General features: G+C 60.3%; 214 protein-coding genes, 7 tRNA genes, 3 rRNA genes and 1 pseudogene (2 of these 225 only partly in view). 98 read left to right on the forward strand and 127 right to left on the reverse strand.

Annotated features, from left to right (window positions below; translation table 11 throughout):
- The 48 genes from rpmJ to tyrS all read right to left on the reverse strand — a co-directional run.
- Positions 1–74, reverse strand: the 5' portion of a protein-coding gene (gene rpmJ / locus FX984_RS16055; RefSeq protein WP_002555468.1) for a 50S ribosomal protein L36. Its footprint begins 43 nt before the window's first position; only the first 74 of its 117 coding nucleotides appear in the window; it begins with the start codon at positions 72–74; the stop codon falls past the left edge of the window.
- Between the two features lie 27 nt (positions 75–101).
- Positions 102–1430, reverse strand: a complete 1329-nt coding sequence (gene secY / locus FX984_RS16060) for a preprotein translocase subunit SecY (RefSeq protein ID WP_003176406.1) — start codon at positions 1428–1430, stop codon at positions 102–104.
- Positions 1431–1868, reverse strand: coding sequence for a 50S ribosomal protein L15 (gene rplO, locus FX984_RS16065; RefSeq protein ID WP_003176407.1), 438 nt, complete (start codon positions 1866–1868; stop codon positions 1431–1433).
- Between the two features lie 3 nt (positions 1869–1871).
- On the reverse strand, positions 1872–2048 hold the full coding sequence (gene rpmD, locus FX984_RS16070) for a 50S ribosomal protein L30 (protein WP_003176408.1): 177 nt from the start codon (positions 2046–2048) through the stop codon (positions 1872–1874).
- Between the two features lie 2 nt (positions 2049–2050).
- The gene (rpsE, locus tag FX984_RS16075) at positions 2051–2551 is read right to left on the reverse strand and encodes a 30S ribosomal protein S5 (RefSeq protein WP_003186035.1); all 501 of its coding nucleotides are present in this window, start codon (positions 2549–2551) and stop codon (positions 2051–2053) included.
- Positions 2552–2554: 3 nt separating this feature from the next.
- A complete protein-coding gene (gene rplR, locus FX984_RS16080; protein ID WP_003186037.1) occupies positions 2555–2905 on the reverse strand; it encodes a 50S ribosomal protein L18 in 351 nt (116 codons plus the stop codon).
- Between the two features lie 10 nt (positions 2906–2915).
- Positions 2916–3449 carry a 50S ribosomal protein L6 gene (rplF, locus tag FX984_RS16085; protein ID WP_003176412.1) on the reverse strand — a complete coding sequence of 178 codons (534 nt, stop codon included), beginning with the start codon at positions 3447–3449 and terminating at the stop codon, positions 2916–2918.
- A 12-nt stretch (positions 3450–3461) separates the two neighbouring features.
- Entirely contained in the window at positions 3462–3854 is a 393-nt protein-coding gene (rpsH, locus tag FX984_RS16090; protein WP_003176413.1) for a 30S ribosomal protein S8, read from the reverse strand.
- Positions 3855–4060: 206 nt separating this feature from the next.
- Positions 4061–4366 carry a 30S ribosomal protein S14 gene (gene rpsN, locus FX984_RS16095; RefSeq protein WP_003176414.1) on the reverse strand — a complete coding sequence of 102 codons (306 nt, stop codon included), beginning with the start codon at positions 4364–4366 and terminating at the stop codon, positions 4061–4063.
- Between the two features lie 13 nt (positions 4367–4379).
- Entirely contained in the window at positions 4380–4919 is a 540-nt protein-coding gene (gene rplE / locus FX984_RS16100) for a 50S ribosomal protein L5 (RefSeq protein WP_003194642.1), read from the reverse strand.
- Between the two features lie 22 nt (positions 4920–4941).
- Positions 4942–5256 carry a 50S ribosomal protein L24 gene (rplX, locus tag FX984_RS16105; RefSeq protein ID WP_003176416.1) on the reverse strand — a complete coding sequence of 105 codons (315 nt, stop codon included), beginning with the start codon at positions 5254–5256 and terminating at the stop codon, positions 4942–4944.
- Between the two features lie 11 nt (positions 5257–5267).
- Positions 5268–5636, reverse strand: coding sequence for a 50S ribosomal protein L14 (gene rplN / locus FX984_RS16110; RefSeq protein ID WP_002555479.1), 369 nt, complete (start codon positions 5634–5636; stop codon positions 5268–5270).
- A 23-nt stretch (positions 5637–5659) separates the two neighbouring features.
- Positions 5660–5926 carry a 30S ribosomal protein S17 gene (rpsQ, locus tag FX984_RS16115; RefSeq protein WP_003176419.1) on the reverse strand — a complete coding sequence of 89 codons (267 nt, stop codon included), beginning with the start codon at positions 5924–5926 and terminating at the stop codon, positions 5660–5662.
- A gap of 2 nt (positions 5927–5928) precedes the next feature.
- A complete protein-coding gene (gene rpmC, locus FX984_RS16120; protein ID WP_002555481.1) occupies positions 5929–6120 on the reverse strand; it encodes a 50S ribosomal protein L29 in 192 nt (63 codons plus the stop codon).
- Positions 6120–6533 (reverse strand): 50S ribosomal protein L16, encoded by a 414-nt coding sequence (rplP, locus tag FX984_RS16125; protein ID WP_003232424.1) that lies wholly within the window; start codon positions 6531–6533, stop codon positions 6120–6122. Before rplP ends, rpmC begins: the two co-directional genes overlap by 1 nt.
- Positions 6534–6545: 12 nt before the next feature.
- Positions 6546–7232, reverse strand: coding sequence for a 30S ribosomal protein S3 (gene rpsC, locus FX984_RS16130; RefSeq protein WP_003176422.1), 687 nt, complete (start codon positions 7230–7232; stop codon positions 6546–6548).
- A gap of 13 nt (positions 7233–7245) precedes the next feature.
- Positions 7246–7578, reverse strand: coding sequence for a 50S ribosomal protein L22 (gene rplV / locus FX984_RS16135; protein WP_003103908.1), 333 nt, complete (start codon positions 7576–7578; stop codon positions 7246–7248).
- A gap of 11 nt (positions 7579–7589) precedes the next feature.
- The gene (gene rpsS, locus FX984_RS16140) at positions 7590–7865 is read right to left on the reverse strand and encodes a 30S ribosomal protein S19 (RefSeq protein ID WP_003232420.1); all 276 of its coding nucleotides are present in this window, start codon (positions 7863–7865) and stop codon (positions 7590–7592) included.
- 16 nt (positions 7866–7881) lie between these two features.
- A complete protein-coding gene (gene rplB / locus FX984_RS16145) occupies positions 7882–8706 on the reverse strand; it encodes a 50S ribosomal protein L2 (protein ID WP_003210080.1) in 825 nt (274 codons plus the stop codon).
- A 14-nt stretch (positions 8707–8720) separates the two neighbouring features.
- Positions 8721–9020, reverse strand: a complete 300-nt coding sequence (gene rplW, locus FX984_RS16150; protein WP_002555488.1) for a 50S ribosomal protein L23 — start codon at positions 9018–9020, stop codon at positions 8721–8723.
- Positions 9017–9619 (reverse strand): 50S ribosomal protein L4, encoded by a 603-nt coding sequence (gene rplD / locus FX984_RS16155; RefSeq protein ID WP_003176424.1) that lies wholly within the window; start codon positions 9617–9619, stop codon positions 9017–9019. Before rplD ends, rplW begins: the two co-directional genes overlap by 4 nt.
- Positions 9620–9631: 12 nt before the next feature.
- Entirely contained in the window at positions 9632–10267 is a 636-nt protein-coding gene (gene rplC / locus FX984_RS16160; protein WP_007253310.1) for a 50S ribosomal protein L3, read from the reverse strand.
- 81 nt (positions 10268–10348) lie between these two features.
- Positions 10349–10660: a 30S ribosomal protein S10 gene (gene rpsJ, locus FX984_RS16165; RefSeq protein WP_003186070.1), complete on the reverse strand. Its 312-nt coding sequence runs from the start codon at positions 10658–10660 to the stop codon at positions 10349–10351.
- A gap of 157 nt (positions 10661–10817) precedes the next feature.
- Positions 10818–12011, reverse strand: a complete 1194-nt coding sequence (tuf, locus tag FX984_RS16170) for an elongation factor Tu (protein WP_027605166.1) — start codon at positions 12009–12011, stop codon at positions 10818–10820.
- 30 nt (positions 12012–12041) lie between these two features.
- The gene (fusA, locus tag FX984_RS16175; protein WP_003210087.1) at positions 12042–14147 is read right to left on the reverse strand and encodes an elongation factor G; all 2106 of its coding nucleotides are present in this window, start codon (positions 14145–14147) and stop codon (positions 12042–12044) included.
- Between the two features lie 30 nt (positions 14148–14177).
- Entirely contained in the window at positions 14178–14648 is a 471-nt protein-coding gene (gene rpsG, locus FX984_RS16180) for a 30S ribosomal protein S7 (RefSeq protein ID WP_002555493.1), read from the reverse strand.
- 118 nt (positions 14649–14766) lie between these two features.
- Entirely contained in the window at positions 14767–15138 is a 372-nt protein-coding gene (gene rpsL / locus FX984_RS16185) for a 30S ribosomal protein S12 (protein ID WP_002555494.1), read from the reverse strand.
- Between the two features lie 216 nt (positions 15139–15354).
- Complete coding sequence (gene rpoC / locus FX984_RS16190) at positions 15355–19554, reverse strand: DNA-directed RNA polymerase subunit beta' (protein ID WP_027605165.1); 4200 nt, start codon at positions 19552–19554, stop codon at positions 15355–15357.
- Positions 19555–19618: 64 nt separating this feature from the next.
- On the reverse strand, positions 19619–23692 hold the full coding sequence (gene rpoB, locus FX984_RS16195; RefSeq protein ID WP_027605164.1) for a DNA-directed RNA polymerase subunit beta: 4074 nt from the start codon (positions 23690–23692) through the stop codon (positions 19619–19621).
- A 219-nt stretch (positions 23693–23911) separates the two neighbouring features.
- On the reverse strand, positions 23912–24277 hold the full coding sequence (rplL, locus tag FX984_RS16200) for a 50S ribosomal protein L7/L12 (RefSeq protein ID WP_027605163.1): 366 nt from the start codon (positions 24275–24277) through the stop codon (positions 23912–23914).
- A 78-nt stretch (positions 24278–24355) separates the two neighbouring features.
- Positions 24356–24856 (reverse strand): 50S ribosomal protein L10, encoded by a 501-nt coding sequence (gene rplJ, locus FX984_RS16205; protein ID WP_003176433.1) that lies wholly within the window; start codon positions 24854–24856, stop codon positions 24356–24358.
- A 199-nt stretch (positions 24857–25055) separates the two neighbouring features.
- Complete coding sequence (gene rplA / locus FX984_RS16210) at positions 25056–25751, reverse strand: 50S ribosomal protein L1 (RefSeq protein WP_003176434.1); 696 nt, start codon at positions 25749–25751, stop codon at positions 25056–25058.
- Positions 25751–26182 carry a 50S ribosomal protein L11 gene (gene rplK, locus FX984_RS16215; RefSeq protein WP_003176435.1) on the reverse strand — a complete coding sequence of 144 codons (432 nt, stop codon included), beginning with the start codon at positions 26180–26182 and terminating at the stop codon, positions 25751–25753. The genes rplA and rplK overlap by 1 nt, the downstream gene beginning before the upstream one ends.
- 117 nt (positions 26183–26299) lie before the next feature.
- Positions 26300–26833, reverse strand: a complete 534-nt coding sequence (gene nusG, locus FX984_RS16220; RefSeq protein ID WP_003176436.1) for a transcription termination/antitermination protein NusG — start codon at positions 26831–26833, stop codon at positions 26300–26302.
- A 9-nt stretch (positions 26834–26842) separates the two neighbouring features.
- Complete coding sequence (gene secE / locus FX984_RS16225) at positions 26843–27211, reverse strand: preprotein translocase subunit SecE (protein WP_027605162.1); 369 nt, start codon at positions 27209–27211, stop codon at positions 26843–26845.
- Between the two features lie 45 nt (positions 27212–27256).
- Positions 27257–27332, reverse strand: a tRNA-Trp gene (locus tag FX984_RS16230).
- 159 nt (positions 27333–27491) lie between these two features.
- Positions 27492–27567 (reverse strand) — tRNA-Thr (locus FX984_RS16235).
- Between the two features lie 26 nt (positions 27568–27593).
- Positions 27594–27667: transfer RNA gene (locus FX984_RS16240), tRNA-Gly, on the reverse strand.
- 23 nt (positions 27668–27690) lie between these two features.
- Positions 27691–27775 (reverse strand) — tRNA-Tyr (locus FX984_RS16245).
- Positions 27776–27917: 142 nt separating this feature from the next.
- Positions 27918–28364: a hypothetical protein gene (locus tag FX984_RS16250; RefSeq protein WP_027605161.1), complete on the reverse strand. Its 447-nt coding sequence runs from the start codon at positions 28362–28364 to the stop codon at positions 27918–27920.
- Between the two features lie 7 nt (positions 28365–28371).
- Positions 28372–29121 carry a pantothenate kinase gene (locus FX984_RS16255; protein WP_098480841.1) on the reverse strand — a complete coding sequence of 250 codons (750 nt, stop codon included), beginning with the start codon at positions 29119–29121 and terminating at the stop codon, positions 28372–28374.
- Positions 29111–30070 carry a bifunctional biotin--[acetyl-CoA-carboxylase] ligase/biotin operon repressor BirA gene (gene birA / locus FX984_RS16260; protein WP_027605159.1) on the reverse strand — a complete coding sequence of 320 codons (960 nt, stop codon included), beginning with the start codon at positions 30068–30070 and terminating at the stop codon, positions 29111–29113. Before birA ends, FX984_RS16255 begins: the two co-directional genes overlap by 11 nt.
- A 166-nt stretch (positions 30071–30236) precedes the next feature.
- A 5S ribosomal RNA gene (rrf, locus tag FX984_RS16265) occupies positions 30237–30352 on the reverse strand.
- Between the two features lie 158 nt (positions 30353–30510).
- Positions 30511–33402, reverse strand: a 23S ribosomal RNA gene (locus FX984_RS16270).
- 249 nt (positions 33403–33651) lie between these two features.
- A tRNA-Ala gene (locus tag FX984_RS16275) sits at positions 33652–33727 on the reverse strand.
- A gap of 30 nt (positions 33728–33757) precedes the next feature.
- A tRNA-Ile gene (locus FX984_RS16280) sits at positions 33758–33834 on the reverse strand.
- 161 nt (positions 33835–33995) lie between these two features.
- Positions 33996–35529 (reverse strand): 16S ribosomal RNA (locus FX984_RS16285).
- The 16S, 23S and 5S rRNA genes sit together here with 2 tRNA genes alongside, the layout of an rRNA operon.
- A gap of 553 nt (positions 35530–36082) precedes the next feature.
- A complete protein-coding gene (tyrS, locus tag FX984_RS16295) occupies positions 36083–37282 on the reverse strand; it encodes a tyrosine--tRNA ligase (RefSeq protein ID WP_027605883.1) in 1200 nt (399 codons plus the stop codon).
- Between the two features lie 208 nt (positions 37283–37490).
- Here tyrS and FX984_RS16305 point away from each other — a divergent pair, with 208 nt between their 5' ends.
- Both FX984_RS16305 and FX984_RS16310 read left to right on the forward strand, forming a co-directional pair.
- Positions 37491–38909 carry a peptidoglycan DD-metalloendopeptidase family protein gene (locus FX984_RS16305; RefSeq protein ID WP_027605884.1) on the forward strand — a complete coding sequence of 473 codons (1419 nt, stop codon included), beginning with the start codon at positions 37491–37493 and terminating at the stop codon, positions 38907–38909.
- A 3-nt stretch (positions 38910–38912) separates the two neighbouring features.
- Positions 38913–40004 (forward strand): anhydro-N-acetylmuramic acid kinase, encoded by a 1092-nt coding sequence (locus FX984_RS16310; RefSeq protein ID WP_027605885.1) that lies wholly within the window; start codon positions 38913–38915, stop codon positions 40002–40004.
- 91 nt (positions 40005–40095) lie between these two features.
- On the opposite strand, the gene erpA is transcribed toward FX984_RS16310, so the two are convergent.
- The gene (gene erpA, locus FX984_RS16315; RefSeq protein WP_003176443.1) at positions 40096–40446 is read right to left on the reverse strand and encodes an iron-sulfur cluster insertion protein ErpA; all 351 of its coding nucleotides are present in this window, start codon (positions 40444–40446) and stop codon (positions 40096–40098) included.
- Positions 40447–40611: 165 nt separating this feature from the next.
- On the reverse strand, positions 40612–41646 hold the full coding sequence (gene argC / locus FX984_RS16320; protein WP_027605886.1) for an N-acetyl-gamma-glutamyl-phosphate reductase: 1035 nt from the start codon (positions 41644–41646) through the stop codon (positions 40612–40614).
- A 135-nt stretch (positions 41647–41781) separates the two neighbouring features.
- Here argC and hemJ point away from each other — a divergent pair, with 135 nt between their 5' ends.
- The 6 genes from hemJ (at position 41782) to coq7 (ending at position 46229) form a co-directional block, all read left to right on the forward strand.
- On the forward strand, positions 41782–42210 hold the full coding sequence (gene hemJ, locus FX984_RS16325; RefSeq protein WP_027605887.1) for a protoporphyrinogen oxidase HemJ: 429 nt from the start codon (positions 41782–41784) through the stop codon (positions 42208–42210).
- A gap of 23 nt (positions 42211–42233) precedes the next feature.
- A complete protein-coding gene (locus tag FX984_RS16330) occupies positions 42234–43196 on the forward strand; it encodes an NAD(P)H-dependent flavin oxidoreductase (RefSeq protein WP_027605888.1) in 963 nt (320 codons plus the stop codon).
- A 69-nt stretch (positions 43197–43265) separates the two neighbouring features.
- A complete protein-coding gene (locus FX984_RS16335) occupies positions 43266–44228 on the forward strand; it encodes a DUF805 domain-containing protein (protein WP_027605889.1) in 963 nt (320 codons plus the stop codon).
- Between the two features lie 62 nt (positions 44229–44290).
- Positions 44291–45079 carry an SDR family NAD(P)-dependent oxidoreductase gene (locus FX984_RS16340; protein WP_146477727.1) on the forward strand — a complete coding sequence of 263 codons (789 nt, stop codon included), beginning with the start codon at positions 44291–44293 and terminating at the stop codon, positions 45077–45079.
- Positions 45080–45125: 46 nt separating this feature from the next.
- The gene (locus FX984_RS16345) at positions 45126–45464 is read left to right on the forward strand and encodes a histidine triad nucleotide-binding protein (RefSeq protein ID WP_010206940.1); all 339 of its coding nucleotides are present in this window, start codon (positions 45126–45128) and stop codon (positions 45462–45464) included.
- Positions 45465–45581: 117 nt separating this feature from the next.
- Entirely contained in the window at positions 45582–46229 is a 648-nt protein-coding gene (gene coq7 / locus FX984_RS16350) for a 2-polyprenyl-3-methyl-6-methoxy-1,4-benzoquinone monooxygenase (RefSeq protein WP_092355508.1), read from the forward strand.
- Positions 46230–46291: 62 nt separating this feature from the next.
- Here coq7 and FX984_RS16355 read toward each other — a convergent pair whose 3' ends face one another.
- Complete coding sequence (locus FX984_RS16355; protein WP_005792019.1) at positions 46292–46714, reverse strand: OsmC family protein; 423 nt, start codon at positions 46712–46714, stop codon at positions 46292–46294.
- Positions 46715–46958: 244 nt separating this feature from the next.
- On the opposite strand from FX984_RS16355, the gene crp reads away from it, so the two are divergent.
- On the forward strand, positions 46959–47603 hold the full coding sequence (gene crp, locus FX984_RS16360) for a cAMP-activated global transcriptional regulator CRP (RefSeq protein ID WP_027605892.1): 645 nt from the start codon (positions 46959–46961) through the stop codon (positions 47601–47603).
- Here the strand turns inward: crp and FX984_RS16365 are convergent.
- From FX984_RS16365 to FX984_RS16430, 14 genes are all read right to left on the reverse strand, one after another.
- Entirely contained in the window at positions 47600–48295 is a 696-nt protein-coding gene (locus tag FX984_RS16365; RefSeq protein ID WP_146477725.1) for a lipoate--protein ligase family protein, read from the reverse strand. The genes crp and FX984_RS16365 overlap by 4 nt on opposite strands.
- A 142-nt stretch (positions 48296–48437) precedes the next feature.
- Positions 48438–49274 (reverse strand): indole-3-glycerol phosphate synthase TrpC, encoded by an 837-nt coding sequence (gene trpC / locus FX984_RS16370; RefSeq protein WP_027605894.1) that lies wholly within the window; start codon positions 49272–49274, stop codon positions 48438–48440.
- Positions 49271–50320 carry an anthranilate phosphoribosyltransferase gene (trpD, locus tag FX984_RS16375; RefSeq protein ID WP_027605895.1) on the reverse strand — a complete coding sequence of 350 codons (1050 nt, stop codon included), beginning with the start codon at positions 50318–50320 and terminating at the stop codon, positions 49271–49273. The genes trpC and trpD overlap by 4 nt, the downstream gene beginning before the upstream one ends.
- Positions 50321–50329: 9 nt before the next feature.
- The gene (locus FX984_RS16380) at positions 50330–50923 is read right to left on the reverse strand and encodes an aminodeoxychorismate/anthranilate synthase component II (RefSeq protein ID WP_146477723.1); all 594 of its coding nucleotides are present in this window, start codon (positions 50921–50923) and stop codon (positions 50330–50332) included.
- A 10-nt stretch (positions 50924–50933) separates the two neighbouring features.
- Complete coding sequence (trpE, locus tag FX984_RS16385; protein ID WP_146477721.1) at positions 50934–52415, reverse strand: anthranilate synthase component I; 1482 nt, start codon at positions 52413–52415, stop codon at positions 50934–50936.
- 70 nt (positions 52416–52485) lie between these two features.
- On the reverse strand, positions 52486–53304 hold the full coding sequence (locus FX984_RS16390; protein ID WP_027605897.1) for a phosphoglycolate phosphatase: 819 nt from the start codon (positions 53302–53304) through the stop codon (positions 52486–52488).
- Positions 53301–53975 (reverse strand): ribulose-phosphate 3-epimerase, encoded by a 675-nt coding sequence (gene rpe / locus FX984_RS16395; RefSeq protein ID WP_146477720.1) that lies wholly within the window; start codon positions 53973–53975, stop codon positions 53301–53303. Before rpe ends, FX984_RS16390 begins: the two co-directional genes overlap by 4 nt.
- Before the next feature lie 84 nt (positions 53976–54059).
- Positions 54060–55208, reverse strand: coding sequence for an iron-containing alcohol dehydrogenase (locus FX984_RS16400; protein ID WP_027605899.1), 1149 nt, complete (start codon positions 55206–55208; stop codon positions 54060–54062).
- Between the two features lie 119 nt (positions 55209–55327).
- On the reverse strand, positions 55328–56152 hold the full coding sequence (locus FX984_RS16405; protein WP_017739612.1) for an ABC transporter permease: 825 nt from the start codon (positions 56150–56152) through the stop codon (positions 55328–55330).
- 12 nt (positions 56153–56164) lie between these two features.
- Positions 56165–57412 (reverse strand): ABC transporter permease, encoded by a 1248-nt coding sequence (locus FX984_RS16410; RefSeq protein WP_027605900.1) that lies wholly within the window; start codon positions 57410–57412, stop codon positions 56165–56167.
- A gap of 93 nt (positions 57413–57505) precedes the next feature.
- Positions 57506–58546, reverse strand: a complete 1041-nt coding sequence (locus FX984_RS16415) for an ABC transporter substrate-binding protein (RefSeq protein WP_027605901.1) — start codon at positions 58544–58546, stop codon at positions 57506–57508.
- 43 nt (positions 58547–58589) lie between these two features.
- Entirely contained in the window at positions 58590–59702 is a 1113-nt protein-coding gene (locus FX984_RS16420; protein ID WP_058424775.1) for an ABC transporter ATP-binding protein, read from the reverse strand.
- 225 nt (positions 59703–59927) lie between these two features.
- Complete coding sequence (locus FX984_RS16425; protein ID WP_027605903.1) at positions 59928–60557, reverse strand: response regulator; 630 nt, start codon at positions 60555–60557, stop codon at positions 59928–59930.
- An 18-nt stretch (positions 60558–60575) separates the two neighbouring features.
- Entirely contained in the window at positions 60576–62570 is a 1995-nt protein-coding gene (locus tag FX984_RS16430) for a PAS domain-containing sensor histidine kinase (RefSeq protein ID WP_108574829.1), read from the reverse strand.
- 77 nt (positions 62571–62647) lie between these two features.
- Between FX984_RS16430 and FX984_RS16435 the strand changes: the two genes are divergently transcribed.
- Positions 62648–63622 (forward strand): alpha/beta hydrolase family protein, encoded by a 975-nt coding sequence (locus FX984_RS16435; protein ID WP_098480837.1) that lies wholly within the window; start codon positions 62648–62650, stop codon positions 63620–63622.
- A 44-nt stretch (positions 63623–63666) separates the two neighbouring features.
- On the opposite strand, the gene FX984_RS16440 is transcribed toward FX984_RS16435, so the two are convergent.
- Genes FX984_RS16440 through FX984_RS16450 form a run of 3 tightly spaced genes read right to left on the reverse strand, consistent with a single transcriptional unit; the run spans position 63667 to position 66132 of the window.
- Positions 63667–64434 (reverse strand): TerB family tellurite resistance protein, encoded by a 768-nt coding sequence (locus tag FX984_RS16440; protein WP_027605906.1) that lies wholly within the window; start codon positions 64432–64434, stop codon positions 63667–63669.
- Between the two features lies 1 nt (position 64435).
- Positions 64436–65110 carry an N-acetylmuramate alpha-1-phosphate uridylyltransferase MurU gene (gene murU, locus FX984_RS16445; RefSeq protein WP_146477718.1) on the reverse strand — a complete coding sequence of 225 codons (675 nt, stop codon included), beginning with the start codon at positions 65108–65110 and terminating at the stop codon, positions 64436–64438.
- Positions 65107–66132 (reverse strand): aminoglycoside phosphotransferase family protein, encoded by a 1026-nt coding sequence (locus FX984_RS16450; RefSeq protein ID WP_092355514.1) that lies wholly within the window; start codon positions 66130–66132, stop codon positions 65107–65109. Before FX984_RS16450 ends, murU begins: the two co-directional genes overlap by 4 nt.
- 130 nt (positions 66133–66262) lie before the next feature.
- On the opposite strand from FX984_RS16450, the gene FX984_RS16455 reads away from it, so the two are divergent.
- The 11 genes from FX984_RS16455 (at position 66263) to FX984_RS16505 (ending at position 80308) form a co-directional block, all read left to right on the forward strand.
- Positions 66263–69073, forward strand: coding sequence for an LPS-assembly protein LptD (locus FX984_RS16455; RefSeq protein ID WP_027605909.1), 2811 nt, complete (start codon positions 66263–66265; stop codon positions 69071–69073).
- Complete coding sequence (locus FX984_RS16460) at positions 69048–70388, forward strand: peptidylprolyl isomerase (RefSeq protein WP_027605910.1); 1341 nt, start codon at positions 69048–69050, stop codon at positions 70386–70388. Before FX984_RS16455 ends, FX984_RS16460 begins: the two co-directional genes overlap by 26 nt.
- Entirely contained in the window at positions 70385–71374 is a 990-nt protein-coding gene (gene pdxA / locus FX984_RS16465) for a 4-hydroxythreonine-4-phosphate dehydrogenase PdxA (protein WP_027605911.1), read from the forward strand. The genes FX984_RS16460 and pdxA overlap by 4 nt, the downstream gene beginning before the upstream one ends.
- Positions 71371–72183, forward strand: coding sequence for a 16S rRNA (adenine(1518)-N(6)/adenine(1519)-N(6))-dimethyltransferase RsmA (rsmA, locus tag FX984_RS16470; protein ID WP_027605912.1), 813 nt, complete (start codon positions 71371–71373; stop codon positions 72181–72183). Before pdxA ends, rsmA begins: the two co-directional genes overlap by 4 nt.
- A 103-nt stretch (positions 72184–72286) precedes the next feature.
- Complete coding sequence (gene apaG / locus FX984_RS16475; protein ID WP_027605913.1) at positions 72287–72667, forward strand: Co2+/Mg2+ efflux protein ApaG; 381 nt, start codon at positions 72287–72289, stop codon at positions 72665–72667.
- A complete protein-coding gene (locus tag FX984_RS16480; RefSeq protein WP_027605914.1) occupies positions 72667–73518 on the forward strand; it encodes a symmetrical bis(5'-nucleosyl)-tetraphosphatase in 852 nt (283 codons plus the stop codon). The genes apaG and FX984_RS16480 overlap by 1 nt, the downstream gene beginning before the upstream one ends.
- Before the next feature lie 9 nt (positions 73519–73527).
- Positions 73528–73857, forward strand: a complete 330-nt coding sequence (glpE, locus tag FX984_RS16485) for a thiosulfate sulfurtransferase GlpE (RefSeq protein WP_092355517.1) — start codon at positions 73528–73530, stop codon at positions 73855–73857.
- Between the two features lie 285 nt (positions 73858–74142).
- The gene (locus FX984_RS16490) at positions 74143–76065 is read left to right on the forward strand and encodes a PrkA family serine protein kinase (RefSeq protein WP_003194732.1); all 1923 of its coding nucleotides are present in this window, start codon (positions 74143–74145) and stop codon (positions 76063–76065) included.
- Between the two features lie 113 nt (positions 76066–76178).
- Entirely contained in the window at positions 76179–77450 is a 1272-nt protein-coding gene (locus FX984_RS16495) for a YeaH/YhbH family protein (RefSeq protein WP_027605916.1), read from the forward strand.
- Positions 77447–79012 carry a SpoVR family protein gene (locus tag FX984_RS16500; RefSeq protein WP_027605917.1) on the forward strand — a complete coding sequence of 522 codons (1566 nt, stop codon included), beginning with the start codon at positions 77447–77449 and terminating at the stop codon, positions 79010–79012. The genes FX984_RS16495 and FX984_RS16500 overlap by 4 nt, the downstream gene beginning before the upstream one ends.
- Positions 79013–79075: 63 nt before the next feature.
- The gene (locus FX984_RS16505) at positions 79076–80308 is read left to right on the forward strand and encodes a multifunctional CCA addition/repair protein (RefSeq protein ID WP_027605918.1); all 1233 of its coding nucleotides are present in this window, start codon (positions 79076–79078) and stop codon (positions 80306–80308) included.
- On the opposite strand, the gene folK is transcribed toward FX984_RS16505, so the two are convergent.
- Positions 80291–80821, reverse strand: a complete 531-nt coding sequence (gene folK / locus FX984_RS16510) for a 2-amino-4-hydroxy-6-hydroxymethyldihydropteridine diphosphokinase (RefSeq protein ID WP_092355520.1) — start codon at positions 80819–80821, stop codon at positions 80291–80293. The two genes, FX984_RS16505 and folK, sit on opposite strands and share 18 nt — an antisense overlap.
- The gene (gene folB, locus FX984_RS16515) at positions 80812–81165 is read right to left on the reverse strand and encodes a dihydroneopterin aldolase (protein WP_027605920.1); all 354 of its coding nucleotides are present in this window, start codon (positions 81163–81165) and stop codon (positions 80812–80814) included. Before folB ends, folK begins: the two co-directional genes overlap by 10 nt.
- Positions 81166–81237: 72 nt before the next feature.
- On the opposite strand from folB, the gene plsY reads away from it, so the two are divergent.
- The gene (plsY, locus tag FX984_RS16520) at positions 81238–81807 is read left to right on the forward strand and encodes a glycerol-3-phosphate 1-O-acyltransferase PlsY (RefSeq protein WP_053131126.1); all 570 of its coding nucleotides are present in this window, start codon (positions 81238–81240) and stop codon (positions 81805–81807) included.
- 33 nt (positions 81808–81840) lie between these two features.
- Here plsY and tsaD read toward each other — a convergent pair whose 3' ends face one another.
- On the reverse strand, positions 81841–82866 hold the full coding sequence (gene tsaD / locus FX984_RS16525) for a tRNA (adenosine(37)-N6)-threonylcarbamoyltransferase complex transferase subunit TsaD (RefSeq protein ID WP_027605922.1): 1026 nt from the start codon (positions 82864–82866) through the stop codon (positions 81841–81843).
- Positions 82867–83069: 203 nt separating this feature from the next.
- Here tsaD and rpsU point away from each other — a divergent pair, with 203 nt between their 5' ends.
- The 5 genes from rpsU (at position 83070) to FX984_RS16550 (ending at position 91576) form a co-directional block, all read left to right on the forward strand.
- Positions 83070–83285 carry a 30S ribosomal protein S21 gene (gene rpsU, locus FX984_RS16530; protein ID WP_002551877.1) on the forward strand — a complete coding sequence of 72 codons (216 nt, stop codon included), beginning with the start codon at positions 83070–83072 and terminating at the stop codon, positions 83283–83285.
- Positions 83286–83730: 445 nt separating this feature from the next.
- Positions 83731–85701 carry a DNA primase gene (gene dnaG / locus FX984_RS16535; protein ID WP_027605924.1) on the forward strand — a complete coding sequence of 657 codons (1971 nt, stop codon included), beginning with the start codon at positions 83731–83733 and terminating at the stop codon, positions 85699–85701.
- 67 nt (positions 85702–85768) lie between these two features.
- A complete protein-coding gene (rpoD, locus tag FX984_RS16540) occupies positions 85769–87619 on the forward strand; it encodes an RNA polymerase sigma factor RpoD (RefSeq protein ID WP_027605925.1) in 1851 nt (616 codons plus the stop codon).
- Between the two features lie 121 nt (positions 87620–87740).
- Positions 87741–91484: an EAL domain-containing protein gene (locus FX984_RS16545; RefSeq protein ID WP_098480832.1), complete on the forward strand. Its 3744-nt coding sequence runs from the start codon at positions 87741–87743 to the stop codon at positions 91482–91484.
- Between the two features lie 15 nt (positions 91485–91499).
- Positions 91500–91576 (forward strand) — tRNA-Ile (locus tag FX984_RS16550).
- A gap of 73 nt (positions 91577–91649) precedes the next feature.
- Here FX984_RS16550 and FX984_RS16555 read toward each other — a convergent pair.
- Complete coding sequence (locus FX984_RS16555; protein ID WP_027605927.1) at positions 91650–92075, reverse strand: VOC family protein; 426 nt, start codon at positions 92073–92075, stop codon at positions 91650–91652.
- A 111-nt stretch (positions 92076–92186) separates the two neighbouring features.
- On the opposite strand from FX984_RS16555, the gene FX984_RS16560 reads away from it, so the two are divergent.
- From FX984_RS16560 to pqqE, 10 genes are all read left to right on the forward strand, one after another.
- Entirely contained in the window at positions 92187–93056 is an 870-nt protein-coding gene (locus tag FX984_RS16560; protein ID WP_027605928.1) for a LysR family transcriptional regulator, read from the forward strand.
- A gap of 36 nt (positions 93057–93092) precedes the next feature.
- Positions 93093–93539 carry an Lrp/AsnC family transcriptional regulator gene (locus tag FX984_RS16565; RefSeq protein ID WP_027605929.1) on the forward strand — a complete coding sequence of 149 codons (447 nt, stop codon included), beginning with the start codon at positions 93093–93095 and terminating at the stop codon, positions 93537–93539.
- Positions 93540–93707: 168 nt separating this feature from the next.
- Positions 93708–95390 (forward strand): flavin monoamine oxidase family protein, encoded by a 1683-nt coding sequence (locus FX984_RS16570; RefSeq protein WP_027605930.1) that lies wholly within the window; start codon positions 93708–93710, stop codon positions 95388–95390.
- A 10-nt stretch (positions 95391–95400) separates the two neighbouring features.
- A complete protein-coding gene (locus FX984_RS16575) occupies positions 95401–96195 on the forward strand; it encodes a carbon-nitrogen hydrolase family protein (RefSeq protein ID WP_146477715.1) in 795 nt (264 codons plus the stop codon).
- 48 nt (positions 96196–96243) lie between these two features.
- Positions 96244–98613 carry a pyrroloquinoline quinone biosynthesis protein PqqF gene (pqqF, locus tag FX984_RS16580; RefSeq protein WP_146477713.1) on the forward strand — a complete coding sequence of 790 codons (2370 nt, stop codon included), beginning with the start codon at positions 96244–96246 and terminating at the stop codon, positions 98611–98613.
- 159 nt (positions 98614–98772) lie between these two features.
- Positions 98773–98847 (forward strand): pyrroloquinoline quinone precursor peptide PqqA, encoded by a 75-nt coding sequence (gene pqqA / locus FX984_RS16585; RefSeq protein ID WP_003194766.1) that lies wholly within the window; start codon positions 98773–98775, stop codon positions 98845–98847.
- 71 nt (positions 98848–98918) lie between these two features.
- Positions 98919–99830: a pyrroloquinoline quinone biosynthesis protein PqqB gene (gene pqqB / locus FX984_RS16590; protein ID WP_146477711.1), complete on the forward strand. Its 912-nt coding sequence runs from the start codon at positions 98919–98921 to the stop codon at positions 99828–99830.
- An 11-nt stretch (positions 99831–99841) separates the two neighbouring features.
- Complete coding sequence (gene pqqC, locus FX984_RS16595; protein WP_065938223.1) at positions 99842–100594, forward strand: pyrroloquinoline-quinone synthase PqqC; 753 nt, start codon at positions 99842–99844, stop codon at positions 100592–100594.
- Positions 100591–100866 (forward strand): pyrroloquinoline quinone biosynthesis peptide chaperone PqqD, encoded by a 276-nt coding sequence (gene pqqD / locus FX984_RS16600; RefSeq protein WP_027605935.1) that lies wholly within the window; start codon positions 100591–100593, stop codon positions 100864–100866. Before pqqC ends, pqqD begins: the two co-directional genes overlap by 4 nt.
- Positions 100859–101989 (forward strand): pyrroloquinoline quinone biosynthesis protein PqqE, encoded by a 1131-nt coding sequence (pqqE, locus tag FX984_RS16605; RefSeq protein WP_146477709.1) that lies wholly within the window; start codon positions 100859–100861, stop codon positions 101987–101989. Before pqqD ends, pqqE begins: the two co-directional genes overlap by 8 nt.
- A gap of 5 nt (positions 101990–101994) precedes the next feature.
- On the opposite strand, the gene FX984_RS16610 is transcribed toward pqqE, so the two are convergent.
- The 4 genes from FX984_RS16610 to FX984_RS16625 all read right to left on the reverse strand — a co-directional run bounded on the left by FX984_RS16610 (position 101995) and on the right by FX984_RS16625 (position 104411).
- A complete protein-coding gene (locus FX984_RS16610; protein WP_024077743.1) occupies positions 101995–102153 on the reverse strand; it encodes a YqaE/Pmp3 family membrane protein in 159 nt (52 codons plus the stop codon).
- A 95-nt stretch (positions 102154–102248) separates the two neighbouring features.
- Positions 102249–102569 carry a helix-turn-helix domain-containing protein gene (locus tag FX984_RS16615; protein ID WP_027605937.1) on the reverse strand — a complete coding sequence of 107 codons (321 nt, stop codon included), beginning with the start codon at positions 102567–102569 and terminating at the stop codon, positions 102249–102251.
- Positions 102553–102918: a type II toxin-antitoxin system RelE/ParE family toxin gene (locus FX984_RS16620; RefSeq protein WP_065938221.1), complete on the reverse strand. Its 366-nt coding sequence runs from the start codon at positions 102916–102918 to the stop codon at positions 102553–102555. Before FX984_RS16620 ends, FX984_RS16615 begins: the two co-directional genes overlap by 17 nt.
- 224 nt (positions 102919–103142) lie before the next feature.
- The gene (locus FX984_RS16625; RefSeq protein ID WP_146477707.1) at positions 103143–104411 is read right to left on the reverse strand and encodes an aspartate aminotransferase family protein; all 1269 of its coding nucleotides are present in this window, start codon (positions 104409–104411) and stop codon (positions 103143–103145) included.
- A gap of 209 nt (positions 104412–104620) precedes the next feature.
- Between FX984_RS16625 and FX984_RS16630 the strand changes: the two genes are divergently transcribed.
- Positions 104621–105520: a LysR family transcriptional regulator gene (locus FX984_RS16630; RefSeq protein WP_146477705.1), complete on the forward strand. Its 900-nt coding sequence runs from the start codon at positions 104621–104623 to the stop codon at positions 105518–105520.
- Between the two features lie 240 nt (positions 105521–105760).
- Here FX984_RS16630 and FX984_RS16635 read toward each other — a convergent pair whose 3' ends face one another.
- The 10 genes from FX984_RS16635 to bioB all read right to left on the reverse strand — a co-directional run bounded on the left by FX984_RS16635 (position 105761) and on the right by bioB (position 117951).
- Positions 105761–107539 carry an acyl-CoA dehydrogenase C-terminal domain-containing protein gene (locus tag FX984_RS16635; protein ID WP_098480824.1) on the reverse strand — a complete coding sequence of 593 codons (1779 nt, stop codon included), beginning with the start codon at positions 107537–107539 and terminating at the stop codon, positions 105761–105763.
- Between the two features lie 122 nt (positions 107540–107661).
- Positions 107662–109431 (reverse strand): acyl-CoA dehydrogenase C-terminal domain-containing protein, encoded by a 1770-nt coding sequence (locus tag FX984_RS16640; protein ID WP_146477703.1) that lies wholly within the window; start codon positions 109429–109431, stop codon positions 107662–107664.
- A 90-nt stretch (positions 109432–109521) separates the two neighbouring features.
- Positions 109522–110811: a GGDEF domain-containing protein gene (locus tag FX984_RS16645; protein WP_146477701.1), complete on the reverse strand. Its 1290-nt coding sequence runs from the start codon at positions 110809–110811 to the stop codon at positions 109522–109524.
- A gap of 204 nt (positions 110812–111015) precedes the next feature.
- Positions 111016–112821, reverse strand: coding sequence for a phenylacyl-CoA dehydrogenase (locus FX984_RS16650; protein WP_027605944.1), 1806 nt, complete (start codon positions 112819–112821; stop codon positions 111016–111018).
- A gap of 252 nt (positions 112822–113073) precedes the next feature.
- Positions 113074–113355, reverse strand: a complete 282-nt coding sequence (locus FX984_RS16655) for a hypothetical protein (protein WP_027605946.1) — start codon at positions 113353–113355, stop codon at positions 113074–113076.
- Between the two features lie 106 nt (positions 113356–113461).
- Positions 113462–114142, reverse strand: coding sequence for a dethiobiotin synthase (gene bioD, locus FX984_RS16660; RefSeq protein ID WP_027605947.1), 681 nt, complete (start codon positions 114140–114142; stop codon positions 113462–113464).
- A complete protein-coding gene (gene bioC / locus FX984_RS16665; RefSeq protein WP_027605948.1) occupies positions 114139–114951 on the reverse strand; it encodes a malonyl-ACP O-methyltransferase BioC in 813 nt (270 codons plus the stop codon). The genes bioD and bioC overlap by 4 nt, the downstream gene beginning before the upstream one ends.
- Positions 114944–115675, reverse strand: a complete 732-nt coding sequence (locus FX984_RS16670; RefSeq protein WP_098480821.1) for an alpha/beta fold hydrolase — start codon at positions 115673–115675, stop codon at positions 114944–114946. Before FX984_RS16670 ends, bioC begins: the two co-directional genes overlap by 8 nt.
- Positions 115668–116849, reverse strand: coding sequence for an 8-amino-7-oxononanoate synthase (gene bioF / locus FX984_RS16675; protein WP_092355534.1), 1182 nt, complete (start codon positions 116847–116849; stop codon positions 115668–115670). The genes FX984_RS16670 and bioF overlap by 8 nt, the downstream gene beginning before the upstream one ends.
- Before the next feature lie 46 nt (positions 116850–116895).
- A complete protein-coding gene (gene bioB, locus FX984_RS16680; protein ID WP_010207025.1) occupies positions 116896–117951 on the reverse strand; it encodes a biotin synthase BioB in 1056 nt (351 codons plus the stop codon).
- Between the two features lie 92 nt (positions 117952–118043).
- Between bioB and FX984_RS16685 the strand changes: the two genes are divergently transcribed.
- The 5 genes from FX984_RS16685 (at position 118044) to rarD (ending at position 123723) form a co-directional block, all read left to right on the forward strand.
- Positions 118044–118781 (forward strand): ComFC family protein, encoded by a 738-nt coding sequence (locus FX984_RS16685; protein WP_146477699.1) that lies wholly within the window; start codon positions 118044–118046, stop codon positions 118779–118781.
- Positions 118782–118833: 52 nt separating this feature from the next.
- Positions 118834–119598, forward strand: coding sequence for a TOBE domain-containing protein (locus FX984_RS16690; RefSeq protein WP_092355540.1), 765 nt, complete (start codon positions 118834–118836; stop codon positions 119596–119598).
- Between the two features lie 79 nt (positions 119599–119677).
- Positions 119678–121576, forward strand: coding sequence for a PhoX family protein (locus tag FX984_RS16695; RefSeq protein WP_146477697.1), 1899 nt, complete (start codon positions 119678–119680; stop codon positions 121574–121576).
- A gap of 165 nt (positions 121577–121741) precedes the next feature.
- Positions 121742–122716 (forward strand): serine/threonine protein kinase, encoded by a 975-nt coding sequence (locus FX984_RS16700; protein WP_027605955.1) that lies wholly within the window; start codon positions 121742–121744, stop codon positions 122714–122716.
- A 122-nt stretch (positions 122717–122838) separates the two neighbouring features.
- Positions 122839–123723, forward strand: coding sequence for an EamA family transporter RarD (rarD, locus tag FX984_RS16705; protein WP_027605956.1), 885 nt, complete (start codon positions 122839–122841; stop codon positions 123721–123723).
- A 222-nt stretch (positions 123724–123945) separates the two neighbouring features.
- On the opposite strand, the gene FX984_RS16710 is transcribed toward rarD, so the two are convergent.
- A complete protein-coding gene (locus tag FX984_RS16710; protein ID WP_027605957.1) occupies positions 123946–124458 on the reverse strand; it encodes a glycine cleavage system transcriptional repressor in 513 nt (170 codons plus the stop codon).
- 266 nt (positions 124459–124724) lie between these two features.
- Between FX984_RS16710 and FX984_RS16715 the strand changes: the two genes are divergently transcribed.
- A complete protein-coding gene (locus tag FX984_RS16715; RefSeq protein ID WP_146477695.1) occupies positions 124725–126902 on the forward strand; it encodes a malate synthase G in 2178 nt (725 codons plus the stop codon).
- A gap of 252 nt (positions 126903–127154) precedes the next feature.
- Here FX984_RS16715 and FX984_RS16720 read toward each other — a convergent pair whose 3' ends face one another.
- Complete coding sequence (locus FX984_RS16720) at positions 127155–127547, reverse strand: hypothetical protein (RefSeq protein WP_027605959.1); 393 nt, start codon at positions 127545–127547, stop codon at positions 127155–127157.
- Between the two features lie 130 nt (positions 127548–127677).
- Positions 127678–128124 carry a response regulator gene (locus FX984_RS16725; protein WP_027605960.1) on the reverse strand — a complete coding sequence of 149 codons (447 nt, stop codon included), beginning with the start codon at positions 128122–128124 and terminating at the stop codon, positions 127678–127680.
- A 246-nt stretch (positions 128125–128370) separates the two neighbouring features.
- Between FX984_RS16725 and FX984_RS16730 the strand changes: the two genes are divergently transcribed.
- The 8 genes from FX984_RS16730 to FX984_RS16765 all read left to right on the forward strand — a co-directional run bounded on the left by FX984_RS16730 (position 128371) and on the right by FX984_RS16765 (position 137256).
- A complete protein-coding gene (locus FX984_RS16730) occupies positions 128371–130293 on the forward strand; it encodes a putative nucleotidyltransferase substrate binding domain-containing protein (protein ID WP_043293577.1) in 1923 nt (640 codons plus the stop codon).
- Positions 130290–130997 (forward strand): 3'-5' exonuclease, encoded by a 708-nt coding sequence (locus FX984_RS16735; RefSeq protein WP_027605962.1) that lies wholly within the window; start codon positions 130290–130292, stop codon positions 130995–130997. The genes FX984_RS16730 and FX984_RS16735 overlap by 4 nt, the downstream gene beginning before the upstream one ends.
- A 100-nt stretch (positions 130998–131097) precedes the next feature.
- Entirely contained in the window at positions 131098–131616 is a 519-nt protein-coding gene (locus FX984_RS16740) for an RNA polymerase sigma factor (protein WP_027605963.1), read from the forward strand.
- Positions 131613–132593, forward strand: coding sequence for a FecR domain-containing protein (locus FX984_RS16745; protein ID WP_146477693.1), 981 nt, complete (start codon positions 131613–131615; stop codon positions 132591–132593). The genes FX984_RS16740 and FX984_RS16745 overlap by 4 nt, the downstream gene beginning before the upstream one ends.
- An 86-nt stretch (positions 132594–132679) precedes the next feature.
- On the forward strand, positions 132680–135112 hold the full coding sequence (locus tag FX984_RS16750) for a TonB-dependent siderophore receptor (RefSeq protein WP_146477691.1): 2433 nt from the start codon (positions 132680–132682) through the stop codon (positions 135110–135112).
- A gap of 62 nt (positions 135113–135174) precedes the next feature.
- On the forward strand, positions 135175–136278 hold the full coding sequence (locus tag FX984_RS16755) for a PepSY-associated TM helix domain-containing protein (RefSeq protein ID WP_027605966.1): 1104 nt from the start codon (positions 135175–135177) through the stop codon (positions 136276–136278).
- Positions 136275–136457: a hypothetical protein gene (locus tag FX984_RS16760; RefSeq protein ID WP_027605967.1), complete on the forward strand. Its 183-nt coding sequence runs from the start codon at positions 136275–136277 to the stop codon at positions 136455–136457. The genes FX984_RS16755 and FX984_RS16760 overlap by 4 nt, the downstream gene beginning before the upstream one ends.
- A gap of 169 nt (positions 136458–136626) precedes the next feature.
- A complete protein-coding gene (locus FX984_RS16765; protein WP_027605968.1) occupies positions 136627–137256 on the forward strand; it encodes a glutathione S-transferase in 630 nt (209 codons plus the stop codon).
- Positions 137257–137442: 186 nt separating this feature from the next.
- Here FX984_RS16765 and creD read toward each other — a convergent pair whose 3' ends face one another.
- From creD to rloA2, 4 genes are read right to left on the reverse strand one after another with little or no spacing between them, the layout of a single operon-like run.
- Positions 137443–138816 (reverse strand): cell envelope integrity protein CreD, encoded by a 1374-nt coding sequence (gene creD / locus FX984_RS16770; RefSeq protein WP_027605969.1) that lies wholly within the window; start codon positions 138814–138816, stop codon positions 137443–137445.
- A gap of 51 nt (positions 138817–138867) precedes the next feature.
- Complete coding sequence (gene creC / locus FX984_RS16775) at positions 138868–140307, reverse strand: two-component system sensor histidine kinase CreC (protein ID WP_146477689.1); 1440 nt, start codon at positions 140305–140307, stop codon at positions 138868–138870.
- Positions 140307–140975, reverse strand: a complete 669-nt coding sequence (gene creB, locus FX984_RS16780) for a two-component system response regulator CreB (protein ID WP_027605971.1) — start codon at positions 140973–140975, stop codon at positions 140307–140309. The genes creC and creB overlap by 1 nt, the downstream gene beginning before the upstream one ends.
- A 9-nt stretch (positions 140976–140984) precedes the next feature.
- The gene (gene rloA2, locus FX984_RS16785; RefSeq protein WP_027605972.1) at positions 140985–141485 is read right to left on the reverse strand and encodes a retropepsin-like aspartic peptidase RloA2; all 501 of its coding nucleotides are present in this window, start codon (positions 141483–141485) and stop codon (positions 140985–140987) included.
- A 173-nt stretch (positions 141486–141658) separates the two neighbouring features.
- Here rloA2 and yihG point away from each other — a divergent pair, with 173 nt between their 5' ends.
- The gene (gene yihG, locus FX984_RS16790; RefSeq protein ID WP_027605973.1) at positions 141659–142537 is read left to right on the forward strand and encodes a 1-acylglycerol-3-phosphate O-acyltransferase, YihG family; all 879 of its coding nucleotides are present in this window, start codon (positions 141659–141661) and stop codon (positions 142535–142537) included.
- Positions 142538–142559: 22 nt separating this feature from the next.
- On the opposite strand, the gene FX984_RS16795 is transcribed toward yihG, so the two are convergent.
- From FX984_RS16795 to FX984_RS16840, 10 genes are all read right to left on the reverse strand, one after another.
- A complete protein-coding gene (locus tag FX984_RS16795; protein ID WP_146477687.1) occupies positions 142560–143480 on the reverse strand; it encodes a hypothetical protein in 921 nt (306 codons plus the stop codon).
- Positions 143481–143683: 203 nt separating this feature from the next.
- A complete protein-coding gene (locus FX984_RS16800) occupies positions 143684–144256 on the reverse strand; it encodes a DUF2780 domain-containing protein (RefSeq protein ID WP_146477685.1) in 573 nt (190 codons plus the stop codon).
- Between the two features lie 303 nt (positions 144257–144559).
- On the reverse strand, positions 144560–145759 hold the full coding sequence (gene fdhA / locus FX984_RS16805; protein ID WP_005792122.1) for a formaldehyde dehydrogenase, glutathione-independent: 1200 nt from the start codon (positions 145757–145759) through the stop codon (positions 144560–144562).
- Positions 145760–145879: 120 nt separating this feature from the next.
- Positions 145880–146737, reverse strand: coding sequence for a formyltetrahydrofolate deformylase (purU, locus tag FX984_RS16810; RefSeq protein ID WP_027605976.1), 858 nt, complete (start codon positions 146735–146737; stop codon positions 145880–145882).
- Positions 146738–146747: 10 nt separating this feature from the next.
- Positions 146748–147380: a sarcosine oxidase subunit gamma gene (locus FX984_RS16815; protein WP_027605977.1), complete on the reverse strand. Its 633-nt coding sequence runs from the start codon at positions 147378–147380 to the stop codon at positions 146748–146750.
- 123 nt (positions 147381–147503) lie between these two features.
- Positions 147504–150521 (reverse strand): sarcosine oxidase subunit alpha, encoded by a 3018-nt coding sequence (locus FX984_RS16820; protein ID WP_027605978.1) that lies wholly within the window; start codon positions 150519–150521, stop codon positions 147504–147506.
- The gene (locus FX984_RS16825; protein WP_003194855.1) at positions 150518–150820 is read right to left on the reverse strand and encodes a sarcosine oxidase subunit delta; all 303 of its coding nucleotides are present in this window, start codon (positions 150818–150820) and stop codon (positions 150518–150520) included. Before FX984_RS16825 ends, FX984_RS16820 begins: the two co-directional genes overlap by 4 nt.
- Positions 150821–150835: 15 nt before the next feature.
- Positions 150836–152086, reverse strand: a complete 1251-nt coding sequence (locus FX984_RS16830; RefSeq protein WP_010207084.1) for a sarcosine oxidase subunit beta — start codon at positions 152084–152086, stop codon at positions 150836–150838.
- 22 nt (positions 152087–152108) lie between these two features.
- Complete coding sequence (glyA, locus tag FX984_RS16835) at positions 152109–153362, reverse strand: serine hydroxymethyltransferase (protein WP_027605980.1); 1254 nt, start codon at positions 153360–153362, stop codon at positions 152109–152111.
- Between the two features lie 175 nt (positions 153363–153537).
- Positions 153538–154266 carry a TraX family protein gene (locus FX984_RS16840; protein WP_098480809.1) on the reverse strand — a complete coding sequence of 243 codons (729 nt, stop codon included), beginning with the start codon at positions 154264–154266 and terminating at the stop codon, positions 153538–153540.
- 90 nt (positions 154267–154356) lie between these two features.
- Between FX984_RS16840 and FX984_RS16845 the strand changes: the two genes are divergently transcribed.
- Complete coding sequence (locus tag FX984_RS16845) at positions 154357–155397, forward strand: threonine aldolase family protein (RefSeq protein WP_027605982.1); 1041 nt, start codon at positions 154357–154359, stop codon at positions 155395–155397.
- An 85-nt stretch (positions 155398–155482) separates the two neighbouring features.
- Here the strand turns inward: FX984_RS16845 and gbcB are convergent, their stop codons facing one another.
- A complete protein-coding gene (gene gbcB / locus FX984_RS16850) occupies positions 155483–156583 on the reverse strand; it encodes a glycine-betaine demethylase subunit GbcB (protein ID WP_027605983.1) in 1101 nt (366 codons plus the stop codon).
- A gap of 281 nt (positions 156584–156864) precedes the next feature.
- Here gbcB and gbcA point away from each other — a divergent pair, with 281 nt between their 5' ends.
- The 14 genes from gbcA to FX984_RS16925 all read left to right on the forward strand — a co-directional run bounded on the left by gbcA (position 156865) and on the right by FX984_RS16925 (position 170082).
- Positions 156865–158160 carry a glycine-betaine demethylase subunit GbcA gene (gbcA, locus tag FX984_RS16860; protein WP_027605984.1) on the forward strand — a complete coding sequence of 432 codons (1296 nt, stop codon included), beginning with the start codon at positions 156865–156867 and terminating at the stop codon, positions 158158–158160.
- A 792-nt stretch (positions 158161–158952) separates the two neighbouring features.
- Positions 158953–159447 carry a prepilin-type N-terminal cleavage/methylation domain-containing protein gene (locus FX984_RS16865; protein ID WP_027605985.1) on the forward strand — a complete coding sequence of 165 codons (495 nt, stop codon included), beginning with the start codon at positions 158953–158955 and terminating at the stop codon, positions 159445–159447.
- Positions 159422–159802: a type II secretion system protein gene (locus FX984_RS16870; RefSeq protein ID WP_027605986.1), complete on the forward strand. Its 381-nt coding sequence runs from the start codon at positions 159422–159424 to the stop codon at positions 159800–159802. Before FX984_RS16865 ends, FX984_RS16870 begins: the two co-directional genes overlap by 26 nt.
- A complete protein-coding gene (locus tag FX984_RS16875) occupies positions 159789–160295 on the forward strand; it encodes a hypothetical protein (RefSeq protein ID WP_027605987.1) in 507 nt (168 codons plus the stop codon). Before FX984_RS16870 ends, FX984_RS16875 begins: the two co-directional genes overlap by 14 nt.
- Before the next feature lie 164 nt (positions 160296–160459).
- On the forward strand, positions 160460–161914 hold the full coding sequence (locus FX984_RS16880; protein ID WP_186511898.1) for a lytic polysaccharide monooxygenase: 1455 nt from the start codon (positions 160460–160462) through the stop codon (positions 161912–161914).
- 212 nt (positions 161915–162126) lie between these two features.
- Positions 162127–162558, forward strand: a complete 432-nt coding sequence (gspG, locus tag FX984_RS16885) for a type II secretion system major pseudopilin GspG (RefSeq protein WP_027605989.1) — start codon at positions 162127–162129, stop codon at positions 162556–162558.
- A 1-nt stretch (position 162559) separates the two neighbouring features.
- Positions 162560–163024: a transglycosylase SLT domain-containing protein gene (locus FX984_RS16890; RefSeq protein WP_098480807.1), complete on the forward strand. Its 465-nt coding sequence runs from the start codon at positions 162560–162562 to the stop codon at positions 163022–163024.
- Positions 163021–164205, forward strand: a complete 1185-nt coding sequence (locus FX984_RS16895) for a type II secretion system F family protein (protein WP_146477680.1) — start codon at positions 163021–163023, stop codon at positions 164203–164205. The genes FX984_RS16890 and FX984_RS16895 overlap by 4 nt, the downstream gene beginning before the upstream one ends.
- Before the next feature lie 4 nt (positions 164206–164209).
- Entirely contained in the window at positions 164210–165847 is a 1638-nt protein-coding gene (locus FX984_RS16900; protein ID WP_092355593.1) for a GspE/PulE family protein, read from the forward strand.
- The gene (locus FX984_RS16905) at positions 165828–166553 is read left to right on the forward strand and encodes a hypothetical protein (protein WP_223841631.1); all 726 of its coding nucleotides are present in this window, start codon (positions 165828–165830) and stop codon (positions 166551–166553) included. The genes FX984_RS16900 and FX984_RS16905 overlap by 20 nt, the downstream gene beginning before the upstream one ends.
- Positions 166550–167107 carry a hypothetical protein gene (locus FX984_RS16910; RefSeq protein WP_166655291.1) on the forward strand — a complete coding sequence of 186 codons (558 nt, stop codon included), beginning with the start codon at positions 166550–166552 and terminating at the stop codon, positions 167105–167107. Before FX984_RS16905 ends, FX984_RS16910 begins: the two co-directional genes overlap by 4 nt.
- A gap of 6 nt (positions 167108–167113) precedes the next feature.
- Positions 167114–167650 (forward strand): hypothetical protein, encoded by a 537-nt coding sequence (locus tag FX984_RS16915; RefSeq protein WP_146477677.1) that lies wholly within the window; start codon positions 167114–167116, stop codon positions 167648–167650.
- Positions 167647–168138, forward strand: a complete 492-nt coding sequence (locus FX984_RS16920; protein ID WP_027605996.1) for a hypothetical protein — start codon at positions 167647–167649, stop codon at positions 168136–168138. Before FX984_RS16915 ends, FX984_RS16920 begins: the two co-directional genes overlap by 4 nt.
- Before the next feature lie 18 nt (positions 168139–168156).
- Positions 168157–170082, forward strand: a complete 1926-nt coding sequence (locus FX984_RS16925; protein ID WP_146477675.1) for a secretin N-terminal domain-containing protein — start codon at positions 168157–168159, stop codon at positions 170080–170082.
- 119 nt (positions 170083–170201) lie between these two features.
- On the opposite strand, the gene etfB is transcribed toward FX984_RS16925, so the two are convergent.
- The 6 genes from etfB to FX984_RS16955 form a co-directional block, all read right to left on the reverse strand.
- The gene (gene etfB, locus FX984_RS16930) at positions 170202–170972 is read right to left on the reverse strand and encodes an electron transfer flavoprotein subunit beta (RefSeq protein WP_027605998.1); all 771 of its coding nucleotides are present in this window, start codon (positions 170970–170972) and stop codon (positions 170202–170204) included.
- Positions 170973–170982: 10 nt separating this feature from the next.
- Positions 170983–172203 carry an electron transfer flavoprotein subunit alpha gene (gene etfA / locus FX984_RS16935; RefSeq protein WP_146477673.1) on the reverse strand — a complete coding sequence of 407 codons (1221 nt, stop codon included), beginning with the start codon at positions 172201–172203 and terminating at the stop codon, positions 170983–170985.
- Positions 172203–174146, reverse strand: a complete 1944-nt coding sequence (gene dgcB, locus FX984_RS16940) for a dimethylglycine demethylation protein DgcB (protein WP_027606000.1) — start codon at positions 174144–174146, stop codon at positions 172203–172205. The genes etfA and dgcB overlap by 1 nt, the downstream gene beginning before the upstream one ends.
- Before the next feature lie 156 nt (positions 174147–174302).
- Positions 174303–176363 carry a dimethylglycine demethylation protein DgcA gene (gene dgcA, locus FX984_RS16945; RefSeq protein ID WP_027606001.1) on the reverse strand — a complete coding sequence of 687 codons (2061 nt, stop codon included), beginning with the start codon at positions 176361–176363 and terminating at the stop codon, positions 174303–174305.
- A 15-nt stretch (positions 176364–176378) separates the two neighbouring features.
- The gene (locus FX984_RS16950) at positions 176379–176909 is read right to left on the reverse strand and encodes a DUF5943 domain-containing protein (protein ID WP_027606002.1); all 531 of its coding nucleotides are present in this window, start codon (positions 176907–176909) and stop codon (positions 176379–176381) included.
- Positions 176910–176961: 52 nt separating this feature from the next.
- On the reverse strand, positions 176962–177939 hold the full coding sequence (locus FX984_RS16955) for a dipeptidase (protein WP_010207105.1): 978 nt from the start codon (positions 177937–177939) through the stop codon (positions 176962–176964).
- A gap of 221 nt (positions 177940–178160) precedes the next feature.
- Here FX984_RS16955 and FX984_RS16960 point away from each other — a divergent pair, with 221 nt between their 5' ends.
- Complete coding sequence (locus FX984_RS16960; protein ID WP_027606004.1) at positions 178161–178562, forward strand: lysozyme inhibitor LprI family protein; 402 nt, start codon at positions 178161–178163, stop codon at positions 178560–178562.
- Positions 178563–178602: 40 nt separating this feature from the next.
- Positions 178603–179019 carry a DUF3010 family protein gene (locus FX984_RS16965; RefSeq protein ID WP_027606005.1) on the forward strand — a complete coding sequence of 139 codons (417 nt, stop codon included), beginning with the start codon at positions 178603–178605 and terminating at the stop codon, positions 179017–179019.
- Between the two features lie 29 nt (positions 179020–179048).
- Here FX984_RS16965 and FX984_RS16970 read toward each other — a convergent pair whose 3' ends face one another.
- Both FX984_RS16970 and FX984_RS16975 read right to left on the reverse strand, forming a co-directional pair.
- Complete coding sequence (locus FX984_RS16970) at positions 179049–180227, reverse strand: AAA family ATPase (protein WP_027606006.1); 1179 nt, start codon at positions 180225–180227, stop codon at positions 179049–179051.
- Positions 180228–180295: 68 nt separating this feature from the next.
- Positions 180296–181240, reverse strand: a complete 945-nt coding sequence (locus FX984_RS16975; RefSeq protein ID WP_027606007.1) for a GlxA family transcriptional regulator — start codon at positions 181238–181240, stop codon at positions 180296–180298.
- A gap of 193 nt (positions 181241–181433) precedes the next feature.
- Between FX984_RS16975 and FX984_RS16980 the strand changes: the two genes are divergently transcribed.
- From FX984_RS16980 to FX984_RS17005, 6 genes are all read left to right on the forward strand, one after another.
- Positions 181434–182378 (forward strand): choline ABC transporter substrate-binding protein, encoded by a 945-nt coding sequence (locus FX984_RS16980; RefSeq protein ID WP_092490303.1) that lies wholly within the window; start codon positions 181434–181436, stop codon positions 182376–182378.
- A gap of 73 nt (positions 182379–182451) precedes the next feature.
- Positions 182452–183339 (forward strand): 3-dehydrocarnitine:acetyl-CoA trimethylamine transferase CdhC, encoded by an 888-nt coding sequence (cdhC, locus tag FX984_RS16985; RefSeq protein WP_065925463.1) that lies wholly within the window; start codon positions 182452–182454, stop codon positions 183337–183339.
- A gap of 70 nt (positions 183340–183409) precedes the next feature.
- Positions 183410–184375, forward strand: a complete 966-nt coding sequence (locus tag FX984_RS16990; RefSeq protein WP_115485622.1) for an L-carnitine dehydrogenase — start codon at positions 183410–183412, stop codon at positions 184373–184375.
- Between the two features lie 13 nt (positions 184376–184388).
- Positions 184389–184865, forward strand: coding sequence for a thioesterase family protein (locus tag FX984_RS16995; RefSeq protein ID WP_027606011.1), 477 nt, complete (start codon positions 184389–184391; stop codon positions 184863–184865).
- Between the two features lie 9 nt (positions 184866–184874).
- Complete coding sequence (locus FX984_RS17000; protein ID WP_098480799.1) at positions 184875–186035, forward strand: gamma-butyrobetaine dioxygenase; 1161 nt, start codon at positions 184875–184877, stop codon at positions 186033–186035.
- Between the two features lie 246 nt (positions 186036–186281).
- Complete coding sequence (locus tag FX984_RS17005) at positions 186282–186545, forward strand: hypothetical protein (RefSeq protein ID WP_027606014.1); 264 nt, start codon at positions 186282–186284, stop codon at positions 186543–186545.
- Positions 186546–186650: 105 nt separating this feature from the next.
- Here the strand turns inward: FX984_RS17005 and gbdR are convergent, their stop codons facing one another.
- A complete protein-coding gene (gene gbdR / locus FX984_RS17010; RefSeq protein ID WP_027606015.1) occupies positions 186651–187754 on the reverse strand; it encodes a choline metabolism transcriptional regulator GbdR in 1104 nt (367 codons plus the stop codon).
- A 537-nt stretch (positions 187755–188291) separates the two neighbouring features.
- Entirely contained in the window at positions 188292–189668 is a 1377-nt protein-coding gene (locus tag FX984_RS17015) for an L-serine ammonia-lyase (RefSeq protein WP_027606016.1), read from the reverse strand.
- Between the two features lie 415 nt (positions 189669–190083).
- Between FX984_RS17015 and FX984_RS17020 the strand changes: the two genes are divergently transcribed.
- The 3 genes from FX984_RS17020 (at position 190084) to choV (ending at position 193121) form a co-directional block, all read left to right on the forward strand.
- Positions 190084–191031: a choline ABC transporter substrate-binding protein gene (locus FX984_RS17020; protein ID WP_027606017.1), complete on the forward strand. Its 948-nt coding sequence runs from the start codon at positions 190084–190086 to the stop codon at positions 191029–191031.
- 69 nt (positions 191032–191100) lie between these two features.
- Complete coding sequence (gene choW / locus FX984_RS17025; RefSeq protein WP_016972877.1) at positions 191101–191946, forward strand: choline ABC transporter permease subunit; 846 nt, start codon at positions 191101–191103, stop codon at positions 191944–191946.
- Positions 191943–193121 (forward strand): choline ABC transporter ATP-binding protein, encoded by a 1179-nt coding sequence (gene choV, locus FX984_RS17030; RefSeq protein WP_027606018.1) that lies wholly within the window; start codon positions 191943–191945, stop codon positions 193119–193121. Before choW ends, choV begins: the two co-directional genes overlap by 4 nt.
- A 153-nt stretch (positions 193122–193274) precedes the next feature.
- Here choV and FX984_RS17035 read toward each other — a convergent pair whose 3' ends face one another.
- Positions 193275–195209, reverse strand: coding sequence for a BCCT family transporter (locus FX984_RS17035; protein WP_223841653.1), 1935 nt, complete (start codon positions 195207–195209; stop codon positions 193275–193277).
- A 390-nt stretch (positions 195210–195599) separates the two neighbouring features.
- On the opposite strand from FX984_RS17035, the gene betI reads away from it, so the two are divergent.
- The 10 genes and pseudogenes from betI to yccS form a co-directional block, all read left to right on the forward strand.
- Positions 195600–196193 carry a transcriptional regulator BetI gene (gene betI, locus FX984_RS17040; RefSeq protein WP_027606020.1) on the forward strand — a complete coding sequence of 198 codons (594 nt, stop codon included), beginning with the start codon at positions 195600–195602 and terminating at the stop codon, positions 196191–196193.
- Between the two features lie 110 nt (positions 196194–196303).
- The gene (gene betB / locus FX984_RS17045; RefSeq protein ID WP_027606021.1) at positions 196304–197776 is read left to right on the forward strand and encodes a betaine-aldehyde dehydrogenase; all 1473 of its coding nucleotides are present in this window, start codon (positions 196304–196306) and stop codon (positions 197774–197776) included.
- A gap of 92 nt (positions 197777–197868) precedes the next feature.
- Positions 197869–199572 (forward strand): choline dehydrogenase, encoded by a 1704-nt coding sequence (gene betA, locus FX984_RS17050; RefSeq protein WP_027606022.1) that lies wholly within the window; start codon positions 197869–197871, stop codon positions 199570–199572.
- Positions 199573–199778: 206 nt separating this feature from the next.
- Positions 199779–201224 carry a TldD/PmbA family protein gene (locus FX984_RS17055; protein ID WP_027606023.1) on the forward strand — a complete coding sequence of 482 codons (1446 nt, stop codon included), beginning with the start codon at positions 199779–199781 and terminating at the stop codon, positions 201222–201224.
- Positions 201221–202537 (forward strand): TldD/PmbA family protein, encoded by a 1317-nt coding sequence (locus FX984_RS17060; RefSeq protein WP_146477671.1) that lies wholly within the window; start codon positions 201221–201223, stop codon positions 202535–202537. Before FX984_RS17055 ends, FX984_RS17060 begins: the two co-directional genes overlap by 4 nt.
- A 223-nt stretch (positions 202538–202760) precedes the next feature.
- Positions 202761–203651, forward strand: a complete 891-nt coding sequence (locus FX984_RS17065) for an alpha/beta fold hydrolase (protein WP_027606025.1) — start codon at positions 202761–202763, stop codon at positions 203649–203651.
- A gap of 36 nt (positions 203652–203687) precedes the next feature.
- Positions 203688–205115, forward strand: coding sequence for a multidrug transporter subunit MdtD (mdtD, locus tag FX984_RS17070; RefSeq protein WP_027606026.1), 1428 nt, complete (start codon positions 203688–203690; stop codon positions 205113–205115).
- Positions 205116–205245: 130 nt separating this feature from the next.
- Entirely contained in the window at positions 205246–206583 is a 1338-nt protein-coding gene (dbpA, locus tag FX984_RS17075; protein WP_235865629.1) for an ATP-dependent RNA helicase DbpA, read from the forward strand.
- Positions 206584–206784: 201 nt separating this feature from the next.
- Positions 206785–207963 carry a BaiN/RdsA family NAD(P)/FAD-dependent oxidoreductase gene (locus tag FX984_RS17080; protein WP_146477669.1) on the forward strand — a complete coding sequence of 393 codons (1179 nt, stop codon included), beginning with the start codon at positions 206785–206787 and terminating at the stop codon, positions 207961–207963.
- Positions 207964–208108: 145 nt separating this feature from the next.
- A pseudogene (yccS, locus tag FX984_RS17085) lies at positions 208109–210311 on the forward strand (YccS family putative transporter); the annotation flags it as partial.
- A gap of 22 nt (positions 210312–210333) precedes the next feature.
- Here the strand turns inward: yccS and FX984_RS17090 are convergent.
- Positions 210334–211071, reverse strand: a complete 738-nt coding sequence (locus FX984_RS17090) for a substrate-binding periplasmic protein (protein ID WP_027606030.1) — start codon at positions 211069–211071, stop codon at positions 210334–210336.
- Positions 211072–211271: 200 nt separating this feature from the next.
- Here FX984_RS17090 and FX984_RS17095 point away from each other — a divergent pair, with 200 nt between their 5' ends.
- On the forward strand, positions 211272–211724 hold the full coding sequence (locus tag FX984_RS17095; RefSeq protein ID WP_027606031.1) for a GNAT family N-acetyltransferase: 453 nt from the start codon (positions 211272–211274) through the stop codon (positions 211722–211724).
- A gap of 39 nt (positions 211725–211763) precedes the next feature.
- Here FX984_RS17095 and FX984_RS17100 read toward each other — a convergent pair whose 3' ends face one another.
- From FX984_RS17100 to FX984_RS17110, 3 genes are read right to left on the reverse strand one after another with little or no spacing between them, the layout of a single operon-like run.
- Positions 211764–212060 (reverse strand): winged helix-turn-helix domain-containing protein, encoded by a 297-nt coding sequence (locus tag FX984_RS17100; protein ID WP_027606032.1) that lies wholly within the window; start codon positions 212058–212060, stop codon positions 211764–211766.
- Positions 212061–212079: 19 nt separating this feature from the next.
- Entirely contained in the window at positions 212080–212580 is a 501-nt protein-coding gene (locus tag FX984_RS17105; protein ID WP_027606033.1) for a M48 metallopeptidase family protein, read from the reverse strand.
- A 43-nt stretch (positions 212581–212623) separates the two neighbouring features.
- Positions 212624–214729: a putative bifunctional diguanylate cyclase/phosphodiesterase gene (locus FX984_RS17110; RefSeq protein WP_146477665.1), complete on the reverse strand. Its 2106-nt coding sequence runs from the start codon at positions 214727–214729 to the stop codon at positions 212624–212626.
- A 308-nt stretch (positions 214730–215037) separates the two neighbouring features.
- On the opposite strand from FX984_RS17110, the gene FX984_RS17115 reads away from it, so the two are divergent.
- Entirely contained in the window at positions 215038–215703 is a 666-nt protein-coding gene (locus tag FX984_RS17115) for a polysaccharide lyase family 7 protein (RefSeq protein WP_027606035.1), read from the forward strand.
- A 106-nt stretch (positions 215704–215809) separates the two neighbouring features.
- On the opposite strand, the gene fba is transcribed toward FX984_RS17115, so the two are convergent.
- The 6 genes from fba to tkt all read right to left on the reverse strand — a co-directional run bounded on the left by fba (position 215810) and on the right by tkt (position 222132).
- The gene (gene fba / locus FX984_RS17120; protein ID WP_003177554.1) at positions 215810–216874 is read right to left on the reverse strand and encodes a class II fructose-bisphosphate aldolase; all 1065 of its coding nucleotides are present in this window, start codon (positions 216872–216874) and stop codon (positions 215810–215812) included.
- Between the two features lie 235 nt (positions 216875–217109).
- Positions 217110–217442, reverse strand: a complete 333-nt coding sequence (locus tag FX984_RS17125; protein ID WP_027606036.1) for an MliC family protein — start codon at positions 217440–217442, stop codon at positions 217110–217112.
- A gap of 60 nt (positions 217443–217502) precedes the next feature.
- The gene (locus tag FX984_RS17130; protein ID WP_027606037.1) at positions 217503–217730 is read right to left on the reverse strand and encodes a hypothetical protein; all 228 of its coding nucleotides are present in this window, start codon (positions 217728–217730) and stop codon (positions 217503–217505) included.
- Between the two features lie 29 nt (positions 217731–217759).
- Positions 217760–218923: a phosphoglycerate kinase gene (locus FX984_RS17135; RefSeq protein WP_027606038.1), complete on the reverse strand. Its 1164-nt coding sequence runs from the start codon at positions 218921–218923 to the stop codon at positions 217760–217762.
- A gap of 17 nt (positions 218924–218940) precedes the next feature.
- Positions 218941–219996, reverse strand: a complete 1056-nt coding sequence (gene epd / locus FX984_RS17140; protein ID WP_027606039.1) for an erythrose-4-phosphate dehydrogenase — start codon at positions 219994–219996, stop codon at positions 218941–218943.
- 138 nt (positions 219997–220134) lie between these two features.
- The gene (gene tkt / locus FX984_RS17145; RefSeq protein ID WP_027606040.1) at positions 220135–222132 is read right to left on the reverse strand and encodes a transketolase; all 1998 of its coding nucleotides are present in this window, start codon (positions 222130–222132) and stop codon (positions 220135–220137) included.
- 272 nt (positions 222133–222404) lie between these two features.
- Between tkt and FX984_RS17150 the strand changes: the two genes are divergently transcribed.
- The 5 genes from FX984_RS17150 (at position 222405) to FX984_RS17170 (ending at position 227393) form a co-directional block, all read left to right on the forward strand.
- Positions 222405–223400 (forward strand): ArsR/SmtB family transcription factor, encoded by a 996-nt coding sequence (locus FX984_RS17150; protein WP_027606041.1) that lies wholly within the window; start codon positions 222405–222407, stop codon positions 223398–223400.
- 19 nt (positions 223401–223419) lie between these two features.
- Entirely contained in the window at positions 223420–224610 is a 1191-nt protein-coding gene (metK, locus tag FX984_RS17155; RefSeq protein WP_092355630.1) for a methionine adenosyltransferase, read from the forward strand.
- A 213-nt stretch (positions 224611–224823) separates the two neighbouring features.
- Complete coding sequence (locus FX984_RS17160) at positions 224824–225174, forward strand: hypothetical protein (protein WP_027606043.1); 351 nt, start codon at positions 224824–224826, stop codon at positions 225172–225174.
- Between the two features lie 95 nt (positions 225175–225269).
- Positions 225270–226931 carry an NAD-dependent DNA ligase LigB gene (ligB, locus tag FX984_RS17165; RefSeq protein ID WP_092355633.1) on the forward strand — a complete coding sequence of 554 codons (1662 nt, stop codon included), beginning with the start codon at positions 225270–225272 and terminating at the stop codon, positions 226929–226931.
- 66 nt (positions 226932–226997) lie between these two features.
- Complete coding sequence (locus FX984_RS17170) at positions 226998–227393, forward strand: DUF1090 domain-containing protein (RefSeq protein ID WP_027606045.1); 396 nt, start codon at positions 226998–227000, stop codon at positions 227391–227393.
- Positions 227394–227399: 6 nt separating this feature from the next.
- On the opposite strand, the gene FX984_RS17175 is transcribed toward FX984_RS17170, so the two are convergent.
- Positions 227400–227849 carry a c-type cytochrome gene (locus FX984_RS17175; RefSeq protein WP_092355635.1) on the reverse strand — a complete coding sequence of 150 codons (450 nt, stop codon included), beginning with the start codon at positions 227847–227849 and terminating at the stop codon, positions 227400–227402.
- A 128-nt stretch (positions 227850–227977) separates the two neighbouring features.
- Between FX984_RS17175 and mltA the strand changes: the two genes are divergently transcribed.
- Entirely contained in the window at positions 227978–229165 is a 1188-nt protein-coding gene (gene mltA / locus FX984_RS17180; RefSeq protein WP_146477663.1) for a murein transglycosylase A, read from the forward strand.
- Between the two features lie 47 nt (positions 229166–229212).
- Here the strand turns inward: mltA and FX984_RS17185 are convergent, their stop codons facing one another.
- On the reverse strand, positions 229213–229599 hold the full coding sequence (locus FX984_RS17185) for an MAPEG family protein (RefSeq protein WP_090401689.1): 387 nt from the start codon (positions 229597–229599) through the stop codon (positions 229213–229215).
- A gap of 192 nt (positions 229600–229791) precedes the next feature.
- On the opposite strand from FX984_RS17185, the gene FX984_RS17190 reads away from it, so the two are divergent.
- A protein-coding gene (locus tag FX984_RS17190) for a cation:proton antiporter (RefSeq protein ID WP_027606049.1) crosses the window boundary here: on the forward strand, positions 229792–230686 show its 5' portion. It continues 365 nt past the right edge of the window; the window shows 895 of its 1260 coding nt (coding positions 1–895); the start codon lies at positions 229792–229794; its stop codon lies beyond the right edge, outside the window.

Below are 230686 nucleotides of genomic sequence, written 5' to 3' on the forward strand. Positions count from 1 at the left end.
ACTCGAACAACACCTTCGCGGCGAATAATCTTGCAGTTACGGCACAGCTTTTTCACCGATGCACGAACTTTCATCACCAACTCCTCGAACCTTATGGGTACTCAGCGCAACATGCCGCTGCCGTAACCCTTCAGGTTGGCTTTCTTCATCAGGGATTCGTACTGGTGCGAAACGAGGTGCGATTGTACTTGGGACATGAAGTCCATCACAACCACGACCACGATCAGCAACGAGGTCCCGCCAAGGTAGAACGGAACGTTTGCTGCAACCACCAGGAACTGGGGCAACAAGCACACGGCCGTCATATATAGAGCACCGAACAGGGTCAAACGAGTCAGAACGCCATCAATGTAGCGTGCCGACTGCTCACCTGGACGAATACCCGGAATAAAGGCACCGGACTTCTTCAGGTTTTCCGCTACGTCTTTCGGATTGAACATCAACGCCGTATAGAAGAAGCAGAAGAAAATAATCCCTGCACTAAACAGCAGAATATTCAACGGCTGACCAGGAGCGATCGACTGAGAGAGGTCCTGCAGCCAGCCCATATTTTCAGACTGACCAAACCAGGTACCCAACGAAGCCGGAAACAGCAAAATGCTGCTCGCGAAAATTGCCGGAATAACACCGGCCATATTCACTTTCAGCGGCAAGTGGCTGGTCTGCGCAGCAAAAACCTTACGGCCCTGCTGACGCTTGGCGTAGTGAACAGCAATACGACGCTGGCCACGCTCAATGAACACCACAAAACCGATAATCGCTACTGCCAGCAAACCGATGGCAACCAGGGCGAAGATATTGATATCACCCTGACGTGCAGACTCGAAAGACTGCCCGATTGCTCTCGGAAGACCGGCGACGATACCTGCGAAAATCAACATCGAGATACCGTTACCAACACCACGCTCAGTAATCTGCTCACCCAGCCACATCATGAACATCGCACCAGCCACAAACGTGGATACCGCGACGAAATGGAAGCCAAAGTCACCAGTGAACGCAACACCCTGCCCAGCCAGGCCAACGGACATGCCGATAGCTTGGACCAGGGCGAGGATGACAGTGCCGTAGCGGGTGTACTGGCTAATCTTGCGACGGCCAGCTTCACCTTCCTTCTTCAACTGCTCCAGCTGCGGGCTGACGGCGGTCATCAGTTGCATGATGATCGATGCCGAGATGTACGGCATGATCCCCAGTGCAAAAATGCTCATCCGTTCCAGCGCACCGCCAGAAAACATGTTGAACAAGCTAAGAATGGTCCCCTCATTCTGTCGAAACAGGTCTGCGAGTCGGTCCGGGTTGATACCTGGAACCGGGATGTGTGCGCCTATTCGGTAGACGATAATCGCCAGGAACAGAAAACGCAGACGAGCCCAAAGTTCAGACATACCGCCTTTGCCGAGCGCTGAGAGAGCACCTTGCTTAGCCATTTATTCCTCGAACTTGCCGCCAGCTGCTTCGATAGCCGAACGCGCACCTTTGGTGGCGCCGATTCCCTTGCCGATAGTGACAGCGCGAGTCACTTCACCGGACAGCATGATTTTCACACGCTGTACGTTGACGTTGATCACGTTGGCATCTTTCAGGGTCTGCACAGTAACGATGTCGCCTTCCACTTTAGCCAGCTCGGACAGACGCACTTCTGCGCGGTCCATGGCCTTCAGGGAAACGAAGCCGAACTTAGGCAGGCGACGATGCAGCGGCTGTTGACCGCCTTCAAAGCCTGGAGCAATGGTGCCACCGGAGCGGGAGGTTTGACCTTTGTGGCCACGGCCACCAGTCTTACCCAAACCGCTACCGATACCACGGCCCGGACGATGCTTTTCGCGACGGGAACCCGGCGCTGGACTCAGATCATTGAGTTTCATCGATTAACCCTCGACACGCAGCATGTAGTAAGCCTTGTTGATCATCCCGCGATTCTCGGGAGTATCCTGGACTTCTACAGTGTGACCGATGCGACGCAGACCCAAACCCTTAACGCACAATTTGTGGTTAGGGATGCGGCCGGTCATGCTTTTGATCAGCGTTACTTTAACGGTAGCCATGATCAGAAGATCTCCTTGACGCTTTTGCCACGCTTGGCGGCAATGGATTCAGGAGATTGCATAGCTTTCAAACCCTTGAAAGTGGCGTGAACCACGTTTACCGGGTTAGTCGAGCCATAGCACTTGGCCAGAACGTTCTGAACGCCAGCAACCTCGAGGACAGCACGCATAGCGCCGCCAGCGATGATACCGGTACCTTCAGAAGCAGGCTGCATGTACACCTTCGAAGCGCCGTGAGCGGACTTCATTGCGTACTGCAGCGTGGTGCCGTTCAGATCAACTTGGATCATGTTGCGACGAGCAGCTTCCATTGCCTTCTGGATCGCAGCAGGCACTTCACGTGACTTGCCACGGCCGAAGCCAACGCGCCCTTTACCATCACCCACCACGGTCAACGCGGTGAAAGTGAAGATACGGCCGCCTTTAACGGTTTTGGCTACGCGGTTAACTTGAACCAGCTTCTCAATGTAGCCTTCGTCGCGCTTTTGGTCGTTATTTGACATAACTTAGAACTCCAGCCCAGCTTCACGAGCAGCATCAGCCAGCGCTTTAACGCGGCCGTGGTACTTGAAGCCAGAGCGGTCGAAAGCCACTTGCGAGACGCCAGCGGCCTTAGCACGCGTAGCGACCAGCTGGCCAACCTTTGTGGCCGCGTCGATGTTGCCAGTGGCACCATCACGCAGTTCTTTATCCAAAGTCGAGGCGCTGGCCAGGACTTTGTTGCCGTCGGCCGAGATGACCTGGGCGTAGATGTGCTGCGACGAGCGGAACACGCAGAGACGCACGACTTCGAGTTCGTGCATTTTCAGGCGTGCTTTGCGAGCGCGACGCAGTCGAGTAACTTTTTTGTCGGTCATTTGCTATGCCCTACTTCTTCTTGGCTTCTTTACGACGGACGACTTCGTCCGCGTAGCGCACACCTTTGCCTTTGTACGGCTCTGGTGGACGGAAGTCGCGGATCTCAGCAGCCACTTGACCTACCAGTTGCTTATCGATGCCCTTGATCAGGATATCGGTCTGGCTAGGAGTCTCAGCGGTGATGCCTTCCGGCAGTTCGTAATCCACTGGGTGCGAGAAGCCAAGGGCCAGGTTCAAAACCGTGCCTTTTGCTTGCGCTTTGTAACCAACACCGACCAGCTGGAGCTTACGCTCGAAGCCTTGGCTTACGCCTTGGACCATGTTGTTTACCAACGCACGCGTGGTACCAGCCATTGCGCGAGTTTGTTGATCGCCATTGCGAGCAGCGAAACGCAGCTCACCAGCTTCTTCAACGATCTCAACGGACGAATGGATATTCAGTTCAAGAGTGCCCTTGGCACCCTTCACCGAAAGCTGTTGGCCTGCGAATTTGACTTCGACACCGGCTGGCAGCTTAACGGGGTTCTTAGCGACGCGAGACATGCTTATCCCCCCTTAGAACACAGTGCAAAGAACTTCGCCGCCGACACCGGCAGCGCGCGCAGCACGATCCGTCATCACACCTTTGTTGGTGGAGACGATAGACACGCCCAGACCGCCACGAACTTTCGGCAGATCTTCAGCGGACTTGTACTGACGCAGGCCTGGACGGCTAACGCGCTTCACTTCCTCGATGACCGAACGGCCTTCGAAGTACTTCAGCTCGATGGACAGCAGTGGTTTGATCTCGCTGCTGATCTGATAACCCGCAATGTAGCCTTCGTCTTTCAGGACTTTGGCAACAGCAACCTTCAACTTGGAAGACGGCATGCTTACGACGGACTTTTCAGCCATCTGGGCATTACGGATACGAGTTAGCATGTCCGCTAACGGGTCCTGCATACTCATGGGCTAGACGCTCCTAATACAAAAAAATTAGCCTTGCGGCTACATATGTCGCTGAGAACTTCCGGGTAAAAAACACGGGCTCAGGCGAGCCGCGTATTTTAGACACACTCCGGAAATGAAACAAGCCCCAAAAGGGGCTTGTTCCAGATTCAAGGTCACCGGCGGTCAGTATCTTTCGATTCAGACCACCTGGACGCTGAAAGTACTTACCAGCTGGCTTTAACCAGACCTGGTACGTCACCACGCATTGCCGCTTCACGCAGTTTGTTACGGCCGAGGCCGAACTTGCGGTAAACGCCGTGTGGACGACCGGTCAGGCGGCAGCGGTTACGCATGCGCGAAGCGCTTGCGTCACGTGGCTGCTTCTGCAGGGCAACTGTAGCTTCCCAACGCGCTTCTGGACTTGCGTTCAGATCAACGATGATTGCTTTCAGTGCTGCACGCTTCTTGGCGTACTTGGCAACCGTGAGCTGACGCTTCAGCTCGCGGTTTTTCATGCTCATCTTGGCCATGGTCCTACTCCAATCAGTTGCGGAACGGGAATTTGAAAGCACGCAACAGGGCGCGACCTTCATCATCGTTCTTGGCAGTGGTGGTCAGGGTGATGTCCAGACCGCGGAGAGCATCGATCTTGTCGTAGTCGATTTCCGGGAAGATGATCTGCTCTTTCACGCCCATGCTGTAGTTACCACGACCATCGAAGGACTTGGCATTCAGGCCGCGGAAGTCGCGAACCCGAGGCAGGGAGATCGACAGCAGACGATCCAGGAATTCGTACATACGCTCACGGCGCAGAGTCACTTTGACGCCGATCGGCCAACCTTCACGGACTTTAAAGCCAGCGATGGATTTGCGAGCGTAGGTCACAACGACTTTCTGGCCGGTGATCTTTTCCAGGTCAGCAACAGCGTGCTCGATGACTTTTTTGTCACCGATCGCTTCGCCCAGACCCATGTTCAGGGTGATTTTGGTAACGCGCGGAACTTCCATCACGTTCCCAAGCTTAAGTTCTTCCTTAAGCTTAGGGGCGATTTCCTTCCGGTAAATCTCTTGTAGTCGTGCCATGGTCTAATCTACCTAGCAGTGTTCAAGCATCAACCGCTTTTTGGGTCGACTTGAAGACACGAATTTTCTTACCGTCTTCTACTTTGAAACCAACGCGGTCAGCCTTGTTGGTTTCGCCGTTGAAGATGGCGACGTTAGAAGCGTCCAGCGGAGCTTCTTTCTCGACGATACCGCCCTGCACGCCCGACATCGGGTTAGGCTTGGTATGACGCTTGACCAGGTTCAGACCACCGATAACCAGACGGTTATTAGCGAGAACCTTAAGCACCTTACCGCGCTTACCTTTGTCTTTGCCGGCGATCACGATGATCTCGTCGTCACGACGAATCTTTTGCATGTCGGATCTCCTTACAGCACTTCTGGGGCGAGCGAGACGATCTTCATGAACTTCTCAGTACGAAGTTCACGGGTCACTGGCCCAAAGATACGGGTGCCGATCGGCTCTTGCTTGTTGTTCAGAAGAACAGCAGCGTTGCCATCAAAGCGGATAATGGAGCCATCTGCACGACGTACGCCGTGACGAGTGCGGACTACAACAGCAGTCATCACTTGGCCTTTTTTCACTTTACCGCGAGGAATTGCTTCCTTGACGGTAACCTTGATGATGTCACCGATACCAGCGTAACGACGATGGGAGCCACCCAGCACCTTGATGCACATAACACGGCGAGCGCCGCTGTTATCGGCCACATCGAGCATGGATTGAGTCTGAATCATATAATTTCTCCGACCCCTAGTCCTTAGACTTCCACAGCGCGTTCGAGAACATCAACCAATGCCCAAGACTTGGTCTTGGCCAGCGGACGAGTTTCACGAATAGTGACTTTGTCGCCGATGTGGCACTGATTGGTTTCGTCGTGCGCGTGCAGCTTAGTCGAACGCTTAACATATTTACCGTAGATCGGGTGCTTAACGCGACGCTCGATCAAAACGGTGATGGTTTTGTCCATCTTGTCGCTGACAACACGGCCAGTCAGCGTACGGACAGTCTTTTCGGCTTCAGCCATGATCACTTACCTGCCTGCTGGTTGAGCACAGTCTTCACGCGAGCGATGTCACGCTTAACTTGCGAGAGCAGATGAGACTGCCCCAACTGGCCAGTTGCTTTCTGCATACGCAGATTGAACTGGTCGCGCAGCAGGCCGAGCAGTTGCTCGTTCAGCTGCTGTGCGGATTTTTCACGAAGTTCATTCGCTTTCATCACATCACCGTCCGTTTAACAAAGGCGGTGGCGAGCGGCAGCTTTGCAGCAGCCAGGGCAAAAGCCTCACGCGCCAGCTCTTCAGTTACACCCTCGATTTCATACAGGACTTTGCCTGGCTGAATCTGGGCTACCCAGTATTCCACGTTACCCTTACCTTTACCCATCCGAACCTCGAGAGGCTTTTTGGAGATCGGCTTGTCCGGGAATACACGGATCCAGATCTTGCCGCCACGTTTAACGTGACGGGTCAGTGCACGACGCGCTGACTCGATCTGACGAGCGGTGAGACGACCACGAGCTACAGACTTCAGCGCGAACTCGCCGAAGCTGACTTTGCTACCGCGCTGAGCCAGACCACGGTTGTGGCCTGTCATCTGCTTGCGGAACTTCGTACGCTTTGGTTGCAACATTTGGCGTACCCCTTACTTAGCAGCTTTTTTACGAGGCGCTGGTGCTTGTGGTTTCAGTTCTTCTTGGCGACCACCAATTACTTCGCCTTTGAAGATCCAAACCTTTACACCGATCACACCGTAAGTGGTGTGAGCTTCGTAGTTGGCATAGTCGATGTCGGCACGCAGGGTGTGCAGTGGCACACGACCTTCGCGATACCATTCAGTACGTGCGATTTCAGCACCGCCGAGACGACCGCTCACTTGGATTTTGATGCCTTTGGCACCAATGCGCATGGCGTTCTGTACGGCGCGCTTCATAGCGCGACGGAACATTACGCGACGCTCCAGCTGCTGAGCTACGCTCTGCGCAACCAGCATACCGTCGAGCTCCGGCTTGCGGATCTCTTCGATATTGATGTGCACAGGCACACCCATTTGCTTGGTCAGGTCCTGACGCAGTTTCTCAACATCTTCACCTTTCTTCCCGATAACGATACCTGGACGAGCGGTGTGGATGGTGATACGTGCAGTTTGCGCCGGACGATGGATATCGATACGGCTTACGGACGCGCTTTTTAGTTTGTCTTGGAGATACTCACGCACCTTCAGATCAGCGAACAAATAGTCCGCATAAGTCCGACCGTCTGCGTACCAGACGGAGGTGTGCTCCTTGACGATTCCCAGGCGAATGCCAATGGGATGTACTTTCTGACCCATCTCTTCGACTCCGTTACTTGTCAGCAACCTTGACAGTGATATGGCAAGACCGCTTGACGATGCGATCAGCACGGCCTTTGGCACGCGGCATGATGCGCTTCAGCGAACGCCCTTCGTTGACGAAAACGGTGCTGACCTTCAGGTCATCAACGTCTGCGCCTTCGTTATGCTCGGCGTTGGCTACGGCCGACTCCAGCACTTTCTTCATGATCTCGGCGGCTTTCTTACTGCTGAAAGCCAACAGGTTGAGCGCTTCGCCCACCTTCTTCCCGCGGATCTGGTCGGCGACCAAGCGGGCTTTCTGGGCGGAGATTCGAGCGCCCGACAACTTAGCGGCTACTTCCATTTCCTTACCCCTTAACGCTTGGCTTTCTTGTCTGCCACGTGCCCACGATAAGTGCGGGTACCGGCAAACTCGCCTAGTTTGTGGCCGACCATGTCTTCGTTAACGAGAACTGGGACGTGCAGACGACCGTTGTGTACAGCGATGGTCAGACCGACCATTTGTGGCAGGATCATCGAACGACGCGACCAGGTCTTAACTGGTTTGCGATCGTTCTTTTCCGCCGCCACTTCGATCTTCTTCAGTAGGTGAAGATCAATAAAAGGACCTTTTTTCAGAGAACGTGGCACTGTCGTATCCCTCTATTTACTTGCGACGACGGACGATCATTTTGTCGGTACGCTTATTACCACGAGTCTTCGCGCCCTTAGTCGGGAAGCCCCATGGCGATACCGGATGACGACCACCAGAGGTACGACCTTCACCACCACCGTGTGGGTGGTCAACCGGGTTCATGGCAACACCACGAACGGTTGGGCGAACGCCACGCCAGCGTTTGGCACCAGCTTTACCCAGCGAACGCAGGCTGTGCTCGGAGTTCGAGACTTCACCCAGGGTCGCGCGGCATTCAGCCAGCACTTTACGCATCTCACCAGAACGCAGACGCAGGGTCACGTAGACACCTTCACGAGCGATCAGCTGAGCCGAAGCACCAGCGGAACGAGCGATTTGCGCGCCTTTACCTGGCTTCAATTCGATGCCGTGTACGGTGCTACCAACTGGAATATTACGCAGTTGCAGAGCGTTGCCCGGCTTGATCGGTGCCAAGGCACCTGCGATCAGCTGGTCGCCAGCACTCACACCTTTAGGCGCGATGATGTAGCGACGCTCGCCATCTGCGTACAGCAGCAGAGCGATGTGAGCAGTACGGTTTGGATCGTATTCGATACGCTCGACAGTGGCAGCGATGCCATCTTTGTCGTTGCGACGGAAATCGACCAGACGATAATGCTGCTTATGGCCACCACCAATGTGACGAGTGGTAATACGACCATTGTTGTTACGACCACCAGTCTTCGATTTCTTCTCGAGCAGCGGTGCGTGAGGAGCGCCTTTATGCAGCTCCTGGTTGACCACCTTGACCACAAAACGGCGGCCAGGGGAAGTCGGTTTGCATTTAACGATTGCCATGATGCACCCCTTCCTTACTCAGCACTGCTGCTGAAATCGAGATCTTGGCCTGGCTGAAGGGAGATAACTGCCTTCTTCCAGTCATTACGCTTGCCCAGACCGCGAGCAGTGCGCTTGCTCTTACCCAGAACATTCAGGGTAGTAACACGCTCAACTTTCACGCTGAACAGGCTTTCGACGGCCTTCTTGATTTCCAGCTTGGTTGCGTCAGTTGCAACCTTGAAAACGAACTGGCCTTTCTTGTCAGCCAGAACCGTAGCCTTTTCGGAAACGTGCGGGCCAAGCAGAACTTTAAATACGCGTTCCTGGTTCATCCCAGCAGCTCCTCGAATTTCTTCACGGCCGACACGGTGATCAACACCTTGTCGTATGCGATCAGACTAACTGGATCGGAACCTTGCACGTCACGCACATCAACGTGTGGCAGGTTACGAGCAGCCAGGTACAGGTTCTGATCAACAGCTTCAGACACGATCAAAACGTCGGTCAGGCTCATGTTGTTCAGTTTGCCCAGCAGATCTTTGGTTTTTGGACTTTCAACAGCGAAGTCCTGAACCACGACCAGGCGATCAGTACGCACGAGTTCAGCAAGGATGGAGCGCAGTGCTGCGCGATACATCTTCTTGTTGAGCTTCTGAGAGTGATCCTGCGGACGAGCTGCGAAAGTGGTACCGCCGCCACGCCAGATTGGGCTACGGATAGTACCGGCACGAGCACGGCCAGTACCTTTCTGACGCCAAGGGCGCTTACCGCCACCACGAACGTCGGAACGGGTCTTTTGCTGCTTGCTACCTTGACGGCCGCCGGCCATGTAGGCCACGACTGCTTGGTGAACCAGCGTCTCGTTGAATTCGCCGCCAAATGTCAGTTCGGAAACTTCGATCGCTTGAGCGTCATTTACATTTAATTGCATGTCAGCTTCCCCTTAACCGCGAGCCTTGGCCGCTGGACGTACAACCAGGTTGCCGCCAGTAGCGCCAGGAACAGCACCCTTGACCAACAACAGATTGCGTTCAGCGTCGACGCGCACTACTTCGAGGGACTGCACGGTCACGCGCTCAGCGCCCATATGACCGGACATTTTTTTGCCCTTGAATACACGACCAGGAGTCTGGCACTGGCCAATAGAGCCCGGGACGCGGTGGGAAACGGAGTTACCGTGAGTGTTGTCTTGACCACGGAAATTCCAACGCTTGATCGTACCCTGGAAGCCTTTACCCTTGGACTGACCGGTTACATCAACCAGTTGACCAGCGGCGAAGATTTCAGCGTTGATCAGATCGCCAGCCTGGTAGTCGCCTTCTTCAAGACGGAACTCCATGACAGTACGACCAGCTGCAACGTTTGCTTTAGCGAAGTGACCTGCTTGAGCAGCAGTCACACGCGAAGCGCGACGCTCGCCGACAGTGACTTGCACTGCACGATAGCCATCGGTTTCTTCAGTTTTGAACTGGGTGACGCGATTCGGCTCGATCTCAATGACCGTAACCGGAATGGAGACACCTTCTTCGGTGAAAATACGGGTCATACCGCATTTACGACCGACTACACCAATAGTCATGTTGTAAACCTCATGAGTGTACGGGGCTTTCACCCGCTATGGCCGCCCATTTCAGAGCGTTACACGACTAAGACCCAAGTCTTAGCCGAGGCTGATCTGTACTTCCACACCGGCCGCCAGATCGAGCTTCATAAGAGCATCAACGGTTTTATCCGTTGGCTGGACGATGTCCAGTACGCGCTTATGAGTACGGATCTCGTACTGGTCACGCGCGTCTTTGTTGACGTGCGGGGAGACCAGAACGGTGAACCGCTCTTTACGGGTAGGCAGTGGAATTGGACCACGCACTTGAGCACCAGTACGTTTCGCGGTTTCCACGATTTCCTGGGTGGATTGGTCGATCAGGCGATGGTCAAAAGCCTTCAACCTGATACGGATTTGCTGATTTTGCATTGGATTTCAGACTCCGGCTGCTATTCCCAGCGAGCGCAATACGCCCGTTAAAAGGAGGCGCAATTCTATAGACGCCCTAGATAGGTGTCAACCCAATAAAAAAGCCCCCGCTGAGCGGGGGCTTTTCAAAGCATCGAAACTATCTCAGAAGAGACGCTTACTCGATGATTTTAGCTACAACACCAGCACCAACGGTACGGCCGCCTTCACGGATAGCGAAGCGCAGACCGTCTTCCATTGCGATGGTCTTGATCAGGGTAACTTCCATTTGGATGTTATCGCCTGGCATTACCATTTCAACGCCTTCTGGCAGCTGGCAGTTACCAGTCACGTCAGTAGTACGGAAGTAGAACTGTGGACGGTAGCCTTTGAAGAACGGAGTGTGACGACCGCCTTCTTCCTTGCTCAGAACGTAAACTTCTGCGGTGAACTTGGTGTGCGGCTTAACCGAACCTGGCTTAACCAGAACCTGGCCACGCTCAACGTCGTCACGCTTGGTACCACGCAGCAGAACGCCGCAGTTCTCGCCAGCACGACCTTCGTCGAGCAGCTTGCGGAACATTTCAACACCAGTGCAGACAGTGTTGGTAGTGTCACGCAGACCAACGATTTCCAGCGCATCTTGAACGCGAACGATACCGCGCTCGATACGACCAGTCACAACAGTACCACGACCGGAGATCGAGAATACGTCTTCGATTGGCATCAGGAACGGCTTGTCAGTCAGACGAACTGGTTCTGGGATGTAGCTGTCCAGGGTTTCAACCAGTTTACGAACGGCAGTGGTGCCCATTTCGTTATCGTCTTTGCCTTCCAGCGCCATACGAGCAGAACCGATGATGATCGGAGTGTCGTCGCCTGGGAAGTCGTAAGTGCTCAGCAGATCGCGCACTTCCATCTCAACCAGTTCCAGCAGCTCAGCGTCGTCTACCAGGTCAGCCTTGTTCAGGAAAACCACGATGTACGGAACGCCTACCTGACGGGACAGCAGGATGTGCTCACGGGTTTGTGGCATCGGACCATCAGCGGCCGAGCAAACCAGGATCGCGCCGTCCATCTGGGCAGCACCAGTGATCATGTTCTTCACATAGTCAGCGTGACCTGGGCAGTCAACGTGAGCGTAGTGACGGATCTTCGAGTTGTACTCGACGTGCGCGGTGTTGATGGTGATACCACGAGCTTTTTCTTCTGGAGCGCTGTCGATTTTATCGAAATCAACGACTGCAGAACCGAAAACCTCGGAGCAGACGCGAGTCAGAGCTGCGGTCAGAGTGGTTTTACCGTGGTCAACGTGACCGATAGTGCCAACGTTGACGTGCGGTAGGGAACGATCAAATTTTTCTTTAGCCACGACAATTAACTCCTTGCCTAAAGGACTGAATCAGCCTTGTTTTTTGGATACAGTTTCAGCGATGTGCGCCGGAGCTGTGTTGTATTTTTTGAATTCCATAGAGTAGCTTGCGCGACCCTGGGACATGGAGCGAACGTCGGTCGCATAACCGAACATCTCACCCAACGGAACCTCGGCGCGAATCACTTTGCCGGAAACCGTGTCTTCCATACCCAAGATCATGCCGCGACGACGGTTAAGGTCGCCCATGACATCACCCATATAGTCTTCAGGTGTAACAACTTCTACCGCCATGATTGGCTCAAGCAACTCACCACCGCCCTTCTGGGCCAGTTGCTTGGTTGCCATGGAAGCAGCCACCTTAAACGCCATCTCGTTGGAGTCGACGTCGTGGTAAGAACCGTCAAAAACGGTTGCTTTCAGGCCGATCAGCGGATAGCCGGCAACAACACCGTTCTTCATCTGCTCTTCGATACCCTTCTGGATAGCAGGGATGTATTCCTTAGGAACAACACCACCCACTACTTCGTTCACGAATTGCAGACCTTCCTGACCTTCGTCAGCAGGAGCAAAACGGATCCAGCAGTGACCGAACTGACCACGACCGCCGGACTGACGAACGAACTTGCCTTCGATTTCACAGTTTTTCGTGATGCGCTCACGATAGGAAACCTGAGGCTTACCGATGTTGGCTTCGACGTTGAACTCACGGCGCATCCGGTCAACCAGGATGTCCAGGTGCAACTCGCCCATGCCAGAGATGATCGTTTGACCAGTCTCTTCATCAGTTTTGACGCGGAAAGATGGATCTTCCTGAGCAAGCTTGCCCAGAGCGATACCCATTTTTTCCTGGTCATCCTTGGTCTTAGGCTCTACGGCAACCGAAATAACCGGCTCCGGGAAGTCCATGCGAACCAGGATGATTGGCTTGGCAGCGTCGCACAAAGTCTCACCAGTGGTGACGTCCTTCATGCCGATCAAGGCCGCGATGTCACCAGCGCGCACTTCCTTGATCTCTTCACGGGCGTTTGCGTGCATTTGCACCATACGACCCACACGCTCTTTCTTGCCTTTGACCGAGTTGATCACGCCGTCGCCGGAGGCCAACACGCCCGAGTAAACGCGGACGAAGGTCAGAGTACCCACAAATGGGTCGGTAGCGATCTTGAACGCCAGAGCCGAGAACGGCTCGCTGTCGTCAGCATGACGCTCCATCTCTTCTTCCTCATTATCAGGGTTGGTACCCTTGATAGCAGGAATGTCGGTAGGAGCAGGCAGGTAGTCGATCACGGCGTCGAGAACCAGGGGAACACCCTTGTTCTTGAAGGAAGAACCGCAAACAGCCAAGACGATCTCACCAGCGATAGTACGCTGACGCAGAGCGGCCTTGATTTCCACGTTGGTGAGCTCTTCACCTTCGAGGTACTTGTTCATCAGCTCTTCGCTGGCTTCGGCGGCAGCCTCAACCATGTTGTTGCGCCACTCGTCAGCCAGTTCCTGCAATTCTGCAGGGATAGGCTTGCGAACAGGAACCATACCCTTGTCAGCGTCATTCCAGTAGACCGCTTCCATGTTGATCAGATCGATCTGACCCTGGAAGTTGTCTTCGGAACCGATAGCCAATTGGATTGGCACCGGAGTGTGACCCAGACGCTGCTTGATCTGACCGATCACGCGCAGGAAGTTGGCACCAGCACGGTCCATCTTGTTTACATAAACAAGACGTGGAACGCCGTATTTGTTGGCTTGACGCCATACGGTTTCCGACTGAGGCTCGACACCCGAGGTACCGCAGAACACAACGACAGCGCCGTCGAGTACGCGCAGGGAACGTTCAACTTCAATAGTGAAGTCTACGTGGCCTGGGGTATCGATAACGTTGAAGCGGTGCTCATCTTTGTACTGCTTCTCGGAACCTTTCCAGAAGGCGGTAATAGCAGCAGAAGTAATGGTAATACCACGCTCCTGCTCCTGAACCATCCAGTCTGTGGTCGCGGCGCCATCATGCACCTCGCCCATTTTGTGACTTTTGCCGGTGTAAAACAGTACGCGCTCGGTGGTGGTGGTTTTACCAGCATCCACGTGAGCAACGATACCGATGTTACGGTAGCGGCTAATCGGAGTAGTACGAGCCATAAAGCCCTCGCAAAATTAGTGAAGCTAAGATTAGAAGCGGTAGTGCGAGAAAGCTTTGTTAGCTTCAGCCATACGGTGCACGTCTTCACGCTTCTTAACAGCAGCACCTTTACCTTCAGCAGCGTCCAACAGTTCGCCGGCCAAACGCAGAGCCATAGACTTCTCGCCGCGCTTACGGGCGAAGTCTACCAACCAGCGCATTGCCAGAGCGTTACGACGGGACGGACGAACTTCGACCGGAACCTGGTAAGTAGCACCGCCTACACGGCGCGACTTCACTTCGACCAGCGGAGCGATGGCGTCGAGAGCTTTCTCGAAGATTTCCAGGGGGTCGCTGTTCTTGCGTTCTTTAACCTTTTCCAGCGCGCCATAAACGATACGCTCGGCAACGGCTTTCTTGCCGCTTTCCATCACGTGGTTCATGAACTTGGCCAGAATTTGGCTTCCGTATTTTGGATCGTCAAGCACTTCGCGCTTGGCTGCTACGCGTCTTCTTGGCATGGATAAGCCCTCAAACGGTCTTCAGGTTCGCTCGGAATCGGTGCCCTTTCGGGACGCCTCCGACCTTACTCTTATCGACTCAGAAAATAAGATGATTCAGTTTTACAAAAAGCCGCTACTACTTAGGCTTCTTGGTACCGTACTTCGAACGACCCTGGTTACGACCTTTAACGCCGGAAGTATCCAAGGAGCCGCGTACGGTGTGATAACGAACACCTGGCAAGTCTTTTACACGACCGCCGCGGATCAGTACCACGCTGTGCTCTTGCAGGTTGTGGCCTTCACCGCCGATGTACGAGGAAACCTCGAAACCGTTGGTCAGGCGCACACGGCATACTTTACGCAGTGCCGAGTTAGGTTTTTTCGGCGTGGTGGTATACACACGGGTGCATACGCCACGACGTTGCGGGCAGTTCTGCAGCGCAGGCACGTCGGATTTCTCGACGATACGCTTACGCGGCTGACGTACCAGCTGGTTGATAGTTGCCATCTACTAGCTCCACTGTTGTCTTGCGACGCTATTGTCTTGCAAGAAAAGCAAAATGGCAGGAACGAATTCCCGCCAAATTTAGGGGTACAAGAGTCTAAAGAGGATCTTGCCCCCAGTCAAGGCAAGGCCCCGACCTCCCCTCCCGTCGAACCCGGGCAAAACTGCCTTGATCCGACGAATGGGGCTGCCAGGGCCCAGACTTATTTACCGCAGAACTCAGTTACCGCTTGAGTTCAGTGCTTCGGTCAGTGCAGCTTCCACTTCACTGGCGCTTACGCGCAACGGCTTGTCAGCATCACGGCGACGCTTACGCTCGCTGTGGTAAGCCAAACCGGTACCAGCCGGGATCAGACGACCCACGACCACGTTCTCTTTCAGGCCGCGCAGGTAATCGCGCTTGCCGGTTACCGCTGCTTCGGTCAGTACGCGAGTGGTCTCCTGGAAGGAGGCCGCCGAGATGAACGACTCAGTGGACAACGACGCCTTGGTGATACCCAGCAGTACGCGAGTGAACTTGGAAACGAATTTCTCGTCGCCAGCCAGACGCTCGTTTTCCACCAGCACGTGAGTCAGTTCCATCTGGTCGCCCTTGATGAAACTGGAATCGCCGGATTCAGCGATCTCAACTTTACGCAGCATCTGACGCAGGATGGTCTCGATGTGCTTATCGTTGATCTTCACGCCTTGCAGGCGGTAAACGTCCTGGATCTCGTTGACGATGTACTTGGCCAGCGCACTCACACCCAGCAGACGCAGGATGTCGTGTGGATCGCTCGGGCCGTCGGAGATCACTTCGCCGCGGTTTACCTGTTCGCCTTCGAACACGTTCAGGTGACGCCACTTTGGAATCAGCTCTTCGTACGGATCGGTACCGTCGTTCGGGGTAATGACCAGGCGGCGCTTGCCCTTGGTTTCTTTACCGAACGCGATGGTGCCGCTGACTTCTGCAAGGATCGACGCTTCTTTCGGACGACGAGCTTCGAACAAGTCGGCAACACGCGGCAGACCACCGGTGATGTCACGGGTCTTCGAAGTCTCTTGCGGGATACGTGCGATAACATCACCGATCGCGATCTTCGCACCATCCGCTACACCGACCAGGGCGTTGGCTGGCAGGAAGTACTGAGCGATTACGTCAGTGCCTGGCAGCAAAAGATCCTTGCCGTTGTCGTCGACCATCTTCACAGCAGGACGGATGTCCTTACCGGCAGCTGGACGATCTTTCGCGTCGAGTACTTCAATGTTGGTCATACCGGTCAATTCGTCAGTCTGACGCTTGATCGTGATGCCTTCTTCCATGCCCACGTAGGTCACGGTACCTTTCATTTCGGTAACGATTGGGTGAGTGTGCGGATCCCACTTGGCCACGATTGCGCCAGCGTCGACCTTGTCACCCTCTTTAACCGAAATCACAGCACCGTACGGCAGCTTGTAGCGCTCACGCTCACGACCATAGTCATCAGCGATTGCCAGCTCACCGGAACGGGACACAGCAACCAGGTGACCATCCACTCGCTCAACGTGCTTCAGGTTGTGCAGGCGGACAGTACCGCCATTCTTCACCTGAACGCTGTCGGCTGCGGAGGTCCGGCTTGCCGCACCACCGATGTGGAACGTACGCATGGTCAGCTGGGTACCCGGCTCACCGATGGACTGGGCGGCAATAACGCCGACCGCTTCACCGATGTTCACCTGGTGGCCACGAGCCAAGTCACGACCGTAGCACTTGGCGCAAATGCCGTAGCGGGTTTCGCAGCTGATCGGCGAGCGAACGATCACTTCGTCGATGCTGTTGAGTTCGATGAACTCGACCCACTTCTCGTCAACCAGAGTGCCGGCAGGAACGATAACTTCCTCGGTACCTGGCTTGAATACGTCACGGGCAATAACACGACCCAGTACGCGCTCACCCAGCGGCTCTACAACGTCACCGCCTTCAATGTGCGGAGTCATCAGCAGGCCGTGCTCGGTGCCGCAGTCGATCTCGGTGACAACCAGATCTTGCGCAACGTCTACCAGACGACGCGTCAGGTAACCGGAGTTAGCGGTTTTCAACGCGGTATCCGCCAGACCTTTCCGAGCACCGTGAGTAGAGATGAAGTACTGGAGTACGCTCAAACCTTCACGGAAGTTCGCAGTAATCGGCGTTTCGATGATGGAGCCGTCCGGCTTGGCCATCAGGCCACGCATACCGGCGAGCTGACGGATCTGCGCAGCAGAACCCCGTGCGCCCGAGTCGGCCATCATGTACATCGAGTTGAAGGACTCTTGGTCAACTTCTTCGCCGTGACGGTCGATGACCTTCTCTTTCGAGAGGTTGGCCATCATCGCCTTGGACACTTCATCGTTGGCCTTGGACCAAAGGTCGATCACTTTGTTGTACTTCTCGCCCTGTGTTACCAGGCCCGAGGCGTACTGGCTTTCGATCTCTTTCACTTCATCAGTAGCTGCACTGATGATGCGGGCTTTTTCATCAGGGATAACGAAGTCGTTAACACCGATGGAAACGCCGGAAATGGTCGAATAGGCAAAACCGGTGTACATCAACTGGTCAGCGAAGATCACGGTCTCTTTCAGACCAACTACGCGATAGCATTGGTTGATCAGCTTGGAGATCGCCTTTTTCTTCATCGGCAGGTTGACGACGTCGTACGACAGGCCTTTTGGCACAACCTGGTACAACAGCGCACGGCCTACGGTGGTGTCGACAATACGGGTGCCGCTCACGCTGCCGCCATCACGGTCGTTGACCGTTTCGTTGATGCGCACCTTGACCTTGGCGTGCAGTGCGGCTTCGCCGGCACGGAACACACGGTCAACTTCCTGCAGGTCAGCGAACACACGACCTTCGCCTTTGGCGTTGATCGCCTCACGGGTCATGTAGTACAGACCCAATACAACGTCCTGCGACGGAACGATGATTGGCTCACCGTTGGCTGGCGACAGAATGTTGTTGGTCGACATCATCAACGCACGCGCTTCCAACTGGGCTTCCAGTGTCAGCGGTACGTGCACGGCCATTTGGTCGCCGTCGAAGTCGGCGTTGTACGCAGCACAGACCAGAGGGTGCAGCTGGATAGCCTTACCTTCGATCAGTACCGGTTCAAACGCCTGGATACCCAGACGGTGAAGGGTCGGTGCACGGTTGAGGAGAACCGGGTGTTCGCGAATCACTTCAGCGAGAACGTCCCAAACCTCTGGCAGCTCGCGCTCGACCATTTTCTTGGCCGCTTTGATGGTGGTCGCGAGACCGCGCATTTCCAGCTTGCCGAAGATGAATGGCTTGAACAGTTCAAGTGCCATCTTCTTAGGCAGACCGCACTGGTGCAGACGCAGGGTCGGGCCTACGGTAATTACCGAACGACCAGAGTAGTCAACACGCTTACCGAGCAAGTTCTGACGGAAACGACCTTGCTTACCCTTGATCATGTCAGCCAAGGATTTCAGAGGACGCTTGTTGGAACCGGTGATAGCGCGGCCACGACGACCGTTGTCGAGCAGGGCATCGACAGCTTCCTGCAACATACGCTTTTCGTTGCGCACGATGATGTCCGGAGCGGACAGATCGAGCAGGCGCTTCAAGCGGTTGTTACGGTTGATCACACGGCGGTACAGGTCGTTGAGGTCGGAAGTCGCGAAACGACCACCATCCAACGGCACCAGCGGACGCAGATCTGGCGGCAGAACCGGCAAAACGGTCAGCACCATCCACTCTGGCAGGTTGCCGGAACCCTGGAAGGCTTCCATCAACTTCAGACGCTTGGACAGCTTCTTGATCTTGGTTTCGGAGTTGGTTTGCGGAATTTCTTCGCGCAGACGACCAATCTCGTGCTCCAGGTCGATAGCGTGCAGCAGTTCGCGGACAGCTTCGGCACCCATGCGGGCATCGAAATCATCACCGAACTCTTCCAACGCCTCGAAGTACTGCTCGTCGTTCAGCAGCTGACCTTTTTCAAGGGTAGTCATGCCTGGATCGATAACGACATAGCTCTCGAAGTAGAGAACGCGTTCGATATCACGCAGGGTCATGTCCATCAGCAAGCCGATACGGGACGGCAGCGATTTCAGGAACCAGATATGGGCAACCGGCGAAGCCAGCTCGATGTGCGCCATGCGCTCACGACGAACCTTGGCCAGCGCAACTTCAACGCCACACTTCTCGCAGATCACACCACGGTGCTTCAAGCGCTTGTACTTACCGCACAGGCACTCGTAATCCTTTACCGGGCCAAAGATCTTGGCGCAGAACAGGCCGTCACGCTCAGGTTTGAACGTACGGTAGTTGATGGTTTCCGGCTTTTTAACTTCACCGAACGACCACGAACGGATCATCTCAGGCGATGCCAATCCAATACGGATGGCGTCGAACTCTTCGACTTGACCCTGGTTTTTCAGCAAATTCAGTAGGTCTTTCAAGGCCTTTCCTCCTGGCGGAGCAGAGAGCGGGCTAAACAGCCCCGCTCTCGATTCGCGTCACGTGTTATTCGGTTTCCAGATCGATATCGATGCCGAGGGAACGAATTTCTTTGATCAACACGTTGAAGGACTCGGGCATGCCCGGCTCCATACGGTGATCGCCATCCACGATGTTTTTGTACATCTTGGTACGACCGTTCACATCGTCCGACTTCACTGTGAGCATTTCTTGCAGAGTGTAAGCAGCACCGTATGCTTCCAGTGCCCAGACCTCCATCTCCCCGAAACGCTGACCACCGAACTGAGCCTTACCACCCAGCGGCTGCTGGGTAACCAGGCTGTACGAACCGGTAGAACGAGCGTGCATCTTGTCGTCTACCAAGTGGTTCAGCTTCAGCATGTACATGTAGCCAACAGTAACCGGGCGCTCGAACTTATTGCCGGTACGGCCGTCGAACAGCTGCATCTGGCCGCTTTCTGGCAGGTCTGCCAGTTTCAGCATGGCCTTGATTTCGCTTTCCTTGGCACCGTCGAACACCGGGGTAGCCATTGGAACGCCACCGCGCAGGTTCTTCGCCAGATCCAGGATTTCCTGGTCGGAGAAGGTATCCAGCTCTTCCTTACGACCGCCGATCTCGTTGTAGATCTCGTGCAGGAACTTACGCAGGTCAGCAACCTTGCGCTGCTCTTCGATCATACGATTGATCTTCTCGCCCAGACCTTTGGCCGCGAGGCCAAGGTGGGTTTCAAGGATCTGACCAACGTTCATACGCGAAGGTACGCCCAACGGGTTGAGGACGACGTCGACCGGGGTGCCATTGGCATCGTGCGGCATGTCTTCAACCGGCATGATCACGGAGACCACACCTTTGTTACCGTGACGACCGGCCATCTTGTCGCCCGGCTGGATGCGGCGACGGATTGCCAGGTAAACCTTGACGATTTTCAGCACGCCTGGAGCCAGGTCATCGCCCTGCTGCAGTTTGCGCTTCTTGTCTTCGAACTTGTCGTCCAGCAGACGGCGACGATCAACGATATAGGCCTGGGCCTTCTCGAGCTGCTCATTAAGAGCATCTTCAGCCATGCGCAGTTTGAACCACTGGCCGTGCTCAAGACCGTCGAGGATTTCGTCGGTGATGTCCTGACCTTTCTTCAGACCTGCGCCGCCTTCAGCCTTGTGGCCTACCAGGGCGGAACGCAGACGTTCGAAGGTCGCGCCCTCAACGATACGGAACTCTTCGTTGAGGTCCTTGCGGATCTCGTCGAGCTGGGTCTTCTCGATGGACAGTGCACGAGCATCACGCTCGACGCCGTCACGGGTGAAGACCTGTACGTCGATGACAGTACCCTTGGTACCGGTAGGTACACGCAGGGAAGTGTCTTTAACGTCGCTGGCTTTTTCACCGAAGATGGCACGCAGCAGCTTCTCTTCCGGAGTCAGTTGGGTCTCGCCTTTCGGAGTGACCTTACCAACCAGGATGTCGCCCGCACCCACCTCAGCACCTACGTAAACGATACCGGCTTCGTCCAGCTTGTTCAGTGCAGCTTCACCCACGTTCGGGATGTCTGCAGTGATTTCCTCTGGCCCAAGCTTGGTGTCACGCGCCACACAGGTCAGTTCCTGAATGTGGATCGTGGTGAAGCGATCTTCTTGAACCACACGCTCGGACAGGCAGATGGAGTCTTCGAAGTTGAAGCCGTTCCATGCCATGAACGCGATGCGCATGTTCTGACCCAGAGCCAATTCACCCATATCGGTGGACGGACCGTCAGCCATGATGTCGCTACGCTGAACGCGATCACCCTTGCGCACCAGCGGACGCTGGTTGATGCAAGTGTTCTGGTTCGAGCGGGTGTATTTGGTCAGGTTGTAGATGTCGACACCGGCTTCACCGGTTTCAACTTCGTCATCAGCAACACGAACCACGATACGGCTGGCATCAACGGAATCGATCACGCCGCCACGACGAGCCACGACGCAAACGCCGGAGTCACGGGCTACGTTACGCTCCATGCCGGTACCTACCAGCGGCTTGTCGGCACGCAGGGTCGGTACAGCTTGACGCTGCATGTTGGAACCCATCAACGCACGGTTGGCGTCATCGTGTTCCAGGAACGGGATCAGCGACGCTGCGACCGAAACTACCTGCTTCGGCGATACGTCCATCAAGGTGACGTCTTCCGGCGCCTTGACGGTGAACTCGTTCAGGTGACGAACAGCTACCAGCTCGTCGATCAGGACCTTCTTGTCGTTCATCGTGGCCGAAGCCTGAGCGATCACGTGATCAGCTTCTTCGATGGCGGACAGGAACACGATCTCGTCGGTAACCAGGGCGTCTTTCACCACACGGTACGGGCTCTCAAGGAAGCCGTACTGGTTGGTGCGCGCATAGGCGGCCAGGGAGTTGATCAGACCGATGTTCGGGCCTTCCGGCGTTTCGATTGGGCATACACGACCGTAGTGAGTCGGGTGTACGTCACGCACTTCAAAGCCAGCACGCTCACGGGTCAGACCGCCCGGGCCCAGTGCGGAAACACGGCGCTTGTGGGTGATCTCGGAAAGCGGGTTGTTCTGGTCCATGAACTGCGAGAGCTGGCTGGAACCGAAGAACTCTTTCACCGCCGCAGCCACTGGCTTGGCGTTGATCAGGTCTTGCGGCATCAGGCCTTCGCTTTCAGCCATCGACAGACGCTCTTTGACCGCACGCTCAACACGCACAAGGCCAACGCGGAACTGGTTCTCGGCCATTTCGCCTACGCAGCGAACACGACGGTTACCCAGGTGGTCGATGTCATCGACGATGCCTTTGCCGTTACGGATGTCGACCAGAGTCTTCAGGACCGCAACGATGTCTTCCTTGCACAGCACACCCGAACCTTCGATCTCGGTGCGACCGATACGACGGTTGAACTTCATCCGGCCGACCGCAGACAGGTCGTAGCGCTCAGGGCTGAAGAACAGGTTGTTGAACAGGGTTTCTGCAGCGTCTTTGGTTGGTGGCTCGCCAGGACGCATCATGCGATAGATTTCTACCAGCGCTTCCAATTGGTTGCTGGTGGAGTCGATCTTCAGGGTGTCGGAGACGAACGGACCGCAGTCGATATCGTTGGTGTACAGGGTCTCGATGCGAACAACCTGCGCCTTGGCGATTTTGGCCAGGATCTCGGTGTTCAGCTCGGTGTTGCACTCAGCCAGGATTTCGCCTGTAGCCGGGTGAACGATGACCTTCGCGGTAGTACGGCCCAGGACATAGTCCAGGGGAACTTCCAGCTCTTTGATACCCGCTTTTTCGATCTGGTTGATGTGGCGCGCAGTGATACGACGGCCAGCCTCAACGATGACCTTGCCCTTTTCATCCTGAATGTCCAGGACAGCAATTTCACCACGCAGACGCGAAGCGATCAGCTCCAGCTTGAGGGTTTCATCCTTCAGGCTGAATACGTTGGTGGTGTAGAACGCATCCAGGACTTGCTCAGTGGTGTAGCCGAGCGCGCGCAGCAGTACCGAGGCCGGCAGCTTGCGACGACGGTCGATACGCACGAACACGCAGTCTTTCGGATCGAACTCGAAGTCCAACCACGAACCGCGGTACGGAATGATCCGCGCGGAGTACAGGAGCTTGCCGGAGCTGTGCGTCTTGCCGCGGTCGTGGTCGAAGAACACGCCCGGGGAACGGTGCAGCTGGGAAACGATAACGCGCTCGGTACCGTTGATAACGAAGGTACCGTTCTCAGTCATCAATGGGATTTCGCCCATGTAGACTTCTTGCTCTTTGATGTCCTTGATCGCTTTGTTCGACGACTCTTTGTCGAAAATGATCAGACGGACTTTTACCCGCAAAGGTACGGCGTACGTAACACCGCGCAACACGCATTCTTTGACATCAAATGCCGGTTCGCCCAGGCGATAACCGACGTACTCCAGCGCAGCATTGCCGGAGTAGCTGATGATCGGGAAAACGGATTTGAAGGCCGCATGCAGGCCCACGTCGCGGAACTGATCTTTGGTCGCTCCCGCCTGCAAGAATTCACGATACGAATCCAGCTGGATAGCCAGAAGGTACGGGACATCCATGACGTCCGGCAACTTGCTAAAGTCCTTGCGGATACGTTTTTTCTCAGTATATGAGTAAGCCATCAGCGTTCCCCAGCTTGGTCACCTGCTTGTTTGGCCCTCCCGACGGGAGCAGCCAGAAAATCTTGCAAACCCCATGGTTTGCACCACCGCATCGGGTGGCTACAGCGCGTTAATGGCGGCGACCGAGTCGACAGCCAAGAACGGAAAAAGGCCGGTGGCAAGAGCCACCAGCCATCAGCCTTCAGCTTAACGCTTGGGCTGGAGACGCAAGGTCGATGCTTACTTCAGCTCGACTTTAGCGCCTGCTTCTTCCAGAGTAGCTTTGGCTTTGTCAGCTGCTTCTTTGGCAACAGCTTCCAGAACCATGGCAGGAGCGCCGTCAACTACAGCCTTGGCTTCTTTCAGGCCCAGACCGGTCAGTTCACGTACTGCCTTGATCACGTTTACTTTCTTCTCGCCAGCTTCGGTCAGCATGACGTTGAATTCGGTTTGCTCTTCAACAACGGCAGCAGCAGCAGCTGGGCCAGCGGAAGCAGCGGCAGCGGAAACGCCGAATTTTTCTTCGAAAGCTTTGATCAGCTCAACAACCTGCAGAACCGACATTTCAGCTACGGCGTTGAGGATATCGTCTTGGGAGATAGACATTGCTGTATTTCCTGAATTGGGGGACGGCCTACGCGGCCATCGAAATAAACAAAAATACGCGAGAGAAGTTGCTCAGCCTTAGGCTGCGGCAGCTTCTTTTTGCTCGCGAACTGCAGCCAGAGTACGAGCCAGCTTGCTGGTAGCGCCTTGAATCACGCTCATCAGCTGCGAAATGGCTTCGTTGCGGGTCGGCAGTGTTGCCAGTACGTCGATTTGGTTAGCTGCGAGGAACTTGCCCTCGAACGCAGCTGCCTTGATCTCGAACTTATCCTGACTCTTAGCGAACTCTTTGAACAAACGGGCAGCAGCGCCTGGATGATCCTTGGAGAAGGCAATCAGAGTCGGGCCAGTGAACACGTCGTTGAGGACACTGTATTCAGTGTCAGCAACGGCGCGCTTGAGCAGGGTGTTACGTACAACACGTACGTATACGCCAGCTTCACGAGCCTCTTTACGGAGTCCGGTCATAGCGCCTACTGTCACACCACGGGCATCAGCCACGACAGCGGACAGAGCAGCTTTGGCAGCCTCGTTGACTTCAGCGACGATGGCCTTCTTGTCTTCGAGATTAATTGCCACGGGTTTAACTCCTGCTTGTTACCGTTTCATCTGGCCGGAGCCGGATGTCGTTTTGGTGTCTGATTCGGTAAGGAACCGGGAGCACCATCTGCGTAGGCTTGTTGGTTTAAGACTTGCGTCGCCTACGGTCTTGGATAGCCCCCGCCAGGCAGGGACCCCAATCTTTCAATTGGCGCAATCGCTTGCGCCAACTTGTGTCTTATACGTCCAGCGAGCCTTGGTCGATGACCAGGCCTGGGCCCATGGTGGTGCTCAGGGTAACGCGCTTGACGTAGATACCTTTCGAGGAAGCTGGCTTGATACGCTTCAGATCGGCGATCAGGGCTTCAACGTTCTCCTTCAGCTTGACGGCGTCGAAGCCGACCTTGCCAACGGAGGTGTGAATGATGCCGTTTTTGTCGGTACGATAACGAACCTGACCAGCCTTGGCGTTTTTAACCGCGGTAGCTACGTCTGGCGTTACGGTGCCAACCTTAGGGTTAGGCATCAGGCCACGCGGGCCCAGGATCTGACCCAACTGGCCTACAACACGCATTGCGTCCGGGGAAGCAATAACTACGTCGTAGTTCAGGTCGCCGCCTTTCATTTCGGCAGCCAGGTCGTCCATACCAACGCGGTCAGCGCCGGCGGCCAGAGCAGCTTCAGCTGCCGGGCCTTGAGTGAAGACAGCTACACGAACAGTCTTACCAGTACCGTGTGGCAGCACAGTAGCGCTACGAACGACCTGGTCAGATTTACGTGGGTCAACACCCAGGTTTACAGCAACGTCAACGGACTCGCTGAACTTGACAGTCGACAGCTCGGTCAGCAGAGCAGCAGCGTCTACAAAATTGTAGGACTTGCCCGCTTCGATTTTGCCGGCGATAGCCTTTTGGCGCTTGGTCAGCTTAGCCATTACACACCCTCCACGTTAAGGCCCATGCTACGAGCAGAACCGGCGATGGTACGCACGGCTGCATCCATATCAGCTGCAGTCAGATCCGCGTTTTTGGTTTTCGCGATTTCTTCCAGCTGAGCACGAGTTACGGTGCCAACCTTAACGGTGTTAGGACGAGCGGAACCGCTAGTCAGACCAGCAGCCTTCTTCAGCAGAACCGAAGCCGGGGTCGACTTGGTTTCGAAAGTGAAGCTACGGTCGCTGTATACAGTGATGATCACTGGAGTCGGCAGACCTGGCTCAAGACCCTGAGTACGGGCGTTGAAAGCCTTGCAGAATTCCATGATGTTCACGCCGTGCTGACCCAGGGCTGGACCAACAGGTGGGCTTGGGTTGGCCTGAGCGGCCTTCACTTGCAGCTTGATGTAAGCGGTAATCTTCTTGGCCATGAGGCACTCCAATTACGGGTTCAAGCGCCTCGAAAGGCTCCCCGGTTACTTGCGCGTTTATCCCAGTGACGACAAAACCCCACAGCCTAAGGCTGCGGGGTTGGGATGCTTACTCAGCTAGACCTTCTCGACCTGGCTGAATTCCAACTCTACCGGAGTAGAGCGACCGAAAATGAGCACCGCGACCTGGATCCGGCTCTTTTCGTAGTTAACCTCTTCGACGGTCCCGTTGAAATCAGCAAACGGACCATCTGTGACACGAACAACCTCACCCGGCTCGAACAACGTCTTCGGCTTGGGCTTGTCGCTACCGTCGGCGACACGACGCAGAATTGCTTCTGCCTCTTTGTCAGTGATCGGAGCAGGCTTATCAGCCGTACCGCCGATAAAACCCATAACACGAGGAGTGTCCTTGACCAAGTGCCAAGTACCTTCGTTCATGTCCATCTGTACCAGCACGTAGCCAGGAAAGAACTTGCGCTCACTCTTGCGCTTCTGACCATTCCGCATTTCAACCACTTCTTCAGTGGGAACCAGAATTTCGCCGAAGCCATCTTCCATGCCTGCCAGCTTTACGCGCTCCAGCAAAGAGCGCATAACATGCTTCTCGTAACCCGAGTAAGCATGCACAACGTACCAACGCTTAGCCACGGGACACCCTTAGCCAACAATCAAGGAAACAAGCCAGCCGAGCAGGGAATCAAGCCCCCACAACAGCAACGCCATAACCAGAACAACAGCCACAACAATCAACGTGGTCTGCGTGGTTTCTTGGCGAGTTGGCCAAACGACTTTACGAATTTCGGTGCGAGCTTCCTTCACCAGGACCGCGAAAGACTTGCCTTTGGCAGTCTGCAGGCCTACAAAGGCAGCTACAGCAGCAAGGGCGAGCAAAACGAGAACGCGGTACAGGATCGGCGAAGCAGAATAGTACTGGTTGCCAACAACGCCCACGACCACCAAAGCGACTACAGCGAGCCACTTGACGAGATCGAAACGAGAGCTTTGAGCTTCAGCCTTAGGAGTCATCTATGAAGATCCTGTGAAAAGAAAGCCAGACACACCACGTGAATCTGGCAGGTCAGGAGGGAATCGAACCCCCAACCTACGGTTTTGGAGACCGTCGCTCTGCCAATTGAGCTACTGACCTAAAACAAAATCAGGCCGACCATTATGCAGACCCGAAAAAGACTTTACAACAACCAACCCCCAAAGACTTGAAATCACTCAACAACAAGCGATCTGAACACCATCAAGCCGAGCCAGCCGTTAAAACAAAGGCAGATATTTTCATATCTGCCTTGTTATATGGAGCTCTTGAGCGGATTTGAACCGCTGACCTCACCCTTACCAAGGGTGTGCTCTACCAACTGAGCTACAAGAGCGAAACACCGTGCACAACCTGCAAACTTGGAGCGGGTAGCGGGAATCGAACCCGCATCATCAGCTTGGAAGGCTGAGGTTCTACCACTAAACTATACCCGCGGAGCTTGCAGCTCACGCTAAAATGGTGGAGGGGGAAGGATTCGAACCTTCGAAGTCGTAGACGTCAGATTTACAGTCTGATCCCTTTGGCCGCTCGGGAACCCCTCCTAAGCGAGCCGGCATTCTACATCACGCCGGCCTTCTGTCAAGCATTTTCTCATTAAAAATATGAGGTTAGCTGCATTGACCTTCGCTTCGCACCTTAGACCTTAAAGGTCTTCACTGCGAAGCGGGCGCCATTCTATGCAAACTATTCGAGAGTTGCAATGCCTTCGCACAGCATTATTTTATGTTTTAACTCATTGAATTCCTTAGCAAGGTTTTCAAAGGGCAGGTCGTCAGCCAGGCGTCGGCTTTCCGGGGCAACTCGAAGCCAGTAACCTTGCGCATCAGGAGCACTCAGCAGCTGCACCTTAACCTTTATATCCAGGCTAGTGAGGCGCTGCTCAAGGAATTGCGCCTGTCGCTGGTCGGCAAAGCCTCCTATGTATAAGCAAGTATTTTGCGCATCAGATGCCTTAGCCCGATCCTTGCGCACCACAGCGTCGGAAGACTCGCTCAGCAGGCGAATATCCTGCTGCGTATTCCGATAGAGGCTCAGAGGGGTCACGTCTTTAGCACGCAACGGCGCCTCTTGCTGATGCCATATGTAGTAAAAGGCGTTCAGGATCAATAAAAGCAAAAACAGCCAACGCATAAACACCTCAAGATAAAGGGCACGCCATTGCCAGACCTACGAAAATCAAATCAGGAACGAGTCGAGCCTGAGGCACGGCATCCCTCACCAAATCAGCATCGCCCCCCGTCAGGAACACAGTGAAGTTATCACCCCAATAACTTCGGGCCAGCTCAAGCTGGGTCAGCACAAACCCTCTGAGCATCAACGTACAGCCACGCTCTACAGCCTCTACGGTCGTATGCCCTGGCGATAGATGCTCCAAGGCTCTCTCGGCAGCTGCATCGTCGTAACGTATCTTGCGCGTATGCGTGCGCAGCTGATTACGCATGAGGGGCATACCTGGACAGATGAAGCCACCTAAATGCTCACCATCGCCAGCAACAAAATCTGCAGTAGCAGCCGTACCGAAATCAAGCACCAAGCATGCGCCCGACGCCAATTTGAAGCCGCCCAGCATTGCTAACCAGCGATCAAGACCAAGACGCTCGAAATCTTCGTAACCGTTGCGCACCCCAGCCATTTCTCGCGCAGAAACAGCGCAGGAAACCGCAACGCCAAAGGCCTCCACCAGCGCCTCAACCAGATTTTTTGTTTCGTCCAGAGCACGAACACTCACCAACCGGCAATGTGTCAATAACACACCAGGCAGCACTGACAGACTTTCAATCAATGCAACATCCGAACTAGCGACACCTTCTGCAGATGCCGTCGCCCGATCCGAATCAAGTACGCGCCACTTGATGAAGCTATTCCCACAGTCGAGCTCAAGAATCATCACGCAACCTCAGGCTTAACTCACCACCACTGTATGTTTTTTCAACACCACCGACACTTAAACGTAATGCCCCCTGACCGTCGATACCCAGCACCACCCCATCGACACGGCTGGCACCCGCTATGAGTGACACTGCCTTTCCCTGCCAGGCATGACCTTTTTCCCACTCATCCCGAAGCGATGAAAAACCTTGCGCCCTGTGTCGATCCAAGTAGCTTTGCAACTGCAAGCACAGGCGCGCCACCAGAGAGTTACGATCCACTGGAGACCCCGTCTCCAACTGCACTGACGTCCATTGCTGATCAACCTCTTCAGCCTTCTGCATATTCACGTTAATACCGATGCCGAGGACAACGTGGCAAATATCCGCGGGATCCCCTACGAGCTCCAGCAAAATCCCGGCAATCTTCTTCTGCCCCACCAGGACGTCGTTTGGCCACTTCAGAGCCGCACCCCGCACTCCAGACTCACGCAACGCCTGCATTACCGCCAAGCCAACCACAAGGCTCAGGCCTTCCAGCTGTCGCGGACCATTCTCGATACGCAATAAGAGGCTGTAATACACATTCTGAGCGAACGGGCTGACCCACTTTCGACCACGTCGCCCTCTTCCCGCCGTTTGCTGCTCCGCAAGCACCAGGTACGGCGTCGCACGCTCAACCTCAACAAGGCGCAGAGCCTCGGCATTTGTCGAGTCGATGGAGTCGTAGATATGGATAGGCCACACCAGGGAAGACGCATGCAGTGCAATCTGCTCAGAACTCAAGAAAACCAGCGGCGAAGCTAATTGATATCCCCTCCCACGAACCTTGTGGACCGACAGATTCAATTCGGCCTCAAGATGCTGGAGTTGCTTCCAGACTGCACTGCGACTAACGCCCAGGGCTGCGCCAAGTGCTTCTCCGGAATGGAATCGGCCATCTTTTAGAAGTTCTAACAACGTCAGCATGCAAGTATCGCCTCACAATGAGGCACGCATGATAGCCATGCGCAGAGTCATTGCATAGAAAGGCCGGACTTTAGCACTGAAGGCCCTGCCGAGGCGCCTCTTCGCACTTTTCGACCGCCCAAAACAAAACCCCATCTGCTCTCGCAAATGGGGTTTCGGAATTTAATCTTGACGATGACCTACTCTCACATGGGGAAACCCCACACTACCATCGGCGATGCATCGTTTCACTGCTGAGTTCGGGATGGGATCAGGTGGTTCCAATGCTCTATGGTCGTCAAGAAATTCGGGTACTGAGTCGTGGCCAGTTGGCCTCGCTTCAGCAAATTGGGTATGTGACAGCTGTCGGTGCTTTGTGAAATCTCGAACTTTCGGTTCATTGCGTCTTCACACACCGCAATCTGATGCTCTTTCGAGTAGTCAAATTGCTTGGGTGTTATATGGTCAAGCCTCACGGGCAATTAGTATTGGTTAGCTCAACGCCTCACAGCGCTTACACACCCAACCTATCAACGTCGTAGTCTTCGACGGCCCTTCAGGGGACTCAAGGTCCCAGTGAGATCTCATCTTGAGGCTAGTTTCCCGCTTAGATGCTTTCAGCGGTTATCTATTCCGAACATAGCTACCCGGCAATGCCACTGGCGTGACAACCGGAACACCAGAGGTTCGTCCACTCCGGTCCTCTCGTACTAGGAGCAGCCCCTCTCAAATCTCAAACGTCCACGGCAGATAGGGACCGAACTGTCTCACGACGTTCTAAACCCAGCTCGCGTACCACTTTAAATGGCGAACAGCCATACCCTTGGGACCGGCTTCAGCCCCAGGATGTGATGAGCCGACATCGAGGTGCCAAACACCGCCGTCGATATGAACTCTTGGGCGGTATCAGCCTGTTATCCCCGGAGTACCTTTTATCCGTTGAGCGATGGCCCTTCCATACAGAACCACCGGATCACTAAGACCTACTTTCGTACCTGCTCGACGTGTCTGTCTCGCAGTCAAGCGCGCTTTTGCCTTTATACTCTACGACCGATTTCCGACCGGTCTGAGCGCACCTTCGTACTCCTCCGTTACTCTTTAGGAGGAGACCGCCCCAGTCAAACTACCCACCATACACTGTCCTCGATCCGGATAACGGACCTGAGTTAGAACCTCAAAGTTGCCAGGGTGGTATTTCAAGGTTGGCTCCACGCAGACTGGCGTCCACGCTTCAAAGCCTCCCACCTATCCTACACAAGCAAATTCAAAGTCCAGTGCAAAGCTATAGTAAAGGTTCACGGGGTCTTTCCGTCTAGCCGCGGATACACTGCATCTTCACAGCGATTTCAATTTCACTGAGTCTCGGGTGGAGACAGCGCCGCCATCGTTACGCCATTCGTGCAGGTCGGAACTTACCCGACAAGGAATTTCGCTACCTTAGGACCGTTATAGTTACGGCCGCCGTTTACCGGGGCTTCGATCAAGAGCTTCGCGTTAGCTAACCCCATCAATTAACCTTCCGGCACCGGGCAGGCGTCACACCCTATACGTCCACTTTCGTGTTTGCAGAGTGCTGTGTTTTTAATAAACAGTCGCAGCGGCCTGGTATCTTCGACCGGCATGGGCTTACGGAGCAAGTCCTTCACCCTCACCGGCGCACCTTCTCCCGAAGTTACGGTGCCATTTTGCCTAGTTCCTTCACCCGAGTTCTCTCAAGCGCCTTGGTATTCTCTACCCAACCACCTGTGTCGGTTTGGGGTACGGTTCCTGGTTACCTGAAGCTTAGAAGCTTTTCTTGGAAGCATGGCATCAACCACTTCGTTAACTAAAAGTTAACTCGTCATCAGCTCTCGGCCTTAGAATCCCGGATTTACCTAAGATTCCAGCCTACCACCTTAAACTTGGACAACCAACGCCAAGCTGGCCTAGCCTTCTCCGTCCCTCCATCGCAATAACCAGAAGTACAGGAATATTAACCTGTTTTCCATCGACTACGCTTTTCAGCCTCGCCTTAGGGACCGACTAACCCTGCGTCGATTAACGTTGCGCAGGAAACCTTGGTCTTTCGGCGTGGGTGTTTTTCACACCCATTATCGTTACTCATGTCAGCATTCGCACTTCTGATACCTCCAGCAAGCTTCTCAACTCACCTTCACAGGCTTACAGAACGCTCCTCTACCGCATCACTTACGTGATACCCGTAGCTTCGGTGTATGGTTTGAGCCCCGTTACATCTTCCGCGCAGGCCGACTCGACTAGTGAGCTATTACGCTTTCTTTAAAGGGTGGCTGCTTCTAAGCCAACCTCCTAGCTGTCTAAGCCTTCCCACATCGTTTCCCACTTAACCATAACTTTGGGACCTTAGCTGACGGTCTGGGTTGTTTCCCTTTTCACGACGGACGTTAGCACCCGCCGTGTGTCTCCCATGCTCGGCACTTGTAGGTATTCGGAGTTTGCATCGGTTTGGTAAGTCGGGATGACCCCCTAGCCGAAACAGTGCTCTACCCCCTACAGTGATACATGAGGCGCTACCTAAATAGCTTTCGAGGAGAACCAGCTATCTCCGAGCTTGATTAGCCTTTCACTCCGATCCACAGGTCATCCGCTAACTTTTCAACGGTAGTCGGTTCGGTCCTCCAGTTAGTGTTACCCAACCTTCAACCTGCCCATGGATAGATCGCCCGGTTTCGGGTCTATTCCCAGCGACTAGACGCCCTATTAAGACTCGCTTTCGCTACGCCTCCCCTATTCGGTTAAGCTCGCCACTGAAAATAAGTCGCTGACCCATTATACAAAAGGTACGCAGTCACCCAACAAAGTGGGCTCCCACTGCTTGTACGCATACGGTTTCAGGATCTATTTCACTCCCCTCTCCGGGGTTCTTTTCGCCTTTCCCTCACGGTACTAGTTCACTATCGGTCAGTCAGTAGTATTTAGCCTTGGAGGATGGTCCCCCCATATTCAGACAAAGTTTCTCGTGCTCCGTCCTACTCGATTTCATGACTAAGAGATTTTCGCGTACAGGGCTATCACCCACTATGGCCGCACTTTCCAGAGCGTTCCGCTAATCTCAAAGCCACTTAAGGGCTAGTCCCCGTTCGCTCGCCACTACTAAGGGAATCTCGGTTGATTTCTTTTCCTCAGGGTACTTAGATGTTTCAGTTCCCCTGGTTCGCCTCTTGCACCTATGTATTCAGTACAAGATAACCATCTTATGATGGCTGGGTTCCCCCATTCAGACATCTCCGGATCAAAGTCTGTTTGCCGACTCCCCGAAGCTTTTCGCAGGCTACCACGTCTTTCATCGCCTCTGACTGCCAAGGCATCCACCGTATGCGCTTCTTCACTTGACCATATAACCCCAAGCAATCTGGTTATACTGTGAAGACGACATTCGCCGAAAATTCGATCATACTCAATTAAGAGCCACTCACAAATTTTACCTTAGCCTGATCCGTTACCAGTGAAAGTAACGTTCAGTCTATCTTTCTATCACATACCCAAATTTTTAAAGAACGATCTAATCAAAGACTAGAAATCAACATTCACCATCATACTGATGGAATGCTCATTTCTAAGCTTTCATAACGCAGAAGCAGTAGTGGTGGAGCCAAACGGGATCGAACCGTTGACCTCCTGCGTGCAAGGCAGGCGCTCTCCCAGCTGAGCTATGGCCCCGTATTTCTACAGGCGTTTCCCACACAAAATTGGTGGGTCTGGGCAGATTCGAACTGCCGACCTCACCCTTATCAGGGGTGCGCTCTAACCAACTGAGCTACAGACCCAATTTCGAGCTGCTAAGGCCGACCTCACCCTGCTCTTTACCACAAAGCATGGGGTGCGCTCTAACCAACTAAGCTACAACCCTTTAGGCTGCTTCTTATCGTCTTCTTCAATGAATCAAGCAATTCGTGTGGGAACTTATGGAGCAGCTGATGTCGTCGATTAAGGAGGTGATCCAGCCGCAGGTTCCCCTACGGCTACCTTGTTACGACTTCACCCCAGTCATGAATCACACCGTGGTAACCGTCCTCCCGAAGGTTAGACTAGCTACTTCTGGTGCAACCCACTCCCATGGTGTGACGGGCGGTGTGTACAAGGCCCGGGAACGTATTCACCGCGACATTCTGATTCGCGATTACTAGCGATTCCGACTTCACGCAGTCGAGTTGCAGACTGCGATCCGGACTACGATCGGTTTTCTGGGATTAGCTCCACCTCGCGGCTTGGCAACCCTCTGTACCGACCATTGTAGCACGTGTGTAGCCCAGGCCGTAAGGGCCATGATGACTTGACGTCATCCCCACCTTCCTCCGGTTTGTCACCGGCAGTCTCCTTAGAGTGCCCACCATTACGTGCTGGTAACTAAGGACAAGGGTTGCGCTCGTTACGGGACTTAACCCAACATCTCACGACACGAGCTGACGACAGCCATGCAGCACCTGTCTCAATGTTCCCGAAGGCACCCATCCATCTCTGGAAAGTTCATTGGATGTCAAGGCCTGGTAAGGTTCTTCGCGTTGCTTCGAATTAAACCACATGCTCCACCGCTTGTGCGGGCCCCCGTCAATTCATTTGAGTTTTAACCTTGCGGCCGTACTCCCCAGGCGGTCAACTTAATGCGTTAGCTGCGCCACTAAGAGCTCAAGGCTCCCAACGGCTAGTTGACATCGTTTACGGCGTGGACTACCAGGGTATCTAATCCTGTTTGCTCCCCACGCTTTCGCACCTCAGTGTCAGTATCAGTCCAGGTGGTCGCCTTCGCCACTGGTGTTCCTTCCTATATCTACGCATTTCACCGCTACACAGGAAATTCCACCACCCTCTACCATACTCTAGTCAGTCAGTTTTGAATGCAGTTCCCAGGTTGAGCCCGGGGATTTCACATCCAACTTAACAAACCACCTACGCGCGCTTTACGCCCAGTAATTCCGATTAACGCTTGCACCCTCTGTATTACCGCGGCTGCTGGCACAGAGTTAGCCGGTGCTTATTCTGTCGGTAACGTCAAAACCAGCAGTATTATAACTGCCCTTCCTCCCAACTTAAAGTGCTTTACAATCCGAAGACCTTCTTCACACACGCGGCATGGCTGGATCAGGCTTTCGCCCATTGTCCAATATTCCCCACTGCTGCCTCCCGTAGGAGTCTGGACCGTGTCTCAGTTCCAGTGTGACTGATCATCCTCTCAGACCAGTTACGGATCGTCGCCTTGGTGAGCCATTACCCCACCAACTAGCTAATCCGACCTAGGCTCATCTGATAGCGCAAGGCCCGAAGGTCCCCTGCTTTCTCCCGTAGGACGTATGCGGTATTAGCGTCCGTTTCCGAACGTTATCCCCCACTACCAGGCAGATTCCTAGGCATTACTCACCCGTCCGCCGCTCTCAAGAGAAGCAAGCTTCTCTCTACCGCTCGACTTGCATGTGTTAGGCCTGCCGCCAGCGTTCAATCTGAGCCATGATCAAACTCTTCAGTTCAAACATCTTTGGGTTTTTAAGAAACCCTAAACTTGGCTCAGCAATCGTTGGTTACATCTTTGATTTCTCGCGGAGTAACTTGTGATGCTGATAATCTTGTTGACTATCAGTCTGACCCCACAAGCACCCACACGAATTGCTTGATTCAGTTGTTAAAGAGCGGTTGGTTAAGAGCTTTCGTCTCAACCGAGGCGCGCATTCTACAGCAGCCTCATTTGCTGTCAAGTGATTATTTTCAGAAGCTTTCGAAGATTTCTTCAACAACTTCAACCACTTGCGCTTCCGATCTCTCGTCAGCGGGAGGCGAATTCTACAGCGTTACACGCTGCTGTCAACACCTCTTTTTCTGCGCTTTCGACCGAGAAGATCGAATCGTTAATAGCGCCAAACAACACGACTCTACCAACGCCTTCTGGGCTTCGATGAACTGAAGCAATCCGCTGCTTTATTCTGCATAACTCATTGTTTATCAAGGAGTTTTACGTTTCGACTGCGCCGGAAGTGGGGCGAATTATAGACAGATACAATTCGCCGTCAACACTTAATTTCAGGTTTATTCGGATTTGAGCGTAATACGCGCAAATGCCTTCTTCCCCGCCTGACAAACGTGGGTAGCACCCAGTTCGTATATAAAGGTGCGATCCACCACCTCACCATCTATACGCACACCACCAGACCCCAGAAGGTCACGCGCGACCGCCGAGTTCTTCACCAGACCAGCCTTATTAAGGACTGCCGCAATCGGCATGGCCTCAGTAGCCGTCAATTCAATCTCAGGCAGATCATCCGGCAGCTCGCCATCTCTCATGCGGTTACCCGCCGCACGGTGAGCACTGGCCGCAGCCTCTTCACCATGGAAGCGCGCAACGATCTCTTCCGCCAGCTTGATCTTCACGTCACGCGGATTGGCACCCGCCTCTACATCCGCACGCAGCGCATCGATCTCATCCATCGAGCGGAAGCTCAACAGTTCGAAGTAGCGCCACATCAAGGCATCCGGGATAGAGACCAGCTTGCCGTACATCACACCCGGAGCTTCCTGGATGCCGACATAGTTGCCCAGGGACTTGGACATTTTCTTGACGCCATCCAATCCTTCCAACAACGGCATGGTCAGGATGCACTGAGCCTCCTGACCATAAGCACGCTGCAACTCACGCCCCATCAGCAGGTTGAATTTCTGGTCGGTACCACCCAACTCAACATCCGCGCGCAGCGCTACCGAGTCATAACCCTGAACCAGCGGATACAGGAACTCATGAATCGCGATCGGCTGATTGGTTGAATAGCGCTTATCGAAGTCATCACGCTCAAGCATGCGCGCCACGGTGTACTGGGAAGTGAGGCGAATGAAGTCCGCCGGCCCCATCTGATCCATCCAGGTGGAGTTAAACGCCACCTCGGTCTTGGCCGGATCAAGAATCTTGAATACCTGGGTCTTATAGGTCTCGGCATTATCGAGAACCTGCTCACGGGTCAGCGGCGGGCGTGTCGCACTCTTACCGCTCGGATCACCGATCATCCCGGTGAAATCACCTATAAGGAAGATCACCTGATGCCCCAGCTCCTGGAACTGACGCAGCTTATTAATAAGCACGGTATGACCCAGGTGCAGGTCCGGCGCCGTTGGATCGAAGCCAGCCTTAATACGCAGGGGCTGGCCACGCTTGAGCTTTTCGATCAGCTCGGCCTCGACCAACAGTTCTTCCGCACCACGTTTTATCAGCGCTAGCTGCTCTTCAACCGACTTCATAACAGACCCGCAAGGCTCAGATTCAAAAGGGAACCAACCATACAAGATCAGGGACTAATTACAAGTTTTGCCCTGCGCACGGACACCGTTCAGCAAGCCCAGCGTTCGCGAGCTTGCGCCACAGATGATTTGGTTATATTTTATACAGTTATTTCATCTTCATCATGTCATTCATCTTTTCCATTTCATCTTCAAAGTCAAATTACCTATGACCACTGAACCGTCTAAAGCGCCGCCGCTTTACCCGAAGACCCACCTGCTCGCAGCAAGTGGTATCGCCGCCCTTCTCAGCCTGGCACTCCTGGTATTCCCTTCCAGTGACGTAGAAGCCAAACGAACATCCCTGAGCCTTGACTTGGAGAGTCCAGTTGAACAACTGACACAAGATCAAGACGCTTCCGACGCCCAACAAGCCACAAATGCTCCCACTGAATCGCCGTTTGCCCAGATCGAAAACACGCAGGAAGACACCCAGCAAGCCGTTCAAGAACAGAGAAAACCCGTAGTAGACACTGCCAAGAACCCTCAACACCGCGAAGTGATCGTGGCGAAAGGCGATACGCTTTCGACCCTGTTCGAGAAGGTAGGCCTTCCCGCAGCCACCGTTAACGATGTACTGGCCAGCGATAAACAAGCCAAGCAATTCACCCAGCTCAAACACGGCCAGAAACTGGAGTTCGAACTGACACCAGACGGTCAGCTGAACAACCTGCACACCAGCGTCAGTGACCTCGAGAGCATCTCCCTGACCAAGGGCGCCAAAGGCTTTGCCTTCAACCGTATTACCACCAAGCCAGTCATGCGCTCTGCCTACGTTCACGGCGTGATCAACAGCTCACTGTCGCAATCTGCCGCGCGCGCCGGCTTGTCCCATAGCATGACCATGGACATGGCCAGCGTGTTTGGCTACGACATCGACTTCGCCCAGGACATCCGCCAGGGTGATGAATTCGACGTGATCTACGAGCAGAAAGTCGCCAACGGCAAAGTGGTCGGCACCGGCAACATTCTCTCCGCACGCTTCACCAACCGTGGCAAGACCTACACCGCAGTGCGTTACACCAACAAGCAAGGCAACAGCAGCTACTACACCGCCGACGGCAACAGCATGCGCAAGGCCTTTATCCGCACCCCGGTGGATTTCGCTCGTATTAGCTCGCGTTTCTCCATGGGTCGCAAGCATCCAATTCTGAACAAAATCCGCGCCCACAAAGGCGTCGACTATGCCGCCCCACGCGGTACGCCTATCAAGGCGGCCGGCGATGGCAAGGTCCTGCTCGCAGGACGCCGCGGTGGCTACGGCAACACGGTGATCATCCAGCACGGCAACACCTACCGCACCCTGTATGGCCATATGCAAGGTTTCGCCAAGGGTGTGAAAACCGGCGGCAACGTGAAGCAAGGCCAAGTAATCGGTTACATCGGCACCACTGGCCTGTCCACCGGCCCGCACTTGCACTACGAGTTCCAGGTCAATGGTGTGCACGTTGACCCATTGGGACAGAAGCTGCCGATGGCCGACCCGATTGCCAAGGCCGAGCGCGCACGCTTTATGCAACAGAGCCAGCCGCTGATGGCGCGCATGGACCAGGAGCGCTCTACCCTGCTTGCTTCGGCGAAGCGTTAAGGTATGCCGTTCTATATAGGTGTAATGTCCGGGACCAGCCTCGATGGCCTGGACATCGCCCTGATCGAACAAGGCTCGGCGATCAATCTGATCGCCACCCACTACACACCGATGCCGGACACCCTGCGCGCAGAGCTGTTAAGCCTGTGCGCCAGCGGCCCGGATGAGATTGCCCGCTCAGCGATAGCCCAGCAGCATTGGGTCACACTCGCCGCCCACGGCATTCACACGGTGCTCGACCAGCACGACCTCAAGCCTCAAGACATACGCGCGATCGGCAGCCATGGCCAGACCATCCGTCACGAACCCGCCCGAGGCTTTACCGTGCAGATCGGCAACCCGGCATTGCTTGCGGAGCTGACGGGCATCAGCGTAGTCAGCGACTTCCGCAGCCGCGACGTTGCCGCTGGCGGCCAGGGCGCGCCTCTGGTGCCCGCCTTTCATGAGGCGTTGTTTGGCGAAAGCACCGGCAACCGTGCAGTGTTGAATATTGGGGGCTTCAGCAATCTCAGCTTGATCGAAACCGGCAAGCCCGTAGCCGGCTTCGACTGCGGCCCAGGCAATGTGCTGCTGGACGCCTGGATTCAACAGCAGCGCGGCGAACACTTTGACCGTGATGGGCAGTGGGCGGGTAGTGGCAAGGTCGAGCCTCAACTACTCACGGCCCTACTCAGCGATCCATTCTTCCTGACCAAAGGCCCGAAAAGCACCGGCCGTGAAGTGTTCAACCTCGAGTGGCTGCACCAGCATCTTGGCCGCCTGCCCGCCTTTGAACCCCAGGACGTACAGGCCAGCCTGCTGGAGCTGACTGCCCTGACCATCGTCGAGGCCCTGCAAACCGCGCAGCCCGAGACAGAAACGTTACTCGTCTGTGGCGGCGGCGCCCATAACACCACAATGATGAATCGTCTGGCCGCGTTGTTGCCATCCACTCAAGTCAGCAGCACCGCCACCCACGGCGTAGACCCGGACTGGGTCGAAGCCATGGCCTTCGCCTGGCTGGCTCACTGCTGCCTGGAAGGCATTGCCGCCAACCGGCCCAGTGTCACCGGCGCACGCGGGCTAAGGGTACTTGGCGCGATCTACCCCGCCTGACGAACACCTCGCCAGAATCGCAGACAGCAAAACGCCGCTTGGCCGATCAAAGCCACGCGGCGTTTTTATTCGTTGTAGATCAGGCTGTCGATCAGATCGAGAACGAAGAGCCGCAACCACAGGTGGTGGTCGCGTTAGGGTTCTTGATCACGAAACGCGAACCCTCCAGACCCTCCTGGTAATCCACCTCGGCACCTGCCAAGTATTGGAAGCTCATCGGGTCCACGACCAGGCTAACGCCCTCACGCTCAACGATGGTGTCATCGTCGGCCACATCTTCATCGAAGGTGAAACCGTACTGAAACCCTGAACAACCGCCGCCCGTAACGAATACGCGCAGCTTCAAGCGATCATTACCCTCTTCATCGACCAGGCTCTTCACCTTGTGCGCAGCACCGTGGGTAAATTGCAAAGCCGTGGGGGTGAAGGATTCAACGCTCATGCTGATAATCTCCCGGCGTAGCGCCGCCATATGCGTAATGGCGGGCATTATCCGCTTCTCCTAGAAAAGCGGTCAACTATTGTTACGGTATATCAATCTGCATCGCCGCCATTAGAAACACAAAAGGCCCGATCAACGGGCCTTTTGCACACTTTGCCAATCGTCTTAAGGCAGCATGCCGGCGTGGGACAGACCCAGCTTTTCATCCAGGCCAAACAGGATGTTCATGTTCTGCACCGCCTGGCCCGACGCGCCCTTGACGAGGTTGTCGATCACCGACAACACCACCACCAGGTCACCATCCTGCGGACGATGCACCGCAATCCGACACACGTTGGCGCCTCGCACACTGCGGGTTTCCGGATGGCTGCCAGCAGGCATTACATCGACGAACGGCTCGTTGGCATAACGCTTTTCAAACAACGCCTGTAGGTCTACCGAACGATCGACCACGGTGGCGTACAACGTGGAATGAATGCCACGAATCATCGGCGTCAGGTGTGGCACGAAGGTCAGGCCTACGTCTTTGCCGGCGGCGCGACGCAGCCCCTGACGAATCTCCGGCAGATGGCGATGCCCTTTTACTGCGTAAGCCTTCATGCTTTCCGACGTCTCGGAGTACAAGGAACCTACCGCTGCTCCACGACCGGCACCGCTGACACCCGACTTACAGTCTGCGATCAGGCGCGAAGCATCCGCCAGCCCGGCCTCGAGCAACGGCAGGAAGCCCAGTTGCGTCGCCGTCGGGTAGCAACCCGGCACGGCGATCAAGCGTGCCTGCTTGATCTGCTCACGATTGACTTCCGGCAGGCCGTACACCGCCTCTTCCAACAGTTCCGGTGCACCGTGAGGCTGGCCGTACCACTTGGCCCATTCGTCGGCGTCTTGCAGGCGGAAGTCCGCCGACAGGTCGATGACCTTGGTACCAGCGGCCAGCAGTTCGCCAGCCAACGCATGGGCAACGCCATGGGGGGTGGCAAAGAACACCACATCGCAGGCACCAAGGGTGTTGATGTCCGGAACACTGAACGCCAGGCCGTCGTAGTGGCCTCGCAGGTTCGGGTACATATCGGCCACGGCCAGGCCGGCCTCGGATCGAGAGGTAATGACCACCACCTCAGCTTGCGGATGCTGGGCCAACAGACGCAGCAATTCGACACCGGTGTAACCCGTGCCGCCGACGATACCGACCTTGACCATAAACCTGCCCTCAACGAACCCACTGGAAAGCCGTCGATAATAGGGGCCGTATCGTCCTGCGACAACCGTCAACGTGACGTATGGGCGCATGAGCCACTACTATCTGCGCTACCGTGAACCTGGGAATAACTAAAAATGCTTTATCTATGGGTCAAAGCCTTCCATATCGTCAGCATCGTCTGCTGGTTTGCCGGGCTGTTCTACCTGCCGCGCCTGTTCGTCTACCACGCTCAAAGCGAGGACACTGTCAGCAAGGAACGCTTCAGCGTCATGGAGCGCAAGCTCTACCGCGGCATCATGGGCCCGGCGATGCTGGCCAGCCTGGTGTTCGGTATCTGGCTGATAGCCCTTAACCCCGGCATCTTTCAATCGGGCGCCTGGATCCACGCCAAGTTGACCCTGGTAGTGTTCCTGATTGGCTACCACCATATGTGCGGCGCGCAGGTAAAACGTTTCGCCCGTGGCGAAAACACCCGCAGCCATGTCTTTTATCGCTGGTTCAATGAAGTCCCGGTTCTGATATTGCTGGCTATCGTAATTTTGGTCGTGGTCAAACCGTTCTAACGTCATTACTCGGGGTACCTCCAATGTCGCTGCCCACTCTGCTTGAACAACGTCTGCACCTGCCCGTGGTGGTGGCGCCGATGTTCCTGATTTCCAATCCGCAATTGGTGCTGGCCTGCTGCCGCAACGGCGTGGTCGGCAGCTTCCCGGCGCTCAACCAGCGCGAGAGCAGTGGCTTCAAGGCCTGGCTGGAGGAAATCGAAGCGGGCCTGGCGCAGCTGGACAATCCTGCCCCCTACGCCGTCAACCTGATCGTGCACAACAGCAACCCTCGCCTTGAGGCTGACCTGGCGATCTGTGTTGAGCACAAGGTGCCGATCGTGATTACCAGCCTGGGCGCAGTGAAAGAAGTGGTAGATGCGGTGCACAGCTATGGCGGCCTGGTGTTTCACGATGTCACTACCCGTCGCCATGCCGAAAAAGCCGCTGAAGCCGGTGTCGACGGCCTGATCGCCGTGGCCGCAGGCGCCGGTGGCCATGCCGGTACCTGGAGCCCGTTTTCGCTGATCGCGGAGATTCGCCAATTCTTCGACAAAACCCTGCTGCTGGCCGGCTGCCTTAACCACGGCCATGAGATACTCGCCGCCCAGTTGCTGGGGGCAGACCTGGCGTATTTCGGCACACGGTTTATCGGTACCACCGAAAGCCACGCCCCGGATGCGTATAAAGAGATGCTGCTCACATCGCGCGCCGCCGACATCGTGCACACTCCCGCAGTCTCCGGCGTGCCCGCAAGCTTTATGCGCCAGAGCCTGGAAAATGCCGGTTTCGACCTCGCTGCCCTGCAGGGCAAAGGCGAAGTAAACTTCGGCTCCAAGCTCAAGCCGCTGAGCGACGAAGCCAAGGCCTGGAAGACCGTATGGTCTGCAGGCCAAGGTGTCGGTGAGATTAATGATTTACCCGGCGTCGATGAACTCGTTGCCCGCCTGGATGCCGAATACCGCAAGGCGCGCGAGCAGGCGACACAGTTGCGCTGGCCACGCTGACCCAACCGCAAGGCCTGCCGATCGAGCAGGCCTGCACTACCCCACTGATTCAGTGACAAGGATGCCCGCATGAGCGACAACCGTTTCAAGATTGTGTTTGATGGGGCCCTGCTCCCGGGTGTCGAAAGCACCACAGCCAAGCTGAACCTGGCTGAACTGTTCAAGAGCACGGTCGAGGACATCGAGAAACTCTTCACCGGCCGCGTTGTTGCACTGAAACGCGACCTGTCCCGCCCCGACGCCGAAACCTACCTCACCGCGCTGAAAAACGCCGGGGTCGACGCGCGTATCGAGGCCGAACAGCCCGTAGCCTTCAGCCTTGCCGAAACCCACGAAACAGATTCCAGCGCTGCGGACTTCTCTCGTCCTGCGGCTTCGCCGTACGCACCACCGCGTGCCGCCGTAGGTGAAAGCCTGCCGGAATACGCCACCCTCAAGGTCTTCACCATCAATGGCCGTATTGGTCGTCTGCGGTACCTGGCATGGACGCTGGTACTGACAGTCGCCATGCTCGTCGCAGCCGGCATCCTCAGTACTGTGGGCTTTGCCATCGCAACCGCGTCGCCGACGATAGCCATTATCCTCGGCTCGCTGCTGGGCTTCGCGCTGTTCGTCGCGGTTGTGGTCGTGAGCGTGCAGATCGGCGTGCAGCGCCTGCACGATCTGGGCTGGTCCGGCTGGTTGTACCTGCTGAACCTGGTACCGCTGGTGAACAGTATTTTCCCGCTGCTGCTGTTGGTCATGCCAGGTAACACCGGCGCCAACCAGTACGGCGCACCGCCACCGCGCAACTCCACCGCGGTGAAGGTCCTGGCCTCGCTGTGGCTGGCATTCATCCCGCTGATGCTCATCATCGTGGTGTCGCTGGGCATGAACGGCTACCTGGATCAACTCGAAACCAACGTGGACAGCAGCTACGAAAGCAGCTCCATCACTTCCGATGAAGACGCCGATCAAAGCGTGATCGTCGACGAAGAAGACGCGCAAAGTGCTGACGACGCGGCCGAACCTGTAGACTCTCCAGAACAGTAAAGAAACGCGCCGCGCCTGCGATGCCTCCATCCCAGGCGCGGCGTGTTGCGATGGAGAAAGGCATGACCCGTTACGCTCTGATCACCGGTGCCTCCAGCGGCATCGGCCTGGCTTTGGCCGAAGCCCTGGCCCGTCGCGGCCGCAGCTTGATTCTGGTGGCCCGCCAGCGTGATCAGTTGGAAAACATTGCAATCGAATTGACCCAACGCTTCGGCGTCGAGGTGCTGTTTCGGGCATGCGATCTCGGCGAGCCATTGCGCTTGTCCGGGTTCCTGCTGGAGCTGGAAGAAGGCGAGCGGCAGATCGATTTGCTGGTGAACTGCGCCGGCATTGGCACCAGCGGGCCATTCCTGGCCCAGGACTGGATGACCGAACAAGACCTCATCGAAGTCAACATCCTTGCCCTCACCCGCATGTGTCACGCCCTGGGCAACACCATGGCGCTGCACGGTGGCGGGCAGATTCTCAACGTCGCCTCGGTCGCCGCGTTCCAACCCGGCCCGTGGATGAGCAGCTACTACGCCAGCAAGGCCTACGTGCTGCATTTCTCCGAAGGCTTGCGCGAAGAACTGAAGACCTGTGGCATCAAGGTCTCGGTGCTTTGCCCCGGTCCTACGCGCACCGCCTTCTTCGGTACGGCGCAGATGGACACCGCCAGACTCGAACGCAGCGAACAATTGATAAGTCCGGAAGAAGTGGCGCTCTATACCGTGCGCGCACTGGAAAAGAACAAAGCCATCATCATTCCTGGACGACGTAATCGCTGGCTGGCCTTCAGCCCGCGTTTCAGCCCACGCTGGTTGACTCGCAAGATCGCCGGGGCGATCAACAAGGCCTATTGCCCGCGCTGATCGCCTGGGTACACTCACCTTGCACTTTCATAATGGAGAAACAGCTGTGGATACTCTGTTCACCAAAATCATCAACCGGGAAATACCTGCGGATATCATCTATGAAGATGATCAAGTCCTGGCCTTCAAGGACATCCACCCGGCAGCGCCCGTGCATTTCCTGGTCATCCCGAAAAAACACATCCCCACCCTCAATGACCTGACCGAGGAAGACAAAGCCCTGGCCGGCCATATTCTGTTCACGGCCCAGCGCCTGGCGGTGGAACAAGGCTGTGAAGAAGGCTTCCGGGTGGTGATGAACTGCAACCCGAAAGGCGGGCAGACCGTTTACCACATCCATATGCATGTGCTGGGCCAGCGCCAGATGAACTGGCCGCCGGGCTGAAATAGCCCGCTACAAGGGGCGCAGCCCAAGGCTGCGACCCCATGCCCTTGACTCAGGGCAAACGCGTTCCTCTCTCTTGCGGTAAACTGGCCGCCGAGATTCTTCCCGGAGGTCAGCATGACTACCCAACGTCACTACTCGCCCATTGACCGTCTGTTGCTGCAAGCCGACATGGCCATGCGCACACTGCTGCCCTTCAGCGGCCAACCGTACCGCCCGTCGCCCGCCATCGTGCAGCCTGACGCGCAGATGAGCGAGACCGAGACCCGCCATGTCGCAGGCCTGATGCGTATCAACCATACCGGTGAAGTCTGTGCCCAGGCGCTGTACCAGGGCCAGGCCCTGACCGCCAAGCTGCCGCAGGTGCGCGCGGCCATGGAGCATGCGGCCGAGGAAGAAATCGATCACCTGGCCTGGTGCGAGCAACGTATTCGCCAGTTGGGTAGCCATCCCAGCGTGCTCAACCCGCTGTTCTACGGTTTGTCATTCGGCATCGGCGCGGCTGCCGGTTTGATCAGCGACAAGGTCAGCCTCGGCTTTGTCGCCGCGACGGAACATCAAGTGTGCAAGCACCTGGATGAACATCTGGAGCAACTGCCGGCCGATGACGAAAAGTCCCGGGCGATTCTTGAGCAGATGCGTATCGATGAAGCGCACCACGCCGAAAGTGCATTGGATGCCGGCGGTTTCCGCTTCCCGGCGCCAGTGCGATTCGGCATGAGCCTGCTGGCCAAGGTCATGACCAAAAGCACCTACCGCATCTGACTAAACCTGCGGCTGCAAAAAAGGGCGCTATCGAAGCGCCCTTTTCTTTTGCCGATTGGCGGTCAACCCAACTCGATGATCTCGTAATCATGGGTGATGGCCACACCCGCCGCGCCGAGCATGATCGACGCCGAGCAATACTTCTCGGCAGACAGCTCGATGGCACGCTTGACCTGGGCCTCTTTCAACGCCCGTCCCTTCACCACGAAATGCATGTGGATCTTGGTGAACACCTTGGGATCTTCAGTGGCGCGCTCGGCTTCCAGGAAGGCTTCGCAGCTTTCCACAGCCTGGCGGGATTTTTTCAGGATGCTGACCACGTCGAAATTGCTGCAACCGCCCACACCAAGCAGGAGCATTTCCATCGGGCGTACGCCCAGGTTACGGCCACCGGCTTCCGGCGGGCCATCCATGACCACCACATGGCCACTGCCCGACTCACCGAGGAACATGGCTTCGCCCGCCCATTGGATGCGTGCCTTCATCGCCCAGACTCCACTGCTAAAAAAGGGTCGCCAGCTTAGCACAGGGCCCGGGCGCAACCGCGCTTCCCACCAAAGCGATCAATAACGGAGCTGACTCGGAAAATTCGCTAATCGAGTCAGAATGTGTCTGTTAAGCTGGCGCCAAAGGAGTGGCGTATTGCCACCCTTATACAACGTGTATCAATGCCGATACCGCTGAGTACAACAACTCCAACCACCTCGCGCTGCCTTTCGGGATACAACCATGGTTGCTCTTACGCCCATACCCAAGATCAAGAATCTCGACAAGTTGCTGATGCACTGCCAGCGCCGGCGCCACCCCGCCAAGCACAACATCATCTGCGCCGGTGAGCGCTCCGAAACACTGTTTTTCATTATCAAGGGCTCAGTCACCATCCTGATCGAGGATGAAGACGGCCGCGAAATGATCATCGCCTACCTGAACACCGGGGATTTTTTCGGCGAGCTGGGGCTGTTTGAACAAGCAGGCAAGGAGCAGGAGCGCAGCGCCTGGGTGCGGACCAAGGTCGAGTGCGAAGTGGCCGAGATCAGTTACGCAAAGTTTCGCGAACTCGCCCAGCAGGACCCCGATATTCTCTACGCCCTCAGTGGTCAGATCGCCCAGCGCCTGCGAGACACTACGCGCAAGGTTGGCGACCTGGCGTTCTTCGACGTCACCGGACGTGTGGCCCGTTGCTTGCTGGAGCTGTGCAAGCAGCCCGATGCAATGACTCACCCCGACGGCATGCAGATCAAGATCACCCGCCAGGAAATCGGGCGCATTGTCGGTTGTTCACGGGAGATGGTCGGCCGCGTGCTCAAGGATCTGGAAGAGCGCAACCTGGTGCACGTCAAAGGCAAGACGATGGTGGTGTTCGGTACCCGTTAAGCCGGCAGGAAGCTGGCCAGCATTTGTCGGTACAAGGTGTCCAGCCGGCTGATTGCGTCCGGCGCGGGGAAGGCTTCGTGCAGGGCAATATGGCTGTCGGCGCGAACCCGTTGCTCCAGGCCGCAGGCTTGGTTGAAGCGGTTGACCGCCGCGATCAGTTCTTCACGATCGTTATCCAGCAACAACGCACCGTGCACCAACCCCACCGGGCGGCCCCCGCCTTGCCGCCAACGCTGGGCAGTACCGACCATTTTGCGCCCGTTGAGGTTGACGTTGTAACGACCGTCGCAGAATGCACCGTCGATTTCCCCGACGGAGACATCGCCCCCCAACTCGATAAGTAAATCGCAGATCGGCTGGCATAGACGCTGGTAACCGGTTTCGATGCGACCTTGATCACCCTCACTGCGCGGCGGAGCGTAGACCAGGGCGATATTGACCGTGGCGCTGGACTGCGGCACCGGTTCGCCGCCGGTTTCGCGCAAGAGCACCGGCCAACCGGCATCCGCAGACACGCGGCTGGCGACATCGAAAGCAGGCAATCGGCTCAAGCGGCGTGGCATCACCAGTGCCTGGTCGCTGGGCTGCCAGAACAACAACCCAAACGCCTGCTCACCCGCGCAAACGGCGGCCAGCAAGGCTTGCTCGGCGGCAAGGCCTGCTTCAACACGCATCGACACTGGCTGGATCAATGGGCACCTACCTATCTGAATAAACACAAACCCAAATGTGGGAGGGGGCTTGCCCCCGATAGCGGTGTGTCAGTCGAGAATGCTCCAACTGAACCGCCGCCATCGGGGCAAGCCCCCTCCCACACGTTGATCGCATTTCAAATCAATCGAGAGTGGAACCACTGACCGCCACGCCACGCTCCGGGAAGAACAGACGCTGCAGTTCCGCCCCAGGGTTCTCGGCACGCATGAAGGTCTCACCCACCAGGAACGAATAAACGTCACTGATTTCCATCAGCTCCACATCGGCACGGTTGACGATGCCACTTTCGGTAATCACCAGGCGATCGCGCGGAATACGCGGCAGCAGGTCGAGGGTGTTTTCCAGGCTGACTTCGAAGGTGTGCAGGTTACGGTTGTTGACCCCCACCAGCGGTGTGTCGAGGGTTTTCAGCGCGCGCTCCAGCTCATCGCCGTCGTGCACCTCCACCAGCACATCCAGGCCAACGCTTTTGGCCACGGCCGCCAGCTCGGCCATCTTCACGTCATCCAATGCGGAGACAATCAACAACACACAGTCGGCACCCAAGGCACGGGCTTCGACGATCTGGTACGGATCGACCATGAAATCCTTGCGGATCACCGGCAACTTGCACGCGGCGCGGGCCTGCTGCAGGAACAGGTCGGAACCCTGGAAAAAATCGATGTCAGTGAGTACCGACAGGCACGTCGCCCCACCCTTCTCGTAGCTGAGAGCGATTTCCGCCGGTACAAAGTTTTCGCGGATCACGCCCTTGCTCGGCGATGCTTTCTTGATCTCGGCGATCACGGCCGGCTGCTTGAGCTTGGCCTGGGCGATCAGTGCCTTGGCAAATCCACGCGGTGCGTCAGCGGCTTTCGCTTGGGCTTCCAACTCGGCCAGGCTCACACGGGAACGGCGTTCGGCGACTTCTTCAGCCTTGCGGGCCAGGATTTTTTCCAGAACGGTCGGCACACTCATCCTTCATTCTCCATCTTGAATACAGCGGTGAATGCTCCCAGCTCTTCGAGCTTTTCACGAGCCAGACCGGTGTGCAGCGCATCGTGGGCCAATTCGACACCTTCCTTAAGACTATAGGCATGATCGGCTGCGTAAAGTGCCGCGCCAGCATTCAGAACAATCATTTCCGCGGCTTTTTGACCGTTCTCGGTCTTACGACGCCCCAGGGCATCGCGAATCAGCTCCAGGGACGCCGCCGGGCTTTCCACCGCCAGGCCGTGCAGGCTCTGGCTCTTCATGCCCAAGTCTTCCGGTTCGACCCAGTATTCGCTGATCTGGTCATCCTTCAGCTCCGCCACAAACGTTGGCGCCGCCAGGCTGAACTCGTCCAGGCCGTCTTTGGAATGCACCACCAGCACATGCTTGCTGCCCATGCGTTGGAGTACTTCAGCCAATGGCCGGCACAGCGCCTGGCTGAACACGCCTACCACCTGGTGCTTCACACCGGCCGGATTCGTAAGCGGGCCGAGCATGTTGAACAGGGTACGCAGGCCAAGGTCCTTGCGTGGGCCGGCGGCGTGCTTCATTGCACCATGATGGGACTGGGCAAACATAAAGCCGATGCCGACGTTGTCGATGCAGCGCGCCACTTGTACCGGCGTGAGGTTCAGGTAGATACCGGCCGCTTCCAGCAGGTCGGCACTGCCGCTCTTGCCGGACACCGCGCGGTTACCGTGCTTGGCCACGGTGCAGCCCGCCGCCGCCACCACAAAGGACGAGGCCGTCGAGACGTTGAAGATGTTCGCACCGTCACCGCCGGTGCCGACCACGTCGACCACGCCGTCGAGGGTCTTGAGCTCGACCTTGTCCGCCAGCTCACGCATCACCGATACGGCACCGACGATCTCGTCGATGCTTTCACTCTTCATGCGCATCGCCATCATGAAAGCGCCGATCTGCGCGTCGGTGCATTGACCGGTCATGATTTCGCGCATCACATCGCTCATTTCAGCGGTGCTCAGGTCCAGATGGCCGACGATACGGCTCAGGGCAGTCTTGATATCCATGGAAAGTCCTTAGCGCGTGCCGCCGCTCTGCTTGAGAAAGTTGGCGAACAGCTCGTAGCCCTGCTCGGTCAGGATCGATTCAGGGTGAAACTGCACCCCTTCGATATTCAGTGTCTTGTGACGCAGGCCCATGATCTCGTCGACGGAGCCGTCTTCCAGCTGGGTCCAGGCCGTCAGCTCCAGGCATTCCGGCAGGGTTTCGCGCTTGACCACCAGCGAGTGGTAGCGGGTCACGGTCACCGGGTTGTTGAGTTCCTGGAATACGCCCAGGTCTTTATGGAACACCGGGCTGGTCTTGCCGTGCATCACCTGGCGCGCACGCACCACGTCACCACCAAAGGCCTGGCCGATGGATTGGTGGCCCAGGCAGACGCCCAGGATCGGCAGCTTGCCGGCGAAGTACTTGATGGCTTCGAGGGAGATACCCGCCTCGGTCGGCGTGCAGGGGCCCGGCGAAACCACGATACGTTCCGGGTTCAGGGCGGCGATTTCAGCCACGGTCAGTTCGTCATTGCGAACCACCTTGACCTCGGCGCCCAGCTCCCCCAGGTACTGCACAACGTTGTAGGTAAAGGAATCGTAGTTATCAATCATCAGCAACATGGGGGAAACCTCAAGAATTGGGGGTCTGTTCAGCCAGCGCTACGGCGCGGAACATCGCGCGGCGCTTGTTCAGGGTTTCTTCCCATTCGAGGGCCGGCACCGAGTCGGCGACAATCCCGCCACCGGCCTGCACGTGCAGCTCCCCGTCCTTGATCACCGCAGTGCGAATCGCAATGGCAGTGTCCATGTTGCCGTTCCAGGCGAAATACCCCACGGCGCCGCCATAGACACCGCGCTTGACCGGCTCCAGTTCGTCGATGATTTCCATCGCACGGATCTTCGGCGCCCCCGACAAGGTGCCTGCCGGCAGAATCGCCCGCAACGCGTCCATCGCAGTCAGCCCGGCCTTCAGCTCGCCGGTGACGTTGGACACGATGTGCATCACGTTGGAATAACGCTCAATGACCATCTTCTCGGTCAACTTCACCGAGCCGATTTCCGAGACACGCCCGGTGTCATTGCGGCCCAGGTCGATCAGCATCAGGTGTTCGGCGATTTCCTTGTCGTCGCTGAGCAGGTCTTCTTCGAGCGCCAGATCCGCTTCTTCGGTCACGCCACGCGGGCGTGTGCCGGCAATCGGGCGCACGGTGATCAGGTTGTCCTCGACACGCACCAGCACCTCCGGCGAGCTGCCCACTACGTGGAAGTCACCAAAGTTGAAGAAGTACATGTACGGCGTCGGGTTGAAGCAGCGCAGCGCCCGGTACAGGTCGATGGGTGCCGCCTTGAAGTCGATGGACATGCGTTGCGACGGCACCACCTGCATGCAGTCACCGGCGAGGATGTATTCCTTGATGGTATCGACCGCGCGCTCATAGTCATCCTGGGTAAAGCTGGAGCGGAACACCGGATCAGCCGCCGGCGGACGGCTGAGGTCCAGGCCGCGACGCGGGGTGATCGGCTGGCGCAGTTTTTCCAACAGCGCTTCGAGGCTGGCCTGGCCTTGCTCGAAGGCGTCGGCCTGGGACGGGTCGGCGAGCACGATCGCGTGCATCTTGCCGGCGAGGTTGTCGAACACCACCACCGCATCGGAGACCATCAGCAGAATGTCCGGCACGCCCAGGGGGTCAGGGTTCGGGCATTTGCCCAGGCGTTTTTCCACATAGCGCACGCAGTCGTAGCCGAAGTACCCCACCAGGCCGCCGTTGAAGCGCGGCAGGCCAGGGATGGTCGGCACGTTGTAGCGCGCCTTGAAGGCTTCGACGAAGGCCAGCGGGTCTTCGACCTCATGACTTTCGATCTCGACACCATCATGGGTGATGCTCACATGATGGTCGTGCACCCGCAGCACAGTGCGGCATGGCAGGCCGATGATCGAGTAACGGCCCCATTTCTCGCCGCCCTGTACCGACTCCAGCAGGTAGGAGTTGGGCTGGTCGGCCAGTTTCAGGTAGATCGACAACGGCGTGTCGAAGTCGGCCAGGGTTTCGCAGGCCAGGGGGATACGGTTATAGCCGGCAGCGGCCAAACGCAGGAATTCTTCGCGGATCATGAGGTGCCTCGTGGCGTGAGGGTCTAACAGTCAGGTATGCAAACGTGCCGCATGGCGCGGCCAGGATCAGTCAGGCGCGCCAACGCCAGCGGGCCAGGGCCTTGATGACTTTCATCCAGAGTTTGCGAGTGACCACCACGATGGAATTTCCAGAAGGGGACGGATCGATGTCGGGCAACGTTATCTCAGCGCCAGCTCCCAAGCAACCGGGGATTAGCAGTCTCAGATCATCAATCACCAGCGACGGCGACTCTTCAGCGATCGGACGACCATGGTTGTAGCCGTAACTCAGGGCCACGCACTGCACGCCGGCCGCTTTCGCCGCCAGCACGTCACTGCGTGAATCGCCGACAAACAGCGACTGGGACGCCGGAATATTGGCCATTTTCATCACGAAAAACAGCGCCGCCGGGTCGGGTTTCTTCTGCGGCAAGGTATCGCCACCAATGATCCAGCGGAAATAACGGCCGATTTTCATCTGGTCCAACAGCGGCGCGACAAAGCGCTCCGGCTTGTTGGTGATCAGGGCCATTTCCACGCCCTGCTTGCTCAGCCACTTGAGGGTGTCGCGTACGCCGGGGTAGACCACGGTCAGTTCGTGGCTGCGCTCATAGGCAACATTGAACAGTTCCAGGGCGTGCTCGGCCTCAACCTCATCGACACCTTCAGCATCGATGTGATTGGCCAGGGCCCGGCGCACCAGCATCGGTGCGCCATTGCCGACCCACTCGCGTACCGACGCAAGCCCCGCCGGCTTGCGTCCCAGCTTGAGCAGCATCTCGTCCACCGCCGCCGCCAGGTCTGGCACCGAGTCGATCAAGGTACCGTCCAGATCGAACATCACCAGCCGTGGCAGTTTGCCGGGGAACAGCTGCTCAAAGCCGCTCATGGACGCGCCAGCGCCAATTCGGCGCGCATCTTGGCGATGACTTCCTCATAGTCCGGGGCGTTGAAGATCGCCGAGCCTGCCACGAAGGTGTCGGCACCGGCAGCCGCGATTTCACGGATATTGTTGACGTTGACCCCACCGTCGATTTCCAGGCGGATGTCGCGACCCGACGCATCGATCAGCGCACGGGCTTCACGCAGCTTGTCGAGGGTACCGGGGATGAACTTCTGCCCGCCGAAGCCTGGGTTGACGCTCATCAGCAGCACCATGTCGACCTTGTCCATCACGTACTTGAGCACGTCCAGCGGGGTGGCCGGGTTGAACACCAGGCCGGCCTTGCAACCGCCCTCGCGGATCAGTTGCAAGGTGCGGTCGACGTGCAGCGAGGCTTCCGGGTGGAAGGTGATGTAGGTCGCGCCGGCGTCAACGAAATCACCGATGATGCGATCCACCGGGCTGACCATCAGGTGCGCATCGATCGGCGCGGTGATGCCGTACTTGCGCAGCGCCGCGCAGACCATCGGACCGATGGTCAGGTTGGGCACGTAGTGGTTGTCCATGACATCGAAGTGCACGAAGTCGGCACCGGCGGCCAACACCTTGTCCACTTCCTCACCCAGGCGGGCGAAATCGGCGGAGAGAATCGATGGAGCAATAACGAAGGGCTGCATGACGCACCTTTTTTGAGCTAAATCACGATGGCGCGCATTGTATACCTCATGCTTTGCCCTGCGCACCGTGACCTAACTCAACGGCTAGTACGCCGCCCGATAGATTTTCTCGATATCGGCCGCGCTGAGCTTGCGCGGGTTGTTACGCATCAGGCGCTCGATACCCGCCGCTTCCGTGGCCATGGCCGGGATGGCGTCCTCGGGAACCCCGAAACTGCGCAGGCCGGAAGGAATCTCCACGGCGGCACACAATCGCGTCATCGCCTCGACGGCCTGGTCGGCGGCATCGTTGACACTCAGGCCGCTGACATTCACGCCCATGGCCTGGGCAATGTCCTGCATACGCTCGACACAGGCCAGTTTGTTCCAGTGCATCACGTAGGGCAGCAACAGCGCATTGCTGACGCCATGGGCAATATTGAATCGCCCGCCCAGCGGGTAGGCCAACGCATGCACGGCGCCCACCCCGGCATTACCGAAGGCCATGCCGGCCATCAGGCTGGCGGTGGCCATATCGTCGCGGGCCTGCAGGTTGGCCGGGTTGGCGTAGGCCTTGGGCAGCGCCTTGGCGATCAGCTTGATCGCCCCAATGGCCAGGGCATCCGTGATCGGCGAGGCGTTCAGGGAAAGGTAGGACTCAATGGCATGTACCAGCGCATCCACGCCACTGGCGGCGGTGACGCTGCGCGGGCAGGTCAGGGTCATTTGCGGGCTGATCAACGCGACGTCCGGCAGCAGGTAGTCGCTGACGATGCCCTTCTTCAACTGCGCGACCTTGTCGGAGAGGATCGCCACATTGGTCACTTCCGAGCCAGTGCCGGCGGTGGTCGGGATGGCGATCAGCGGCGGGCCCTTGCGCGGCACCTGGTCGACGCCGAATAAGTCCGCCAGGGCGCCGTGGTAACCGGCATAGGCGGCAACGCTTTTGGCAATATCGATGGCACTGCCGCCCCCCAGGCCGATCAGGCCGTCGTGGCCACCGTCGCGGTACGCCTGCATGCAGTCTTCGACGATGGAGATTTCCGGGTCGGGGAGCACGCGATCAAAGATCTCATAAGAGCGCTCGCCCAGATGCTCAAGTGCCAGCGCCACCGTGCCGGACTTGACCAGCACCGCATCGGTGACAATCAACGGGTTATCCACATCCAGGCGCGTCAGCTCGGCGGCAAGTTGCTCGATGGCGCCAGCGCCGGTCAGCAGTTTGTGGGCGATCTTGAATGAGGAAGTACTCATGTGCGCGGCCTCTTATCGGTGATGGGCTGGCACAAGAGTAGCTGACTGGATCGGGTTGTCTTCCATTCAGGCGCTGAATGGTCAAAGCCCCCCCTGTGGGAGGGGGGCTGTACTGGTCTTTAGACCTGGGCCGTGCGCAGTTTCTCGCTACGCCCACGCAGCCACTCCAGGGTCAGCAACAGCAACACCGAGAAGGCGATCAGCAAGGTCGCCGCCGCCGCAATCGTCGGGCTGAGGTTTTCGCGGATGCCGCTGAACATCTGGCGCGGCAAGGTCGCTTGCTCGGGGCCGGCGAGAAACAGGGTCACCACCACTTCATCGAACGACGTCGCGAAGGCAAACAGCGCGCCGGAGATCACCCCCGGCGCAATCAACGGCAAGGTTACCCGGCGAAACGCCGTCAAGGGCGAGGCACCCAGGCTGGCCGCGGCCCGTACCAGGTTATGGTTGAAACCCTGCAAGGTCGCCGACACGGTGATGATCACAAACGGCACCCCAAGCACCGCATGCACCACGATCAGCGAGAAGAAACTGTTGCCCAGGCCCAGTGGCGCAAAAAACAGGTAGCTGGCCACACCGATAATCACCACCGGCACCACCATCGGCGAAATCACCAGGGCCATCACCAACGCCTTGCCGGGGAAATTCCCACGGGTCAGGCCGATCGCCGCCAGGGTGCCGAACACCATGGCCAATACCGTGGCGGCCGGGGCGACGATGATGCTGTTCTTCAACGCACGCATCCATTCCGCCGAGGCGAAGAAATCCTGGTACCAGTGCAGCGAGAAGCCTTGCAACGGGTACACCAGGAAACTGCCGCTGTTGAACGACAGCGGGATGATCACCAGCACAGGCAAGATCAGGAACAACAGGATCAAGCCGCAGAGGATCCGCAAGCTGTAGAACCACACCCGCTCCACCGGTGACATATAAGGACTCAGCATCGCAAGGTCTCCTCAGCTCAGGCGCAGGCGGCTGGCGCCCACCAGCCGGTTGTAGATCAGGTACAGCACCACGGTCGCCAGCAGCAGCAAGCCGCCCAACGCCGTCGCCATGCCCCAGTTGATGCTGGTGTTGGTGTAGAAAGCCACGAAGTAGCTGACCATCTGGTCGTTCGGGCTGCCCAGCAGTGCCGGGGTGATGTAGTAACCGATCGCCAGGATGAACACCAACAGGCAGCCGGCGCCGACACCGGCGTACGTCTGTGGGAAGTACACGCGCCAGAAGCTGGCGAACGGGTGACAGCCCAGGGAGATCGCCGCACGCATGTAGGTGGGCGAAATGCCTTTCATCACGCTGTAGATCGGCAAAATCATGAACGGCAGCAGGATATGCACCATGGAGATGTAGACCCCGGTGCGGTTGAACACCAGCTCCAGGGGTTTGTCGATCAGGCCCATGCCCATCAGCGCACTGTTGATCAGCCCGCCGGATTGCAGCAGCACGATCCACGCCGCCACCCGCACCAGGATCGAGGTCCAGAACGGCAGCAACACCAGAATCATCAGCAGGTTACTTTTGCGTGCCGGCAGGTTGGCCAGCAAGTACGCCAGCGGATAAGCCAGCAGCAGGCAGATGGCGGTGATCACCAGGCCCATCCAGAAGGTGCGGGCGAAGATGTCCAGGTAAATCGCCTGGTCCGGGGTGGCCGGGGCCACTTCGCCGAGGTCGTCGATGCGGTGATCGACGGCCGCCAGCAGGTAGAACGGTGTCAGGCTGCTGGTATTGCGCCGGATCGCCTGCCAGTACGCCGGGTCGCCCCAGCGTTCGTCGAGGTTTTCCAGCGCTTCTTTATAAGAGCCGGGCGCTTCGGTAAACGGCAGCGCCCGCGCGGTTTTGGTCAGCAGGCTGCGATAGCCGGCCAGTTCCATGTTCAAGCGTTTGGACAGATCACCCAGGGTCTGGTTTTTGCGCGCCTCGCCCAGGTCTTCACTGAGGGCCTGGTACACCGGCTCACCCGGCAGACCACGACCGTCCCAGGCCGTCACCGCCACCACGGTACGCGGCAGACCGCCCACCACTTCCGGGTTGCCGACGCTTTTAAACAGCAGCGCAACAATCGGCACCAGGAAGACCAGCAGCAAAAACAGCACCAGCGGCGCAATCAAGGCCTGGGCCTTCCAGCGATTGAGCCGCTCGGCACGCGCCAGGCGCTGCTTGAGGGTGGGGCTGTTGACCTCGTTCGAGGGAACGGCGATGGCCATGGCTGACTCCGAATCTTGAAAATGAATGCAATCTTTCACACAAGAAATCCCTTGTGGGAGGGGGCAAGCCCCCTCCCACAAGGTTATGCAGTGTTACTTGGCAGCCCAGGAGTTGAAGCGCTGCTCCAACTGCTCGCCGTTATCCGCCCAGAAGCTCACGTCGATCTGCACCTGGTTGGCGATGTTTTCCGGCGTAGTCGGCATATCCTTGAGGATGTCCTTGGCCAGCAACGGTACGGCTTGGGTGTTGGCCGGGCCGTAGGCGATGTTTTCCGAGTAGGTCTTCTGCTGCTGCGGCTGCACCGAGAAGGCGATGAATTTCTTCGCCGCTTCGGCACGTTCCTTGGACAGGCCTTTAGGGATGGCCCACGCGTCGAAGTCGTAGATGCCGCCGTTCCACACCACTTTCAGGTTGCTTTCTTTTTGCACCGCGGCGATGCGGCCGTTGTAGGCCGAGCTCATCACTACGTCACCCGAGGCCAGGTATTGCGGCGGTTGTGCGCCGGCTTCCCACCATTGGATCGAGGGCTTGAGTTCGTCGAGTTTCTTGAACGCACGGTCCTGGCCATCTTTGCCGGCCAGCACTTTGTACACGTCCTTCGGTGCAACACCGTCGGCCATCAAGGCGAATTCCAGGGTGTACTTGGCGCCCTTGCGCAGGCCGCGCTTGCCCGGGAATTTCTTGGTGTCCCAGAAATCCGCCCAACTGGTTGGCGCAGACGCCAGCTTGTCCGCGTTGTAGGCCAGAACGGTCGACCATACGAAGAAGCCCACGCCGCACGGCTGGATCGCGCCCTTCACGTAGTCGGCGGTGTTGCCAAACAGTTTCGGGTCCAGCGGCTCGAACATGTCTTCATCACAGCCACGGGACAGTTCCGGCGACTCCACTTCCACCAGGTCCCAGGACACGCTCTTGGTGTCGACCATGGCTTTGACCTTGGCCATCTCACCGTTGTACTCGCCGGCGACGATCTTGCCGTTGCCCGCGCTTTCCCAAGGTGCATAGAAAGCCTTGACCTGTGCAGCCTTGTTCGCACCGCCAAAGGACACGACGGTCAGGTCCGGGCCAGCCATGGCCTGTGTCGCGCCCATCAAGCTCAGGGCCAGGACGGAATACTTCAGGGATCTCAACATTGTTGTTCTCTCCACGTGCAGGGTTGGTGAAGCCATGGGGCGATCAATTCGCCTCTAGAAGTGGGTCGAGTGCGCGAACGTGCTCGACTTGCCAGCCAATCGGTACCACGTCGCCGACCGCCAACGCCGGGTCCAGCTCGGCGATCGGTTGTTTCACAAAAAAATCGGTCTTGCCGCAGACTTCCAGGCGCACGCGCACGTGGTCGCCCAGGTAGATGAATTCCGCCACCCGCCCGGAGAAACGGTTGACGCAGCTTTCGCTGGAGCCATTGAGGCTGACACGCTCAGGGCGCACCGACAGGGTCACCGGGCCGCCGACCTGGCCGACGTTCACCGCCAGCGCCTCGACCTTCTCGCCGCGCGCCAGCTCCACCACGCAGCGCTCGCCGGTGTGGCTGTGCAGGCGGCCATTGAGGCGGTTGTTTTCACCGATGAAGTTGGCGACGAAGGTGTTCTTCGGCTCTTCATACAAGGTACGTGGCGCGGCGATCTGCTGGATCTCGCCCTGGTGGAACACCGCCACGCGGTCGGACATGGTCAAGGCTTCGCCCTGGTCATGGGTCACGTACACCACGGTCACGCCGAGGCGCTGGTGCAGGTGCTTGATCTCCATCTGCATGTGTTCGCGCAGTTGCTTGTCGAGGGCGCCGAGGGGTTCGTCCATCAGCACCAGTTGCGGCTCGAACACCAGCGCCCGGGCCAAGGCCACGCGCTGTTGCTGGCCGCCGGACAGTTGCGCCGGGTAGCGCTGGGCGAAGGCATCGAGCTGGACCATGCTCAGCACGCGTTTGACCCGCTCGCTGATATCGGTCTTGCTCAAGCCCCGCACCGACAGCGGGAACGCGAGGTTCTCGGCAACGGTCATGTGCGGGAACAGCGCGTAGTTCTGGAACACCATGCCGATGTCGCGCTTGTGCGGCGGCACGTTGTTGATCGAGCGTCCGGCCAGCTGGATTTCACCGGCGGTCGGCGTTTCGAAGCCGGCCAGCATCATCAGGCTGGTGGTCTTGCCCGAACCGGAAGGCCCGAGCAGGGTGAGGAACTCGCCCTTGCGAATCTCCAGGTTGAGGTCTTTGACGATCAGGTTCTCGCCGTCGTAGCTCTTCTGCACGCCACGAAAGCTGACCAGCACATCATTTGAATCCACCTCGCTCATACCCGCACCTTTGTATTTTGGACTGCTGTGGCACAAGCGTAGTCCAGGCGCGAGCCCCCGGAAATCGGGGGCCAGGAGAGAATGGCATCAGCCGGATGGAAGGTTTGGGGTAGGGATCGCCCTACACGGATGGCGGGGATGGGACAGGGCAGCGGCAAGAGGCGAGCTGCACGCGGCAAGAATGGGTTCGGCGGTGTTTTGGGGTTGTCGTTATTGGGTATGTGGTTAGAGGAGCTTGTGCTCCATGGCGTACTTCACCAGCTCCGCCAGGGAGGTGATATTGAGCTTTTGCATCAGCCGCGCCTTGTGGGTGCTGATGGTCTTGCTGCTCAACGCCAGTTGCTGGGCGATGTCATTGACGTTGGCGCCCTGGGCCAGGCGCTCGAACACCGAAAATTCACGCTCGGACAGCAGCGAATGCAAGGGCCTTGAATCCGTCAGGCCGACCTCGAAGACCATGCGGTCCGCCAGGTCCGGGTCGATGTAACGCCCGCCGGCGGCGACCTTGCGAATCGCCATCAGCAGCAGCGCCGGGTCGCTGTCCTTGGTGGCGTAGCCCGCAGCGCCCACCTTCAAGGCGCGAGCGGCCATTTGCGCCTCATCGTGCATCGACAGCACCAGGATCGCCGGCGGATTGCTCAGCGCCCGAATGCGCGCAATCGCTTCCAGGCCATTCACGCCTGGCATCGAGATGTCCAGCAACACCACCTCGCAAGGCACATGGCGCAAGGTCTCGAGCAACTGCTCGCCATTACTCGCCTCCCCCACCACCAGCAGGTCCTTGGCCAGGCCGATCAATTGCTTGATGCCTTCACGAACGATGGTGTGGTCTTCGGCTACCAGTACACGGATCACAAGGGCTTCCTCTTATCGTTATGCATCCAAAGGCACCGTGACACTCAGGGTGGTGCCCTCGCCCAATTGACTGTCCAGGCTCAGTTGCCCGCCCATGATCAGCACCCGCTCGCGCATCCCCACCAGGCCAAACGACACCGGGCGCCCCTGGGCCTGGACGAAACCGACGCCATCGTCGCTGATGGTCAGCCGCAGGTCGGTGCCTTCCACCGCCAGGGTCAGTTCGACAGTATGCGCCTGGGCATGGCGCATCACATTGGTCAGTGCCTCTTGCAGGATACGGAACAGGCCGATGGCCTTGGCATCGCTCAAGGTCGGCAGGTTATCCGGTACCTGCACCAGGCAAGGGATTTGCGTGCGCGCTTCGAAACGCCGGGCTTGCCATTCAATCGCCGAGGCAATACCGGCGTCGAGAATCGGCGGGCGCAGCGCCGTCGCCACGTCCCGCACCAACTGGAACAGTTGGGCGATCAGGCGCTTCATGCTGTTCAAGCGCTCATGCAGGCCAGGATCCAGTTGCGCATAGGACAGCTCGCACATGGAGGTTTCCAGCTTGAGCACCGTGAGCATTTGCCCGAGTTCGTCGTGCACTTCCCGGGCGATGCGCGCCTTTTCTTCTTCGCGCACGGTTTCCAGGTGGGCGGACAACTCGCGCAGTTGCGCTTCACTTTGCATCAGGGCGGCCAGGGTGCGGCGCAGTTCGGTGACATCGTTCAGGTAGACAACCAGGTATTCAGCCTCGGCAAATCGCACAAAGCTCAAGGACACGTTGGCCGGCAGGATGCTGCCATCGGCGCGCAAACAATCGGTGGCGAAATTCTGCGGCCCCTCCTCGCTGGCCCGTGCGCGCTTCCACAAATTGAGCCAGCGGTCCATATCCAGGGTCGGGTCGAGGTCGACCAGCGGCCGTTCGATCAGTGCACCGGGCTCGTAACCCAGCATGCTCTCGGCCGCACGATTGGCGTAGCGCACGTGGCTGTCCCAGTTGACCCACAGGATGCCGACGGTGCTCTGGTCGATGGAGAACTGCGTCAAGCGCAACGCTTCGGCACCGGCGGCACGGGCGGCGCTTTCTTCGCGGGCCGCCAGCAGGTCGTGCTCCAGCACACGTTGCTGGCGGCGCTGCCAGAACACCACGGCCAGGCTGGCGAGCAGCAACAGGCCGAGCAGCAGGCTGAGGTTCTGCCAAAGGCCTTTGGATTCGGATAAACGTGGGTATTTGGGTTGCAGCCAGCGACTGTGCAGTTGATCCAGGTCGCGGGCCGGGATCGCGCTCAGGGCACTTTCCATGATGCCGGCCAGTTCCGGCCAATCCCGGCGCGTGGCGACCCGCAGCAATTGCGGCAGGCCGATGTCCCCGACCACCGCCAGCCCGCTGAACTCGGCCTCTGCAGACAAGCGGCTTAATTGCGCTTCATCCACCACGGCATAACGCGCCTGCTGGCTGACCAACAGTTGCAAGGCCTGGCGCTCCATGGGCACGCCTTGCAGGTTGAGGCCGGGATAGGTACTGCGCAGGTAATCGGCCACGGCGCTGGGCATGCGCACGGCAACCCGGGATTGACCGTCGAGCTTCTCCAGCTCCACGGCACCACCGCCCTCGCGGATGCCGACAATGTGTTGAGGCACACGCATATACGGGTCGGTGAACTGCCACAGGCGCAAACCGGCCGGGGTTTGCTGCAGGCCAGGGGCAATGTCTACCTCGTCATCGCGTACGGCCGCCTCCAACTGCTCCTGATCAGGGAAGTTGCGCCAGGTCAGCTCGATATTCAGCGCCTTGGCCAGCCACTGCATCAACTCGACATTCGCCCCGGACAAGCGCTGCAGGCGTCGGTCGTATTGCGCGTAAGGCGCCTGCAACACCACGCCCACCCGCAGCTCCGGGTGCCGGGCCAGCCATTCGCGCTGCGGCGCATTCAGCTGCGCCTGCGGTGTGGCGGGCGCGGGGGAAGCGTTTGCCATCAAGGCAAGGCACAAACAGCCGATAACCAGCAGACAGCGAAAACCCATGATCCACGTCTCACATCACTGACAAATACTGACCAACCCATTAGGCTGCTGGAATCACTTCTGGCCGGAAATCAACGATGTCCTATCGAAACCGTTCGGCACTGCCAGCATTGTGCCTGTCACTGCTGTTTACCAGTGCCTTTTCTGTGCAGGCTGAAGACGCACCGGCACCGGCTGCCGAAAAACCCGTCGAACGCCAACCCCTGCCCGAGCGTAGCCAGGAAGAGGCCAGCGCCCTGGAACGCAAAATCCCGCAGCAAGAGCAGCAACAGTTGCAGGCCGGCAGTGATTCATTCCTTGCCCTGTGGAAACCGGCCAACAGCGCCGAACCCGAAGGCGTGGTGATTATCGTACCGGGCGCCGGCGAAAATGCTGACTGGCCGCAAGCAATCGGCCCGTTGCGACGTAAATTGCCGGATGCCAATTGGGGCAGCCTCAGCCTGTCGTTACCGGACGTGAGCATGGACACCCTGCCACCGCGTGTCATGGAAGCACCCAACGCCACCGTCGACACCAGCAGTAAAGACGCGAGCACCGCCGACAAGCCGATCGAGCAAGCCGCCAGCGCCGAGGCGGAAGGCACCGACCCGGCGGTGGTCCCGGGTGCCGACGAACAGGACAAGACCGACGCCTCGCGCATCTTCGCGCGCATCGATGCCGCCGTGGCTTTTGCCCAGACCCAGAGCGCACGCACGGTGGTGCTGGTGGGCCATGGCACTGGCGCCTGGTGGGCGGCGCGTTACCTGACTGAAAAACAACCCTCCCAGGTGCAGAAGCTCGTGATGGTTGCCGCCCAGACGCCTGCCGGGCGTCATCCGGATGTGCAGCAACTGGCGCCGGCGCTGAAGCTGCCGACGGCCGACGTCTTCTATCAAGACAACGCTCAAGCACGCAACAACGCCCTGGCGCGCGCCCAGGCCGCGAAGCGCTTGAAGAATGACGGCTATAAGCAGGTGTCATTGAAGACCCTGCCCGGCAACAGCGCCGCCGAGCAGGAACAGTTGTATCGCCGGGTTCGCGGCTGGTTGAGCCCGCAGGCCAGCGCCGACTGAGGATCAGCACAGAACCAATGTGGTTATCCGTGAAAGACCGGCCTCTAACGAAAATCCCGGCGTTCGCGAATCAATGAATAGGCATTGTGCAATTCACGGGTGCGCTCGGTCGCCTCACGCACTTGCGCGGGGCTGGCGCCACTGCCGGCCACCTTGTCCGGGTGGTGACGGCTCAGCAGGCGGCGATAGGCACGCTTGATGACCGACGGCTCGGTGGTAGCTGTCACGCCGAGCAAGCGCAACGCTTCCTGGTAGGTCGTGCCACGATTGACCAGCGGCTTGCGCTCAGGTGTGTAGTCGGCCGCCAACGCCTGGAGCTGTTGCGGTGTCCAGCCCAACCACTTCCCCCACAGGTCGATCAAGTCGCGCTCGGCGGCATCCGCCTTGCCGTCCGCCCAGACCATCCGCCAGCACGCCCGCAACACCCCTTCCGCCGCATGGGGCTGGGCCTTGAGCACACGCAGGTAGCGGCGTACCCGGTCGGAACCGGATTTGCCGCGGTTGAACGCCGCAATCGCGCGGCGCTGGGCCGACTCGGTCATGTCCAGTGAGCGCATTTCCTGCCGCGCCTGCTGGATATGCCCGTCCACCACACGCCCGTTACTTTTGGCCAGGCGCCCGAGCAACACAAACAATAACTCGTCATTGCGTAACGCCGGACGCCCGCCCAAGCGCTCGCGCAACTGTGCCCAACTGTGCAGTTGCAGGCGGCGATCCAGCGCCTGCCCCAACAGCGCACCCAACAAGGCCCCCGGAATACTGGCAATGGCAAAGCCAGCCCCGGCGCCGATCAGCGTCCCTGGCCACAACATGCTACTGCCCCGCTGTCAGCAGGGTTTCGACGTGCGCCAGGCGCTCCAGCGTGCCGACATCAATCCAGCGTCCCGCCATGTGTTCCCCCGTTACCAAACCTTTCGCCATGGCCGCACGCAGCAGCGGCGCCAGCTTGAAGGCACCGGCGCTGCAACCCGCGAACAGCCGGGGGTCGAGCACTGAAATGCCACTGAAGGTCAGGTTATCGGCACCGGGCGCCGCATCATGAAGCAAGCCCTGATCAAGGTAGAAATCACCGCCCGAGGGGTGATGTGCCGGGTTGTCGACCATCACCAGATGAGCCAGGCCCTTGAGCGGCTGCTTGAGTCGGGTGAAGTCGTAGTCGGTCCAGATATCGCCGTTGACCACCAGGAACGGCTCATCCCCCAGCAGCGGCAGCGCCTGGAAAATCCCGCCGCCGGTTTCCAGCGGTTCGCCCTCCGGGGAATAGCGGATACGCAAGCCGAACTGCGCGCCATCCCCCAGGTAGCGCTCGATCTGCTGGCCGAGCCAGGCATGGTTGATCACCACATCGGTAAAGCCGGCCTTGGCCAGCGCCTCCAGGTGGTACTCGATCAGGCGCTTGCCGCCGGCCTGCACCAGCGGCTTGGGCGTGTGCAAGGTGAGCGGACGCATCCGCTCGCCTTTGCCGGCGGCCAGGATCATGGCCTTCATACGCTGGCCTCTGCGGGCTGCCGCAGGCTGGTCAGTAACTCAGCCAGTTCGCTCAACTCCGGGCGATCGGCCAGCACCGCCTCTATATAAGCAAAGAAGCGCGGTACGTCGGCCAGGTAGCGTGGCTTGCCGTCGCGATGGCAGATGCGCGCAAAGATACCGATGACCTTGAGGTGGCGCTGCACGCCCATCAGGTCGCTGGCGCGCAGGAAGTCTTCGAAATCCGGCTGTACCGGAATGCCGGCCTGGCCCGCACGTTCCCAGTAGTCGCGCTGCCATTCCCGCACACGGGCCTGGGGCCAGCTGAGAAAGGCGTCCTTGAACAGGCAGGTAATGTCGTAGGTGACCGGACCATACACCGCGTCCTGAAAATCCAGCACGCCAGGGTTAGGCTCGCTGATCATCAGGTTGCGTGGCATATAGTCGCGGTGCACCAGCACTTTGGGTTGCGCCAGGGCGCTGTCGATCAAGTGATCGCTGACACGCTGCCAAAGTGCCTGCTGCCGGGTATCCAGCTCGAGACCCAAGTGTCGGCGCACGTACCATTCAGGAAACAATTCGAGTTCACGGCGCAGCAAGGCGACGTCATAGCTGGGCAGTGGTGCGTCCATCGGCAACTGCTGATAAGCCAGCAAGGCGTCAATGGCATCGGCAAACAATTGATCGGCGTTTTCGTCGTTTATCACGTCCAGGTAGGTTTTTCTGCCCAGGTCATTGAGCAAAAGAAAGCCTCGCGGCAAGTCTTGTGCATAAATTTTTGGAACATTTATTCCCGACGTCGACAACAAATAAGCGATATCGACGAAAGGCTTGCAGTTTTCCTGAGGGGGCGGCGCGTCCATTACCACGAAAGTCCGACCGCCGCCTTCCCAACGGAAATAGCGCCTGAAACTCGCGTCGCTGCTGGCCGCAGTCAATGTGGCCGGGGGTACGGCACCCCAGCCTTGAGCGTTGAAAAGGATCGGCAACTGCTCATCCAGCCAGACTTCCAGCTGCTGTAAACGTAGATCTTGCTCGGGCATTACAAGGGTCTCCGACGGCGCTAGCCGTCAAGCGGGTCATGCTTTATTATCACGCATCTTTTTCAGACCATCGAGAGGCGTGCGGCCCAAACCGCGGGCAGATGGCACGCAGGAAGCCCGGACTAATAAGATGGCATTGAAATCCCCCGCGTTTCGTAGAAAATTTCCGTTGCTGGTAACCGGCAGTCTGCTGGTCATGCAACCCTTCGCCACCTCATTCGTGGTCGCCGCGGAACAGTATGACTGCTCAGTCTCTGCTTCGGGTGCCTGGGACTGCGCGCCGAAGACCGCCGCCGCCCCATTGCCACCGCGCCCGGTGCATGACGGCGCAGCCGTCAGCTCGGCCAACAGCACGGCGCAGGCCGACGCTGGCGGCAGTGCCGAAGCCGAGCCGAAGACCGCACTGGTCACCGAGTCCAAGGGCCGTGGCCTGCGTTCGCGCAGCGCCGACTACAGCCACTTGGACTGGGTGCCTCGCGAAAAGTTGACCGCAGCCCAGCTGGCGGAAACCGGTCCTTACTGCGGCGGTGCGTACATCGAGCCAACTCGTCCTGGCATGAACGACAAGACGAACAAGAGCGATGCGCCCACCTTCATCGGTGCCAAGGCCTCTCGTTACGAGCAGGAACAACAAGTCGCAACCCTGGCCGGTGACGTCGTCATGCGCCAGGGCAGCATGCAGCTGGAGTCGGAAGAAGCCAGCCTGTACCAGGCCGAGAACCGGGGCGAGCTGAACGGTAACGTGCGACTGCGCGACAACGGTGCATTGATCGTCGGCGACCACGCCCAGGTTCAACTGGATACCGGCGCTGCGCAGATCGACAACGCCGAATACGTGCTGCACAAGTCGCGTATCCGCGGTAACGCGCTGTACGCCAAGCGCGCCGAAAACGCGATCATCCGCCTCAAGGACGGTACCTACACCACCTGCGAGCCGGACAGCAACGCCTGGCAGCTCAGGGGCAACAACATCACGTTGAACCCGGCCACCGGTTTCGGTACGGCCACCAACGCGACGCTGCGGATCAAGAACATTCCGATCCTGTACACCCCTTACATCTACTTCCCGATCGACGACCGTCGTCAGTCCGGCTTCCTGCCACCGAGCTTCAGCACCGGCAGCGAAACCGGCTTTACCCTGGTCACGCCGTACTACTTCAACCTGGCACCAAACTACGATGCCACGTTGTACCCGCAATACATGACCAAGCGCGGCATGATGATGGAAGGCGAATTCCGCTACCTCACCAAGTCCAGCGAAGGCCAGTTCGGCGGCGCGTACCTGAACGACGACAACGACGAACGCAAGAAGCAGACCGACTACGAAAAAACCCGCTACATGCTCAATTGGCAGCACAAGGGCGGGCTGGATTCGCGTGTACTGACCCAGGTCGACTACACCACGATCAGTGACCCTTACTACTTCCAGGACCTCAAGTCCTACCAGGAAGGTGTCGAGAGCCGCGACTACGTCAACCAGCAGGGCTCCGTGGCTTATCGCGGTGACACCTTCCAGGCACGCCTGAACCTGCAGGCTTACCAGCTGGCGACGATCTCCCAGGTCACGCCGTATAACCGCCTGCCGCAGATCACCTTCAACGGTACCCTGCCTTATCATCCGGGTGGCTTGAACTTCAGCTATGAGACCGAAGCCGTACGCTTTGATCGTGACCTGGAAAACGGCAATTTCAGCAATGAGAACGGGGACATCGAGCGCCGCCTCGACACTTATGTCCGCGGTCTTACCCGTGCCAATGGCACGCGCCTGAACGTAGCGCCGGCTGTCGAGTACCCGATGAACTGGACCTACGGCTTTGTAACGCCGAAGCTCAAGTACGTGTACACCAAGTACGACCTGGACCTGGATAACATCGGCAAGAACCAGATCATTGCTGATCAGAATGCGGCAACCGCAGCCAACCCGTACGCGGGCGGCACCTTCAAGAGCTCCCAGGACCGTGCGGTTCCGGTGGCCAGCGTCGACAGCGGCCTGTACTTCGATCGCAACACCAACTGGTTCGGCAAGGATTATCGCCAGACCCTCGAGCCGCGTGCGTTCTACCTGTACGTGCCGAACAAGGACCAGGCCGATATCCCGGTCTTCGACACCAGCGAATACTCGTTCAGCTACGCGTCACTGTTCCGCGACAACCGCTTCAGCGGCTCCGACCGTATCGGCGACGAGAACAAGCTGTCCCTGGGCTTGACCAGCCGGTGGATCGAAGAAAACGGTTTCGAGCGTCAACGCGTATCCGTGGGACAGGCTGTGTACTTCAAGGATCGTGAAGTACAACTGCCTGGCATCCTGGCGGCTGACCGTGCCGATGCACAGTCCGACGTATCGCCCGTTGCCCTGGACTACGAGTTCCGCTTCAACCGCGACTGGCGCGCCACTGCCGACTACAACTGGGATACCGAGGAGCACAGCCCTCGTTCCGGTAGCGCGATGCTTCACTACCAGCCGGAAGACAACCCGAACAAGATCATCAACGTCGGTTATCGCTATCGTAACGACCAGGTCGTCTACAACCAGTTGACCGGCAAATGGCAGTTCGGTGGCGACTACGGTCAACCAGGCGATCCGAACTACGTGAAGGATTACTACAAAATCCAACAACACGACTTCTCGATGATGTGGCCGATCATTCCCCAGTGGAACCTGATCACCCGCTGGCAGTATGACTACGCTCGCAACCGTACCCTGGAAGCCTTCGGTGGTTTCGAGTACGACAACTGCTGCTGGAAACTGCGCGTCATCAACCGTTACTGGGTTTCCAACGACGAATACAGCCAGATCGCCCCGCTTAACGAAAAGGGTGACCACGGGCTCTTCCTGCAGATCGTCCTCAAAGGACTCGGCGGCCTGACCGGCGCCAAGGTAGAGAGCTTCCTCGACAAAGGCATTGAAGGTTATCGTGAACGTGAAGACCAAGCTTTCTGATTGTCTGCGCCCGCTAGTGCTGGGCGCGCTGTTCCTGGGCACCGTATCGGCTCACGCTGCGGTTCAGCAACTGGATAAAGTAGTGGCCATCGTCGATAACGACGTGATCATGCAAAGCCAACTGGACCAGCGCGTCAAGGAAGTGCAGCAAACCATCGCCAAGCGTGGCGGCGGCGTGCCACCGACCAGCGTGCTGGACCAGCAGGTACTGGAACGCCTGATCGTCGAAAACCTGCAACTGCAGATCGGCGAGCGTTCCGGCATCCGCATTTCGGACGAAGAACTGAACCAGGCGGTCGGCACCATCGCTCAGCGCAACAACATGAGCATTGATCAATTCCGCGCGGCCCTGGCCCACGACGGTCTTTCGTATGAAGACGCCCGTGACCAGATCCGCCGCGAAATGATCATCAGCCGTGTGCGCCAGCGTCGCGTTGCCGAGCGGGTCCAGGTATCCGAGCAGGAAGTGAAGAACTTCCTGGCCTCGGACCTGGGCAAGATGCAGCTTTCCGAAGAACTGCACCTGGCCAATATCCTGATCCCGACCCCGGACAGTGCCAACTCCGAGCAGCTGAATGCGGCAGCGGCGAAAACCCAGGCTATCTATGATCGCCTGAAAGCCGGCGCTGACTTTGCCCAGATGGCCATTGCCCAGTCCGGCAGCGACAACGCCCTTGAAGGTGGTGATATGGGCTGGCGTAAAGCGGCTCAACTGCCACCTCCGTTCGACCGTGAACTGAGTGCCATGGAAGTGGGTGGCATCACCCAGCCAGCCCGCACCCCAGGCGGCTTCATCATCCTGAAGTTGCTGGAACGTCGCGGTGGCGAGACCTCGCTGAAAGACGAAGTGCATGTTCGTCATATCCTGGTCAAACCAAGCGAAATCCGCACCGAGGCCCAAACCAAGGAACTGGCCCAGAAGATCTATGACCGCATCGAAAGCGGTGAAGACTTCGCCACCCTGGCCAAGAGCTTCTCGGAAGACCCGGGTTCCGCCCTCAACGGTGGCGACCTGAACTGGATCGACCCGAAAGCCCTGGTGCCTGAGTTCCAGCAGGTAATGGCCGATACTCCGCAAGGCGTACTGTCCAAGCCGTTCAAGACCCAATATGGCTGGCATGTACTGGAAGTCCTTGGTCGTCGCGCCACCGACAACACTAGCCAGGCCCGCGAGCAGCAGGCGCTGAACGTACTGCGTAACCGCAAATACGACGAAGAGCTGCAGACCTGGCTGCGTCAGATCCGTGACGAAGCCTACGTGGAAAACAAGCTGCCAGGCGCCGAGCAAACAGGCACCGACCAGGCAGCTCCGTGAAACCCCAGCGTTTCGCCGTGACACCCGGCGAGCCGGCCGGCATTGGTCCAGACCTGTGCCTGCTGCTCGCCTCGCACCCCCAGCCGCACCCCCTGATTGCCATTACCAGCCGCGACCTGCTCCTTGAGCGGGCCGCGCAGCTGGGTGTGGTCGTCAATCTGCTGGACGTGGGACCGGGCAACTGGCCCGACCTGCCGGCGCCCGCCGGCAGCTTGTATGTGTGGAACACCCCGCTGCAAGCCAAGGTCGTTGCCGGGCAACTCAACAAGGCCAACGCGGCGTTCGTCCTGGAAACCCTGACCCGCGCGGGGCAAGGCTGCATCGACGGCGACTTCGCCGGCATGATCACCGCGCCGGTCCACAAGGGCGTGATCAACGAATCGGGCATTGCGTTTTCCGGCCACACCGAGTTCCTGGCCGAGCTGACCAACACCGCTCAAGTCGTCATGATGCTGGCCACACGCGGCCTGCGGGTCGCCCTGGTGACCACGCACCTGCCATTGCGCGACATTGCCGACGCCATCACCGCCGAGCGTGTGGAGCGCGTTACGCGCATCCTGCATGCCGACCTGCAACAAAAATTCGGCATCGCCCAACCGCGCATCCTGGTCTGCGGGCTCAACCCCCACGCCGGCGAAGGCGGACACTTGGGCCATGAAGAAATCGACATCATTGAACCAACCCTGGAGCGTCTGCGCCAAGAAGGCATGGACCTGCGTGGCCCACTGCCAGCAGACACTCTGTTTACCCCCAAATATCTGGAGCACTGCGACGCAGTGCTGGCGATGTACCATGACCAGGGGCTGCCCGTGCTGAAATACAAAGGCTTCGGCGCCGCAGTCAACGTGACACTGGGCCTGCCGATCATCCGCACCTCCGTCGACCATGGCACCGCCCTGGACCTGGCAGGCAGCGGCAAGATCGATACCGGCAGCCTGCACGTGGCCCTGGAAACCGCCTATCAGATGGCCGAGACCCGTATATGACCGAGCATTACCAACACCGGGCGCGCAAGCGCTTCGGGCAAAACTTCCTGCACGACGCCGGCGTGATCGACCGTATCCTGCGCTCCATCCATGCCAAGCCAGAAGACCGCCTGCTGGAAATCGGCCCGGGCCAGGGCGCGTTGACCCAAGGCTTGCTCGCCAGTGGCGGCCAACTGGACGTGGTGGAACTGGACAAGGACCTGATCCCGATCCTCAACCAGCAGTTCGCCGACAAGCCCAACTTCAACCTGCATCAGGGCGATGCACTGAAGTTCGATTTCAATACCCTCAACGCCGCGCCTAATAGCCTGCGTGTGGTGGGTAACCTGCCGTACAACATCTCCACACCGCTGATTTTCCACCTGCTGAACAACGCCGGGATCATCCGCGACATGCACTTCATGCTGCAAAAAGAAGTGGTGGAACGCCTGGCTGCCGGCCCTGGTGGTGGTGATTGGGGCCGATTGTCGATCATGGTTCAGTACCACTGCCGCGTCGAACACCTGTTCAATGTCGGCCCGGGCGCATTCAACCCGCCGCCGAAGGTCGATTCGGCCATCGTGCGCCTGGTGCCTCACGCCGTGCTGCCACACCCGGCCAAGGATCACAAATTGCTGGAACGCGTGGTGCGTGAAGCGTTCAACCAGCGCCGCAAGACACTGCGCAACACACTCAAGGCCCTGCTGAGCAACGCCGAGATCGAAGCAGCCGGCGTCGACGGCAGCCTGCGCCCCGAGCAACTGGACCTCGCCGCGTTCGTGCGCCTGGCCGACCAACTTGCCATCCAGCCTGCGCCAGTCGCCGACTGAAACCCCCAGGCATGGCCAGACACATGTCTGGCCTAGTGCCCACCTCTTGGCCTAGACTGATCCGCATCTGCTGTCCTCCGCTTTTGCTTTTAAGGCCTCTTGCATGTCCGATCCTCGCTACCAGATCGACGTCAGCGTCGTCACCCGCTTCCTCGCGGACCAATCGCAACCTGAACAGAACCGCTTCGCCTTTGCCTACACCATCACGGTGAAAAACAACGGGCAGGTGCCGGCCAAGCTGCTGTCACGCCACTGGGTGATCACCGACGGTGACGGTCAGGTCGAGGAAGTTCGCGGCGCAGGCGTTGTCGGCCAACAACCGTTGATCGACATTGGCGCCAGCCACACTTACAGCAGCGGCACGGTAATGACCTCCAAGGTCGGCACCATGCAAGGCTCGTATCAGATGAAAGCCACTGATGGCAAACTGTTCGACGCCATCATCAAGCCTTTCCGCCTCGCCGTACCAGGCGCCCTGCACTGATGGCAACGTACGCGGTCGGCGACCTGCAAGGCTGTCTGGAGCCTCTCAAGTGCCTGCTTGAACGGGTGGCCTTCGACCCGGCGAACGATCGCCTGTGGCTGGTAGGCGACCTGGTCAATCGCGGCCCCGAGTCCCTGGAAACGCTACGTTACCTGTATAGCCTGCGGGATTCCCTGGTGTGCGTACTGGGCAACCATGACCTGCACCTGCTGGCGGCCGGCAATAACATCGAGCGCCTGAAAAAGGGCGATACCCTGCGGGAAATCCTCGAGGCGCCAGATCGTGCACAACTGCTTGACTGGCTGCGTCGACAAAAGATCATGCATTACGACGAAAGCCGCAATATGGCCTTGGTCCATGCCGGTATCCCGCCGCAGTGGACGCTGAAAAAAGCCCTCAAGTGCGCCGCCGAAGTCGAAAACGCCCTGGCCGATGACAGCCTGTACACCGCCTACCTCGACGGCATGTATGGCAACGAGCCAGTGAAGTGGGACAACGACCTTACCGGCGTCGCCCGCCTGCGGGTGATTACCAACTATTTCACACGCATGCGCTTCTGCACCGCCGAGGGCAAGCTGGACCTCAAGAGCAAGGAAGGCGTCGACACGGCACTGCCCGGCTACAAACCATGGTTTGCCCACAAGGAACGCAAGACCCGCGACACCAGGATAATCTTTGGTCACTGGGCAGCCCTTGAAGGCAAGTGCGACGAACCGGGCGTATTCGCCCTCGACACCGGCTGCGTATGGGGCGGCGCCATGACCCTGATGAACATCGACACCGGCGAGCGTCACGGCTGCCAGTGCCCACCCACTCTTCCCGTTACCCTGCCGGCTGCAGCCAGGCCATAGGAGCCCACCATGAGCGAATTCAAACGTATCCCTCCCGAACAAGCCCAGGCCCTGCGCGAGCAAGGTGCAGTGGTGGTCGATATCCGTGACCAGCCTACTTACGCCGCCGCCCATATCGCTGGCGCCCAGCACCTGGACAACGTCAACATCGCCGATTTCATCCGTACCGCCGACCTTGATGCACCGCTGATCGTGGCCTGCTACCACGGCAATTCCAGCCAGAGCGCAGCCGCCTACCTGGTCAGCCAGGGCTTCTCCGACGTCTACAGCCTGGATGGTGGCTTTGAGCTGTGGCGTACGACGTATCCTGCAGAAATTGCCTCCGGCGATTCGCAATAATTTTTTTCACACCCCGCTACCCCGCGTGACGCTTGGGCTCGCGCCGTTTCTGACGAACGGCGCAGTCAAACTAATTGCGCATCGCGCCTTGCCCTCTCAGATTCCGAACTATCCTTAAGCGCAGGCCATCCGAATCAGGGGAGAGCCGGTACACCGGCGTACGGGTCATCGGTAGCGTTTCAGGGTGTTCTGGGGGGAAAACAGCCATTGGCGTTCGTCAATGACTGCCAGCATCGACTGATAGATCCGGCGTCGGCTCCACGTATCGAGCGAGGTGACGACGTCATGAGTATTTTCAGCCACTTCCAACAACGCTTCGCGTCCACACAGCAGGAAGAACTCACGCTGCAAGAGTATCTCGAGCTGTGCAAGCAGGACCGCAGCACCTACGCATCTGCCGCCGAACGCCTGTTATTGGCGATCGGCGAGCCGGAGCTGGTGGAAACCGCCAACAATTCGCGCCTGTCGCGAATATTTTCCAACAAGGTGATCCGCCGCTATCCGGCCTTTGAAGACTTCCATGGGATGGAAGAATGCATCGACCAGATCGTCTCCTACTTCCGCCATGCCGCCCAAGGCCTGGAAGAGAAGAAACAGATCCTCTACCTGCTCGGCCCCGTTGGCGGTGGTAAATCGTCCCTGGCCGAAAAACTCAAGCAACTGATCGAGAAGGTGCCCTTCTACGCCATCAAGGGCTCACCGGTCTTCGAGTCGCCCCTGGGCCTGTTCAACGCCACGGAAGATGGCGCGATCCTCGAAGAAGACTTCGGCATCCCACGACGCTACCTCAACACCATCATGTCGCCCTGGGCCACCAAGCGCCTGGCCGAGTTTGGCGGCGATATCAGCCAGTTCCGCGTGGTGAAACTCTACCCGTCGATCCTCAACCAGATCGGCGTGGCCAAGACCGAACCGGGCGACGAGAACAACCAGGACATTTCGGCGCTGGTGGGCAAGGTCGATATCCGCAAGCTGGAAGAATTCCCGCAGAACGACGCCGACGCCTACAGCTACTCGGGCGCACTGTGCCGGGCCAACCAGGGCCTGATGGAATTCGTGGAAATGTTCAAGGCGCCGATCAAGGTGCTGCACCCACTCCTTACCGCCACCCAGGAAGGCAACTACAACAGTACCGAAGGCCTGGGCGCGATTCCGTTCACCGGGATCCTGCTGGCGCACTCCAACGAATCGGAATGGCACACCTTCCGCAACAACAAGAACAATGAAGCCTTCATCGACCGGATCTACATCGTCAAGGTGCCGTACTGCCTGCGGGTCAGCGATGAAATCAAGATCTACGACAAGCTGCTGTTCAACAGCTCGCTGGCCAAGGCCCACTGCGCACCCGACACCCTGAAGATGCTCGCCCAGTTCACCGTGCTGTCGCGCCTCAAGGAGCCGGAAAACTCGAATATCTATTCGAAGATGCGCGTGTACGACGGCGAGAACCTCAAGGACACCGATCCCAAGGCCAAGTCGATCCAGGAATATCGCGACACAGCGGGCGTGGATGAAGGCATGAACGGCCTGTCGACGCGCTTTGCGTTCAAGATCCTGTCCAAGGTCTTCAACTTCGACCCCCATGAGATCGCCGCCAACCCGGTTCACCTGCTGTATGTGCTGGAGCAGCAGATCGAACAGGAACAATTCCAGGCCGAAACCCGCGAACGCTACCTGCGCTTCCTCAAGGAATACCTCGCGCCGCGCTACATCGAGTTTATCGGCAAGGAAATCCAGACCGCGTACCTGGAGTCCTACAGCGAGTACGGCCAGAACATCTTCGACCGCTACGTGCTGTATGCGGACTTCTGGATCCAGGACCAGGAATACCGCGACCCGGAAACCGGCGAAATCCTCAACCGCGTAGCCCTCAACGAAGAATTGGAGAAGATCGAAAAACCCGCCGGCATCAGCAATCCGAAGGATTTCCGCAACGAAATCGTCAACTTCGTACTGCGTGCCCGCGCCAATAACAACGGCAAGAACCCTACCTGGCTCAGCTACGAGAAGCTGCGGGTGGTCATCGAGAAGAAAATGTTCTCCAACACCGAGGATCTGCTGCCGGTCATCAGCTTCAATGCCAAGGCCAGCAAGGAGGACCAGCAAAAACACAACGACTTCGTCACACGAATGGTCGAGCGCGGCTACACCGACAAACAGGTACGACTGCTCTCCGAGTGGTACCTGCGGGTGCGCAAATCGCAGTAAGGCAGCGATGGGCGTCCACTGCCAGGTCATGGACCTGGCAGTTGACCGCTTGTCTCTAAGCTTCCAGCTCGCCGCTTGAAGCTTGTAACGTGAAGCTGCCCGGAGGGCTCCTCATGAGCTATGTGATCGACCGACGCCTTAATGGCAAGAACAAGAGCACGGTAAACCGCCAGCGTTTCCTGCGGCGTTACCGTGACCACATCAAAAAGGCCGTTGAAGAGGCCGTCAGCCGCCGTTCCATTACAGACATGGAGCATGGCGAACAAATCAGCATTCCCGGACGCGACATCGACGAACCGGTGCTGCACCACGGCCGGGGCGGCAAGCAGACTGTCGTGCACCCCGGCAATAAAGAGTTCACCACCGGCGAGCATATCCAGCGCCCGCAGGGCGGTGGCGGCGGTAAAGGCCCGGGCAAGGCCGGCAACTCCGGCGAAGGCATGGACGAGTTCGTGTTCCAGATCACCCAGGAAGAATTCCTCGAGTTTATGTTCGAAGACCTGGAACTGCCCAACCTGGTCAAACGTAACCTGACCGGCACCGATACCTTCAAGACCGTACGCGCCGGGATCAGCAACGAAGGCAACCCCTCTCGAATCAACATCATCCGCACGCTGCGCTCGGCCCATGCGCGGCGTATCGCCCTGTCGGGCAGCAGCCGCGCCAAATTGAGGGCGGCGAAGGAAGAGTTGGCGCGTTTAAAGCGCGAAGAGCCGGACAACTTCGGCGATATCCAGGAAATCGAGGTGGAAATAGAGAAACTCAGCGCGCGCATCCACCGCGTACCGTTCCTCGATACCTTTGACCTCAAGTACAACCTGCTGGTCAAGCAGCCCAACCCCAGCTCAAAAGCCGTGATGTTTTGCCTGATGGACGTGTCAGGCTCGATGACCCAGGCGACCAAGGACATCGCCAAGCGTTTCTTTATCCTGCTGTACCTGTTTCTGAAGCGGAACTACGACAAGATCGACGTGGTGTTCATCCGCCATCACACCAGCGCACGGGAAGTGGATGAGGAGGAGTTTTTCTACTCGAGGGAAACCGGCGGCACCATCGTGTCCAGCGCCTTGAAGCTGATGCAGGAGATCATGGCCGAGCGCTACCCGGCCAACGAGTGGAATATCTACGCGGCCCAGGCCTCCGACGGCGACAACTGGAACGACGATTCGCCGATCTGCCGCGACATCCTGATCAACCACATCATGCCGTTTGTGCAGTACTACACTTACGTCGAAATCACCCCCCGTGAGCACCAGGCACTGTGGTTCGAATACGAGCGCATCGGCGAAGCCTTTGCCGACACGTTCGCACAACAGCAACTGGTCTCGGCCGGCGATATCTATCCGGTCTTCCGTGAACTCTTCCAGCGCAGGTTAGTGACATGACCGCCAAAAAAGAGACTAAGCGCCAACCCATTTCCACCGGCTCCGAGTGGACCTTTGAACTGATCCAGGCCTATGACCGGGAAATCAGCCGCATCGCGGCGGGTTATGCCCTGGACACCTACCCCAACCAGATCGAAGTGATCACGGCCGAACAGATGATGGATGCCTACGCCTCCGTCGGTATGCCCCTGGGTTACCACCACTGGTCATACGGCAAACACTTCCTCAGTACCGAAAAGTCGTACACCCGGGGCCAGATGGGCCTGGCCTACGAGATCGTGATCAACTCCGACCCGTGCATCGCCTACCTGATGGAAGAAAACACCATCTGCATGCAGGCGCTGGTGGTGGCCCATGCCTGCTATGGGCACAACAGTTTCTTCAAGGGCAACTACCTGTTCCGCACCTGGACCGACGCCAGCTCGATCATCGATTACCTGGTGTTCGCCAAGCAGTACATCATGCAGTGCGAGGAGCGCCACGGTATCGACGCCGTGGAGGACTTGCTCGACTCCTGCCATGCCCTGATGAACTATGGCGTCGACCGCTACAAGCGCCCATACCCTATTTCTGCCGAGGAAGAGCGCCTGCGCCAGAAGGAGCGCGAGGAGCACCTGCAGAAGCAGATCAACGACCTGTGGCGCACCATTCCCAAACGCGCCGGCAAGAACAGCGACAAGGACAACGCGCGGTTCCCCGCCGAACCCCAGGAAAACATCCTGTATTTCCTGGAAAAGCACGCACCGCTGCTGGAGCCGTGGCAACGGGAAATCGTGCGTATCGTACGCAAGATCGCCCAGTACTTTTACCCACAGCGCCAGACCCAGGTGATGAACGAAGGTTGGGCAACGTTCTGGCACTACACGCTGATGAACGACCTGTACGACGAAGGCCTGGTCACCGACGGCTTCATGATGGAGTTCCTGACGTCCCACACCAGCGTGGTGTTCCAACCCGGCTTCGACAGCCCGTATTACAGCGGGATCAACCCTTACGCGCTGGGTTTTGCCATGTACCGCGATATTCGGCGCATGTGCGAACACCCCACCGATGAAGACCGCCGCTGGTTCCCGGAAATCGCCGGCAGTGACTGGCTGTCGACGATCAAGTTCGCCATGAGCAGCTTCAAGGATGAGAGCTTTATCCTGCAGTACCTCTCACCCCAGGTGATCCGCGACCTCAAACTGTTCAGCATCCTGGATGATGACCTCAAGGATGACCTGGTGGTGCCGGCCATCCACGATGAACCCGGCTACCGCACCATCCGTGAAACCCTGGCGGCGCAATACAACCTGGGCAACCGTGAGCCCAACGTGCAGATCTACAGCATCGATGTGCGCGGCGACCGCTCTCTGACCCTGCGCCACCAGCAGCACGACCGCAAACCCCTGGGCGAATCCACCGAAGAAGTGCTCAAGCACCTGCATCGGCTCTGGGGCTTCGACATCCACCTGGAAACCCTGCAAGGCGACCAAGTGATGAAGACCCACCATGTGCCACCGCGCAACGATCACAACGACAACGACTACGGCCGCCTGGACCTGGCCGTCGTTCATCTCTGAAACAGCAAAGCCTCCATTGGCCAGGCACAGGCGGTATCCTGTGCCGCTAATGGAGGCTTTTTCATGAAAATCTACAAAGTCGGCGGCGCCGTGCGTGACCGCCTGCTGGGCATCAAGGTCACCGATGTCGACCGCGTGGTCGTCGGCGCGAGCACCCAAGAGATGCTCGCCAAGGGTTTCAAGCCAGTGGGTTCGGACTTCCCGGTGTTCCTGGACCCGAAAAACGGCGATGAGTACGCCCTGGCCCGCACCGAGCGCAAGAGTGGTCGGGGTTACGGTGGTTTTGTGTTTCACGCCAGCCCCGAGGTGACGCTGGAAGAAGACCTGATCCGTCGCGACCTGACCATCAACGCCATGGCCGAAGACGACGACGGTAACCTGACTGATCCGTATCACGGCCAGCGCGACCTTGAGTCCCGCATACTTCGTCACGTTTCCCCCGCATTCGCCGAAGATCCACTCAGAGTTCTCCGTGTCGCCCGTTTTGCCGCGCGCTACGCACACCTGGGTTTTACGGTAGCACCGGAGACGCTGGAGCTGATGCGTCAACTCAGCGAGTCCGGTGAATTGGAAGCCCTGACCCCAGAGCGCAGCTGGAAAGAAATCTCCAGGGCGTTGATGGAAGATCAGCCAGAGGTGTTTATCCAGGTACTTCGGGACTGTAATGCGCTGAAGATCTTGATGCCGGAAGTGGACGCACTCTTTGGCGTGCCACAACCCGAGGCCCATCACCCCGAGATCGACACGGGTGTGCACACCTTGAGCGTGCTGGAACAAGCTGCCGTGCACAAACAGCCCCTGACCGTACGCTGGGCCTGCCTGCTGCATGACCTGGGCAAGGGCCTGACGCCTGTGGATAAGTTACCGCAGCACATCGCTCATGAGCATCGAGGCTTGAAGCTGATCAAGGCCGTCAATGAGCGCTTCAAAGTGCCAAGGGATTGCCAGGAATTGGCGCTATTGGTGGGCCAGTATCACACCCACGGTCATCGCGCGCTGGAGCTGAAAGCCTCGACGCTGCTGGAGTTGCTGCAAAGTTTTGACGTATACCGCAGGCCACAGCGCTTTGAGGAGTTTGTGGTCGCCTGCGAAATGGATGCCCGGGGCCGCAAGGGGCTGGAGCGAAGAAGTTACCCACAGGCGGATTACTTACGCGGCGCGGCGAAAGCAGCGCGCGAGGTTGCAGTTGCGCCACTGCTTGAGCGGGGATTCAAGGGGCCGGAGTTGGGCGAGGCGCTCAAGCGTGAACGACTCAGGGCACTCAAAGCCTACAAGGAACTACACAAACCCTTGTAGGAGCGAGTCCGGGGTGAGTTGCTGGCCCTGCCATTCAAACCCGACAGGCGCCAGCACCTGATCAATCTGAGCATCACGCCACAACGCAGCCATCGTCTTGCCCGCTTCAGGGTGCACCCGATCCGGCGCCATCATCGACAGCGGCCACAGCACAAAGGCATTTTTCAGGATCTCCGCCCGCGGCAGGATCAAACCATCGAAGTCACCCACCAACTCGCCATACAGCAGCACGTCGATATCCAGCGGCAGGCCTTTGCGATCCGGCGCATAGCGGCCATTGTCAGCCTCGATGGATTTCAACCGGCGATCCAGCTCCACCAACGACAGGTCGGTATAGGCCGACACCACCAGATTGAAGAACGGCCCGCTTTTGATGCCCACCGGCTGGCTCTCGAACACCGCCGAGCAACGCATATCCGTCAGGAAACTCGCCAACGCGTCGAGCCCGGCGCGCAGGTGGGGCTCGCGCTCGATATTACTACCGAGGCCAAGGTAAACCTGAGTCAGCGACATCCGCGCTCAATCTCCACGCCTACACCCTTGGCAGCCGGCACTGCGCCGGGCTTGGTCAGCCTGAGGTGCAGCCAGGGAATCTGGAACTCGCTCATCAGCACTTCGGCCAGGCGTTCGGCAAAGGTCTCGACCAGCTGGTACTGGGACTGCTCGGCAAAGGCCTGGATCCGCGCGGACACGCTGGCGTAATCCAGGGCCAGGGCCAGGTCGTCGCCAGCCGCAGCCGGGCGGTTATCCCAAGCGAAGCTCAGGTCCAGGCGCAGGCATTGGCGGATCCCGCGCTCCCAGTCGTAGGCCCCGATCACGGTGTCGACTTCCAGGCCTTCGATAAACACTCTGTCCAAGCTCTTCTCCGCAGCACGACAAGGGCGCGATGCCCCGTTAGAATCAGGGCATCCTCGCCCGGAATAGTTAGCATGTTTTGGTCACTGGCGATTCTCGCCTACCTGCTCGGCTCGCTGTCCTTCGCCATTTTGCTCAGCCGCCTGACGGGAAATCCCGACCCGCGAATGAGTGGTTCAGGCAATGCCGGCGCCACCAATATGTTGCGCCTGGCCGGCAAGAAGCTCGCCGTACTGACGCTGCTGGGCGACGTATGCAAGGGCCTGTTGCCCGTACTGATCGCCAACCTCGCCGGCCTGACCCTGCAGCAGCAGGCCTGGGTGGGCGTGTGCGCCGTCCTCGGTCATCTGTTTCCCCTGTACTTCCGTTTTCGCGGCGGTAAAGGTGTCGCCACGGCAGCCGGCATGCTGCTGGGGATCTACCCGCCGGCGGCATTGCTGGCCGTGCTCGCCTGGTTGCTGACGTTCTACCTGACCCGCACCAGCTCGCTGGCAGCTCTGATCGCCACACCGCTCACCCTGCCGTTGCTGGCCTGGCAGGAACCGGCGGCGCTGCTGCCGATGAGCGTGCTGACACTGCTGATCGTCTGGCGACACCGGGGCAATCTACGCGACCTGTTTGCCGGGCGCGAACGGCATTTTTAAATACCGCCAATGAGCCCGACTCATGTTGCACACTTACAAGGGCGGCAGCTGCTCCATCGGCCAGCGCGCCTGCACGCTGATCGCCAGGCTTTCGTGCTGCCCCGCCTGCAGGCGCTGACAACCGGCATAGGCGATCATCGCGCCGTTGTCGGTGCAGAACTCAGGGCGGGCGTAGAACACATCACCCTTCATATCACCGAGCATCTTTTCCAATGAACTGCGCAACGCCTTGTTGGCGCTGACGCCACCGGCGATCACCAGGCGCTTCATGCCGGCCTGTTTCAGGGCGCGCTTGCACTTGATGGTCAAAGTCTCCACCACGGCCTGCTGGAACGCCAGCGCGATGTCGCAACGGGCTTGCTCACTGTCGTCCCCGGCGCTGACACTGTGCTGCCAGGTATTCAATGCGGAGGTTTTCAAGCCGCTGAAGCTGAACATCAGGCCAGGGCGATCGCACATCGGGCGCGGGAAGGTGTAGCGACCGACAACGCCTTTTTCGGCAAGGCGGGCAATTTCCGGCCCACCCGGGTAATTGAGGCCCATCATCTTCGCGGTCTTGTCGAAAGCTTCGCCGGCGGCGTCGTCCAAGGACTCGCCCAACAGCGTGTATTGACCGATTCCGTCGACCTGGACCAGCTGCGTATGCCCGCCCGAAACCAACAAAGCGACGAACGGGAACTGCGGCGGGTTTTCTTCCAGCATCGGCGCCAGTAAATGGCCTTCCATATGGTGCACGCCGAGGGCCGGAATGCCCCAGGCAAAAGCCAGCGCCTGGGCACAAGAGGCGCCAACCAGAAGGGCTCCGACCAATCCGGGGCCCGCCGTATAGGCAATCGCATCGATCTCGGTCGGCACGCAACCGGCCTCGTCCAACACCTGGCGAATCAACGGCAGCATACGTTTGACGTGATCACGACTGGCCAGCTCCGGCACAACGCCGCCATAGGCCCGATGCAAGTCGATCTGACTGAACAGTGCATCGGCCAAAAGCCCGCGTTCACTGTCGTAAAGTGCGACACCGGTTTCGTCGCAGGAGGTTTCAAGTCCCAGTACTAGCATGGGTTTGCGCCTTGTAGAGGCTGAATTCGAAGGCGCGCATAATAGTCGCCACTCCCCCTCCCGACTAGCGGTTTTCGATCAGAGGCTTTGCATTCCTGCCAATGAGGGGTTAACATCCGCAACCCTTAAAAACCGACGACCTCAGCCGCGAATTTTTTGCGACGAGAACGTTGATTCCCGGTAATGAAAGAAGGTAGCTCTGGATGCCAGCCGTCAAAGTAAAAGAGAACGAACCCTTCGACGTAGCTCTGCGTCGTTTCAAGCGCTCCTGCGAAAAAGCCGGTGTTCTGGCTGAAGTTCGTAGCCGCGAATTTTATGAGAAGCCAACTTCTGAGCGTAAGCGTAAAGCAGCAGCCGCTGTTAAGCGTCACGCCAAGAAAGTTCAGCGCGAACAGCGCCGCGCCGTTCGTCTGTACTAATACACAGACGTTCGTAGCAAGCTTCTGCCAAGCCCGGCCCTCAGCCGGGCTGTTGGCATTTGCGGATATCGCTTGATGCTTCATCGTTGACGCCGCACACGCGACTGATACACCTGCTTCAAACGTCAGGACTGGCTCTTTTGCCAGCGGTGCACGTCTCTTCTGACGAGCCTAACAAGGCTACTGACGAGCACACTCATTTTATAAGCAGGCGATCAACTGTATCGGCTGTGCCCAGCGACGAGCATCCGAGGCCACGATTGGCCGGCGCCGGACTCGAGGGCAACATTTCCAGGCCGACACACTGATTGAAACTAACGTCAGTGAATGTTCGGCAGATACACTTCCTGACAGCCCAAGCAGACGATTGATGGTCAAGCCATTCGATACGTGCGCTTGAGCACTTCACGGGCACTCATTTACACGCAGTGATGACGAGAACGCCATGGCCGGGCTGATTCCCCAGAGCTTTATTGACGACCTTCTGAACCGCACCGACATTGTCGATGTTGTCAGCTCGCGCCTGCAATTGAAGAAAGCCGGCAAAAACTACACGGCCTGCTGCCCGTTCCACAAGGAAAAAACCCCGTCGTTCAGCGTCAGCCCCGACAAGCAGTTCTACTACTGCTTCGGCTGCGGCGCAGGCGGCAACGCCCTCGGCTTCCTGATGGACCACGACAACCTGGACTTCCCCCAGGCGATCGAGGACCTGGCGAAAGCCGCCGGCATGGAAGTCCCCCGCGAAGAAAGTGGCCGCCCGCATAAACCACGGCAACCCACCGACTCGCCGCTGTACCCCCTGCTGACTGCCGCTGCCGACTTCTACCGTCAAGCCCTTAAAAGCCATCCGCAGCGCAAGGCCGCCGTCGACTACCTGAAAGGGCGCGGCCTGACCGGCGAAATCGCCCGGGACTTCGGCCTCGGCTTTGCTCCACCTGGCTGGGACAACCTGTACAAACACCTGAGCAGCGATACCCTGCAGCAAAAAGCCATGATCGACGCCGGCCTCCTGGTTGAGAACGCCGAGACCGGCAAGCGCTACGACCGCTTCCGCGACCGCGTGATGTTCCCGATCCGCGACAGCCGTGGTCGCATCATCGCCTTCGGCGGCCGAGTGCTGGGGGATGACAAGCCCAAGTACCTGAACTCCCCGGAAACCCCGGTATTCCACAAGGGCCAGGAACTCTATGGCCTGTTCGAGGCGCGCAAGAACAATCGAAACCTCGATGAAATCATCGTGGTCGAAGGCTATATGGACGTGATCGCCCTGGCCCAGCAAGGTTTGCGCAACGCCGTGGCCACCCTCGGCACCGCCACCAGCGAAGAACACTTGAAGCGCCTGTTTCGCGTCGTGCCAAGCGTGCTGTTCTGCTTCGACGGCGACCAGGCCGGCCGCAACGCCGCCTGGCGCGCGCTCGAAGCCACCCTGTCGAGCCTGCAGGATGGGCGCCGCGCGCGCTTTCTGTTCCTGCCCGAAGGGGAAGACCCGGACACCCTGGTGCGCTCCGAAGGCACCGACGCATTCCGCGCCCGCATCAATCAACATGCGCAACCGTTGGCGGATTATTTCTTCCAGCAACTGACCGAAGAAGCCGACCCACGCTCCCTCGAAGGCAAGGCCCATATGGCCACCCTCGCGGCACCCTTGATCGACAAGGTTCCGGGCGCGAACCTGCGCACCCTGATGCGCCAACGCCTGCTGGAAATTACCGGGCTGAGTGGCGAGGCCGTCAGCCAGCTGGTGCACAGCGCGCCGCAGGACGCGCCGCCTGCCTACGACCCAGGCATGGATTATGACGCCATGCCGGACTATGCCGACTTCCATCAACCCCAGGAGGCGTATGCCCCCCAGCAGGAATGGACGCCGAAGAAGCCCGGTGCCGGCGGCAAGAAATGGGACAAGAAACCCTGGAGCAAAAACGGCAAGCGCGGCGATCGCGATGAAGCCTATGCCCCGCGCACACCGGTCGCCGTAGAAGCGCCCACATTGATTGCCCTGCGCACGCTTATCCACCACCCGCAATTAGCGAGCAAGGTTGAAAGCGCCGACCATTTTGCCAACGCGAGCAATACCTACGCTCAGGTGCTGATCGCACTGATCGAGGCCGTGCAGAAAAATCCTAAGCTAAACTCCATTCAGCTGATGGCTCGCTGGCATGGCACAGAACAGGGTCGTTTGTTGAAGGCGCTCGCGGAAAAGGAGTGGCTAATTGACGGCGATAACCTTGAACAACAGTTTTTAGACACCATTACTAGGTTATCCGCGGGCCAGCACACGCAGACCCTCGATGAACTCATCAAGAGAGCAAGACAGCCGGGATTATCGGCTGAAGAGCAAATTCAGATAGCAAAACAGATGCGCGACCTCTTAAAACAGAATGTTTCCGCATCAAACCCGACCTCAGCTGGCGTGTGAGGTCATAGCTCGGGTATAATCCTCGGCTTGTTTTTTGCCCGCCAAGACCTTCAGTGGATAGGGTGTTATGTCCGGAAAAGCGCAACAGCAGTCTCGTATCAAAGAGTTGATCACCCTTGGTCGTGAGCAGAAGTATCTGACTTACGCAGAGGTCAACGATCACCTGCCTGAGGATATTTCAGATCCAGAGCAGGTGGAAGACATCATCCGCATGATTAATGACATGGGGATCCCCGTACACGAGAGTGCTCCGGATGCGGACGCCCTTATGTTGGCCGACGCCGATACCGACGAGGCAGCCGCTGAAGAAGCCGCTGCCGCGTTGGCCGCGGTGGAGACCGACATCGGTCGCACGACTGACCCTGTGCGCATGTATATGCGTGAAATGGGTACCGTCGAGTTGCTGACACGCGAAGGCGAGATCGAAATCGCCAAGCGTATCGAAGAGGGTATCCGTGAAGTGATGGGCGCAATCGCGCACTTCCCTGGCACGGTTGACCACATTCTCTCCGAGTACACTCGCGTCACCACCGAAGGTGGCCGCCTGTCCGACGTCCTGAGCGGTTATATCGACCCGGACGACGGCATCGCGCCGCCTGCTGCAGAAGTACCGCCGCCTGTCGATGCCAAAGCCGCGAAAGCGGACGATGACACCGAAGACGACGATGCCGAAGCCAGCACCGACGACGAAGATGAAGTCGAAAGCGGCCCAGACCCGATCATTGCTGCCCAGCGTTTCGGCGCGGTTTCCGATCAAATGGAAATCACCCGCAAGGCCCTGAAAAAGCACGGTCGCTCCAACAAGCTGGCAATTGCCGAGCTGCTGGCGCTGGCTGAGCTGTTCATGCCGATCAAGCTGGTACCGAAGCAATTCGAAGGCCTGGTTGAACGTGTTCGTAGCGCCCTTGAACGCCTGCGTGCACAAGAGCGTGCGATCATGCAGCTCTGTGTCCGTGATGCGCGCATGCCGCGTACCGACTTCCTGCGCCAGTTCCCGGGCCACGAAGTGGACGAAAGCTGGAGCGACGCCCTGGCCAAAGGCAAGGCGAAGTACGCTGAAGCCATTGGCCGCCTGCAGCCGGACATCATCCGTTGCCAGCAGAAGCTGACCGCACTCGAGACCGAAACCGGTCTGACGATTGCCGAGATCAAGGACATCAACCGTCGCATGTCGATCGGTGAGGCCAAGGCCCGCCGCGCGAAGAAAGAGATGGTTGAAGCGAACTTGCGTCTGGTGATCTCCATCGCCAAGAAGTACACCAACCGTGGCCTGCAATTCCTCGATCTGATCCAGGAAGGCAACATCGGCTTGATGAAGGCTGTGGACAAGTTCGAATACCGTCGCGGCTACAAGTTCTCGACTTATGCCACCTGGTGGATCCGTCAGGCGATCACTCGCTCGATCGCCGACCAGGCCCGCACCATCCGTATTCCGGTGCACATGATCGAGACGATCAACAAGCTCAACCGTATTTCCCGGCAGATGTTGCAGGAAATGGGTCGCGAACCGACCCCGGAAGAGCTGGGCGAACGCATGGAAATGCCTGAGGATAAAATCCGCAAGGTATTGAAGATCGCTAAAGAGCCGATCTCCATGGAAACCCCGATCGGTGATGACGAAGACTCCCACCTGGGTGACTTCATCGAAGACTCGACCATGCAGTCGCCAATCGATGTCGCCACTGTTGAGAGCCTTAAGGAAGCGACCCGCGACGTACTGTCCGGCCTCACTGCCCGTGAAGCCAAGGTACTGCGCATGCGTTTCGGCATCGACATGAATACCGACCACACCCTTGAGGAAGTCGGTAAGCAGTTTGACGTGACCCGCGAGCGGATCCGCCAGATCGAAGCCAAGGCGTTGCGCAAGTTGCGCCACCCGACGCGAAGCGAGCATCTGCGCTCCTTCCTCGACGAGTGACACCAGAACCCCCGGCCCAGGCCGGGGGTTTTGCTTTGTACAGATAAAATCCTGCGCAAATCCCCTCCCCCGCAATGCCCGTCTACACTCGAAACATTCCCCGTGCCATAACGAGACCGTTATGCCCAGATTGCCGACTGTGTTACTGCTGTCGCTGCTGACCTGGACCGCAACGGCTGGCGCGTTGACTCTTAGCGATGATGAGCGTGGCTGGCTGGCGGACCATCAGGAGTTGCGCGTGGGGGTGGACGCCTCCTGGCCACCCTTCGAATACCGTGATGAAGAGGGCCGCTACCAAGGCTTGGCGGCGGACTACGTACGCCTGATCCAGGAACGCCTGGGGGTCAGGATCAAACTGATTGAGCCGGTCAATTGGAGTGCCTTGCTGGAGCAGGCACGCCACAGCCAACTCGACCTGCTGCCGGGCATCATGTCTACCCCCGAACGCCAGGACTTCATGGCATTCACACGCCCTTACCTGGACTTTCCCATTGTCATCCTCGCCCATGAAGGCGGCGCCCGACCACGCAACCTCAATGACCTTTATGGGCTGAAGATTGCCGTGGTGGAAAACTATGCCCCCCATGAACTGCTACGCACCCACCATCCAGACCTCAACCTGGTGGCTCTGCCCAATGTCAGTTCGACGCTGCAGGCCTTGGCCACCGACGAAGTCGACGCCGTGGTGGGCGACCTCGCGTCGAGCGTCTGGAGTCTGCGCCAGCTCAAGCTCGATGGCCTGTACGTAAGTGGCGAAACGCCGTACCGCTATCAATTGGCGATGGGCGTACCACGGGACAACAAAATACTGGTGGGTATCCTGGACAAGGTTCTCGCCGACCTCAGCCCCGCTGAAACAGAAGCCATCCAGCAACACTGGGTGGGCAGCCTCACCGACCATCGTACGTTCTGGACCGACCTGCTGATGTACGGCCTGCCCGCGGTGCTGTTGTTGAGCACCGTTTTGGCCATCGTCATTCGGATCAATCGCCGGCTGAGTTCGGAAATTTCCCGCCGCGTCGCCCTCGAACAGGAACTGCGCAGCAGCGAATACCATTATCGCGGCCTGGTGGAGAGCCTGTCCGCCATCGCCTGGGAAGCCAGCGTTACCGATTTCACCTACAGCTATGTGTCACCCCACGCCGAGGACCTGCTCGGTTACCCGCGCGCCCATTGGCTGATTCCGGGCTTCTGGCGCAACATCATTCACCCCGCCGACCTCATCCGCGCCGAAGCCTATTGCTACCGGGAAACCCGCGCCAACCGCGACCACAGCATCGACTATCGGGTGATCACGGCGGACGGCCGCTGCCTTTGGGTGCGTGACATTGTGAGCCTGATCGAACACGGCCATGAACCAGTGTTGCGGGGCTTGATGATCGACATCAGCGAAGCCAAACGTACTGAAGAGGCGCTGCAGCTTTCCGAGCAAAAGTTTGCTTCCGTGTTTCAGCAATGCCCCGACATCCTGGTGATCGCGCGACTGTCCGATGGCTGCCTGCTTGAGGTCAACAAAGCATTTGAGGACCAAGTGGGCCTGAAAGCCGCAGAGGTGATCGGAAAAACCGCGACCGCCCTGAATATCTGGGGCATCCCCGGTATCGGCCCCGATCTGTTGAAACGCGTGCAAACCACCAGCATTCGCAACCTGGAAATGCCCTTTCTGCGCAGCAATGGCCAGGCCTTTATCGGGCTGATTTCCGCCGAACCGTTTCAACTCGACACCACCGAAGCCATTGTGGTGGTGGTCCGCGACATCACCCAACTCAAGGAAACCCAGCAACAACTGCAAATCTCCGAAGAGAAATTCGCCAAGGCCTTCCACGCCTCTCCCGATGGCTTGCTGCTGAGCCGCCAGCGGGATGGCCTGCTGATTGAAGTGAACGATGGTTTCAGTCGCATCACCGGCTTCAACAGTACGACATCCCTCGACCAATCGACCCTTGACCTGGGCATCTGGGTCGATCTTAACGAACGCAAGCACATGCTGGAGTTGATGCATCGAGATGGATACGTGCGTGACTTCATCTGCCATATACGCCGCAGCGACGGGCAGATCCGGCTGTGCGAAGTCTCCAGCCGCCCACTGCCAATTGCCGGTGAAGACTGCATGCTCACCATCGCCCGGGACATCACCGAGCGCCAGCTGATGCAGGAAAAACTGCAACAGGCCGCCACGGTATTCGAGAGTACCGCCGAGGGCGTATTGATCACCGACACGCGCCAGAACATCAGCGCCGTCAACCGCGCCTTCAGCGAGATCACCGGCTACAGTGAAGCCGAAGCCCTGGGCCAGACACCGCGCCTGCTCGCCTCCGGCCTGCATGACAGCGCCTTCTACGCCGCCATGTGGCACCAGTTGACGGCCCAAGGTCATTGGCAGGGCGAAATCTCCAACCGCCGCAAGAACGGCGAGTTGTACCCCAGCTGGCTGACCATCAGCGCCGTGCGCAACCGCGACCAGTTGATCACGCATTTTGTCGCGGTGTTTGCCGACATCTCCAGCCTCAAGCTGGCCCAGGCGCGCCTCGACTATCAGGCGCACCACGACCCACTGACCGGCCTGCCGAACCGCACGCTGTTTGAAAGTCGGCTGCAGGCGGCCCTCAACGGCCATCAGGAAACCGGCAAACAAGGCGCGGTGCTGTTTCTCGACCTGGATCGTTTCAAACACATCAATGACAGCCTCGGCCACCCGATCGGCGACCTGCTGCTCAAAGACATCGCCGTACGCCTCAAGGAGCAACTGCGTGACATCGACACCGTGGCGCGCCTGGGCGGCGATGAATTCATCATCCTTCTACCCGGCCTGCAACACGCCAGCGACGCCGAGCAACTGGCCAATAAGCTGCTGGCCTGCTTCACCCCACCGTTCCAGGCCGGCGAACACGAGTTCTTCATCAGCGCCAGCATCGGCACCAGCCTGTACCCCCAGGACGGTACCGACGTGGCCACCCTGGTCAAGAACGCCGACGCCGCGATGTACCGCTCCAAGGCCAAGGGCCGTAACCGGGTCGAAAGTTACACCCGCGACCTGACAGCCCAGGCCAACGAACGCGTGGCACTGGAGCACGAACTGCGGCGAGCCATCGAACGTGATGAGTTGGTCCTGTATTACCAGCCAAAACTGAGCCTGCTGACACAAGAATTGATCGGCGCCGAAGCCTTGATCCGCTGGCACCACCCCACCTTTGGCGACGTCTCGCCCGAACACTTCATTGCCCTGGCCGAAGAGAACGGCATGATCCTGCAGATTGGCGACTGGGTGCTGGAGCACGCCTGTCGGCAAATGCACACCTGGCAAAGCACTTTCGATGACTTTGGCCCACTATCGGTCAACCTCGCCGGCGCGCAACTGCGCCACCCTGGTTTACTGGCTCGTATCGAACAGCTACTGCGCGACTACAGCCTCGAACCGGGCTGCCTGCAATTGGAGATCACTGAAAACTTCATCATGAGCCAGGCCGAAGAAGCGCTGGCAGTCCTGCACCAACTCAAGCGCCTGGGCGTACAGCTGGCGATCGACGATTTCGGCACCGGCTATTCGTCCCTCAGCTATCTCAAGCGCCTGCCACTGGATTTCCTGAAGATCGACCAGTCCTTCGTCCGCGGCCTGCCTGACGACCCCCACGACGCAGCCATCGTGCGCGCCATCATCGCGCTGGGCCACAGCATGCAATTCACCATCATCGCAGAAGGCGTGGAGAACCCCGCGCAGCAAGCCTTCCTGGCTGCTGAAGGCTGCGAACAGATGCAGGGCTACATCGTCAGCCTGCCGCTACCGCCCGAGCTTTTTGCGGCGACCTTCCTTCGCAGGAGCATTGAGGATTTTTCGGATAGCACAGTAGAGAAACCATCGTTATAATCCGCGACCTACTGAGGGCCTATAGCTCAGTTGGTCAGAGCAGAGGACTCATAATCCTTTGGTCCACGGTTCAAGTCCGTGTGGGCCCACCAATTCGAAAGCCGCGCATTGCGCGGCTTTTGTGTGTCTGGCACAGACGTTTTGCGTGGGGGGCGGCCTACAACCTTACTTCGCAAACAACTGCCCAATATCCCTGAATGCCTTGAACTCCAACGCATTGCCGCACGGGTCGAACAGGAACAAGGTCGCCTGCTCCCCCACCTGCCCCTTGAACCGAATATGCGGTTCCAACACAAACGTCGTCTGCCGCGCCTGTAAACGGTCTGCCAGGGCGTGCCAATCTTCCCAGCCCAGCACCACGCCAAAATGCGGCACGGGCACGTCGTGGCCGTCGACGGCGTTGGTGTGGGCGGCTTCCTGGGAGGCGGTTTTCGGGTGTTCGTGGATCACCAGTTGATGGCCGAAGAAGTTGAAGTCGACCCAGTGTTCGCTGGAGCGGCCCTCCTCCAACCCAAAGACGTCGCCGTAGAAGTGCCGTGCAGCGGCGAGATCGAATACCGGAATTGCCAGGTGAAAGGGCGCGAGTGTCATCAGTTCAAACCTCTATGGGCGTTAGTTAGCCGAGTTTAGCCTTGCTCCCAACGATGAAAAGACGATAGTTTTTGCGTCGAGCTCAAAAAATTTTGATGAATCGAGACCCCCATGTTGCGTGAATTGAAGACCTTTATTGCGGTAACGCGCCACGGGACGTTTGCGGCAGCGGGCATGCATATCGGGCTGACGCAGTCAGCGGTGAGTGCCCAGATTCGTCAGTTGGAGCAAGCGCTGGGCGTGCAGTTGTTCGACCGCACCGGCCGCCAGGCCACCCTGAATGCCGCCGGTTTGCGCGCATTACCCTTGGCCAAGGAGATTCTGGAGACCTTCAACCGCATGGCGGTGCCGGTGAATACCAACGAATACCGGGGTGAGTTGAAAGTCGGTGCTATCACTACGGCTCAAACCGGTTTGCTGCCCCAGGCGTTGGTGCGCTTGCGCCAGGCCGCACCAACGGTTGAGTGCAAGTTGGTGCCTGGTGTCTCCCTAGAGCTGTTGAACCAGGTCGACGCTGGAGAGTTGGATTCGGCAATCATCATTCGACCGCCCTTCGACCTGCCCAAGGAGTTGTATGTGCAGGTGCTGCGCAAGGAGCCGTTCGTGTTGGTCGTGCCGAACACATTGGTGGGCGACGACCCTTTGCACCTACTCAACACCCAGCCCCATGTGCGCTATGACCGTGCTTCGTTTGGCGGCCGACTCGTGAGCCGGTTTCTGCGCGAGCAGAAGCTTGAGATGCAAGTGGCGCTGGAGCTGGATGAACTCGAAGCCATCGTCAGGATGGTGGAGTGTGGCCTGGGCGTATCGTTGATTCCAAAGGCAGGCTTGTGGCTGGAGCGCTCGCCCCAAGTAAGAATAATCCCGCTGGGCAAGCTGACTTTTTTCCGCGAGATCATCCTGCTGGGCCGCTACAGCCAACGTCACCTGCCGGTGCCACAACTGTTTGCCCGCTGCCTGCTGGCCGATCCAAGCCTGTAACATGCGTTCCCATTGCCGCCCGTCACGGAGCCTCACGTGCCTGTTCTAGATGAAATCGATCGCCAGTTGATCGCCGCCCTGCAGATCAACGCCCGCGAAAGCGTGGCCATGCTCGCCCGGCAGTTGGGCATTGCGCGCACCACGGTGACGTCGCGCCTTGCGCGCCTGGAGAAAACCCAGGTGATCACCGGTTATGGTGTGCGCCTGGGTCAACGCGTGGTAGATGGGGGCTTGCAGGCCTATGTGGGGATCACCGTGCAACCGCGCTCGGGCAAAGAAGTGCTGCGCAGGCTGAGCGCCATGGCCCAGGTTCAACAATTGTGCGCGGTCAGCGGCGAGTTCGATTACGTGGCCTGGTTGCGCACCGATTCGCCGGAACAGCTCGATCAATTGCTGGACCAGATTGGCAGTGTCGATGGCGTGGAGAAAACCACCACATCGATCATCCTCAGTAACAAATTGGATCGCGGCCAACCCATCTGACCACCTAATTCGTCACTATGACTAAAAACAATTCATTCCGACGACACTTTGCGTCTTATTAACGAACGTAACGCTCCCTAAACTGGCTGCCATCTTTTCCTATACTCAGCGGGTCACTTCCCGCCGAGTCGTCAGCAAGGGCCCGCCATGAGCATTCCGTCCAGCACCATCAGCAAGACCCATCGCCACCCTGCCGACGGTAAAAAACCCATCACCATCTTTGGCCCGGATTTCCCGTTCGCCTTCGATGACTGGATCGAACACCCCGCCGGACTCGGCAGTATCCCCGCCGCCAACCATGGCGCCGAAGTGGCCATCGTCGGCGCCGGTATCGCCGGGTTGGTCGCCGCCTACGAGCTGATGAAGCTGGGCCTCAAGCCCGTGGTGTATGAGGCCTCGAAGATGGGCGGCCGTTTGCGTTCCCAGGCCTTCGAAGGCGCCGAAGGCATCATCGCCGAGCTGGGCGGCATGCGCTTTCCGGTGTCGTCCACCGCGTTCTATCACTACGTCGACAAGCTGGGCCTGGAAACCAAACCCTTCCCCAACCCGCTGACGCCAGCTTCCGGCAGTACGGTGATCGATCTGGAAGGCCAGACCCACTACGCACAAAAGCTGTCCGATTTACCCGCGCTGTTCCAGGAAGTGGCTGACGCCTGGGCCGACGCCCTGGAAGCCGGCTCGCAGTTCGGCGATATCCAGCAAGCCATCCGCGATCGTGATGTGCCGCGCCTCAAAGCGTTGTGGAACAAGCTGGTGCCCTTGTGGGACGACCGCACCTTCTACGACTTCGTAGCCACCTCCAAGGCCTTCGCCAAGTTGTCGTTCCACCACCGCGAGGTGTTTGGCCAGGTAGGTTTCGGCACCGGCGGCTGGGACTCGGATTTCCCCAACTCCATGCTGGAAATATTCCGCGTGGTCATGACCAACTGTGACGATCACCAGCACCTGGTGGTCGGCGGCGTAGCCCAGGTGCCGCTGGGCATCTGGCGCCATGTGCCGGAACGATGCGCCCACTGGCCCGCCGGTACCAGCCTGAGCTCGCTGCACCGCGGTGCACCACGGGCCGGGGTAAAACGCATCGCCCATGCTGCCGATGGCCGTTTCGCGGTGACCGACAACTACGGCGATACCCGCGAATACGCGGCCGTGCTCACCACCTGCCAAAGCTGGCTGCTGACCACCCAGATCGAGTGCGATGAAACCCTGTTCTCGCAAAAGATGTGGATGGCCCTGGACCGTACCCGCTACATGCAATCGTCAAAGACCTTCGTGATGGTCGACCGCCCATTCTGGAAAGACAAAGACCCGGAGACCGGCCGCGACCTGATGAGCATGACCCTCACCGATCGCCTCACGCGCGGCACTTACCTATTCGACAACGGCGACGACAAACCAGGGGTGATCTGCCTGTCGTACTCGTGGATGAGCGACGCGCTGAAAATGCTCCCGCAGCCCATCGACAAGCGGGTGAAACTGGCGCTGGACGCATTGAACAAGATCTACCCGAAAGTCGACATCAAGGCGCGCATCATCGGCGACCCGATCACCGTGTCCTGGGAAGCCGACCCGCATTTCCTCGGGGCCTTCAAAGGCGCGCTGCCAGGTCACTACCGCTACAACCAGCGCATGTATGCGCACTTCATGCAGAAGGACATGCCCGCTGAACAACGTGGGATTTTTATCGCCGGTGACGACGTGTCCTGGACTCCAGCATGGGTGGAGGGCGCGGTACAAACCTCATTGAACGCGGTGTGGGGCATCATGACCCACTTTGGCGGCAGCACTCACCCCGAGAACCCGGGGCCGGGTGATGTGTTCGATGAGATCGGGCCGATTGCCCTGGCTGACTAAGGAGTTGAACATGCGCGTCGCCCTGTACCAATGCCCACCGCTGCCGCTGGATGTCGCAGGCAACCTCAAGCGTCTGCACCAACTGGCGCATGAAGCGTCCGGCGCCGACGTGCTGGTGCTGCCGGAGATGTTCCTCAGCGGTTACAACATCGGTGCCGAAGCCGTGGGTGCCTTGGCCGAAGCCCAGGACGGGGAGTCTGCCCAAGCCGTTGCCGAAATCGCGCAGAGCGCCGGGCTGGCGATTCTGTACGGCTACCCGGAGCGGGCCGAAGACGGGCAGATCTACAACGCCGTGCAGTTGATCGACGCCCACGGCCAGCGCCTGTGCAACTACCGCAAGACCCATCTGTTCGGGGATCTGGATCACTCGATGTTCAGTGCCGGCGACGATGATTTCCCGCTGGTGGAACTCAACGGATGGAAGTTGGGGTTCCTGATCTGCTATGACCTGGAGTTCCCGGAAAACACCCGACGCCTGGCCCTGGCCGGTGCCGAGCTGATCCTGGTGCCCACCGCCAATATGGCGCCGTTCGACTTTGTCGCCGATGTCACCGTGCGGGCGCGGGCCTTCGAAAACCAGTGCTATGTGGCCTACGCCAATTACTGCGGGCACGAAGGCGATATCCAGTACTGCGGGCAAAGCAGCATTGCCGCACCGGATGGCCAGCGAATCGCCCAGGCGGGCCTGGATGAAGCCTTGATTGTAGGGACAGTGGACCGGCAATCGATCCTCGACGCCCGCGCCGCCAACCATTACCTGCAAGACCGGCGTCCCGAGCTTTACGGCCCGCTGCACAAGCCCTGATTGAATGGGTTTGTTAGCATAGGCACTTGCCCCGTTCTGGAAGTGCCCATGCCCGCCCCGGCCCACCTTTATCCCGTTCACCTGACCCTGGCCAATGGCCTGCGGGTTTCCCTGCGCCATGCACCGCGCTTAAAACGTTGCGCGGCGGCGCTGCGGGTGGCTGCCGGTAGCCACGACGTGCCGTTGGCCTGGCCGGGGTTGGGGCATTTTCTTGAGCATTTGTTGTTTCTGGGAACCGAGCGTTTTCCCGCCGGAGAAGGGCTGATGGCCTACGTGCAGCGCCACGGCGGCCAAGTGAATGCAAGCACCCGCGAACGCACCACGGACTTCTTCTTTGAACTACCGGTTTCAGTCTTTGCCCACGGGCTGGAGCGACTGGCGGACATGCTGACCCATCCGCGCCTGACCCTGGAAGATCAACTGCGCGAGCGCGAAGTGCTGCACGCCGAGTACGTCGCCTGGTCCCAGGATGCCAAGGCACAGCAGCAGGTGGCGCTGCTAGAAGGCTTGGCAGCGGATCATCCACTGCGCGGCTTTCACGCGGGCAACCGCGACAGCCTGCCGGTGGAGCACGAGGAATTTCAAAAGGCACTCAGGGAATTCCACGGATATTTCTATCAAAGCGGGCAGATGACCTTGAGCCTCGCCGGCCCGCAGACGCTGGATGAGCTGGAAGCCCTGGCGCAGCGTTTCAGCGCGCAACTGATCGCTGGCCCCTTGCATCCGCAGGCCTCACCACCGGCCTTGATGCAAGGCCAGGCTCGGCGCTATCAACACATCGACAACAACCACCTGCACCACGTCATCACCTGTGACGCGCCCCGTGAAGCCCTGGATTTCCTCTGCACCTGGCTCAATGCCTCTGCGCCGGGCGGGCTGCTCGCCGAGTTGAAAACCCGACACTTGGCCAGCGCACTGCGGGGGTCAGTGCTGTACCACTTCGCCGGACAAGCCGTACTGGACATCGACTTTACACTCGACAGCAAGGACGAACCGACCACACCCATTGAGGCGCTGCTGCACGACTGGCTGAGCTTTTTCGCCCACAGCGATTGGACGCCACTGCGCGAAGAGTTCGCCCTGCTGAACGCTCGCCAACAACAGGTCCAGGGCGCCCTGGCATTGGCTCGAAACGACAGCGAAGACCTCAGTGAACAGGGCGTCGCCGCGCTCAAGGCCCTGCTTGATTCACTGCACTTGCCGCCCGCCGAACACCGTTGGCAACTGCCGCCGAACAACCCGTTCCTGCGCCCACCGGTCAAAGAAGAACGCGCCGGCCTGATCCGTGGCCAAACCAGCGCTCACCGAGGCTTGCGCACGTTTGCCCAGGATCGTTCACGGGGGCGAAGGGACGTATCGGCGCTGACCTTCAGCCAGGCCTTGGCGGATGACGGCGATGAAGGCGCGCTGTACGTGCAGTGGCGCTTCGACGCGCCAGCGCCTGCCGGGCTGGAAAACACCTTGCAGCCATTGCGTGAGCATGCGCGCCAGGCGGGCGTCGAATTATCTCTCGAAGCCACCGGCCATGATTGGCTGGTGAAGATGACCGGGCTGCACGAGCCGATGCCGGCCGTGCTGGAGGCGTTGGCGCAGCGCCTGAACCTGCCGCAGGAAACTGCCCGGGCACCTGCGCCCATGATCGCTATCCGGGAACTGCTCCAGGCCCTGCCCACGTGCTGCGCCACCGGCCGTGCCGACGCCAGCGAACAGCCTGGATCCTGGGCCACTGCCCGCTGGCACGGCCTGGGGCTGAGTCTGCCCGCCGCATGTGAAACGTTGATAAAGGCCGCCGCCGCCCGCCTGCCTGGGCAACCTGCACACTTCGAACCGTCTCTTCAACACCTCGGCGGTCAACGTGTGTGGCATACGGTTAAAACTGACTCAACCGAAGCCGCCGTGCTGCTGTTTAGCCCGGCACCCAGCCAATCCCTGGCCGATGAAGCCTCATGGCGGCTGCTTGGGCACGTGCTCCAAGGGCCGTTCTACCAACGCCTGAGGGTCGAGTTGCAATTGGGCTACGCCGTATTCAGCGGTGTCCGACAGATCAACGGGCAAACCGGCCTGCTGTTGGGTGTGCAATCACCCAGCGTTTCACTGGCAGGTATCGTCGATCACCTGCAAGCCTTCCTGAAACACCTACCGTTGTTGATCGACGGCACCGATGACGTGGGCAATCACGCCTTGGCACAGCAGTTCTGCGCTGCGACGTTACCGATCACCCAAAGCGCCGAACTGCTTTGGCACGCGCGCCTGGCGGGCCATCCGTCGGATTACCTGTACCGGCTTCAACAGCTGATCCAGGCCCGCACACGGGAGGACCTGCAACACGCGGCCCAACAGCTGCAGGATGCGACCGGCGGCTGGCGCTGCATCGCCAACGGCCCGCCTGTCGACGAGAGCTGGCAACCAGCGAGCTGATCATTGCCAACCCTGCAACAGGCTTTTTCCACCAAGACAGCGCTAACTTGAGAAGAATTGCGTAACATTCCCACGCACACATCTGAACATCTCCGACTGGAGGTGGACTATATGTATTACTTGGTAGTAAACGTCCCATCCCTTCGTAGGAGTAAGAATATGACCTGGTCCAAACCTGCTTACACTGATCTGCGCATCGGCTTCGAAGTCACCATGTACTTCGCCAGCCGCTAAGCCGCTGGGTAATACAACGCCTCGGTTCGCCCGGGGCGTTTTTGTTTTGAGCTTTGCTTGATGGAGCGGCCATGTTTGTCCAGATTCTAGGTTCCGCCGCTGGCGGCGGCTTCCCGCAGTGGAACTGCAACTGCGTGAACTGCGCAGGTTTTCGTGACGGCAGCCTGCGGACGCAGGCGCGGACCCAGTCGTCCATCGCCATTTCCGACGATGGCGTGAACTGGGTACTGTGCAATGCCTCACCGGATATCCGCGCGCAACTCCAGGGTTTTGCGCCGATGCAGCCCGGCCGCGCACTGCGCGACACCGGCATCAGTGCCATCATCCTGATGGACAGCCAGATCGACCACACCACCGGCCTGTTGAGCCTGCGCGAAGGTTGCCCGCACCAGGTGTGGTGCACCGACATGGTCCATGAAGACCTGAGCACCGGCTTCCCGCTGTTCACCATGCTCACCCACTGGAACGGCGGCCTGGCCTGGAACCGCATCGAGCTGGATGCCAGCTTCACCATCCCGGCCTGCCCCAACCTGCGCTTCACCCCGCTGCCACTGCGCAGCGCTGCCCCGCCCTACTCACCGCACCGCTTCGACCCGCACCCAGGCGACAATATCGGCCTGATCGTCGAAGACCTGCGCACCGGCGGCAAACTGTTCTACGCCCCGGGCCTGGGCAAAGTCGACGCGCCGTTGCTGGAGATCATGGCCGGCAGCGATTGCCTGCTGGTGGACGGTACGATGTGGGACGACGATGAAATGCAGCGCCGTGGCGTCGGCACCCGTACCGGCCGCGAGATGGGCCACCTGGCGCAGAATGGCCCCGGCGGCATGCTCGGAGTGCTGGAGCAATTGCCCAAGCAGCGCAAGGTGCTTATCCACATCAACAACACCAACCCGATCCTCGATGAAGATTCTCCCGAGCGCGCGGAACTGGTGCGGCGCAATGTCGAAGTCGCTTACGACGGCATGAGCATTGAATTGTAGGAGCAGACGACATGACTGACACACCATTGAGCACCGCCGAGTTCGAAGCCGCCTTGCGGGCCAAAGGCGCCTTCTACCATATTCATCACCCGTACCATGTGGCGATGTATGAAGGCCGTGCCACCCGCGAGCAGATCCAGGGCTGGGTCGCCAACCGTTTCTATTACCAGGTGAACATCCCGCTGAAAGATGCGGCGATCCTGGCCAACTGCCCGGACCGCGAGATCCGTCGCGAATGGATCCAGCGCCTGCTCGACCACGATGGCGCACCCGGTGAGGACGGCGGCATCGAAGCCTGGCTGCGCTTGGGCCAGGCGGTCGGCCTCGACCCCGACCAGTTGCGTTCCCAGGAACTGGTGCTGCCCGGCGTACGCTTTGCGGTAGACGCCTACGTCAACTTTGCGCGCCGCGCCAGCTGGCAGGAAGCCGCCAGCAGCTCCCTCACCGAGCTGTTCGCGCCCCAGATCCACCAATCGCGCCTCGACAGCTGGCCGCAGCACTACCCGTGGATCGACCCCACCGGCTACGAGTATTTCCGCACCCGCCTGGGCCAGGCGCGGCGCGACGTGGAGCATGGGCTGGCAATCACCTTGCAGCACTACACCACCCGTGAAGGCCAGGAGCGCATGCTGGAAATCCTCCAGTTCAAACTCGACATCCTGTGGAGCATGCTGGATGCCATGAGCATGGCCTACGAACTGAAACGCCCGCCGTATCACAGCGTGACCGAGCAGCGGGTGTGGCATAAAGGGATCACCCTATGAGCTTCGATCGCAGCAGAAAACCGACCTGGCGCCAGGGCTACCGTTACCAGTACGAACCCGCGCAAAAAGGCCATGTGTTGCTCTACCCCGAAGGCATGATCAAGCTCAACGACAGCGCCGCGCTGATTGGTGGCCTGATTGACGGTGAGCGCGACGTGGCGGCGATCATTGCTGCCCTCGAAGAACAGTTCCCCGGCGTGCCTGAGCTGGGTGACGACATCGAGCAATTCATGGAGGTCGCCCGTGCTGAGCACTGGATCACCCTTGCCTGAGAAACCCGCCATCGGCCTGCCGCTGTGGTTGCTCGCCGAGTTGACCTACCGCTGCCCGCTGCAATGCCCGTATTGCTCCAACCCGCTGGACTTTGCCGAGCAGGGCAAGGAGCTGAGCACCGAGCAGTGGGTCAAGGTATTTCGCGAGGCCCGCGAGATGGGCGCGGCGCAACTGGGGTTTTCCGGCGGTGAGCCGCTGGTGCGCCAGGACCTCGCCGAGTTGATCGCCGAGGCGCGCAAGCTGGGGTTCTACACCAACCTGATCACCTCGGGCATCGGCCTGACCGAGCAGAAGATCAGCGATTTCAAGAAAGCCGGCCTGGACCATATCCAGATTAGCTTCCAGGCCAGCGACGAACAGGTGAACAACCTGCTGGCGGGTTCGAAAAAAGCCTTCGCGCAAAAGCTGGAAATGGCCCGCGCAGTGAAGGCGCATGGCTACCCGATGGTGCTGAACTTCGTCACCCATCGGCACAATATCGACAAGATCGACCGTATCATCGAGCTGTGTATTGCGCTGGAAGCGGATTTTGTCGAGCTTGCCACCTGCCAGTTCTATGGCTGGGCGCAGCTCAATCGCGCGGGTTTATTGCCGACGAAGGAACAACTGGTGCGTGCCGAACGCATCACCAACGAATACCGTGCCAAGCTCGAAGCCGAAGGCCATCCATGCAAGCTGATCTTCGTGACACCGGACTACTACGAGGAGCGCCCGAAGGCCTGTATGAACGGCTGGGGCAGTATCTTTCTGACCGTGACGCCAGACGGCACCGCCCTGCCCTGCCACGGCGCCCGACAGATGCCGGTGCAGTTTCCCAATGTGCGCGACCATAGCATGCAGCACATTTGGTACGACTCTTTCGGGTTCAACCGCTTTCGCGGCTACGACTGGATGCCCGAGCCGTGTCGTTCGTGCGATGAAAAGGAAAAGGATTTCGGTGGCTGCCGTTGCCAGGCCTTCATGCTCACGGGGGATGCGAGCAATGCCGACCCGGTGTGCAGCAAGTCCGAGCAGCACGGCATCATCCTCAAGGCGCGGGAGGAAGCCGAGCACGCTACCCAGACCATCGAGCAACTGGCCTTTCGCAATGATCGCAATTCACGGCTCATCGCAAAAGGCTGACGGGCTCAGCGCTTGGCGATGATGTACACGGCGTGAATGATGCCTGGGAAGTAACCGCACAAGGTCAGCAGAATATTCAGCCAGAACGCGCCAGCGAAACCCACTTGCAGGAACACACCCAGTGGCGGCAGCAGAATGGCGATGATGATACGAATGAAGTCCATGGGTCAGCTCCAGAAAATCGGCTCGTGTGAACCGTGTAGCTAATCGACCTTGGGCGTTCGTGAGGGTTCAGTGGGATCTGGCACCGGGCCATCCTTCAGGCCAGAATTTCTAACCCATGCTTTTGCACGATACTAAGAAGTTTGAGCGCCATGCCGCTGGGTTGCTTCTCGCCAGATTCCCATTTCTTCACCGTGGAGGCGCTGGTATTCAGGTAACGAGCAAACACCGGTTGGCTGACATGGCTACTTTCACGTAGCTGCTTGATCTGTTCGGCAGGTATTTGTTCCGGGACGGCAGAGAAGCACGCTTCGTCGTATTCACGAAGGGTAGTTTTACTAATAGCACCGATGGCATAAAGCGCTTTGGCGGATTGGTGAATGGACTCCAGCGCTTCACTTTCATATTTTTTGGTCATGATGTATCTCCACAAACTCCCTGAGATCCAAGAGCTGCTGGATCTGCGTTTCGTTTAAGCCTTCATAAACTTTTGCCATCGCCCGAAACCAAGCCAAATCTTTCTGACTGATATTGCTTTGGTCTTGCTTGGCGAACAGCAACTGATAAACCCAGTATTGCCTGCCCTTGGCCAACACTATGGAGCGATGCCTATTCTGGTTGAGGCGCTTTTTCCAAACACCGCCTCCCAGATTATCTGCCTGCCCCCTCAGCAATTGGCCAAATGCCTCCCTCAACTCCGAATCGTAGATCCAGGACTTGCTGGCCGCATCAGCAAACTGCCGTGTTTTAAATAACCTAAGCCTCATGGATATCCCTTCCCACAAACATACCACCCAGTGGTATAGATTAGAAGTAGAGCAACCCGTGCTCCGTCGACAATCCTTATCGACGCACGCTAAAAAGCCATTGTTTTCACAGGCGATCAATCAACGCTTTCAATCCAAAAATTTCACACGCAAAAAAACGCCCCCAGCCGAAAAAATCAGGCTGGAGGCGCCGCGTATACCGCGAGACGGTTCAGGAATGTGGGTCAGACGGCGATGCCCTTGCGGCATTGCAACTGGGCGGTGCGTACCCGGGAAAAAGCGCGGGCCAGGCGCAGGAGCATTTCGTCGATGTTGCTTTTGCTCACCGTAAGCGCCGGGGTGAAGCGCAGGCAGTCAGGTTGCGGGGCGTTGAGGATCAGGCCTTCGTGCAGGGCGGCTTTTACCACTGCATCTGCAGAATCATCCGACAACGTCAGGCCCCACATCAGGCCGTGGCCGCGCAATTGGCCCTGGTCGTAGCGGTAGGCCAGCCGGGCAAGGCCTTCGCCCAGGTAAAGGCCGGATTCACGTACGTGTTCCAGGAAGCCATGCTCCAGCACCGTATCGAGTACCGCCAGCCCGGCCGATGCCATCAATGCGTTGCCATGATGGGTACCTTCCAGCTCACCCACGTCGAAGCAACAGGCGTTGCCGCGCGCCAGCAGCGCAGCCAATGGCACGCCGCCGCCCAGGCCTTTGCCGAGGGTGATGATGTCGGCTCGCACACCGTATTGCTGTTCGGCAAGCAAGGTGCCGCAACGGCCAAGGCCGGTTTGTACTTCGTCGAGGATCAGCAGGATCCCCAGTTCGCGGCACAGCCGTTCAACCCCCTTGAGGTAATGCTCCGTCGCGGGGATCACACCGGCTTCGCTCTGGACCGGCTCCAGCAGGATGGCGACTGTCTGTGCGTCGACCGCAGCATGCAGGGCCGGCAGATCGTTGAACGGCACATGGCTGAAGCCGGGCAATTGCGGTTCAAAGCGGTTTTCCAGCGTTCCCCCCGACGCCGCCAGTGCCGCGAAACTGCGACCATGGCAACCATTGCTCGCGCTGATAATGCGGTAGGCCCCGCCGCGATGCAGTTGGCCCCACTTGCGCGCCAGCTTGATCGCCGCTTCGCAGGCCTCTGCGCCACTGTTGAGCAGGTAGGCCTGGTCGCTGCCGGTACGATGGCACAGGCGGTCGACAAGATTGAGTTGAGCGCGGTTATGCAGACCCAGGCCTGGATTGATCAGGGCCTGGGTCTGGTCGGCAAGGGCTTTGATCAAGACCTGCGGGCTGTGGCCGAGGCTGTTGGCAGCGTTGCCCTGGCTGAAATCCAGGTAAGCACGCTCGTCGCTGTCCCACAGCCAGGAGCCCTGGCCACGTACGAAAACCTGAGGCGGCCTCGCCACGGTGGGCATCAGCGCCTCGCTGGACAGCGTATCGGGTGAAGCCTCCAGCACCAGGTCGTCCAGGCTGGGCACGGGGCGACGCATATTGAAGAGATTCACAGCTTGCCCCCAGTGGCAACCGGGCCTTGGTCGGTTTTCCCTGCAATCACTGTCTGCGGGTGTGTTGCCTTGCCTATGTAAACGCCATCAACATAAACGCTGTTCATTGCCCGATCCGGCCCTGTAAGCCCTGCGAATAGGCGCTAGACTAGGCGCCTCGGGGGCTACCGGCCATTTCGATTTTCCAGCTTTTTCGATAAGTAAGCCTTATGGATTTTAAGCAACTGCGTTATTTCGTCGCGGTGTATGAAGAAGGCCATGTGGGCCGTGCCGCTGAACGCCTGTCGATCTCCCAGCCGGCGCTCTCACAACAGATCCGCCAGTTGGAGCGCAACCTCGATGTGAGCCTGTTCGAACGCAGCAGCAAACGCCTGCTGCCCACCCTGGCCGCCCATACGCTGTACAACCATGCCTTGCCGCTGATCGATGGCATGCAGCAAGCCGTCGAAGCCTTGCGTAACTTCAAGGGCCAGGCCATGCGCACCCTGGCCATCGGCGTGCTGCAAACCGTGCACACCAGCCTGGTCCCGCAAATGCTCGAGCGCGTGCGCAAGGCCCAGCCGCACCTGGTGGTGCAGATCTACGAATTGACCGGGATCGAGATTGAACGGCGGTTGCTTAACGGCTCGCTGGACATCGGCATCAGCTATCTGCCGCCACGCCAGCCGGGGCTGCACGGCGTGTTGTTGTATGAGGATGAGCTGAAGGTGGTCATCCCCGAGGACCATCCCCTGCGCGAATTCAAGAAAGTCTCGCTGAAACAGGCCGCCGAACTGCCGATGTTGTTGCTGGGGGAAGAGTTCCAGGTTCGACAGATCTGGCAGGGTCAGTTATCCAACCTCGGACGCCGGCCGCAGGTACAGGCGGAGTTGAATACCATGGTGGGGATTCTCGACAGCTTGCCTAACACCAAAATGGCCACGGTGCTGCCGGGACGCTCCCAGGACGAACACAACAGCCAGTCGCTGCTCTGGAAGCCCTTGAGTGAACCCAGGGTGCCACTAAAGGTAGGTTTGGTGTGTCGCGATGTACAGCGCCAGCAGGCAACCATGGCGCTGCTGCGCACCTTGCTGGAAGACGTGATGAATGCGCCGCAGGCACTGCCGTGAAATTCGGCGCCTGACTTTTTCGCGGGCAAAAGAAAACCCCGCCGAAGCGGGGCTTTGCAGACTGTTTCCCTGACATCCATTTCACTCCGCCATCCTGGCAGAATCCTACGTGTCCGTGTTGTTGCTTTGCGCTTCCTGCGCGACGTCCATGTGAAGTAGATTATCCGTGGATCCAATTTGGCGATAGAGGACGATTAGCAGTACGTCATGTAAGAGAATGCTTACACGCCCTCCAAGCCCTTAGAACAGTGCCTCATCCAGCAAAAACAAGGATTCGCTACCGGCTTTTACAGACGCACTCAGCGAGTGAATACGTGGCAACAGACGCGCAAAGTAGAAGCGCGCGGTGCCCAGTTTGCTGGCGTAGAAGTCTTCCTCAGTCTCCTTGCCCAACGCGGCCTTGGCCATACGTGCCCACATATAGGCGTAGGCCATGTAACCAAATGCATGCAAATACTCCACCGAGGCTGCGCCGATCTCGTTCGGGTTGGTCCTGGCGCGATCCAGCACCCAGGCGGTCAATTCGTCCAGGTTATCCACCGCTGCGCTCAACGGTTGGCTGAACTCAGCCAGTTCGGGCCCCGCCGAGGCGATGAACTGGCGAATCTCGTCGGCGAACAAGGTGTAGAACGCACCGCCGCTACCGACGATCTTGCGCCCCATCAAATCCAGTGCCTGGATGCCGTTGGTGCCTTCGTAGATCTGCGTGATGCGTACATCACGCACCAGTTGCTCCTGGCCCCATTCGCGAATGTAACCGTGGCCGCCAAACACTTGCTGGCCGAGCACGGTGGTTTCCAGGCCCAGGTCGCTGAGGAACGCCTTGGCGACCGGCGTCAACAAGGCCACCAGGTTATCGGCCCGCTCGCGGGCAGCGGCATCGTCACTGAACTTGGCGATGTCCAGCTGCGTCGCCACATAGGTGGAAAACGCGCGACCGCCTTCGTTGGCGGCTTTCATGGTCAACAGCATACGGCGCACGTCGGGGTGGACGATGATCGGGTCGGCCACTTTGTCTTTGGCCTGGGCACCGGTCGGCGCACGGCTTTGCAGGCGGTCGCGGGCATATTCAATCGCGTTCTGGTAGGAGCGCTCGCCGGACGCCAGGCCCTGGATACCCACGCCAAGGCGCTCATAGTTCATCATGGTGAACATCGCCGCCAACCCACGGTTGGGTTCGCCCACCAGGTAACCCACGGCTTCGTCGAAGTTCATCACGCAGGTGGCGGATGCCTGGATACCCATCTTGTGTTCGATGGAGCCGCAGCTCACCGGGTTGCGCGCGCCCAGGCTGCCGTCGGCGTTGACCATGAACTTCGGCACCAGGAACAGCGAAATCCCCTTCGGACCGGCCGGTGCGTCCGGCAACTTGGCCAGTACCAGGTGAATGATGTTCTCGGTGAGGTCGTGTTCACCGCCAGTGATAAAGATCTTGGTTCCGCTGATCCTGTAGGAACCGTCTGCCTGCGGCTCGGCCTTGGTGCGGATAATCCCCAGGTCGGTACCGGCGTGTGCTTCCGTCAGGCACATGGAGCCGGCCCACTCGCCGGAATACATCTTCGGCAGGTAGATGGCCTTGAGTTCCTCGCTGGCGTGGGTGTTGATCGACACGCAGGCGCCGGAGGTCAGCATCGGGTACAGGCCGAACGCCAGGCTTGACGAGTTGATCATCTCCTCGACCTGGGCCGATACCGCCTTGGGCATGCCCATGCCGCCAAACACGGGGTCGCCGCCTACGCCGACCCAGCCACCTTCAGCGTAGGTCTTGTAGGCCTGTGGATAACCCTCCGGAGTAAACACCGCGGTGTTATCCCAACGGCAGCCCTGTTCATCGCCACCGCGGCTGAGCGGGGCGATGGATTTGGCGGTGACCTTGCCGGCTTCTTCGAGGATGGCCTCTACGGTCTCGGCGTCAACGCTGTCTGCCAATGCCGGCAATTGGGCCCAAGTGGTGGCGACCTCAAAGACTTCGTTGAGGACGAAGCGCATATCACGCAGCGGCGCTTTGTAATCAGCCATGGCAAACCTCGTGAGAACGTGAAAAGTGATTCGATAGGATCGGTTTTACAGGCTCCGAGTGTACCCGAACAACTTTTCAGACACATAGGGTCCACTTGTGACTGATTGGTATTTTTAAGTCATCACAACGCAAACGACTCCGCAGGCAGACTCATCAGGCATTCGCTGCCCGCTTCCACGGCGGCGCGATGGGTTGCGGTACGTGGCAGCAGACGCTTGAAGTAAAAGTCGCAAGTGGCCAGCTTGGCTTTGGCAAACTCAGTGTCATCCTGCGCCAGCGCGGCAATGGCCATCCGCAGCCACAGGTAGGCGAGGATGATGTAACCGCTGTACATCAAGTAATCCACCGCCGCTGCGCCCACCTCATCCGGGTTTTTCATCGCGGCCATACCGACCTGGGTAGTCAGCTCGCCCCATTCCTGATTCAGTTGATTAAGCTGCACCACATAGCCCTTGAGCTGCGCATGTTCGGCATTCGCCGCGCAAAACTTATGCACTATTTTAGTAAAACCGCGCAGCAGCTTGCCCTGGCTGCCCAGCACCTTGCGCCCCAACAGATCGAGGGCCTGGATGCCGTTGGTGCCTTCGTAGATCGGTGCAATCCGCGCATCGCGTGCCAGTTGCTCCATGCCCCACTCACGAATGTAGCCATGGCCGCCGAATATCTGCATGCCGTGGTTGGTCACCTCCAGCCCGGTGTCGGTCATAAAGGCTTTGCAGATGGGGGTGAGGAACGCCAACAGGTCTTCGGCCTCCTGGCGCTGGCCGGCGTCGTTGCAAAGGTGCGCGGTGTCGAGCAACTGCGCGGTGAAATAGGTGAGTGCGCGGTTGCCTTCGTTGAAGGCTTTCATGGTCAGCAGCATACGGCGCACATCGGGATGCACGATGATCGGGTCGGCGGCTTTCTCCGGGGCCTTGGCGCCGGTCAGCGCGCGCATCTGCAGGCGGTCGTTGGCGTACTTGATCGCGCCCTGGAAGCTCGCCTCGCCATTGCACAGGCCCTGCATGCCGGTGCCCAGGCGGGCGTGGTTCATCATGGTGAACATGCAGTTGAGGCCCTTGTTCGCCTCGCCAATCAAAAAGCCCTTGGCGCCGTCGAAGTTGAGCACGCACGTGGCCGAGGCCTTGATGCCCATCTTGTGCTCGATGGAGCCGCAGTGCACCGCATTGCGCTCAGCCGAATCCACATGGAACTTGGGCACGATAAACAACGAGATACCCTTGGTGCCCGCCGGCGCGTCCGGCAGCTTGGCCAGCACCAGATGGATGATATTGGCGCTCATGTCGTGCTCACCGGCCGAGATGAAGATCTTGCTGCCGGTGATCGCGTAGCTGCCATCCGCCTGGGGCACGGCACGGGTCTTGATCAGGCCCAGGTCGGTGCCGCAATGGGCTTCGGTCAGGCACATGGTGCCGGTCCATTCGCCTGCGGTGAGTTTGCTCAGGAACGTGGCCTTCTGCTCTTCGGTGCCGTGGGCGTGGATCGCCGACATCGCGCCGTGGGTCAGGCCCGGATACATGCCCCACGAGGTGTTGCTGGAGCCGATCATCTCGCTGAGCACCAGGCCCAACGATTGCGGCAGGCCCTGGCCACCGTAGGCCGGGTCTGCCGCCACCCCGTGCCAGCCGCCCTCGACGTACTGGGCGAAGGCTTCCTTGAAACCCTTGGGCGTGGTCACCACGCCGTTGTCGAAATGGCAACCCTCTTCATCACCACTGCGGTTGAGTGGCGAAAGCACGTTCTCGCAGAATTTGGCGCCTTCTTCGAGGATTGCACTGACCATGTCCGGGCTGGCATCCGTGGCGCCCAGGGCAGCGTAGTGGCCGTGGAAATCAAACACGTGGTCGATCAGAAAGCGCATGTCGCGCAGGGGAGCTTTGTACTCAGGCATGGCGGTGTCTCCGGCGGCAGATCCTTTCAACCTACTGCCGGCCAGCGCCTCGGACAATCATTGTAGAACCGCTGAATACAGCGCCATCACTCAACCGGCAGCGCTCTGCATGCGCACCGCGCCACGGCGGGTCTGCCCGGCCGCAACCACACAGTTACGCCCCGCGCCCTTGGCGGCGTACAGCGCCTGGTCGGCGGACTTGAGCACTTCTTCCGCCGTGCGCTGGTCGATCTGGCGTTCGGCCACGCCGATGCTGACCGTCACCGACACACTCGACGCGCCGCTGCCCGCCCGGCGTTGACGGCCTTGTTGATCATCCTGGGGCCGGTCCGAATTGCGCAGCTTGATGTCGTAGTTGGCGACGATCTCGCGGATTTCCTCCAGGTGCGGCATGCACTCATCCAGGGTCTTGCCGGCAAACACCACGGCGAATTCTTCACCGCCGTAGCGGTAGGCACGCCCACCCCCATTGACCTTGGACAGCTTGCTCGCCACCAGGCGCAGCACCTGGTCGCCCACATCGTGACCATGGGTGTCATTGAAGCGCTTGAAGTGATCGACGTCGGTCATCGCCAGCACATAATTGCGCCCCAGCCGCTGCATGCGTTCGTTCAAGGCTCGGCGCCCCGGCAGGCCGGTCAGTTCATCGCGGAATGCCATTTGATAAGCCTCGTGGGCCACGCCGGCGGCGATCATCAGCATGACCTGGCTGCACATGATATTCAGCGTGAACGGCAGGATGAAGGTCTGCGGCAACATCCAGAACATCCCCAGCAACCCGACCAGTTGCGCCGCATGCAGCGGACGCGGCTGGTACCAGTATTGCGCCGCCAGAGTGAGGAAGCCGACCAGGAACATCGGGTATGACAGCTGGATCAGGCTCATCCAGGTCCCATGCAGGGCTGGCCAGCGGATCTCCGCCAGCCAGTTCAGCAGTGCCTGGGGATAACTTTGCTCCAGGGCCAGCGCCACACTGCCGATTGCCAGCAGCACCGCACAACGGGCAACGAAGTCGCGAAACAGGTGGGTCTTCTCCTGCCACAGCGCGTAGATGCTGAACAGCAACGGCAATAACAGGCAACACAGGTGAAACACCACAGCCGCGTCTGCGCGCACGCGGCCATTGTCGCGATAGAAATCGGTCTGGGTATCGAGCAGGAAGTAGGCGATGTACACCGTGATCATCAGGAACAATTCACGCTGACGGCGATAAACCGCGCAGTACGAACCGCCCAGCAACAGCACCAGGGTCGGCAACACATTGAACAGCGAGGTGAAGAAGACGCTGAGGTCCTTGACGTACGCAGCCGAGAGCCCGGCCAGCAACAGCAGCAACGAAGGAAGAAAGTGACTGAAACGTAAAGCAGACACGCGTGACAAGGGTAAAACTCCGACCCGCAAAAAGTAGTGGCACTGTGCCTTGATGCGAACAGTTAAGCACACCCTGCCCGCCATGTATCACATTGCCATCACTGTAACGGCAGCCGGAGAAAATCCCTGAGCGCTGCACTGTGTTTTTTATCCCCCAATGAAAAAACCGCCGCTCCCAAGGGAAGCGACGGTTTCAGATGAACCCGGTAAGGCTTAGTAAGCCAGGCCGAAGTCTTCTTCTTTCATGTCCATCAGGTTACTGGCGCCCGACAGCATGGTGGCCACGTGAGTACGGGTCCGCGGCAGGATGCGCTGGAAGTAGAAGCGCGCGGTTTGCAGCTTGGCGGTGTAGAACGCTTCTTCGCTGGTACCGGCGGCGAGTTTTTCGGCAGCCAGGCGCGCCATGTCGGCCCAGAAGTAAGCCAGGCAGGCGTAACCGGAGTACATCAGGTAATCCACCGAAGCGGCCCCCACTTCTTCGCGGTCTTTCATCGCGGCCATGCCGACCTTCATGGTCAACTCGCCCCACTCTTTGTTCAGCGCAGCCAGCGGTGCCACGAACTCCTTGACCGCGTCGTTGCCTTCGTTGGCCTGGCAGAACTTGTGCACGATCTTGGTGAAGCCCTTGAGCGCTTCGCCCTGGGTCATCAGCACTTTACGGCCGAGCAGGTCCAGTGCCTGGATGCCGGTGGTGCCTTCATACAGCATGGAGATACGGCTGTCGCGAACGTTCTGCTCCATGCCCCACTCGGCGATAAAGCCGTGGCCGCCATAGATCTGCACGCCGTGGTTGGCGGATTCAAAACCGACTTCGGTCATGAACGCCTTGGCAATCGGGGTCATGAATGCCAACAGGCCGTCGGCCTGTTTCTTGGCCTCGTCGTCGGTGCCGTATTTGACGATGTCCACTTGCTTGGCGGTGAAGTACACCATCGCACGGTTACCTTCGGCGAAGGCTTTCATGGTCAGCAGCATGCGGCGCACGTCAGGGTGCACGATGATCGGGTCGGCGGCCTTTTCCGGCGCTTTCGGGCCAGTCAGGGAACGCATCTGCAAGCGATCGCGGGCGTATTTCAGGCCGCCCTGGAAGCCGATCTCGGCGTGGGCCAGGCCTTGCAGCGCGGTGCCCAGGCGAGCGGTGTTCATAAAGGTGAACATGCAGTTCAGGCCTTTGTTCGCCGGGCCGATCAGGAAACCGGTAGCCGCGTCGAAGTTCATCACACAGGTGGCGTTACCGTGGATACCCATCTTGTGTTCCAGGGAACCGCAGCTCACGGCGTTGCGCGCACCGATCGAGCCGTCGGCGTTGGGCAGGAACTTGGGCACGATGAACAGCGAGATGCCTTTGGTACCCGCCGGTGCGTCCGGCAGGCGGGCCAACACGATGTGGACGATGTTGTCGGCCATGTCGTGTTCACCGGCCGAGATGAAGATCTTGGTACCGGAGACTTTGTAGGAACCGTCAGCCTGAGGCTCGGCCTTGGTGCGCAGCATGCCCAGGTCGGTACCGCAGTGTGGCTCGGTCAGGCACATGGTGCCGGTCCACTCGCCCGATACCAGCTTGGTCAGGTAAGCCTCTTGCTGCTCGGGGGTGCCATGCTCGGAAATGGTGTTCATCGCACCATGGGACAGGCCCGGGTACATGCCCCATGACCAGTTGGCTTCGCCGACCATTTCGCTCACGGCCAGGCCCAGGGATTCCGGCAGGCCTTGGCCACCGTGCTCCACGTCGTGGGCCAGGCTTGGCCAGCCGCCTTCGACGAATTGCTTGTAGGCTTCTTTGAAACCAGCAGGGGTTTTAACGCCAGACTCACTCCAGGTGCACCCTTCGATGTCACCCACGCGGTTCAACGGTGCCAGCACTTGCTCACAAAACTTGGCGCCTTCTTCGAGAATGGCGTCAACCATGTCCGGGGTAGCGTCCTGGCAAGCCGGCAGGCTCTGATAGTGCGCTTCATAGCCGAGCAGTTCGTCACGAACGAAGCGAATATCACGCAAGGGGGCCTTGTAGTCAGGCATAGCGATAAACCTCTGCTGATGTATCTGGAATGAACAACCGCGTGGATGTGTTGTGGCGGTCAAACAGGTGTTTGAAACATACGTTTACGACCTGGGGATGTCAAGCGTCGTCCAGACACCGTTTGTCATGACGCGGGTCAATGGCAGGCATGGCGAGGCCTGCGGCGGGATGCCACAAGGTGTTCAGAAGAAAATGGAGGATTGCGCAAAGGCGACCAGCCCCAGGAAGAAGCCGGTCGTACGAAAGAGGGGTTAAGCGAAGGTGTCGATCAGGGTACCGAGCATTTCGTCTGAAGCCTTGGCGACCTTGGCGCCCAACTCCACTTGAAACTTGCCTTGGGCCATTTCAACCATATTGCTCGCCGAATTCGTCGGCTGGGCGCGGTCATTGGCTTGCAACCGGTCGCTCTGTGCGTCAGACGGCTGGGTGGTCGCGGCGCTGGCAATCCTGCCGGCGGCCTGGTCGACACGGCTCTGCCCGGCCTGAATGGTGCTCAGCCCCGAGTAAAACGCGCTGCTGCCAGAGATGTCCATGGCTTCAACCTGCCTTTAGAGAATCGTGAAGTTGAATTGAAGCAGACATACTGGCAAAAAGCCCGTTAAAAACACTAATGGCATAATGCCTTGCCGATAGCCAGAATCAGTCAAGCAGGTCCAGTTGCAGGTACTCAGCTACCGCCTCGGCGCCGGCGTGCTTGAGCTTTGGCACTCGGCCCAGGCATGGTGCGGGCAAACGCTCGGCCAGGGTCGCGAGGTTTTCTTCCAGACGAGAGGTCTTGGGGTCGATGATATTCGCCACCCAACCGGCCAAGGGCAAACCGTCCCGGGCGATGGCTTCGGCGGTGAGCAAGGCATGGCTGATGCATCCCAGGCGCACGCCCACCACCAGGATCACCGGCAGTTGCAGCGCCATGGCCAGGTCCGACAGGTTGTCCTGGTCAGCCAACGGCACCCGCCAACCGCCTGCGCCTTCGATGAGGGTGAAATCCGCCTGACGCGCCAGAATCTGCTGCATGGGTTTCAACAACGACTGCACCGTCAGCGCGACGCCGGCCTCCCGCGCGGCCAGGTGGGGCGCGATGGCGGGTTCGAACGCCACCGGGTTGACCTCGGCATAACTCAACGGCAATGAACACTCGGCCAGCAGCGCCAGGGCATCGGCGTTGCGCAAGCCCTTGGCCGTGACCTGGCAGCCGGAAGCCACGGGCTTTCCAGCCGCAGTGCTTCTGCCCGCTTGCCGGGCGGCGTGTAACAGGCCGGCGGCGATAGTGGTCTTGCCGACATCCGTATCGGTGCCGGTGATGAAATAGGCGGCGCTCATAGGGGCTTCTCCAGGACGGCGTACACCACTTGATACGTGGCCGGCAGTCCCTCGGCCTGACGGAACTGCTCGTAGGCGTCTACCAGTGCAACAATCCGCGCACGGCCCGTCAACCCTCCCGGGCGGCCTGGGTTGAGATTATGCGCCCCCAGCGCCTTGAGCTCATGGGTCAGGCTGCGCACATCCAGGTAATGCAGCACATGGGGACGTCGCTCCAGGCTGACCACGCGCAAACCGCTGGCCGCGCACAAGTGCTGGTACGCCTCGAAGGTGCGGAAGCGATTGACGTGCACCAGGCCATCCGCCGCCCGCCAGCTTTCGCGCAGCTCATCCAGCGTCCCGACGCACAAACTGGCGAACGCCAGCACGCCACCCGGCCGCAGCACGCGATAGGCCTCGCTGAGCACCGCCTCGAAGTTCGCACACCACTGCACCGCCAGGCTGGAGAAGAGCAGCTCGAAGCTCTCGGCTTTCAGCGGCAAGCGTTCTGCATCGCCCGCGACAAAATGATGTGCGCCACCCAAAGGCCGCGCATGGTTAAGCATGCCCTCGGCAATATCCAGCGCCACACCTTGGCTGGCGGGCAACAACTCGCCCAGCACACGGCTGAAATAACCCGTGCCGCAGCCCATATCCAGCCAGTGACGTGGCGCACACGCTGATGGCAGCCGGGCCAGCAGCCCATGCCCTACGGCGCGCTGCAACTCGGCGACGCTGTCGTAACTGGCCGCCGCACGGGAAAACGACGCCGCCACCTGGCGTTTGTCCGGCAAGGCGCCCGGCAGGGAGGGCTGGGATAAATCAGTCATCGACGCACTCATGCAAAAAAGCCTGGATGGCCCCCGCTACACCGTGGGGGTCTTCCAGAAGAAAAGCGTGACCAGCCTGTTCAATCAGGCCGATTTCCACATCCGGCAGCAGCCTCAGCAGGTCGCTGGCGGCTTCGGCGGGCACCAACCCGTCCATGCCGGCGAACAGGTGCAACTGTGGGCCGCGATAAGCCAGCAAGGCTTCGCGGGTATCCAGTTGGGCCAGCAGTTCCAGGCCGGGCATCAACACGTTGGACGCTGAATGCGGCGCGCCACTGACCAGCAGGCGCGACAGCCCGCGCGGGTCTTCGGCGCCCTTGGCGCACAACAGGCCGAAGCGCTTGAGGGTGACTTGGGAATCGGCATGGCAGCCGGCCAGGAACGCATCGAAGGTCTCGGCGGGCATCCCATGGGGCCAGCCCTCGTGGGCGACGAAACACGGATTGCTCGCCAGGGTCAGCAACCCGCAGCAACGCTCGCCGCGCCGCGCCGCCAGTTCGGCAGCGAGCATGCCGCCCAAGGACCAGCCGCCCAGCCAGGCGTTGTCGGGCAGGGTAGCGTCGAGTTCGTCGAGCCATTCATCGAGGTCGCTGGAAGCAAGCGCCGGCAATGGCTCGACCTGCACCTGCAGGTGTGCGTCCAGGCCACGCAAGGCGGCGGCCAAAGGCTCCAGCGGCGATACGCCGAGCCCCCAGCCGGGCAGCAGGATCAGTCGATCACGCATGGTCGGGCTCCGTGGCACCAGACAAGCGGAAACACTCTTCCAATGCGTTTAACAATAGCTGTACCTGCGCCTCGCTGTGGGCTGCGGTCAAGGTCACGCGCAAACGCGCGCTGCCGGCGGGAACGGTGGGCGGGCGGATCGCCGTGACCATCAGGCCGCGCTCACGCAGCATCTGCGACAGGCGCACGGCCTTGGCACTGTCGCCGATCAGGATCGGCTGGATCGGTGTAAAGCTGTCCATCAAGTCCAGGCCAAGCTGCTCGGCGCCCTGGCGAAACTGACGAATCAGCCGGTCGAGGTGCTCGCGCCGCCAATGTTCGGTGCGTAGCAGCTCCAGGCTCTTCAGGGTGGCGCAGGCCAGCGCCGGCGGTTGGCTGGTGGTGTAGATATATGGCCGGGCAAACTGGATCAGGCTTTCGACCAGGTCCTCACTGCCCGCGACAAACGCGCCCGCCGTGCCGAACGCTTTGCCCAGGGTGCCGACCAATACCGGCACGTCGTCCTGGCTCAAGCCGAAATGCTCGACGATCCCGCCGCCATTGGCACCCAGCGGACCAAAGCCATGGGCATCATCCACCATCAACCAGGCGCCTTTGGCCCTGGCTGCACGGGCCAGTGCCGGCAGGTCGGCCAGGTCGCCGTCCATGCTGAACACACCATCGGTGACCACCAGCGTATTGCCAGTGGCTTTCTCCAGGCGCTTGGCCAGGCTGATCGCGTCGTTGTGCAGGTAGCGATTGAAACGCGCACCGGACAGCAAGCCGGCATCCAGCAGCGAAGCATGGTTGAGCCGGTCTTCCAGCACCGTATCGCCCTGCCCCACCAACGCCGTGACCGCACCAAGGTTGGCCATGTAGCCGGTGGTAAACAGTAACGCTCGCGGGCGCCCGGTAAAGTCGGCCAGCGCCTCCTCCAGCTCATGGTGCGGCGTGGCATGGCCCACCACCAAGTGCGAAGCCCCGCCGCCCACGCCCCAACGGGACGCCCCGGCGCGCCAGGCCTCGATCACTTGCGGGTGATTGGCCAGGCCCAGGTAATCGTTATTGCAGAATGCCAGGAGGGGTTGACCGTCAACCACCACCTCCGGGCCTTGGGGGCTCTGGAGCAGCGGGCGTTGACGGTAAAGGTGTTCGGCACGGCGGGCAGCGAGGCGCGCGGAGAGATCAAAAGACATGCAGGCCTCGGGGTGGCAGGTGCAACTCGGTCAAAACAGGTGGGAATCAAACAACGGCGTTATAGAACTGCTCGCTGCTCTTCTGCTCCACCAACGCCTGTTCGATGGCCGCCTGGTGCACTTCATCCGCATGCTCTTCACGGGCTTCCGGCAGGATGCCCAGGCGCGAGAACAGTTGCATGTCCTTGTCGGCCTGCGGGTTGGCGGTGGTCAGCAGTTTGTCGCCGTAGAAGATCGAGTTGGCACCGGCAAAGAACGCCAGGGCCTGCATCTGCTCGTTCATGGCTTCGCGCCCCGCCGACAGGCGCACATGGGATTGCGGCATCAGGATGCGCGCCACGGCCAGCATGCGGATGAAATCGAACGGGTCGATGTCCTCGGCATTTTCCAACGGTGTACCGGCGACTTTCACCAGCATATTAATCGGCACCGACTCCGGATGCTCCGGCAGGTTGGCCAACTGGATCAGCAGGTTGGCGCGGTCGTCGAGGGACTCGCCCATGCCGAGGATGCCGCCGGAGCAGATCTTCATTCCCGACTCACGCACATAGGCCAGGGTTTGCAGGCGCTCACTGTAGGTACGGGTGGTGATGATACTGCCGTAGAACTCCGGCGACGTATCCAGGTTGTGGTTGTAGTAATCCAGGCCGGCCTGGGCCAGGGCTTCGGTCTGGTCCTGGTCGAGACGGCCGAGGGTCATGCAGGTTTCCAGGCCCATGGCCTTCACGCCTTTGACCATCTGCAGCACATAGGGCATGTCTTTGGCCGACGGGTGTTTCCAGGCGGCGCCCATGCAGAAACGGGTCGAACCGATGGCCTTGGCGCGAGCGGCCTCTTCGAGGACCTTCTGCACCTCCATCAGCTTTTCTTTTTCCAGGCCCGTGTTGTAGTGGCCCGACTGCGGACAATATTTGCAATCTTCCGGGCAGGCACCGGTCTTGATCGACAGCAGTGTCGACACCTGTACACGGTTGGCATCGAAATGCGCGCGGTGCACGGTCTGCGCCTGAAACAACAGGTCATTGAACGGCTGCACGAACAACGCTTTGACTTCGGCTAAAGACCAATCGTGACGCAAGGTGGCGGTGGTGCTGGCGCTCATGGGCGATTCCTTGATTATGCTTTGGCAAACGCTGCGGGAAGGGCAATACCCACAGGCACGACACGGATGCTCGGCATATTTAAGGAAGATTCATGCACTGTCAACCAAGCTACAAACACGAAGTTTACATCTGGTCAAAAAACATACAGAAATGTTTAATCTGCGACGAGACGACTGAAACCGCCGACTGTGTGTGCAACGTCTGCGAAACCGAGCTGCCCTGGCTGATGGAGCATTGCGAAATCTGCGCTTTGCCTTTGGCGATGGACGGCCTGGTCTGCGGCCAGTGCCTGAGACAACCGCCCGCCTTTAAACACGTGATCGCACCCTGGACCTACAGCTTTCCGGTAGACACCCTGATCAGTCGCTTCAAGCACCAGGCACGCTGGCCCCTCGGGCATATGCTGGGGCGCTTGCTGGGGCACTACTTGCAACATCGCTTCGACAACCACTCACTCACCCGCCCGGACATGCTGCTGCCGGTGCCCATGGCCCGCAGGCGCCTGCGTGAACGGGGCTATAACCAGGCGCTGATGCTGGCGCGCTGGCTCAGCGCCGACCTCGACCTTCCCCACGATGCACATCTATTGCTACGCCCTTATGAAACCGTCGCGCAGCAAGCCCTCGACGCCAAGACGCGCAAACGCAACCTGCTCAACGCCTTCGCCCTGGCCCCCGGTGCCGAGGTGCGCGGCCGCCACCTGGCGCTGGTGGACGACGTGCTCACCACCGGCGCCACCGCCCACAGCCTGGCGCGGTTATTGATCAACGCCGGCGCGCGACAGGTAGACGTGTACTGCCTGGCCCGCACACCAAAGCCTGGCACTTGACTCTCATGCCTCGCGGCCGCAACGTCCGCTCATCCCACTACAGCGAATGCCCATGTCCCTACCGACTCTGCTCAGCCAACATATTGTCCGCCGCCCCCAGCGTATCGCCCTGCTGGGGCATATCGCCGAGCAGGGCTCCATCACCCGCGCCGCCAAAAGTGCGGGCTTGAGCTACAAGGCTGCCTGGGACGCCATTGACGAGCTGAACAACCTGGCGCAAAAACCCTTGGTCGAACGCAGTGTCGGCGGCAAGGGCGGCGGCGGCGCCAAACTCACAGCCGAGGGTGAACGGGTGTTGCGCCTCTACCAGCGCCTGCAAGTGTTGCAGGCCGAAGTGCTTGGCTCGGACGAAGCCGCCAGCGACTTCAACCTGCTCGGCCGCTTGATGCTGCGCACCAGCGCCCGTAACCAGTTGCATGGCCAGGTCATTGCGATTGAACAGCTTGGCCGCAACGACCTGATTCACTTGCAGCTCGCCGGAGGGCTGACCCTGGCGGCACAAATCACCCATGACAGTACGCAACGGCTGGAGCTGGAGGTCGGCGTGGAAGTTGTTGCGCTGATCAAGGCCGGCTGGCTGGAATTGCTGGCGCCCGACAAACCTGCAACACCTGGACACAATTGCATGAGCGGAACCGTCGACGCGATTCTCGCCGCCGAGGACGGCCCCAGCGAAGTGCGCATCGCCCTGCCCAATGGCCAGGTTTTATGCGCCTTGGCGCAGCCCGCCGCACTCGAGGCCCTGGGCGCCGCCGCTGGCAGGACGCTCCAAGTGCAATTTGCCGCCAGCAATGTGCTGCTCGGCACGCCGGTCTGAGCCAAATAGCTCTTCAAACTGCAACAATTTCGTCACGCCCGCTCCTTATGGTGTCTGCAAAAACCGCAGGGAGCCTGACATGAACCTATTAGAAGAAAACCAAGCCACCGACCTCGAACAGATGGTCGGCCTCACCCGCCGCCGCTTCATCGGTGCCGGCGCCCTGTGCGGTGCGGCGATGTTCCTCGGCGGCAACCTGCTGAGCCGCAGCGCCCTGGCCGTCAACGCCGCCTCCGCCAGCCCGCTGCTGGGCTTTACCAGCATCGCCGCGGCCACCAGCGACACCATCACCCTGCCGCCGGGCTACAGCGCTTCGGTGCTGATCAGTTGGGGCCAGCCGCTGCACAAGAGCGCGCCGGCCTTCAACCCGTCCGGCAACGGCACCGCCAAGGCCCAGGAACAACAGTTCGGCGACAACAACGACGGCATGAGCCTGTTCGCCTTCCCCGGCGACGACAACCGCGCACTGATGGCGATCAACAACGAATACACCAACTACCGCTACCTCTTCGCCCACGGCGGCGCGCCGCAATCGGCCGAAGACGTGCACAAGGCCCAGGCCAGTGAAGGCGTGTCGGTGATCGAAGTGCGGCGCAAAGGTGACACCTGGCAGTTCGTCCAGGACTCGCGCTACAACCGCCGCATCCACGGCAACTCGCCGATCCGCCTGAGCGGCCCCGCCGCCGGCCATGAATGGTTGAAAACCAGCGCCGACAAGTCCGGCAAAAAAGCCCTCGGCACCTTCCAGAACTGCGCCAACGGCCAGACCCCATGGGGCACTTACCTGACCTGTGAAGAGAACTTCACCGACTGCTTCGGCAGCAGCAACCCGCAGCAAGCGTTCGATGCCGGGCAGAAACGCTATGGCGTGGTGGCCGCCAGCAAAGAGATCAACTGGCACCTGCACGACCCGCGCTTCGACCTGGCCAAGAACCCCAATGAACTCAACCGCCACGGCTGGGTCGTGGAAATCGATCCGTTCGACCCGCAATCCACCCCGGCAAAACGCACCGCCCTCGGCCGCTTCAAGCACGAGAACGCCGCCCTCGCGCAAACCCGTGACGGCCGCGCCGTGGTGTACATGGGCGACGACGAGCGCGGCGAGTTCATCTACAAGTTCGTCAGCCGCGACAAGATCAACCACAAGAACCCCAAGGCCAACAAAGACCTGCTCGACCACGGCACCTTGTACGTGGCCATCTTCGATGCGGGCGATGGCAACGCCGATCATCCGAAGGGCAAAGGGCAATGGGTCGAGCTGACCCATGGCAAAAACGGCATCGACGCCAGCACCGGCTTCGCCAGCCAGGCCGAAGTGCTGATCCACGCACGGCTGGCCGCCAGTGTGGTGAAAGCCACGCGCATGGACCGCCCGGAATGGATCGTGGTCAGCCCTACCGACGGCCAGGTCTATTGCACCCTGACCAACAACGCCAAGCGCGGCGAAGACGGCCAACCGGTGGGCGGGCCCAACCCGCGTGAGAAAAACGTCTACGGCCAGATCCTGCGCTGGAAGGCCAACGCCGATGACCATGGCGCCGCGGACTTCAGCTGGGACCTGTTTGTAGTGGCCGGCAACCCGGGCGTGCATGCCGGCACGCCAAAAGGCGGCTCGTCCAACATCAACCCACAGAACATGTTCAACAGCCCCGACGGCCTGGGGTTCGACAAGGCCGGGCGCCTGTGGATCCTCACCGATGGCGACTACAGCAACGCCGGCGACTTCGCGGGCATGGGCAATAACCAGATGCTCTGCGCCGACCCGAGCACCGGTGAAATCCGTCGCTTCATGGTCGGGCCGGTGGCCTGTGAGGTGACGGGCATCAGCTTCTCGCCGGATCAGAAAACCCTGTTTGTGGGGATCCAGCACCCGGGTGAAACCGGGGGTTCGACCTGGCCGGAGCATCTGCCGAATGGCAAGCCGCGCTCCTCGGTGATGGCGATTCGGCGGGATGATGGCGGGATTGTCGGCGCCTGATAGACCGCTATCGGGGGCAAGCCCCCTCCCACACTGGAGATAAACGCGGTCACCTGTGGGAGGGGGCTTGCCCCCGATGACAATGGCACAGGCGCCCCCTATCTCCAGCCTGGTGCGGTACCATACCCGGCCGGACGCGGCGCCCTGCTGCGCGCAGGAGTTCGCATGGCCCATCCGTTTGAAACCCTCACACCCGACCTGGTACTCGACGCTGTCGAAAGCATCGGTTTCCTCAGCGACGCTCGCGTTCTGGCGCTCAACAGCTACGAAAACCGCGTGTATCAGGTGGGCATCGAAGACTCCGAACCGCTGATCGCCAAGTTCTACCGCCCCCAGCGCTGGACCAACGAAGCGATCCTCGAAGAGCACCGTTTCACCTTCGAGTTGGCCGAGTGCGACGTGCCGGTGGTCGCGCCGATGATTCATAACGGCGAAAGCCTGTTCGAACACGCCGGTTTCCGCTTCACCCTGTTCCCCCGCCGTGGCGGCCGCGCACCGGAGCCGGGCAACCTTGACCAGCTTTATCGCCTTGGGCAACTGCTCGGCCGCTTGCACGCCGTGGGTTCCACCCGCCCGTTCGAACACCGCGAAGCCTTGGGTGTGAAGAACTTCGGCCACGACTCCCTCACCACCCTGCTCGAAGGCAATTTCATTCCCAAGAGCCTGCTGCCAGCCTACGAGTCCGTGGCCCGCGACCTGCTCAAGCGCGTGGAAGAGGTCTACAAAGCCACGCCGCACAAAAACATCCGCATGCACGGCGATTGCCACCCCGGCAACATGATGTGCCGCGATGAGATGTTCCACATCGTCGACCTCGACGACTGCCGCATGGGCCCGGCGGTGCAGGACTTATGGATGATGCTCGCCGGTGATCGCCAGGAATGCCTGGGCCAGCTGTCGGAACTGATGGACGGCTACCAGGAATTCCACGACTTCGACCCGCGTGAACTGGCGCTGATCGAGCCGCTGCGCGCGTTGCGCCTGATGCACTACAGCGCGTGGCTGGCACGGCGCTGGGATGATCCGGCTTTCCCCCACAGCTTCCCGTGGTTCGGCAGCGAGCGGTATTGGGGCGACCAGGTGCTGGCGCTGCGCGAGCAACTCTCAGCGCTCAACGAAGAGCCGCTGAAACTCTTCTGATTGCTTTTAATGTGGGAGGGAGCCCCTCCCACACAAAGCAGACCGCATTACCAAGCCAGTCCCATTGGTTGACAAATATCCTTACAATCGCCCTTTGTTAGCTGCCTAAGCAAGGATTACGCATGCAAGCCGCCAACCCCCGCAAGGGGTACATCCTGGGCCTGAGCGCCTATGTCATCTGGGGTCTGTTCCCGCTCTACTTCAAAGCCATCGCCAGTGTGCCCGCCGCCGAAATCATCGTGCACCGGGTGCTGTGGTCAGCGCTGTTCGGTGGTTTGCTGCTGATGGTGTGGAAGCACCCGGGCTGGTTCCGCGAACTGCGCGACAACCCCAGGCGCCTGGCAATCCTGGCACTCAGCGGTTCGTTGATCGCCGGTAACTGGCTGACCTATGTGTGGTCGGTGAACAGCGGGCGTATGCTTGAAGCCAGCCTGGGTTACTACATCAACCCGCTGGTGAATGTGCTGCTGGGCATGCTGCTCCTCGGCGAGCGCCTGCGCCGCCTGCAATGGGTGGCCGTGGGGCTGGCCGCAGTGGGTGTGGCGCAACAGGTGTGGCAGGTGGGCAGCTTGCCGTGGGTATCGTTGGTACTGGCGCTGACCTTCGGTTTCTACGGCCTGATCCGCAAGCAGGCGCCGGTCAAGGCGCTGCCGGGGCTGGTGGTGGAGACCTGGATGCTGGTGCCGATTGCGGTGGCCTGGTTGTTGTTCAACCCGTCGGCCCACAGTGCGCAACTGGCGTTCTGGAGCACATCCGAAGCCTGGTGGCTGGTGGCGGCCGGCCCGGTGACGTTGATCCCGCTGGTGTGCTTCAACGCCGCCGCACGGCATTTGCCCTACACCGCCTTGGGCTTTTTGCAGTATGTGGCACCGACCCTGGTGTTGCTGGAAGCGGTGCTGCTGTTCGGTGAGCACCTGGCGTCAAGCACGCTGATCGCGTTTGCCTTTATCTGGGCCGGGCTGGTGGTCTACAGCGTCGATGCCTGGTTGAGCGTGCGCAAACGCTGATCAAATAACGTACAAACCTCTGCAAGCCCCAGCCGGCCTGGCTTGCAGAGATCCACCCCAAGGTTATCCACAACCTGGTCCCCGCCATTTGTGCACAAGCCCTTGAAATTGCTCGTTTTTTGCACAGTTGGCGGAGAAGCCCGGTGGGCGTGGCCTGGCGCCGGGTCTCTACAGGTTATCCACAGGCCCATGCAAGATTTCCATGCATAACCTTGTGGGTGGTTATTCCTCGCTGTGCAGTTCCACCATCAGATCATCCGCCAGGGTTTCCAGGGATTCCTGCAACGCCTCCAAGGACAAGCTCGACGGCACCTGCAACAACGCCTCGGCGCTGAACAGCGGATCACCGCTCATCGGTGCCGGGCGTACATCGGTGCTCAAGCGCTCCAGGTTGACGCCCTGCTTGCTCAACAGCGCCGTGATCTCGCGCACGATGCCCGAGCGGTCGTTGCCCAGCAGCGTCATCACGATCGACTTGGACGCCGATGCCTGGCCACTGCTGCCCTCGCCCACCAGCACGCGAATACCGTGTGTGGATAAATCCTCCAAAGCCCCCACCAAGGCCTGACGACTCTCGGCAGGCACGCTGACCCGCAGGATCCCGGCGAACTGCCCGGCCATATGCGCCATTCGGCTTTCCAACCAGTTGCCGCCGTGGGCCGCGATGTTCTGCGCGATGCGTTCCACCAGGCCGGGTTTGTCGGCGGCGATAATAGTGAGTACAAGATGGTCCATGGCGAAGCCCTCTGAATTCAATCTACAAGGTGGACCCGGGGGCCCGCGAAAACAAATCGTGTACCATTTTTATATTTATCTGGAACAATCCAATAGTTTTTTGAGAACATCCGGTTCTCCGCTGTGACCGTACGACCAAAGTGGGTCGCTAAACGACGTATTTAGTCTAATTTTCACAACCGCAAGTCATCATGTAGTATGCCCTCCCGTGCACTACATAATGAAAATCCGAAACAGCGCATAAGCTCCGCAGAGTGAGGCAAGCAATGACTGAACACGTTCAAGTCGGTGGCCTGCAGGTCGCCAAAGTCCTGTTCGACTTCGTGAACAACGAAGCCATTCCCGGTACCGGCATCACTGCCGACCAGTTCTGGGCCGGCGCCGACAAGGTCATCCACGACCTGGCGCCGAAGAACAAAGCCCTGCTCGCCAAACGCGACGATTTCCAGGCGCGGATCGATACCTGGCACCAGGCCCACGCCGGCCAGGCCCATGACCCGGTGGCCTACAAAGCCTTCCTGCAAGACATCGGATATCTGCTGCCAGAAGCCGCAGACTTCCAGGCCTCGACCCAAAACGTCGATGACGAGATCGCCCGCATGGCCGGCCCGCAGCTGGTGGTGCCGGTGATGAACGCCCGCTTCGCCCTCAACGCGTCCAATGCACGTTGGGGCTCGCTGTACGACGCCCTGTATGGCACCGACGCCATCAGCGAAGCCGACGGCGCCGAGAAGGGCAAGGGCTACAACAAAGTGCGTGGCGACAAGGTCATTGCCTTCGCCCGCGCCTTCCTCGACGAAGCCGCGCCACTGAGCGCCGGCAGCCACGTCGATTCCACCGGCTACAAGATCGCCGACGGCAAGCTGATCGTCAGCCTCAAGGGCGGCAGCAACAGCGGCCTGCGTGACGACGCCCAGTTGATCGGTTTCCAGGGCCCTGCGGCCGAGCCGATCGCGATCCTGCTGAAACACAACGGCCTGCACTTCGAAATCCAGATCGACGCCAGCACCCCGGTTGGCCAGACCGATGCCGCCGGTGTCAAAGACGTGCTGATGGAAGCCGCACTCACCACCATCATGGACTGCGAAGACTCCGTCGCCGCCGTCGATGCCGATGACAAGGTGGTGATCTACCGCAACTGGCTCGGCCTGATGAAGGGCGACCTCGCCGAAGAAGTGGCCAAGGGCGGCAAGACCTTCACCCGCACCATGAACGCCGACCGCGTCTACACCGGCGTCGACGGCCAGGACGTGACGCTGCACGGCCGTTCGCTGCTGTTCGTGCGTAACGTTGGCCACTTGATGACCATCGACGCGATCCTCGACAAACACGGCAACGAAGTACCGGAAGGCATCCTCGACGGCCTGCTCACCAGCCTGGCGGCGATCCACAGCCTCAACGGCAACAACACACGCAAGAACAGCCGCACCGGCTCGGTGTACATCGTCAAGCCGAAGATGCACGGTCCGGAAGAAGCCGCGTTCACCAACGAGCTGTTCGGCCGCATCGAAGACGTGCTGAGCCTGCCGCGCAACACCCTCAAGGTCGGGATCATGGACGAGGAGCGCCGCACCACGGTCAACCTCAAGGCCTGCATCAAGGCGGCCAGCGAACGCGTGGTGTTTATCAACACCGGCTTCCTCGACCGCACGGGCGACGAGATCCACACCTCCATGGAAGCCGGCGCGATGGTGCGCAAGGCGGCGATGAAGGCGGAAAAATGGATCGGCGCCTACGAGAACTGGAACGTCGATATCGGCTTGAGCACCGGCCTGCAAGGCCGTGCACAGATCGGTAAAGGCATGTGGGCGATGCCCGACCTGATGGCGGCGATGCTCGAACAGAAAATCGCCCACCCACTGGCCGGCGCCAACACCGCCTGGGTGCCATCGCCGACAGCCGCCGCACTGCACGCGCTGCACTACCACAAGGTCGACGTATTCGCACGCCAGGCCGAACTGGCCAAGCGCGAACGCGCGTCGGTGGACGACATCCTCACCATTCCCCTGGCCAGCAACACCGATTGGTCCGACGAAGAAATCCGTAACGAACTGGACAACAACGCCCAGGGCATCCTCGGCTATGTCGTGCGCTGGATCGACCAAGGCGTGGGCTGCTCGAAAGTGCCGGACATCAATGACGTCGGCCTGATGGAAGACCGCGCCACCCTGCGCATCTCCAGCCAGCACATTGCCAACTGGCTGCGCCACGGCATCGTCAACGAAGCCCAGGTGATGGAAAGCCTCAAGCGCATGGCGCCGGTGGTGGACCGTCAGAATGCCGGGGATGCGCTGTACCGCCCACTGGCACCGGATTTCGACAGCAATATCGCGTTCCAGGCAGCGGTGGAGTTGGTGATTGAAGGGACCAAACAGCCGAATGGCTATACCGAGCCGGTGTTGCACCGTCGGCGTCGGGAGTTCAAGGCCAGGAATGGCCTTTGAGTAAAAGCTAGCAATGCCGAAGCCCTGATCACTCGATCAGGGCTTCGGTCTTGATATCCACCATTATTTAATCGCGGCACTCAATCAGAATTGCCTATTATCAAGACCAGCTTGAATCAGAGACCGCAGGTCGATTAGAAACTTTGCAACCCCAGCAACTGACCTGCTTAATCCAAAACCTCATAAATAACTGCTGAATATAAAGAGCCCTGAAGATAAGGACTCTTTATTTACATTGAAAAAAGCTAATAACTAGACCGTCATATCATATTTACCATAGAACGTCGCAGTTCCACCCGACCCGGTAACGGTCACATTTTTCAGCTCACCCTTAAAGGTTCCACCGGTAACAGTCACGCTGATTGTTCCACCGGTTACATTGTCAAAATCTGCGCCTGCCGGACTCTTGTACTCGAGACCAAAAGACCCCGCTGGCAGTTCATTCAGTCCATCCGACAAGCGCTTGCCGTATTGAATACGCAGCTCCACGCTATTCACTTCCATATGAATATAAAATCGATCTCCAGAAAAGTAATTCGCGTGAAAGCCTTCAGAGTGCCCGTCCGTTACGACGGTGATGGTTGATGACCCGGAGCCACGATGGGACTGCTCAATCTTGCTAACCGTTTGTTTTTCAGTACTCATGATAAACTCCTGTTTAACTCATCAAGTAGGGGCATCGATCCCAACCAGCCCCCTCGCAACGATTAAACAGGCCACGCTTAAAACGCCGATACTGTGAAATCTGACAGTCCCGACCAACGGTGTCAGCCGTCTACTGCGCCATCCCCAACTCCCGCTTGACCAACTTCGCCAACTTCACGCTGTCGATCGGCTTGAGCAAAAAATCCACCACGCTCAAATGCATCGCATCAATCACATCCGGCGCTTCGGCATCCCCCGACATGATGATGATCGGCAGCGCCGCGCGGGTGGATTCGCGCACCTGCTTGATCAACTCCAGACCATTGCTGGGTTTCATGCGCAGATCGGTGATCAGCAAACCGATGGAACTGCTGGACTTCAATAAATCCCACGCGGCCTCGCCACTGTCGGCCGTCATGCAGCGAATACCGTCCAAGCCCAGGATCTCCGCCAGCAGTTCACGCGCGTCCTTGTCGTCATCAACAATCAACACGCGTTGTGGCGGTAAATCAGGCTCCAGCATCACGGCGCTGAGCGCCTCGCGCTCGGCATCACTCAAAATATCGTGGTCGGACATACGTTTCTCAGCGGTTTTCGACAATCTTCCAGCACACTCGTCAGACATCTGCGGAAGGGCGTTCAATGTGCACTTCGTCGGAAAGTTTGCCTAGTGGGTGTTCTACGGGGTTTGGACGATAGTCGTGTAAGGTTTTTCCCTAGTTCTGCGGCGTTTTCATCGACCTAGACTTACGTCCAATGGGCACCCGCCGCTCAGGAGTCGACCATGCAGGACGATAACGACAAAAAAATTGCGGTCATGGTTATGAGTAAAGCTGATGCCTTCGCCCAGGCGGGAAAAACTGCTGTCTTGCAGAACATCCACGGCACCCTGCAGTTCCTGCAACGCTTCCCACCGTTCAACCAGATGGAAAACGCGCACCTGGCGTTTCTGGTGGAACAGTGCCAACTGCGCTTCTTCGGCCCCGGCGAGAGCATCCTCAAGCCGTCGGGCGGGCCGGTGGAACACTTCTACATCGTCAAGCAGGGCCGCGTCGTGGGTGAACGGCCGGACGCCACGCAAGCCACCTTCGAAATCACCACCGGCGAGTGTTTCCCCCTCGCTGCATTGTTAGGTGAACGTGCCACCCGCACCGAGCATAAAGCCGCCGAAGACACCTTCTGCCTGCAACTGAACAAGCCGGCCTTTATCAAGCTGTTCGCGCTGTCCAGCCCGTTCCGCGACTTCGCCCTGCGCGGTGTCAGCAGCCTGCTCGACCAGGTCAACCAGCAAGTGCAGCAAAAAGCCGTGGAAACCCTCGGCACCCAATATTCCTTGAATACCCGCCTGGGCGAATTGGCGATGCGCCATCCGGTCACCTGCAGCCCGCAGACACCGTTGCGTGAAGCGGTAACGCTGATGCATGAGCAGCAGGTGGGCAGCATTGTGATTGTCGATGAACACAAGGCGCCCCTGGGCATTTTCACCCTGCGCGACCTGCGCCAGGTGGTGGCCGACGGCACCGGCGACTTCAGCCAGGGCATTGAAGGCCATATGACCCAGGCGCCGTTCTTTTTAACGCCGGACCACAGCGCCTTCGATGCGGCCATCGCCATGACCGAGCGGCATATCGCCCACGTCTGCCTGGTCAAGGACCAGCGCCTGTGCGGCGTGGTGTCCGAGCGCGACCTGTTTTCCCTGCAACGGGTCGACCTGGTGCACCTGGCCCGCACCATCCGCAATGCGCCACGGGTGGAGAACCTGGTAGCGCTGCGCGGTGAGATCGGCCAACTGGTGGAGCGCATGCTCGCCCATGGCGCGTCGTCGACCCAGATCACCCACATCATTACCCTGCTCAACGATCACACCGTGTGCCGGGTGATCGAGCTGACCCTGGCCGAAAAAGGCGACCCCGGCGTGCCGTTCAGTTGGCTGTGTTTCGGCAGCGAAGGCCGGCGCGAGCAGACGCTGTACACCGACCAGGACAACGGCATCCTGTTCGAAGCCAGGGACGCGGTGGAAGCCGCCGAGATTCGCGGGCGGTTGCTGCCCCTGGCACAGCAGATCAACCAGAGCCTGGCGCTGTGCGGGTTCAGCCTGTGCAAGGGCAACATCATGGCCGGTAATCCCGAGCTGTGCCTCTCGCGGGCGGAATGGGCGCGGCGGTTTGCGGCGTTTATTCGCGAGGCGACGCCGGAGAACCTGCTGGGCTCGAGTATCTATTTCGACCTGCGCGTGGTGTGGGGCGATGAACGCGGCTGTGAGCAACTGCGCCAGGGCATTCTCGACCAGGTCGGGGATAACCGGCTGTTCCAGCGCATGCTGGCCGAGAATGCCTTGCGCCAGCGCCCGCCTGTAGGGCGTTTCCGCGATTTTGTGCTGACCCGCAAAGGCGCGGAAAAGGCCACCCTCGACCTCAAGGTGCAGGGCCTGACCCCCTTTGTCGACGGCGCACGCCTGTTGGCCCTGGCCAACGGCATCCACGCCAATAATACCCTGGAGCGCCTGCGCCAGCTGGTGGTCAAGGAAGTGATCGAGCCCCTGGACGGCGCCGCCTATGAAGAGGCCTATCACTTTATCCAGCAAACCCGTATGCAGCAGCATCAGTTGCAGACCCGCGAGAACCAGCCGTACTCCAACCGCGTCGACCCCGACAGCCTCAACCACCTGGACCGCCGCATCCTGCGCGAATCCCTGCGCCAGGCCCAGCGCCTGCAAAGCAGCCTGACCTTGCGGTATCAGCTGTGAGCTTGTTTGACTGGCTGCGCGCGGCCAAGCCCAGACTCGATACAACGCAACAACGGCGCCTGGAGCAATTACCCAGGCCCGTAGTGTTGGGCGACAGCACGTTGCGCAGCCAGCGTTGGGTGGTGGTGGACCTGGAAACCAGCGGCCTGAATCTCAACCGTGACCAGGTGCTGTCCATCGGCGCGGTGGTGATCGAGGACGGCGCAGTGGATTTTTCCCAACTGTTCGAGCGCACCCTGCACCGCGCCGACACCAAACTCAGCCCCAGCGTGCTGATCCACGGCCTCGGCCCCAGCGCCATCGCGGCGGGCAGCGACCCGGCCGAGGCCCTGCTGGACTTCATGGAGTTCGTCGGCGACAGCCCGCTGCTCGCCTTCCACGCGCCATTCGATCAACACATGCTGGGCCGCGCGCTCAAGGACAGCCTGGGGTATCGCCTGGCCCATCCGTTCCTCGATGTAGCCGACATCGCCCCGCTGCTGTGCCCCGAGGCGCATATCCGCGAGGCCGGCCTGGACGACTGGATCAACCACTTCAACCTGCACGTGGGCGAACGCCATCACGCCAGCGCCGATGCCCTGGCCACGGCGGAGCTGATGCTGATCCTGTTCAGCCGCGCGCGTCAGCAGCAGATCGACACGCCTCAGGCGCTGCAGGAGCGTTTGAGCCAATGGAAACGGCGTAAACACGCGCCATCGTTTTAATGTCATCTCCCGACGGACGCCAATTGCGCCCGCTCCACGCCTCTGACACAATCGCGAATAATTCTCGTTATTTTAAACCTTTTGTTTATTCGGTGATGCCTTGTCGTCGGTCCAGAACCCACACAGTGAGCTTGTTGGTGCGTTGTATCGCGACCATCGTGGCTGGCTGCTGGCCTGGCTGCGGCGCAATGTGGCCTGCCCGAGCCGTGCCGAAGACCTGAGCCAGGACACCTTCATGCGCCTGCTCGGCCGTGACGAGTTGCGCGAGCCCCGCGAACCACGGGCGTTTCTGGTGGCCATCGCCAAGGGCTTGCTGTTCGACTACTTCCGCCGCGCGGCCCTCGAACAGGCCTACCTCAGCGAACTGATGCTGATCCCGGAAAGCGAACACCCTTCGCCGGAAGAACAGCAACTGATCCTCGAAGACCTCAAGGCCATCGACCGCCTGCTCGGCAAGCTGTCGAGCAAGGCCCGCGCCGCCTTCCTCTATAACCGCCTCGACGGCCTGGGCCATGCCGAAATTGCCCAGCGCCTGGGGGTGTCGGTGCCGCGTGTACGCCAGTACCTGGCCCAGGGCATTCGCCAGTGCTACATCGCCCTGTATGGCGAGCCGCTGTGAACGTGATCAGCTCCAAGCCCGTGTCGGCCCGTGTCCTGGATGCGGCCATTGCCTGGCAGTTGTCCCTCGATTCGGGTGATGGCAGCGCGGTAGAGCGCGAAGAATTCAGCAAATGGCTGGCCAGCGATGAAGAGCACGCCCGTGCCTGGCGCCAACTGGGCATGCTCGACCAGCGTTTCAGCGTGGCCTCGGGCCCGGCGCGCGCAGCGTTGTTACAGTCGCGCGAGGGCATTCGCCAGCGCGTGCGCAAGCTCGGCAGCGGCCTGGCGAGCATTGCCCTGGTGTGCGGCCTGGCGTTGTTTGCCGGCGAGCGCTACGTGCCGATCCACTATTGGCTGGCCGACCAGCGCACCGCCACCGGGGAGCAGCGCACGCTGAAACTGGCGGACGGTACGTTGATCAACCTCAACACCCACAGCGCCATCGACGTGCGCTTCGATGAGAAGCGCCGGCTGATCGTGTTGCAGGAAGGCGAAATCCTCGTCGAAACCGGCCACAACGATGCGCGCCCGTTTTATGTGCAAACCCGCGACGGCAGCCTGCGCGCGCTGGGCACGCGGTTTATCGTCAAGCGCGAAGACGACGCGACGCGCCTGAGCGTGCTGCAATCGGCGGTGGGCGCCCAGCCCGAAGCGCTGCAACGGGAACAGGTGTTCAAGGCAGGCCAACAAGTGTTGATGCGCAGCGACGGCCTCGGCCCCGCACTGGCCGTCACCCCCGCCAGCGATGCCTGGACGCGCGGTATGCTGGTGGTCGACAACGCCCGTCTGGGCGATGTGGTGCAGGAACTCAGTCGCTACCGCACCGGCCATCTGGGTGTGGATAAAACCGTGGCGGACCTGCGCATCACCGGCAGCTTCCCGCTGCACGACACCACCCTGGCGCTCAACGCGCTGCTGCCCACCCTGCCGGTGCAGATCGAACAGCACACGCCGTGGTGGGTGACGGTTGTCGCCAAGACACCTGAGGCCAAATAAAAAATATTTTCCACCGGCCCTATCACTTTTTAAATCTCGCTCGGCACATAGGCAATTGCGAATTACTTCCATTCAGGAGCCGCCCTATGTCCCGCACGCTAGACACCTTGTTGCGCCCCAGCCTGTTAGCCGTGGCCATTGCCCTCAGCGCCCCGCTGGCCAGCACTGCGCTGATTGCCGCCGAACAAGCCTCCAGCGTGCGCGCCTACAACCTGCCGGCCGCGCCCTTGACCAGCACCCTGAACCAGATCGCCAGCCAGGCCGGCCTGGCACTGACCCTCAACCCAGCGTTGGCCTCGGGCAAGACCTCGGCCCCGGTCCAGGGCCAGTTCGATGCACCGGGCGCACTGCGTGAAGCCTTGCGTGGCACCGGCTTGCAGCTGGAGCAGAGCAGCGCCGGGACGTATACGCTGGTGGCGGTTCCGGAGGGGGTGATGGCGCTGCCGGTGACTAACATCACAGGGCAAGATGGCAACCAGGAAAGTGCCTGGGGCCCGGTACAAGGCTACCTGGCCACACGCACCGCCGCCGGCACCAAGACCGACACCGCCCTGGTGGAGGCCCCGCGTTCGATCTCCGTGGCCACCCGCGAGCAGATGCAGGATCGCAACGTGCAGAACCTGGACGACGCGGTCAAATACATGCCCGGCATCGTGTCCGCCAGCTATGGCAGCGACACCCGCTACGACTGGATGCGCGTGCGCGGCTTCGAGCCCACCCAGTTCCTCGACGGCCTGCCATTGCCGCGCGGCGTGTACGCCAACCCCAAAGCGGAAACCTGGAACCTCGACCGCCTCGCGCTGCTGCGTGGCCCGGCCTCGTCGGTGTACGGCCAGACCCCACCGGGCGGCCTGCTGGACATGGTCAGCCGACGCCCCAGCGCAGAGTCGAGCAACGCCATCCAAGTGCAATACGGCAGCGACAACTACCGCCAGATCAACTTCGCCAGCACCGGCAAGATCGATGATGAAGGCCAATTCCTCTATGGCCTCAGCGGCGTGGTACGCGATGCCGGCACCCAGGTCGATCACATCGACAACAAGCGCTACAACATTGCGCCGAGCCTGACCTGGAACATCGATACCGACACCAAGCTGACCCTGCTCTCGCAGTTCACCCGTGACGATACCGGGACCACCAGCCAGTTCATGCCGATCCAGGGCACCAAGATCAAATCGCCGCTGGGCGAGGTCTCCCACCACAAGAACCTGGGCGACCCGGACTACGAGTTCTACGATCGCACCTACTACGCGCTGGGCTATGCCTTCGAGCATCGTTTCAACGATACCTGGCAGTTCAAGCAAAACCTGCGCTATACCAAGTCGGATCTGTCGTTCCAGCAACTGACCGTGGGTTCCTACGCGTTCTCCCCCGCGGATGCAGCGGGCAATATCAGCCGCTCGACCACCAACGTCGACGAGGACATCGGCCAGTTCGCGGTGGATAACAACTTCCAGGCAGACTTTGCCACTGGCGATGTCATCCACACCCTGCTGCTCGGCCTGGACCACCAGCGCACCGATACCTCCTATCGCGCGATATTCGGGACGGCCTCGGGCACCAATATTTTCAACCCGATCAATACCCAGCCAACCCTGCGCCCGACCGATGTCCGACCTTTTTACGACTACAACCAGAAAACCGTGCAGACCGGTCTCTACGTGCAGGACCAGATGGCCCTGGATAAGTGGCGCCTGACCCTGGGCGGGCGTGAAGATTGGGTGCATCAGGGCACCACCTACTTCAACGACAGCGATGCGACCAACACTGACCGCATCAAACACTTCAGCGGCAACGCGGCGCTGAGCTATGTATTCGACTCGGGCTTCGTACCCTACTTGTCCTACGCCGAGTCGTTTCAACCGGCGAGCAACGCCGATACAAACGCGCTCAAGACGTTCAAGCCCACCGAAGGCAAGCAGTGGGAAATGGGGGTCAAGTATCAGCCGCCCGGCTCCAATACGTTGCTCAGTGCAGCGGTCTACGACCTGACCCAGAAGAATGTGCAGGTGACCACCCTCGGCGCTGGGGGCCAGCAAATCAACAGCCAGACCGGCGAAGTGAAGGTCAAGGGCCTGGAGTTGGAAGCCGTGTCCGATGTGACCGAGAACCTCAAGGTCATCGCCGCCTATACCTTGGCAAAATCCGAAGTGCAGAAAGGCATCTACAAAGGCAACCGCCTGACACTGATGCCCAACCAGCAAGCCTCGTTGTGGACCGACTACACCTGGCACACCGGTGTGCTTGACGGTTTCGGCATCGGCTTTGGCGCCCGTTACACCGGCAACACCTATGGCGACCAGGCCAACACCTGGCTGGGAAAGGCCAACGCCTATACCGTGTTTGACGGTGCGGTGCATTACGACCTGGGCCGCCTGGACAACAGCCTTAAGGGTGCATCAGTCAAGTTGAACGCCACCAACCTGTTCAACAAGGACTACCTGTCGACCTGTGATGGCAACTACTGCTACTTCGGCGACCAGCGCAGCGTCGTCGCCAGCGCCACCTACCAATGGTAATCGGCTGAGTTAACCATCGGGCCGCCCTTGTGGGCGGCTTTGGCGTGTCTGAAGGCTAGAACATGAAAAGCAAAACCATCCGCCGCTGGTCCTTCATCCACACCTGGACCAGCCTGATCTGCACGGTGTTCCTGCTGCTGCTCGCCCTCACCGGCCTGCCGCTGGTGTTTCACCATGAGATCGACCACCTGCTGGGCAACGAGCCCGAGCTGGCGCAGATGCCTGCCGATACGCCACAGCTCGACCTTGAGCAACTGGTGAGCAAGGCCCAGGCCCATCGCCCGGGCGAGGCCATGCAATACCTGGCGTGGGATGAAGATGACAAGAACGGCGTGATCGCGATCATGGCCGCCACAGCGGGGACCGAGCCCAACTCGTCCCACACCTTCATGCTCGACGCGCGCACCGGTGATGCGGTCGAGATGCCGTCGGCCAATGGCGGGTTCACCCTGTTCCTGCTGCGCCTGCATGTGGATATGTTCGCCGGCCTGCCGGGCAAGTTGCTGCTGGCATTCATGGGCGTTCTGTTTGTGCTGGCGATTGTCTCGGGCACGGTGCTGTACCTGCCGTTCATGCGCCGCTTGAAGTTCGCCACCGTGCGCCAGGACAAGTCCACGCGCCTGCGCTGGCTCGACCTGCACAACCTGATTGGCGTGGTCACGTTGACCTGGGCGCTGGTGGTGGGCGTGACCGGCGTGATCAGCGCCTGTGCCGACTTGATCATCGCCGCCTGGCGCACCGACAGCCTCAGCGCGATGATCGAACCCTACAAAAACGCCCCGCCTCTGACCCAACGCGCCCCCGCGAGCGAGCTGCTGAGCATCGCCGCCAAGGCCGCGCCCGGCATGCAGCCGGACTTTATCGCCTTCCCCGGCACACGCTTTTCCAGCGAGCACCATTACGCGGTGTTCATGAAGGGCAGCACACACCTGACCTCGCACCTGCTCACGCCGGTCCTGATCGACGCCAGCACCCTGGCCGTCACCGCCATCGCCGAACGGCCGTGGTACATGGACGCCATGGGCATGTCGCAGCCACTGCACTTCGGTGACTACGGCGGCATGCCGATGAAGATCCTCTGGGCGGCGCTGGATGTGCTGACCATCGTCGTCCTGGTGAGTGGGATTTACTTGTGGATCGTGCGGCGCAAGGCGGGCAAGGCATGAAGCCAAGGCAGTCGAGTTTCTGGAAGGTATTTGGCATTCCCCTGGGGATTGGCCTGCTCAGCGCCGCCGGGTTGTTTGCGGCGTTGCTGGGGGATGGGCTGTGGGATTCGTTGAGTTGGGTGGGGTTGGGCATCCCGGCCACCATTGGCATTTGGGCGTTGTTCAAGCGGCGTGGCTGAGGGCGCTATCGGGGGCAAGCCCCCTCCCACAGTTGACCGCGTGGTTATGACGAACGCGGGACACATGTGGGGATTGCCCCCGATGAGGCCCTCAAAAACACCCGCACTCCCCCTCGCCAGCCACCGCGCAACCCTCTAGGCTAGCCACAGTCCATTGTGAGGTTCGCCCATGTCCGCTCCCAGCATGACCTTATTCCACAACCCCGCGTCACCGTTCGTGCGTAAAGTCCGCGTGCTGCTGGCTGAAACCGGCCAGCAGGACCGCGTCGCCCTGCATGGCTGCATGCCGACCCCGGTCAACCCCGATGCGCAGCTGGTGCAAGACAACCCCGTGGGCAAGATCCCGGCCCTGCGCCTGGCCGACGGCAGCGTGCTGCACGACAGCCGGGTGATCCTCGACTACTTCGACCACCAGCACGTCGGCAACCCGCTGATCCCCCGCGATGGCTCGGCCCGCTGGCGGCGGCTGACCCTGGCTTCGATGGCCGACGGCATCATGGATGCCGCCGTGCTGGTGCGCTACGAGACCGCCCTGCGCCCGGTGGAAAAACACTGGGCGCCGTGGCTCGACGAGCAGCGCAACAAGATCCACCGCGCCCTCGCCGAGCTGGAACAGGACGCCATCGCCGAGCTGACCAGCCACTTCGATATCGCCTCGATCAGCGTGGCCTGCGCCTTGGGTTACCTCGACTTCCGCCATCCGGACATGCACTGGCGCTCGGACAACCCCAAGCTGGCCGCCTGGTACGCCGAGGTCAGCCAGCGGCCTTCGATGCTGGAGACCCAGCCGCCCGTGTGACGTTCACACCGACCCAATGTGGGAGCGGGCTTGCCCGCGATCGCGGTATGTCATTCAGCACAGCTGTTTCTGAACCACCGCTATCGCGTGCAAGCCCACTCCCACATTGGACGGTGGTGGTATTGAGGAATGTAACGATCCTTGCGGCTAACTGCGCCCCCACTTGCTGATCCTCCCGCAACCCGATCATTGCACCGCCTCCAGGTCGAACTGCAGGGGCTCGGCCGCCTTGCGCTTGCCCACGCCATACCAATCCAGTTTGCGCGTCAGCACCATCACCGTACCCAGCAGCCCGAACAGCAGCAGCGAGCCCATCAGCAGTGCGTAGTCCTCGGCACTCAACAGCCCGTACAGCAAGCCATACAGCGCCGCCAGCCCCGCCGAAAACCCCAGGCCATGGGCAACGCTGCGCAGCACGTGGCACACGTAGAAGCCGATCAACAGCACGCAGGCACTCGCCGAAATCAGGTAGGCCAAGGCAAAGCCCAGGTGCTCGGACAACGACAACAACAGCAGGTAGAAGAACGCCAAGGCAACGCCCACCAATGCGTACTGGACGGGGTGCACCGCCAGGCTCTTGAGCACTTCGAACAGGAAGAAACCGGCAAAGGTCAGGGCGATGAACAGCAGCGCGTATTTGATCGCGCGGTCGCTCTTGAGGTACTGGTCCACCGGGTCGATGAAGTTCACGCCGAAGCTGCGGTTGTTGAAGTCGTTGCAGCCCTGGCCGTCCAGGCAGGTTTGCAGGGCCTGTTCGAGGTTGGTGGAAAAGAATGAGGTCTGCCAGTTGGCCGTGAAGCCGTTGTCAGTCACTTCGCGCTGGGCCGGCAGGAAGTTGCCGATAAAGCTGGGGTGCGGCCAGTTGGAGGCCAGGGACACCTGGCTGGTCTTGCCTACCGGCACCACTTGCAGTTGCTCGGTGCCTTGCAGGCGCAGGTCGAAGGCGAAGTCCACTACAGCCGGTTTCCTGCTGTCCTGCTCCGGCAATGCCACATGCACGCCCTCCCCCAGCCAGTCCACTTGGGAGCCCGGTTCGAACTCCAGGCGCTGGCTGCCCAGCTCCAGCTTCAGCGCATTTTCGATGCCGCGAATATCGCTGATCCCCACCGCCAGAAACGCCGGCTCAAAGCGGTAATCGGCAAAGTCTTCGGTGATGCCCAACTGCGCAGGCAGCTCGAAACGCCCGCTGATACGGTTGTCGGCATGGAACAGCCGCGCCTGGTAAATCCCCCGTGCGCGCAGTTCGGTCTGCACCTTGCCGTCGAGCTCAAAACGGTCCGGCAGGAAATACAGGCGACCCCGCTCTTCACGGGTGACCTCGTAGCGCTTGTTGAGCTTTTCATTGAGCTTCCACTCGCGCACGGTCTTGCGATACGGCACCACCATCACCGGGCCGGTGAGGCGCTGGGCGTAGCTGGAACTGCGCGCGATGTCCATCAGGACGCCGTCGCGCAGTTGCTGGCGGTCACTGATGATACCGTTGATCATCAGTAACGGAATCAGCAACAGCAGGATCAGCAGCGCAATCGCGCCAAGTTTGAAAAGCAGGCTGCGGTTCATGGGTCTCTCCCTGTTTTGATGGGGAGAGTCTGGGCAGCCTGTGTGGGGGATTTATGTGGGCAATGTGGAGACTGTGTGGAGATGCAGCACCACGTGCACACCGCCCGGCACATTGCCGATCTGCAAGGCGCCGCCGTGCAGCTTCATGACTTCCTCGACAAAGTTGAGGCCCAGGCCGGTGCTCTTGCGCCCGCTGCCGGGACGCGGCAAGGAATAGAAGCGCTCGCTGAGGCGCGGCAGGGCGTAGTCGGGGATCGGTGCGGCCTGGTTGAACAGGCTCACCTGCACGTCGTTGTGCAGCGTCTGTGCGCTGAATCTCAACACGCCACCGGGCGGTGTGAAGTCCAGCGCGTTGTCCAGCAAGTTGCCCAGTGCCTGACGCAACAGGAAGGGCTCGCCAAACACCCTCACATCCGCCGCAATCCCTTGCTCGACGTGCAGCCCGGCGCTTTCGATTCGCGCACACTGGGCGTTGAGTACATCGTCGACCAAGGCCGCCAGCGGGATGCTCGCCTGCGCCTCCAACCCCTGGCGTTGCTCGACCTGCGCCAGGTTCAGCAGGCGTTCGATCAACTGCTGCAGGCGCGCGCTTTCGCTGTCGATATTGCCGACGAAGCGCTGCTGCTGTTCGCGGCTCATCTCGCCCTGCAACAGCTCGGCCGCGCCGCGAATCGCGGCCAGCGGGCTTTTCAATTCATGGGTCAGGGTGTGCACGTAATGTTCGACGTAGGCCTTGCCCTCCAGTTGCGTGCGCATGTGCTCGACGGCGGTGGACAGCTGCTTCAGCTCGCCGCCGCGATAATGCGGCAGCTCCGCCCTTCGACCTTCACTGACGGCTTCGGCGTAGGCGGTCAGGCGACGCAGCGCAACGCTCAGCCACCACGACAGCAACGCACCGAGCAACAGGCCGAGGATAACCAGGCCCGCGCCGTACCACAGCAGGCGGCGTTCAGTGCGGTCGACATACGGCTGCAACGAGCTGTTGGGCTTGGCCACGGTGACCACGCCGATGATCTGCCCGTTATCGCGGATCGGCGCGCCGACGTGCATCACCGATGAGGTGGGGTCATCCGCTGCGCTGCGGGTGGAGCGCGCGCCGTATTCGCCGCGCAGGGTCAGGTAGACGTCGTTCCACTTCGAGTAGTCCTGGCCCACGGCTTCGCCCGTGGAGTCGAGCAGCACGGTGCCCTTGGCGTCGGTCACGTAGATACGGTGGTTGACCTGGTTTTTCGGCAAGCCCCAGATGGTCGCGCCGGGCTGGCGGTTGCCATAGGCCTTGAGCAATTCGGGCCAGTGGCTCTGGCCGAGGGTGCCGTTCTTCACGTCTTCGCGCAGGATTTCGGCCAACAGGTTGGCAGTGTCCACCAGGGTTTCTTCGGTGGACTGGCGCACGCCGGGGCGGATTTCCTTCATCACGGTGCTGAGCACGAAATAACCGGTGAGGCCGATAAACAGCGCATACACCAGGAAAATCCGCAGCCCCAGGCGCATCAGCTGTTGCTCGGGCTGTAGCTGTAGCCGAGGCCGCGATGGGTCTGGATCGGCTCGGCATCGGCGGCCACGCTGCGTAACTTGCTGCGCAGGCTCTTGATATGGCTGTCGATATTGCGCTCGTAACCGGCGTCGGCCGCCACGCCCACCGCGTCCAGCAACTGCTCGCGGCTGAACACCCGCTCGGGTTGCTCCAGCAGGCTTTGCAGCAGGCGGAATTCATGCCGGGTCAGGCTCAGGGGTTGGCCGCGATAGCTGATCTGCATGCGCTCCAGATCGACCTGGAACAGCGCCGGCGCCACACCGGGGCCGACGCGCTTGAGGATCGCCCGCACCCGCGCCGCCACTTCCCGTGGGCTGAACGGCTTGACCACGTAATCGTCGGCGCCGATCTCCAGCCCCACCACGCGGTCGATCTCGCCATCCCGCGCGCTGAGGAACATCACCGGCACTTCACTGAAACGGCGCAATTGCTTGCAGGTTTCAAAACCGCTGATGTCCGGCAGGCCGATGTCGAGGATGATCAGGTCGGCGGGGGTCTGGCGCTGATGGGCCAACGCCTCCTGGCCGAGGCTCAGCCAGGTGGTGGTAAAGCCCTCGCCTTGCAGGGCGAATATCAGCGTGTCGGCTATCGCCGCTTCGTCTTCGACAATCAGGATGTGGGGCATGGGTTCAAATCAGCAGTCCGGTTTGTCGGCAGTGTAGCGACGGGCCGGGTTTACTGCTGCGCCAAATTCACGCAAGGCCTTGGCGCCGATCAGCAACGGGTAATTGAAGCTGCTGCGGTCGGTGAGGTTGACCTCGACGGTACGCTTGACGTTGCCCAGGCACATTTCCAGGTCGATGACCGGGCGCTTGGCCACGGTGGCTTCGTCCTTGTCGTCGTCTTCATCGGCGCGGCTCTTGATCTTGCTGATGCGCGACACCTTGTGTTCGTAGACCTTGTTGGTGGCGTCCTTGCCGCCGAGGCGGAAGCGCACCCAGTCGTCACCGTCACGGGTGAAGGTCTCGATGTCACGGGCCGACAGCGAAGCGGTCAGCGCGCCGGTGTCCATCTTGGCCTTGAAGGTTTCGCCGATCTCCGGCAACTGGATGTATTCATAGCGACCGTAAAGGGTCGGCTCGGCGGCCATGACAGGCAGGGCAACCAGGGCGAGGGAGGCAAGAAGCAGTTTCACGAAGTGATTTCCTCGGAAAAAAGTAGGCGGATTCTAGACCGCAAAGACAGCACTTAGTTAGTCACGCCCACCATAACCGGCACATTGTGAAACATTCGTACGGCCATTTGCGATTTGGCCTCTAGACTCAGCTTGCTTATGATGGCCCGCCCACACGATTCCAAGAGTTACTTATGCGCCGCCTGCTCACCGGCTGTTTGGTTTCACTGCTGCTGTTGCTCAACACCCTCGTCCTGATCGGGCCACTGCTGGTGTTTGCCCTGCTCAAACTGGTGGCGCCCGGTCGCTATCGGGACTACGCCTCATGGGCGGTGATGTGGATCGCCGAGACCTGGGCCGAGATCGACAAGCTTATTTTCGCCTTGTGCATCCCCACCCAATGGGACATTCGCGGCGGTGATGAGCTGCGCGGAGACACCAGCTATCTGGTGATCAGCAACCATCAATCCTGGGTGGACATCCCGGCGCTGATCCAGGCCCTCAACCGCCGCACGCCGTTCTTCAAATTCTTCCTGAAAAAAGAGCTGATCTGGGTGCCCTTCCTGGGCCTGGCCTGGTGGGCCCTGGATTACCCGTTCATGAAGCGCTACACCAAGGCGTTCCTGGCCAAACACCCGGAGCTGGCAGGGCAGGACTTGAAGATCACCAAGGAGGCGTGCGAGCTGTTCAAGCGCCAGCCGGTGACCGTGGTCAATTACCTCGAAGGCACGCGGTTCAGCGAGGCCAAGCGCAAGCAGCAGGCTTCGCCATTCACTCACTTGCTCAAGCCCAAGGCGGGCGGCGTGGCGTTTGTGCTGGCGGCAATGGGCGAACAACTGGACGCCGTGCTCGACGTGACCGTGGTGTATCCGCAGCAAAAGATTCCGGGGTTCTGGGAGTTGATCAGCGGCGCGGTGCCCAAGGTGATCATCGACATCCAGACCCGTGAGCTGGACCCGGCGTTGTGGCAGGGGGATTACGAGAATGATCCGGCGTTTCGCCAGACCGTCCAGAACTGGGTCAACCAGCTCTGGAGCGAAAAGGATCAGCGTATTCGGCGACTGCGTGGCTAAACGTTCCGAAGGTGCCTGCGTCTTACGTATTCCTGAGGGCTGCCATGAGTTCCAGCTGTAAGTCAGCATCACTGCGCTGGGTGTTCGCAAGGAACGCTTCCAGGTCGGTCCGCAGGGCCGCAACGAACCGATCAATATCCTTTCCCGAACGGTCAGCATCGAGGAAAGCCCGCAGCTCGCAAATTACCTTATCCGCGACTGGATGGTCATGAAGGAAGGTCGCATGCTCTGTCAGTGCGTCCCAGCTGGCCAGATCCACCTTTCGTCCGTCCAGGTCTCTTATTACATTCGGATCGTTTTGCAGTTGCTCCGCCAACCTGGCCTGCGCCTTCAGATCATCGTCGGTCACGCCTTTTTGCCCACTATTGCCAGGCAAAATCCCAAGCTTGAGGTTCGGATCGTTTTGCAGTTGCTCCGCCAACCTGGCCTGCGCTTTCAGATCATCGACCGTCACGCCTTTTTGCCCGCTATTGCCAGGCAAACTCTCAAGCTTGAGGTTCAGATCGTTTTGCAGTTGCTCCGCCAACTTGACCTGCGCCTTCAGATCATCGACCGTCACGCCTTTTTTCCCGCTATTGCCAGGCAAACTCTCAAGCTTGAGGTTCGGATCGTTTTGCAGTTGCTCCGCCAATTTGGCCTGCGCCTTCAGATCATCGACCGTCATGATGAGCGGTTGGTGTGGCTGGTTGCGCGGATGTTCAGGCGACCTTTCCGGCACGAGGTGCTGATGTAAACGGCGCAAGTCCGCGAGCAAATGCTTCGAGGCCTGCTCAGGGTTCTTGCCATGCATCACAGCATCCAGGGCATTGCGTAAATCCGAGATCAACCCGGACGGCAGGCCAAGCCGCTGATTCTTGGCAACGTCAACTGTGTGGTTCGGCTCATAACGGTCATAGGTAAAGTGAGAGGGCAGGGACAGTCCCGGCGTGGCGGTTGAATTCATGAGAGCACCATTGAAGTCAGTTGGATTGGCGTCCAGCAGTCGCTTGTTGCGATAGCGAGTAAGGACAGTCCTGGGTGGTGCTCTTCTTTCCTACGGTTCCTGCCCTCTCATCAGAAAACGTTTCGCGGGAAAACTCGGCATTTCGAGACAAACAAAGGCGTCCTGATTGTAGGAGCGCCATTGCGTCGACTTCGACGGATGTATCAGCTACCGGTGCCCCACGCTTGCGCCAGCTTGCCGAGCACGGAGCTACTGGCACCATGCCCGCCCAGATATTGCAGGATCACCGGGGCAAACTGGCCGACCATGCCACTGTCCATCCCCAGCGCACTGAACGCGGTGTTCAGGTCATTGGTGTTCTTCACGTTACCCAGCAAGCCATCCAGGCCGCTGGTCTTGCTGCCGCCGGCCTGGCCGAGCATCCCGCTCAAGGCCCCGAGGCTGCCCAATGCATTGTTACCCGAGAGTTGGTCGAGGCCCGGCACGCTGTTGCCCAGTTGCGAATAGTCGTTGCCACTCAATTTGTTCTTGGCCAGGCCCAGCATGGCACCAGTACCGCCAACGGCCTGCTCGGGGGTGATGTTCAGTTGCGAGGTCAGGGCGCTGAGCAGGCCAGCCGTTTCAGACGACGGTGCGGCAGCTGCGGCTTTGTTATTGCCCCCTTGCATGCCTGCGATGGCATTGGCCGCATCGCCAAGGCTGAACCCCGCGGCAAACACCGGAGTGGCGGCCAGGCTCATCAGGCAGGAAAGGGCGAAACCGCGTGAAATCTTCATTGGAGCAACCTCTGGATGTAGGGGTGAACGCAGGCGTTGGACTGGGTATCCCGTCGGTTGTTCCAGGCACCTCTGCAACCCCATCGGAATAAGCCGGCCTGAATCCGCGTCAGCAGCAATCGATCAGCAACCCCGGGGGACTGATAGTGAGCTCGGAAAGCAAAGGAGGATCAGTGAGTAAGCGGCCAACGGGCACGACCGTATACCAAGTGCGTTGGCCAACCGTAGATATCCCAAACACGAAAACCCAAATGTGGGAGGGAGCAAGCCCCTTCCCACATTTGGGTTTCTTGTGCCCGGGATTTATGCCGCGCTGAACAACTTATGCGGATCAATCACAAACTTCTTCGGCACGCCCGCATCGAACTCGCCATACCCACGTGGCGCGTCATCCAGGCTGATCACCTGCACACCGACGATCTCGGCAATGTTGATGCGGTCCCACATGATCGCCTGCATCAGTTGGCGGTTGTACTTCATCACCGGCGTCTGGCCGGTGTGGAAGCTGTGGGATTTGGCCCAGCCCAGGCCGAAGCGAATGCTCAGGCTGCCCATTTTTGCGGCGGCATCCACGGCACCCGGATCTTCGGTAACGTACAGGCCAGGGATACCGATCTTGCCCGCCACGCGCACTACGCCCATCAGTGAGTTGAGCACTGTGGCCGGGGCTTCGGCCTTGACGCCGTCGTGGCCATGACCGCGTGCTTCAAAGCCCACGCAGTCGACGGCGCAGTCCACTTCCGGCTCGCCGAGCAGCGCGGCGATCTGTTCATGCAATGGCGTATCGGTGGACAGGTCGACGATTTCAAAACCCTGGGCCTTGGCGTGGGCCAGGCGGATGGAGTTGACGTCGCCGATGATCACCACCGCGGCACCCAGCAGGCGTGCAGACGCGGCAGCCGCCAGGCCGACCGGACCGGCACCGGCGATGTACACGGTGCTGCCAGGGCCAACGCCGGCAGTGACGGCGCCGTGGTAGCCGGTGGGGAGAATGTCGGAGAGGCAGGTCAGGTCACGGATTTTCTCCATGGCCTTGTCACGGTCCGGCAGTTTGAGCAGGTTGAAGTCGGCGTACGGCACCAGCACGTACTCGGCCTGGCCGCCGGTCCAGTCGCCCATGTCGACATAGCCGTAGGCGCCACCGGCACGGGCCGGGTTGACGGTCAGGCACACGCCGGTGTGTTGCTCCTTGCACGAGCGGCAGCGGCCGCAGGCGACGTTGAAGGGCACGGAAACCAGGTCGCCGATCTTCAGGTTTTCGACGTCGCTGCCCTTCTCGATCACTTCACCGGTGATCTCGTGACCGAGCACCAGGCCGGTCTGGGCGGTGGTACGGCCGCGCACCATGTGTTGATCGGAGCCGCAGATGTTGGTGGAGACCACGCGCAGGATGACGCCGTGCTCAATCTTCCTGCCACGGGGGTCCTGCATTTTGGGATAGTCGATTTTCTGTACTTCGACCTTGCCGTTGCCGAGATACACGACACCACGATTACCAGACATGCTTTCACCTCGCTGTTGTTTTTATGGAACTGCGTTGCCCTTTTGGGTGGGCAGCGCGTTTAAGTGCTCGGGTACAGATGCTGTTTCTTGTGTTGTTTGTGAGGGCCTCATCGGCGGCAGTCAGAGCACCACAGTCCTATTGGCATTCAAGAACACACGCCGCTCAATGTGATACCCCACCGCCCGGGCCAATGTCAGCCCTTCGATGTCCCGCCCCTTGGCAATCAGATCCTCGGGATAGTGACTGTGATCCACCACCTCCACGCCCTGGGCGATGATCGGGCCTTCGTCCAGGTCGTTGTTGATGTAATGCGCCGTGGCCCCCACCAGCTTCACCCCCTTGTTGTAGGCCTGGTGATACGGCTTGGCGCCCTTGAACCCCGGCAGCAACGAGTGGTGGATATTGATGGCCTTGCCGTCCAGCTTGCGGCACAGCTCCGGCGACAGCACTTGCATGTAGCGCGCAAGGATCACCAGTTCGGCGCCGGTCTCTTCCACCACTTGCCACACCTGACGCTCCTGGGACGGTTTGTCGTTAGGGTCGAGGGGGAAATGGTAGTAGGGAATTTGATGCCAGTCGGCCAAAGGTTTGAGATCGGGATGGTTGGACACCACCGCGACCACGTCCATCGACAGTTGCCCGATACGCTGGCGGTACAGCAGGTCGTTGAGGCAGTGATCGGCCTTGGAGACCATGATCACCACTTTTGGCCGGTAGTTCGGCGCCGTCAGCTCGAAGATCATGCCAAAGGCTTCACCCCGCGAGGCCAGGCCATCGCGGAACGCCTGCTCATTGAAGCCATCCGGCTGACGGAATTCCACGCGAATAAAAAACCGGCCCGAGAGGCGGTCATCGAACGAATGGTGCTCGGTGACGTAGCAGCCCTGCTCGAACAGATAGCGGGTAACCGCGTCCACCGTGCCGAGCACGCTGGGGCAGTCGGCGGTCAAAATCCATGTATCGGGTGCGCGGCTCATGGGTCATTCCTCAGGCTTGAACGCTCAGGCCAAATTCGGCCGAGGCGTCCTGCAACCACAACCACCAGTAATCCGAGAAGCTGCGGCGAATCACCAGCTCCCAGGTGTCTTCAGCGGTATGGCGAATCACCAGCTGCGACTTGGCGAACACTGTGCCCACCGCCTTGCCCACCGGGAAGTTGTTGGGGTGCACGTCGTAGCTGGTGGACTTCATCAGCACATCGCGCACATTCGGGCCGCTGAGTTCGAGGATCTGCTGGCCGCCGCTGACGTTGACGACCTGGATATGCAGGTCACCCAGGGCGGCGCGAAGGTTTTGTTCGGCGGCGAATTCCTCACCGCCTGGCACGATCAGCAACCACTCATCCGGGCCGAGCCATTGCAGGCTGGTTTCGCCTTTGACGATGACCTGAAGGGCGCCGGGCAGTTCGATGCCCAGGGCCTTGTGCACGCCAGCCGCGAAAGCGGCGTCATGGCCGTCGCCACGGATCGTGAGATGACCAAGCAATTTCTTTTCGCGCACGGTCACGCCGGCGTTCTTGCGGCCCTTGCCGACCAGGCTGGCGAGGTCGGCATGGTGCAGCGACGATTCGGCCTTGGCACCGGAGGTGGGGCGTTGCTGGTAAACATTGGCTGCTGTCATAAAGCACCTGTCTTGAATTCTGTGGTGACTGTTCTGGCCTCATCGGGGGCAAGCCCCCTCCCACATTTGGAATGCATTCCCCTGTGGGAGGGGGCTTGCCCCCGATGCAGGCGACTGGGTCTATCAGATGTTCTGCCGATCACCCTTAGGGTCGAAGAACACCGAGGACACAATCTCCGCCTCGATCACGCTGCCATCCGCCTGGGGCGAGAACACCCGCTCACCGATGCGCTTCAAGCCGCCCTTGACCACGCCCATGGCAAACGAATAACCCAGGGAGTTATGCGCGTAGCTGGAGGTGACGTGACCGACCATCTTCATCGGAATGGTCTGCTTCGGATCGAACACCAGTTGCGCGCCTTCCGGCAGCCACACGTTCGGGTCGATCGGCTTCAAGCCCACCAGTTGCTTGCGCTCTTCACGCACACAGTCTTCCCGGTTCATGCCGCGCCAGCCGATCCACGAGAACGGCTTGGTGCGACCGACACACCAGCCCATGTTCAAGTCGTCCGGGGTCATCGAGCCGTCAGTGTCCTGGCCGACGATGATGAAGCCCTTCTCGGCCCGCAGTACGTGCATGGTTTCGGTGCCGTACGGGGTCAGGTTGTACTTCTTGCCGGCCGCGACGATCTGCTCCAGCACGCCCATGGCGTAGTCGGCCTGCACGTTGACTTCGTACGACAGCTCACCGGTAAACGAGATACGGAACACCCGCGCCGGTACGCCACCCACCAAACCTTCTTTCCAGGTCATGAACGGGAAGCCGTCCTTGTCCAGGTCGATGTCGGTGACTTCCGCCAGCAGCTTGCGGCTGTTGGGGCCGGACAGGGTCATGGTCGCCCAATGGTCGGTGACCGAGGTGAAGTACACCTTGAGGTCCGGCCATTCGGTCTGTTGGTAGATTTCCAGCCACTGCAGCACACGGGCGGCGCCGCCGGTGGTAGTGGTCATCAGGAAGTGGTTGTCGGCGAGACAGGCGGTGACGCCATCGTCGAAGACCATGCCGTCTTCCTTGCACATCAGGCCGTAGCGCGCCTTGCCCACGTCGAGCTTGGTCCAGGCGTTGGTGTAGATGCGGTTGAGGAACTCACGGGCATCCGGGCCCTGGATATCGATCTTGCCGAGGGTGGACGCATCCAGCAGGCCGACGCTGTCGCGCACGGCCAGGCATTCGCGTTTCACCGCGGCGTGCAGGTCTTCACCGTTGCGCGGGAAGTACCATGGACGTTTCCATTGGCCGACGTCTTCGAACTCGGCGCCGTTTTTCACGTGCCAGGCTTGCAGGGCGGTGTAGCGCACCGGCTCGAAGATGTGCCCACAGTGCCGGCCCGCCACCGCGCCGAAGGTCACCGGCGTGTAGTTGGGGCGGAACATGGTGGTGCCCATCTGCGGAATGGTCACGTTCAGCGAGCGCGCGGCAATCGCCAGGCCGTTGACGTTACCGAGCTTGCCCTGGTCGGTGCCGAAGCCCAGCGCGGTGTAGCGCTTGACGTGTTCCACCGACTCGAAACCTTCGCGGGTGGCCAGTTCGATGGCGGCGGCGGTAACGTCGTTTTGCAGGTCGACAAATTGCTTCGGCGCCCGTGCGGTCGCTTTCTCGTGAGGCACCTGGAACAGCGCCAGGGTCGGCTCTTCCAGACGGCTCAAGGCTTTTGGCAGCGTACCTTCCACCGGGGCAAAACCGGCGTCGCTGGCGGCGCGCACGCCGCCTTCAAAACCATCGGCCAGGGAATCGCCAAGGCCGTAGACACCGTTGATACCACCGACGCACACGCGTTTCTGCGGGGCTTCACCCGGTACAAAGCCGAGGATGTCTTCGCGCCAGGTCGGCTTGCCGCCCAGGTGCGAGGCCAGGTGAACCACCGGGCTGTAGCCGCCGGAGCTGGCCACCAGGTCGCAGTCCAGCCATTCGCCGGGGCTGGTGACTTTATGCGCCTTGACGTCGATCGCGGCGATACGCGCAGCGGTCACGCGCTTGGTGCCACGGGCCTCGATCACGGCGCTGCCGGTGAGGATCCGAATACCTTTGGCGCGGGCTTCTTCAACCAGTGCACCGCGTGGGTTGTGGCGCACATCGGCCACTGCCACCACTTGCAGGCCCGCGTCCAGCCAGTCCAATGCAACGCGGTAGGCGTGGTCGTTGTTGGTCGACAGCACCAGTTTCTTGCCCGGTGCCACGCCGTAGCGGCGCACGTAAGTGGAGACCGCACCGGCCAGCATGTTGCCCGGCACGTCGTTGTTGCCGTACACCAGCGGACGCTCGCACGCACCGGTGGCCAGCACCACACGCTTGGCACGTACACGATGAATACGCTGACGCACCACGCCAATCGGCGCACGGTCACCGAGGTGATCGGTGAGGCGCTCGTGGATGGTCAGGAAGTTATGGTCGTGGTAGCCGTTGACGGTAGCGCGGGGCAGCAGCACCACGTCCGGCAGGGCTTTCAACTCGGCAATGACACTGGCAACCCACTCGGTGGCCGGCTTGCCGTCGAGGCTTTCGCGGGAGTCGAGCAGCGAACCACCGAACTCTTCCTGCTCATCGGCGATGATCACGCGCGCGCCGCTGCGGGCGGCGGCCAATGCGGCAGCCAGGCCGGCAGGGCCGGCGCCGACCACCAGCACGTCGCAATGACGGTTGAAGTTGTCGTAGGTGTCCGGATCGTTCTCGGTCGGCGAGCGACCCAGGCCGGCGGCCTTGCGGATGTACTTCTCGTAGGTCATCCAGAACGATTGCGGGTACATGAAGGTTTTGTAGTAGAACCCCGGCGGCATCAGCTTGCCGCCGACCTTGCCGAGGATGCCCATCATGTCGTTGTTGACGCTCGGCCAGCCGTTGGTGCTGGTGGCGACCAGGCCCTGGTACAGCGCCTGTTGCGTGGCGCGCACGTTAGGAATTTGCGTGGCTTCGGTAGCGCCGATCTGCAGCACGGCGTTCGGCTCTTCGGCACCGGCGGCAAAGATGCCCCGTGGGCGCGAGTACTTGAAGCTGCGGCCGATAATGTCGACGCCGTTGGCCAGCAAAGCAGCGGCCAGGGTGTCGCCCTCGAAGCCTTTGTAGCTCTGGCCGTTGAAGCTGAAGGTCAGGACTTTGTTACGGTCGATCCGGCCACCGTTGGACAGGCGATTGATCTGGCTCATACCTTCTCTCCAGAGGCCTTGGCGGTGAACTGAGGCTTCTCACCGATCTTGTAAGTTTCAAGAATTTCGTAGGTCACGGTGTCGCGGGTCGCGTTGAAATACTGGCGGCAACCGGCGGCGTGAATCCACAGTTCGTGGTGCAGGCCGCGCGGGTTATCGCGGAAGAACATATAGTCGCCCCACTGCTCGTCGGTGCAGGCATTCGGGTCCAGCGGGCGCGGGATGTGCGCTTGGCCGGACGCGTGGAATTCCTCTTCGGAGCGCAGTTCGCCACAGTGAGGACAGAAGATATGCAACATAGGGAATTTCTCCTGTTAGTGGGCGACGGCCGCAGCGCCGTGTTCATCGATCAACGCACCGTTGTGGAAACGGTCGATGGAGAAAGGTGCGGCCAATGGGTGCATTTCACCCTTGGCGAGGCTGGCGGCAAATACGTTGCCTGAGCCCGGCGTGGCCTTGAAGCCACCGGTGCCCCAGCCGCAGTTGAAGAACATGTTCGGTACCGGGGTCTTGGAGATGATCGGGCACGCATCCGGCGTGGTGTCGACGATGCCGCCCCACTGACGGTTCATGCGCACCCGCGACAGCACCGGGAACATCTCGACGATGGCCTGGATGGTGTGTTCGATCACCGGGTACGAGCCGCGCTGGCCGTAGCCGTTGTAGCCGTCGATACCGGCGCCGATCACCAGGTCGCCCTTGTCGGACTGGCTGATGTAACCGTGCACGGCGTTGGACATGATCACGCTGTCGATAATCGGCTTGATCGGCTCCGACACCAACGCTTGCAGCGGGTGGGATTCGATCGGCAGGCGGAAGCCCGCCAGCGAGGCCATGTGCCCGGAGTTACCGGCGGTCACCACACCGACGCGCTTGGCGCCGATAAAACCCTTGTTGGTTTCCACACCGATGCACACGCCGTTTTCCTTGCGGAAGCCGATCACTTCGGTCTGCTGGATCAGGTCCACGCCGAGTGCGTCGGCGGCGCGGGCAAAGCCCCAGGCCACGGCATCGTGACGGGCCACGCCGCCGCGCCGTTGCACGGTGGCACCGAGTACCGGGTAACGGGTGTTTTTCGAGCAATCCAGGTACGGAATCTCGTCGGCTACTTGCTTGGCATTCAGCAGCTCGCCATCCACGCCATTCAGGCGGTTGGCGCTGACGCGACGCTCGGAATCACGGATGTCCTGCAGGGTGTGGCACAGGTTGTAGACGCCACGCTGGGAGAACATCACGTTGTAGTTCAGGTCCTGGGACAGGCCTTCCCACAATTTCATCGCGTGTTCGTACAGGTGCGCCGACTCGTCCCACAGGTAGTTGGAACGCACGATGGTGGTGTTGCGCGCGGTGTTACCGCCGCCCAGCCAGCCTTTCTCGACCACGGCCACGTTGGTGATGCCGTGCTCTTTCGCCAGGTAGTAGGCGGTCGCCAGACCATGCCCGCCGCCGCCGACGATGACCACGTCGTAGACCTTCTTGGGGGTCGGCGTGCGCCACATCTTCTGCCAGTTTTCGTGGTGGCTGAGGGAGTGCTTGAAGAGGCCGAAGCCCGAGTAGCGTTGCATAGTCATTACTCCAAAACCGCGCTCAGCGATAAACCGGGAAATCAGCGCACAGGGCAGACACGTGCTTGGCCACGTTGGCCTCGACGTCGGCATCGCCGAGGTTGTCGAGGATGTCGCAGATCCAACCGGCCAGCTCGATGCACTGCGGCACCTTGAAACCGCGCGTGGTCACCGCCGGGGTGCCGATGCGCAGGCCCGAGGTCACGAATGGCGACTGCGGGTCATTCGGCACGGCGTTCTTGTTGACGGTGATGTGGGCGCGACCGAGGGCGGCATCCGCCTCTTTGCCGGTGAGGCCCTGACGGATCAGGCTGACCAGGAACAGGTGGTTATCGGTGCCGCCGGACACTACATCGTAGCCGCGTTTGATAAACACGCTGGCCATGGCCTGGGCGTTGTCGATCACTTGCTGCTGGTACGCCTTGAAGCCAGGCTCCAGCGCTTCCTTGAAGCACACCGCCTTGCCGGCGATCACATGCATCAGCGGACCGCCCTGGGCGCCGGGGAAGACGGCGGCGTTGAGTTTCTTTTCAATTTCTTCGTTGGCCTTGGCCAGGATCAGACCGCCACGGGGACCGCGCAGGGTCTTGTGGGTGGTGGTGGTGACCACATCGGCGTACGGCAGCGGGTTCGGGTACAGGCCGGCAGCGACCAGGCCGGCGACGTGGGCCATGTCGACGAACAGCAGCGCGCCTACTTTGTCAGCGATAGCGCGAAAGCGTGGGAAATCCAGGGTCTTGGAGTAGGCGGAGAAACCGGCCACGACCATTTTCGGCTTGTGCTCCACCGCCAGGCGCTCGACTTCGTCGTAGTCGATCAGGCCGGTATCGGTGTTGATGCCGTACTGCACCGCGTTGTACAGCTTGCCCGAGGACGACACCTTGGCGCCGTGGGTCAAGTGACCGCCGTGGGCCAGGCTCATGCCCAGGATGGTGTCGCCCGCATTGATCAGCGCCAGGTACACGGCGCTGTTGGCGGACGAACCGGAGTGTGGCTGTACGTTGGCGTAATCGGCGCCGAACAGCTGCTTGGCGCGTTCGATGGCCAGGGCTTCGACCTTGTCCACGTGCTCGCAGCCACCGTAGTAGCGCTTGCCCGGGTAGCCTTCGGCGTATTTGTTGGTGAGGCCGCTGCCCTGGGCTTCCATCACACGCTTGCTGGTGTAGTTCTCCGACGCGATCAGCTCGATATGATCTTCCTGACGCTGCTCCTCGGCGTTCATGGCCGCCAGCAGTGCGTCGTCATATCCCTGGATCTGGTCTTGTTTGCTGAACATCGCGTCTCTCCCAGCCTTTCGTATTGTTGAGGCCCGTGCAGGGCCCTTTGATGCGATGGTAGGGCTGGCGCAGACAGGTCAAATGCCTGCGCACGCCACGCAAAGGTGCGTTTACGACATTGCCGGAACAACACGAAACAAATGTGGGAGGGGGCTTGCTCCGGACAGCGGTGTGTCAGGCGATGATGTGGCGCAGGAGCAGGAGCAGGAGGAAGTGCAGCGGATAAAGGGCGTAGGCCCAGCGGCGCATTGCTGGCGGCGAGGTGCTGTGGGCATGTCGCAATAAGACCAGGCCCGCCAATGGCGCGATCAGACACGCGACCAATCCCAGGTGCGCCACCGGCGTGGCGCTATTGAGCAGGATCTGCCATTGGTTGGCGGCCACGCAGACCGATCCTGGCAACACACTGAAGTACCAAGGCCGGCGAAACACCAGCAACATCGCCAGTGGCAGCAACACACCAAAGAAACCGAACATTAAGTGCGACGAAAATACCGCCGCTATCGTGACGGCGATCAACGCCAATCCTCGATCAACAAACGCCTTCTGCTGCCATCCTCGGGCAACCAGCAGCCCCAGCGCCAAGGTGGGCAGCACGTTCAACGTATCGGCATCCTCGATAAACAGCCGATACGGCACTTCGCTGATCACGCTGAACAGCAACAGCCAGCCCAGGTAGCGCCATTGCCCGGTCACCGGCGCATTTCGGGCCCGGTGCAGGTTCGCCGCAATCGCCAGGCAAAACCACGGGAACGCCAGGCGCCCCGGCACATACAGGCCATCGAGGCTCAAACCGACATAACGCAGGTGGTCGAGCACCATGCTCAGCAGCGCCAGCCACTTGAGCAAATCCAAAGCGCCATCACGGACGCGTCCGACAGGCATCGTTTCAGAACCGTGCATAATTCCCCAGTGACTTTGCATTTACAGTGCGTGCGCAGCGCCAACCTTCTTGGTTACAGTGCGCACCAACATCGACCACAGGAATGGGCCATGACCGACAAGAGCCAACAATTCGCCAGTGACAACTATTCGGGCATTTGCCCCGAAGCCTGGGCCGCCATGGAACAAGCCAACCAGGGTCATCAACGTGCCTACGGTGATGATGAATGGACCCACCGCGCCGCCGACGGTTTCCGCAACCTGTTCGAAACCGACTGCGAAGTGTTCTTCGCCTTCAACGGAACGGCCGCCAACTCCCTGGCGCTGTCCTCCTTGTGCCAGAGCTACCATAGCGTGATTTGCTCGGAAACCGCCCACGTCGAAACCGACGAATGCGGCGCGCCGGAGTTTTTCTCCAACGGCTCCAAGCTGCTCACCGCCCGCACCGAAAACGGCAAGCTGACCCCGGAATCGATCCGCGAGATCGCCCTCAAGCGCCAGGACATCCACTACCCCAAACCCCGCGTAGTGACCCTGACCCAAGCCACCGAAGTCGGCAGCGTCTACACCCCGGAAGAAATCCGCGCCATCAGTGCGACCTGCAAGGAACTGGGGCTGAACCTGCACATGGACGGCGCACGTTTTTCCAACGCCTGTGCGTTCCTCGGCTGCTCACCCGCCGACCTGACCTGGAAAGCCGGAGTGGACGTGTTGTGCTTTGGCGGCACCAAGAACGGCATGGCCGTGGGTGAAGCCATCCTGTTCTTCAACCACAAGCTGGCCGAAGACTTCGACTACCGCTGCAAACAGGCCGGCCAACTGGCCTCGAAAATGCGTTTCCTCTCCGCCCCATGGGTGGGCTTACTGGAAAACGATGCCTGGCTCAAACATGCGCGCCACGCCAACCACTGCGCGCAATTGCTCAGTAGCCTGGTGGCGGATATTCCCGGTGTGGAGCTGATGTTCCCGGTGCAGGCCAACGGCGTGTTCCTGCAACTGTCGGAACCGGCGATTGCCGCGCTGACGGCCAAGGGCTGGCGCTTCTATACCTTCATCGGCAAAGGCGGGGCGCGGTTCATGTGCGCGTGGGATACCGACGAAGAGCGAGTACGGGAATTGGCCGCGGACATCCGCGAAGTCATGGGCGCCTGACAATGACTCACTGATGTACATAAAACAAATGTGGGAGGGAGCAAGCCCCTCCCACATTTGGATTGTGTTGTGCCTGCTCGAGCAATCAGAACTCGATGCGCACATCGCCCTTCGGTACGCTGCAGCACGACAGGATGTAGCCTTCGGCTTCGTCTTCCTCGGTAATCCCGCCGTTGTGGTCCATCTCGACCTCACCGCCCAGCTTCATCACCTTGCACGTTCCGCAAATCCCCATGCCGCAGGCTTTCGGAATCAACAGCCCAAGCTTGGCCGCCGCTGCGTGGACGGTCTCGCCAGGTGCGACGCGAATGCTCTTGCCTGAGGCGATGAACTCCACCTGGTGCAGATCCGCCAGATCGATTTCCGGGGCATCCGCCGCTTGCTCGGCCTGCTCCACCGCGTCGGCGCGGGCTTCCGGCGGCGTGGCGCCGAAGGATTCCTCGTGGTAGCGCGCCATGTCGAAACCGGCGACTTCCAACAGGCGTTTCACCGCATTCATGTAGGGCGTCGGGCCGCAGCAGAACACTTCGCGCTCAAGGAAGTCGGGCACCATCAGTTCGAGCATCTTGTGGTTCAGGTAACCGCGATAACCCGCCCAGGGCTCACCCAGGCCGTGCTTCTCACAGATCAGGTGCAGGCTGAAGTTGTCGATCCGCGACGCCATATGCTCCAGCTCGCGGTGGTAGATGATGTCCTTGGGCGAGCGGGCACTGTGGATAAACGTCATGTCGACGTTGGCGTTGGTGTCGTAGAACCAGCGGGCCATGGACATCACCGGCGTGATCCCCACGCCGCCACTGAGGTACAGCACTTTCGGGCTGGGGAAGTCGATGGCATTGAACAGCCCGACCGGCCCGTGCACCGCCAATTCCTGGCCTTCATGCAGGGTGTCGTGCAGCCAGTTGGACACCTTGCCGCCCGGCACACGCTTGATGGTCACCGAGAAGCTGTAGGGCACCGACGGCGAACTGGAAATGGTGTACGAGCGCATGATCGGCTGGCCGTCGATTTCCAGCTCCAGGGTGACGAACTGCCCCGGCTTGAAAAAGAACAGGATCGGCTGGTCGGCCATAAAGCAGAAGGTGCGCACATCCCAGGTTTCCTGGATGACTTTGACGCAACGGACGATGTGCCGACCATTGGCCCAGGTCTGGGTGGTTACCGGATTCAGGAAATTATTGGACATGTTGTTCTCCACCGCCGACGTCGGCCTTATGGTGGCGATTCTGCGTAACGCGGGAACCGCCCATTTACCTATCTGCGACATTCACATACTTATCGCGACCAGCCCCCATGCCACGGGGGTTGCGCGTCGGGAACAGAGTGGGCCATGTCGCTCATGGATAAGGTTCGGCGCATCAGCAGCCCCACACTCGCTCCCAACAACGACGTTTTCTTTACGCCTTGCTGCAAACCTGATCAGCCACTATTCGTCGGCCACACAGAATGGCCTTGAGGACACACACGATGGACGTCACCGCAACCTTAAGCTTGGGCGATCCGCTGGAACCCGCACGCAAGGCCACCGCGCAAATGCTGCAAGAGCGCGAGCGCACGTTTTCGCTGCCGCAGCCGTTCTACTCTGATGAGCGGCTGTTTGATATCGACATGCAGGAGATCTTCCAGAAAGAGTGGTTGATCGCCGGCATGACCTGCGAGATCCCCAGCAAGGGCAACTACCTGACCCTGCAAGTGGGCAAGAACCCGATCATCGTGATCCGTGGCGCCGAAGGCGTGGTGCATGCGTTCCATAACGTGTGTCGCCACCGTGGCTCGCGCCTGTGCACCAGCGACAAGGGCAAGGTTGCCAAGCTGGTGTGCCACTACCACCAGTGGACCTACGAGCTGGACGGTCGCCTGCTGTTCGCCGGCACCGAGATGGGCGCCGATTTCGACATGAAGCAATACGGCCTCAAGCCGGTGAACGTGAAGACCGCCGGCGGCTACATCTTCATCAGCCTGGCCGAGAACCCGCCGGCCATCGATGATTTCCTGTCGACGCTGAACCACTACATGGAACCCTACGACATGGAGAACACCAAGGTGGCGGTGCAAACCACCTTGATGGAAAAGGCCAACTGGAAGCTGGTGCTGGAAAACAACCGCGAGTGCTACCACTGCAACGCGTCGCACCCCGAGCTGTTGAAAACCCTGCTGGAATGGGACGACGTCACCGACCCACGCGCCGACCAGGCCTTCAAGGACCATGTCGCCGCTTCGGCCGCTGCCTGGGATGCCGAGAAGATCCCTTACGCCCACGCCAGCTTCGGCCTGCGTAACCGTATCGTGCGCATGCCGCTGCTCAAGGGCACCGTGTCGATGACCCTGGACGGCAAGCAGGGCTGCGCCAAGCTGATGGGCCGCATCAAGAACCCCGACCTCGGCTCGATGCGCATCCTGCACCTGCCGCATTCCTGGAACCACTGCATGGGCGATCACATCATCGTGTTCACGGTGTGGCCGATCAGCGCCCAGGAAACCATGGTGACCACCAAGTGGCTGGTGCACAAGGACGCCGTGGAAGGCGTGGACTACGACGTGGAGCGCATGCGCCAGGTATGGGACGCCACCAACGACCAGGACCGTCGCCTGGCCGAAGAGAACCAGCGCGGGATCAACTCCACCGCCTACCAGCCTGGCCCGTACTCCAAGACCTATGAGTTCGGCGTGGTGAACTTCGTGGACTGGTACAGCGAACGCATGTTGAACAACCTCGGCGCAGCCCCGGCGCCTTACCTGAAAGGCGTGGCTGCGCACGAGTAACCGATACCCACAGCTCAAAACTGTGGGAGGGGGCTTGCCCCCTCCCACACTTGAACCTCACACTGCTTAATATTTGATCGACTGTCTCGCAGACCACTGCCAGCCTGCCCTCCAGCCTTTACCCAACAACTTATCCACAGAGCCACCCACAGCAATTGTGGGCAACTGCGCTATCCCATCAAAATTAATTGAAGAAAATCCGTGACTTATTCAAGTTGACGGTTCCAGCGGCATATTGATCATTTATTGATCAAAACCCTAAAGGCCACGTAGAACGTGACCTGTAGCGGTACGCAAACACCTTATCCACAGAACCGCCAACAGACTTTGGGGGCAACTTCGGCAGCGCTGTGGAAAACCGCGTCAAACCTTCATATACCAAGGGTTTCAGCTATATTCCTGGGGTTTAACGGCAATTTGATCAATAAACAACCAGACGACGGAAAGCCTCTATTCATAAGGCCTGTAGCGGATAGCAAACATCTTATCCACAGAAGCGCCAACAGACTTTGGGGGCAAGTCCGAACACCGCTTCAACCTTATCCACACGAAAAAGCACCTAAAAACCGTGACTTAGCTTGGTTATTTTTCGTACAACGGCTTACAGACGTTGATTTACGGGGGTTGTGGAGACTCACGAACATCTTATCCACAGCTACGCTCACAGCGTTTGTGGGTAAACCCACAACCTGTACAAAAAACACCCAGCATCTACACTCATCCTTGCAGTCAATTCCATGGCCTGGGTTAACGCGGAAGTCCTTGGCAGCCTGATCGGGAGGAAGAACGGTGATGTGGCAGGGCAAGCCCAGCCATCACTGCGCCAAAGGTTTTACGCTGATTGAATTACTACTGACGCTGGCCCTGCTGGCCACGCTTGCGACAGTGGCTTATCCGCTGACAGCATTGATGGGTAAACGTGATCGAGAACTGGACCTGCAACGCTCGCTGCGGGAAATCCGGCGTGCGATCGATGCCTACAAAGACGCCAGTGACGATGGCCGCATTGAAAAGAGCATCACTGACAGCGGTTATCCACCCTCCCTGCACGTATTGGTCGAGGGGGTGACGGACAAGACCAACCTTCAGGGCAACAAACTCTATTTCCTGCGACGCATTCCCCGCGATCCCGTGTGCGAGTGCCCTGAACGTGCGCCCGCAGAAACCTGGCAACTGCGCAGCTACAAGAGCACTGCGGATAACCCACAAGAGGGAGAAGATGTATTCGACGTTTCATCCCGAAGCACCCGGGAGAGCTTGAATGGAACGTCATACAGCCAATGGTGATCGGGGCTTTACCCTGATTGAGTTGCTGGTGGTCATGGCGATCATCGCCACCCTCATGACCCTGGTCACCCCGCAGTACTTCCGCCAGCACACCAAGGCCCAGGAAACCGTGCTGCGCCACAACCTGTCTTCCATTCGCCAGGCCCTGGACCAATACCGCGAGGACCACGGCGCCAACCCCGAGTCCCTGCAAGCCCTGGTCGACCGCCGCTACCTGCGCGAGATCCCCATGGACCCGCTGACCGGCAGGCGTGATACCTGGCAACTGCAACCTTCGGACGAACAAGGCCTGGGCGATGTACGCAGCGGTGCCACGGGGACCGACACGAACGGGAACGCTTATGCCGACTGGTAAGCACAGCCAGCAGGGCTCGGTGTTCATGGGCATGTTGGTGACAGTGGCGGTGGTGGCCGTGATGCTGATGGAAGTCGGCACCCTGTGGTCCAGCGTGCTGCAGCGCGAACGCGAGCTGGAACTGCTGGCGCGGGGCAATGAAATCCGCCGGGCGATCGGCCTGTACTACGCCGCCGGCAATACCTACCCCAGGTCCCTCGAAGACCTGCTGCTCGACCGTCGCCAGCCCACCCCCCAGCGCTATCTGCGCCGCGCCTATACCGACCCGCTGACCGGCGACGCCGAGTGGGGCGTGGTGGCCGGGCCCGGCGAAAGCATCATGGGTGTGTTCAGCACGGCAAAGGGCACACCGTTCAAACAAGGCAACTTTTCAGTCATCAACCAGAGTTTTACAGGACAAGGCAGTTATCAAGGGTGGGTGTTTCTGTTTGGCCCTGGGCAGAACAACCCTGCAACCCGCATCGCTCCCAAGGGAGATCAACTGAGCAAATGATGCCGATTGAATAAGCACACTGATCGTTCCAGCCGTTCGGAACTTATTTAGCTGAACTGAAGGCGGACTAAAACATGGATAACTTACAGCGATATATGGCATACCTCATCAGGTGGATGCTGACGGCACTATTACTGATTCCGGCAGTAGGATGGACACATGGAATGCTGGACTACCCCAATACTCGACAAGGCATATGCATATCAGCGGGTAATTACTCATGGCCGCCCGACGGTTCAGGTATAACACCTGGTGCGTGTAAAACAGCAGCGATGATTTGGTCTAACCCGGCTGATCGTCTGTACCCTCTCTCACACTGGCATGAGTTTGCCAATAACGTAGCCGGTCATAGAGACTTGGAAAAACTCAAAGCACATATCGCGGATGGAACGCTTTGCTCAGCAGGCGACCCAAAAAAAAGAGGCTTCGACTTGGCTCTTCCGGATTGGCAGAAAACCCCGGTGCATGTCGTCAATGGAAAAATGACGGTACGTATCGTGGGCTCACAGCCCCACGTACCCAGCTACGTCAGGGTGTTTCTGACCCGTCCCGGTTACCGTGCTATAGCACCATTGAGATGGGACGATCTCCAATTAATACACACAGAAGAACTCAGCAGCTATCGTACTGACTGGACAGCAAGTGTCGCGCCAAAACCCGCATTTGTACCGACCCCCATCGGTTTCTTCCAGTTCGATGTCCCCGTGCCCAACGGGCAGACCGGCGAAGCGATCCTTTATACCTACTGGCAGCGAGAAGATACCGGTAACGAGGGATTCGGCAATTGTGCCGACATCACATTTGGCGGCACCGTTATTCCAGCCCCTTGGACACCAAAGGGTCCATTCATTGCTTCCGATATAGCTCCCAAACCGGATGAGACCGTCAGAGTTCGCGTATTCGGGAGCACCAGAGGCTTCGTCGAAATCGTGGATGAGTCAGTAAAAATCACCGCTGCCAATGAAGCACCGGCACAGTGGGGGCTGGAACTGAAGAACCTTCTGGCCAAACACGGGCAGATTGTTCAAGTCGGTGTATTGACGGGAAACAGCGTGGTCTTTGATCCAAATAACATGGCAGTGAACCAATTTTATGTTGCCGATAAGGACCATGCCGTCCAGATGTCGGTGATAGGCGGCGGAACCGACCCTGGGGATCCCCCACCCGTCATCCAAATCACAGGCCCAACGTTATTGAAGTCGAAGCAAGCATTCACATTCATTGGTTCGGTATCGTCAGGAAGCAGTAGACAATTTATCTATCATTGGGCAGTTCCTGGGATGAAAGAGCCTTACAACGAACTGACCGTCAGAGGGAATGCCTTAGACGCCATAGGGGAGCCAACACGCTCAATAGCACGCCTGAACGTGATCGACCCTGTAAATAATAAAAGTTACCAGAAGGAGTTTGAATTTACCGTTGAACCAGACGATGGCGGCGGGGAGTACCCGGCCTACAAAGAAGGCACTGCGTACAAGGCCGGCGACATCGTGAGCAATAACGGCAAAAACTATAAGTGCAAACCTCACCCCTACACCGCGTGGTGCGCAGGCGCCGCCTGGGCGTATGCCCCCGGCACGGGCACAGCGTGGGACCAGGCCTGGGACGAAGTTCGATGACCCGCTCGAACGCATATTCAGTTACTGGATAAGCATAAGAGCCAAACGTTATAGGGCGCCTCACGGCGCCTTATATCGAGCAACGCTACAGTTGAAGATGTACTTGAATTGAAAAGGTTCTAACGCAGTCCTACCGGCGGTGCCCGCTTCACAGCGGGCCGGGAGAGTTATACACAACCGCCGTACCTTGGCACTCCCAACAGGGTATTTCCATGCGTATTCACTCATTTATCCACAGCCCCCAGCGTGCCTTCACCTTGCTGGAGCTGCTGGTCGTCCTGCTGATCATCGCCCTGCTCGCCGGCTACGTCGGCCCGAAGATGTTCGACCGCCTGGAACTGGCCAAGGTACAAACCGCACAGGGCCAGATGAAAGCCCTTGCCGATGCCTTGAACCAGTACCGCCTGGACAACGGCAACTACCCCGACGAAACCCTGGGCCTCGACGCCCTCACCGCCCGGCCCGCCACCGCCAGCCATTGGCAGGGCCCCTATGTGAAGACGCTGCCGCCAGACCCTTGGGGCAACCCGTATCTCTACAAGAACCCCGGCACACCGCCCAACGATGCGGAGATCATCTGCCTGGGCCGTGACGGCAAGGCCGGCGGGGTGAATACCTACGCCGACATTGTGTACGGCCTGTGACATGCACACGCTGCGGCGGGTCCTGATACTGCTGTGCCTCACGGGTACCGCACAGGCCAACTGCTGGCAACTGGCAGCCAGCCGCTACCACGTCGACCCGCTGTTGCTGTACGCCATCGCCAAGGTCGAATCCGGCCTCAACCCCAGCGCACGCAACCTCAACAGCGATGGCAGCCAGGATATCGGCCTGATGCAAATCAACAGCCGCCACTTGCCCGCACTGGCCCGGTTCGGTATCACCGAGCAGCACCTGATCACCCAGCCCTGCACCAGCGTCATGGTGGGCGCGTGGATTCTTGCCGGGTTTATCCGCGAGCAGGGTTATGGCTGGCAGGCCGTGGGCGCCTATAACGCCGGGGCCAAGCCGGACCGGGAAGCACGGCGCTCACGCTACGCCCTGGCGGTGTGGCGTTACTACGCGGTGTTGTTGCAACAGCGCCAACAACGGGCGGGGCAAATGCCATGACCGACGTTGACGTGCGCATCATCCGTGACGGCCATGTGCAGACCCTGCGCCTGCAAGCCGTTGACGTCGCCCAGGCGCGCCAGCAACTGCAGGCCGACGGCGCCCAGGTCATCTCGCTGAAAGCCCGCCGCCCACTCAAACTCCCCAGCCGCCGCAGTACGTTCGCCCTCGGCCTGTTTATCCAGGAGCTGGTAGTCCTGCTCGATGCCGGCCTGGTGCTGGTGGAAGCCGTGGAGACCCTGCGCGACAAGGCGCCCGCCGGCATCAACCGGCAGGTCATGAGCGAGCTGCTCGCCTCGATGTATGAGGGCAACTCGCTGTCCAGGGCGATGCTGCTCAAGCCGCAGACCTTCCCGCCGCTGTTGATTGCCACGGTGGCGTCCTCGGAACACAGCGGCCAATTGGCCGTGGCCCTGCGCCGTTACCATCATTTTGAAGCCCACCTGGCAACCGTGAAGAAGCGCGTCAGCGGCGCCCTGATGTACCCCTTGGTGGTACTCAGCGTTGGCGCGTTGATCCTGCTGTTCCTGCTGTTCTTCGTGATCCCGCGCTTTGCCTCGGTGTTCGACGCCGTGGCCGACCTGCCGGCCACGGCACGCTTTATGGTGTGGTGGGGCGCACTGGTAGACGCGCACGGCATGGAGTTGTTGCTTGGCCTGGTGCTGGCGATTGCCGCGCTGGTGCTGTTGTTGCGCAGCGCCGGCTTCAAGCGCCGCATCGCCCAGCTGTTCTGGAAGATCCCCAGCCTGGGCGCCCAGCGCACGCTGTTTATCCTCGCGCGCTTTTATCGCACCGCCGGCATGTTGCTGATGGGCGGCATGCCGGTGGTTACTGCGGTGGAGCTGTCCGGTGCGCTGCTGCCCGTGGAACACCAGGCGGACCTGCGCCAGGCCATGACCGACATCCAGGCCGGCCAGCCACTGTCCACTGCCCTCGCCCGCCATCGATTGACCACCGCCGTCGCCGAACGCCTGCTACGCGTGGGTGAACAAAGCGGCGAGCTGGCGGCGATGTGCGAGCGCATCGCGCAGTTCCACGATGAAGCGCTGGAGCGTGCCATCGAGCTGTTCAGCAAGGTCTTCGAGCCCTTGTTGATGCTGGTGGTGGGCGGGCTGATCGGCCTGATCGTGTTCATGCTGTACATGCCGATTTTCGAACTGGCGGGCTCCATCCAGGGGTAGTGCGATGAGCGAACAGACACGGCAATGGCAGGCCCTTGCAGAGCAACGCGGGCTGAGCTTGTCCAATTACCTGCTGGAGGTGCTGGAGAAGGCGCCCGACCAATTAAGCACGATCGCCCAGCCCCTGGGCCTGCTTGCCATCCCCCCGGAAAACCTCAGTGAACACTGGCGCTTCGACCTGCTGGCACTGCCCCAGGCGCTGATCCATAACGTGCTGCCGGTGGATAACCACGGCCAGCCGTGCCTGGTACTGGGAGACCCTTTCACCCTGGCCAGCCGGCACTGGCTGCAATCCTCGAAAACCTTGCGTCAACTGCCCCTGGCCATGAGCCTGCCCGGCGCGGTCAAGGCCCAGTTGAGCCTGGCCGAAGCCAGCCAACGGGTGATGCAACCTTTCGGTGAGGACGACGAGCATGCCCGCGTCGGCCAGGCCGCCCAGGAAATTTCCCTGAGCAGCATCGCCCGCGACGACAACCCGGTGGTGCGCCTGGTCAACTCCATGCTGTTCGATGCCCTGCAAAGCCGCGCCAGCGATGTCCATGTGGAAACCACCCCCCAGGGCCTGGTGATCAAGTACCGCATCGACGGCGTGTTGCAGCAGATGGGCCAGGCCAGCGGCATGGACATGGCCGAGCAGGCACTGTCGCGGATCAAGGTGTTGTCGGAGCTGGATATCGGCGAGCGGCGGGTGCCCCAGGACGGGCGTTTCAAGATGAAAATCCAGGGTCGCGAAGTGGACTTTCGCGTGTCGATCATGCCCAGCATCCACGGTGAAGATGCGGTGCTGCGGATTCTCGACAAGTCCCAGCGCGGCGAGTCCCTGAGCCTGGAAACCCTGGGGTTGAACGCCGAGACCATCGCGCGCATCCGTGTATTGGCCGGCGAACCCTATGGCATGTTGCTGGTGACCGGCCCCACCGGCAGCGGCAAATCCACCACGCTGTATGCCGCCCTGTCGGAGACCAATACCGGCGAGAAAAAGATCATCACCATCGAAGACCCGGTGGAATACGAACTGCCCGGGGTCCTGCAAATCCCGGTGAACGACAAGAAGGGCCTGACCTTTGCCCGTGGCCTGCGCTCGATCCTGCGCCACGACCCGGACACCATCCTGGTGGGGGAAATACGCGACGGTGAAACGGCCGGCATTGCGGTGCAGGCAGCGTTGACCGGGCACCTGGTGCTGTCGTCGGTGCACGCCAACAGCGCGTTCAGTGTGCTGGAGCGCTTTACCTACATGGACGTGGACCCGGCCAGCTTTGTCGAAGCCCTTAACGGCGTGGTCGCCCAGCGCCTGGTGCGGCGCATCTGCCCGGACTGCGGCACGGATGCCGCCCCCGACCCCGAGATCACCCACCTCGCCCAACTCGCCGAGGCTCAACTCCAGCAGGGTCACTACCGCGTGGGCAAAGGCTGCGAGGCCTGCCGTCACACCGGCTATCGCGGCCGACTCGCCCTGGCCGAAGTGCTGACACTGACCGACAGCATCAAGGAGGGCCTGCTCAACCGCAGTTCGGCCTCCACCCTGCGCGAACTGGCCCGTGAAGCCGGCCACGTGTTTATCCGCGACATCGCCCTGGCCCACGCCGCCCAGGGCGACACCACGCTCAAGGAGATCCACCGTGTCATTTCCCTTTATTGAGCATGTGGTGTGGCTGCACAGCGACGGCGCCGAATGGGCCGCACGACCGCGCTGGCGCGGTGCAGCAGTATGGCGTGCGCAACAGGCTGGCGAACCATTGGCCGCCTGTGCCGAACTGCTGGAACAGGCGCCGCGCGGCCGCGTCGGGTTTCTGGACCGGGCCACGGTGCTGCTGGGCTTCCCCCATGTGCACTACCTGATGCTGGCGTGGCAAACCGGTTTGTACAGCCAGGCCGACTGGCAAGGCTTGGCCGAAGTGACCTTCAACCAACAGGCAGGCATCGACCCCGGACAGTGGCAAGTGCAAGTCGCCAACAGCACCTTTGGAGATGAACGCCTGGCGGTCGCGACGCCACGGAATTTGCTGCAAGACCTGCGGGAGTTGTTCAAGCAACAGCACCTGCCGCTGGTGACATGCACGCCATTGTTGACGGCCGTGGCCCAACGGTATTGGCAGCAATTGCCTGACGATTGCGTGCTGGCGGTACCTGAGGCGCGAGGTCTCAGTTGCCTTTACCGGCAACGGGGTGTGGCTCAACAAGTCTGCGTGCTGCAAACCCCACCCGGCAGCCACTTGAGCGACAACCTGTTCACCGCCGACCTGCTGGCGCAACGGCACGCGGCGGCCACATGGGTCGTCGCCAATCACCCCACTGAACATTGGCTGGGGCCACTGCATCCCTGGCTGGGGGAGCCGTTGGCATGATCGCTCAGCTGAAATCACAACTCGCCGGTGCCTGGCGACAGCGGCAGGCGCCGGGCGTCGACTTCCTGCACCCTAACGCCGTCTATCGGCCGCTGGTGAGTGGGTTGTGGCTGGTCGCCGCCGGGCTTGTCTTCGTCACCTGGCAACACTGGCAGCGCATGGAGCATCAGCAACAACAGACCGACGCCCTGGAGCAGCGCTTTATCGAATTGACACGCCGCCAGGAGCAACTGATCCAGGCCGCCATTCGCTTGTCACCCCAGCAGAAACAACAACTGGCCGCCTTTTCCCGACAGCAGGACACGCCCTTCGCGCTGATGGACGCCGTGGCCCGGGCCTGGTCCGCGGAAGTCGCGCTGACGCGCGTGGAGGTCGACACCCAGGCCCGGCTGATTCACTTGGAGTTGGAAGCCAAGGTGCTGGGCGATGCCTTTCGCTTTGTCGAACGGCTCAAGGCCCAGCCAGGGGTGCACGTGAACCTGCAACAAAGCGCACGCAAGGCCAATGACCCGCAACATCCGGTGCAGGTCAAACTTGCGGTTGGTGCAGGGTAGTCGCCCATGGACGCCCTGACCCGCCACCTCCCGCGCGTGCGCTGGCACCTGATGCAATGGCAGCAGCGCCTGGGCTTTTGGGGGCTGCTGGCGCTGGGGCTGATGGCGGCAACGTTGCTGATCGAAGTCACAGTGATACATCCGGTAGGCATTGCCGACCGCCTGCGGCGCCAGGAACTGGAGGCCGGTATCGCCGAGCAGCCCCAGGATGTGCAGGTGACCGAACCGGCCGTGGTCGAACGCCTGCCCAGTGCACAGGACTTCGCCCCACGCCTGGAAAAGCTGCTGGACGTCCTCACCCGGCGCGGTTTTCTCATCGAACAAACCACCCTGGCCTACTCCGCGCCCGGCAACACCGGGCTGCAACGGCTGGACGTGGACATTCCCCTCGTCGGCCCCTACGCCTTGCTGCGCGATGCCCTGGACGACGTCGCCAACGAGCCGGCCGTACGCATCGAACGCCTGGCCCTGGAGCGCAAGGAAATCACCAGCGGCATGTTGAACATCAGCCTCAAGGTGAGTGTGCTGGGGGTGGTGGAATGACGCTGCCGCTGTATCTGCGCGTGCTGTTGTTGCTGACCTTGATCGGCTGCGGCTGGCTGTTCTGGCAGGACACTGCGGACACTCCCACGCCCTCGCCGGTGCCAGTGATCGCCCGCCCTGTACAGGTGCCCTCGGCACCGGTCGCAGCACCTGCGCCGGCGGTGGCCGAAGCCATCGACCTGTTCCCCGCCCAGACCTGGACACCTGCACCGCCGCCCATACCGGTCGACACCTCAGCGCCCAAGCCACCGCCCCTGCCCTTCACCGTGAGCGCGCAATGGCGCTACGAGAACCAGGCGAAAATCGTCGTGCTCAGCGGCAATGGCAGCCAGTACACCCTGTGCAACCGTTGCTCGGTACCCGGGCGCATCGTGCCCGGCAAGATGCTCGACGCGCACTACCGGCTGGACAAACTCACCGACACCGCCGTGGTGCTGACCTACATGCCCCTCAAGCATGTCAGCACCTTGCGGCTGGACACTCACTGACCGGCGCAGGACACGATCATGGCCATACGCACGTGGATACCCTTGAGCCTGGCCGTGGCCCTGCTCAGCGCCTGCCAGACCCAACGGGCGATCAAGGAGAGCGACGAGTTGCGCCAGAAGGGCGACATCATCCGTTCGGTCGAAGTGCTGCAAGCCGAAGCCAGACAGGCCCCCGACGATGTGCAACTGCGCACCGCCAACTTCAGCAAGCTGGAATTGCTGGTGGCCCAATACAGCCGCGAAGCCAGCACCGCGCTGATGCGTGGCGACGATGCCGCTGCCATCCGCGCCCTGGAAACCATCCTCAAATACGACCCCAGCAACCTCGGCGCGCGCCAGGAAATCCAGAGCATCCAGGCGATGAAACAACTGCGCCCGCAACTGGCCCAGGCCTACGAAATGAAGCGTTCCAACCCGGTGGAAGCCCTCAACCTGGTGCGCCGGATCATCGCGCAAAAGCCCAACTACCGAGAGGCCCTGGACTTTCGCAATGCCCTGACCCGTGAACTGGTGAGCGCCGATTACCTCAGCGCCGACCTCTCCGAGGCCATGCGCAAACCCCTGAGCCTGGAGTTCAGCGCCCAAAGCCTGACCACGATTTTCGAGACCATTGCGCGCCTGTCGGGGGTCAACTTCGTCATCGACAAGGACGTCAATCCCAGTGCCTCGGCGAGCATGACCGCGAGCCGAACCACCGCCGAAGACGCGCTGAACCTGCTGCTGACCACCCAGGGGCTGGACAAGAAGGTCCTCAACGCCAACACCATCCTGGTTTACCCCCGCCGCCCGGACAAGGAACGGGAATACCGCGAGTTGGCCGTGCGCACCTTCTACCTCAGCCATGGCGACCCCAAGGTCATCGCCGCCGAGATCAAACAGGTGCTCAAGCCCAAGGAGGTGCTGGTGGACGAACGCCTGAACGCGGTGATCGTGCGCGATGGACTGGACACCCTGAGCGCGGTGGAAAAACTGGTGGAAGCCATTGATATCGCACAATCGGAAGTGACCATCGACATCCAGGTGCTGGAGGTCAGCCTGACCGACGAGTTGAACCTGGGCATCCAGTACCCGGAGAGCATCGGCCTGTCCGTGGGCAACCTGGCCAACGTGCCTGCCGGGCTGGCAGGCATCCCGCTCAGCGCATTGCGCGGGATCAATGGCGACAACATCCTGCTCGACGCGGGCAGTACCTCGGCGCGCATCAATATGCTGCAACGCAGCGGCAACACCGTGACCCTGGCCAACCCCAGGGTGCGGGTGCGCAACCGCGAAGAAGCCCAGGTAAACATCGGCGACAAGATCCCCGTGGTGACCACCACCACCGCCAACCAGATCACCACCTCGTCGGTGTCCTACCAGGACGTCGGGCTGCAGATCACGGTCAAGCCGAATATCAGCCTGAGCGATGAGGTGAACCTGGAGCTGAACGTGGAAATGAGCCATATCACCAAGCGTATTCCCGGCTCGGAAAACGTACCGGCCACCTTCGAACTCGGCTCACGGGCCACCAAGACCCTGCTGACCGCGCGCAACAATGAAACCCAGATCGTCTCGGGGCTGATCCGCACGGCGGACGTCGACGAGGGCTCGGGTTTGCCGTGGTTGAGCCAGATCCCGTGGATCGGCAAAAAGCTGTTCGGCGCCAACCAGAATACCCAGCAGAAGACTGAGATCATTCTGCTGCTGACCCCGAGGATCGAACGCAACCTGGACCTGCCGATTGCCCAGATCAGTACCTTCCACAGCGGCACCGAGGCGCGCAGTTCGACCCAGGGCATGATCCTGCGCGACACCACCGACAAAATGATCCTCAAGCCGATTGGCGGCGGCCCCACGCCGGCGCTGCCACCGCCGATGCAACAGCCGGATGCCACCTGGCAACCCCTGCCGCCACCGCTGCCGGATCTGGTGCCCAAGCCTGCGCCCGAACCTGCGCCCCAATGAAGATCCAATGTGGGAGGGGGCTTGCCCCCGATAGCGGTGCTTCAGTTAAAGATACTGAGACTGACACACTGCAATCGGGGGCAAGCCCCCTCCCACATTTGTTTTGCAGTGTTGGTGGGTTAGCGCACGACGCCTTCTTCTATGAGCAACTTGAGGATTGCCTGGGCACCTTCCTCGGCGCTCACACCCTTGAGCACCTGCCCACCGCCGCCACTGGCCTTGGCGGTGGCGGCTTTCATGCGGTCGGCGCCGCTCTTGGCCTTGATCACCTTGAGGCGCTTGGGCCGGGGCTTGGCCGGTTGCAACAGCGCGCTGGCGAATAACTCATCGTCTTCAACCTCGACCTCATGGGCCGCCAGCTCACCGCGCTGTGCCGGGCCGTAGGCACTCTGCCGAGGCTTGGGCGCGGCGTTGTCCACCGTCGCCAGGAATGGCAGGCGCACCTTCAAGCGCCTGCGCTGCCCACGGGGCAAGGCTTGCAGCACATGGGCTACGCCGCCGTCGATGGACTCCACCTCGGCCAGCCCGACAATCAGCGGCCAGCCCAATTGCTCCGCCAACAGGAACGGCAACATGCCCGAGCCTTCACCGGTTTCGGCCTGGCTGCCGGCAAGCACCACCTGGGCACCGGCGTGGCGCAGGTACTCGCCGAGCACCGGCAACGCATCGCTGCCCTCCGGTTGTTCCAGCACGTGCAACTGTGGCAGGCCCATGCCCAGGTAGCTGCGCAAGGTCGGTTCGGCGATATTGCCGGCGTGCAGCACCTGCAACTTATCCCCAGCCATCTGCAGACCCAGTTCGACGGCGCGCGCATCCTGTTCGGCGCGGCGTGGCCGGCCGGAGGTGGGGTGGGCGCCGATGGACACCAGGCTGATTACATTCGTGGTCATGGTCATGTCCTCAAGCCGCATCGCGCTTGGCGCCGTTGCGGTAGGCCTCGACCGCAGCGATCAAGGCTTGCAGAATCGCGGCGCTTTCGCCGATCACCGACAGGTCGGCACGCTTGATCATGTCGCAGCCCGGGTCGAGGTTGATCGCCACCACCTTGTCGCAGGCGCCAATGCCTTGCAGGTGCTGGATCGCCCCGGAAATCCCCACGGCCACATACACCCGCGCCGTCACCCAGGTACCGCTGGCGCCGACCTGGCGATCACGGGCCATGAATCCATCGTCCACCGCCACCCGCGAGGCGCCTTCGGTGGCCCCCAATGCCGCAGCGGTCTGGTGGAACAGCGCCCAGTCCTTCACGCCGTTGCCGCCGGAGAAAATAAACTCGGCCTCGGCCATGGGAATCGCCGCCGGGTCCACCGCCACCGCACCGAGATCCTCGATACGCGGCAGGCTGCGCGCCAGGCTTGTGGATAACTCCACGGGCAGCACCTCATGGCGTGTGTCGCTGACCGGATCGGCGCATTCGGCGGCGGCCAGAATCAGGCGTGGCAGCGGCCGCGCCAAGTCTTCCCGGCCCGCACCGGCGCGGCCGATACACTCATCGCCCTTGATCTGCCAGACGCGAGTGGCCGGGCGTTCCTTGAGGCTGGCGGCAAAGCGCCGACCCAACTCGCCGCCACCACTGCGGCTGTCGGGCAGCAACCAGTGGCGCGGGTTGAACTGGTTATCCACAGCCCGCAAACCCTGCACGCGTTGCTCCGGTGAATAACCGTCGAATTCGTGGCCGTCGAGCACCAGCAGGCGATCGACACCGGCCGTGGCAAACGCGCTTTCCTTGTGTTCGCCAAACACCACCACCAGCACCGCGCCGTCGTTGCCGGCGAGTTGCCGCGCCAGGCCGACCAGGTCGCGGTCGTGGCTGCTCAAGCGGCCACCGACCATGTCCGGCACTACGTTGATGTAGAACGCAGGCGCAGGCACCTGATGCAGCGGCAACTGCACTTCAATCGCCGCCGTACGCTTGGCCGCACCGCCCTGCTGGGCACCGCTGCGGTCGATGCGCTTGATGCCGTTGGGGCCGATAAAACCGACACCATGCACGTTCTTGCGGATGACGCCGTTAGGCCCCATCCAACTGTGTTGCAGCGGCTGCATCGCCGCATGCAGCGGGTGCAGGCGGTTGCGGGCGATCCATTCGGCCCGTGGGTCGCGGCGGATAATGTCGCTCATCAGTGCACCTCCGCAGGTTCACGCTTGTTGGGAGCTTTGGCCGGTGCGACGTCTTCCAGCAATGCATCGGCCACCAGCTCGGCGATGTCCTTGATCAACGGGCGCGGTTCAACCACACCTTCGAGCATCGCCGTGCATTGCGGGCAACCGACCGCTACCAGTTCGGCGCCGGTCTCGCGGATGTCTTCCATGCGCATATCGGGGATACGTTGCTTGCCGGGGATGTCGGTAATCGGCGCGCCGCCACCGCCGCCGCAGCAGCGTGAGCGGAAACCCGAACGTTGCATCTCCTTGACCTCGATGCCCAAGGCACGCAGCACTTGGCGCGGCGCCTCGTACTCACCGTTGTAGCGGCCCAGGTAGCACGGGTCGTGGTAGGTCACGCTGTTGCCTTTGTGCTGGCCCAGGTTCAGCGCGCCTTCGCCGATCAGCTCGGCCATGAAGGTGCTGTGGTGCTGCACAAGATAGTTGCCGTTGAAGGCGCCGTATTCGTTTTTCAGCACATGGAAGCTGTGGGGATCGCAGGTGACGATGCGCTTGAAGCTGTACTTGGCCAGCGTCTGGATATTGCGCGAGGCCAGCAGCTGGAACGTCGCTTCATCGCCCAAGCGTCGCGCCACGTCACCGCTGTCGCGTTCTTCCAGGCCGAGCACCGCGAAGTCGACCTTGGCCGCTTTCAGTACTTTGACGAATGCGCGCAGGGTGCGCTGGTTGCGCATGTCGAAGGCACCGTCGCCGACCCAGAACACCACGTCGGCACTGCCTTTTTCGCTGAGCAACGGCAGGTTCAAGTCCGCCGCCCAGTTCAGGCGACCGCCCGGTGCAAAGCCGCCGGGGTTGTCAGTGGCGATCAGGTTTTCCAGGACTTCGGCGCCCTTGTTCGGGGTCGCGCCTTTTTCCAGGGTGAGGTAGCGGCGCATGTCGACGATGGCGTCGACGTGCTCGATCATCATCGGGCACTCTTCCACGCAGGCGCGGCAGGTGGTGCACGACCACAGGGTCTCGGCGTCCACCAGGCCGTTGACGATCGGCTGGTGCGGGTTGCCGCTGTGCTCGCCAATCGGTTTACCTGGATAAGGGCTGCCGGCGAACTTGGCATCGGTGCCGCCGGCCAGGCCGACCACCATGTCCTGGATCAGCTTTTTCGGGTTCAGCGGCTGGCCGGCGGCGAAGGCCGGGCACGCCGCTTCGCACTTGCCGCACTGCACGCAGGCGTCGAAACCGAGCAGTTGGTTCCAGGTGAAATCCTTGGGTTTTTCCACGCCCAGGGGGGCGCTCTTGTCGCTCAGGTCCAGGGGTTTCAAACCAGTGGAACGACCACCGCCAAAGCGTTCGGCGCGACGGTGCCAGGCCAGGTGCAGGGCACCGGCGAAGGCGTGTTTCATCGGGCCGCCCCAGGTCATGCCGAAGAACATCTCGGACACGCCCCACAGCACACCCACACTCAGCAGCGCGGCCAGCAGCCAGCCACCGAAGTCGGCGGGCAGGATCCCCGCCACCGGCAGCGTCACCAGGAAGAAACTCACCGAGAACGCCATCAGGCTTTTCGGCAGGCGCATCCACGGGCCCTTGGACAGGCGCGACGGTGGATTGCGCCGCCGCAGGTAAACGAAGGTGGCGCCGACAAACATCAACACTGACGCCAGCAGCAAGGCGTAGCCGAGGATACGGTTATGCAGGCCGAAGCCGTGCACCAGGATTGCCAGCAGCGCCGACAGCACAAAGCCCAGGGCCGTGGCGACGTGGGTGTTGGCGATGTATTTGTCGCGGGCGACCACGTGGTGCAGGTCGACCATGTAGCGCTTGGGCATGGCCAGCAGGCCGCCCAGCAGGTCGACCTTGGAGGCTCGGCCGCGGCGCCACATGTTCACACGGCGCAGGGCGCCGAGGACGGCAAGGCCCAGGGCGGTAAATAAGAGAATAGGCAGCAAGGTGTTCAACATGGTGAAGCTCCCACAGACCGCACAGGTCTACTGTGAAACTGGCCCGAATGTGGGAGGGGGCTTGCTCCCGATGGCGGACTGTCAGTTGGTACAGTTGTCGCTGAACCACCGCTATCGGGGGCAAGCCCCCTCCCACATTTGACCGCGTTCACCTCATCAAAAGTCTTTGCACAGGCGCAGGGCGTCGTAGATGGCAGCGTGGGTATTGCGCTGCGCCACACAGTCACCGATGCGGAACAGCAAGTACCCCTCGCCCGTCTCGCTCAGGCACGGCTGCGGCTTGATCGCGAACAGGGCTTCGACGTCGATCTGGCCCTTGTTGCGCGAACCTTCCTTGAGCCCGTAGTAAATGGCTTCGTCCGGACGCACGCCGTTTTCCACCACCACCTGGTCCACTACCCGCTCCTCTTTGGCGCCGGTGTATTCGTTCTCCAGCACCGCCACCAGCTTGTCGCCCTCGCGGTAGACCTTTTCCAGCATCATGTCGCCGGTCATGATCACTTCCTTGGGGTACATGCTGCGGTAGTAGGTCGGGAACGACGTACCGCCGATGGCTACGCCCGGCTTGATGTCATCGGTGACGATTTCCACCTGGCAGCCTTTGTCGGCCAGGAAGTCCGCCACCGACATGCCGGTGAATTCGCAAATGGTGTCGTACACCAATACATTCTTGCCCGGTGCGACCTTGCCGTCGAGCACGTCCCAGCTGCTCACCACCAGGCCTTCGGCGGCACCCCAGTGTTCGTTCTGTTCTATAAACGGATGCCCGCCGACCGCCAGCACCACCACGTCCGGACGCAGGTCCAGGATGGTCTCGGCATCGGCGGCCACGCCCAGGCGCAGGTCGACTTTCAAACGCGCCAGCTCCAGCTGGAACCAGCGGGTGATACCGGCGATCTGGTCGCGTTGCGGCGCCTTGGAGGCGGTGGTGATTTGCCCGCCGATAAATTCTTTCTTCTCGAACAGGGTCACGTCGTGGCCACGTTCGGCGGCCACCCGCGCGGCTTCCATCCCGGCAGGGCCGGCACCGACCACCACCACCTTGCGTTTCGGCCCGGTGGACTTCTCGATGATATGCGGCACGCCCATGTACTCACGGGACGTCGCGGCGTTCTGGATGCACAGCACATCCAGGCCCTGGTACTGGCGGTCGATGCAATAGTTGGCGCCGACGCACTGTTTGATCTGGTCGATCTGGCCCATCTTGATCTTGGCGATCAGGTGCGGGTCGGCGATGTGCGCACGGGTCATGCCGACCATGTCCACATAGCCGCCTTCGAGGATGCGCGTGGCCTGGTTCGGGTCCTTGATGTTCTGTGCGTGCAGCACCGGAACCTTGACCACTTCCTTGATACCGGCCGCCAGGTGCAGGAACGGCTCCGGCGGATAGCTCATGTTGGGGATCACGTTGGCCAGGGTGTTGTGGGTGTCGCAACCCGAGCCCACCACGCCGATGAAATCGAGCATGCCGGTGTCGTCGTAATACTTGGCGATCTGCTTCATGTCCTCGTGGGACAGGCCGTCCGGATGGAACTCGTCACCGCACAGGCGCATGCCCACGCAGAAGTCGTCACCGACTTCGGCACGCACGGCCTTCAACACTTCGAGGCCGAACTTCATGCGGCCTTCGAAGGTGCCGCCCCACTCGTCGGTACGCTTGTTGACCCGTGGGCTCCAGAACTGGTCGATCATGTGCTGGTGCACGGCGGACAGTTCCACACCGTCCAGGCCACCGGCCTTGGCACGCCGCGCGGCCTGGGCGTAGTTGCCGATCACGCGCCAGATTTCTTCCGGCTCGATGGTCTTGCAGGTGGCACGGTGCACCGGCTCGCGCACGCCGGACGGCGACATCAGGGTCGGCCAGTTAAAGCCATCCCAACGGGAGCGACGGCCCATGTGGGTAATCTGGATCATGATCTTGGCGCCATGCTTGTGCATGGCATCCGCCAGGTTCTGGAAGTGCGGGATGATGCGGTCGGTGGACAGGTTCACCGAGCTCCACCATTCCTGGGGGCTGTCGATGGCGACCACCGAGGAACCGCCGCAGATCGCCAGGCCGATACCGCCCTTGGCTTTCTCTTCGTAGTACTTCACATAGCGGTCGGTGGTCATGCCGCCGTCGGTGGCATACACCTCGGCGTGGGCGGTACTGAGCACGCGGTTGCGGATGGTCAGTTTGCCGATCTGGATCGGCTGGAACATTGCTTCGAAAGCCATGGCACGGTCCTCGGCTTACAACGGCTTGACGGTGAACAAGCCGTCATCGTGGCCCTCTTCGGAGCCTCCGTAGACTTGTTCGGCCACGGTGCGGATCTGGCTGCCACGGGCTTGCAGAATCTGGTCCATGGCGCCGGCAAACCAGCCGGTGAACATGTAGTCGACCTTGCGCCCGACCTTGCCGTACACATAGACGAAGGCCGAGTGTTCGAGCTTGACGCTGGCGGTGCCTTTATCCAGGTCGATGTCCTGGATCTTGAACAGGCCCCAGCCGCGTTGCGACAGGCGCTTCATGTAGTGCTCGAACACCGCGACGCCTTCCAGGCCATGGCATTCAGCTTCTTTCTCGCACCAGTGCCAGGCGGATTTGTAGCCGGCCTTGTAGAGGATCTCGGCGTAGGCCTCGGCGCCCAGCACTTCTTCGATGCCCATGTGGTTGTTGACGAAGAAATGACGCGGCACGTACAGCATGGGCAGGGCGTCGGACGTCCAGACACCGGTTTCGCTGTCGACTTCAATAGGCAATTGCGGGGCGATCTTGGCCATGGAAACTTAACTCCAGAAAAATTCGTTGTGATGTTGCCCGTGGGTGCTTGGCTTATTCGCCCCAAACGTCCTTCAAGACGTTGACCCAGTTCTCGCCCATGATCTTGCGCACCACACGCTCGGGGTGGCCGCGCTTGAGCAGGGTCTCTGTCAGGTTGGGGAACTCGCCGACGGTGCGGATGCCCAGCGGGTTGATGATCTTGCCGAAGCTGGTCAGGCGGCGGGCGTAGCCCTTGTCATGGGTCAGCATTTCAAAGAAATCCTGGCCATGGCCCTGGGTGAAGTCGGTGCCGATGCCGATGGCGTCCTCGCCGACGATATTCATGGTGTATTCGATGGCTTCGGCGTAGTCGTCGATGGTCGAATCGATGCCCTTGGCCAGGAACGGCGCGAACATGGTCACGCCGACAAAACCGCCGTGGTCGGCGATGAACTTCAGCTCTTCATCGGACTTGTTGCGCGGGTGTTCTTTAAGGCCGGACGGCAGGCAGTGGGAGTAGCACACCGGTTTTTTCGATTCGAGGATGACTTCTTCGCTGGTCTTGGAGCCGACGTGGGACAGGTCGCACATGATGCCGACGCGGTTCATCTCGGCGACGATCTCGCGCCCGAAGCCCGACAGGCCGCCGTCGCGCTCGTAGCAACCGGTGCCGACCAGGTTCTGGGTGTTGTAGCACATCTGCACCACACCGACGCCGAGCTGCTTGAAGATCTCCACATACCCGAGCTGGTCTTCAAATGCATGGGCGTTCTGGAAGCCGAAGATGATGCCGGTCTTGCCCTGTTCCTTGGCCTTGCGGATGTCCGCGGTGGTTTTCACCGGGATCACCAGGTCGCTGTTCTCGCGGATCAAGGTCTGGCTGGCGACGATGTTGTTGATCGTGGCCTGGAACCCTTCCCACACCGACACGGTGCAGTTCGCGGCGGTGAGGCCACCTTTGCGCATGTCCTCGAACAGGTCGCGGTTCCACTTGGCAATGATCAGCCCGTCGATAACGATGCTGTCGGCGTGCAATTCGGCTGGGCTCATCAGGCGTCCCCTTATTTTGGCGATTCATGCGCCGAATCGTCTGCCGGCGCTTTGGGGCCAGCATATGCCCAGGGGCCGACCGAGCCGGGTGCAAAAACGACAGGGGAATTGCCGAAAGCGTCAATCCACGACAAAGGCTGTTATGAGTGGTCTGACTGGCGGCTGTTATTTGTCTTACGCTTGAGCCAGAATTCCCGCATCACCTGATATGAGACGGCGCAATGAAATCGATTTTCCTGGCTTTGGCACTCATCGCAACCGGCGTCCACGCGGCCGAAGACACCGACAGCACGCCGTGCGATGGCATCGAAAACGACAAGCAAACCCTGGAATGCGCCACCTACAACAAAACCACTGCCGAGCAATTGCTCAAGGATAACTATCAAGGCCTGCTGGAACGCATGCATTCCACCTATGGCAGCGACAAGACCAAGCTCGCCGACATTACCGCTCGTCTGAAGGATGCCCAGCAGAAGTGGGAAAAACTGCGTGACGCCGATTGCGCGGTGGACACCTTCCCGGCAGTGACCGGCACCAAAGCCTATGCGATTGCGCAAAATGACTGCCTGGCGCGGATGAGTGATGAGCGGTCGGAGTTTTTGGAGTCGATTGGGCAGGAATAAGCGACAATCCCGCCACTTTCTCTTTGAACCAAGGCCCTTCATGACTATCTGTGGCATCGAAATCAAAGGCAGCGAAGCCATCATCGCTGTCGCCTCCCTGGACAACCAGGCGCTGGGCCACGTCGCCCTGGCTACCAAGAAAATCGCCCTTGAAGACGATGATGAAGCGGCCAACGTCAAAGCCTTTGCCGCCCAGGTGAAGGCCTTCGTGCAGGCCAACGCCGTCACTCGCATCGCGATCAAGAAGCGCAGCAAAAAAGGCGAATTCGCCGGTGGCCCGACCACGTTCAAGATTGAAGGGGTGTTTCAATTGCTGGAGGGGGTTGAGGTGACGTTGCTGTCGCCGCAGACCATCAATGCGCAGAACAAGAAGCACAACTTTGAACTGCCGGCGACGTTGAACAAATATCAGCATGAGGCCTTCAAGGCGGCGTGTTCGGCACTGCTGAAGAAGTAAGCTACACCACAATCCTATGTGGGGTGTTTTCAGTGGGGTGTATGGCGCTTGTGCCGCAGCCAATCCCCGAACGACTTGTCTTCCAGGGCATAACCACCGCGGCCCGACTTCCACACCAACTCCTTGTCGCGCAAGGCATCGATGCAGGCCTGGACGGTCTGGGTACCCGGCACCACGTCACTGCCCATGGCTTCCAGCGCCTTGCTGACAGCCGTGAGGGTGCTGTCGGTGAAGGGCGCGAAGGGTTCGTTGTTCTGGGAGCGCTCCACCATCACCTCCAGCACGGCGCGCTGCGGGATGGTCAGGGCGTTCCAGGCGCTTTCGAACTCGGTCCATACACCCGCGCGCAGCAGTTCGGCGCGACTGTGCAGCAATTGGCCCAGATTGCTCGCCTCGCCCAGTTCCAACGCGACTTCACCGATGATCGTGCGCAACATCTCGGGACGCCGGCCTACCAGCTCAAACGCCTCATCAATATCAGCCGCGTTGAACTGGTTGGTCTCGGCCAGGTGCGCGTTGAGGTGCACAGTGTAGGCTTGGGTGAACTCTTTACCCAGCAGCGGAAACGGCGTGATGCTGGAACCGAAGAACGGCTGGCTTTTACCCAATACCAAATGGGCGAGTTTGTCGCGATTGGAACCGGTAAACACCAGGCGCAAGCCGCTGCCCTCTTCGTCACGGCCCTGGTTGAGCTGATCCCGGGCAGCCTTCAACGCGAACATCGCATTGATACCCGACTCGGTGGTCAAGGCGTGCTGCGCTTCGTCAATCACCAGCACAACGGGTTTTTCTGCAGCACTGTGGAGCAATTCCAGGGCTTGGGTCAGCGTCGCACCGACAGGCAATTGTGGCTGGGTAAAGTCCCAGGAGAGCGTCCGCAGAAAGCTCAGTTTCTCGATGCCAATATTCTTGGCCAGTTTGCGGATGCCCTTTTCATAGGGAACCAGGGCAGCCGCAATAGCACTGGCAATCAACTCCGCAGGATCTTTCTCCTTGTCAGCCCAGAGATCCACATACACCGCCAGCCAGCCCCGGAGCTGACATTCCGGAATCAGGTCTTCGCGCAGGAAAGTGCTTTTGCCGGTGCGACGGGGCGCCGCGAGGAACAGGCCAGAGGTGAAATCCTGAATACCGGCGCCCACCAGGCCATCGGCAATACTGCTTGCCAGGGCGGGGCGACGGAACACGAAGCCGCTGTGCTTGGACATGGATTTATACTCAATTATGAAAACAACTATAAATTATAGTGATGAGTATAATTCACTATAATTGTTCGTCAAACCACCTCCCGTCGCCGATCCTCCCTCGGACACTTGGCAAACCTCGCCCGATAACTCCGGGTGAAATACGACGGCGACTCGAACCCGCAGGCAATGCTCACCTCCAGCACGCTCATATCGCTCTGGCGCAGCAGCTGCCGGGCTTTTTCCAGGCGCAGGCCAAGGTAGAAGTTGCTCGGGGTATCGTTCAAATGCAGGCGAAACAGACGCTCCAACTGGCGCCGGGTAACTTTGATCGCGTCGGCCAACGCCAAGGTGCTCAGGGGCGGTTCGGTGTGCTGCTCCATCTCGCCGATCACTTGCACCAGCTTCTTGTTGTTGATGCCGTAGCGCGTGGCGATCTGCATGCGCTGGTGGTCCTTGCGCGGGCGGATGCGGCCGAGTACGAACTGTTCGGAGACCTGGATCGCCAGGTCGGCGCCGTGGGCCTGGGCGATCAGGTCGAGCATCAGGTCGATGGAGGCGGTACCGCCGGCGCAGGTGATGCGGCGGCGGTCGATTTCGAACAGTTCCTGGGTCACGCTCAGGTGCGGGTACGACTCCTTGAAGGCATCGATGGCTTCCCAGTGCAGGGTCAGGCGATGACCGTCGAGCAGGCCGGCTTCGGCGAGCACGCAGGCGCCGGTGTCGATGGCGCCGAGGGTCACGCCGTCATGGTCCAGACGGCGCAGCCAGTGCTCCAGCGCCGGCGTGGCGAACTGCAGCGGTTCGAAGCCGGCCACCACCAACAGCGTCGCACCCTTTTTCAGCGGTTCCAGCGCGGCGTCGGCGTTGACCGACATGCCATTGCTCGCCAGCACCGCGCCGCCATCGGCGCTCAGCACATGCCAGCGGTACAACTCGCCACGAAAGCGGTTGGCCACGCGTAAAGGTTCCAGTGCAGAAATAAAACCGATGGCCGAGAACCCCGGCATCAGCAGAAAGTAGAAATCCTGGGACATGGTGGCGCTCTCGTAGGACGGGCAGCGTGGCACTGTGATACTCCCGTTCTCGGGTGGATTCAAGGGGGCAGGTCGCTGCAGTGCAAGAGCTGGTCGCCGCCGTGCGTTTTGTCGCCTCCAAAGCTACGTAACTTGGCCTCACGGCGCACAAAGACGCCGGCCCCCACAATAACGACCTGCCGAGGGATCCACCATGAACCGACTGATTCGCCGCTGCGTGCTTGCACTCAGCGCCAGCGCCATCTTGAGCACGAACGTATGGGCTGCCGACGCGGCATCCTGCCAGAACGTGCGCATGGGCGTGGTGAACTGGACCGACGTCATCGCCACCAGCGCCATGACCCAAGTGCTGCTCGACGGCCTCGGCTACAAGACCAAGCAAACCAGCGCCTCCCAGCAAATCATCTTCGCCGGTATCCGTGACCAGCGCCTGGACCTGTTCCTCGGCTACTGGAACCCGCTGATGACCCAGACCATCACGCCGTTCGTCGACGCCAAGCAAATCAAAGTCCTCGACAAACCCAGCCTGGAAGACGCCCGCGCGACCCTCGCGGTGCCGACTTACCTGGCGGACAAAGGCCTGAAGACCTTTGCCGACATCGCCAAATTCGAGAAGGAGCTGGGCGGCAAGATCTACGGCATCGAGCCGGGCTCGGGGGCCAACACCCAGATCAAGGCAATGATCGCCAAGAACCAGTTCGGCCTGGGCAAGTTCCAACTGGTGGAATCCAGCGAGGCCGGCATGCTCGCCGCCGTGGACCGTGCGGTACGCCGCAAGGAAGCCGTGGTGTTCTTCGGCTGGGCGCCGCACCCGATGAACGTCAATATCGCGATGACCTACCTCACCGGCAGCGACGACGCCCTGGGCCCGAACGAAGGCATGGCCACCGTTTGGACCGTGACCGCGCCGACCTACGCCGAACAGTGCCCCAACGTACACAAGCTGCTGACCAACCTGACCTTCACCGCCGCCGACGAGAGCCGGATGATGCAGCCGTTGCTGGATCACAAGGATGCCCTCGAGTCCGCCAGGCAGTGGCTCAAGGATCACCCCCAGGACCAGGCGCGCTGGCTCGAAGGCGTGACCACCTTCGACGGCAAACCGGCTGCAGCCAACCTGCAACTCACCAGCAAATAACCTGATTTGAACCACCGTGTCGCAGCCGCTCCTGGCTGCGAACGGCACCACTACGCCCGTAAGGAACCGCCCCATGAACCACGACGTCATCATCACCTGCGCACTCACCGGTGCTGGCGACACGACCGCCAGAAGCCCACACGTGCCGGTCACCCCCAAGCAAATCGCCGCCGCTGCGGTGGAAGCCGCCAAGGCGGGCGCCACCGTGGTGCACTGCCATGTGCGCGACCCCGAGACCGGCAAGTTCAGCCGCGACGTCGCCCTGTACCGCGAGGTGATGGAGCGCATCCGCGAGGCCGACATCGACATCATCGTCAACCTCACCGCCGGCATGGGCGGCGACCTCGAGATCGGCGGCGGCGAGCACCCGATGGAGTTCGGTCCCAATACCGACCTGGTCGGCCCGCTGACCCGCCTGGCCCATGTGGAAGAGCTGCTGCCGGAAATCTGCACCCTGGACTGCGGCACCCTGAACTTCGGTGACGGCGACACGATTTACGTCTCCACCCCGGCGCAGCTGCGGGCGGGCGCCAAGCGCATCCAGGAACTGGGCGTGAAGGCCGAGCTGGAGATCTTCGACACCGGCCACCTGTGGTTCGCCAAGCAGATGATCAAGGAAGGCCTGCTCGACAACCCGCTGTTCCAACTGTGCCTGGGCATCCCATGGGGCGCGCCGGCCGACACCACCACCATGAAGGCCATGGTCGACAACCTGCCCGCCGACGCGGTGTGGGCCGGGTTCGGGATCGGCCGCATGCAAATGCCCATGGCCGCGCAAGCGGTGCTGCTGGGCGGCAACGTACGAGTCGGCCTGGAAGACAACCTGTGGCTGGACAAAGGCGTACTTGCCACCAACGGCCAACTGGTGGAACGCGCCAGTGAAATCCTCAGCCGCCTGGGCGCGCGGGTCATGACCCCGGCGGAGGGTCGCATCAAGATGGGCCTGACCAAACGCGGCTAACCGAATCAAAAAATGTGGGAGGGGCTTGCCCCCTCCCACAGGGAATCACCGAACGCTTTAGGAATTTGCCATGCGCTTTATCACTGAGATCAAAACCTTCGCCGCCCTGGGCAGCGGTGTCATCGGCAGCGGCTGGGTGTCCCGTGCCCTGGCCCACGGCCTGGATGTGGTGGCCTGGGACCCGGCGCCGGGTGCCGAAGCGGCGCTGCGCAAGCGCGTCGCCAATGCCTGGGGCGCCCTGGAAAAACAGGGCCTGGCACCCGGCGCATCCCAAGACCGCCTGCGCTTTGTGGCCACCATCGAAGAATGCGTGAAAGACGCCGACTTCATCCAGGAAAGCGCCCCCGAACGCCTGGAGCTGAAGCTGGAATTGCACAGCAAGATCAGCGCCGCGGCCAAGCCCGATGCATTGATCGGTTCAAGTACCTCGGGGCTGTTGCCGAGTGAGTTCTACGAGGGCTCGACCCACCCGGAACGCTGTGTGGTCGGCCATCCGTTCAACCCGGTCTATCTGCTGCCGCTGGTGGAAGTGGTCGGCGGCAAGCACACCGCGCCGGAAGCGATCCAGGCCGCGATCAAGGTGTATGAATCCCTCGGCATGCGCCCGCTGCATGTGCGCAAGGAAGTCCCCGGGTTTATCGCCGACCGCTTGCTCGAAGCCCTGTGGCGCGAGGCGTTGCACCTGGTCAATGACGGCGTGGCCACCACCGGCGAGATCGACGATGCCATCCGCTTTGGCGCCGGCCTGCGCTGGTCGTTCATGGGCACCTTCCTCACCTACACCCTGGCGGGTGGCGATGCGGGCATGCGCCACTTCATGGCGCAGTTCGGCCCGGCGTTGCAATTGCCGTGGACCTACCTGCCGGCTCCGGAGCTGACCGACAAGTTGATCGACGATGTGGTCGATGGCACCAGCGACCAGCTGGGCAAACACAGCATTTCGGCGCTGGAACGCTATCGTGATGATTGCCTGCTGGCGGTGCTGGAAGCGGTGAAAACCACCAAAGCCAAGCACGGCATGACCTTCGCCGAATAACGGAACCCCCACCATGCCTGCACTGACCACCTACACCACCCCAGTCCTTGCCGACTGGGTGGACTACAACGGCCACCTGCGCGACGCGTTCTACCTGCTGATCTTCAGCTACGCCACCGACGCGCTGATGGACACCCTCGGCCTGGACAGCGAAAACCGCGAAGCCAGCGGCCATTCGCTGTTCACCCTGGAACTGCACCTGAACTACCTGCACGAAGTGAAACTCGGTGCCGAAGTGGAGGTGCACACGCAACTGATCGCCCACGATGCCAAGCGCCTGCACCTTTATCACAGCCTGCATTTAGTGGGCGATGAGAAAGAACTGGCCGGCAACGAACAGATGCTGCTGCACGTCGACCTGGCCGGTCCGCATTCGGCCCCGTTTGCCGAGGCGACATTGGAGAAACTCATTGCGATCAGCGCTGAGCAAGCCGACCTGCCAAGGCCCGCCCTCCTCGGCCGAGTGATTGGACTGCCCCCGAAAAAATAAGGAGCCATCATGCAAACCGCCGCCGCTGTTGCCGATTTCCGTACTTACCCGAAACTCTGCGACCTCTCCGATGCACAGGTGCTGGACGATCAGGTTCGCGTGATATGGGCCGATGGTCGGGTCAGCCCGTTTCACCATCAGTGGCTGCGGGACAACTGCCCGTGCACGCAATGCGTGTACAGCGTGACCCGCGAGCAAGTGCTGGAAATTGTCGATGTGGATGAAAACCTCGGCGCCATCAGCGTGCGTATCGACCAGGGCCTCCTCAGCGTGGAATGGCACGGCGGTCATCGCAGCCGGTACGATCCCGGCTGGCTGCGGGCCCATGCCTACGACGATGAATCCCGCGCCGAACGCCGGGCGGCGAAAGCAAAATCGCGGCTCTGGGACAACACCTTCGAACTGCCTATATTCGACTACGCGGCGGTCATGCAAGACCCTGCGGCGCTGCTGCAATGGCTGCTGGCCTTGCGTGACGCGGGCCTGACGCAAATGCGCGGCGTACCCACCGAACCCGGCTCCCTGGCGCGTGTCGCCCAGCGTATTTCATTTATCCGCGAGAGCAATTTCGGCGTGCTGTTCAACGTGCAATCCAAGGCCGATGCCGACAGCAATGCCTACACCGCTTTCAACCTGCCCTTGCACAGTGATTTGCCGACCCGGGAGCTGCAACCGGGGCTGCAATTCCTGCATTGCCTGGTCAACGATGCCGACGGGGGCGAAAGTATTTTTGTCGATGGGTTTGCCATCGCCAATGCCCTGCGCGAGGAAGATCCCGAAGCGTTTCGTGCCTTGTGTGAAATACCCGTGGAGTTTCGCAACAAAGACCGCCACAGCGACTATCGTCGCCTCGCGCCGATCATCGCATTGGACGCCTTGGGGGATGTGGCAGAGATTCGCATGGCCAACTTCTTGCGTGGGCCGTTCGAGACGTCGGTGGCGCAGATGCCGTTGCTGTATCGGGCTTATCGACGCTTTATCGCGATGACGCGCGAGGCGCGCTTTCGGCTGGTCAAGCGCCTGGACCCGGGCGAGCTGTGGTGCTTCGATAACCGCCGCACGTTGCATGCGCGCAATGCGTTTGATCCCACCTCCGGGGCGCGGCACTTTCAGGGTTGCTATATCGACCGGGACGAACTGCTTTCACGAATCCTGGTGCTGCAGCGCTAAAAAAACCCCGGTCCAGCCGTGACTGGATCGGGGCAGAGTGCCTTGTGTGAGCCGTACATCCCGAGGGTGACCAAACCTTCAAGCTGCTTGCTGATGGACAGTGTGCCTATTACTTCAGTGGGTAAATGGCCCGAAAACGACACGCTCATAGCCATCTGAGCCATTCGTGCATTCTGCCCTTGCCGACCGGCCGGGGGCCTACCAGAATCCAAGTCGATCCCCGCTCCCTTCACCAGGATAAACGTCATGATGCATGCGGATTTGATTGACCAGGATGACCTGCTGAGCCAACTGCGCTCCCTGGGTTTCGAGGTGTCCAGCGGCGCCAGCGCCGAACAGGCTTGCGAGTGCGCGGTACGCGGTTTGAGCGAAGCGCGGGCCAAGGCCCTCAAGGGTATGGTTGAGCAGATGTACACCGGCAGTGCGACGATTTTGCCGGCGGTGCGCCAGGCGATCGACAAGCAGTTGTTACCAGCGCTGATGCAGTTCAAGCAGAACTCCGGCGCCTGACAGACCGCTATCAGGGGGCAAGCCCCCTCCCACATCTGGCCATGTTCGTCATGACAACTCGGTCAAGTGTGGGAGGGGGCTTGCCCCCGATGCAGTCAACTCGGTTTAGAGCCGTACGCTCGCAAACGTCGACTCATTGCGCGCCTGGCTCAGCGCCGCCATCGGTCCCGACAGCGGTGACAACACCAGCGCCTGCGGAATCGGCATCATCGCCACCTGCTGGGTGGTGTTGGAGCCTACGCGCTCATCCCGTGGCGGAATGCCGAAGTATTCGCGGTAGCACTTGGAGAAGTGTGGCGTGGAGACAAACCCGCACACCGAGGCCACTTCGATGATCGACATCGGCGTTTGCTTGAGCAACTGCCGCGCGCGAATCAGGCGCAGCTTGAGGTAATAGCGCGACGGCGAGCAGTGCAGGTATTTCTGGAACAGCCGCTCCAGCTGGCGACGCGACACGGCGACGTACACCGCCAGTTCGTCGAGGTCGATCGGCTCTTCGAGGTTGGCTTCCATCAGCGCGACGATTTCCTGCAGCTTCGGCTGGTTGGTGCCCAGCATGTGCTTGAGCGGCACACGCTGGTGATCCTGTTCGTTGCGGATGCGCTCGTACACGAACATCTCGGAGATAGCCGCCGACAGTTCGCGGCCGTGGTCGCGGCTGATCAGGTGCAGCATCATGTCCAGCGGCGCGGTGCCGCCCGAACTGGTGAAGCGGTTGCGGTCGAGGGTGAACAAACGGGTGCTCATCGACACACGCGGGAAGGCTTCCTGCATCGACGCCAGGCATTCCCAGTGCACGCTGCAATCGAAGCCGTCGAGCAGACCGGCACAGGCCAGGGCCCAGCTGCCGGTGCACACCGCGCCAAGGCGACGGGACTGGCGCGCCTGGCTTTGCAGCCACGACACATGCTCACGGGTCACGGTACGCTGGATACCCACGCCGCCGCACACAATCACAGTGTCCAGGACCGGGGCTTTGTGCATGGAGGCATCGGGGGTGATCTGCAGACCGTCGCTGGCCCATACCTGGTTGCCGTCGACACTCAGGGTTGTCCAGCGATACAGCTCGCGGCCGGACAGCTGGTTGGCCATGCGCAGCGGTTCCACGGCCGACGCCAGGGAAATCAGCGTGAAATTGTCCAGCAGCAAAAAGCCGATGGATTGAGGCGCACGGTTCTGGGGTTGGGCCCCTGAGTTGAACGACGTCATCGCGGTATCTCCTCACACAAAGCGGGTGATGGCCTCAGGCGAGGCTCTTGTTATTGCGCTCTTCATCCGGCAAGGCGAGAGGCTTTGAATTGGTAGAGCAAATGCCATGCCTAAATTTGAATGGCCATTCAACAAATCCTGAAAACGACCTGATGACGCGTCTAAATAAGCCCACGCGAGGAGTACGGGATATGGCTGAAATAGACGTCGGAGCGGCCCTGCTCAAGGTGTGTGAGCAGTTCGGTATCACTTGTGGGAAGGCGCTTTCAGCGCGTAGGAAAAGTCTGTCACCGCACGCACAGGTGACGGGTGGTCGAGGGGAAAATCGTTTGGAAGCTACTTATCTGTTTGCGACGCGCTAAAAGGTGGCGATTTTGGTTGGTGTGTTCACTTGTAGTGAGCGGGCTCGCCCCGCGCTGGGTGGCGAAGCCGCCCCAAAATCAGGCGACCGGGTTTTATCTGAAACTATGTGGTGCCTTTACCCAGCGCGGGGCAAGCCCGCTCACCACAAAGGCCCTGTTCATCACAACAAGCTAATCAGCACTCCACCGCACTGACCGCCAACCCACCCCGGGACGTCTCCTTGTACTTGTCATGCATATCCGCCCCGGTATCGCGCATGGTGCGGATCACGCGGTCCAGGGAGATAAAGTGCTGGCCATCACCGCGCAGGGCCATCTGCGCCGCGTTGATCGCCTTCACCGCGGCAATCGCATTGCGCTCGATGCACGGCACTTGCACCAGCCCGCCCACCGGGTCGCAGGTCAGGCCGAGGTTGTGCTCAAGGCCGATCTCGGCGGCGTTGCACAGTTGCTCCGGGGTTGCGCCGAGGATCTCCGCCAGCCCGGCAGCGGCCATGGCGCAGGCCGAACCCACTTCACCCTGGCAACCGACTTCGGCGCCGGAGATCGAGGCGTTCTTCTTGCACAGGATCCCCACCGCCGCCGCACTGAGCAGGTAGTCGACCACGTTGGCTTCGGTGACTTCGTCGCTGAACTTCATGAAGTAGTGCAGCACCGCCGGAATGATCCCCGCCGCACCGTTGGTGGGCGCCGTGACCATGCGTCCACCGGCGGCGTTTTCTTCATTCACCGCCAGGGCGAACAGGTTGACCCACTCCATCGCACTCAAGGTCGAGCCGATCACATTGGGCTTGTTCAACTCCTGCAGACTGCGGTGCAACTTGGCGGCGCGACGGCGCACATTGAGGCCGCCGGGCAGGATGCCTTCGTGCTTGAGGCCCTCCTCCACGCACGCCTGCATAGCGCGCCAGAGTTTCATCAGACCACTGCGGATTTCGTCTTCGGAGCGCCAGACTTTTTCATTGGCCAGCATCAACTCGGCAACGCGCAGGTTGTGGGTCTTGCACAAGTGCAGCAGTTCCACCGCGCTGGAGAAATCATAGGGCAACTCGGTGCGGTCCATGTCTGCCACGCCGCTCTGCGCCTGGGCTTCATCCACCACGAAACCACCGCCCACTGAGTAGTAGGTGTCGCGGTGCAGCTCGCCTTCATCGCCGTACACCAGCAGGGTCATGGCGTTGGGGTGGAACGGCAGGTTTTCGTCGAGCAGGCGCATGTCCCGGGCCCACACGAACGGCACGGGCAAACGCCCGTCGAGCAGCAATGTGTCGGTTTCGCGCAGGGTGTGGATGCGCAGGCCGATCTGCGACGGATCGATCGCGTCCGGCCACTCGCCCATCAAGCCCATGATGGTGGCGGTGTCGCTGCCATGGCCGATGCCGGTGGCGGACAGCGAACCGTACAGCTGAACTTCGACACGCCTGACTTGTTCCAACAGTTCACGTTCACGTAACCCCTGGACGAACAACGCCGCGGCGCGCATGGGGCCGACGGTGTGAGAACTGGAAGGCCCGATGCCGATCTTGAACAGGTCGAAAACACTGATAGCCATTGCGGTAGAACTCCTCGATAAGCACGGCCAGGCTTGAACGAGGTGCTACGCTCAGATCGCCCAGATGGCGGCATCATCAAGCTTTTGCTGTCGCTCACGGCGTCTCACACCGACGCACCCATGCTCACCAGCGTCGCTCCCGTGCGATCGCCTGTTTCAGCCGTTTTTAGCGGTGCAGATGGGCAAAAACAGCGGTTTTACCTTGGGAAAAACCTGTAAGCGACGTCACCGACACTGGATACGACCCTCCCTGTACTGGATACGACGCCCCCTGTAGGCGTCAGATTTTCACTGGTACATGATCAGTCTCGACTCGTTTGCAAGGCACCGTGGCAGAGCTGTTGCCGCACGCTCCAACCGCAACACTTATAAAGCGCGGCGAATGCCGCCAGAAAAAACACAGGAGTCTACCCAGATGAAAGGTTCACCCTCGTTGTTGTTGGCCGCCATGCTGAGTCTGCCAGTCATGGCGCACGCCGCAGAACCGGAACAGTGCAAGACCGTCAACTTCTCCGATGTCGGCTGGACCGACATCACCGTCACGACCGCGACCACCAGCGAAATCCTCAAGGGCCTGGGCTACAAGACCAAGACCACGATGATTTCCGTTCCTGTGACCTACAAGTCCCTGGCCGACGGCAAGAACATGGACGTGTTCCTCGGCAACTGGATGCCGACCATGGAAAACGACATCAAGCAGTACCGTGATGCCGGCACCGTGGAAACCGTGCGCGCCAACCTGGAAAACGCCAAGTACACCCTGGCGGTACCCGAGGCGCTGTACAACAAGGGCCTGAAAGACTTCGCCGATATCGCCAAATTCAAGGATGAGCTGGGCGGCAAGATCTACGGCATCGAGCCGGGTAACGACGGCAACCGCACCATCCAGACGCTGATCGACAAAGACGCCTTCGGCCTCAAGACCGCCGGTTTCAAAGTGGTCGAATCCAGCGAAGCCGGGATGCTTTCCCAGGTTGAGCGCGCCACCAAGCGTGACCAGGCCATCGTGTTCCTCGGCTGGGAACCGCACCCGATGAACACCCGCTTCAAGATGAAGTACCTGACCGGAGGTGACGATTCGTTCGGCCCCAACTACGGCCAGGCCACCATCTACACCAACACCCGCAAGGGCTACACCGAGGAATGCAGCAACGTCGGTCAGTTGCTGAAAAACCTGGTGTTCACCTTGAACATGGAAAGCACCCTGATGGGTAACGTCCTGGACGACAAGATGAAGCCCGATGCCGCCGCCAAGGCCTGGCTGAAAAAGAACCCGCAAGTCCTCGACACCTGGCTCGCCGGAGTCAATACCGTCGATGGCAAACCAGGCCTGGAGGCCGTCAAAGCGTATCTCGCCAAGTAATCCCGCTGACCCCGGGGCGGTGCGCTGCCCCGGGATGTTTTCCCTCTTCGCATGTGGACATTCACTACCATGCTGACTGAACAGAAAATCCCACTAGGCCAGTACATCGCTGCCTTCGTCGAATGGTTGACCCAACACGGCGCCAACTACTTCGACGCAATCGCATCGACACTGGAAACGATGATCCACGGCGTGACGTTCGCGCTGACCTGGTTCAATCCGCTGGCATTGATCGGTCTGATTGCGCTGCTGGCTCACTTTATTCAACGTAAATGGGGACTGACTGTTTTTGTCATCGCCTCCTTCCTGCTGATCCTCAACCTGGGGTACTGGCAGGAAACCATGGAGACCCTCGCGCAGGTGCTGTTCGCCACCCTGGTCTGCGTGGTCATCGGTGTGCCGCTGGGCATTGTTGCCGCGCACAAACCGCTGTTCTACACCATGATGCGGCCGGTGCTCGATCTGATGCAGACCGTACCGACCTTCGTCTACCTCATCCCTACCCTGACCCTCTTCGGGCTGGGTGTGGTGCCTGGGTTGATTTCCACGGTGGTGTTCGCGATTGCCGCGCCGATCCGCCTGACCTACCTGGGTATCCGTGATGTACCGCAAGAGTTGATGGACGCCGGCAAGGCCTTTGGCTGCTCGCGCCGTCAGTTGCTCTCGCGCATTGAACTGCCCCACGCCATGCCGAGCATCGCTGCCGGTATTACCCAATGCATCATGCTGTCGTTGTCGATGGTGGTGATCGCCGCCCTGGTGGGCGCCGACGGCCTCGGCAAGCCGGTGGTCAACGCGCTGAACACCGCCGATATCGCCCTGGGCTTCGAAGCCGGCCTGGCGATTGTGCTGCTGGCCATCATGCTCGACCGCATCTGCAAACAACCCGACGCCAAAGTAGGGGGTGATGCATGAGCATTATCCGATTCGACAATGTCGACGTGATCTTCTCCAAAGACCCACGCGAAGCGCTCAAGCTGCTGGACCAGGGCATGAGCCGTAACGAAATCCTGAAAAAGACCGGGCAGATTGTCGGCGTTGAAAAGGCCAGCCTGGATGTGGAAAAAGGCGAGATCTGCGTGCTGATGGGCCTGTCGGGCTCCGGCAAGTCGAGCCTGCTGCGCTGCATCAACGGCCTCAACACCGTCAGCCGTGGCCAGCTGTTCGTCGAGCATGAAGGTCGCCAGATCGACATCGCCTCCTGCAGCCCCGCCGAGCTGAAAATGATGCGCACCAAGCGCATCGCCATGGTGTTCCAGAAGTTTGCCCTGATGCCCTGGCTGACGGTGCGCGAGAACATCAGCTTTGGTCTGGAAATGCAGGGCCGCCCGGAAAAAGAACGGCGCAAGCTGGTGGACGAGAAACTCGAGCTGGTGGGCCTGACCCAGTGGCGCAACAAGAAGCCCGATGAGCTGTCCGGCGGCATGCAACAACGCGTCGGCCTGGCCCGCGCGTTGGCGATGGATGCCGACATCCTGCTGATGGACGAGCCCTTCTCCGCCCTCGACCCGCTGATCCGCCAGGGCCTGCAGGACGAGTTGCTGGAACTGCAAAGCAAACTGAGCAAGACCATCGTGTTCGTCAGCCACGACCTCGACGAGGCGCTCAAGCTGGGCAGCCGCATCGCGATCATGAAAGACGGCAAGATCATCCAGTACAGCGTGCCGGAAGAGATCGTGCTGAACCCGGCGGACGACTACGTACGCACCTTCGTCGCCCATACCAACCCGCTGAACGTGCTGTGCGGCCGCAGCCTGATGCGCACGCTGGACAACTGCAAACGCGTCAACGGCTCGGTGTGCCTCGACCCGGGCGGCGATTCGTGGCTGGACCTGTCCGAAGGCAACACCATCCAGGGCGCCCGCCAGAATGGCGTGGTGATGAACCTGCAAAACTGGGCACCGGGGCAACCGGTGGAAGGTTTGGGCCGGGTACCGACCCTGGTGGATTCGAATATCGGCATGCGTGATGCGCTGCAGATTCGTTACCAGACGGGGAACAAGCTGGTGTTGCATGACAACAACCAGGTGGTGGGGATCCTCGGCGACAGTGAGCTCTACCACGCCCTGTTGGGCAAAAACCTGGGCTAACACACACTGCAAAACAACTGTGGGAGGGGGCTTGCCCCCGATAGCGGTGGATCAGTAACAGATGGACTGACTGACACACTGCAATCGGGGGCAAGCCCCCTCCCACATTTTTTGCCCCAGTGGCGTCAGTGACACCACCGGGCTTTCAACGCATCAGCTATAGACACGGCCAAGGAGCTGCCGATGGCTTTCAAACTGATCGAGCACGTCCCGGGTGATCTGTTCCTGGGCGAAGCCCATCAGGTCGTATTCCTGAGGCCCGTTGTGCAGGTACACCTCGGCCCGGTAATAGCGGGTGCGTTCTTCTTCGGGCAGGTCGCTCGGCGCCGACGAGTAAGCATCCAGGCTCACCTCATAAACGAAGGGGTTGCCCTCTTCCATCTCGATGCGCACACCGATGCAGCGCTTGGATTTACCCAGCAGCGTCTGCACTTCCAAACCTTGTTCACGCAACGCCGTCGCCGCTTCTTCCAGCGCCGGCGTGACGTGCTTGTCCATAAAGCGCTGCACAGTGCCCTGGCTCGGTTGCAGGTCGAGTGCCGTCAAGCGCTCGCTGAAGCCGCGACGCCCGCGTTCAGCCAGTTGCGCTTGCTCCTGTTCGATCGCCACGTCCTGGCGCATCGCCTTGTGCAAACCGAACATAAAGAAAATCAGCACCACCGAGAACGGCAGCCCCGCCAGCACCACCATGGTTTGCATGGCTTCGAAGTTGCCGGCAAACAGCAGGCCGATGGTCACCAGGGTGATCACCGCCGACCAGAAGATGCGCAACCAGTGCGGCGCATCTTCATCCACATTACCGCCTTTGCAGGAAAGGTTGGCCATCATCACCGCGCCGGAATCCGCCGGGGTCAGGAACAGCACAAAGCCCACGAAGATCGACACGCCGATAACGATTTTCGACGCCGGGTAATGCTCCAGCAACTGGTAGATAGCCATGGACGGTTGTTCCAGCGCCGTCTTGCCCAACTCCACCGCACCATGGTTCAACACCAGGTCCAGCGCCGAGTTACCGAAGATCGACAGCCACGCCAGGGTAAAGCCCAGGGGAATCAGCAACACGCCGGCCACCAGTTCACGCACCGTGCGGCCACGGGAAATCCGCGCGATGAACATGCCCACGAACGGTGCCCAGGAAATCCACCAGGCCCAGTAGAACAGGGTCCACAGACCCATCCAGCGTTCGGTCTTGTCACCGTCGCCTTCGTACACATAGAGGTCGAAGGTTTTCAGCACGATGCCGTTGAGGTAGTCGCCGGTGTTCTGCACCAGGCCATTGAGCAGGTGCAGGGTCGGGCCGAACAGCAGCACGAAGATCAGCAAGCCGCTGAACAGCACGATGTTGAGGTTGGACAGGCGGCGGATGCCGTTCTCCACGCCCGACACGGCGGCGATGGTCGCCACGGTGCTCATCACAATGATTACGATCAGCAGGTTGGTGTTGCTGTGCGCCATGCCGAACAGGTTTTCCAGGCCGGACGACACCTGCATCGAACCGATGCCCAGGTTCGTTACCAGGCCCAGCAGGGTCACGAACATGCCGAAACCGTCCACCGCGTGACCGGCCGCGCCCTTCACCCAACGCTCACCCACCAGCGGGTACAACGCCGAACGCAAGGCCAGCGGCTGGTTATGCCGGTAGGCGAAGTACGCCACCGCCAGGCCGACCAGCGCATAGATCGCCCAGCCATGCAGGCCCCAGTGCAGGAAGGTCAACTGCAACGCCTGGCGTGCCGCGCCATTGCTGGCGGCGGCGCCTTCGGGCGGGTTGAAGTAGTGATCCAGCGGCTCGGAGGCACCGAAGTACAGCAACGAGATACCGATGCCCGACGAGAACAGCATGCCGGCCCAGGCGCCGTAGCTGAAGTCCGGGGTGTCGTCCTTGCTGCCCAGTTTCAACTTGCCATAGGACGAAAACGCCAGGCCGACCACAAACACCAGGTAAGCGGCGATGACCACCATGTAGTACCAGCCGAAGCTTTTGGAAAGCCAGGCCTGGGCTACGCCGAGCATGCGCCCGGCCTCCTGCGGGGCGATGATCAGAATGGCGGTCAACAACAGAATCAGTGCGGTGGAGGTGTAGAACACCCAACCGTTGACCCGTACCTTTTCCGGCGGGGTCTTTATAAGAGAGGCAGAACTCATGGCGCAGATGCTCCGGGCAGTGCGAGAGAGAAACACAAGGCAGCGGTTATCCCGACCTATCGATTTTTCGGCAGTCGACGGACGGGTGTTATAAAGACACCCCGAAAATCCTTGAGCCCCACCAGGCAGTGGGCAGGCCTTGATACCGCCTGTTTCAAAGGTTTTTGCAGGTGCCGGATGTCGCGGCCCTCACGTAGGAAATACCTGTAGACAGCGACCATTTGTCGCAGAGCTTATTCTTTGTTGATTGAACGTTCAATCAAAACAAAATAGACTGGCCTTCAAGTCGACGAACGTTCATCGCCCGTCGGCAGGCCTAAGGAGAGGTGCTACATGCCCAAGGTCGGTATGCAACCCATACGCCGCCAACAGTTGATCGAAGCCACGTTGACGGCCATCGACCAGGTCGGAATGGGAGATGCCAGCATTGCGCTGATCGCCCGTTTGGCCGGGGTCTCGAACGGCATCATCAGTCACTACTTTCAGGACAAGAACGGCCTGATCGCCGCGACGATGCGCTACCTGATGAACATGCTGATCGAGAACGTCCACGAACGCAGGCTTGCGCTGAAGGACGACAGCCCACGGGCGCACCTTCGGGTGATCATCGAGGGCAACTTCGACGCCAGCCAGGTCAATGGCCCGGCAATGAAAACCTGGCTGGCCTTCTGGGCCACCAGCATGCATCACCCGTCATTGCACAGGTTGCAGCGGATCAACGATCAACGTCTGTATTCCAACCTGTGCTGCCAGTTCCGCCGAGTGCTGCCGCTGCCGCACGCACGCAAAGCAGCCAGAGGCCTGGCGGCCCTGATCGACGGTTTGTGGTTGCGCGGTGCCCTGTCGGGAGACGCTTTCGACACGGCGCAGGCGCAACGGATCGCTTACGAATACATGGATTTCCAATTGGCCAAGCAGGTGAGTTAGAGCCCTTATAAACGCTCAACCCCTGAACGTCCGCCGCCCAGTGTTGCCACACCCTCATGGCCCACTGTGCGGCGGGTAACGCCAACCACTTATGCACTTGCGAGGACTTTATGGCCCGTTTCGACCTGCAAAAACTCTACATTGACGGCGGCTACAGCGACGCTGGCAGCGATGCCACCTTCGACGCCATCAACCCGGCTAACGGTGAAGTTCTCGCCCAAGTGCAACGCGCCACGTTCGACGACGTTGAACGTGCCGTGGTCAGCGCGGAAAAAGGCCAGAAAATCTGGGCCGCCATGACCGCCATGGAGCGTTCGCGCATCCTGCGTCGTGCCGTCGACATCCTGCGCGAGCGCAACGACGAACTGGCCGCCCTGGAAACCCTGGACACCGGTAAAGCCTTCTCCGAAACCCAGTACGTCGACATCGTCACCGGCGCCGACGTGCTGGAATACTACGCAGGCCTGGTACCGGCCATCGAAGGCGAGCAGATCCCGCTGCGCGACACCTCGTTCGTCTACACCCGCCGCGAGCCCCTGGGCGTGGTCGCCGGTATCGGCGCCTGGAACTACCCGATCCAGATCGCCCTGTGGAAATCCGCACCGGCCCTGGCCGCCGGCAACGCGATGATCTTCAAGCCAAGCGAAGTCACCTCGCTGACCACCCTGAAACTGGCCGAGATCTACACCGAAGCCGGCGTTCCAGCAGGCGTGTTCAACGTCTTGACCGGCAGCGGCCGTGAAGTCGGCACCTGGCTGACCGAGCACCCGCGCATCGAGAAAGTCTCGTTCACCGGCGGCACCGACACCGGCAAGAAAGTCATGGCCAGCGCTTCGAGCTCGTCGCTCAAGGAAGTGACCATGGAACTGGGCGGCAAGTCGCCGCTGATCGTGTTCGAAGACGCCGACCTGGATCGTGCAGCCGACATCGCGATGATGGCCAACTTCTACAGCTCCGGCCAGGTCTGCACCAATGGCACCCGCGTGTTCGTGCCCAAGCACCTGCAAGCGGCATTCGAAGCCAAGATCGTTGAGCGTGTTGCGCGCATCCGCGTTGGCGACCCGCAGGACGCCAACACCAACTTCGGTCCGCTGGTCAGCTTCGCCCACATGGAAAGCGTGCTGGGCTACATCGCCAAAGGCAAGGAAGAAGGCGCCCGCGTGCTGTGCGGCGGCGACCGCCTGACCGACGGCGACCTGGCCAAAGGCGCCTTTGTGGCCCCGACCGTGTTCACCGACTGCACCGACGAGATGACCATCGTCCGTGAAGAAATCTTCGGCCCGGTGATGAGCATCCTCACCTACGAAACCGAAGAAGAAGTGATCCGCCGCGCCAACGACACCGACTTCGGCCTGGCTGCGGGCCTTGTGACCAAGGACCTGAACCGCGCCCACCGCGTGATTCACCAGCTGGAAGCGGGCATCTGCTGGATCAACGCCTGGGGCGAATCCGACGCGAAGATGCCGGTGGGTGGCTACAAGCAATCCGGTGTGGGCCGTGAAAACGGCATCAGCTCGCTGAACAACTTCACCCGCATCAAATCGGTACAGGTTGAGCTGGGCGACTACGCCTCGGTGTTCTAAGACCCGGGTTTTGTCGTGCCTTTGAGGCCGTCATCGGGGCAGGCCCCCGATGAGGCCCGACCTGCTGACCACACTTCAAAGAGGGTGCATTTATGTCCCAAGAATACGACTACATCATTGTGGGTGCCGGCTCCGCCGGTAACACCCTGGCAACCCGCCTGACCGAAGACGAAGGCGTCACCGTCCTGCTGCTGGAAGCCGGCGGCCCCGACTACCGCCTCGACTTCCGTACCCAGATGCCCGCCGCCCTGGCCTTCCCGCTGCAAGGCCGGCGCTACAACTGGGCCTACGAAACCGATCCGGAGCCACACATGGACGGCCGCCGGATGGAATGCGGTCGCGGCAAGGGCCTGGGTGGCTCTTCGCTGATCAACGGCATGTGCTACATCCGTGGCAACGCCATGGACTACGACAACTGGTCGAAACTGCCAGGCCTGGAAGACTGGAGCTACCTCGACTGCCTGCCGTATTTCCGCAAGGCCGAAACCCGCGACATCGGCCCCAACGACTGGCACGGCGGCGATGGCCCGGTCAGCGTGACCACGCCTAAAGCCGGCAACAACCCGCTGTTCCACGCCATGGTGGAAGCGGGCGTGCAGGCCGGTTACCCGCGCACCGAAGACTTGAACGGCTACCAGCAGGAAGGCTTCGGCCCGATGGACCGCACCGTCACGCCTAACGGCCGTCGCGCCAGCACCGCGCGCGGTTACCTGGACATAGCCAAGAAGCGCTCCACACTGACCATCGTCACCCACGCCCTCACCGACAAGGTGTTGTTCGAAGGCAAGCGTGCCGTTGGCGTGCGTTACCTGATCGGTGCCGCCGAAGAGCGCGTGGAAGCCCGTGCGCGTAAAGAAGTGCTGGTGTGCAGCGGCGCAATCGCTTCGCCGCAGCTGCTGCAACGCTCCGGCGTCGGCCCGGCCAAGCTGCTGGAAAGCCTCGACATCCCGGTGGTCCACGACCTGCCCGGCGTCGGCGAAAACCTGCAGGACCACCTTGAGCTGTACCTGCAATATGCATGCACCCAGCCGGTGTCGCTGTACCCGTCGCTGCTCTGGTACAACCAGCCGGCCATCGGTGCAGAGTGGCTGTTCAACGGCACCGGCATCGGCGCCAGCAACCAGTTCGAAGCGGGTGGTTTTATCCGTACCCGTGAAGAATTCGAATGGCCGAACATCCAGTACCACTTCCTCCCGGTCGCGATTAACTACAACGGCAGCAACGGTGTGAAAGAGCACGGTTTCCAGGCGCACATGGGCTCCATGCGCTCGCCGAGCCGTGGCCGCGTGCAACTGAAGTCGAAGAACCCACGGGACTACCCGAGCATCCTCTTCAACTACATGGCCACCGAGCAGGACTGGCAGGAATTCCGCGACGGCATCCGCCTGACCCGTGAAATCATGCAGCAGCCGGCACTGGACCCGTACCGTGGCCGCGAAATCAGCCCGGGCATCGAGGTGCAAACCGATGAGCAGTTGGACAAGTTCATCCGCGAGCACGCCGAGACCGCGTTCCACCCGTCCTGCTCATGCAAGATGGGCGACGACGAGATGGCCGTGGTCGATGGCGAAGGCCGCGTGCATGGCATGCAGGGCCTGCGCGTAGTCGATGCGTCGATCATGCCGATCATCACCACCGGCAACCTGAACGCACCGACGATCATGATCGCCGAGAAAATCGCCGACAAGATCCGTGGCCGCCAGCCGCTGCCGCGCAGCACTGCCGACTACTACGTGGCCGGCGATGCGCCGGTACGTGGCAAGCCGTTGCGTGAAGTGGGACCATTGGCGCAATAACGCCAAACTCTGTGGTGAGCGGGCTTGCCCCGCGCTGGAGTGCGCAGCGCTCCCAAGATTTTGGGGGCCGCCGCGCAGCCCAACGCGGGGCAAGCCCGCTCGCCACAGGGGCACTTGCCACAAAGAATCACCTCTCCTTGATCGCTCCCCAGCCCCGGCCTACTCTGTGTGCCTGCCCGCGCTGAGCCGCCCACAAGGAAGGCCCCATGTTCGAACACCACGCCACACTCAAGCAGCACTTCAGTGCCCTGCGCACCACCGCCGAATTTTTCTCCCTGCGTTACGTGCGCGAGTCCGGCCAGTACCTGTCGGTGCGCAAGAACGTCGCCGAACCGCCGCACCTGAACCACGACGAAGGCGCCATGCTCACCGTGCGTTTGAACGGTGTGGAAACCTACGCCGCGACCCACGATATTTCCCTGCCTGGCCTGCAAGCCGCCCTCGAGCGCGCCGAACAGCAAGCACGCCTGATAAAACCTCACGCCCTGCTCGACCTGCGCGACCAACCGGTGTCCAGCGACGTCGCCGACTACCTGTCGCCGCACCTCGAGCACGCCTTCCCGTCCTTGAGCGACTGCTACCAACTGCTCGGCGATGAGTCCTCTGCGGTGCCCCAGGACGAGCGCCTGGTGAACTGGGAAGTCAGCCTCGGCCTGACCCATGTCGAGCAGATCTACCTCAACAGTGCCGGCGCCGAACTGCGCCAGGCCCAGCGGTTTGTGTTCCCCGGCGTCAACGTCACCGCCTACGACGGCACCGACAGCCAATCGCGCACCCTCGGCGGCAGTAACTTCGGCCAGCAAGGCGGGTTTGACGTGATCAGCCGCTTCGGCCTGGTGGGCGCCGCGCCGCGCATTGCCGACGAAGCTCTGCAACTGCTGCTGGCGCCCAACACGCCCCAGGGCCCGCGCGACCTGCTGCTGATGCCCGACCAGATGATCCTGCAGATCCACGAGTCCATCGGCCACCCCCTGGAACTCGACCGCATTCTCGGCGACGAGCGCAATTACGCCGGCACCAGTTTTGTGAAGGCCAGCGACTTCGGCCAGCTGCAATACGGCTCCAAGCTGTTGAACGTGACGTTCGACCCGGACATTCCCGAGCAACTGGCCAGCTACGGCCATGACGACGACGGCACCGCCGCCAGCAAGCAATTCCTGATCCGCGAAGGGCTGCTGCTCAAGCCGCTGGGTGGGGCGTTGTCGCAGTTCCGTTCGGGCATGGGCGGCGTAGCCAACAGCCGCGCCAGCAGCTGGAACCGCGCGCCGATCGACCGCATGGCCAACCTGAATATCGAAGCCGGCGATAAGAGCCTGGCGCAACTGATCGGCGGCATCGACAGCGGCATCCTGATGTCGACCAACCGCTCGTGGTCCATCGACGATGCGCGCAACAAGTTCCAGTTCGGCTGCGAGTGGGGCCAGTTGATTGAAAACGGCGAGCTCAAGGGCGTGGTAAAGAACCCCAACTACCGGGCGATTTCCGCGCAGTTCTGGCGCAACCTCAGCGCCGTGGGCGACGCCAGCACCTTCAAGGTGCTGGGCACGCCGAACTGCGGCAAGGGCGAGCCCAACCAGGTGATCCGCGTCGGCCATGCGTCGCCGGCCTGTGTGTTCAGCAACGTTGACGTATTTGGAGGAGATGCCGAATGAACACCTTCAAGGCATTGGTGCAGTGGCTCAAGCAGGCCATCACCGACAAGGAACAATTCCACCTGGGCTATGCGGCAGAATCGTCCGAGTTCGTGCGCTTCAACCACGCCAAGGTGCGTCAGGCCGGGCACGTGCAGCAGACTAGCCTCAACCTCAAGCTGATCAACGATGGCCGCCATGCCGACCTCGGCATCACCCTGGCCGGCGAGCCCGGGCTGGATCTCCAGCGCCTCGCCGACGGCCTGCGGCAATTGCGCGAAACCCTGCCGCTGCTGCCCCATGACCCGTACCTGCTGCTCAACCACAACGCCTGGCAAAGCCACCACGAACAGGCCCGCCCCTTGCCCGACCTGGCCCAGGTACTGGAAGAAATCAGCCAGGCCGCCGATGGCCTCGACCTGGTCGGCTTCTATGCCGCCGGCCCGATCAGCCGGGGCTTCGCCAGTTCGGACGGTGCGTTTGGCTGGCATCAGGCCAATAGCTTCAACTTCGATTTCAGCCTGTTCCACGCCAATGGCGAGGCGGTAAAAGCCAGCTACGCCGGCGACGCCTGGGACAGCGCCGAGTTCGCCCGGCGCTTCCAGCTGGCGCGTGAACAGCTGGAATTCCTCGGCCGCCCGCTGCACACCGTGGCGCCCGGGCAGTACCGCGCCTACCTCGCGCCGGCGGCGTTGGAAGAAATCATCAGCATCATCACCTGGGGTGGTTTTTCCGCCCAGGCCATCGCCAGCAAAGGCAGCTCGTTGCAACGGCTGTATGCCCGCGAGCAGTCCTTGAGCCCCCTGGTGACGGTGAAAGAACATATCACCGACTCCCTGAGCCAGGCGTTCTCCAGCGAAGGCTACCCGCGCAGTGACGTCACCCTGATCAATGCCGGCCAGGCCGAGGGCCAACTGGTGAACTCCCGCAGCGCCGCCGAATATGGCCTCAGCGCCAACGGCGCCAGCGGCGATGAGTCACCGAGCGCCTTGCAGATCGCGGCGGGCAACCTGGCCCAGGCCGAGATCCTCAAGCAACTGGGCACCGGGCTCTACATCAGCAACCTGTGGTACCTGAACTACTCCGACCTGCCCGCCGCACGCCTGACCGGCATGACGCGCTTCGCCACGTTCTGGGTGGAAGACGGCGAGATCAAGGCGCCGGTCAGCACCATGCGTTTTGATGACAGCGTCTACCAGTTGCTCGGTTCGCAACTGGAAGCGCTGACCGCCGAGCGGGAACTGCTGCTGTCGGCCAGCACTTATAGCCAGCGCAATACCGCGTCCAACCTGTTACCGGGTGCCCTGGTTAAACGCCTGACCCTGACCCTGTAGATACACCCCCCTGTGGGAGCGGGCTTGCCCTCTCCCACCTTGTCCTGTGCTGATTTCAGACATCCCGGTTTCAGCCCTTCCTACCGTAGATTCTCTTCCTCCCAGTCTGCACGGGCAGCCTGTTGTCGCCTGCGGAAAACCTCGTTATAACGGTTAGTGGCACCCCGCCACCTCACCCACGAGAGCACGACCTTGCCCGGGAAGGGCAAGCTGGAGCGTTGACATGAACCATGGAAGTTTTGTCATAGAAAAGCTGTTCAAGCACTACAACGTTCATGTTGAGCAGTTGGGAAACGATTCGGAAAAGAAGACCATCCTGATGGTCAATGGCGCACTGTCCACCACACGCTCATTCGCCCGTACCAGCAAATGCCTGGCCGAGCATTTCAATGTGTTGTTGTTCGACCTGCCCTTCTCGGGCTATTCCCGCGAACACAACACCGACCTGGATCTGGTGACCAAGGATGACGAGGTGCAAATCCTGCGCGCCCTGGTCGAGCGCTTCCAGGTCAACCACCTGGTCTCGGCCTCCTGGGGCGGCATCTCCACGCTGCTGACCCTGGCGCACAACCCGCCGTCGATCGAAAGCTCGGTGGTGATGGCCCTGGCGCCCAACCTCAACCAGGCCATGCTCGACTATGTGGAGCGCGTGCGGGTGCTGATCGAGGCCGATGACAAATCCGCCGTCGGCCACCTGCTGAACGAGACCGTCGGCAAATACCTGTCGCCACGCCTCAAGCGCAACAACCATCGGCACCTGTCGAACATGGCCACCACCGAGTACCGTCAGGCGCGCTTTCATATCCACCAGGTGCTGGCATTGGGTGATGGCAACTACCTGCCGGCGCTGCGGCAGATCGAAACCCCGGTGCACTTTCTCAATGGTGCGCTGGACGAATACACCCCCGCCGCCGAGGCCCGACTGTTCAAACAGTACGTGGGCCACAGCAGCTTTGCGGTGGCCGAACACACTGGGCATTTACTCGACTTGGAGTCCCGCGAGGCGGCTTTGGCGGTGCACCGGGCGTTGTTGGATTTCCTGGTGGGAGAGCACGCGAACTTGTCGGACTTAGATGAACCGCCAGTGGGAAAAGGAGCGACGAATGGCGCATAATCGCCGACACATAGCCGGCTAACAAAAAGGTACCCCATGCCAGATCGTGCCCCTCTCGATGCCAAGACCGCCCGCTGGCTCCCCTGGGTGGTCGCGATTGCCTTCTTCATGCAATCGCTGGATGGGACGATTCTCAACACGGCACTGCCGGCCATGGCCCGGGACCTGGCGGAAAACCCGCTGCGCATGCAAGGGGTGGTGATCGCCTACATGCTCACCGTCGCCCTGCTGATCCCGGCCTCGGGCTGGATCGCCGACCGCTTCGGCACCAAGAAGATTTTCTTCGGTGCGATCATGCTGTTCAGCATCGGCTCCTTGCTGTGCGCCCTGTCCAGCAGCCTGACCATGCTGGTGGGCGCGCGGGTCATCCAGGGCCTCGGCGGTGCGCTGATGCTGCCGGTCGGGCGGCTCGTGGTGCTACGTGCCTACCCCCGCTCCGAACTGGTGCGGATCATGGGCTTCATCACCATCCCCGGTCTGCTCGGGCCCTTGCTCGGCCCGACCATGGGCGGCTGGATGGTGCAATACCTGACCTGGCACTGGATCTTCCTGATCAACCTGCCGGTGGGCATGATCGGTTGCTACGCCGTGTGGAAATTCATCCCTGACCTGCGCGGCAGCGAGCGCACACGCTTCGATGGCCTCGGCTTTCTGTTGTTCGGCGCGGCGATGGTGCTGATCACCATTGCCATGGAAGGCCTGGGCGAGCTGCACCTGCCGCACCTGCGGGTGATGCTGCTGCTGTTCGGCGGGTTGGCGTGCCTGGCGGCGTACTGGCTGCGCGCCGGGCATATCGATAACCCGCTGTTTTCACCGGCGCTGTTCAAGACCCGCACCTTCGCGGTGGGCATCCTCGGCAACCTGTTCGCGCGCCTGGGCAGCGGTGCCTTGCCGTTCCTGGTGCCGTTGCTGCTGCAGGTGGCCCTGGGGTACTCGCCGTCCCAGGCCGGCATGAGCATGCTGCCCCTGGCGGCGGCGGCGATGTTCGCCAAGTCGGTGGCGCGTCCGTTGATCGAGCGTCTGGGTTATCGCGTGGTGCTGACCGGCAACACCCTAGCCCTGGGCATCATGCTGGCGAGCATGGGCCTGGTCAGCGAACAGACGCCCTACCCGCTGCTGCTGGCCATGCTGGCGGTGCTGGGGGCGATCAACTCGCTGCAATTTACCGCGATGAACACCGTCACCCTCATCGACCTCGATGACGCCCAGGCCAGCAGCGGCAACAGTCTGCTGTCGGTGGTGGCGCAACTGTCCCTGAGCCTGGGGGTGGCCTGCGCCGGTGCATTGCTCGGCGGGTTTACCGCCGAGTCGGGCAACGACGGCGTGAGCACGGTGCTCGGCGCGTTCCAGCTGACCTTCCTCACCGTGGGCATCATGGCAATGCTGGCGGCGGCGATCTTCCTGCAACTGTCGCCCCAAGACGGCAAACGGGCGGCCAGCCCGGAACAGCATATCGAGCATTAACCGGCGTCTCGTCTAGAACTTGCGGGGAAATTCCCACAGGGCTGGTACACTGCGCGACATTTTGTTTTGCAGAGCCAGTCCCGTGACTACCATCGCCACCGCTTTTAATACTTTGCCCCTGTCCGCCGCCATGCTGGCTAACCTCGACTCGCTGGGTTATGTCGAGATGACGCAGATCCAGGCGCAAAGCTTGCCGGTGATCCTCAAGGGGCTGGACCTGATTGCCCAGGCCAAGACCGGCAGCGGCAAGACCGCGGCGTTCGGCATTGGCCTGCTGAACCCGATCAACCCGCGCTACTTCGGCTGCCAGGCCCTGGTGATGTGCCCGACCCGTGAGCTGGCCGACCAGGTCGCCAAGGAAATCCGCCGCCTGGCCCGCGCCGAAGACAACATCAAGGTCCTGACCCTGTGCGGCGGCGTGTCCCTCGGCCCGCAGATCGCTTCCCTGGAGCACGGCGCCCACGTGATCGTCGGCACCCCGGGCCGTATCCAGCAACACCTGCGCAAGGGTTCGCTGGTGCTGGACGGCTTGAACACCCTGATCCTCGACGAAGCCGACCGCATGCTCGACATGGGCTTCTACGACGCCATCGAAGACATCATCAGCAAGACCCCGCCGCGCCGCCAGACCCTGCTGTTCTCGGCCACCTACCCGGTGAGCATCAAGCAACTGGCGTCGAAATTCATGCGCGCGCCGCAGCAAGTGAAAGCCGAAGCGTTCCACTCCGACGACCAGATCGAGCAGCGCTTCTACGAGATTTCCCCGGAAGAGCGCATGGACGCCGTGACCAAGGTGCTGGCGCATTTCCGCCCGGCCTCCTGCGTGGCGTTCTGCTTCACCAAGCAGCAAGTGCAGGAAACCGTCGACCACCTGACGGCCAAGGGCATTTCCGCCGTCGGCCTGCATGGCGACCTGGAACAGCGCGACCGTGACCAGGTATTGGCGATGTTCGCCAACCGCAGTACCTCGGTGCTGGTGGCCACCGACGTCGCCGCCCGCGGCCTGGACATCGACGCGCTGGACATGGTCATCAACGTCGAACTGGCCCGCGACTCGGAAATCCACATCCACCGCGTGGGCCGTACCGGTCGCGCCGGTGAGACCGGCATCGCCATCAGCCTGGTGGCGCCGTCCGAAGCGCATCGCGCCCAGGCCATCGAGCAACTGCAGAAGTCGCCGCTGAACTGGGACCAACTGGACAACCTCAAGCCGCAAAGCGGTGGTCCGCTGCTGCCGGTGATGAGCACCCTGTGCATCGCCGCCGGGCGCAAAGACAAGGTGCGCCCGGGCGACATCCTCGGCGCATTGACCGGCGAAGCCGGCATCCCGGGTGCCCAGGTCGGCAAGATCGCGATCTTCGACTTCCAGGCCTTCGTGGCCGTGGAACGCGGCATCGCCAAGCAGGCGTTGCAGCGCTTGAACGACGGCAAGATCAAAGGCCGCTCGTTGCGTGTGCGGATCCTGTAACACGATCTCCGACCTATATGGAGATCCAATGTGGGAGGGCGCTTGCTGTGGTGAGTGAGCTTGCTGTGGTGAACGGGCTTGTTGTGGTGAGCGGGCTTGCCCCGCGCTGGGCTGCGAAGCAGCCCCATTGAATCGGGGCGCAAGCCCCCCTCCCACAATTTTGATTGCATTTCAGACCCGTATTTTTGTGAGGACATTGCTGTGCGCTCGACCGAAGTTGTGATCATTGGCGCCGGCGCCGCAGGCTTGATGTGCGCACTGACCGCCGCCGGGCGTGGGCGCAAGGTGATGCTGCTCGACCATGCGAACAAGGCCGGCAAGAAGATCCTGATGTCCGGCGGTGGCCGCTGCAATTTCACCAATATGTACACCGAGCCGGCCAATTTCCTCTCGCACAACGCGCACTTCTGCAAGTCGGCCCTGGCCCGTTACACCCAGTGGGATTTCATCGGCCTGGTGGCCAAGCACGGCGTGCCGTACCACGAGAAGAAACTCGGCCAGCTGTTCTGCGATAACAAATCCAGCGACATCCTCGGCATGCTGTTGGACGAATGCATCCAGACCGGCGTGAGCCTGCACCTGGACACTTCGATTGAAGAAATCGCCAAGCTCGACAACGGCTACCAATTGCAGACCACCCTGGGTGAACTGCGCTGCGAATCCCTGGTGATCGCCACCGGCGGCCTGTCGATCCCGACCCTGGGCGCCAGCGGCTTTGGCTATCAAGTCGCCAGGCAGTTCGGCCATGAGCTGTTGCCGACCCGCGCCGGGCTGGTGCCGTTCACCATCACCGACCAGCTCAAGGACTTGTGTGGCGAGCTGTCCGGGACCTCGGTGGATTGCCTGGTCAGCTGCAACGGCCAGAGCTTTCGCGAGAACCTCCTGTTTACCCATCGCGGCCTCAGCGGCCCGGCGATTCTGCAGATTTCCTCCTACTGGGAGTCCGGCGACACGCTGGAGATCAACCTGCTGCCCGACCACGACGCCCACACCTGGCTGCAACAGCAGCAGGTCGAGCGCCCCAACAGCGAGCTGAAAACCCTGCTGGGTGAAATCTTCACCAAGAAGATGGCCAACCTGCTGGCGGACACCTGGTTCGCGTCCAAGCCGATGAAGCAGTACACCCACGCTGAAGTGGCCGATATCGCGCAAAAACTCTCGAGCTGGCAGCTGGTGCCGGCGGGCACCGAAGGCTACCGCACGGCCGAGGTGACCTTGGGCGGGGTGGATACGCGGGAAGTCTCGTCCAAGACCATGGAATCGCTGAAAAGCCCGGGTTTGTACTTTATTGGGGAAGTGCTGGATGTGACCGGGCATCTGGGCGGGTTTAACTTCCAGTGGGCGTGGGCCTCGGGTTACGCCGCAGCGCAGTACGCCTGATGAATGTGGGAGGGGGCTGGCTCCTTCCCACATTTGATTTGCGGTATGCCTGGGAATAATTTGCTGCCAGATGTGATCACCACCCTTGCCGTGGCGTCACTGATGGCTCAATTTAGCGGCATCGTCCCGGAAGACTCCAGACTTCATGTCATCGACCTCGTTCAAGCAGTCCATGCGGCGCCTGTGGGCACTGGATAAATTCAGCTACAGCATCCGGGTGTTTATCGCCCTCACCGGCAGCATGACGCTGTGCTGGTATCAGGATGAAATGACCCTGCTGATCCCGCTGTTCCTGGGGATTATCGCCAGCGCCCTGGCCGAGACCGACGACAGTTGGCAAGGCCGCCTCAACGCCCTGGCGGTGACGCTGGTGTGTTTCAGCATTGCCGCGCTGTCGGTGGAGCTGTTGTTCCCCTACCCCTGGATTTTCGCCATCTCCCTGGCCCTGGCCACGTTCTGCCTAACCATGCTCGGCGCCTTGGGCGAACGCTATGGTGCGATTGCTTCGGCCACCTTGATCCTGTCGGTCTACACCATGATCGGCGTGGACCAGCGCGGCGGCGCCGTCAGTGATTTCTGGCATGAGCCGTTGCTGCTGGTGGCCGGCGCCGCCTGGTACGGCGCGTTATCGGTGCTGTGGCAGGCGCTGTTTTCCAACCAGCCGGTGCAGCAGAGCCTGGCGCGGTTGTTCCGTGAGCTGGGGCGCTACCTGAAGCTCAAGTCGTCGTTGTTCGAACCGATTCGCCAACTGGACGTGGAAGCCCGCCGCCTGGAACTGGCCCAGCAAAACGGCCGGGTGGTGGCGGCGCTGAATGCGGCGAAGGAAATCATCCTGCACCGCGTCGGCAATGGCCGACCCGGCTCGAAGGTCAGTCGCTACCTCAAGCTGTACTTCCTGGCCCAGGACATCCACGAACGCGCCAGCTCGTCCCACTATCCTTACAACGCCCTGGCCGATGCGTTCTTCCACAGCGATGTGCTGTTCCGCTGCCAACGCCTGTTGCGCCAGCAAGGCAAGGCCTGCCAGTCCCTGGCCGAGTCGATCCAGTTGCGTCAGCCGTTCATCTATGACGACAGCTTCGCCGAAGCCCTCAGCGACCTGAACGCCTCCCTGGAACACCTGCGCATCCAGAGCAACCCGGCCTGGCGCGGCCTGCTGCGCTCCTTGCGCGCCCTGGCGGCCAACCTGTCCACCCTCGACCGCCTGCTCGGCGACGCCAGCAACCCCGACGCCCTGGCCGATGCCACCGACAGCAACCTGCTGGACCGCGCCCCACGCAACCTGAAGGAAATGTGGACGCGCCTGCGTACCCAACTCACGCCGACATCGCTGCTGTTCCGCCATGCGCTGCGCCTGTCCCTGGCGCTGACCGTCGGCTACGGCATGCTGCATGCGATCCACGCCTCCCAGGGCTACTGGATCATCCTCACCACGCTGTTCGTTTGCCAACCGAACTACGGTGCCACGCGGCGCAAGCTCGGCCAGCGAATCATCGGCACCGCCATCGGCCTCACCGTGGCGTGGGCGCTGTTCGACCTGTTCCCAAGCCCGCTGGTGCAATCAATGTTCGCCATCGCCGCCGGCCTGGTGTTCTTTATCAACCGCACCACCCGCTACACCCTGGCCACGGCGGCGATCACCCTGATGGTGCTGTTCTGCTTCAACCAGGTGGGCGATGGCTACGGACTGTTCCTGCCACGCCTGTTCGATACCCTGCTCGGCAGCCTGATCGCGGGCCTGGCGGTGTTCCTGTTCCTCCCGGACTGGCAAGGCCGACGACTGAACAAAGTGCTGGCCAACACCCTGACCTGCAACAGCATCTACCTGCGCCAGATCATGCAGCAATACGCCGCCGGCAAGAGCGACGACCTGGCCTACCGCCTGGCCCGGCGCAATGCCCACAACGCCGATGCGGCGCTGTCCACCACCCTGGCGAATATGCTGATGGAGCCTGGGCATTTCCGTAAGGAAGCGGATGTGGGCTTCCGCTTCCTGGTGCTGTCGCACACCTTGCTCAGCTACCTGTCGGGGCTCGGGGCACACCGCGAAACCCAACTGCCGGCCGAGGTGCGCGCGCACTTGATCGATGGCGCCGGCAATAGCCTGGCGGCGAGCATTGACGAAATCGCCACCGGGCTGGCGAACAAGCAGCCGATTGCGATTCAGAGCGATGCCGAGGAGGCCCTGGCGGCGGACCTGGAGCAGATGCCGGATGAGATTGATGAAGGGCAGCGGCTGGTGCAGACGCAGTTGGCGTTGATATGCAGACAGTTGGGACCGTTGCGCACGCTGGCGGCGCATTTGATCAAGGACACCAGCGCGGCTTAGACCGCTATCGGGGCAAGCCCCCGATGAGGCCCGCACAGGCCCTACATGCCATGGGCCTTCATCAACCGCTCATAACTGCCATCCGCCTTCATCCTGGCAATCTCGCGGTCAAAACCGGCAACGATCTGCGCATGCTCAGGGTTCTTCAGGCTGACCAGGATATGCAGGCTGTTTTCGCTCAGCGGCGTGGGCAGAAACTCCACCGCATTGCGCACCCGCACCGACTCGCGCGACAAGTAATAGCGCGCCACATACTCATCCTCCACGGTCAACCGCACCCGCTGCGCCGCCAGCATGCGCACCGCCATGGCGAAGTTATGCACCGGCACTTTCTGCAACTGCCCATCCCCATCGAACGCCGCTGAATAGGCATAACCGCGCACCACGGCAATGGGATAGTCGTGCAACTGCTCCAGGTTCTGGAACTCGATGGGATCGTCACGGCGCTTGATAAAACGTACGCGATTGAGCAGGTATTCGCCGGAAAACTGCCCCAATTGTGTACGGGCCTCGTCGTACCAGGCGTTGACCAGCACGTCATAGCGCCCGTCGCCCACCCCCATCAGCGCCCGCGCCCAGGGCACCTGTTGGAAGTCGCTGGCATAGCCCGCACGGGCCAGGGCCGTGGTGACTATATCGGTGGCCAGGCCACCGTTGATCAAGGTGGCATCGGTAAACGGTGGCCAGGCATCCGCGACCAGGCGCAGACGCTGTGCGAACACAGGTGTCGCCAGCAACAACACTCCAATCAAAGCAACGGCACGAGACAATCGCGGCATGCTCAAAATCCTTGGCGGCAGGCGGTGGCCTTGGCTCAGGCAGGGCCTGAGGTTCTAACATTAGCTCAGATTACACAAAGAAACGGACGTCGAGAGCACTCAATGATGGCAAATTGATTTCATTCACAAAAATAGTCGATTTAGACAGAGTCGCCCGCTGCGCTTACTATCCAGAACAGACATTCAAGCGAGAACACACCATGACAGTCGATTGGGTCTGTAAACATCACACCGACCTTGGCAAGGAGCAGCTGTACGCCATTTTGCGTTTGCGCGGCGAGGTCTTTGTTGTCGAGCAGAAGTGCGTCTACCAGGATATCGACGGGCAAGACCTGGCGGGCGATACCCATCACCTGATGGCCTGGAAAGACGACGAGCTGGTGGCCTACCTGCGGCTGCTGGATCCGGAGTCCCAGGGCGGCGACGTGGTGATCGGCCGCGTGATCGTGGCGCCGGTTGCACGGGGCACCGGGCTGGGGCACCAGATGATGGAAGAAACCCTCAGGCAGATTGACGATATCTGGCCTGAGACGCCGATCTTCCTGTCAGCCCAGGCCCATCTGCAGGGGTATTACGGGCGGTATGGGTTTGTGGTGGCGGGTGAGGAATACCTGGAGGATGACATTCCGCATATCGGGATGCGGCGTACTTGAGGCTTGCTCCCGATAGCGTCGGCCCCGCCACCGCTGAACTCAGGGGTAATCCAAAACCCGCTTGATCTGGCTGAGATTCACCTCGATCCACCCCCGATCAATCGCGCCCCAATCGCGAATCCGATAATGCCCGGCATGGTTGCGGGCCCCATCCTCCTGCTCGAACTCACACACAATATCCAGGTCCGCCAGCGCCGCAATCGTGTCCTGCGCGGTGCGCCGGGGCATGCCGGTGACCTCGGTCAGCGCCGGGACGCTGCTGGCCAGCCCACTGTCGATCAGGTACGCCACGTACAGCCGGCGGTAGAAGCTGCTTTTGGTCTTGCTCACATCCATGGTCAGTCGCCTTGTGCGGTCAGGGTTTGCCCTGCAGGTCGCGATACGTGAGGTACACCCGCAGGTCGAATTCCACCTGGTGGTAGCCGGGCATCATGTAGTCGCAGAGTTTGTAGAACGCTTTGTTGTGGTCCGATTCCTTGAAGTGCGCCAGCTCGTGAACCACGATCATGCGCAGGAATTGCGGCGCGGCCTCTTTGAACAGCGAGGCAATGCGGATCTCTTTCTTGGATTTGAGGTTGCCGCCCTGCACCCGCGAAATCGTGGTGTGCAGGCCCAGGGCGCGGTGGGTCAGGTCCAGGCGGTTATCGAACAGCACTTTGTCGATGGCCGGCGCGTTGCGCAGGTGTTCCTGCTTCAAGGCCTGGGCATAGGCGTACAGGGCTTTGTCGCTCTGCACCCCATGGCGGTCGGGGTAACGCTGTTCCAGGTAGGCGCCCAACTGGTCCTTGGCGATCAGTTGGCGCACTTGCTCCTGGAGGGCAGCGGGGTAGGCCTGGAGGTATTTCAGCGCGGTCATTGGGGTCTGCAACAGGATTCGGATGGGCGCCAGTGTAGCGAATTCAGCGCACGCGGGCGCGTGACCAGTCGACCACTTCTTCAGCCATCAGGGGCTGCGCCGCCCACGGCCCCTGGATAAACGGGCAACCCTGGGCCTTGAGCCACTGGGCCTGCTCCTGGGTTTCCACGCCCTCGGCCACCACGACCACCTCAAAATGCCTGCACAGCTCGATAATACTGCGCGCCATCGCCGCGTCCCGCACCGAGCCCGGCAGCCGCGCAACCAATTGCGGATCAAGCTTGAGCGTATCGAAGGCCAGGTCGCGCAAATGCGCCAGGGAACATTGCCCCGAACCGAAGTCATCCAGGGCGATACGCACCCCGATACGGCGCAGCAACTTGAGCTGCTTGGCGGCCTCTTCCAGGTTACTCATCAGGCAGTCCTCGCTGATTTCCACCTCCAACTGGTACCCCTCCAGCCCATAGCGCTCCAGCATCTGCTGCAGTTGGTTCACCAGGTTAGGCATATTGAACTGGCTGCTGCTCAGGCTCACGCTCAGCACCAATTCATCGTCGAACGCGGCTTGCCACGCCTGGCGCTGGGCGGCGATCTGCTGATAGATCCACGCGCTCAGTTGACTGATCAGCCGCGCCTCTTCCAGCAAGGGTAAAAACAGCCCCGGCGGCACATCGCCGACGCTGGGGTGCCGCCAGCGCAACAACACCTCAACGCCGCGCAAACGCCCATCCACCAGCGAAACCTGGGGCTGATAGACCAGGGTGAAATCCTTGTTTTGAATCGCCGTGCGCACGCTGTCTTCAAGCATCAACCGCGAGCGGGCGCGACCGTTCATTTCCTGGTCGTAATAACGATATTGCTGGCGGCCGGCGCGCTTGGCTTCGTACATGGCGATGTCGGCCGCGCGCAGCAACCCACTCAAATCCGAGCCGCAATCCGGGAAGGTGGCAATGCCGATGCTGACGCCGAGCATCACATCCAAACCGTCGACCTGCTGGCACACCGACACTCGCTCGATCAGCTTTTCCGAGATCTTTGCCGCCTGCTCCGGAAACTCCAGCTCCAGCAACGCCGTGAATTCATCGCCGCCCATGCGGCCGATAATGTCGTAGGAGCGCAGACAACCCTGCAATTGCTCCGAGACCCAGCGCAATACACGGTCGCCGGCATCATGGCCCAGGGAATCGTTGACCCGCTTGAAACCGTCAAGGTCCAGGTACAGCAACACCAGGGACTGCTCTGTCCGCTCACTGCGGGATAAGGTGTTTTCCACCGCCTGGTAGAAACCGCGCCGGTTCAACAGCCCGGTCAGCGGGTCGGTCACGGCCTGGAATTCCAGCTGCTGGTGCAGGTGGCGCACTTCGGACATATCCAGCACCGTCACCACCATGGCCTTCTGTTCTGCGGGCAGCGGCGCGCAGGACAACGCCACCGGCACTTGCTGGCCACGGCTGGTGCGCAGGAGCGCATCGTGCAGGCGCCAGGTTTCACCGCGGCGGTAGTCGGCGTACATTTGCGAATCTGGCCATGTGGGCACATGGGGCTTTTGCAGGAAACTCAGGAAGTCCTGGCCTTGCAGTTCCTGGATCGTGGCATTGAGCAGGCGCGAAATCGCCGGGTTGGCGTATTCGATCACGCCCTCTTCACTCACCACCAGGATGCCCTCGGCGGCATTGTCCAATACCGAGGCATTGAACGCCCGGGCGGACTCCAGGTCATGGCTCAGGCGCTGCAAGGCCCGGCGGTTGCGCTGGTGCTCCAGCAACGCCTGGACCTTGGGCTTGAGGATGTGCGGGTCGAAGGGCTTGAACAGGTAGTCGATGGCGCCGCTGGCGTAGCCTTCCAGCACGGCGGCGGGGGATTGGGCGTTGGCACTCAGGAAAATGATCGGGGTCATGCACGTGCGCTGGCTGCCGCGCATCAAGCGAGCGACTTCGAAACCGTCCATGCCGGGCATCATCACATCCAGCAGCACCAGGTCGACCTCATGCTGCAGCAGCAACTCGAGGGCTTCCACCCCGGACGCGGCGGTGATCACCACCCAATCATCACGTTGCAGAAGCGCACGCATGCTGATCAGATTTTCCGGGTAGTCATCGACCACCAGAAGAACCGAACTGCCATCGCCATGAGGTGGAGCGCATTCCATGCTAGGTCTCTTCCTTGGGTCTACTCCGGTCACTTCTGAGAGAAAACCCGGACAAACATTGAGGCCTCACTCTAGCCCCGGATCCTGAAAATCAGAAGTGACGTGGACGCCATCATTGCGCCAAAGTTCAGTCAGCCGACTAACGGTCAACCTCTACAGCCCACGGTTCATGGGAAACATGGCTTTTTGGCATTCCCTTGGCGCCAATAAATTGCCAGCAAGTGTTTAACAACTGGCTGACCACCGCCTATAAAGAACCTGTCAGGCCCCCGGGCCAAAGCCTTCACCCCCTGTAAAAGGCCAATGCCATGATCGACCTCTCCACTTGGAACCTGAGCATTCCGGTCGGCTCGCCCCCCGCGACCATCGACACGCCAAAGCTACTCAGCGGCTTCAACGACCAATACTTCCAGGCCGAAGGCAGCAACGTGCAATTCTGGACCCCCGTCACCGGCACCCGCACCGAAAACGCCGTGTACCCGCGCAGCGAACTGCGCGAAACCTACGCCGACGGCCGCCTGCGCAACTGGACCTACCCCGAAGCCGACAACTTCCTGCGCGCCACCCTGGCGGTCAACCAGGTGCCCTCCAGCGGCAAGATCGTCATCGGCCAGATCCACGCCTACGACAGCCAGAAACCGCTGATCAAGCTCGAATACCAGTTCAAGGAAAAGACCCAGACCGGCAACATCGTCGCCAAGGTGCGCATGCGCCCGGACGAAGATGAAAGCCGCGTGATCATCGTCGCGTCCAATGTGCCGCTGGAGAAAAGCTTCACCTACGTGATCAACCTCAACAAGGCCGGCCTGCTCAGCGTGTACGCCGCTGACAGTGAGTGGAACGAGCGCATTGGTGCGGCGTGGGCCGCCAAGCCCTTGTACTTCAAGGCGGGCGCATATGTGCAGGACAACAGCGGGGACAGCAAGGAAGGCGCGAAGGTGACGTTTGCCAAGTTGGATATTGATCACGAGTGAACGGATCGGCCTCGATTCGAGCAGGCAATGCCCGATAGGCGCAAGACTGATTTCCTGCCAAAAAAAAGCCCGCATCGCTGCGGGCTTCTTTTTTAACGCCTGAGGCTCAATTCACCTTAGCGTTCAACTCACCTTTCAGATAACGCTGGTACATCGCTTCCAACGAGATCGGCTTGATCTTCGAAGCGTTGCCCGCAGTGCCGAAGGCTTCGTAACGAGCGATACACACATCACGCATCGCGGTCACAGTCGCGCCGAAGAACTTGCGCGGGTCGAACTCGCTCGGGTTGGTGGCCATCAGGCGGCGCATCGCGCCGGTGGACGCCAGGCGCAGGTCGGTGTCGATGTTGACCTTGCGCACGCCGTACTTGATACCTTCGACGATTTCTTCAACCGGTACGCCGTAGGTTTCTTTGATGTCGCCGCCGTACTGGTTGATGATCGCCAGCCATTCCTGCGGGACCGAGGAAGAACCGTGCATCACCAGGTGGGTGTTAGGGATGCGCTTGTGGATTTCCTTGATGCGGTCGATGGCCAGTACGTCGCCGGTCGGTGGCTTGGTGAACTTGTAGGCGCCGTGGCTGGTGCCGATAGCGATCGCCAGGGCGTCCACTTGGGTCTTCTTGACGAAGTCGGCGGCTTCTTCCGGGTCGGTCAGCATCTGGCTGTGATCCAGCACGCCTTCGGCGCCGATGCCGTCTTCTTCACCGGCCATGCCGGTTTCCAGGGAGCCCAGGCAACCCAGTTCGCCTTCAACCGAAACGCCGCAGGCGTGGGCCATAGCCACGGTTTGTTGGGTTACGCGTACGTTGTACTCGTAGTCGGTCGGGGTCTTGCCGTCTTCGCCGAGGGAGCCGTCCATCATCACCGAGCTGAAGCCCAGTTGGATGGAACGCTGGCACACGTCAGGGCTGGTGCCGTGGTCCTGGTGCATGCACACCGGGATGTGCGGGAATTCTTCGATCGCGGCGAGGATCAGGTGACGCAGGAACGGGGCACCGGCGTATTTGCGCGCACCGGCCGAAGCCTGGACGATCACTGGGGAGTCGGTCTTGTCAGCGGCTTCCATGATGGCGCGCATCTGCTCAAGGTTGTTGACGTTAAAGGCTGGGACGCCGTAGCCGAACTCGGCTGCGTGGTCCAGCATTTGACGCATGCTGATAAGTGCCATTGTGTTGTCTCTCCCGGTCGAGGGTCGTTAATCGTGCAAGCCTGCCGTAGCAGCGGCTGCTATTCAAGTTATTGCAGGTCAGGCTTTGCATGCCTGGCGTGCTGAATCGTTATTGCTGATGTGGAAGGGGGGCTTGCCCCCGATGACAGTGCCTCAGTCAGCACATGGGGGTGCTGACAAACCGCTATCGGGGGCAAGCCCCCTTCCACATTTGGATCTCATCAAAGTTGAAATCTTATTGGGCCTTGCAGCCCCGCCCGATCAAATCGTCAGTGGCAACCCAGTAAACCAGGCCTTCCTCACCTTTTGTGTGAAACGCCAACTGGTCGTTGCTGTACAGCACGCCCGAAGCCGCCACATCCTGTTTGAGGCGATAAACCTGGTCGGAACCGCCGAGGCGTACATCCACCTCACTGCGGGCCTGGTTGGCGAAGCGCCAGTTGACCTCGGCCTTGCTGTCGCAGGTCCAGGTGGTCCACTTACCTTCCGGCTCTGCCTTGTTGAACATGTTCATGCTGCTGCAACCGGCCAATAGGGCCAGGGCTGCCAGGGCGAAAACGCCTTTCATTGCCAATCCTCGCAGCGGGGCCAAAGGCCGCCGATGCCGTCGGTTAGTTGATCAGACCCGTCAAGGGCAACCCTGTTCCTGACCGTTGGGCGCGGAGTCGTATTTCTCCAGCCGTTCGTTGCCGATGCGCTTGTTGATTACCGGCATGGTCTCGGCTTGCCAGTCAGCCTGATAGCAGCTTTTTTTCTGCTCCGTGGCAGGTTTGCCTGCCGCCGGCGCTGCGCTTGGCGTGCTGCCGCAGCCGGCCAACAGGCCCGCTGCGATCACCATTGCCAACGACTTGATCATGGGAACACTCCTTTTCCGGATCACGAGCCTTAGCCTTTGGCTCGGGTTTCCAGCACTTCAACGGCGGGCAGGACTTTGCCTTCGACGAATTCGAGGAATGCGCCGCCACCGGTAGAAATGTAGGAGATCTGGTCGGCAACGCCATATTTATCGATGGCCGCCAGGGTGTCGCCGCCGCCGGCGATGGAGAATGCCGAGCTGTCTGCGATGGCCTTGGCCAGCACTTTGGTGCCGTTGCCGAACTGGTCGAACTCGAACACGCCGACCGGACCGTTCCACAGGATGGTCTGGGAGGCTTTCAGCAGTTCTGCAAAATTGGCTGCAGTTTGCGGGCCGATGTCCAGGATCATGTCGTCGGCGGCCACGTCGGCGATGAGCTTGACGGTGGCTTCGGCGGTTTCAGCGAACTCCTTGGCAACCACCACGTCCACCGGCAACGGCACGCTGACCTTGGCGGCGATGGCACGGGCGGTGTCGAGCAGGTCCGGCTCGTACAGGGATTTGCCCACCGGGTGGCCTGCTGCCGCCAGGAAGGTATTGGCAATGCCACCGCCAACGATCAACTGGTTGCAGATCTGGCTCAGGCTGTTGAGCACGTCCAACTTGGTGGACACCTTGGAGCCGGCAACGATGGCAGCCATCGGTTGGGCCGGAGCGCCCAGGGCCTTGCCCAATGCCTCCAGTTCAGCCGCCAGCAATGGGCCGGCAGCCGCCACCTTGGCGAACTTGGCCACGCCGTGGGTCGAACCCTCGGCACGGTGGGCGGTGCCGAACGCGTCCATCACGAACACGTCGCACAGGGCGGCGTATTGCTGGGCCAGTTCGTCGCTGTTCTTTTTCTCGCCTTTGTTGAAGCGCACGTTTTCGAACAGCACGATGTCGCCAGGCTTAACGTCGACACCGCCCAGGTAGTCAGCCACCAGCGGCACATCACGGCCCAGGGCCTTGCTCAGGTAGTCGGCTACCGGCTTGAGGCTGTTTTCGGCGGAGAACTCACCTTCGGTCGGGCGACCCAGGTGGGAGCAGACCATCACGGCCGCGCCTTTTTCCAGGGCCAGCTTGATGGTCGGCAGCGAGGCCAGGATTCGCGCATCGCTGGTGACAACACCGTCCTTGACGGGGACGTTGAGGTCTTCGCGAATCAGTACGCGCTTACCTTGCAGATCGAGGTCGGTCATCTTCAACACGGTCATGGGTGGCAGTTCCTGAATTACTGTTGAGGTTGTTTAGAGGCGATATGCAGATAATGTTCCGCAACATCCAGCATTCGGTTGGCAAAGCCCCATTCGTTGTCGAACCAGGCCAGGATGTTCACCAGCCTCGGGCCGGAAACGCGGGTCTGGCTGGCATCGACAATCGCCGAATGCGGGTCATGGTTGAAATCACAACTGGCGTGGGGCAACTCGGTGTAGGCCAGCAAGCCTTTGAGCGGGCCGCTGGTGGCGGCGTCGCGCAGGATCCGGTTGACCTCCGTCGCATCCGTGTCGCTGACGGTTTGCATGGTGATGTCCAGGCAGGACACGTTCACCGTCGGCACCCGTACGGCTTTGGCCTGGATTCGCCCGGCAAGTTCCGGCAGCAGGCGTTCGATGCCGCGCGCCAGACCGGTGGATACCGGAATTACCGATTGGAACGCCGAGCGCGTGCGGCGCAGGTCTTCATGGTGATAGGCGTCGATCACCGGCTGGTCGTTCATCGCCGAGTGGATGGTGGTGATCGACACGTAGTCCAGGCCGATCGCCTGATCCAGCAGGCGCAACAGCGGCACGCTGCAGTTGGTGGTGCAGGAGGCGTTGGACACCAGCAGCTCACTGCCGGTCAGGCAATCCTGGTTGATGCCGTAGACGATGGTGGCATCGACATCCGCCTCGCTGGCCATCGGCTGGGAAAACAGCACACGCGGTGCGCCGGCGTCGAGGAAACGCTGGCCATCGGCACGGGTGTGATAGGCACCGGAGCATTCCAACACCAGGTCGACGCCCAGCGCCGCCCAGTCGATGCCCTCGGGTGTGGCGCTGCGCAACACTTTCACGCAGTCGCCGTTGATATGCAGACAATCGCCTTCGACCCGCACTTCGCCGGGAAAGCGGCCGTGGGTGGAATCAAAGCGTGTCAGGTATTCGATGCTGGCCATGTCGGCCAGGTCGTTGATCGCGACAATTTCAAACCCGGCTGCCGCCCCTCGCTCGAACAGAGCACGCAAGACGCAACGACCAATGCGGCCGTAGCCGTTGAGTGCAACTTTGTAGGGACGCGGTTGGGGCATGGGGTTCTCGATCAAGGTTAGTTCGGTGTTGAATGTTCTGACGCTATCGCGGGCAAGCCCGCTCCCACATCAGACCGCGATCCAAATGTGGGAGCGGGCTTGCCCGCGATAGCGCCAGTACAGACAACGCAGACTGACTTAGTCTTCCAGCAGCTCTTCAGCCTGACCCAGGATGTTTTCCAGGGTGAAACCGAACTCTTCGAACAACGCTGGCGCCGGCGCCGACTCACCGTAGGTGGTCATGCCGATCACGCGGCCTTCCAGGCCCACGTACTTGTACCAGTAGTCGGCGTGCGCCGCTTCGATGGCGATACGCGCGCTGACCTGCAACGGCAGCACCGATTGCTTGTAGCCGGCGTCCTGGGCCTCGAACACGCTGGTGCACGGCATGGACACAACGCGCACGTTACGGCCTTGGGCAGTCAGCTTGTCGTACGCCTGAACGGTCAGGCCCACTTCGGAACCGGTGGAGATCAAAATCAGCTCCGGCTCGCCGATGCAGTCCTTGAGCACGTAGCCGCCACGGCTGATGTCGGCGATCTGCGCGTCGGTACGCACCTGGTGTTGCAGGTTCTGACGGGAGAAGATCAGCGCCGAAGGGCCGTCCTTGCGCTCGATCGCGTGCTTCCAGGCCACCGCGGATTCCACCGCGTCGGCTGGGCGCCAGCAATCCAGGTTCGGCGTGGTACGCAGGCTGGTCAGTTGTTCGACCGGCTGGTGCGTCGGGCCGTCTTCGCCGAGGCCGATGGAGTCATGGGTGTACACATGGATCACGCGCTTCTTCATCAGCGCAGCCATACGTACGGCATTGCGCGCGTACTCCATGAACATCAGGAAGGTCGCGCCGTAAGGCACCAGGCCGCCGTGCAGGGACACGCCGTTCATGATGGCGCTCATGCCGAATTCGCGCACGCCGTAGTACATGTAGTTGCCGCTGGCGTCTTCGGCCGAGACACCTTTGCAGCCTTTCCACAGGGTCAGGTTGGAACCGGCCAGGTCGGCCGAACCACCGAGGAACTCAGGCAGCAGCGGGCCAAAGGCGTTCAGGGTGTTCTGGCTGGCTTTACGGCTGGCGATGGTCTCGCCCTTGGCCGCGACTTCGGCAATGTAGGCCGAGGCTTTTTCCGCGAAGTCGGCAGGCAGGTCACCGGCCAGGCGACGCACCAGTTCATTGGCCAGCTCAGGGAATTCGGCGGAGTAGGCAGCGAAACGCTGATCCCACTCGGCTTCGGTGGCCAGGCCTTTTTCCTTGGCATCCCATTCGGCGTAGATGTCGGCCGGGATTTCGAACGGGCCGTGGTTCCACTTCAGCGCTTCGCGGGTCAGGGCGATCTCAGCGTCACCCAATGGGGCGCCGTGGCAGTCTTCCTTGCCTTGCTTGTTCGGCGAGCCGAAGCCGATGGTGGTCTTGCAGCAGATCAGGGTCGGCTGCGCGCTCTTGCGGGCGGTGTCGATGGCAGTCTTGATCTCTTCCGGATCGTGGCCGTCGACATTGCGGATTACCTGCCAGTTGTAGGCTTCGAAACGCTTGGGGGTGTCATCGGTGAACCAGCCTTCGACTTCGCCGTCGATGGAGATACCGTTGTCATCGTAGAAGGCGATCAGCTTGCCCAGGCCCAGGGTACCGGCCAGGGACGCGACTTCGTGGGAAATGCCTTCCATCATGCAGCCATCACCCAGGAACACATAGGTGTGGTGATCGACGATGTCGTGGCCAGGGCGGTTGAACTGCGCGCCCAGGACTTTTTCAGCCAGCGCGAAGCCTACGGCGTTGGCCAGGCCTTGGCCTAGGGGACCGGTGGTGGTCTCGACGCCTGGGGTGTAGCCGAATTCAGGGTGACCCGGGGTGCGGCTGTGCAACTGGCGGAAGCTCTTGAGGTCATCGATGGTGACGTCGTAGCCGGTCAGGTGCAGCAGCGAGTAGATCAGCATCGAGCCGTGGCCGTTGGACAGCACGAAGCGGTCACGGTCGGCGAACGACGGGTTGCTCGGGTTGTGCTTCAGGTAATCACGCCAAAGTACCTCGGCGATATCCGCCATGCCCATCGGGGCACCGGGATGGCCGCTGTTGGCTTTTTGCACGGCATCCATGCTGAGGGCACGAATGGCGTTGGCACGCTCACGACGGCTGGGCATCGCTGTTCTCCTGAGGATTTTGAAGAGTGAATGATTAAAAGAAACGGAAAAAAGGATCGGCATTTTCCCTCAGCCACCGCCTGCGGGCAATGACAGATAGTCACTTGCAGGTGTTTTTCCTGTGCTTTGGGCGGCAATCGCTTGCAGAAACCTTTAACCGCTTCGTCTAAAGGTTATAGCGGCTGCTTATAACCGCCACTTATCGACCAATATCAAAACTTTTTGATATTGGCCTTGCGGGGATACTCACCCGTCACTAGACTGCTGGCCTTATGAACCTACCCGTGCCCACCCTGCGTCCTGACGACGGCGAAGAGCTGGCAGCCTTGTGCAAGGCCGCTGGCGACCCATTGCGTCTGAACGTATTGCGCGCACTGACCAACGATTCATTCGGCGTGCTGGAACTGGCACAGATCTTCGCCATCGGCCAGTCGGGCATGAGCCACCATCTGAAGGTGCTGGCCCAGGCCGACCTGGTCGCCACCCGCCGCGAAGGCAATGCGATTTTCTACCGCCGCGCCCTGCCCCACGCCGACCTGCTCGGCGGCAAGTTGCACGCGGCCCTGCTTGAGGAAGTGGACAGCCTGAGCCTGCCCCATGACGTGCAGTCACGCATCGGCCAGGTCCATGGGCAACGTGCCGCCGCGAGCCAGGACTTTTTTGCACGGGTTGCCGAAAAATTTCGCGCCCAGCAGGACTTGATCGCAGGCCTGGCCCAATACCGCGACAGCGTACTGGCGCTGCTGGACAAGCTGAGCTTCAGTGAAGAAGCGACGGCGCTGGAAGTCGGGCCTGGAGATGGCGGCTTCCTGCCGGAACTGGCCCGCCGCTTTCGGCAGGTCACGGCGCTGGACAACAGCCCGGCGATGCTCGAACTGGCACGCCAGCTCTGTGAGCGCGAGGCATTGGGCAATGTCAGCCTGCAGTTGGCTGACGCCCTGAGCAGCACAACGATCAAGGCCGACTGCGTGGTGCTGAACATGGTCTTGCACCATTTCGCCGCCCCCGCCGACGCTTTAAAGCAAATGGCCGGGTTGCTGCACCCCGGCGGTAGCCTGTTGGTTACGGATTTATGCAGCCACAACCAGAATTGGGCCAGGGAGGCCTGCGGTGATCTCTGGTTGGGTTTTGAACAGGACGATCTGGCCCGTTGGGCCACCGCTGCGGGACTCGTTCCCGGGGAAAGCCTCTATGTAGGTTTACGTAATGGTTTCCAGATCCAGGTCCGCCACTTTCAGCGACCGACTGGCGACACTCACCATCGGTAAATATCAGGAAAACATCGAGATGAGCGAATACTCCCTTTTCACCTCCGAGTCCGTGTCTGAAGGGCATCCGGACAAAATCGCCGACCAGATTTCTGATGCGGTGCTGGACGCCATCATCGCTGAAGACAAGTTCGCCCGTGTGGCGTGCGAGACCCTGGTGAAAACCGGTGTAGCGATCATCGCCGGCGAAGTGACCACTACCGCCTGGGTTGACCTGGAGCAGATCGTTCGTGACGTGATCACCGACATCGGCTACAACAGCTCCGACGTCGGTTTCGACGGTGCGACCTGCGGCGTGATGAACATCATCGGCAAGCAGTCGCCCGACATCAACCAGGGCGTCGACCGTGCCAAGCCGGAAGACCAGGGCGCCGGCGACCAGGGCCTGATGTTCGGCTACGCCAGCAACGAAACCGAGGTGCTGATGCCGGCACCGATCACCTTCTCGCACCAGCTCGTGCAACGCCAGGCCGAAGCGCGTAAATCCGGCGTGCTGCCTTGGCTGCGCCCGGACGCAAAGTCCCAGGTGACCTGCCGCTACGAAGGCGGCAAGGTGGTCGGCATTGACGCCGTCGTACTGTCGACCCAGCACAACCCGGACGTTTCCTACGCCGACCTGCGCGAAGGCGTGATGGAGCTGATCGTCAAGCACGTGCTGCCGGCCGAACTGCTGAGCAAGGACACCCAGTTCCACATCAACCCGACCGGCCAGTTCATCATTGGCGGCCCGGTCGGTGACTGCGGCCTGACCGGTCGCAAGATCATCGTCGACAGCTACGGCGGCATGGCCCGTCACGGCGGTGGCGCGTTCTCCGGCAAGGATCCATCCAAGGTTGACCGCTCCGCTGCCTACGCCGGTCGCTACGTGGCCAAGAACATCGTTGCTGCCGGCCTCGCCGAGCGTTGCGAGATTCAGGTGTCCTACGCCATCGGCGTGGCCCAGCCTACGTCGATCTCGCTGAATACCTTCGGCACCGGCAAGATCAGCGATGACAAGATCGTCAAGCTGGTGCGCGAGATCTTCGACCTGCGCCCTTACGCGATCACCACCATGCTCGACCTGCTGCACCCGATGTACCAGGAAACCGCAGCCTACGGCCACTTCGGTCGTACCCCTGCGCAGAAGACCGTCGGCGACGACACCTTCACCACCTTTACCTGGGAAAAAACCGACCGCGCCAACGACCTGCGCACTGCCGCCGGCCTGTAATCGCACACGGTACATAAAGCCTCGCCGGGTTTGCCCGGCGGGGCTTTTTATTGCCTGCGGGAGCGCCTTCACATTTTTTGGATCCAAAGCTTGCAGGCACAATAATGGCCCTCTAGAATCCGCGCCCTCTCGGGCCTTCACCTTATTTTGGATATTGCCCTGCACCCGCCCGGGATTCATAAGTGCGCAGGCAATCGAACATTGAGGTTTTTCATGCGCATCTCCACGCTCGCCCCTGCCGCCCTTCTGCTCAGCCTGTTCGCCCTGCCGGCCCACGCCGCCGACCTGAGCGCACTGAGTGGCGCCCTGGGCTCCCAGCTGGGTGTCGGCAATTCCGGCGACTGCCAAAAGCAATCCGCAGACCTGCAAACCAAGATCGATGCGGCCGAAGCCAGCAAAGACAGCTTGAAAGTGAAGGCCTTCAAAGCAGCGCAGGACCAGATCAACAAAGGTTGTGACAAACTCTCCGAAGCCCAGGCCAAAGCCGACGCCAAGCAGCAAACCCAGGAAGCCAAGGCTGATAAGCCTGATGCCGTGAAAGCGCTGGGCGGCCTGTTCAAGTAAGCCGAAACACCCGGTAAAAAGCCCCGCAGCGTCGGGGCTTTTTTGTAGGTGAACGGATCATTTAGGCTGGGCGCCCCTTCCGAGCAAGGATGCTCATGATGCGTTTACTGATTGTTCTGCTACTCAGCGCTCTACCCTTTTCGGCCTGGGCTGAAAACTGCCCTGATGATGCCCGGGCCCAGGTCGACACCCTGGCCGAACAAATCCGCCTGTGGGACGACAGTTACCACCGCCTCGGCCAATCCCCCGTCAGTGATGAACTCTACGACCAGGCTCGCCAGCGCCTGGCCCACTGGCGCCAGTGCGTCCCCAACCCCACCGCGCCTGATGATCCGCTGGCCAGTTCACGGGGCACCTTGCCGCACCCGGTCGCCCATACCGGCCTGGAAAAGCGCCTGGATGAGCAAGCCGTGGGCGCCTGGCTGGGCACGCGCCGGGATGTATGGATCCAACCCAAGGTGGACGGCGTTGCGGTGACCCTGGTGTACCGCCAGGGGCGGTTGAAACAGCTGATCAGCCGTGGCGATGGCAAGCTGGGCCAGGACTGGTCGGCCTCCGCGCGCAAGATCCCCGGCATTGTCCAGCAACTGCCGGAACCCATCGACCTGGTGCTGCAAGGCGAACTTTATTGGCGCCTCGACGAGCATGTGCAATCGGCACGCGGCGGGCTCAACGCGCGCAGCAAGGTGGCCGGGATGATGAACCGTCGGCAGTTGAGCGACACCGACGCCGCCGGCATCGGCCTGTTTGTCTGGGCCTGGCCGAATGGCCCCGCAGCCTTTACCGAACGCCTGGCCACCCTGGCACGCTGGGGTTTCACCGACAGCCAGCGCTACAGCCAGCCCGTCCAGGACATCATCGAAGCAGCACATTGGCGCACCTATTGGTACAACCACCCCCTGCCCTTTGCCAGTGACGGCGTGGTGCTGCACCAGGCGCAGCGCGCACCCGCTGAGCGCTGGCAGGCCAGTGCGCCTTATTGGGCGGTCGCCTGGAAGTACCCCGCCTCCCAAGCCCTGGCCCTGGTACGCCAGGTGCAATTCAAGATCGGCCGCACCGGACGCATCACCCCCATTCTGGAACTGGAGCCGGTGCGCCTGGACGACCGCCGGATCAGCCGGGTCAGCGCCGGCTCCTTGAAGCGCTGGCAGGCCCTGGATATTCGCCCGGGCGACCAGGTGTCCATCAGCCTGGCTGGCCAAGTGATCCCTCGGCTGGACCAGGTGATCCTGCGCAATACCACCAGGGTCGACCTGCCAGTGCCCGACCCTCGGGACTTTCACGCCTTGAGTTGCTGGCAGCTGGACCCCGGCTGCGAAGAACAGCTGCTCGCACGCCTTACCTGGCTGAGCGGCAACCAGGGCCTGGCATTGCCGCACATAGGCCGCGAGACGTGGAACATATTGATCCAGGCCGGTCTAATCGCAGGCTTTCTCGATTGGTTAACCCTGGATGCGGCAGAGCTTGCTAACATTGATGGCTTCGGTGAGCGCAGCCGCACGCGGCTGCTCGACAGCCTTCACAGCGCTCGGCAACGCCCCTTCGTACAATGGCTCAAGGCCTTGGGTGTACCGCCTGCGGCACGCGGTAACCTGGAGGGCAACTGGCAGACGCTGGTCGCCAGAGACACACAGGCCTGGCTGGCCATCGATGGCATCGGCCCGGGTCGCGCGGCGCAACTGAGCGCTTTTTTTCGCGACCCACACGTACAGACATTGGCTGAAACATTACGTGTGGCCGGAATAGACGGGTTTTGAACCAGACCCAGCCACCTTTAAATCACAGCAGAATTCACCCTGCTATTTGCGACCCCGGAGCTCCACATGAAATTCCTCGCCCCTTTTGCCCTGTTGACCGTCGCAAGCTTCATGGCCACGCCACTGCTCGCCGCCGAAGAAGCCACTCCACTCACCGGCTGTGCCGCCAAGCGCCAGGCCATCAGCACCCAGCTCGAACAGGCCAAGGCCCACGGCAACAGCGACCAGCAAGCCGGCCTGGAAAAAGCCCTGAGCGAAGTCACCGCCAACTGCACGGATGCCGCCTTGAGGAAGGAGCGCGAAAACAAGGTACTCGACGCCAAGCACGAGGTCAGCCGCCGTCAGGCCGACCTCGACAAGGCGATGAAAAAAGGCGACGCGGACAAGATCAACAAGCGTAAGGACAAACTCGCCGAGTCACGCAAGGAACTGCAGGACGCCGTGGAAGAACTCGACCAGTAAAACCGGTCAGTGGTCGCGAAATTGTTTATGGCAGGCACTGCAGGCATCTTCGACTTTCTGTACGGCAGGCGTAAGGTTGCTGGCCTTGTAGGGCTGCACCTGGCTGGCGATCACCAACTCACCGGTGGCCGCTTCCAGATCGCGGGCCAGTTGCTGGAACTGCGCCTGTTTTTGCCACACGTCGTCCTTGGCGCTGGTGTGATCCTCCTCGCGCACACTCGGAAAGTGTTTCCACGGTTCATGGGACAGCGCATCGAGCTTGACCGCGCCCTCGGCGAATTTCGCGCCATCGAAGGCAATGCGCCCGCGCAACATGCCGCCCAGGTCTTCAGCGGTCTTGAGCATTTGCTTGAAGATCGCCTTGCGCTGGCCCAGGGGCGAATTCGGATCGACGCCGCCGCAGGCGGACAGTGCCAGGCAGGCCAACAGCACAAGCGTCATTTTTTTAAAAGTCATGGCGGCTCAGGGTCACGGGAAACGGCGGCCAGTATCCTCGCCCTGCCCGTAAAGACCAATAGCCCTATTAATAATAAGGGTTGTCCACAGGCGCTAAGGCGCGGGCAATCGCTTCAGGAACCGTTTGTATGAATCTCACATTGAAACACTTGAGCCGCCGTCTGGCATGGGCTCTGCCGATGATTGCACTGCTGGCAGGCTGTGACGCGGGCAAGGACAGCGGTAAAGACACAGCTAAAGAAGAAGCTGCCAAGCCCCACGCCGTCGCCACCTATGTAAGCGCTCCCTGGGAGGCGTTGCCCGCCGTGTCCGACAGCGACCTGCTGGCCGGCTTCGAATCCTGGCTCAGCGCCTGCCAACGCCTCAAGGCCGACCCTATATGGGGGGCCACCTGCGCAGCAGCGGGTCCCGTGCCAGCCGATGCCGTGGCGGTGCGCGGTTTTCTCAAGGAGCGCCTGGACGTGTTCGGCCTGCGTTCGGCCGACAACACCCCCAACGGCTTGATCACCGGCTACTACGAGCCGGTCTACCCCGGCAGCCTGACCAGGACCGCCGCCGCCCATGTTCCCGTGTATGGCGTACCGGATGACCTGATCATCGTCAATCTGGAAAGCATCTACCCGGAACTCAAGGGCAAACGCCTGCGCGGCCGCCTCGAAGGGCGCGTGCTCAAGCCCTATGACGATGCCAGCGCCATCAACGGCCAGGGCTCCACCGCCAAGCCGATTGCCTGGCTGACCAACCCGATGGACCTGCAATTCCTGCAGATCCAGGGCTCGGGGCGCATTCAACTCAAGGGCGGTCGCCAGCTACGCGTCGGTTACGGCGACCAGAACGGCTACCCCTATCGCCCTATCGGCCGTTGGCTGGTGGAGCAAGGCGAACTGAAGAAAGAAGACGTGACCATGGGCGCCATCAGCGCTTGGGCCAAGGCGCACCCGGAGCGCATCCCGGAACTGCTGGCCAGCAATCCCAGCTACGTATTCTTCAGCGCTCGCCCCGACAGTAATGAAGGCCCGCGCGGTTCGCTGAATGTGCCGTTGACCGCCGGCTACAGCGTAGCGGTGGATCGCAAGGTGATTCCGTTGGGCAGCCTGTTGTGGCTGTCGACTACCAAGCCCGACGGCTCGCCATTGGCACGCCCGGTCGCCGCGCAGGACACCGGCGGTGCAATCACCGGAGAAGTGCGCGCGGATTTGTTCTGGGGCACGGGTGACGCTGCCGGAGAGCTGGCGGGAAATATGAAGCAGCAAGGGCAGATCTGGATGCTGTGGCCCAAGGGCGCGGCGTTGCCGCAGGTGCCGGAGACGCTCTAGTTCAAATGTGGGAGGGGTGCCCCCCACAACTGGATCTGCGTCACAAGTCAGATCGACACGAAGAAGAAGCTCGCAATCAACGCCATGCCCACCGCCCACACCAGCGAGCGCAGTATCGCCCAGTCGGCCAGGTAGCAAATGATGTACAGCAGGCGGCTGGTGATAAACAGCACCGCCAGCACATTGATGGTCACCAGTTCGGCCGTGCCGGCCAGGTGGGCGATAATCACCGCGGCGGCAAAGGCGGGGGTGACTTCAAAGCTGTTGAGCTGCGCACTGTGGGCGCGCTTGGCAACCCCTTCAAGGGTATCCAGGAAAGCACGCGGGTCGTGGTTCTGCCGCGGCCCGAACTTGCCGCCACTGAACTTGGCCACGCCCGTGCACAGGTAAGGCAGGAAAATCGCGATCAACACACACCAGAAAGCAGCCGTCATCACTCAGTCCTTTTGTCGTTTTATGCAGCGATTAGAGTTCTAGCACTAAAAACCCAATGTCGCACCTAACCGCTATGAGCCGCGCGACACCGAAAGGTTCTACCGCACTTTCACCCAAGACGTTGCAACCTCACGCCGCCACTGCGGTCCATCCCCCATTAACAACCCACCCCCACCTTCCAAGGACCCCGGATGCTTGAACTTGTCGCCGCCTTTATTTGCCTCACAACTCTGCTCACCTATGTGAACTTCCGCTTTATCGGCCTGCCGCCCACCATCGGCGTGATGGTCACGGCCCTGCTGTTCTCCCTGATCCTGCAAGGCCTGAGCGTGCTCGGCTACCCAGGCCTTGAGGAGCGCATCCAGCAATTGATCGGCCAGATCGACTTCGGCGACCTGCTGATGAACTGGATGCTGTCGTTCCTGCTGTTCGCCGGCGCCTTGCACGTCAACTTGAACGACCTGCGCAGCTACCGCTGGCCCATCGGCCTGCTGGCCACCTTCGGCGTATTGATCGCCACCGTGGTGATCGGCAGCCTGGCGTATTACATCTTCGCCCTGTTTGGCTGGCACGTGAGCTTCCTTTACTGCCTGTTGTTCGGCGCACTGATCTCGCCCACCGACCCCATTGCGGTACTGGGCGTGCTGCGAACCGCCAATGCGTCGAAACCGCTGAAGACCACGATTGTGGGCGAGAGCCTGTTCAACGACGGCACGGCAGTGGTGGTGTTTACCGTATTGCTGGGCATCGCGCAGTTGGGCGAGACGCCTACCGTGGGCGCCACGGCCTTGCTGTTCGCCCATGAGGCAATTGGCGGCGTGGTCTTCGGCGGGCTCATCGGCTACCTGGTGTACCTGATGATCAAGAGCATCGAACAGCACCAGATCGAAGTGATGCTGACCCTCGCCCTGGTCATCGGCGGCTCGGCGATGGCCACCGAACTGCACGTCTCCGCACCGATCGCGATGGTGGTGGCCGGGCTGATCATCGGCAACCTGGGGCGCAAGCTGGCGATGAACGACATGACCCGGCGCTACCTGGACGGCTTCTGGGAACTGCTGGACGACATGCTTAACGCGCTGCTGT

This window comes from Pseudomonas marginalis, from assembly GCF_008692035.1.
GTDB lineage: Bacteria > Pseudomonadota > Gammaproteobacteria > Pseudomonadales > Pseudomonadaceae > Aquipseudomonas > Aquipseudomonas marginalis.

Excerpts from the sequence above, each read along its gene's own strand:
- FX984_RS17160 (WP_027606043.1), top strand. The coding sequence starts at position 224,824 with ATGCGCATCTCCACGCTCGCCCCTGCCGCCCTTCTGCTCAGCCTGTTC.
- gbdR (WP_027606015.1), bottom strand. The coding sequence starts at position 187,754 with ATGACGTCGTTCAACTCAGGGGCCCAACCCCAGAACCGTGCGCCTCAA.
- choW (WP_016972877.1), top strand. The coding sequence starts at position 191,101 with ATGCTGACTGAACAGAAAATCCCACTAGGCCAGTACATCGCTGCCTTC.
- rplK (WP_003176435.1), bottom strand. The coding sequence starts at position 26,182 with ATGGCCAAGAAGATTACCGCTTACATCAAGCTGCAAGTGAAGGCCGCT.
- secY (WP_003176406.1), bottom strand. The coding sequence starts at position 1,430 with ATGGCTAAGCAAGGTGCTCTCTCAGCGCTCGGCAAAGGCGGTATGTCT.
- FX984_RS16900 (WP_092355593.1), top strand. The coding sequence starts at position 164,210 with ATGAGCGAACAGACACGGCAATGGCAGGCCCTTGCAGAGCAACGCGGG.
- FX984_RS16825 (WP_003194855.1), bottom strand. The coding sequence starts at position 150,820 with ATGTTGCATATCTTCTGTCCTCACTGTGGCGAACTGCGCTCCGAAGAG.
- FX984_RS16875 (WP_027605987.1), top strand. The coding sequence starts at position 159,789 with ATGCCGACTGGTAAGCACAGCCAGCAGGGCTCGGTGTTCATGGGCATG.
- rpsJ (WP_003186070.1), bottom strand. The coding sequence starts at position 10,660 with ATGCAAAATCAGCAAATCCGTATCAGGTTGAAGGCTTTTGACCATCGC.
- FX984_RS16255 (WP_098480841.1), bottom strand. The coding sequence starts at position 29,121 with ATGATTCTTGAGCTCGACTGTGGGAATAGCTTCATCAAGTGGCGCGTA.
- FX984_RS16635 (WP_098480824.1), bottom strand. The coding sequence starts at position 107,539 with ATGGCTGATTACAAAGCGCCGCTGCGTGATATGCGCTTCGTCCTCAAC.
- pqqB (WP_146477711.1), top strand. The coding sequence starts at position 98,919 with ATGTTTGTCCAGATTCTAGGTTCCGCCGCTGGCGGCGGCTTCCCGCAG.
- FX984_RS16405 (WP_017739612.1), bottom strand. The coding sequence starts at position 56,152 with ATGCTGAGTCCTTATATGTCACCGGTGGAGCGGGTGTGGTTCTACAGC.
- dnaG (WP_027605924.1), top strand. The coding sequence starts at position 83,731 with ATGGCCGGGCTGATTCCCCAGAGCTTTATTGACGACCTTCTGAACCGC.
- FX984_RS16305 (WP_027605884.1), top strand. The coding sequence starts at position 37,491 with ATGACCACTGAACCGTCTAAAGCGCCGCCGCTTTACCCGAAGACCCAC.
- FX984_RS17175 (WP_092355635.1), bottom strand. The coding sequence starts at position 227,849 with ATGACTTTTAAAAAAATGACGCTTGTGCTGTTGGCCTGCCTGGCACTG.
- FX984_RS16655 (WP_027605946.1), bottom strand. The coding sequence starts at position 113,355 with ATGGACATCTCTGGCAGCAGCGCGTTTTACTCGGGGCTGAGCACCATT.
- FX984_RS16970 (WP_027606006.1), bottom strand. The coding sequence starts at position 180,227 with ATGTCCAAGCACAGCGGCTTCGTGTTCCGTCGCCCCGCCCTGGCAAGC.
- tkt (WP_027606040.1), bottom strand. The coding sequence starts at position 222,132 with ATGCCCAGCCGTCGTGAGCGTGCCAACGCCATTCGTGCCCTCAGCATG.
- rpoD (WP_027605925.1), top strand. The coding sequence starts at position 85,769 with ATGTCCGGAAAAGCGCAACAGCAGTCTCGTATCAAAGAGTTGATCACC.
- trpE (WP_146477721.1), bottom strand. The coding sequence starts at position 52,415 with ATGATCCGCGAAGAATTCCTGCGTTTGGCCGCTGCCGGCTATAACCGT.
- creB (WP_027605971.1), bottom strand. The coding sequence starts at position 140,975 with ATGCCCCACATCCTGATTGTCGAAGACGAAGCGGCGATAGCCGACACG.
- birA (WP_027605159.1), bottom strand. The coding sequence starts at position 30,070 with ATGCTGACGTTGTTAGAACTTCTAAAAGATGGCCGATTCCATTCCGGA.
- FX984_RS17060 (WP_146477671.1), top strand. The coding sequence starts at position 201,221 with ATGAACACCTTCAAGGCATTGGTGCAGTGGCTCAAGCAGGCCATCACC.
- FX984_RS16980 (WP_092490303.1), top strand. The coding sequence starts at position 181,434 with ATGAACCGACTGATTCGCCGCTGCGTGCTTGCACTCAGCGCCAGCGCC.
- fba (WP_003177554.1), bottom strand. The coding sequence starts at position 216,874 with ATGGCACTTATCAGCATGCGTCAAATGCTGGACCACGCAGCCGAGTTC.
- FX984_RS17055 (WP_027606023.1), top strand. The coding sequence starts at position 199,779 with ATGTTCGAACACCACGCCACACTCAAGCAGCACTTCAGTGCCCTGCGC.
- FX984_RS16975 (WP_027606007.1), bottom strand. The coding sequence starts at position 181,240 with ATGTCCCAGGATTTCTACTTTCTGCTGATGCCGGGGTTCTCGGCCATC.
- rpmD (WP_003176408.1), bottom strand. The coding sequence starts at position 2,048 with ATGGCTACCGTTAAAGTAACGCTGATCAAAAGCATGACCGGCCGCATC.
- FX984_RS16955 (WP_010207105.1), bottom strand. The coding sequence starts at position 177,939 with ATGAGCCCAGCCGAATTGCACGCCGACAGCATCGTTATCGACGGGCTG.
- FX984_RS16730 (WP_043293577.1), top strand. The coding sequence starts at position 128,371 with ATGAGTAAAGCTGATGCCTTCGCCCAGGCGGGAAAAACTGCTGTCTTG.
- FX984_RS17005 (WP_027606014.1), top strand. The coding sequence starts at position 186,282 with ATGATGCATGCGGATTTGATTGACCAGGATGACCTGCTGAGCCAACTG.
- FX984_RS16820 (WP_027605978.1), bottom strand. The coding sequence starts at position 150,521 with ATGAGCCAGATCAATCGCCTGTCCAACGGTGGCCGGATCGACCGTAAC.
- folK (WP_092355520.1), bottom strand. The coding sequence starts at position 80,821 with ATGTCGCTGACTCAGGTTTACCTTGGCCTCGGTAGTAATATCGAGCGC.
- FX984_RS16455 (WP_027605909.1), top strand. The coding sequence starts at position 66,263 with ATGGCATTGAAATCCCCCGCGTTTCGTAGAAAATTTCCGTTGCTGGTA.
- rplF (WP_003176412.1), bottom strand. The coding sequence starts at position 3,449 with ATGTCTCGCGTCGCTAAGAACCCCGTTAAGCTGCCAGCCGGTGTCGAA.
- rplX (WP_003176416.1), bottom strand. The coding sequence starts at position 5,256 with ATGCAAAAGATTCGTCGTGACGACGAGATCATCGTGATCGCCGGCAAA.
- FX984_RS16410 (WP_027605900.1), bottom strand. The coding sequence starts at position 57,412 with ATGGCCATCGCCGTTCCCTCGAACGAGGTCAACAGCCCCACCCTCAAG.
- FX984_RS16650 (WP_027605944.1), bottom strand. The coding sequence starts at position 112,821 with ATGCCTGACTACAAGGCCCCCTTGCGTGATATTCGCTTCGTTCGTGAC.
- FX984_RS16415 (WP_027605901.1), bottom strand. The coding sequence starts at position 58,546 with ATGTTGAGATCCCTGAAGTATTCCGTCCTGGCCCTGAGCTTGATGGGC.
- FX984_RS16795 (WP_146477687.1), bottom strand. The coding sequence starts at position 143,480 with ATGAATTCAACCGCCACGCCGGGACTGTCCCTGCCCTCTCACTTTACC.
- FX984_RS16870 (WP_027605986.1), top strand. The coding sequence starts at position 159,422 with ATGGAACGTCATACAGCCAATGGTGATCGGGGCTTTACCCTGATTGAG.
- FX984_RS16865 (WP_027605985.1), top strand. The coding sequence starts at position 158,953 with ATGTGGCAGGGCAAGCCCAGCCATCACTGCGCCAAAGGTTTTACGCTG.
- tyrS (WP_027605883.1), bottom strand. The coding sequence starts at position 37,282 with ATGAAGTCGGTTGAAGAGCAGCTAGCGCTGATAAAACGTGGTGCGGAA.
- creC (WP_146477689.1), bottom strand. The coding sequence starts at position 140,307 with ATGCGCCTGGGGCTGCGGATTTTCCTGGTGTATGCGCTGTTTATCGGC.
- betI (WP_027606020.1), top strand. The coding sequence starts at position 195,600 with ATGCCCAAGGTCGGTATGCAACCCATACGCCGCCAACAGTTGATCGAA.
- etfA (WP_146477673.1), bottom strand. The coding sequence starts at position 172,203 with ATGAGCGACATTATCCGCCGCGACCCACGGGCCGAATGGATCGCCCGC.
- FX984_RS16950 (WP_027606002.1), bottom strand. The coding sequence starts at position 176,909 with ATGGCCAAGATCGCCCCGCAATTGCCTATTGAAGTCGACAGCGAAACC.
- gspG (WP_027605989.1), top strand. The coding sequence starts at position 162,127 with ATGCGTATTCACTCATTTATCCACAGCCCCCAGCGTGCCTTCACCTTG.
- trpD (WP_027605895.1), bottom strand. The coding sequence starts at position 50,320 with ATGGATATCAAGACTGCCCTGAGCCGTATCGTCGGCCATCTGGACCTG.
- FX984_RS16430 (WP_108574829.1), bottom strand. The coding sequence starts at position 62,570 with ATGGGTTTTCGCTGTCTGCTGGTTATCGGCTGTTTGTGCCTTGCCTTG.
- FX984_RS16815 (WP_027605977.1), bottom strand. The coding sequence starts at position 147,380 with ATGACAGCAGCCAATGTTTACCAGCAACGCCCCACCTCCGGTGCCAAG.
- FX984_RS17000 (WP_098480799.1), top strand. The coding sequence starts at position 184,875 with ATGCAAACCGCCGCCGCTGTTGCCGATTTCCGTACTTACCCGAAACTC.
- FX984_RS16670 (WP_098480821.1), bottom strand. The coding sequence starts at position 115,675 with ATGCGTGATCGACTGATCCTGCTGCCCGGCTGGGGGCTCGGCGTATCG.
- FX984_RS17185 (WP_090401689.1), bottom strand. The coding sequence starts at position 229,599 with ATGACGGCTGCTTTCTGGTGTGTGTTGATCGCGATTTTCCTGCCTTAC.
- FX984_RS16995 (WP_027606011.1), top strand. The coding sequence starts at position 184,389 with ATGCCTGCACTGACCACCTACACCACCCCAGTCCTTGCCGACTGGGTG.
- FX984_RS16830 (WP_010207084.1), bottom strand. The coding sequence starts at position 152,086 with ATGCAACGCTACTCGGGCTTCGGCCTCTTCAAGCACTCCCTCAGCCAC.
- FX984_RS16715 (WP_146477695.1), top strand. The coding sequence starts at position 124,725 with ATGACTGAACACGTTCAAGTCGGTGGCCTGCAGGTCGCCAAAGTCCTG.
- apaG (WP_027605913.1), top strand. The coding sequence starts at position 72,287 with ATGTCCGATCCTCGCTACCAGATCGACGTCAGCGTCGTCACCCGCTTC.
- FX984_RS16915 (WP_146477677.1), top strand. The coding sequence starts at position 167,114 with ATGGACGCCCTGACCCGCCACCTCCCGCGCGTGCGCTGGCACCTGATG.
- gbcA (WP_027605984.1), top strand. The coding sequence starts at position 156,865 with ATGGACGTCACCGCAACCTTAAGCTTGGGCGATCCGCTGGAACCCGCA.
- rplN (WP_002555479.1), bottom strand. The coding sequence starts at position 5,636 with ATGATTCAGACTCAATCCATGCTCGATGTGGCCGATAACAGCGGCGCT.
- FX984_RS16340 (WP_146477727.1), top strand. The coding sequence starts at position 44,291 with ATGACCCGTTACGCTCTGATCACCGGTGCCTCCAGCGGCATCGGCCTG.
- rpsU (WP_002551877.1), top strand. The coding sequence starts at position 83,070 with ATGCCAGCCGTCAAAGTAAAAGAGAACGAACCCTTCGACGTAGCTCTG.
- hemJ (WP_027605887.1), top strand. The coding sequence starts at position 41,782 with ATGCTTTATCTATGGGTCAAAGCCTTCCATATCGTCAGCATCGTCTGC.
- FX984_RS17100 (WP_027606032.1), bottom strand. The coding sequence starts at position 212,060 with ATGGATGTGAGCAAGACCAAAAGCAGCTTCTACCGCCGGCTGTACGTG.
- FX984_RS17110 (WP_146477665.1), bottom strand. The coding sequence starts at position 214,729 with ATGGAATGCGCTCCACCTCATGGCGATGGCAGTTCGGTTCTTCTGGTG.
- FX984_RS17095 (WP_027606031.1), top strand. The coding sequence starts at position 211,272 with ATGACAGTCGATTGGGTCTGTAAACATCACACCGACCTTGGCAAGGAG.
- fdhA (WP_005792122.1), bottom strand. The coding sequence starts at position 145,759 with ATGTCTGGTAATCGTGGTGTCGTGTATCTCGGCAACGGCAAGGTCGAA.
- rsmA (WP_027605912.1), top strand. The coding sequence starts at position 71,371 with ATGACCGAGCATTACCAACACCGGGCGCGCAAGCGCTTCGGGCAAAAC.
- FX984_RS16555 (WP_027605927.1), bottom strand. The coding sequence starts at position 92,075 with ATGACACTCGCGCCCTTTCACCTGGCAATTCCGGTATTCGATCTCGCC.
- FX984_RS17020 (WP_027606017.1), top strand. The coding sequence starts at position 190,084 with ATGAAAGGTTCACCCTCGTTGTTGTTGGCCGCCATGCTGAGTCTGCCA.
- mdtD (WP_027606026.1), top strand. The coding sequence starts at position 203,688 with ATGCCAGATCGTGCCCCTCTCGATGCCAAGACCGCCCGCTGGCTCCCC.
- rpmC (WP_002555481.1), bottom strand. The coding sequence starts at position 6,120 with ATGAAAGCGAATGAACTTCGTGAAAAATCCGCACAGCAGCTGAACGAG.
- bioC (WP_027605948.1), bottom strand. The coding sequence starts at position 114,951 with ATGACTGATTTATCCCAGCCCTCCCTGCCGGGCGCCTTGCCGGACAAA.
- rplW (WP_002555488.1), bottom strand. The coding sequence starts at position 9,020 with ATGAACCAGGAACGCGTATTTAAAGTTCTGCTTGGCCCGCACGTTTCC.
- ligB (WP_092355633.1), top strand. The coding sequence starts at position 225,270 with ATGATGCGTTTACTGATTGTTCTGCTACTCAGCGCTCTACCCTTTTCG.
- FX984_RS16725 (WP_027605960.1), bottom strand. The coding sequence starts at position 128,124 with ATGTCCGACCACGATATTTTGAGTGATGCCGAGCGCGAGGCGCTCAGC.
- FX984_RS17115 (WP_027606035.1), top strand. The coding sequence starts at position 215,038 with ATGATCGACCTCTCCACTTGGAACCTGAGCATTCCGGTCGGCTCGCCC.
- FX984_RS16390 (WP_027605897.1), bottom strand. The coding sequence starts at position 53,304 with ATGAGCGGCTTTGAGCAGCTGTTCCCCGGCAAACTGCCACGGCTGGTG.
- secE (WP_027605162.1), bottom strand. The coding sequence starts at position 27,211 with ATGACTCCTAAGGCTGAAGCTCAAAGCTCTCGTTTCGATCTCGTCAAG.
- FX984_RS16310 (WP_027605885.1), top strand. The coding sequence starts at position 38,913 with ATGCCGTTCTATATAGGTGTAATGTCCGGGACCAGCCTCGATGGCCTG.
- FX984_RS16840 (WP_098480809.1), bottom strand. The coding sequence starts at position 154,266 with ATGCACGGTTCTGAAACGATGCCTGTCGGACGCGTCCGTGATGGCGCT.
- pqqD (WP_027605935.1), top strand. The coding sequence starts at position 100,591 with ATGAGCTTCGATCGCAGCAGAAAACCGACCTGGCGCCAGGGCTACCGT.
- FX984_RS16480 (WP_027605914.1), top strand. The coding sequence starts at position 72,667 with ATGGCAACGTACGCGGTCGGCGACCTGCAAGGCTGTCTGGAGCCTCTC.
- pqqF (WP_146477713.1), top strand. The coding sequence starts at position 96,244 with ATGCCCGCCCCGGCCCACCTTTATCCCGTTCACCTGACCCTGGCCAAT.
- FX984_RS16420 (WP_058424775.1), bottom strand. The coding sequence starts at position 59,702 with ATGAGCGAGGTGGATTCAAATGATGTGCTGGTCAGCTTTCGTGGCGTG.
- FX984_RS16695 (WP_146477697.1), top strand. The coding sequence starts at position 119,678 with ATGAACCTATTAGAAGAAAACCAAGCCACCGACCTCGAACAGATGGTC.
- rplD (WP_003176424.1), bottom strand. The coding sequence starts at position 9,619 with ATGCAATTAAATGTAAATGACGCTCAAGCGATCGAAGTTTCCGAACTG.
- FX984_RS16610 (WP_024077743.1), bottom strand. The coding sequence starts at position 102,153 with ATGGACTTCATTCGTATCATCATCGCCATTCTGCTGCCGCCACTGGGT.
- FX984_RS16750 (WP_146477691.1), top strand. The coding sequence starts at position 132,680 with ATGTCCCGCACGCTAGACACCTTGTTGCGCCCCAGCCTGTTAGCCGTG.
- FX984_RS16620 (WP_065938221.1), bottom strand. The coding sequence starts at position 102,918 with ATGAGGCTTAGGTTATTTAAAACACGGCAGTTTGCTGATGCGGCCAGC.
- FX984_RS17090 (WP_027606030.1), bottom strand. The coding sequence starts at position 211,071 with ATGCCGCGATTGTCTCGTGCCGTTGCTTTGATTGGAGTGTTGTTGCTG.
- FX984_RS16630 (WP_146477705.1), top strand. The coding sequence starts at position 104,621 with ATGGATTTTAAGCAACTGCGTTATTTCGTCGCGGTGTATGAAGAAGGC.
- FX984_RS16400 (WP_027605899.1), bottom strand. The coding sequence starts at position 55,208 with ATGAGTACTTCCTCATTCAAGATCGCCCACAAACTGCTGACCGGCGCT.
- dgcB (WP_027606000.1), bottom strand. The coding sequence starts at position 174,146 with ATGTTGAACACCTTGCTGCCTATTCTCTTATTTACCGCCCTGGGCCTT.
- FX984_RS16965 (WP_027606005.1), top strand. The coding sequence starts at position 178,603 with ATGACTATCTGTGGCATCGAAATCAAAGGCAGCGAAGCCATCATCGCT.
- FX984_RS16760 (WP_027605967.1), top strand. The coding sequence starts at position 136,275 with ATGAAGCCAAGGCAGTCGAGTTTCTGGAAGGTATTTGGCATTCCCCTG.
- cdhC (WP_065925463.1), top strand. The coding sequence starts at position 182,452 with ATGAACCACGACGTCATCATCACCTGCGCACTCACCGGTGCTGGCGAC.
- mltA (WP_146477663.1), top strand. The coding sequence starts at position 227,978 with ATGAATCTCACATTGAAACACTTGAGCCGCCGTCTGGCATGGGCTCTG.
- FX984_RS16890 (WP_098480807.1), top strand. The coding sequence starts at position 162,560 with ATGCACACGCTGCGGCGGGTCCTGATACTGCTGTGCCTCACGGGTACC.
- FX984_RS16710 (WP_027605957.1), bottom strand. The coding sequence starts at position 124,458 with ATGGACCATCTTGTACTCACTATTATCGCCGCCGACAAACCCGGCCTG.
- FX984_RS16720 (WP_027605959.1), bottom strand. The coding sequence starts at position 127,547 with ATGAGTACTGAAAAACAAACGGTTAGCAAGATTGAGCAGTCCCATCGT.
- FX984_RS16880 (WP_186511898.1), top strand. The coding sequence starts at position 160,460 with ATGCTGGACTACCCCAATACTCGACAAGGCATATGCATATCAGCGGGT.
- coq7 (WP_092355508.1), top strand. The coding sequence starts at position 45,582 with ATGACTACCCAACGTCACTACTCGCCCATTGACCGTCTGTTGCTGCAA.
- trpC (WP_027605894.1), bottom strand. The coding sequence starts at position 49,274 with ATGAGTGTGCCGACCGTTCTGGAAAAAATCCTGGCCCGCAAGGCTGAA.
- FX984_RS16495 (WP_027605916.1), top strand. The coding sequence starts at position 76,179 with ATGAGCTATGTGATCGACCGACGCCTTAATGGCAAGAACAAGAGCACG.
- rpe (WP_146477720.1), bottom strand. The coding sequence starts at position 53,975 with ATGCAGCCCTTCGTTATTGCTCCATCGATTCTCTCCGCCGATTTCGCC.
- FX984_RS17065 (WP_027606025.1), top strand. The coding sequence starts at position 202,761 with ATGAACCATGGAAGTTTTGTCATAGAAAAGCTGTTCAAGCACTACAAC.
- crp (WP_027605892.1), top strand. The coding sequence starts at position 46,959 with ATGGTTGCTCTTACGCCCATACCCAAGATCAAGAATCTCGACAAGTTG.
- betA (WP_027606022.1), top strand. The coding sequence starts at position 197,869 with ATGTCCCAAGAATACGACTACATCATTGTGGGTGCCGGCTCCGCCGGT.
- FX984_RS16380 (WP_146477723.1), bottom strand. The coding sequence starts at position 50,923 with ATGTTGCTGATGATTGATAACTACGATTCCTTTACCTACAACGTTGTG.
- FX984_RS16545 (WP_098480832.1), top strand. The coding sequence starts at position 87,741 with ATGCCCAGATTGCCGACTGTGTTACTGCTGTCGCTGCTGACCTGGACC.
- FX984_RS16690 (WP_092355540.1), top strand. The coding sequence starts at position 118,834 with ATGTCCCTACCGACTCTGCTCAGCCAACATATTGTCCGCCGCCCCCAG.
- FX984_RS16440 (WP_027605906.1), bottom strand. The coding sequence starts at position 64,434 with ATGTTGTGGCCAGGGACGCTGATCGGCGCCGGGGCTGGCTTTGCCATT.
- FX984_RS16450 (WP_092355514.1), bottom strand. The coding sequence starts at position 66,132 with ATGCCCGAGCAAGATCTACGTTTACAGCAGCTGGAAGTCTGGCTGGAT.
- FX984_RS16560 (WP_027605928.1), top strand. The coding sequence starts at position 92,187 with ATGTTGCGTGAATTGAAGACCTTTATTGCGGTAACGCGCCACGGGACG.
- murU (WP_146477718.1), bottom strand. The coding sequence starts at position 65,110 with ATGAAGGCCATGATCCTGGCCGCCGGCAAAGGCGAGCGGATGCGTCCG.
- rplO (WP_003176407.1), bottom strand. The coding sequence starts at position 1,868 with ATGAAACTCAATGATCTGAGTCCAGCGCCGGGTTCCCGTCGCGAAAAG.
- rplV (WP_003103908.1), bottom strand. The coding sequence starts at position 7,578 with ATGGAAGTAGCCGCTAAGTTGTCGGGCGCTCGAATCTCCGCCCAGAAA.
- FX984_RS16895 (WP_146477680.1), top strand. The coding sequence starts at position 163,021 with ATGACCGACGTTGACGTGCGCATCATCCGTGACGGCCATGTGCAGACC.
- FX984_RS16685 (WP_146477699.1), top strand. The coding sequence starts at position 118,044 with ATGCACTGTCAACCAAGCTACAAACACGAAGTTTACATCTGGTCAAAA.
- FX984_RS16755 (WP_027605966.1), top strand. The coding sequence starts at position 135,175 with ATGAAAAGCAAAACCATCCGCCGCTGGTCCTTCATCCACACCTGGACC.
- FX984_RS16910 (WP_166655291.1), top strand. The coding sequence starts at position 166,550 with ATGATCGCTCAGCTGAAATCACAACTCGCCGGTGCCTGGCGACAGCGG.
- FX984_RS16925 (WP_146477675.1), top strand. The coding sequence starts at position 168,157 with ATGGCCATACGCACGTGGATACCCTTGAGCCTGGCCGTGGCCCTGCTC.
- FX984_RS17105 (WP_027606033.1), bottom strand. The coding sequence starts at position 212,580 with ATGACCGCGCTGAAATACCTCCAGGCCTACCCCGCTGCCCTCCAGGAG.
- FX984_RS17150 (WP_027606041.1), top strand. The coding sequence starts at position 222,405 with ATGAACCTACCCGTGCCCACCCTGCGTCCTGACGACGGCGAAGAGCTG.
- FX984_RS16960 (WP_027606004.1), top strand. The coding sequence starts at position 178,161 with ATGAAATCGATTTTCCTGGCTTTGGCACTCATCGCAACCGGCGTCCAC.
- rpoB (WP_027605164.1), bottom strand. The coding sequence starts at position 23,692 with ATGGCTTACTCATATACTGAGAAAAAACGTATCCGCAAGGACTTTAGC.
- FX984_RS16990 (WP_115485622.1), top strand. The coding sequence starts at position 183,410 with ATGCGCTTTATCACTGAGATCAAAACCTTCGCCGCCCTGGGCAGCGGT.
- FX984_RS16435 (WP_098480837.1), top strand. The coding sequence starts at position 62,648 with ATGTCCTATCGAAACCGTTCGGCACTGCCAGCATTGTGCCTGTCACTG.
- FX984_RS16250 (WP_027605161.1), bottom strand. The coding sequence starts at position 28,364 with ATGCGTTGGCTGTTTTTGCTTTTATTGATCCTGAACGCCTTTTACTAC.
- FX984_RS16355 (WP_005792019.1), bottom strand. The coding sequence starts at position 46,714 with ATGAAGGCACGCATCCAATGGGCGGGCGAAGCCATGTTCCTCGGTGAG.
- argC (WP_027605886.1), bottom strand. The coding sequence starts at position 41,646 with ATGGTCAAGGTCGGTATCGTCGGCGGCACGGGTTACACCGGTGTCGAA.
- yihG (WP_027605973.1), top strand. The coding sequence starts at position 141,659 with ATGCGCCGCCTGCTCACCGGCTGTTTGGTTTCACTGCTGCTGTTGCTC.
- FX984_RS16500 (WP_027605917.1), top strand. The coding sequence starts at position 77,447 with ATGACCGCCAAAAAAGAGACTAAGCGCCAACCCATTTCCACCGGCTCC.
- dbpA (WP_235865629.1), top strand. The coding sequence starts at position 205,246 with ATGCTGGCTAACCTCGACTCGCTGGGTTATGTCGAGATGACGCAGATC.
- FX984_RS17015 (WP_027606016.1), bottom strand. The coding sequence starts at position 189,668 with ATGGCTATCAGTGTTTTCGACCTGTTCAAGATCGGCATCGGGCCTTCC.
- FX984_RS16920 (WP_027605996.1), top strand. The coding sequence starts at position 167,647 with ATGACGCTGCCGCTGTATCTGCGCGTGCTGTTGTTGCTGACCTTGATC.
- FX984_RS17135 (WP_027606038.1), bottom strand. The coding sequence starts at position 218,923 with ATGACCGTGTTGAAGATGACCGACCTCGATCTGCAAGGTAAGCGCGTA.
- FX984_RS17125 (WP_027606036.1), bottom strand. The coding sequence starts at position 217,442 with ATGAAAGGCGTTTTCGCCCTGGCAGCCCTGGCCCTATTGGCCGGTTGC.
- fusA (WP_003210087.1), bottom strand. The coding sequence starts at position 14,147 with ATGGCTCGTACTACTCCGATTAGCCGCTACCGTAACATCGGTATCGTT.
- rpsQ (WP_003176419.1), bottom strand. The coding sequence starts at position 5,926 with ATGGCTGAAGCCGAAAAGACTGTCCGTACGCTGACTGGCCGTGTTGTC.
- metK (WP_092355630.1), top strand. The coding sequence starts at position 223,420 with ATGAGCGAATACTCCCTTTTCACCTCCGAGTCCGTGTCTGAAGGGCAT.
- FX984_RS16640 (WP_146477703.1), bottom strand. The coding sequence starts at position 109,431 with ATGCCTGAGTACAAAGCTCCCCTGCGCGACATGCGCTTTCTGATCGAC.
- rpsN (WP_003176414.1), bottom strand. The coding sequence starts at position 4,366 with ATGGCCAAGATGAGCATGAAAAACCGCGAGCTGAAGCGTCAGCTCACG.
- FX984_RS16575 (WP_146477715.1), top strand. The coding sequence starts at position 95,401 with ATGCGCGTCGCCCTGTACCAATGCCCACCGCTGCCGCTGGATGTCGCA.
- gbcB (WP_027605983.1), bottom strand. The coding sequence starts at position 156,583 with ATGTCCAATAATTTCCTGAATCCGGTAACCACCCAGACCTGGGCCAAT.
- betB (WP_027606021.1), top strand. The coding sequence starts at position 196,304 with ATGGCCCGTTTCGACCTGCAAAAACTCTACATTGACGGCGGCTACAGC.
- rplR (WP_003186037.1), bottom strand. The coding sequence starts at position 2,905 with ATGACCGACAAAAAAGTTACTCGACTGCGTCGCGCTCGCAAAGCACGC.
- etfB (WP_027605998.1), bottom strand. The coding sequence starts at position 170,972 with ATGACCACGAATGTAATCAGCCTGGTGTCCATCGGCGCCCACCCCACC.
- FX984_RS16505 (WP_027605918.1), top strand. The coding sequence starts at position 79,076 with ATGAAAATCTACAAAGTCGGCGGCGCCGTGCGTGACCGCCTGCTGGGC.
- rplL (WP_027605163.1), bottom strand. The coding sequence starts at position 24,277 with ATGTCTATCTCCCAAGACGATATCCTCAACGCCGTAGCTGAAATGTCG.
- bioD (WP_027605947.1), bottom strand. The coding sequence starts at position 114,142 with ATGAGCGCCGCCTATTTCATCACCGGCACCGATACGGATGTCGGCAAG.
- pqqC (WP_065938223.1), top strand. The coding sequence starts at position 99,842 with ATGACTGACACACCATTGAGCACCGCCGAGTTCGAAGCCGCCTTGCGG.
- epd (WP_027606039.1), bottom strand. The coding sequence starts at position 219,996 with ATGCCCCAACCGCGTCCCTACAAAGTTGCACTCAACGGCTACGGCCGC.
- tsaD (WP_027605922.1), bottom strand. The coding sequence starts at position 82,866 with ATGCTAGTACTGGGACTTGAAACCTCCTGCGACGAAACCGGTGTCGCA.
- erpA (WP_003176443.1), bottom strand. The coding sequence starts at position 40,446 with ATGAGCGTTGAATCCTTCACCCCCACGGCTTTGCAATTTACCCACGGT.
- FX984_RS16335 (WP_027605889.1), top strand. The coding sequence starts at position 43,266 with ATGAGCGACAACCGTTTCAAGATTGTGTTTGATGGGGCCCTGCTCCCG.
- rpsE (WP_003186035.1), bottom strand. The coding sequence starts at position 2,551 with ATGTCAAATAACGACCAAAAGCGCGACGAAGGCTACATTGAGAAGCTG.
- bioF (WP_092355534.1), bottom strand. The coding sequence starts at position 116,849 with ATGTCTTTTGATCTCTCCGCGCGCCTCGCTGCCCGCCGTGCCGAACAC.
- FX984_RS16615 (WP_027605937.1), bottom strand. The coding sequence starts at position 102,569 with ATGACCAAAAAATATGAAAGTGAAGCGCTGGAGTCCATTCACCAATCC.
- glyA (WP_027605980.1), bottom strand. The coding sequence starts at position 153,362 with ATGTTCAGCAAACAAGACCAGATCCAGGGATATGACGACGCACTGCTG.
- glpE (WP_092355517.1), top strand. The coding sequence starts at position 73,528 with ATGAGCGAATTCAAACGTATCCCTCCCGAACAAGCCCAGGCCCTGCGC.
- rplP (WP_003232424.1), bottom strand. The coding sequence starts at position 6,533 with ATGTTGCAACCAAAGCGTACGAAGTTCCGCAAGCAGATGACAGGCCAC.
- rplC (WP_007253310.1), bottom strand. The coding sequence starts at position 10,267 with ATGACTATTGGTGTAGTCGGTCGTAAATGCGGTATGACCCGTATTTTC.
- rpsG (WP_002555493.1), bottom strand. The coding sequence starts at position 14,648 with ATGCCAAGAAGACGCGTAGCAGCCAAGCGCGAAGTGCTTGACGATCCA.
- rpsH (WP_003176413.1), bottom strand. The coding sequence starts at position 3,854 with ATGAGTATGCAGGACCCGTTAGCGGACATGCTAACTCGTATCCGTAAT.
- FX984_RS16700 (WP_027605955.1), top strand. The coding sequence starts at position 121,742 with ATGGCCCATCCGTTTGAAACCCTCACACCCGACCTGGTACTCGACGCT.
- rpsL (WP_002555494.1), bottom strand. The coding sequence starts at position 15,138 with ATGGCAACTATCAACCAGCTGGTACGTCAGCCGCGTAAGCGTATCGTC.
- dgcA (WP_027606001.1), bottom strand. The coding sequence starts at position 176,363 with ATGGCTTTCGAAGCAATGTTCCAGCCGATCCAGATCGGCAAACTGACC.
- bioB (WP_010207025.1), bottom strand. The coding sequence starts at position 117,951 with ATGAGCGCCAGCACCACCGCCACCTTGCGTCACGATTGGTCTTTAGCC.
- FX984_RS16800 (WP_146477685.1), bottom strand. The coding sequence starts at position 144,256 with ATGAAGATTTCACGCGGTTTCGCCCTTTCCTGCCTGATGAGCCTGGCC.
- creD (WP_027605969.1), bottom strand. The coding sequence starts at position 138,816 with ATGAACCGCAGCCTGCTTTTCAAACTTGGCGCGATTGCGCTGCTGATC.
- FX984_RS16845 (WP_027605982.1), top strand. The coding sequence starts at position 154,357 with ATGACCGACAAGAGCCAACAATTCGCCAGTGACAACTATTCGGGCATT.
- rplA (WP_003176434.1), bottom strand. The coding sequence starts at position 25,751 with ATGGCTAAGCTGACCAAGCGCCAAAAGGCTATCGCCGGCAAAATCGAA.
- FX984_RS16330 (WP_027605888.1), top strand. The coding sequence starts at position 42,234 with ATGTCGCTGCCCACTCTGCTTGAACAACGTCTGCACCTGCCCGTGGTG.
- purU (WP_027605976.1), bottom strand. The coding sequence starts at position 146,737 with ATGAGCCGCGCACCCGATACATGGATTTTGACCGCCGACTGCCCCAGC.
- choV (WP_027606018.1), top strand. The coding sequence starts at position 191,943 with ATGAGCATTATCCGATTCGACAATGTCGACGTGATCTTCTCCAAAGAC.
- rarD (WP_027605956.1), top strand. The coding sequence starts at position 122,839 with ATGCAAGCCGCCAACCCCCGCAAGGGGTACATCCTGGGCCTGAGCGCC.
- FX984_RS17170 (WP_027606045.1), top strand. The coding sequence starts at position 226,998 with ATGAAATTCCTCGCCCCTTTTGCCCTGTTGACCGTCGCAAGCTTCATG.
- plsY (WP_053131126.1), top strand. The coding sequence starts at position 81,238 with ATGTTTTGGTCACTGGCGATTCTCGCCTACCTGCTCGGCTCGCTGTCC.
- FX984_RS16490 (WP_003194732.1), top strand. The coding sequence starts at position 74,143 with ATGAGTATTTTCAGCCACTTCCAACAACGCTTCGCGTCCACACAGCAG.
- FX984_RS17130 (WP_027606037.1), bottom strand. The coding sequence starts at position 217,730 with ATGATCAAGTCGTTGGCAATGGTGATCGCAGCGGGCCTGTTGGCCGGC.
- rplE (WP_003194642.1), bottom strand. The coding sequence starts at position 4,919 with ATGGCACGACTACAAGAGATTTACCGGAAGGAAATCGCCCCTAAGCTT.
- rplB (WP_003210080.1), bottom strand. The coding sequence starts at position 8,706 with ATGGCAATCGTTAAATGCAAACCGACTTCCCCTGGCCGCCGTTTTGTG.
- rpsC (WP_003176422.1), bottom strand. The coding sequence starts at position 7,232 with ATGGGTCAGAAAGTACATCCCATTGGCATTCGCCTGGGAATCGTCAAG.
- FX984_RS16765 (WP_027605968.1), top strand. The coding sequence starts at position 136,627 with ATGTCCGCTCCCAGCATGACCTTATTCCACAACCCCGCGTCACCGTTC.